The 230,686-nt window shown below is 63.1% G+C and carries 210 protein-coding genes, 5 tRNA genes, 2 pseudogenes and 1 riboswitch (2 of these 218 running past the window's edge); of the genes and pseudogenes, 106 read left to right on the top strand and 111 right to left on the bottom strand.

The genetic code is table 11. From position 1 onward, the window contains the following. The 3 genes in view from AC1MBU_RS10920 to AC1MBU_RS10910 are tightly spaced (at most 60 nt apart) and all read left to right on the top strand, a layout consistent with a single transcriptional unit that may run on beyond the window. Positions 1-114: the 3' end of a DUF4233 domain-containing protein gene (locus AC1MBU_RS10920; protein ID WP_346028221.1), read on the top strand. Its footprint begins 345 nt before the window's first position; only the last 114 of its 459 coding nucleotides appear in the window; its start codon lies off the left edge, out of view; the stop codon is at positions 112-114. A gap of 60 nt (positions 115-174) precedes the next feature. Beyond that, complete coding sequence (ndk, locus tag AC1MBU_RS10915; RefSeq protein WP_277357287.1) at positions 175-591, top strand: nucleoside-diphosphate kinase; 417 nt, start codon at positions 175-177, stop codon at positions 589-591. A gap of 47 nt (positions 592-638) precedes the next feature. Further along, on the top strand, positions 639-1,601 hold the full coding sequence (locus tag AC1MBU_RS10910; protein WP_479787197.1) for an aldo/keto reductase: 963 nt from the start codon (positions 639-641) through the stop codon (positions 1,599-1,601). A gap of 84 nt (positions 1,602-1,685) precedes the next feature. Here AC1MBU_RS10910 and AC1MBU_RS10905 read toward each other — a convergent pair whose 3' ends face one another. The 9 genes from AC1MBU_RS10905 to AC1MBU_RS10865 all read right to left on the bottom strand — a co-directional run bounded on the left by AC1MBU_RS10905 (position 1,686) and on the right by AC1MBU_RS10865 (position 11,552). After that, on the bottom strand, positions 1,686-3,797 hold the full coding sequence (locus tag AC1MBU_RS10905) for a 3-hydroxyacyl-CoA dehydrogenase NAD-binding domain-containing protein (protein WP_479787196.1): 2,112 nt from the start codon (positions 3,795-3,797) through the stop codon (positions 1,686-1,688). Then, a complete protein-coding gene (locus tag AC1MBU_RS10900) occupies positions 3,794-5,041 on the bottom strand; it encodes a thiolase family protein (protein ID WP_277357290.1) in 1,248 nt (415 codons plus the stop codon). The genes AC1MBU_RS10905 and AC1MBU_RS10900 overlap by 4 nt, the downstream gene beginning before the upstream one ends. 77 nt (positions 5,042-5,118) lie before the next feature. After that, positions 5,119-6,414 carry an HRDC domain-containing protein gene (locus tag AC1MBU_RS10895; protein WP_479787195.1) on the bottom strand — a complete coding sequence of 432 codons (1,296 nt, stop codon included), beginning with the start codon at positions 6,412-6,414 and terminating at the stop codon, positions 5,119-5,121. A 96-nt stretch (positions 6,415-6,510) separates the two neighbouring features. Next, positions 6,511-7,140: a DUF3000 domain-containing protein gene (locus AC1MBU_RS10890; protein ID WP_056549609.1), complete on the bottom strand. Its 630-nt coding sequence runs from the start codon at positions 7,138-7,140 to the stop codon at positions 6,511-6,513. Between the two features lie 90 nt (positions 7,141-7,230). After that, positions 7,231-8,304 carry a threonine aldolase family protein gene (locus tag AC1MBU_RS10885; RefSeq protein WP_277357292.1) on the bottom strand — a complete coding sequence of 358 codons (1,074 nt, stop codon included), beginning with the start codon at positions 8,302-8,304 and terminating at the stop codon, positions 7,231-7,233. Between the two features lie 37 nt (positions 8,305-8,341). Beyond that, complete coding sequence (locus AC1MBU_RS10880) at positions 8,342-9,067, bottom strand: SDR family NAD(P)-dependent oxidoreductase (protein ID WP_471671750.1); 726 nt, start codon at positions 9,065-9,067, stop codon at positions 8,342-8,344. Continuing rightward, positions 9,064-10,440, bottom strand: a complete 1,377-nt coding sequence (locus AC1MBU_RS10875) for a DUF6421 family protein (protein ID WP_479787194.1) — start codon at positions 10,438-10,440, stop codon at positions 9,064-9,066. The genes AC1MBU_RS10880 and AC1MBU_RS10875 overlap by 4 nt, the downstream gene beginning before the upstream one ends. Before the next feature lie 174 nt (positions 10,441-10,614). Next, entirely contained in the window at positions 10,615-11,049 is a 435-nt protein-coding gene (msrB, locus tag AC1MBU_RS10870) for a peptide-methionine (R)-S-oxide reductase MsrB (RefSeq protein WP_277357294.1), read from the bottom strand. 14 nt (positions 11,050-11,063) lie between these two features. Then, positions 11,064-11,552: a hypothetical protein gene (locus tag AC1MBU_RS10865; RefSeq protein WP_277357295.1), complete on the bottom strand. Its 489-nt coding sequence runs from the start codon at positions 11,550-11,552 to the stop codon at positions 11,064-11,066. A 105-nt stretch (positions 11,553-11,657) separates the two neighbouring features. Between AC1MBU_RS10865 and AC1MBU_RS10860 the strand changes: the two genes are divergently transcribed. After that, positions 11,658-12,899: an alpha/beta hydrolase family protein gene (locus AC1MBU_RS10860; RefSeq protein ID WP_479787193.1), complete on the top strand. Its 1,242-nt coding sequence runs from the start codon at positions 11,658-11,660 to the stop codon at positions 12,897-12,899. Here the strand turns inward: AC1MBU_RS10860 and AC1MBU_RS10855 are convergent. Beyond that, positions 12,885-13,331: a SufE family protein gene (locus AC1MBU_RS10855; RefSeq protein ID WP_471671748.1), complete on the bottom strand. Its 447-nt coding sequence runs from the start codon at positions 13,329-13,331 to the stop codon at positions 12,885-12,887. The genes AC1MBU_RS10860 and AC1MBU_RS10855 overlap by 15 nt on opposite strands. 64 nt (positions 13,332-13,395) lie before the next feature. Beyond that, positions 13,396-14,307 carry a sulfurtransferase gene (locus AC1MBU_RS10850; protein ID WP_479787192.1) on the bottom strand — a complete coding sequence of 304 codons (912 nt, stop codon included), beginning with the start codon at positions 14,305-14,307 and terminating at the stop codon, positions 13,396-13,398. Between the two features lie 258 nt (positions 14,308-14,565). Here AC1MBU_RS10850 and zapE point away from each other — a divergent pair, with 258 nt between their 5' ends. Together zapE and AC1MBU_RS10840 are read left to right on the top strand one after the other, a co-directional pair. Continuing rightward, entirely contained in the window at positions 14,566-15,600 is a 1,035-nt protein-coding gene (gene zapE, locus AC1MBU_RS10845) for a cell division protein ZapE (protein WP_056549398.1), read from the top strand. A 363-nt stretch (positions 15,601-15,963) separates the two neighbouring features. Then, a riboswitch (guanidine-III (ykkC-III) riboswitch) is annotated at positions 15,964-16,026 on the top strand. 15 nt (positions 16,027-16,041) lie between these two features. Continuing rightward, positions 16,042-16,356 carry a DMT family transporter gene (locus AC1MBU_RS10840; protein ID WP_277357299.1) on the top strand — a complete coding sequence of 105 codons (315 nt, stop codon included), beginning with the start codon at positions 16,042-16,044 and terminating at the stop codon, positions 16,354-16,356. Between the two features lie 69 nt (positions 16,357-16,425). Here the strand turns inward: AC1MBU_RS10840 and AC1MBU_RS10835 are convergent. From AC1MBU_RS10835 to AC1MBU_RS10820, 4 genes are all read right to left on the bottom strand, one after another. Further along, positions 16,426-16,499 (bottom strand) — tRNA-Gly (locus AC1MBU_RS10835). A 30-nt stretch (positions 16,500-16,529) separates the two neighbouring features. Then, positions 16,530-16,601 (bottom strand) — tRNA-Val (locus AC1MBU_RS10830). Between the two features lie 20 nt (positions 16,602-16,621). Further along, positions 16,622-16,695 (bottom strand) — tRNA-Cys (locus tag AC1MBU_RS10825). Positions 16,696-16,749: 54 nt separating this feature from the next. Beyond that, a tRNA-Gly gene (locus AC1MBU_RS10820) sits at positions 16,750-16,823 on the bottom strand. 229 nt (positions 16,824-17,052) lie between these two features. On the opposite strand from AC1MBU_RS10820, the gene AC1MBU_RS10815 reads away from it, so the two are divergent. From AC1MBU_RS10815 to rpe, 5 genes are all read left to right on the top strand, one after another. Then, positions 17,053-18,030, top strand: a complete 978-nt coding sequence (locus AC1MBU_RS10815) for a cytochrome (RefSeq protein ID WP_471671747.1) — start codon at positions 17,053-17,055, stop codon at positions 18,028-18,030. 121 nt (positions 18,031-18,151) lie between these two features. Next, the gene (gene def / locus AC1MBU_RS10810; RefSeq protein ID WP_479787191.1) at positions 18,152-18,739 is read left to right on the top strand and encodes a peptide deformylase; all 588 of its coding nucleotides are present in this window, start codon (positions 18,152-18,154) and stop codon (positions 18,737-18,739) included. Further along, positions 18,736-19,653 carry a methionyl-tRNA formyltransferase gene (fmt, locus tag AC1MBU_RS10805; RefSeq protein WP_277357302.1) on the top strand — a complete coding sequence of 306 codons (918 nt, stop codon included), beginning with the start codon at positions 18,736-18,738 and terminating at the stop codon, positions 19,651-19,653. The genes def and fmt overlap by 4 nt, the downstream gene beginning before the upstream one ends. Continuing rightward, on the top strand, positions 19,650-21,146 hold the full coding sequence (locus AC1MBU_RS10800) for an RsmB/NOP family class I SAM-dependent RNA methyltransferase (protein WP_277357303.1): 1,497 nt from the start codon (positions 19,650-19,652) through the stop codon (positions 21,144-21,146). Before fmt ends, AC1MBU_RS10800 begins: the two co-directional genes overlap by 4 nt. Before the next feature lie 42 nt (positions 21,147-21,188). Then, positions 21,189-21,857, top strand: a complete 669-nt coding sequence (gene rpe, locus AC1MBU_RS10795; protein ID WP_056549406.1) for a ribulose-phosphate 3-epimerase — start codon at positions 21,189-21,191, stop codon at positions 21,855-21,857. 10 nt (positions 21,858-21,867) lie between these two features. Here the strand turns inward: rpe and AC1MBU_RS10790 are convergent, their stop codons facing one another. Continuing rightward, the gene (locus AC1MBU_RS10790; RefSeq protein WP_277357304.1) at positions 21,868-22,545 is read right to left on the bottom strand and encodes an acVLRF1 family peptidyl-tRNA hydrolase; all 678 of its coding nucleotides are present in this window, start codon (positions 22,543-22,545) and stop codon (positions 21,868-21,870) included. Between the two features lie 60 nt (positions 22,546-22,605). On the opposite strand from AC1MBU_RS10790, the gene AC1MBU_RS10785 reads away from it, so the two are divergent. From AC1MBU_RS10785 to nusB, 13 genes are all read left to right on the top strand, one after another. Next, a complete protein-coding gene (locus AC1MBU_RS10785; protein ID WP_471671743.1) occupies positions 22,606-24,054 on the top strand; it encodes a replication-associated recombination protein A in 1,449 nt (482 codons plus the stop codon). A 230-nt stretch (positions 24,055-24,284) separates the two neighbouring features. Beyond that, positions 24,285-24,911 carry a 30S ribosomal protein S4 gene (gene rpsD / locus AC1MBU_RS10780; RefSeq protein WP_056549410.1) on the top strand — a complete coding sequence of 209 codons (627 nt, stop codon included), beginning with the start codon at positions 24,285-24,287 and terminating at the stop codon, positions 24,909-24,911. A gap of 151 nt (positions 24,912-25,062) precedes the next feature. Further along, a complete protein-coding gene (locus AC1MBU_RS10775) occupies positions 25,063-25,437 on the top strand; it encodes a DUF948 domain-containing protein (protein WP_056549411.1) in 375 nt (124 codons plus the stop codon). Positions 25,438-25,485: 48 nt separating this feature from the next. After that, entirely contained in the window at positions 25,486-25,713 is a 228-nt protein-coding gene (locus AC1MBU_RS10770; RefSeq protein WP_056549412.1) for a hypothetical protein, read from the top strand. A 60-nt stretch (positions 25,714-25,773) separates the two neighbouring features. Beyond that, a complete protein-coding gene (gene alaS / locus AC1MBU_RS10765; RefSeq protein ID WP_479787190.1) occupies positions 25,774-28,452 on the top strand; it encodes an alanine--tRNA ligase in 2,679 nt (892 codons plus the stop codon). Positions 28,453-28,469: 17 nt separating this feature from the next. Then, positions 28,470-29,045, top strand: a complete 576-nt coding sequence (ruvX, locus tag AC1MBU_RS10760) for a Holliday junction resolvase RuvX (protein WP_346028236.1) — start codon at positions 28,470-28,472, stop codon at positions 29,043-29,045. After that, positions 29,042-30,265, top strand: a complete 1,224-nt coding sequence (gene mltG, locus AC1MBU_RS10755) for an endolytic transglycosylase MltG (RefSeq protein WP_056549416.1) — start codon at positions 29,042-29,044, stop codon at positions 30,263-30,265. Before ruvX ends, mltG begins: the two co-directional genes overlap by 4 nt. After that, positions 30,266-31,168: a shikimate dehydrogenase family protein gene (locus AC1MBU_RS10750; RefSeq protein WP_479787189.1), complete on the top strand. Its 903-nt coding sequence runs from the start codon at positions 30,266-30,268 to the stop codon at positions 31,166-31,168. 31 nt (positions 31,169-31,199) lie between these two features. After that, positions 31,200-32,399, top strand: a complete 1,200-nt coding sequence (gene aroC, locus AC1MBU_RS10745) for a chorismate synthase (protein WP_277357308.1) — start codon at positions 31,200-31,202, stop codon at positions 32,397-32,399. Between the two features lie 26 nt (positions 32,400-32,425). Then, positions 32,426-32,950, top strand: coding sequence for a shikimate kinase (locus tag AC1MBU_RS10740; RefSeq protein WP_277357309.1), 525 nt, complete (start codon positions 32,426-32,428; stop codon positions 32,948-32,950). Continuing rightward, positions 32,947-34,038: a 3-dehydroquinate synthase gene (gene aroB / locus AC1MBU_RS10735; RefSeq protein WP_346028238.1), complete on the top strand. Its 1,092-nt coding sequence runs from the start codon at positions 32,947-32,949 to the stop codon at positions 34,036-34,038. Before AC1MBU_RS10740 ends, aroB begins: the two co-directional genes overlap by 4 nt. 121 nt (positions 34,039-34,159) lie before the next feature. Continuing rightward, entirely contained in the window at positions 34,160-34,723 is a 564-nt protein-coding gene (gene efp, locus AC1MBU_RS10730; RefSeq protein WP_056549427.1) for an elongation factor P, read from the top strand. Then, the gene (gene nusB, locus AC1MBU_RS10725; protein WP_204536095.1) at positions 34,720-35,130 is read left to right on the top strand and encodes a transcription antitermination factor NusB; all 411 of its coding nucleotides are present in this window, start codon (positions 34,720-34,722) and stop codon (positions 35,128-35,130) included. The genes efp and nusB overlap by 4 nt, the downstream gene beginning before the upstream one ends. A gap of 37 nt (positions 35,131-35,167) precedes the next feature. Here the strand turns inward: nusB and AC1MBU_RS10720 are convergent, their stop codons facing one another. After that, positions 35,168-36,436, bottom strand: a complete 1,269-nt coding sequence (locus tag AC1MBU_RS10720) for a PrsW family intramembrane metalloprotease (protein ID WP_479787188.1) — start codon at positions 36,434-36,436, stop codon at positions 35,168-35,170. 98 nt (positions 36,437-36,534) lie between these two features. Here AC1MBU_RS10720 and pyrR point away from each other — a divergent pair, with 98 nt between their 5' ends. The 13 genes from pyrR (at position 36,535) to AC1MBU_RS10655 (ending at position 51,277) form a co-directional block, all read left to right on the top strand. After that, on the top strand, positions 36,535-37,110 hold the full coding sequence (gene pyrR / locus AC1MBU_RS10715; RefSeq protein ID WP_277357312.1) for a bifunctional pyr operon transcriptional regulator/uracil phosphoribosyltransferase PyrR: 576 nt from the start codon (positions 36,535-36,537) through the stop codon (positions 37,108-37,110). Continuing rightward, positions 37,107-38,108 carry an aspartate carbamoyltransferase catalytic subunit gene (locus tag AC1MBU_RS10710; RefSeq protein WP_479787187.1) on the top strand — a complete coding sequence of 334 codons (1,002 nt, stop codon included), beginning with the start codon at positions 37,107-37,109 and terminating at the stop codon, positions 38,106-38,108. The genes pyrR and AC1MBU_RS10710 overlap by 4 nt, the downstream gene beginning before the upstream one ends. Beyond that, a complete protein-coding gene (locus AC1MBU_RS10705; RefSeq protein WP_277357314.1) occupies positions 38,105-39,424 on the top strand; it encodes a dihydroorotase in 1,320 nt (439 codons plus the stop codon). Before AC1MBU_RS10710 ends, AC1MBU_RS10705 begins: the two co-directional genes overlap by 4 nt. A 3-nt stretch (positions 39,425-39,427) precedes the next feature. Beyond that, positions 39,428-39,958: a PH-like domain-containing protein gene (locus tag AC1MBU_RS10700; protein ID WP_277357315.1), complete on the top strand. Its 531-nt coding sequence runs from the start codon at positions 39,428-39,430 to the stop codon at positions 39,956-39,958. Next, positions 39,955-41,199: a glutamine-hydrolyzing carbamoyl-phosphate synthase small subunit gene (gene carA / locus AC1MBU_RS10695; protein ID WP_471671736.1), complete on the top strand. Its 1,245-nt coding sequence runs from the start codon at positions 39,955-39,957 to the stop codon at positions 41,197-41,199. The genes AC1MBU_RS10700 and carA overlap by 4 nt, the downstream gene beginning before the upstream one ends. Next, positions 41,200-44,511, top strand: a complete 3,312-nt coding sequence (gene carB / locus AC1MBU_RS10690) for a carbamoyl-phosphate synthase large subunit (RefSeq protein WP_479787186.1) — start codon at positions 41,200-41,202, stop codon at positions 44,509-44,511. 1 nt (position 44,512) lies between these two features. Next, positions 44,513-45,361, top strand: coding sequence for an orotidine-5'-phosphate decarboxylase (gene pyrF / locus AC1MBU_RS10685; protein WP_479787185.1), 849 nt, complete (start codon positions 44,513-44,515; stop codon positions 45,359-45,361). Between the two features lie 99 nt (positions 45,362-45,460). Next, positions 45,461-45,796: an integration host factor, actinobacterial type gene (gene mihF / locus AC1MBU_RS10680; protein ID WP_277357319.1), complete on the top strand. Its 336-nt coding sequence runs from the start codon at positions 45,461-45,463 to the stop codon at positions 45,794-45,796. 14 nt (positions 45,797-45,810) lie between these two features. Beyond that, positions 45,811-46,380, top strand: a complete 570-nt coding sequence (gene gmk / locus AC1MBU_RS10675) for a guanylate kinase (RefSeq protein WP_277357320.1) — start codon at positions 45,811-45,813, stop codon at positions 46,378-46,380. A 48-nt stretch (positions 46,381-46,428) separates the two neighbouring features. Next, positions 46,429-46,689 (top strand): DNA-directed RNA polymerase subunit omega, encoded by a 261-nt coding sequence (rpoZ, locus tag AC1MBU_RS10670; RefSeq protein WP_479787184.1) that lies wholly within the window; start codon positions 46,429-46,431, stop codon positions 46,687-46,689. Between the two features lie 30 nt (positions 46,690-46,719). Continuing rightward, a complete protein-coding gene (coaBC, locus tag AC1MBU_RS10665) occupies positions 46,720-47,958 on the top strand; it encodes a bifunctional phosphopantothenoylcysteine decarboxylase/phosphopantothenate--cysteine ligase CoaBC (protein WP_479787183.1) in 1,239 nt (412 codons plus the stop codon). 4 nt (positions 47,959-47,962) lie between these two features. Beyond that, entirely contained in the window at positions 47,963-49,177 is a 1,215-nt protein-coding gene (metK, locus tag AC1MBU_RS10660; RefSeq protein ID WP_346028246.1) for a methionine adenosyltransferase, read from the top strand. 21 nt (positions 49,178-49,198) lie between these two features. Beyond that, positions 49,199-51,277: a primosomal protein N' gene (locus tag AC1MBU_RS10655; protein ID WP_479787182.1), complete on the top strand. Its 2,079-nt coding sequence runs from the start codon at positions 49,199-49,201 to the stop codon at positions 51,275-51,277. Between the two features lie 20 nt (positions 51,278-51,297). On the opposite strand, the gene AC1MBU_RS10650 is transcribed toward AC1MBU_RS10655, so the two are convergent. Genes AC1MBU_RS10650 through AC1MBU_RS10635 form a run of 4 tightly spaced genes read right to left on the bottom strand, consistent with a single transcriptional unit; the run spans position 51,298 to position 55,108 of the window. Next, positions 51,298-52,422, bottom strand: coding sequence for a glycosyltransferase family 4 protein (locus AC1MBU_RS10650; RefSeq protein ID WP_277359482.1), 1,125 nt, complete (start codon positions 52,420-52,422; stop codon positions 51,298-51,300). Then, positions 52,419-53,300, bottom strand: a complete 882-nt coding sequence (locus AC1MBU_RS10645) for an alpha/beta fold hydrolase (RefSeq protein WP_479787181.1) — start codon at positions 53,298-53,300, stop codon at positions 52,419-52,421. The genes AC1MBU_RS10650 and AC1MBU_RS10645 overlap by 4 nt, the downstream gene beginning before the upstream one ends. Before the next feature lies 1 nt (position 53,301). After that, a complete protein-coding gene (locus AC1MBU_RS10640) occupies positions 53,302-54,138 on the bottom strand; it encodes an aldo/keto reductase (protein ID WP_479787180.1) in 837 nt (278 codons plus the stop codon). 58 nt (positions 54,139-54,196) lie between these two features. After that, complete coding sequence (locus AC1MBU_RS10635; protein ID WP_277359484.1) at positions 54,197-55,108, bottom strand: sugar-binding transcriptional regulator; 912 nt, start codon at positions 55,106-55,108, stop codon at positions 54,197-54,199. A gap of 211 nt (positions 55,109-55,319) precedes the next feature. On the opposite strand from AC1MBU_RS10635, the gene AC1MBU_RS10630 reads away from it, so the two are divergent. The 3 genes from AC1MBU_RS10630 to glpK all read left to right on the top strand — a co-directional run bounded on the left by AC1MBU_RS10630 (position 55,320) and on the right by glpK (position 59,535). Then, on the top strand, positions 55,320-57,056 hold the full coding sequence (locus tag AC1MBU_RS10630) for a glycerol-3-phosphate dehydrogenase/oxidase (protein ID WP_428831029.1): 1,737 nt from the start codon (positions 55,320-55,322) through the stop codon (positions 57,054-57,056). Positions 57,057-57,192: 136 nt separating this feature from the next. After that, complete coding sequence (locus AC1MBU_RS10625; RefSeq protein WP_277359479.1) at positions 57,193-57,939, top strand: MIP/aquaporin family protein; 747 nt, start codon at positions 57,193-57,195, stop codon at positions 57,937-57,939. 81 nt (positions 57,940-58,020) lie between these two features. Continuing rightward, complete coding sequence (glpK, locus tag AC1MBU_RS10620) at positions 58,021-59,535, top strand: glycerol kinase GlpK (RefSeq protein WP_056549465.1); 1,515 nt, start codon at positions 58,021-58,023, stop codon at positions 59,533-59,535. Positions 59,536-59,706: 171 nt separating this feature from the next. On the opposite strand, the gene AC1MBU_RS10615 is transcribed toward glpK, so the two are convergent. Then, positions 59,707-63,186 carry a bifunctional proline dehydrogenase/L-glutamate gamma-semialdehyde dehydrogenase gene (locus AC1MBU_RS10615; protein WP_479787179.1) on the bottom strand — a complete coding sequence of 1,160 codons (3,480 nt, stop codon included), beginning with the start codon at positions 63,184-63,186 and terminating at the stop codon, positions 59,707-59,709. A gap of 368 nt (positions 63,187-63,554) precedes the next feature. On the opposite strand from AC1MBU_RS10615, the gene leuS reads away from it, so the two are divergent. The 5 genes from leuS (at position 63,555) to holA (ending at position 71,668) form a co-directional block, all read left to right on the top strand. Beyond that, complete coding sequence (gene leuS / locus AC1MBU_RS10610; protein ID WP_277359477.1) at positions 63,555-66,053, top strand: leucine--tRNA ligase; 2,499 nt, start codon at positions 63,555-63,557, stop codon at positions 66,051-66,053. Between the two features lie 23 nt (positions 66,054-66,076). Continuing rightward, entirely contained in the window at positions 66,077-67,000 is a 924-nt protein-coding gene (locus AC1MBU_RS10605; RefSeq protein WP_346028250.1) for a DegV family protein, read from the top strand. A gap of 93 nt (positions 67,001-67,093) precedes the next feature. Beyond that, positions 67,094-68,023, top strand: a complete 930-nt coding sequence (locus tag AC1MBU_RS10600) for a ComEA family DNA-binding protein (RefSeq protein WP_346028251.1) — start codon at positions 67,094-67,096, stop codon at positions 68,021-68,023. After that, complete coding sequence (locus AC1MBU_RS10595; protein WP_346028252.1) at positions 68,024-70,603, top strand: ComEC/Rec2 family competence protein; 2,580 nt, start codon at positions 68,024-68,026, stop codon at positions 70,601-70,603. It begins immediately after the preceding gene. A gap of 69 nt (positions 70,604-70,672) precedes the next feature. After that, on the top strand, positions 70,673-71,668 hold the full coding sequence (holA, locus tag AC1MBU_RS10590) for a DNA polymerase III subunit delta (protein WP_346028253.1): 996 nt from the start codon (positions 70,673-70,675) through the stop codon (positions 71,666-71,668). 96 nt (positions 71,669-71,764) lie between these two features. Here holA and rpsT read toward each other — a convergent pair whose 3' ends face one another. Next, positions 71,765-72,028 carry a 30S ribosomal protein S20 gene (gene rpsT / locus AC1MBU_RS10585; protein ID WP_056549477.1) on the bottom strand — a complete coding sequence of 88 codons (264 nt, stop codon included), beginning with the start codon at positions 72,026-72,028 and terminating at the stop codon, positions 71,765-71,767. A 225-nt stretch (positions 72,029-72,253) separates the two neighbouring features. Next, entirely contained in the window at positions 72,254-72,700 is a 447-nt protein-coding gene (locus tag AC1MBU_RS10580) for a type II toxin-antitoxin system PemK/MazF family toxin (protein ID WP_277357089.1), read from the bottom strand. A gap of 146 nt (positions 72,701-72,846) precedes the next feature. Between AC1MBU_RS10580 and lepA the strand changes: the two genes are divergently transcribed. Further along, positions 72,847-74,700: a translation elongation factor 4 gene (gene lepA, locus AC1MBU_RS10575; RefSeq protein WP_200954827.1), complete on the top strand. Its 1,854-nt coding sequence runs from the start codon at positions 72,847-72,849 to the stop codon at positions 74,698-74,700. A gap of 27 nt (positions 74,701-74,727) precedes the next feature. Beyond that, a complete protein-coding gene (gene hemW, locus AC1MBU_RS10570) occupies positions 74,728-75,957 on the top strand; it encodes a radical SAM family heme chaperone HemW (RefSeq protein ID WP_471671724.1) in 1,230 nt (409 codons plus the stop codon). Positions 75,958-75,961: 4 nt separating this feature from the next. Here the strand turns inward: hemW and AC1MBU_RS10565 are convergent, their stop codons facing one another. Together AC1MBU_RS10565 and AC1MBU_RS10560 are read right to left on the bottom strand one after the other, a co-directional pair. Then, entirely contained in the window at positions 75,962-76,393 is a 432-nt protein-coding gene (locus AC1MBU_RS10565; protein WP_479787178.1) for a DUF4870 domain-containing protein, read from the bottom strand. 119 nt (positions 76,394-76,512) lie between these two features. After that, positions 76,513-77,364, bottom strand: a complete 852-nt coding sequence (locus AC1MBU_RS10560) for a DUF3097 family protein (protein ID WP_479787177.1) — start codon at positions 77,362-77,364, stop codon at positions 76,513-76,515. A gap of 144 nt (positions 77,365-77,508) precedes the next feature. Here AC1MBU_RS10560 and hrcA point away from each other — a divergent pair, with 144 nt between their 5' ends. From hrcA to AC1MBU_RS10545, 3 genes are all read left to right on the top strand, one after another. Next, positions 77,509-78,525 carry a heat-inducible transcriptional repressor HrcA gene (hrcA, locus tag AC1MBU_RS10555; RefSeq protein ID WP_056549616.1) on the top strand — a complete coding sequence of 339 codons (1,017 nt, stop codon included), beginning with the start codon at positions 77,509-77,511 and terminating at the stop codon, positions 78,523-78,525. 66 nt (positions 78,526-78,591) lie between these two features. Beyond that, positions 78,592-79,719 (top strand): molecular chaperone DnaJ, encoded by a 1,128-nt coding sequence (gene dnaJ / locus AC1MBU_RS10550; RefSeq protein ID WP_277357092.1) that lies wholly within the window; start codon positions 78,592-78,594, stop codon positions 79,717-79,719. A gap of 15 nt (positions 79,720-79,734) precedes the next feature. Continuing rightward, on the top strand, positions 79,735-80,490 hold the full coding sequence (locus AC1MBU_RS10545) for a 16S rRNA (uracil(1498)-N(3))-methyltransferase (RefSeq protein ID WP_479787176.1): 756 nt from the start codon (positions 79,735-79,737) through the stop codon (positions 80,488-80,490). Positions 80,491-80,497: 7 nt separating this feature from the next. On the opposite strand, the gene AC1MBU_RS10540 is transcribed toward AC1MBU_RS10545, so the two are convergent. Continuing rightward, complete coding sequence (locus AC1MBU_RS10540) at positions 80,498-81,460, bottom strand: GerMN domain-containing protein (RefSeq protein ID WP_277357094.1); 963 nt, start codon at positions 81,458-81,460, stop codon at positions 80,498-80,500. 383 nt (positions 81,461-81,843) lie between these two features. On the opposite strand from AC1MBU_RS10540, the gene AC1MBU_RS10535 reads away from it, so the two are divergent. The 5 genes from AC1MBU_RS10535 (at position 81,844) to AC1MBU_RS10515 (ending at position 87,266) form a co-directional block, all read left to right on the top strand. Beyond that, the gene (locus AC1MBU_RS10535; RefSeq protein WP_082566156.1) at positions 81,844-82,890 is read left to right on the top strand and encodes a PhoH family protein; all 1,047 of its coding nucleotides are present in this window, start codon (positions 81,844-81,846) and stop codon (positions 82,888-82,890) included. Then, positions 82,880-83,353, top strand: a complete 474-nt coding sequence (ybeY, locus tag AC1MBU_RS10530) for an rRNA maturation RNase YbeY (protein WP_277357095.1) — start codon at positions 82,880-82,882, stop codon at positions 83,351-83,353. The genes AC1MBU_RS10535 and ybeY overlap by 11 nt, the downstream gene beginning before the upstream one ends. A 31-nt stretch (positions 83,354-83,384) precedes the next feature. After that, on the top strand, positions 83,385-84,704 hold the full coding sequence (locus AC1MBU_RS10525; RefSeq protein ID WP_277357096.1) for a hemolysin family protein: 1,320 nt from the start codon (positions 83,385-83,387) through the stop codon (positions 84,702-84,704). Further along, complete coding sequence (gene era / locus AC1MBU_RS10520; RefSeq protein ID WP_277357097.1) at positions 84,701-85,630, top strand: GTPase Era; 930 nt, start codon at positions 84,701-84,703, stop codon at positions 85,628-85,630. Before AC1MBU_RS10525 ends, era begins: the two co-directional genes overlap by 4 nt. 109 nt (positions 85,631-85,739) lie before the next feature. Continuing rightward, positions 85,740-87,266, top strand: a complete 1,527-nt coding sequence (locus tag AC1MBU_RS10515) for an LCP family protein (protein ID WP_277357098.1) — start codon at positions 85,740-85,742, stop codon at positions 87,264-87,266. Between the two features lie 7 nt (positions 87,267-87,273). On the opposite strand, the gene AC1MBU_RS10510 is transcribed toward AC1MBU_RS10515, so the two are convergent. Beyond that, positions 87,274-89,223, bottom strand: coding sequence for a M13 family metallopeptidase (locus tag AC1MBU_RS10510; protein WP_479787175.1), 1,950 nt, complete (start codon positions 89,221-89,223; stop codon positions 87,274-87,276). 230 nt (positions 89,224-89,453) lie between these two features. Here AC1MBU_RS10510 and leuA point away from each other — a divergent pair, with 230 nt between their 5' ends. The 3 genes from leuA to AC1MBU_RS10495 all read left to right on the top strand — a co-directional run bounded on the left by leuA (position 89,454) and on the right by AC1MBU_RS10495 (position 92,796). Then, positions 89,454-91,184 carry a 2-isopropylmalate synthase gene (gene leuA, locus AC1MBU_RS10505; protein WP_277357100.1) on the top strand — a complete coding sequence of 577 codons (1,731 nt, stop codon included), beginning with the start codon at positions 89,454-89,456 and terminating at the stop codon, positions 91,182-91,184. 74 nt (positions 91,185-91,258) lie between these two features. After that, positions 91,259-92,008, top strand: coding sequence for a DNA repair protein RecO (recO, locus tag AC1MBU_RS10500; protein ID WP_056549506.1), 750 nt, complete (start codon positions 91,259-91,261; stop codon positions 92,006-92,008). After that, positions 92,005-92,796, top strand: a complete 792-nt coding sequence (locus AC1MBU_RS10495) for an isoprenyl transferase (protein WP_277357101.1) — start codon at positions 92,005-92,007, stop codon at positions 92,794-92,796. Before recO ends, AC1MBU_RS10495 begins: the two co-directional genes overlap by 4 nt. On the opposite strand, the gene AC1MBU_RS10490 is transcribed toward AC1MBU_RS10495, so the two are convergent. After that, positions 92,793-93,863, bottom strand: coding sequence for an alpha/beta hydrolase (locus AC1MBU_RS10490; protein ID WP_479787174.1), 1,071 nt, complete (start codon positions 93,861-93,863; stop codon positions 92,793-92,795). The genes AC1MBU_RS10495 and AC1MBU_RS10490 overlap by 4 nt on opposite strands. 65 nt (positions 93,864-93,928) lie before the next feature. Here AC1MBU_RS10490 and AC1MBU_RS10485 point away from each other — a divergent pair, with 65 nt between their 5' ends. Continuing rightward, positions 93,929-95,005, top strand: coding sequence for a quinone-dependent dihydroorotate dehydrogenase (locus AC1MBU_RS10485; RefSeq protein ID WP_346028256.1), 1,077 nt, complete (start codon positions 93,929-93,931; stop codon positions 95,003-95,005). A 22-nt stretch (positions 95,006-95,027) separates the two neighbouring features. Here AC1MBU_RS10485 and AC1MBU_RS10480 read toward each other — a convergent pair whose 3' ends face one another. Next, entirely contained in the window at positions 95,028-95,546 is a 519-nt protein-coding gene (locus AC1MBU_RS10480) for a DUF3043 domain-containing protein (protein WP_479787173.1), read from the bottom strand. A gap of 129 nt (positions 95,547-95,675) precedes the next feature. Here AC1MBU_RS10480 and AC1MBU_RS10475 point away from each other — a divergent pair, with 129 nt between their 5' ends. The 6 genes from AC1MBU_RS10475 (at position 95,676) to AC1MBU_RS10450 (ending at position 101,862) form a co-directional block, all read left to right on the top strand. Further along, positions 95,676-97,076: a M20/M25/M40 family metallo-hydrolase gene (locus tag AC1MBU_RS10475; RefSeq protein WP_479787172.1), complete on the top strand. Its 1,401-nt coding sequence runs from the start codon at positions 95,676-95,678 to the stop codon at positions 97,074-97,076. 204 nt (positions 97,077-97,280) lie between these two features. After that, the gene (locus AC1MBU_RS10470; RefSeq protein WP_026544041.1) at positions 97,281-97,664 is read left to right on the top strand and encodes a HesB/IscA family protein; all 384 of its coding nucleotides are present in this window, start codon (positions 97,281-97,283) and stop codon (positions 97,662-97,664) included. Positions 97,665-97,885: 221 nt separating this feature from the next. After that, positions 97,886-98,767 carry an aa3-type cytochrome oxidase subunit II gene (gene ctaC, locus AC1MBU_RS10465; protein WP_346028257.1) on the top strand — a complete coding sequence of 294 codons (882 nt, stop codon included), beginning with the start codon at positions 97,886-97,888 and terminating at the stop codon, positions 98,765-98,767. A gap of 4 nt (positions 98,768-98,771) precedes the next feature. Beyond that, complete coding sequence (gene ctaD, locus AC1MBU_RS10460; protein WP_346028258.1) at positions 98,772-100,493, top strand: aa3-type cytochrome oxidase subunit I; 1,722 nt, start codon at positions 98,772-98,774, stop codon at positions 100,491-100,493. Beyond that, positions 100,494-100,895 (top strand): cytochrome c oxidase subunit 4, encoded by a 402-nt coding sequence (locus tag AC1MBU_RS10455; protein WP_479787171.1) that lies wholly within the window; start codon positions 100,494-100,496, stop codon positions 100,893-100,895. 184 nt (positions 100,896-101,079) lie between these two features. Continuing rightward, a complete protein-coding gene (locus AC1MBU_RS10450; RefSeq protein WP_056549524.1) occupies positions 101,080-101,862 on the top strand; it encodes a GntR family transcriptional regulator in 783 nt (260 codons plus the stop codon). Between the two features lie 109 nt (positions 101,863-101,971). Here the strand turns inward: AC1MBU_RS10450 and qcrB are convergent, their stop codons facing one another. From qcrB to ctaE, 4 genes are all read right to left on the bottom strand, one after another. Then, entirely contained in the window at positions 101,972-103,657 is a 1,686-nt protein-coding gene (gene qcrB, locus AC1MBU_RS10445; RefSeq protein WP_277357110.1) for a cytochrome bc1 complex cytochrome b subunit, read from the bottom strand. Next, positions 103,654-104,682, bottom strand: coding sequence for a cytochrome bc1 complex Rieske iron-sulfur subunit (qcrA, locus tag AC1MBU_RS10440; protein WP_277357111.1), 1,029 nt, complete (start codon positions 104,680-104,682; stop codon positions 103,654-103,656). Before qcrA ends, qcrB begins: the two co-directional genes overlap by 4 nt. 72 nt (positions 104,683-104,754) lie before the next feature. Continuing rightward, a complete protein-coding gene (qcrC, locus tag AC1MBU_RS10435) occupies positions 104,755-105,543 on the bottom strand; it encodes a cytochrome bc1 complex diheme cytochrome c subunit (RefSeq protein ID WP_056549531.1) in 789 nt (262 codons plus the stop codon). 111 nt (positions 105,544-105,654) lie between these two features. Then, positions 105,655-106,293, bottom strand: coding sequence for an aa3-type cytochrome oxidase subunit III (ctaE, locus tag AC1MBU_RS10430; RefSeq protein ID WP_082566157.1), 639 nt, complete (start codon positions 106,291-106,293; stop codon positions 105,655-105,657). A 149-nt stretch (positions 106,294-106,442) separates the two neighbouring features. Between ctaE and trpD the strand changes: the two genes are divergently transcribed. Then, positions 106,443-107,501, top strand: coding sequence for an anthranilate phosphoribosyltransferase (trpD, locus tag AC1MBU_RS10425; protein ID WP_346028261.1), 1,059 nt, complete (start codon positions 106,443-106,445; stop codon positions 107,499-107,501). Between the two features lie 8 nt (positions 107,502-107,509). On the opposite strand, the gene AC1MBU_RS10420 is transcribed toward trpD, so the two are convergent. Together AC1MBU_RS10420 and AC1MBU_RS10415 are read right to left on the bottom strand one after the other, a co-directional pair. Next, the gene (locus AC1MBU_RS10420) at positions 107,510-107,791 is read right to left on the bottom strand and encodes an Lrp/AsnC family transcriptional regulator (protein WP_056549538.1); all 282 of its coding nucleotides are present in this window, start codon (positions 107,789-107,791) and stop codon (positions 107,510-107,512) included. Continuing rightward, complete coding sequence (locus tag AC1MBU_RS10415) at positions 107,788-108,231, bottom strand: DUF3054 domain-containing protein (RefSeq protein WP_479787170.1); 444 nt, start codon at positions 108,229-108,231, stop codon at positions 107,788-107,790. Before AC1MBU_RS10415 ends, AC1MBU_RS10420 begins: the two co-directional genes overlap by 4 nt. A 115-nt stretch (positions 108,232-108,346) precedes the next feature. On the opposite strand from AC1MBU_RS10415, the gene AC1MBU_RS10410 reads away from it, so the two are divergent. From AC1MBU_RS10410 to AC1MBU_RS10395, 4 genes and pseudogenes are all read left to right on the top strand, one after another. Then, positions 108,347-108,619: a DUF2277 domain-containing protein gene (locus AC1MBU_RS10410; RefSeq protein WP_277357114.1), complete on the top strand. Its 273-nt coding sequence runs from the start codon at positions 108,347-108,349 to the stop codon at positions 108,617-108,619. 159 nt (positions 108,620-108,778) lie between these two features. Next, positions 108,779-109,198, top strand: a complete 420-nt coding sequence (locus AC1MBU_RS10405; RefSeq protein WP_277357115.1) for a VOC family protein — start codon at positions 108,779-108,781, stop codon at positions 109,196-109,198. Positions 109,199-109,295: 97 nt separating this feature from the next. After that, a complete protein-coding gene (locus AC1MBU_RS10400) occupies positions 109,296-110,480 on the top strand; it encodes an MFS transporter (RefSeq protein ID WP_479787169.1) in 1,185 nt (394 codons plus the stop codon). Continuing rightward, a pseudogene (locus AC1MBU_RS10395) lies at positions 110,480-111,108 on the top strand (peptide deformylase). The gene AC1MBU_RS10400 and the pseudogene AC1MBU_RS10395 overlap by 1 nt, the downstream one beginning before the upstream one ends. 27 nt (positions 111,109-111,135) lie before the next feature. Here AC1MBU_RS10395 and AC1MBU_RS10390 read toward each other — a convergent pair. Further along, positions 111,136-113,151, bottom strand: coding sequence for a S9 family peptidase (locus tag AC1MBU_RS10390; RefSeq protein ID WP_479787168.1), 2,016 nt, complete (start codon positions 113,149-113,151; stop codon positions 111,136-111,138). Positions 113,152-113,217: 66 nt separating this feature from the next. Here AC1MBU_RS10390 and AC1MBU_RS10385 point away from each other — a divergent pair, with 66 nt between their 5' ends. The 4 genes from AC1MBU_RS10385 to AC1MBU_RS10370 all read left to right on the top strand — a co-directional run bounded on the left by AC1MBU_RS10385 (position 113,218) and on the right by AC1MBU_RS10370 (position 116,270). Further along, positions 113,218-114,093, top strand: a complete 876-nt coding sequence (locus AC1MBU_RS10385) for a putative RNA methyltransferase (protein ID WP_277357119.1) — start codon at positions 113,218-113,220, stop codon at positions 114,091-114,093. A gap of 130 nt (positions 114,094-114,223) precedes the next feature. Then, on the top strand, positions 114,224-114,703 hold the full coding sequence (locus AC1MBU_RS10380; protein WP_277357120.1) for an NfeD family protein: 480 nt from the start codon (positions 114,224-114,226) through the stop codon (positions 114,701-114,703). Between the two features lie 36 nt (positions 114,704-114,739). Then, a complete protein-coding gene (locus tag AC1MBU_RS10375; protein WP_056549550.1) occupies positions 114,740-115,687 on the top strand; it encodes an SPFH domain-containing protein in 948 nt (315 codons plus the stop codon). A 235-nt stretch (positions 115,688-115,922) separates the two neighbouring features. After that, positions 115,923-116,270 carry an RNA polymerase-binding protein RbpA gene (locus AC1MBU_RS10370; protein ID WP_056549551.1) on the top strand — a complete coding sequence of 116 codons (348 nt, stop codon included), beginning with the start codon at positions 115,923-115,925 and terminating at the stop codon, positions 116,268-116,270. A gap of 114 nt (positions 116,271-116,384) precedes the next feature. Here the strand turns inward: AC1MBU_RS10370 and AC1MBU_RS10365 are convergent, their stop codons facing one another. The 18 genes from AC1MBU_RS10365 to AC1MBU_RS10280 all read right to left on the bottom strand — a co-directional run bounded on the left by AC1MBU_RS10365 (position 116,385) and on the right by AC1MBU_RS10280 (position 136,917). Next, on the bottom strand, positions 116,385-117,122 hold the full coding sequence (locus AC1MBU_RS10365; protein ID WP_471671713.1) for a polyprenol monophosphomannose synthase: 738 nt from the start codon (positions 117,120-117,122) through the stop codon (positions 116,385-116,387). A 444-nt stretch (positions 117,123-117,566) separates the two neighbouring features. Then, complete coding sequence (locus AC1MBU_RS10360; protein WP_479787167.1) at positions 117,567-119,195, bottom strand: amidohydrolase; 1,629 nt, start codon at positions 119,193-119,195, stop codon at positions 117,567-117,569. Positions 119,196-119,229: 34 nt separating this feature from the next. Then, complete coding sequence (locus tag AC1MBU_RS10355) at positions 119,230-122,049, bottom strand: DEAD/DEAH box helicase (protein WP_479787166.1); 2,820 nt, start codon at positions 122,047-122,049, stop codon at positions 119,230-119,232. A 50-nt stretch (positions 122,050-122,099) separates the two neighbouring features. Beyond that, positions 122,100-122,885: a twin-arginine translocase subunit TatC gene (tatC, locus tag AC1MBU_RS10350; protein ID WP_235563322.1), complete on the bottom strand. Its 786-nt coding sequence runs from the start codon at positions 122,883-122,885 to the stop codon at positions 122,100-122,102. Between the two features lie 47 nt (positions 122,886-122,932). Beyond that, on the bottom strand, positions 122,933-123,223 hold the full coding sequence (gene tatA / locus AC1MBU_RS10345; protein WP_277357124.1) for a Sec-independent protein translocase subunit TatA: 291 nt from the start codon (positions 123,221-123,223) through the stop codon (positions 122,933-122,935). A 39-nt stretch (positions 123,224-123,262) separates the two neighbouring features. Then, a complete protein-coding gene (locus AC1MBU_RS10340) occupies positions 123,263-123,598 on the bottom strand; it encodes a hypothetical protein (protein ID WP_479787163.1) in 336 nt (111 codons plus the stop codon). Between the two features lie 10 nt (positions 123,599-123,608). After that, positions 123,609-125,588 (bottom strand): helix-turn-helix transcriptional regulator, encoded by a 1,980-nt coding sequence (locus AC1MBU_RS10335; protein ID WP_479787161.1) that lies wholly within the window; start codon positions 125,586-125,588, stop codon positions 123,609-123,611. A 90-nt stretch (positions 125,589-125,678) separates the two neighbouring features. Continuing rightward, positions 125,679-126,074, bottom strand: coding sequence for an FKBP-type peptidyl-prolyl cis-trans isomerase (locus tag AC1MBU_RS10330; RefSeq protein WP_277357127.1), 396 nt, complete (start codon positions 126,072-126,074; stop codon positions 125,679-125,681). A gap of 11 nt (positions 126,075-126,085) precedes the next feature. Further along, a complete protein-coding gene (locus AC1MBU_RS10325) occupies positions 126,086-127,021 on the bottom strand; it encodes an FKBP-type peptidyl-prolyl cis-trans isomerase (protein ID WP_479787160.1) in 936 nt (311 codons plus the stop codon). Positions 127,022-127,150: 129 nt separating this feature from the next. Then, positions 127,151-128,512, bottom strand: coding sequence for a Pup--protein ligase (gene pafA, locus AC1MBU_RS10320; RefSeq protein ID WP_277357129.1), 1,362 nt, complete (start codon positions 128,510-128,512; stop codon positions 127,151-127,153). After that, positions 128,512-129,243, bottom strand: a complete 732-nt coding sequence (gene prcA, locus AC1MBU_RS10315; RefSeq protein WP_277357130.1) for a proteasome subunit alpha — start codon at positions 129,241-129,243, stop codon at positions 128,512-128,514. The genes pafA and prcA overlap by 1 nt, the downstream gene beginning before the upstream one ends. Before the next feature lie 2 nt (positions 129,244-129,245). After that, complete coding sequence (prcB, locus tag AC1MBU_RS10310) at positions 129,246-130,064, bottom strand: proteasome subunit beta (RefSeq protein ID WP_404800679.1); 819 nt, start codon at positions 130,062-130,064, stop codon at positions 129,246-129,248. A 6-nt stretch (positions 130,065-130,070) separates the two neighbouring features. Continuing rightward, positions 130,071-130,280: a ubiquitin-like protein Pup gene (locus tag AC1MBU_RS10305; RefSeq protein ID WP_277357132.1), complete on the bottom strand. Its 210-nt coding sequence runs from the start codon at positions 130,278-130,280 to the stop codon at positions 130,071-130,073. Positions 130,281-130,318: 38 nt separating this feature from the next. Further along, entirely contained in the window at positions 130,319-131,902 is a 1,584-nt protein-coding gene (gene dop, locus AC1MBU_RS10300; protein WP_471673577.1) for a depupylase/deamidase Dop, read from the bottom strand. A 62-nt stretch (positions 131,903-131,964) separates the two neighbouring features. Beyond that, entirely contained in the window at positions 131,965-133,731 is a 1,767-nt protein-coding gene (arc, locus tag AC1MBU_RS10295) for a proteasome ATPase (RefSeq protein ID WP_056549621.1), read from the bottom strand. A gap of 108 nt (positions 133,732-133,839) precedes the next feature. After that, positions 133,840-134,931: a tRNA (adenine-N1)-methyltransferase gene (locus AC1MBU_RS10290; protein ID WP_346028266.1), complete on the bottom strand. Its 1,092-nt coding sequence runs from the start codon at positions 134,929-134,931 to the stop codon at positions 133,840-133,842. A gap of 64 nt (positions 134,932-134,995) precedes the next feature. Further along, the gene (locus AC1MBU_RS10285) at positions 134,996-136,150 is read right to left on the bottom strand and encodes a site-2 protease family protein (RefSeq protein ID WP_277357134.1); all 1,155 of its coding nucleotides are present in this window, start codon (positions 136,148-136,150) and stop codon (positions 134,996-134,998) included. Continuing rightward, the gene (locus tag AC1MBU_RS10280; protein ID WP_471671708.1) at positions 136,147-136,917 is read right to left on the bottom strand and encodes an HAD family hydrolase; all 771 of its coding nucleotides are present in this window, start codon (positions 136,915-136,917) and stop codon (positions 136,147-136,149) included. The genes AC1MBU_RS10285 and AC1MBU_RS10280 overlap by 4 nt, the downstream gene beginning before the upstream one ends. Positions 136,918-137,066: 149 nt before the next feature. Between AC1MBU_RS10280 and AC1MBU_RS10275 the strand changes: the two genes are divergently transcribed. Beyond that, positions 137,067-137,918 carry a proteasome assembly chaperone family protein gene (locus tag AC1MBU_RS10275; protein WP_277357225.1) on the top strand — a complete coding sequence of 284 codons (852 nt, stop codon included), beginning with the start codon at positions 137,067-137,069 and terminating at the stop codon, positions 137,916-137,918. Here the strand turns inward: AC1MBU_RS10275 and mshC are convergent. Both mshC and AC1MBU_RS10265 read right to left on the bottom strand, forming a co-directional pair. Beyond that, complete coding sequence (gene mshC, locus AC1MBU_RS10270; RefSeq protein ID WP_479787155.1) at positions 137,915-139,198, bottom strand: cysteine--1-D-myo-inosityl 2-amino-2-deoxy-alpha-D-glucopyranoside ligase; 1,284 nt, start codon at positions 139,196-139,198, stop codon at positions 137,915-137,917. The genes AC1MBU_RS10275 and mshC overlap by 4 nt on opposite strands. A 48-nt stretch (positions 139,199-139,246) precedes the next feature. Continuing rightward, complete coding sequence (locus tag AC1MBU_RS10265) at positions 139,247-140,071, bottom strand: undecaprenyl-diphosphate phosphatase (protein ID WP_277357137.1); 825 nt, start codon at positions 140,069-140,071, stop codon at positions 139,247-139,249. 105 nt (positions 140,072-140,176) lie between these two features. On the opposite strand from AC1MBU_RS10265, the gene AC1MBU_RS10260 reads away from it, so the two are divergent. Beyond that, positions 140,177-141,112 (top strand): aldo/keto reductase, encoded by a 936-nt coding sequence (locus AC1MBU_RS10260; protein WP_346028268.1) that lies wholly within the window; start codon positions 140,177-140,179, stop codon positions 141,110-141,112. 58 nt (positions 141,113-141,170) lie between these two features. Here the strand turns inward: AC1MBU_RS10260 and AC1MBU_RS10255 are convergent, their stop codons facing one another. Continuing rightward, positions 141,171-141,437 carry a hypothetical protein gene (locus AC1MBU_RS10255; RefSeq protein WP_277357139.1) on the bottom strand — a complete coding sequence of 89 codons (267 nt, stop codon included), beginning with the start codon at positions 141,435-141,437 and terminating at the stop codon, positions 141,171-141,173. Between the two features lie 41 nt (positions 141,438-141,478). On the opposite strand from AC1MBU_RS10255, the gene AC1MBU_RS10250 reads away from it, so the two are divergent. Beyond that, the gene (locus AC1MBU_RS10250) at positions 141,479-141,712 is read left to right on the top strand and encodes a DUF5703 family protein (protein ID WP_277357140.1); all 234 of its coding nucleotides are present in this window, start codon (positions 141,479-141,481) and stop codon (positions 141,710-141,712) included. Between the two features lie 10 nt (positions 141,713-141,722). Here AC1MBU_RS10250 and AC1MBU_RS10245 read toward each other — a convergent pair whose 3' ends face one another. Together AC1MBU_RS10245 and AC1MBU_RS10240 are read right to left on the bottom strand one after the other, a co-directional pair. Further along, positions 141,723-142,880, bottom strand: a complete 1,158-nt coding sequence (locus AC1MBU_RS10245) for an acyl-CoA dehydrogenase family protein (protein WP_479787150.1) — start codon at positions 142,878-142,880, stop codon at positions 141,723-141,725. Next, positions 142,880-144,181, bottom strand: coding sequence for a M20/M25/M40 family metallo-hydrolase (locus AC1MBU_RS10240; protein ID WP_277357142.1), 1,302 nt, complete (start codon positions 144,179-144,181; stop codon positions 142,880-142,882). Before AC1MBU_RS10240 ends, AC1MBU_RS10245 begins: the two co-directional genes overlap by 1 nt. A gap of 183 nt (positions 144,182-144,364) precedes the next feature. Here AC1MBU_RS10240 and AC1MBU_RS10235 point away from each other — a divergent pair, with 183 nt between their 5' ends. Next, positions 144,365-144,967: a DUF6318 family protein gene (locus AC1MBU_RS10235; protein WP_277357143.1), complete on the top strand. Its 603-nt coding sequence runs from the start codon at positions 144,365-144,367 to the stop codon at positions 144,965-144,967. 58 nt (positions 144,968-145,025) lie between these two features. Here the strand turns inward: AC1MBU_RS10235 and AC1MBU_RS10230 are convergent, their stop codons facing one another. Next, on the bottom strand, positions 145,026-145,268 hold the full coding sequence (locus AC1MBU_RS10230; RefSeq protein ID WP_479787147.1) for a hypothetical protein: 243 nt from the start codon (positions 145,266-145,268) through the stop codon (positions 145,026-145,028). Positions 145,269-145,492: 224 nt separating this feature from the next. On the opposite strand from AC1MBU_RS10230, the gene AC1MBU_RS10225 reads away from it, so the two are divergent. Beyond that, positions 145,493-145,810 (top strand): hypothetical protein, encoded by a 318-nt coding sequence (locus tag AC1MBU_RS10225; RefSeq protein ID WP_277357145.1) that lies wholly within the window; start codon positions 145,493-145,495, stop codon positions 145,808-145,810. A 149-nt stretch (positions 145,811-145,959) separates the two neighbouring features. On the opposite strand, the gene AC1MBU_RS10220 is transcribed toward AC1MBU_RS10225, so the two are convergent. From AC1MBU_RS10220 to AC1MBU_RS10195, 6 genes are all read right to left on the bottom strand, one after another. Further along, positions 145,960-146,043, bottom strand: a tRNA-Leu gene (locus AC1MBU_RS10220). A 72-nt stretch (positions 146,044-146,115) separates the two neighbouring features. Next, positions 146,116-147,354, bottom strand: coding sequence for a kynureninase (locus AC1MBU_RS10215; protein WP_479787145.1), 1,239 nt, complete (start codon positions 147,352-147,354; stop codon positions 146,116-146,118). Positions 147,355-147,455: 101 nt separating this feature from the next. Continuing rightward, on the bottom strand, positions 147,456-148,421 hold the full coding sequence (locus AC1MBU_RS10210) for a trypsin-like serine peptidase (RefSeq protein ID WP_277357147.1): 966 nt from the start codon (positions 148,419-148,421) through the stop codon (positions 147,456-147,458). 156 nt (positions 148,422-148,577) lie between these two features. Next, entirely contained in the window at positions 148,578-149,501 is a 924-nt protein-coding gene (locus tag AC1MBU_RS10205; RefSeq protein WP_277357148.1) for a MaoC family dehydratase, read from the bottom strand. Then, a complete protein-coding gene (locus AC1MBU_RS10200; protein ID WP_277357149.1) occupies positions 149,501-150,841 on the bottom strand; it encodes a 3-oxoacyl-ACP reductase in 1,341 nt (446 codons plus the stop codon). Before AC1MBU_RS10200 ends, AC1MBU_RS10205 begins: the two co-directional genes overlap by 1 nt. A 2-nt stretch (positions 150,842-150,843) precedes the next feature. Next, positions 150,844-152,106 (bottom strand): acetyl-CoA C-acetyltransferase, encoded by a 1,263-nt coding sequence (locus AC1MBU_RS10195; RefSeq protein ID WP_471673575.1) that lies wholly within the window; start codon positions 152,104-152,106, stop codon positions 150,844-150,846. A 206-nt stretch (positions 152,107-152,312) separates the two neighbouring features. Between AC1MBU_RS10195 and AC1MBU_RS10190 the strand changes: the two genes are divergently transcribed. Next, positions 152,313-153,014: a TetR/AcrR family transcriptional regulator gene (locus AC1MBU_RS10190; RefSeq protein ID WP_479787142.1), complete on the top strand. Its 702-nt coding sequence runs from the start codon at positions 152,313-152,315 to the stop codon at positions 153,012-153,014. Beyond that, positions 153,011-155,098, top strand: a complete 2,088-nt coding sequence (locus AC1MBU_RS10185; protein ID WP_277357151.1) for an acyl-CoA dehydrogenase family protein — start codon at positions 153,011-153,013, stop codon at positions 155,096-155,098. The genes AC1MBU_RS10190 and AC1MBU_RS10185 overlap by 4 nt, the downstream gene beginning before the upstream one ends. Here AC1MBU_RS10185 and glgA read toward each other — a convergent pair. Next, positions 155,095-156,288: a glycogen synthase gene (gene glgA, locus AC1MBU_RS10180; protein WP_277357152.1), complete on the bottom strand. Its 1,194-nt coding sequence runs from the start codon at positions 156,286-156,288 to the stop codon at positions 155,095-155,097. The two genes, AC1MBU_RS10185 and glgA, sit on opposite strands and share 4 nt — an antisense overlap. 141 nt (positions 156,289-156,429) lie before the next feature. On the opposite strand from glgA, the gene AC1MBU_RS10175 reads away from it, so the two are divergent. Further along, the gene (locus tag AC1MBU_RS10175; protein WP_479789766.1) at positions 156,430-157,614 is read left to right on the top strand and encodes a glucose-1-phosphate adenylyltransferase; all 1,185 of its coding nucleotides are present in this window, start codon (positions 156,430-156,432) and stop codon (positions 157,612-157,614) included. 90 nt (positions 157,615-157,704) lie between these two features. Here AC1MBU_RS10175 and AC1MBU_RS10170 read toward each other — a convergent pair whose 3' ends face one another. Genes AC1MBU_RS10170 through AC1MBU_RS10160 form a run of 3 tightly spaced genes read right to left on the bottom strand, consistent with a single transcriptional unit; the run spans position 157,705 to position 161,079 of the window. After that, positions 157,705-158,556: a transglutaminase family protein gene (locus AC1MBU_RS10170; protein WP_346028277.1), complete on the bottom strand. Its 852-nt coding sequence runs from the start codon at positions 158,554-158,556 to the stop codon at positions 157,705-157,707. Then, complete coding sequence (locus AC1MBU_RS10165) at positions 158,553-159,479, bottom strand: alpha-E domain-containing protein (protein WP_277357154.1); 927 nt, start codon at positions 159,477-159,479, stop codon at positions 158,553-158,555. The genes AC1MBU_RS10170 and AC1MBU_RS10165 overlap by 4 nt, the downstream gene beginning before the upstream one ends. Further along, positions 159,472-161,079 (bottom strand): circularly permuted type 2 ATP-grasp protein, encoded by a 1,608-nt coding sequence (locus AC1MBU_RS10160; RefSeq protein WP_479787135.1) that lies wholly within the window; start codon positions 161,077-161,079, stop codon positions 159,472-159,474. The genes AC1MBU_RS10165 and AC1MBU_RS10160 overlap by 8 nt, the downstream gene beginning before the upstream one ends. A 118-nt stretch (positions 161,080-161,197) precedes the next feature. On the opposite strand from AC1MBU_RS10160, the gene pepN reads away from it, so the two are divergent. Beyond that, positions 161,198-163,804: an aminopeptidase N gene (gene pepN / locus AC1MBU_RS10155; RefSeq protein ID WP_479787133.1), complete on the top strand. Its 2,607-nt coding sequence runs from the start codon at positions 161,198-161,200 to the stop codon at positions 163,802-163,804. A 4-nt stretch (positions 163,805-163,808) separates the two neighbouring features. Here the strand turns inward: pepN and lplAB are convergent, their stop codons facing one another. From lplAB to AC1MBU_RS10130, 5 genes are all read right to left on the bottom strand, one after another. After that, complete coding sequence (gene lplAB, locus AC1MBU_RS10150) at positions 163,809-164,882, bottom strand: lipoate-protein ligase LplAB (protein WP_277357157.1); 1,074 nt, start codon at positions 164,880-164,882, stop codon at positions 163,809-163,811. A gap of 103 nt (positions 164,883-164,985) precedes the next feature. Next, the gene (locus AC1MBU_RS10145; protein ID WP_056547629.1) at positions 164,986-165,240 is read right to left on the bottom strand and encodes a type B 50S ribosomal protein L31; all 255 of its coding nucleotides are present in this window, start codon (positions 165,238-165,240) and stop codon (positions 164,986-164,988) included. Positions 165,241-165,321: 81 nt separating this feature from the next. Continuing rightward, positions 165,322-166,176: a TrmH family RNA methyltransferase gene (locus AC1MBU_RS10140; RefSeq protein ID WP_277357158.1), complete on the bottom strand. Its 855-nt coding sequence runs from the start codon at positions 166,174-166,176 to the stop codon at positions 165,322-165,324. 1 nt (position 166,177) lies between these two features. Beyond that, complete coding sequence (locus AC1MBU_RS10135; protein WP_056547625.1) at positions 166,178-166,954, bottom strand: sulfite exporter TauE/SafE family protein; 777 nt, start codon at positions 166,952-166,954, stop codon at positions 166,178-166,180. A 16-nt stretch (positions 166,955-166,970) separates the two neighbouring features. Further along, the gene (locus AC1MBU_RS10130; RefSeq protein WP_346028281.1) at positions 166,971-167,756 is read right to left on the bottom strand and encodes an ABC transporter ATP-binding protein; all 786 of its coding nucleotides are present in this window, start codon (positions 167,754-167,756) and stop codon (positions 166,971-166,973) included. 155 nt (positions 167,757-167,911) lie between these two features. Here AC1MBU_RS10130 and serB point away from each other — a divergent pair, with 155 nt between their 5' ends. Further along, complete coding sequence (gene serB / locus AC1MBU_RS10125) at positions 167,912-168,793, top strand: phosphoserine phosphatase SerB (RefSeq protein WP_404800680.1); 882 nt, start codon at positions 167,912-167,914, stop codon at positions 168,791-168,793. A gap of 31 nt (positions 168,794-168,824) precedes the next feature. Here the strand turns inward: serB and AC1MBU_RS10120 are convergent, their stop codons facing one another. Together AC1MBU_RS10120 and fabG are read right to left on the bottom strand one after the other, a co-directional pair. Next, positions 168,825-169,568, bottom strand: a complete 744-nt coding sequence (locus AC1MBU_RS10120) for an SDR family oxidoreductase (RefSeq protein ID WP_056547622.1) — start codon at positions 169,566-169,568, stop codon at positions 168,825-168,827. A gap of 64 nt (positions 169,569-169,632) precedes the next feature. Further along, the gene (gene fabG / locus AC1MBU_RS10115) at positions 169,633-170,376 is read right to left on the bottom strand and encodes a 3-oxoacyl-ACP reductase FabG (RefSeq protein ID WP_056547620.1); all 744 of its coding nucleotides are present in this window, start codon (positions 170,374-170,376) and stop codon (positions 169,633-169,635) included. A gap of 125 nt (positions 170,377-170,501) precedes the next feature. On the opposite strand from fabG, the gene AC1MBU_RS10110 reads away from it, so the two are divergent. From AC1MBU_RS10110 to AC1MBU_RS10100, 3 genes are read left to right on the top strand one after another with little or no spacing between them, the layout of a single operon-like run. After that, on the top strand, positions 170,502-170,912 hold the full coding sequence (locus AC1MBU_RS10110) for a DUF3099 domain-containing protein (protein ID WP_277357161.1): 411 nt from the start codon (positions 170,502-170,504) through the stop codon (positions 170,910-170,912). Continuing rightward, a complete protein-coding gene (locus tag AC1MBU_RS10105; RefSeq protein ID WP_404800677.1) occupies positions 170,909-171,190 on the top strand; it encodes a hypothetical protein in 282 nt (93 codons plus the stop codon). Before AC1MBU_RS10110 ends, AC1MBU_RS10105 begins: the two co-directional genes overlap by 4 nt. Before the next feature lie 2 nt (positions 171,191-171,192). Next, positions 171,193-172,008: an SURF1 family cytochrome oxidase biogenesis protein gene (locus tag AC1MBU_RS10100; protein ID WP_479789764.1), complete on the top strand. Its 816-nt coding sequence runs from the start codon at positions 171,193-171,195 to the stop codon at positions 172,006-172,008. Here the strand turns inward: AC1MBU_RS10100 and AC1MBU_RS10095 are convergent. Then, the gene (locus AC1MBU_RS10095; RefSeq protein ID WP_277357162.1) at positions 172,005-173,603 is read right to left on the bottom strand and encodes an ABC-F family ATP-binding cassette domain-containing protein; all 1,599 of its coding nucleotides are present in this window, start codon (positions 173,601-173,603) and stop codon (positions 172,005-172,007) included. The two genes, AC1MBU_RS10100 and AC1MBU_RS10095, sit on opposite strands and share 4 nt — an antisense overlap. Positions 173,604-173,743: 140 nt before the next feature. Between AC1MBU_RS10095 and AC1MBU_RS10090 the strand changes: the two genes are divergently transcribed. From AC1MBU_RS10090 to AC1MBU_RS10080, 3 genes are read left to right on the top strand one after another with little or no spacing between them, the layout of a single operon-like run. Beyond that, positions 173,744-174,379, top strand: coding sequence for a biotin transporter BioY (locus AC1MBU_RS10090; protein ID WP_277357163.1), 636 nt, complete (start codon positions 173,744-173,746; stop codon positions 174,377-174,379). An 8-nt stretch (positions 174,380-174,387) separates the two neighbouring features. After that, a complete protein-coding gene (locus tag AC1MBU_RS10085) occupies positions 174,388-175,098 on the top strand; it encodes an energy-coupling factor ABC transporter ATP-binding protein (RefSeq protein ID WP_479787132.1) in 711 nt (236 codons plus the stop codon). Then, complete coding sequence (locus tag AC1MBU_RS10080; protein WP_471673518.1) at positions 175,095-175,760, top strand: energy-coupling factor transporter transmembrane component T family protein; 666 nt, start codon at positions 175,095-175,097, stop codon at positions 175,758-175,760. Before AC1MBU_RS10085 ends, AC1MBU_RS10080 begins: the two co-directional genes overlap by 4 nt. A 28-nt stretch (positions 175,761-175,788) precedes the next feature. Here the strand turns inward: AC1MBU_RS10080 and AC1MBU_RS10075 are convergent, their stop codons facing one another. Together AC1MBU_RS10075 and AC1MBU_RS10070 are read right to left on the bottom strand one after the other, a co-directional pair. Next, a complete protein-coding gene (locus AC1MBU_RS10075) occupies positions 175,789-176,979 on the bottom strand; it encodes a thiolase family protein (RefSeq protein WP_471673517.1) in 1,191 nt (396 codons plus the stop codon). After that, positions 176,957-178,363 (bottom strand): class I adenylate-forming enzyme family protein, encoded by a 1,407-nt coding sequence (locus tag AC1MBU_RS10070; protein ID WP_471673516.1) that lies wholly within the window; start codon positions 178,361-178,363, stop codon positions 176,957-176,959. The genes AC1MBU_RS10075 and AC1MBU_RS10070 overlap by 23 nt, the downstream gene beginning before the upstream one ends. A gap of 113 nt (positions 178,364-178,476) precedes the next feature. Between AC1MBU_RS10070 and AC1MBU_RS10065 the strand changes: the two genes are divergently transcribed. Then, entirely contained in the window at positions 178,477-179,001 is a 525-nt protein-coding gene (locus AC1MBU_RS10065) for an O-acetyl-ADP-ribose deacetylase (protein ID WP_277357168.1), read from the top strand. A 73-nt stretch (positions 179,002-179,074) separates the two neighbouring features. Here the strand turns inward: AC1MBU_RS10065 and AC1MBU_RS10060 are convergent, their stop codons facing one another. The 6 genes from AC1MBU_RS10060 to AC1MBU_RS10035 form a co-directional block, all read right to left on the bottom strand. After that, a complete protein-coding gene (locus AC1MBU_RS10060; protein ID WP_056547596.1) occupies positions 179,075-179,404 on the bottom strand; it encodes a metal-sulfur cluster assembly factor in 330 nt (109 codons plus the stop codon). 32 nt (positions 179,405-179,436) lie between these two features. Further along, on the bottom strand, positions 179,437-180,210 hold the full coding sequence (sufC, locus tag AC1MBU_RS10055) for a Fe-S cluster assembly ATPase SufC (protein WP_056547845.1): 774 nt from the start codon (positions 180,208-180,210) through the stop codon (positions 179,437-179,439). A gap of 73 nt (positions 180,211-180,283) precedes the next feature. Then, complete coding sequence (locus AC1MBU_RS10050) at positions 180,284-180,661, bottom strand: non-heme iron oxygenase ferredoxin subunit (protein ID WP_277357169.1); 378 nt, start codon at positions 180,659-180,661, stop codon at positions 180,284-180,286. Beyond that, entirely contained in the window at positions 180,661-181,959 is a 1,299-nt protein-coding gene (gene sufD, locus AC1MBU_RS10045) for a Fe-S cluster assembly protein SufD (protein WP_277357170.1), read from the bottom strand. Before sufD ends, AC1MBU_RS10050 begins: the two co-directional genes overlap by 1 nt. After that, positions 181,959-183,434 carry a Fe-S cluster assembly protein SufB gene (gene sufB, locus AC1MBU_RS10040; RefSeq protein WP_056547588.1) on the bottom strand — a complete coding sequence of 492 codons (1,476 nt, stop codon included), beginning with the start codon at positions 183,432-183,434 and terminating at the stop codon, positions 181,959-181,961. The genes sufD and sufB overlap by 1 nt, the downstream gene beginning before the upstream one ends. Then, positions 183,434-184,273: a helix-turn-helix transcriptional regulator gene (locus tag AC1MBU_RS10035; RefSeq protein WP_346028284.1), complete on the bottom strand. Its 840-nt coding sequence runs from the start codon at positions 184,271-184,273 to the stop codon at positions 183,434-183,436. Before AC1MBU_RS10035 ends, sufB begins: the two co-directional genes overlap by 1 nt. Before the next feature lie 191 nt (positions 184,274-184,464). Here AC1MBU_RS10035 and AC1MBU_RS10030 point away from each other — a divergent pair, with 191 nt between their 5' ends. Genes AC1MBU_RS10030 through AC1MBU_RS10020 form a run of 3 tightly spaced genes read left to right on the top strand, consistent with a single transcriptional unit; the run spans position 184,465 to position 187,104 of the window. Continuing rightward, positions 184,465-185,412: an ABC transporter ATP-binding protein gene (locus tag AC1MBU_RS10030; protein WP_471673511.1), complete on the top strand. Its 948-nt coding sequence runs from the start codon at positions 184,465-184,467 to the stop codon at positions 185,410-185,412. Beyond that, a complete protein-coding gene (locus AC1MBU_RS10025; RefSeq protein WP_277357173.1) occupies positions 185,409-186,149 on the top strand; it encodes an ABC transporter permease in 741 nt (246 codons plus the stop codon). Before AC1MBU_RS10030 ends, AC1MBU_RS10025 begins: the two co-directional genes overlap by 4 nt. A 4-nt stretch (positions 186,150-186,153) precedes the next feature. Next, positions 186,154-187,104, top strand: a complete 951-nt coding sequence (locus AC1MBU_RS10020; RefSeq protein WP_277357174.1) for a COX15/CtaA family protein — start codon at positions 186,154-186,156, stop codon at positions 187,102-187,104. A gap of 2 nt (positions 187,105-187,106) precedes the next feature. Here AC1MBU_RS10020 and AC1MBU_RS10015 read toward each other — a convergent pair whose 3' ends face one another. Then, positions 187,107-188,012, bottom strand: coding sequence for a dihydrodipicolinate synthase family protein (locus tag AC1MBU_RS10015; protein ID WP_277357175.1), 906 nt, complete (start codon positions 188,010-188,012; stop codon positions 187,107-187,109). Between the two features lie 30 nt (positions 188,013-188,042). After that, complete coding sequence (locus AC1MBU_RS10010) at positions 188,043-188,993, bottom strand: heme o synthase (protein ID WP_277357176.1); 951 nt, start codon at positions 188,991-188,993, stop codon at positions 188,043-188,045. A 445-nt stretch (positions 188,994-189,438) separates the two neighbouring features. Here AC1MBU_RS10010 and tkt point away from each other — a divergent pair, with 445 nt between their 5' ends. The 6 genes and pseudogenes from tkt (at position 189,439) to pgl (ending at position 197,694) form a co-directional block, all read left to right on the top strand. Continuing rightward, the gene (gene tkt / locus AC1MBU_RS10005; RefSeq protein ID WP_479789762.1) at positions 189,439-191,610 is read left to right on the top strand and encodes a transketolase; all 2,172 of its coding nucleotides are present in this window, start codon (positions 189,439-189,441) and stop codon (positions 191,608-191,610) included. Positions 191,611-191,659: 49 nt separating this feature from the next. Continuing rightward, entirely contained in the window at positions 191,660-192,772 is a 1,113-nt protein-coding gene (gene tal, locus AC1MBU_RS10000) for a transaldolase (protein WP_277357177.1), read from the top strand. 6 nt (positions 192,773-192,778) lie between these two features. Further along, positions 192,779-194,415, top strand: a pseudogene (locus AC1MBU_RS09995) (glucose-6-phosphate isomerase). Continuing rightward, on the top strand, positions 194,416-195,957 hold the full coding sequence (gene zwf, locus AC1MBU_RS09990; RefSeq protein WP_479787131.1) for a glucose-6-phosphate dehydrogenase: 1,542 nt from the start codon (positions 194,416-194,418) through the stop codon (positions 195,955-195,957). Next, on the top strand, positions 195,954-196,895 hold the full coding sequence (locus AC1MBU_RS09985; RefSeq protein WP_479787130.1) for a glucose-6-phosphate dehydrogenase assembly protein OpcA: 942 nt from the start codon (positions 195,954-195,956) through the stop codon (positions 196,893-196,895). Before zwf ends, AC1MBU_RS09985 begins: the two co-directional genes overlap by 4 nt. Beyond that, positions 196,885-197,694: a 6-phosphogluconolactonase gene (gene pgl, locus AC1MBU_RS09980; protein WP_346028289.1), complete on the top strand. Its 810-nt coding sequence runs from the start codon at positions 196,885-196,887 to the stop codon at positions 197,692-197,694. The genes AC1MBU_RS09985 and pgl overlap by 11 nt, the downstream gene beginning before the upstream one ends. Here the strand turns inward: pgl and AC1MBU_RS09975 are convergent. The 14 genes from AC1MBU_RS09975 to AC1MBU_RS09910 all read right to left on the bottom strand — a co-directional run bounded on the left by AC1MBU_RS09975 (position 197,691) and on the right by AC1MBU_RS09910 (position 212,376). Continuing rightward, on the bottom strand, positions 197,691-198,065 hold the full coding sequence (locus AC1MBU_RS09975; RefSeq protein ID WP_277357182.1) for an RNA polymerase-binding protein RbpA: 375 nt from the start codon (positions 198,063-198,065) through the stop codon (positions 197,691-197,693). The two genes, pgl and AC1MBU_RS09975, sit on opposite strands and share 4 nt — an antisense overlap. A gap of 89 nt (positions 198,066-198,154) precedes the next feature. After that, positions 198,155-198,406, bottom strand: a complete 252-nt coding sequence (gene secG / locus AC1MBU_RS09970) for a preprotein translocase subunit SecG (RefSeq protein WP_026543639.1) — start codon at positions 198,404-198,406, stop codon at positions 198,155-198,157. Between the two features lie 20 nt (positions 198,407-198,426). Continuing rightward, positions 198,427-199,242 carry a triose-phosphate isomerase gene (gene tpiA, locus AC1MBU_RS09965; RefSeq protein ID WP_479787129.1) on the bottom strand — a complete coding sequence of 272 codons (816 nt, stop codon included), beginning with the start codon at positions 199,240-199,242 and terminating at the stop codon, positions 198,427-198,429. 38 nt (positions 199,243-199,280) lie between these two features. Further along, the gene (locus AC1MBU_RS09960) at positions 199,281-200,528 is read right to left on the bottom strand and encodes a phosphoglycerate kinase (RefSeq protein ID WP_277357184.1); all 1,248 of its coding nucleotides are present in this window, start codon (positions 200,526-200,528) and stop codon (positions 199,281-199,283) included. A gap of 7 nt (positions 200,529-200,535) precedes the next feature. Beyond that, positions 200,536-201,546: a type I glyceraldehyde-3-phosphate dehydrogenase gene (gene gap, locus AC1MBU_RS09955; protein WP_277357185.1), complete on the bottom strand. Its 1,011-nt coding sequence runs from the start codon at positions 201,544-201,546 to the stop codon at positions 200,536-200,538. A gap of 217 nt (positions 201,547-201,763) precedes the next feature. Next, entirely contained in the window at positions 201,764-202,390 is a 627-nt protein-coding gene (locus AC1MBU_RS09950) for a superoxide dismutase (RefSeq protein WP_056547556.1), read from the bottom strand. Between the two features lie 117 nt (positions 202,391-202,507). Next, the gene (gene whiA / locus AC1MBU_RS09945) at positions 202,508-203,488 is read right to left on the bottom strand and encodes a DNA-binding protein WhiA (RefSeq protein WP_479787127.1); all 981 of its coding nucleotides are present in this window, start codon (positions 203,486-203,488) and stop codon (positions 202,508-202,510) included. Positions 203,489-203,498: 10 nt separating this feature from the next. Further along, entirely contained in the window at positions 203,499-204,530 is a 1,032-nt protein-coding gene (locus tag AC1MBU_RS09940) for a gluconeogenesis factor YvcK family protein (protein WP_277357186.1), read from the bottom strand. Further along, on the bottom strand, positions 204,530-205,429 hold the full coding sequence (gene rapZ, locus AC1MBU_RS09935) for an RNase adapter RapZ (protein ID WP_277357187.1): 900 nt from the start codon (positions 205,427-205,429) through the stop codon (positions 204,530-204,532). The genes AC1MBU_RS09940 and rapZ overlap by 1 nt, the downstream gene beginning before the upstream one ends. Positions 205,430-205,502: 73 nt before the next feature. Then, the gene (gene uvrC / locus AC1MBU_RS09930; protein WP_277357188.1) at positions 205,503-207,521 is read right to left on the bottom strand and encodes an excinuclease ABC subunit UvrC; all 2,019 of its coding nucleotides are present in this window, start codon (positions 207,519-207,521) and stop codon (positions 205,503-205,505) included. A gap of 81 nt (positions 207,522-207,602) precedes the next feature. Then, the gene (locus AC1MBU_RS09925) at positions 207,603-208,268 is read right to left on the bottom strand and encodes a lysophospholipid acyltransferase family protein (RefSeq protein ID WP_479787126.1); all 666 of its coding nucleotides are present in this window, start codon (positions 208,266-208,268) and stop codon (positions 207,603-207,605) included. After that, positions 208,255-208,959 carry an HAD hydrolase-like protein gene (locus tag AC1MBU_RS09920; RefSeq protein ID WP_479787125.1) on the bottom strand — a complete coding sequence of 235 codons (705 nt, stop codon included), beginning with the start codon at positions 208,957-208,959 and terminating at the stop codon, positions 208,255-208,257. The genes AC1MBU_RS09925 and AC1MBU_RS09920 overlap by 14 nt, the downstream gene beginning before the upstream one ends. Positions 208,960-209,020: 61 nt before the next feature. Further along, positions 209,021-211,927, bottom strand: a complete 2,907-nt coding sequence (uvrA, locus tag AC1MBU_RS09915; protein WP_479787124.1) for an excinuclease ABC subunit UvrA — start codon at positions 211,925-211,927, stop codon at positions 209,021-209,023. A 71-nt stretch (positions 211,928-211,998) separates the two neighbouring features. Beyond that, complete coding sequence (locus AC1MBU_RS09910; protein WP_277357192.1) at positions 211,999-212,376, bottom strand: GntR family transcriptional regulator; 378 nt, start codon at positions 212,374-212,376, stop codon at positions 211,999-212,001. Between the two features lie 85 nt (positions 212,377-212,461). Here AC1MBU_RS09910 and AC1MBU_RS09905 point away from each other — a divergent pair, with 85 nt between their 5' ends. Next, positions 212,462-213,100: an MBL fold metallo-hydrolase gene (locus AC1MBU_RS09905; protein ID WP_277357193.1), complete on the top strand. Its 639-nt coding sequence runs from the start codon at positions 212,462-212,464 to the stop codon at positions 213,098-213,100. On the opposite strand, the gene AC1MBU_RS09900 is transcribed toward AC1MBU_RS09905, so the two are convergent. After that, positions 213,086-213,889 carry a trans-aconitate 2-methyltransferase gene (locus AC1MBU_RS09900; RefSeq protein ID WP_346028291.1) on the bottom strand — a complete coding sequence of 268 codons (804 nt, stop codon included), beginning with the start codon at positions 213,887-213,889 and terminating at the stop codon, positions 213,086-213,088. The two genes, AC1MBU_RS09905 and AC1MBU_RS09900, sit on opposite strands and share 15 nt — an antisense overlap. A 44-nt stretch (positions 213,890-213,933) precedes the next feature. Here AC1MBU_RS09900 and AC1MBU_RS09895 point away from each other — a divergent pair, with 44 nt between their 5' ends. The 3 genes from AC1MBU_RS09895 to AC1MBU_RS09885 are packed head-to-tail and all read left to right on the top strand — an operon-like array spanning position 213,934 to position 218,275. Then, positions 213,934-216,468, top strand: a complete 2,535-nt coding sequence (locus tag AC1MBU_RS09895; RefSeq protein ID WP_346028292.1) for a DEAD/DEAH box helicase — start codon at positions 213,934-213,936, stop codon at positions 216,466-216,468. 20 nt (positions 216,469-216,488) lie between these two features. Then, positions 216,489-216,971 (top strand): GNAT family N-acetyltransferase, encoded by a 483-nt coding sequence (locus AC1MBU_RS09890; RefSeq protein ID WP_056547526.1) that lies wholly within the window; start codon positions 216,489-216,491, stop codon positions 216,969-216,971. A 35-nt stretch (positions 216,972-217,006) separates the two neighbouring features. Beyond that, on the top strand, positions 217,007-218,275 hold the full coding sequence (locus AC1MBU_RS09885; RefSeq protein ID WP_471673574.1) for an alpha/beta fold hydrolase: 1,269 nt from the start codon (positions 217,007-217,009) through the stop codon (positions 218,273-218,275). 90 nt (positions 218,276-218,365) lie between these two features. Here the strand turns inward: AC1MBU_RS09885 and AC1MBU_RS09880 are convergent, their stop codons facing one another. The 4 genes from AC1MBU_RS09880 to coaE form a co-directional block, all read right to left on the bottom strand. Continuing rightward, the gene (locus tag AC1MBU_RS09880) at positions 218,366-219,400 is read right to left on the bottom strand and encodes a TerC family protein (protein WP_277357197.1); all 1,035 of its coding nucleotides are present in this window, start codon (positions 219,398-219,400) and stop codon (positions 218,366-218,368) included. Positions 219,401-219,582: 182 nt separating this feature from the next. Further along, positions 219,583-221,346, bottom strand: coding sequence for a hypothetical protein (locus AC1MBU_RS09875; RefSeq protein ID WP_479787122.1), 1,764 nt, complete (start codon positions 221,344-221,346; stop codon positions 219,583-219,585). A gap of 3 nt (positions 221,347-221,349) precedes the next feature. Then, positions 221,350-223,437: an excinuclease ABC subunit UvrB gene (gene uvrB / locus AC1MBU_RS09870; RefSeq protein WP_056547518.1), complete on the bottom strand. Its 2,088-nt coding sequence runs from the start codon at positions 223,435-223,437 to the stop codon at positions 221,350-221,352. A gap of 75 nt (positions 223,438-223,512) precedes the next feature. After that, positions 223,513-224,733 carry a dephospho-CoA kinase gene (gene coaE, locus AC1MBU_RS09865; protein ID WP_479787120.1) on the bottom strand — a complete coding sequence of 407 codons (1,221 nt, stop codon included), beginning with the start codon at positions 224,731-224,733 and terminating at the stop codon, positions 223,513-223,515. Between the two features lie 257 nt (positions 224,734-224,990). On the opposite strand from coaE, the gene AC1MBU_RS09860 reads away from it, so the two are divergent. After that, entirely contained in the window at positions 224,991-225,155 is a 165-nt protein-coding gene (locus tag AC1MBU_RS09860; protein ID WP_277357200.1) for a hypothetical protein, read from the top strand. Then, a complete protein-coding gene (locus tag AC1MBU_RS09855) occupies positions 225,148-226,272 on the top strand; it encodes a class I SAM-dependent methyltransferase (RefSeq protein WP_479787118.1) in 1,125 nt (374 codons plus the stop codon). Before AC1MBU_RS09860 ends, AC1MBU_RS09855 begins: the two co-directional genes overlap by 8 nt. A gap of 88 nt (positions 226,273-226,360) precedes the next feature. Here the strand turns inward: AC1MBU_RS09855 and rpsA are convergent, their stop codons facing one another. From rpsA to polA, 3 genes are all read right to left on the bottom strand, one after another. Continuing rightward, positions 226,361-227,842: a 30S ribosomal protein S1 gene (rpsA, locus tag AC1MBU_RS09850; RefSeq protein ID WP_056547515.1), complete on the bottom strand. Its 1,482-nt coding sequence runs from the start codon at positions 227,840-227,842 to the stop codon at positions 226,361-226,363. 273 nt (positions 227,843-228,115) lie between these two features. Continuing rightward, on the bottom strand, positions 228,116-229,429 hold the full coding sequence (locus AC1MBU_RS09845) for a GNAT family N-acetyltransferase (RefSeq protein WP_471673492.1): 1,314 nt from the start codon (positions 229,427-229,429) through the stop codon (positions 228,116-228,118). 57 nt (positions 229,430-229,486) lie between these two features. Next, positions 229,487-230,686, bottom strand: the end of a protein-coding gene (gene polA, locus AC1MBU_RS09840; RefSeq protein ID WP_479789760.1) for a DNA polymerase I. Its footprint extends 1,434 nt past the window's final position; only the last 1,200 of its 2,634 coding nucleotides appear in the window; the start codon falls outside the window, past its right edge; the stop codon is at positions 229,487-229,489.

Below are 230,686 nucleotides of genomic sequence, written 5' to 3'. Positions count from 1 at the left end.
GGGATCCGCACCGGCGCTCGGCTCGACCGGGAGAACGCCCAGCGGGACCGCGAACAGGCTGAATGGGATCAGGCGAACAAGTCCGAAGGCGACAACGGCCAGCAACCCCTTTAGTAGAGTCAACGATGGAACTCGCCGGGTATCCGGCCAACTGATCTCAATCGGAGGAAGAACATGAGTGCTGAACGAACCCTGATACTGGTCAAGCCCGACGGCGTTGCCCGCGGACTCAGTGGAACCATCCTTGCCCGCGTCGAGGCAAAAGGCTACAAGCTGGTCGATATGAAGTTTGTGCACGCTACCCGGGAGATCCTGGAAGCGCACTATGCCGAACATGTGGGCAAGCCGTTCTATGAACCACTCGTTGAGTTCATGCTGAGCGGCCCGGTGGTCGCAGCCGTCTTCGAGGGAGAACGCGTCATCGAGGGCTTCCGATCGCTCGCAGGAACAACAGAACCGACAACGGCAGCACCCGGCACCATCCGCGGGGACTATGGTCGGGACTGGGGGCTGAAGGTGCAGCAGAATCTCGTGCACGGCTCTGATTCGGTCGAATCTGCTGAGAAGGAAATTTCTATCTGGTTCGGCTGAACCTGGTGTGGCTGAAGGCCGGCTCACCGAGTTGATAGCCTTGGGCAATGACTGAATATCGCAGACTTGGCACATCAGGACTGAGCGTGTCGGTGATTGGCCTGGGGTGCAACAATCTGGGCCGGCCCGGAACCGCCTCAGAATCGCAGCGCGGTGCCGCTGCCGTCGTCAGTGCCGCTCTGGAAGCCGGAATCACCCTCTTTGATGTAGCGGATTCCTACGGACGCTCTCCCGGTGTCAGTGAGGAACTTCTTGGCCGCGCGCTGGGGAGAAACCGCGATGATGTGGTGGTTGCCACCAAGTTCGGACTGGACCTCAAAGGGGTCAACGGTCCGGACTGGGGAGCGCGCGGTTCACGGCGCTACATTCTGAAGGCCGTCGAATCCTCGCTCAAGAGGCTCAACACCGACTGGATTGATCTCTACCAATACCATGCACCGGATCCCGCGACCCCGATCGACGAGACGCTCGCAGCGCTGGACCAGCTCGTGCAGAGCGGCAAAGTGCGTTACATCGGGCATTCCAACTTCGCCGGCTGGCAGGTCGCGGAGGCGGAGTATGTGGCTCGCCAGTTGGGTACTACCCGCTTCATATCCGCGCAGAATCACTACAATCTACTCGAGCGGGCGCTCGAGCGGGAGGTGGTTCCCGCCGCACAGTCCTATGGGCTTGGACTTCTCCCATACTTTCCGCTGGCCAACGGGCTGCTGACCGGCAAATACGCGGCGGGTCACGCGCCGGCGGGGAGCCGGTTGACGCACTCGCGCACTAATCTGCTCGATCAGGCTGACTGGGAGCAGCTCGCAAACTTCAGCGCCTACGCGCGCGCACGCTCCCTTTCAGAGTTGGAAGTTGCGTTCTCCTGGCTGGCCAGCCGTCCCGCCGTAGCCAGCGTCATCGCCGGGGCAACGAGGCCGGAGCAGGTTCGGCAGAACGCAGAAGCGGCCCGGTGGATTCCTTCCGGGGCTGACCTCGAAGAACTCGAGCACATCTTTCCGGCAAGTTCCTAACGGCGCCGAAGCGCCCCAACCGCGTCGAGCGGGCAGTTGCCTCCGAGAAGAAGAACTGCCCGCCGAAGCGGTTGTACAGATGAATCAGTGGAAGGATTTCCCGTTGACCCGTGTCGATGCGCCGACCCTGTCGAGATAGGGCGTGATGCCGCCAAGATGCATCGGCCAACCGGCACCAAGGATCATGCACAGGTCAATGTCCTCCGGTGCAGCGACCACTTCCTCCGCGAGCATGCGGCCGATCTCATCGGCCAGGGCGTCCTGCGTTCGTCGCAGGACCTCCTCGCTGGAGGACGGTGATGAGCCGAAACTGAGCAGCGCGAGCGTGGATTCGGACGCTACCTCCGTGCCGGCGTCGTCCTGCTCCCATAGTCCCTTCCTTCCCGCGTCGATCAGGATCTGTTGATTCCTGGACAGGTAGAAGCGGTCGCCGAAGGCCGTGTTCAGTGACTCCTGCACGTGCTGACCCACAGGCAAACCCACCAGTGCGAGCAGCTTGAAGGGTGTCATCGGAAGCCCCATGGGCCGCAGCGCCCTGTCCGCGGTGGCAGCGTCGGTTCCCTCATCAAAAGCCGCAGTGATTTCGCCGAACATGCGCCCCAGTATCCGGTTCACAACGAAGGCGGGGGCGTCCTTGACCAGCACTGCGGTTTTCTTGAGTTCCTTGCCGACCGCGAAAGCTGTTGCCAGGACCTCGTCCGCGGTGCGCGGAGCCTTCACAATTTCCAGCAGCGGCATGGCGGCCACCGGATTGAAGAAATGAAAACCGACGACGCGCTCGGGATGCAGGAGATCCTCAGCCATGGCGGCTACAGAGAGCGAAGAGGTGTTGGTTGCCAGAACGCATTCAGCCGAGACCACTTGCTCCACCTCTGCGAACACTGACTTCTTGATGTCCAGTTCTTCGAAAACAGCTTCAATCACGAAATCGGCGTCGGCGAAGGTTTCCTTCGACACCGAGCCGGATACGAGTGCCTTTATGCGGTTTGCCTTATCCGGGGAGAGACGCCTCTTCGCCAGCATCTTGTCGACTTCCGAGTGGACCCAGCCGACTCCCTTGTCTACCCGCGCCTGATCAATGTCTGTGAGGACAACGGGGACGCTCAGCTGACGGGCGAACAGGAGCGCGAGCTGGCTGGCCATGAGTCCTGCACCCACCACGCCCACTTTTGTCACCGGCCGGGCAAGCGAGCGGTCCGGTGCTCCCGCCGGGCGCTTGGCCCGCTTCTGCACTAGATCGAGGAATGCGTAGACCGTGTCATGAAATTGCGGGGTGAGCATCAGTTCGGTCAAGGCTGCACATTCGGCCGCAGCAGATTCCGCATGGGTCCGGGTTCGAGCAGACTCGAAGAGGTCCAGGACCTTTCCGGGCGCGGGCGCGGCGTTCGAGGTTTTCGCCTCGACGAAAGCCCGGCCGGCCGCGGCGGCCGCTTCCCAGTCGCCGTCATCATATGCAGACAAGGCGGCGCGGCGGTCGTGGATGCCTGACGCGTTCTTCAGGACATCCGCCGCCCAGCGGATGGACTGCTCGAGGAAATCTGCGGGTTCGAAGAGCGCGTCAGCGATGCCGATCTCGTAGGCGGCCTGCCCATTGAGGGTGCGGTTGTTGCTGAGCGGGTTCTCGATCATGACCTTCACCGCCGCGCGCGGGCCGGTTAGCCGAGGCAGGCGGTATACCCCTCCCCAACCGGGAACCAGCCCGATGAACGCTTCGGGTAGCCCGATGCCGTTTGCACCGGTCGAGACCGTCCGATAGTCGGCAGCGAGTGCGATCTCGAGTCCGCCGCCGAGGGCCACTCCATTGATGAAGGCGAAGCTGGGAACACCGAGCGACCCGAGCAGATTGTAGGCGGCATGGCCGAGCTCTGCCATCAGGCGGCCATGTTCGGACGCTTTCAATGACTTGACTGTGGAGAGGTCTGCACCCGCCGCCAGGAAATAGGGCTTCCCTGTCAACGCTACGGCGGTGATCTCGCCTAGCGCCGCACGGCCTTTCAGGGTTTCGAGGGTGCGCCCGAACTCGATGAGCGTGGCCGGTCCCAGGGTGGTGGGCCTGCTGTGGTCCAGCCCATTGTCGAGGGTGATCAGTGCCATGGTTCCTGCGCCGCCGGGGATCGGCACATCTTCCACGAGTGAGTGCGTGACGACCTCGCCCGGCACCAGCGCGGACAGTTCCTCAAAGCGGTCGAAACTCATGCTGCTTCCTCCGTGATGTGTCCTGAGTAGTCGGCGTGATGCGGGTTTTCCCAGATGACGGTTCCGCCCATGCCCAGCCCAACACACATGGTGGTGATTCCGTACCGGACCTGCGGGTCTTCCTCGAACTGCCGGGCCAGTTGAGTCATGAGGCGCACCCCGGACGAGGCGAGGGGATGGCCTACCGCGATGGCTCCGCCATAGCGGTTCACACGCGGATCATCATCGGCGATGCCGAAGTGGTCGAGGAAGGACAGAACCTGGACGGCAAAAGCCTCGTTGATCTCGAAGAGACCGATGTCGTCGATGGTGAGGCCGGCCTGGCTCAGGGCCTTTTCGGTAGCGGGTACGGGGCCGATGCCCATGACCTCCGGCTCCACCCCGGCGAACGAGTAGGCGACAAGGCGCATCTTTGCAGGAAGACCCAGTTGGTGTGCGGCCTCAGCCGAAGCAAGCAACGCGACTGTGGCTCCGTCATTGAGTCCGGCTGCGTTGCCGGCCGTGACCCGCCCGTGCGGGCGGAACGGGGTGCGAAGCGCGGCGAGGTCCTCGAGAGTGGTGCCGGGCCGCGGTGGCTCGTCCTGCTGGCTGAGCGTCCAGCCTGAGTCCGGCTTCCTTCCGGCGACGGGAACGAGATCCGGTTGGATCTGGTTTCGCCCGTACGCTGCAGCGAGCTTCGTCTGGCTGGCCACGGCGTAGGAATCCGCGCGATCCTTGGTGATGGCGGGAAAGCGGTCGTGAAGGTTCTCTGCCGTATTGCCCATATTCAACGCTGCGGGATCCACGAGACGCTCCGATAGAAAACGCGGATTGGGATCGGTGCCTGAGCCCATGGGGTGGTTGCCCATGTGTTCCACGCCTCCGGCGATTACAACATCGTAGGCGCCGAAGGCGATGCCTGACGCAGTGGTTGTCACCGCGGTCATGGCACCGGCGCACATGCGGTCGATGGCGAACCCCGGGACTGTTCGCGGCAGGCCCGCCAGCAGGGCAGCGGTTCTCCCGATGGTGAGTCCCTGATCACCCGCCTGCGTGGTCGCGGCGATAGCGACGTCGTCGATCCGCTCTGGAGGAAGGGAAGGGTTGCGGCGCATCAGCTCGCGGATGCACTTGACGATCAGGTCATCGGCCCGCGTGCCGGCGTGAATCCCTTTGTCTCCGGCCTTGCCAAAGGGTGTCCGGACGCCGTCGACGAAGACGACGTCCCTGATCTGTTGCCGTGCTGCTGTGGCTGGTGTGGGCACAATCGCTCCTCATTGAGTTCGGGAATCCGACGCCTATGTTACTCGCGGGTAACATTGTGCCGCAACATGCCGATCTGTTATTGCTTCGGCGCTTTCGGCTGCTTCGGCTGAAGTGGGTCGGGATCAAGAAACGCTACGGTGAGCACTGCGGCAACGTGCTCGATCTGCCAGCGGCGTGCGCCGAGGTCAGCAAGGGAGGCGGCGATCGACTCGAGATCGAGCGGCTCGGGCGGACGCCACGCCACCCTCCGCAGGAAGTCGGGAGTCAGGAGGTTCTCCACCGGCATAGTCAACTTCTCCGCGACCGCAGCAATCCGCGGTTTGGCGGTTTGCAGGCGTGCTGCTGCCGTCGGGTCTCTTTCAGACCAGACACGAGGGGGCGGAGGAGCGTTCGTGGGGAGCTGCAGTTCGGGGAGATCGCGGGTGGTCCGTGCCATTGAAAGACACCGAAGCCACCGTGGCGCCTCGCGTTGTGAGGCCCGACCATGGAACCCGTTGACGGCCAGCAGCTGGGGGACCGTTTGCGGCATTGCTTTCGCGGCCGCCACGATTGCGGCATCGGGAATCAGCCGGCCAGGCGCGACGTCGCGTTTTTGGGCCAGCAGTTCCCTTTCCTCCCACAGCTCGCGGACGGCAGCCAGCTGCCGTCGGTCGCGAATCTGGTGAACCCCGGACGTCCGCCGCCACGGGTCTGTTTTCAGGGGTGCCGGGGGGCTGGAGCGAATGAACTCGAACTCTTCCTCGGCGAAGCGCAGTTTGCCGTCCTCGCTGAGTAACTCAATAAGGCGGGCGCGCAGCTCAATCAATACTTCGACGTCGAGCGCTGCATACCGGAGCCACGGTTCAGGCAGGGGACGCTGGGACCAGTCCGCTGCAGAGTGTTCCTTGGCCAGCGTGAATCCGAGCAGGTGTTCGATCACAGCGGCCAGACCAACGCGTGGGAGTCCGGCGAGCCGCGCTGCAAGTTCGGTGTCGAAAAGTTTGTCCGGCCACATGCCCAACTCAGACAGGCAGGGAAGGTCCTGGGTTGCCGCATGCAGGATCCATTCAACGCCGGAGAGTGCCTCGTTGATGATGCGCAGATCAGGAAATGGTTCCGGATCGATGAGCCAGGTTCCTGCGCCTTCCCTGCGGATCTGCACGAGGAAAGCCCTCTGTCCGTACCGGAAGCCCGATGCCCGCTCGGCATCCACCGCCGCTGGTCCGTTGCCGGCGGCGAGCTCACGGGCGGCGCGCTCCAAACCTGCCGGTGTGTCGATGACGTAGGGAACGCCGTCCTGGGGTTCGTCAAGAAGCGGCAGGACTGCTATGGAGCCCTGTCCGGATGCGTCGTCGTTGTGGGCGCGGCTGGCAGGCTCGGATTGCACGGTCATGATGATTCCAGTCTAGCCGGGCACGTCCGGGGATGCCGGGGAAGTGGAATTTCGACGCCGGTGCAGCTGTCGGCATGCACGGGAAGAGACTGAAGGTTAACTTCGGCGCCGGTTCGGGAGCGCTGCAACTCCCTCAGGAAGCGGCGGAAGACCGGCAAAAGTGCACACCATGTCCGCCCATGCCTCCAGATGTTTCTGGACACTGTCCGAATCCGGCGTCCAGGAAGCTCGCAGCTCGATGTCGATCGTGTCTACTCGGTCGGCGAGTGATCCGTAGCTTTCGGAGAGAATGCGCGTGGCGGTGCCGCCCGCGGACCGATACCCGGCGTCGTGTGTCTGCAGGGCCTCCACCAACCACGTCCACGCCACGGATCCGAGGAGGGCGTCGTTGCCCATATCGGGTTCGAGTTGGGCGCGGATATAGGTAACGATACGAAAGGTGCCATCCCAGACCTCGGAGCCGTCCGGGTCATAAAGGAGTATGAAGCGGCCGGTGGCAAGTTCTTCGGCGTGATTGTCCGCGAAAGCAGCCCGTGCAGGTCCATGCACCGGCAGGGGGCCCGGCTGGGCGCTCTGAAGGACTTCAGCTCCGAGAGCCACCGCATAGGGCGCAAGGCGGGAAGGAGCCGGAATCTCGTCGAGGCGAAGTTCATTACGGCATCTCGCCTGCCTCAGCCCGGCCAGGGCGTTCAGGAATTCAGGGGGAACCTGCGAGAGGTCACCAATTGCACTCACTCTCGCAGGTTATGCCCCAATCGCACCCGCGGCCGGGCAGCCACGCCGGGTGCAGGGGCATCTGTCCAACGGCCTGAGTGCTCAGGAAGAGCGGGTTTCGCGTCGGATGGCCTCCGCAAAGGCATCTACATCTTCGGCGGTGGTGTCGAAGGTGCACATCCAGCGCACCTCGCCGGTCGACTGGTCCCAGTCGTAGAAGCGGAAGTGTTCGCGGATTCGGTCTGCCACGCCAGGAGCGAGGGTAGCGAACACGGCGTTGGCCGCCGTCGGCTGGGTAAGCTGGACGCCGTCGATTCCGGAAACCGCCGCGGTGAGCCGTGCAGCCATGGCGTTTGCGTGACTCGCCGAACGCAACCACAGGCCGTCTTCAAGCAGCGCCACGAGCTGAGCGGACACAAACCGCATCTTCGAGGCGAGTTGCATGTTCATCTTCCGGAGGTACTCCAGACCGGTGGCAGCAGCGGGATTCAGGACAACAACGCACTCGCCGAACATGAGCCCGTTCTTGGTCCCGCCGAACGAGAGAACGTCGACGCCCGCGTCGCGGGTGAAGGCGCGCAGCGGCACGCCGAGAGCGGCTGCCGCATTGGCAATCCGTGCTCCGTCCATATGCAGGTGCATGCCCCTGGCGTGAACGTGATCGGCGATGGCGCGGATCTCCGCGGGAGTGTAGAGCGTCCCCAGCTCGGTGGTTTGAGTGATCGATACGGCGAGAGGCTGTGCCCGGTGCTCATCTCCCCATCCCCAGGCTTCCTGATCGATCAGCTCCGGCGTGAGCTTGCCGTCCGGTGTAGGAACGGCCAGTAGCTTCATCCCGCCGATTCGCTCGGGCGCCCCATTTTCATCGACGTTGATATGCGCGGTCTTGGCACAGATGACTGCGCCCCAGCGGGGTAGCAGCGATTGGAGGCTCAGTACGTTGGCGCCGGTTCCGTTGAACACCGGGTAGGCGATGGTGTCAGCTCCGAAGTGCTCCCGCATGAGTTCCTGGAGCCTTCGGGTGTACACGTCCTCCCCGTAGGCAACCTGGTGGCCTTCATTGGCGGCTGCCAGCGCGGCGAGTATCTCGGGATGCACGCCGGAGTAGTTGTCCGACGCGAAGCCGCGTACCTGGGGATCGTGGAGACGGGCGGGAGCGGAGATGGTGTCAGTCACTGGTCCATTATCTCGTATCGGGAAGCAGGGGAAGTTGTCAGGACGCGGGGTTGACCCTTTGCCCGTTGATTGCCGCCGCATCGAGCTCGAACAGGCCGGCCAGAGTCGCGGCGAGATCACGAACATGGGTGTACCCCGGGAAGCGGCGTTCGGGACTCTCAGCACGCATTTTTTCGTCGAGAAGAGCCTTGACCACCACGATCGAGGCAGCGGCACGGGCTTGCCCGTTCGGGTGCGCCGCTGCGAACTCCCGCCCCACAGCGCGCACCCACGTCTCAGCCGCCGCTTTGATCGCTGCATATGAAGCGCTGGAGGCAGTAGGTGAATCGACCGCCGTCGCTGACACGATCGCAAGCCTGCCCCGCTGTGACCGTTCCAGGTCGCCGGCGAACGCCCTCGAGGTATTGCGAAGGGTGGTGAGGATTGAACGATGAAGGAAATCGTAGTCCTCGTCGGATTGCCCGGCGATGCCTGAGCCGCCGCGCCAGCCGCCTACCAGATGAATCAACCCATCCACGGTGGTTCCAGCAGCGCGCAGGTCGTTCGAGAGCGACAAAACGGCGGCGAAATCCGCGAGGTCACAGGTTCTCAATTCCGCACCTGACAGATGGCCAAGCGCTCGTTCAAGGCGCGTGGAGTCTGATCCGACCGCAATGACGCGCGCGCCGGCCGAGGTGAAGGCTTCGGCAGCCGCTATACCCGCCTGGCTGGTTGCTCCCGCAATGAGAACGTTCAGACCTGACAGGCCGGGAGACTCCGTCACGCGGTAGCCCCGGTGATCCCCGCGGTGGACGCGATGACGTCCTTCATCTTCTTGTCCAATGCCTCGAAGAACATTGAGAGGGGGAATTCGTCATCGAGAACCACATCGGTCAGGCCGCGTGGAGGACCCTCCAGAGGCAGTGCGTCGGCTCCCTTGGCCCACACTGATGCCGGATGCGGGGTCACTGTTTCGGAAACCAGCTCGTAGGCTGCAAGCCAGTGTGCGATCTTCGGCCGGTCGATCGAGCTCCAGTAAAGCTGCTGAATCTTCTCGCCGAGTGCAATAACGACGCCGGGAACTTCCTCCCAGTCGATGGTCAGCGTGGTGTCGGTCCAGTGGAGAACGTGGTTCTGGTGTAGCCAGGCGAACAGCAACTGTCCGCCCAAGCCGTCATAGTTCCGCACCCGGCTGCCGGTGATGGCGAAGCGGAAGATGCGGTCGAAAATAACTGCATACTGCACGAGGCGTGCGTGGTGGCGGGCCTCCTCGGAGGCGTCGTCGTCGGCTGCAATCCTCACCGATTCGCGGAAAGCGGTGAGATCGCATCGCAGTTCCTCAAGTGAATACAGGAAGTACGGCATGCGCTGCTTGATCATGAAGGGATCGAAGGGGAGATCACCGCGCATGTGGGTGCGGTCGTGAATCAGGTCCCACATGACAAAGGTTTCCTCCGCCAGCTGCTGGTCCTCGACGAGTTGCCGGGCTTCATCCGGCAAGTCCAGGCGCGTGATCTCTGCGGCTGCGGTCACGACGCGACGGAAGCGTGCCGCTTCGCGGTCCGCGAAGATGGCGCCCCAGGTGAACTGGGGCGTCTGCCGCACAGCGACGGTCTCCGGGAACAGTACGGCGGAGTTTGTGTCGTAGCCCGGCGTGAAGTCCAGGAACCGGATCGGTACGAACAGCTTGTTCGAGTATTCTCCCGCCTCAAGCTCGGCAATGAAATCGGGCCACACTACTTCGATCAGCACTGCCTCGACAAAGCGGTTGGAGCTGCCGTTCTGCGTGTACATCGGGAAGACCACAAGGTGCTGCCGCCCGTCCACCCGATCCAGCTGAGGCTGGAATTCAACCAGTGAATCGAGAAAATCGGGAGCGCCCAGGCCTGCGGCTTTCCACCGGCCGAAATCTTCCATCAAAGCTTCGTGGTAGGCGGCGTCATGGGGGAAGAGGGGAGCGAGTTCCCTGATGGACCGCACGATTGCATCTACGTGCGTTCCGGCTCCGGTCACCTCCGACGCATCGGCGATGGATCCATCCTTGGCCTGCAGGTTCTGCAGGGAGGCAGCCGCGCTTTTGAGCGCCAACCAAGCATCATGATGGTGCGGGCTCTGAGTAGTTTGGGTCCGTACGTGGGAGTCGAGGGTCTGGGTCACGATTACTCCTCATGGTGGTGGGCTGTTGGTTTCCACGAGCGTAACAACAGAACAGCACACCTGATCCTCAAATGGATGCGACCTAAGGAACTCTAATGCTCGGACTGCCTCGGGTCTCAGGGAGGCACAGCACTGCTGTAGCCCTGTCGCCTGGGTGGGTCGCTGTGAAGGGCGTCAGTCCTTCGGAACGAGCCTCATGGACACCGAATTGATGCAGTAGCGCTGATCAGTGGGAGTGCCGTAACCCTCGCCCTCGAACACGTGCCCGAGGTGTGAGTCGCAGTGTCCGCAGCGAACTTCGATCCGTTCCATGCCGAGGGCCCGGTCCTTGATGTAGCGGACCCTGTCTTCGGCCAGCGGCGCCCAGAAAGACGGCCAACCGCAGTGTGAGTCGAACTTCTCGTTGCTGGTGAACAATTCATGACCGCATGCCCTGCACTGGTAGACCCCCTGCGCATGGGTGTCGTGATACTCACCGGTGAAGGGACGTTCGGTTCCCGCCTGTCGAAGTACGTAATACTCCTCCGGGGTCAATTCCCGGCGCCATTCCTCATCACTCTTCTGGATGGGGGAGTTGTCAACATGCGGCAGTGATTCTGATGTACTCATGTTTCCTTCAACGCCTAGGAGTCACCGATAAATCCCGAGCCCGCATAGAGGTGGAGAACGGGGACTCCGAGTTTCTCCTGAGCGCGGTTGGCCCAGTCCCGGTGAAGGGTGTCAGCGACCGCATGCGGCCGCGTGATGACCACTGCCTGGTGTGCGCCGCGTTCCCTCACGGCATTGACCATCGCCTCCACCGCGTTACCCTGGGCGGTGAAACCATCGGCCCTCAATCCCGCCCCTATCAGGGCCTCAAGTGAGCCTTGAAGAGCCTGATCGGCCGAGATACGGACCTCCTCCTCGGTGGGCCGGTGGGACAGTCCCTGCACTGCCTCGCTGAATTCCAGGAGGCTCAGATGATGGAGGAACTCCCCGAGCACGTTTGTGTGCCGGTCTTCCGGAATAACCACTGTGTACGTAGAGTCACCTCCATCGACCAGCGACGACAAATGGGTGGCGTCAGCGGCTGTCAACGGCACCTCAGCGAGCACAACGATTGTTTCCTCCATGTGCCAACAGTAGTCGCCGACCCACCCGCCACCTAGGAGCGGCTCGACACTCCACGCAGGGGGGCAGTCCGCTGCTGCGCCGCTCGCGTAGGCGAGAATGTAGCCATGCCTCTCAGCTTCCCTCCGGCCGAAGCGGACCGTCAGACATGGCTTCGTTGGGCAGTCCTCGGACTTGGTTCCGGCGTCGCCGTCAGTTCCGTCATCGCTGGTGCCGCCTCCGCTTTGGCAGCGCACTTCGCTAAAGAGGTGGTTACACCGCGGAAACGAGACGAGAACCTGGAGATCTTCGCCGTGGTACAGACGGGCGGAGGCCTGGAAGTGATTCTCCCGGCGAACGAGGACACCACCGTGGACGGCACCTACAGTCTGTACTTCGACGAGGGCCGCGGGCATGCCCGGATAGGAGCGATCCGTTCGTTCGTCCCCCGGGAGGGCACAGTTCAGCGTGAGGTGGAGGCGGTCTACTCGGGTGACATCAGAACGGCAATACGGGGCTGGTGGAGCGGTGCCGTCTACCCCACACCTTCGGCCCTCGGCTTCGCAGACGAACACGTGGACGTACCTGTTGCCGGCGGCACCGCGCCCGCCTGGCTGGTGCGTGCTGAAAATCCTGCCGCTACGTGGGCGATCATGGTGCACGGTAGGGGAGTGCAACGCTCCGAAGGTCTGCGCGCAGTGCACACAGCACGCGAACTCGGTATGACGAGCTTGCTGGTTTCCTACCGCAATGACGGCGAAGCGCCTTTTGCTGCTGACGGAAAATACGGGCTGGGCATGACCGAGTGGCAGGACATCGAGTCCGCGATGGAGTACGCCTTTGACCAGGGTGCACAAGATGTCGTGTTGTTCGGCTGGTCCATGGGAGGCGCAATCTGCCTGCAGGCGGCGGATGTGTCCGGGTACCGCTCGAGGATCCGGGCGTTGGTGCTTGACGGCCCGGTGATTGACTGGATGAATGTCCTGACCCACCAGGCAGAGCTGAACCGTATTCCCGCTCCGGCCGGCAGGCTGGGCCAGTGGCTCATCTCGAACAGCTTCGGACGGATTGTGACCGGGCTGTCTACACCGGTGGATCTCAAAAGCATGGACTGGGTGTCCAGGGCGGACCAGGTGACCATCCCCGTCCTGATTCTGCATAGTGAGGATGACGAGTTTGTCCCGGTAGGACCCTCCGCTGAGCTTGCCGAGCGCAACCCCGGGTTTGTCACGTTCGAGCGGTTTTACCGCGCACGCCATACCAAGGAATGGAACGTTGACCCTGCGCGGTGGCACTCGGTGACAGCGGATTGGCTCCTGGGCGAGGTGTTCGGCCGCGTGGAACCGAAGCGGGCCCTAAGCCGCCCCTGATTCCCGAATCTTGCGCTTGATCCGCCCCAGCATCGCCGCCATGCCGCGCATGCGCAGGGGAGTAATGGCACGTGTGAGGCCGAGCCTCTCGGGAACGTCATCCGGAACAGCAAGGATCTCCGCTGCAGGCAGCCCGTCCAGGCCTTCCCGGAGCACGCCGGCGAAACCACGGGTAGTAGGAGCTTCCTGAGGCGCCGAGAAAAACAGGGATACGGATTTTTCGGTGTCATCGGCAATATCGAGCGTCAAGAAGAGCGGGCTCTGGCACTCCACAACCTGCTCAAGAAGCTCAGGGTGGTCGGTGAGCCGCTCCGGCAGCGGAGGCAGTCCCCTGGAAAACTCAAGGAGCAACTGGAGCCGGTCAGGTTCGGACAGAGCCTGGAAATCTTCCACGATCTCGGCGAGCTGCTGGGGTAATGCGCTTGTTGTCACTGTCATCCTCACGATTGCCCCGGGACCGTGACCCCGGGGCTTCTTCAGTCAGTCTGGGTTTGTTCTATCGCTGCCGGGCGGGAACAGGGGCCACGCCGGGCTCCGACCCCTTAACGATCGGCACGCGTACTACGTTGCCCCACTCGGTCCATGAGCCGTCGTAGTTGCGCACATTCTCGAAACCGAGAAGGTGCTGAAGAACGAACCAGGTGTGGCTGGAACGCTCACCGATTCGGCAGTAGGCAACGACGTCGTCCCCTTCATTCAATCCTGCCTCGCCGCGGTAGATCGCATCCAGTTCACCCCGTGTGCGGAAGGTTCCGTCATCAGCAGCGGCACGTGCCCAGGGCACAGACACAGCTGACGGGATGTGCCCGCCGCGCAGCGCGCCCTCTTCCGGGTATGCCGGCATATGGGTGCGCGCGCCGGTGTACTCGTCAGCGGACCTGACATCGATCAGCGGGTTACCGAAGTGGCCCAGAACATCAGTCAGGTAGGCCCGGATGGGAGCGTCATCGCGCTCGACCACGGGATATTGAGTTGTTCCGGGCCGGGGTACGTCCGTGGTGAGGGAACGGCCCTCTGCAATCCACTTGTCGCGTCCGCCGTCGAGCAGGCGTACGTCCTCGTGCCCGAACAAACTGAAGACCCACAGCGCGTAAGCGGCCCACCAGTTCGATTTGTCACCGTAAATCACGATGGTGCTGTCCCGGGAGATGCCCTTGGCGGACATGAGACGAGCAAAGGCTTCGCCGTTGACATAATCGCGGGTGACCTCATCATTGAGGTCCGTATGCCAGTCGACTTTCACGGCCCCCTCGATGTGGCCTGTCTCGTAAAGAAGCACGTCCTCGTCCGATTCGACAATCACGAGACCCGGCGTGCCGAGATTGTCGGCAAGCCACTGGGTTGAAACCAGGCGCTCGGGGTGGGCGTACTGGGCAAACTTCTCATTCGAATCTGTTGCGACACTCATCCGTTGGAGCCTTCCTGCGTTGGTGATAGCTCTTTCCTATCTACCCTAACCACGCGTCCTACCAATTATTTCCGGGCAGGTCACGGGGCGCCATATAAAGTTGGACGAGGGGTCCGGCTACCTTGAACGGGAGTTGACGCGGCCCGCTGTCAGAGGTCCGAATGGGCCGCTGGGGCTGGCCCGGCTGCTGACGTATCCTTGCCTAGCACGGCTCGCAAAGGCCTGCTTGTAGATCACCGACGAAAGACGCACTCATCTGTGGCCACCATTGAGCACCTGACCCAACGATCGCCGCAGGTATCTGTGGATGAACTGCTGGACGGCTTTTTCCCGTCACAGCGCTTCGGAGCCGTATCTTTCGATTCCTATCAACCCGATCCGGGGCAGCCGTCGCAGACCGCCGCGGTCAAGGCCCTGCGCCACTTCGCAGCAGCCGTGAACACCCCCAAGCCAAGCGGCCTTCGCAAAATCTTCGGGGCAAAGCGCGAGGAGAGCCGCGCAGGCATCTATCTCGATGGCGGCTTCGGGGTGGGCAAAACGCACCTCCTTGCTTCCCTCTGGCATGCCAGCGAAGGAAAGAAGGCTTTCGGAACCTTCGTGGAGTACACAAATCTGGTCGGTGCTTTGTCCTTCAGGCGTACAGTGGACGCGCTGAGCACATACCAACTCGTCTGCATCGACGAGTTCGAGCTGGATGACCCTGGTGACACAGTGTTGATGTCACGGCTGATGCGGGAGCTGGCGGATGCTGGGGTGAAACTTGCAGCAACATCGAACACGCTGCCGGGTTCCCTGGGGGATGGCCGGTTCGCGGCCGTTGACTTCCAGCGCGAGATCCAGGTTCTTTCGGATCAGTTCGACGTGGTCCGGATCGATGGCGAGGATTACCGCCACCGTGGACTTCCGGAAGCCCCCGCACCATTGACCGAACAGCAGGTGCGACGCCGGGCTAGGCATCTGCCGGACGAGGTCACGGTTGCCGAAGACAACTTCGGCGATCTCATCAAGCACCTGGCGGGTGTTCATCCCAGCCGGTACCGGCAGCTCATCGATGGGATAGACGCCGTTGCCTGGCACGAGGTGTACACCATCACCGAGCAGGCGGTGGCACTGCGCTTTGTCGTGCTGGCTGACCGCCTGTATGACCGGGATGTACCGATCCTCGCCAGCGGTATGCCGCTGAGTGACCTTTTCACACCGGAAATGATGTCTGGTGGCTACATGAAGAAGTACTATCGCGCTGTTTCCCGCCTGACCGCCCTGGCCCGCCAGGGAGCGGAAGCAGGCGGCTGAAGCGACCGCGAAGGTTTCCGGCGCGACTTCCGGGATGACAAAGGCGCCGACGCTGTCTCTCGGCAGGGTCGGCGCCTTCTTGTCGTGCTAAAGGCTGATTATCAGGCCGAAGCGTTGGGTGATTCAGCCGGCCGGTCGATGTCCTGACCGTCAATCTCAAGTCCGGTTGCTTTGTCCTTCAACTCTCCGGCCCTGCCTTTGAGCCCGTCAACTACAGACACAGACACCTCCCTTCTTTCCCGTGGAACCTGTTGTTCCACCCACTTTCATCATCATAAGGAGCAGAGAGGAGCCAGCCAAGGGTTTGAGCTTTCGCCCTGAGCGTGATCCGTCTTGCTGGGTGTGCAGCAGTGTGCGAATCTGAAGCGGCCAAGCAGGCACCCGGACGAGGTGCGCCGTACCCGGCCAGTGACAAGACGGCGCTGGAGGAGTGAGCAGACCATGGCGTGGTTTGTACTGGTTGTGTCAGGAGTGCTTGAGGCCGTATGGGCCACCGCGCTTGGGAAGTCTGAGGGATTCAGCAAGCTATGGCCGACGGTGATTTTCGCCGTGGGACTGGTGTTGAGTATGGCTGGTCTTGCATGGGCCATGCGAACGTTGCCGACCGGAACGTCCTACGCGGTATGGGTGGGCATCGGCGCTGCCCTGACGGTCACTTATGCAATGATCTTCGACGGCGAGGCGGCCTCGCTGCTGAAGGTCCTGCTTGTCCTTGGGATAGTCGGCTGCGTTATTGGTTTGAAAGTTCTTCATTGAGCCGAACAGACCCGAGGACAAGGACAGGCTCCCTCCAAAAGGAGGAAGCCTGTCCTGTCGCTGCATGAGAGCGGACGACGGGATTCGAACCCGCGACATCCACCTTGGCAAGGTGGTGCTCTAGCCAGCTGAGCTACGTCCGCGAAAAAGCGCCCCCGTGGAGGCGCTTTGTGTGGGCGATACTGGGATCGAACCAGTGACCTCTTCCGTGTCAGGGAAGCGCGCTACCGCTGCGCCAATCGCCCAGGTCTTGCAATTCACCGTATGGAGGTGGGGACGGGATTCGAACCCGCGTATACGGCTTTGCAGGCCGCTGCCTAGCCACTCGGCCACCCCACCGTGACCCGCCGAAGCGGGATCACCAGCCGGAGCCAGCGAATACAGTGACTTGCGAGCGGACGACGGGATTCGAACCCGCGACATCCACCTTGGCAAGGTGGTGCTCTAGCCAGCTGAGCTACGTCCGCAGAGAAAATTTGCCGGGACTGAAATGAGTTTCCCCACGGTGCCCTGCGTCTTTCCAACGAATAAAAACAATATCGGAGGAACCGGGCTTCGTCCAATTGAGCGGACTTCGGAGCGCCGCGCCCTGCAAGGGGTAGTTCTACGATATAAGCACAGATCAAGTACGCACTTCACGCTCCAGAGCAGGAGTACCCGCGAAGAAGTGTCGGACCGGGATGACACACTTGTTGCATGACCGAGCCGCTCCTCGCACACGCCACCGAACGCGGGCGTATGTATTCCCGATCCGTCACGAGTGATCCCCTGGTTCCTTCGATCACAACCGTCATCTCGCAGGCTCAGAGTTCCTCGCTGGATGGCTGGTTCGGATACATGGCCGCCAGTGCCCTTGCACAGGATCCGCGCCTGGCGTCCTCGCTCGGCAACCCAAGCGAAATGCGGGCAGTCATCAAAGACGCTTCGAAGGCAGCCGAGCGCTACCGTGATGATGCCGCGCGGCGCGGAACACGTGTCCATTACTACTGTGAGCAGGTTGCTCTCCGCGACCTCGGACGGTCCCACCGCCTCGACGAGGCCCGCACGGATCTTGCCCAGCATGGGGAGGATGCCTTCGCTGCCCGTTTCGATGAGTGGTGGGATCTTTACCAGGTAAAGCCGATCGCACCCGAAATTACCGTCTGGAACTCGGAACTGGGCTATGCCGGGACCCTTGACCTGGTGGCCACGATCGCCGGACGCTTATGCGTCGTCGATTTCAAGACCCGCGCCACGGATCGCGATGGCATGGTGAAGCCGTTGGACGAGAAGGTAGTCATGCAGCTCGTTGCTGGTATGAAGGCACAGGAGTCGTTGGTGGACCCGCATGCAGGCACCTGGGAACCCTGGAAATACGGGGAAGATCCTGTTCTGCTGGGTGTGGCGATCGGCCAGACCGAAGTCCGGGCGCATCGGGCAAATCCGGATGTCCTCAAAGAGCACTGGTTCAAGTTCTGCGCCCTGCGGCGGGCGTGGGAAGCCGGCAGCAATGCGGCCGGCGCGGGACGCCCGCTCCTGACCGTTCCTCCGCCGCCGCGGGCCGCTGTTGGGGTGGCTGCGACCAACAGGTTGGAGAGCTCAACCGGCAGTGGCAGCGCCGGACGTCCCCCAGAGGAAGGGAACCGCGACTACGCGCCTCAGGGCGGGGTTCCAGAGCATTCGATGGAGGGTTGAGGATCGCCCTGGCCTAGAATTGACCAGGCATTCTGGACAGAAGGGCGTGGTCGGCGGCTTTCCATTCCCGTCCATGGCGTCGCAGACAATTTCCCAAGCACAGATGAGGATGTTCAACCGGATGACGGTTCTGAGTATCAGAATGATCGGTGATCCCGTACTACGGACGCCTGCGGCGCAGGTGACCGAGTACGGTCCGGACCTGGCGCGGCTGGTGCAGAACATGGTTGAGACCATGCATAGCGTGCGGGGTGCAGGGTTGGCGGCGCCCCAGGTCGGTGTCGGCTTGCGGGTTTTCACTTATGCCGTTGACGGAGAAGAAGGTCATGTCATCAATCCGCGGCTGACGGCTTCCGGCGGGCTGCAGACCGACGATCAGGAGGGCTGCCTCTCTGTGCCGGGCATCGGGTTCCCACTTCCGCGCGCCGAGGAGGTCCTGCTCAAGGGATTCAGCGTGACCGGAGAACCGGTGCAACTCAACGCCACGGGGATGCTTGCGCGCTGCTTCCAGCATGAAACCGATCATCTTGATGGGCGTCTTTACATAGATCGTCTGGCGGGCGAGGACCGCCGCAGCGCCATGCGCGCTATCCGTAACGGACGCTACAGCGACGTCACTCTCGACACCGTATCCAAGCGGTCCGGAAACGTCGGATCAGCGTTCGGCATGAAAGCGTCCCTGCCGGGCAGCCAGGGCGCCGGCGCATGAGAATACTTTTCGCCGGAACGCCTCAGGTGGCAGTGCCGTCCCTGAATGAGCTTCGTTGGGCCGGCCATGAGGTCGCCGCCGTGCTCACACGGGCGGATGCCCTTGTGGGGCGGAAGAAAGTCCTCACGCCGAGTCCCGTTGCCCAGGCTGCAGCCGAGGCAGGTCTGGAGATCATCAAGGCAAACCGTATCGACGAGCCGGTTGTTGAGCGCTTGAAGGCGCTGGACCTGGATGCTGCGGTGATCGTCGCATACGGCGGCCTTGTTCCACCCGCAGCGCTGCAACAACCCCGGTTTGGTTGGATCAACCTCCACTTCTCCCTGCTGCCGTCCTGGCGGGGTGCGGCACCCGTGCAGCACGCGCTGATCAACGGGGATGACATCTCGGGGGCATCCACGTTCCTTCTCGAGGAGGGCCTGGACACCGGGCCGGTGTTCGGGACAGTGACGGAGCCGGTCCGTTCCGAGGACACTAGTGGCGTCCTCCTGGAACGCCTGTCTCAGAGCGGCGCGGTACTTCTTTCCCAGACGCTTGCCGCGCTCGAGCAGGGACGCGCAGTCCCTGTTCCCCAAAGCGGCGAAGTGTCCCTCGCTCCCAAGCTCTCGAGCGCCGACGGAAGAATCCGTTGGTCTGATCCGGCCCTCGCAATCAAGCGCCGGATCAGCGGTGTGACACCGGAACCCGGTGCATGGACCTTGCTGGACGGACAGCGCGTCAAGCTCGGAGTAGTTCTTCTTCATCCCGACATCGGAGAGATTCCTTCGGGCCGCGTTCGTGAAAGGGACGGGGCCGTGCTCGTGGGGACAGGCTCGCATGCGGTCCAACTGACGGAGGTTCAACCTGCAGGCCGTTCTATGCTCGCCGCTGCCGAATGGTTCCGCGGAACTCGCCGAGAGGATCTGATTTTCGAATGACACCTGAATACCGGTCCGGAGAATCAAGCCGTCGCAATGAGCGGGGACGCGAACGCAACAGGTCAGGTGAGCGTAAGTTCTCCGCGACCGCACCGGGAGAACGCACCCGGCGGGCGGATCCGGCCCGCCTCGTGGCTTTCGAAGTCCTGCGGGCTGTCGCGGCAGACGACGCCTATGCGAACCTCGTGCTGCCGACCAGCATCCGCAAGCATCGCCTTGGCCGTCAGGACGCAGGCTTCGCCACCGAATTGGCTTACGGGGCTCTTCGCGGTCAGGGCACGTATGACGCCATCCTCTCGCTGTGTGTCGATCGTCCGCTTGCGCAGCTTGATCCGGCTGTCCTTGATGCGCTAAGGCTAGGCGTCCACCAGTTGATGGCAATGCGCGTCCCCCCGCACGCAGCACTTGACCAGACGGTGGGGCTTGCCAGAGCCGTCATTGGAGCCGGACCATCTTCCCTGATCAATGCCGTACTTCGGAAGGTTTCCCGCAAGTCCTTTGCTGAGTGGCTAGACATGCTCACAGAGGGGGTTGAGGACCCTGTCCGCGTCAGTTCGCTGCGCCATAGCCACCCGGAATGGATCGTCCGCACCATGCGGCAAAGCCTCGTGAATCACGGGCGTTCCGTCGTCGAGATCGACGACCTGTTGGCTGCAGACAATGCCGCGCCCGTCGTCAACCTGGTTGCATTGCCGGGTATCGGAGAACTTGACGAAGCGCTGGAAGCCGGTGCCCGCGCAGGCGAGCTGGTGGCGGATTCAGCGTTGTTCGCCGCCGGCGACGTCGGCCGGCTTGAGTCAGTTCGATCCGGCCGAATCAGAGTGCAGGACGCCGGATCCCAGCTGGTCGCGCGTGCCCTGGCCGCCGTCGAGGTTGATCATCCTCCGGAAGACGGCGAAGAGTGGCTTGACCTGTGTGCCGGTCCGGGTGGTAAGTCGGCCCTGCTGGCCGCGATCGCCGCCCAGCGCGGTTACAGGCTCGTAGCAAACGAACCAGCCGAACACCGTGCAGCGCTCGTCCGGCAAGCCCTTGCCGCAGTGGATCCGGCCGTATGGAGCGTACGTGTGGGTGACGGGCGCAGCATCGGGGAATCCTACCCTGGGGGATTCGACCGCATCCTTGTCGACGCGCCGTGCACCGGTCTGGGTGCGCTCCGCCGCAGGCCTGAGGCCCGTTGGCGCCGCCAGCCCTCCGATCTCGCGGAACTGGGACCCCTGCAGCGGGCTCTGCTCGCGGAGGCCCTCGAAACGGTTCGTCCGGGCGGTGTGGTGGCCTATGTCACCTGCTCGCCGCATCCCGCAGAAACTACGGCCGTCGTTCAGGACAGCCTCCGCGGCAGGGACGGTTACGTGCTTCTGGACGCGGGCCAGGTGCTGGATGGCGTGAGCAAGAGCGGTTCACTCCACGCGGGCCATGAGTCAACGGCGCAACTGTGGCCGCACGTACACGGTACCGATGCCATGTTCCTCGCCCTGATTCGACGGGCAACCTAGCGTTCGAGTCCCGACGGTTCACCCCCAAAGAAAGGTCGAACATTGAGAACCTGCTGCATTCACCCAAGCATCCTGTCGGCGGACTTCGTCAATCTGCAGTCCGAACTCGGACGCATTTCCACTGCGGACGCCGTGCACGTGGACGTCATGGACAACAGCTTCGTTCCCAACCTCACGCTCGGGCTTCCAGTTGTGAAACGGATTCAGGCAGTGAGTCCCGTCCCGCTGGACGTGCACCTCATGATTGACGACGCCGACCGCTGGGCCCCTGAGTATGCCGCCGTGGGTGCCGCTTCAGTCACATTCCATGCCGAAGCGGCTCGGGCACCGATCAGGCTGGCACGGGAATTGCGTTCAGCAGGCACACGCGCGGGTATGGCTCTGCGCCCCGCTACCGCCGTCGAGCCCTATCTGGACATGCTCGGCGAGCTGGACATGCTGCTCATCATGACAGTGGAGCCCGGCTTCGGGGGACAGTCTTTCCTTGATGTGACGCTTCCCAAGATCCGGCGGGCGGCCGAGGCCATCCGCGGCTCAGATTTGCCGCTTGTCATTCAGGTCGACGGGGGTATCACGAAGGACACCATAGTCCGCGCAGCCGAAGCCGGAGCTACGGTTTTCGTGGCGGGGTCTTCGGTCTATGGTGCAGAAGATCCCGCGGAGGCCATCGCGGGGCTCCGGCGGGCAGCGTCTGACCAGCACACCCGGTAGGCATTAGGGCTTAGGCCGGCGGTATGCCGGTCAGGGTGATACGCAGCGCCCGCGTGTCGGCAGCCGCCTGGCGGAGCACGTCCTGGCGTGGGTCGGGTACGGGCAGGAGAGGCAGGCGGGGGAGACTGCGGTAGGCAGCCAGTCTCGCGTGCCCAAGGCACTCGGAGAAAAGCTTTGCGTCGCCGCCCGGCTGTAGGCAGGCAGGATGGTCCGCGTCGAAGAGGACAGCCGCCCGCTCTGCTGCGGTATCGACCAGTGCATCAGCCTGGTTGGCCCTTCGCCGGGCGAACCGCTGCTGGGACCAGCCGCCGGCGGCGGTACGTGACTGGACATAGCGGGTGCCGTTCTTCGAAGCGATGAGGGCTCCCTCCCTTGCAATCCCGACGCCGTAGCCGCCGCGCCGGATCAGGAGCACACCTACGGTGACTGGAACCGACGAAACCCGGATCAGTGCTTCAATCGCCGGCTGCGGCTCGGACGGCATCGGTTCACTGAAGACCTCACTCCGGCTGAGAACAGCAAGGGGAGCGGCGATCTCGGCCCTGCACCCATTTGCGGCCCGCAGGACCACAACGCCGGCCTTGCGATCGGCGTGTTCTGCGGAGAAAGTTCCGTTTCGCTCGCCGAAGCGCTGCACCCAGCCGGCCAGGCGCTCGGGCGTGACCAGCACCGACCGTTTGTCCTGCACGTCGCTTCCTTTCGGACCTGTGGGCATTGGGTGTCAGAGGTTCACAGTAGCCTTGGCACTGTGAACGACCTATTCAGCCTCGACTCCGACGGCTATGGCGAGCCGGCTACCGCCTCGGGGACGGAACGCAACCGGCCACGCAGCCCGCTGCCGGTGCGGATGCGCCCGCGCACGGTCGATGAAGTGGTTGGGCAGCAGCACCTCCTCGGTGTGGGGTCTCCGCTTCGGACCTTGGCGGCAGGGGAGCCGGCCGCACGCACGGGAGCTCCAACGTCCGTCATCCTTTGGGGGCCGCCCGGTACAGGAAAGACCACGCTGGCGCATGTCATTGCGCGCGGTCAGGGCCGCAAATTCGTCGAACTGTCTGCAATAACCGCAGGCGTCAAGGACGTCCGCCGGGTGATGGATGAAGCCCTGTCCAACCGGGACCTGCACCGCATCACAACAGTTCTTTTTCTGGATGAGATCCACCGTTTTAATAAGGCGCAGCAGGATGCGCTGTTGCCCGGCGTCGAGAACGGCTGGGTAGTACTCATTGCGGCCACTACGGAGAACCCGTCGTTCTCGGTTGTCTCCCCGCTGCTGTCCCGTTCCCTTCTGCAGACGCTGAAGCCGCTCACTGAAGAGGACATCAGTGCACTGCTGCAACGCGCCGTGGAGGACCCGCGCGGCCTGGCAGGAGAAGTCGCGCTCGAGGAGGATGCGCTGGCGCACCTGGTGAGGTTAGCCGCCGGCGATGCCCGTCGGGGACTGACGGCACTTGAGGCAGCTGCCGGCGTCGCATGCTCCGCGGTATCGGAACAGGGACCGGACGAGGATGAAGACGGGGAAGCGGAAGAGGCATCGGCGAGCGAAGGAGCCCACCCTGGACCTGTCCGCATCACGCTCCAGCATGCCGAAAAAGCTGTTGACGTCGCTGCCTTGCGCTATGACCGCGCAGGGGACCAGCACTATGACGTGGTCAGCGCCTTCATCAAGTCCCTGCGCGGTTCAGATGTGGATGCCGCGCTGCACTACCTGGCCCGCATGCTGGAATCCGGCGAAGACCCCCGCTTCGTGGCACGCAGACTGATGATCTCCGCGGCGGAGGACGTCGGGATGGCAGATCCCACTGCGCTCCAGACAGCGGTTGCTGCGGCACAGGCCGTTCAGCTGATTGGAATGCCGGAGGGCCGCATCATCCTCGCGGAAGCTGTCGTGCATATTGCCACCGCACCGAAGTCAAACGCCGCCTACAACGGAATCAATCGGGCTATCGCCGATGTTCGGGCGGGAAAGGGGCAGGGCATACCCGCGCACCTTCGGGACGCCCACTATCCCGGCGCACGGCAACTGGGCCACGGGAAAGGGTACGTTTATTCACACGATGAACCCCATGGAATCGCGAGCCAGCAGTATGCACCGGATGACCTAGTGGGCACCGACTACTACGTTCCGACTGACCGGGGTACCGAACGGACAGTTTCCGCGCGGCTGGAGAAACTTCGCGCCATTATTCGGAACCGCTGAGCACTGCTAGGATAGTGCGTTGACTGGCAAGTCGCGGCTCATGCATGCCCGCTACCCGCAGGTCTGAATTAACTCAGATCCCTTGGGCAGCAGCACCAGTGAGAACCCGCGGACTGTAGTACCGGAAAAGCGGCCCCTTCCGGCTCTCCGAACGTGGAGGCCAGCGACACCAAAGAGCTCACGGCGTTCGCCTCGTGAGCTGCTTCGCCGCAAAACAGTGAAAGGTAAACGTGGCTAACAACACACGTGCCCGCCGCAAGGTCCGCATCTCGCGGGCCCTCGGCATTGCTCTGACCCCGAAGGCCGAGAAGTACTTGGAGCGTCGTCCGTACGCACCGGGACAGCACGGCCGCTCCCGCCGCAAGCAGGACAGCGACTACGCAGTACGCCTGCGCGAAAAGCAGCGTCTGCGCGCGCAGTACGGTATCCGCGAAGCGCAGATGGCCCGCGTCTTCGAAGAGGCCCGCCGTACAGCCGGCCTGACCGGTGAGAACCTCATCGAACTGCTCGAAATGCGCCTTGACGCACTTGTGCTGCGTGCGGGTTTCGCACGCACCAGCGCCCAGGCACGCCAGCTCGTGGTTCACCGTCACATCATGGTCGACGGTGCACGCGTGGACCGTCCGTCGTTCCGCGTCAAGGAAGGGCAGCTCATCCACGTGCACAGCCGCAGCGAGACCATGGTTCCGCTGCAGGTTGCCGCAGCAGGCGCTCACCGCGATGTGCTTCCGGCAGTTCCCGCGTATCTTGACGTTCAGATTGAGAAGCTCCAGGCCCGCCTGGTCCGCCGCCCCAAGCGCTCGGAGGTCCCTGTGACCTGTGAAGAGCAGCTCGTGGTGGAATACTACGCCCGCTGATCCAACGCCGAATTCGGCGTGTCGGCAGTACAACTGAACATCAGTTACCCAAGAGCCCGCGGCGCACGCCGCGGGCTCTTGAGTAGGTAAGGTACATAGGGAATCGCGGGCGCCTGCCCGCTCTGCGCGAGGACTAAGGAGTTGTTCACGAATGTCAGGTGGAGATATCGCCGGGCTGATTGCCGCCGGAGTCTTTGCGATCCTGGTCGCGCTGCTTGCCATCCCGGTGTGGAAGCTTGGCAAGGTTTTCGATGAGCTTCGCCAGGCCATCCGGTCCGTGAGCGAGGGCACCACTCCGCTCATCGATGAGGTCACCAGCACGGTGTCGACAACCCATCAACAGTTGAAGAACGTTGACGGGATCACCTCAAATGTGTCGGACGCCTCGGCCAACATCTCCGCGCTGTCGTCGCTGGTCGCAGCCACAGTGGGATCCCCGCTCATCAAGGTGGCGGCGTTCTCCTACGGGGTGCGCAACGCATTCGCCTCAAGACGGAAGCCGGCCTCCCGCCGTCGTAGTCGTTGATCGATACCTCACGTACAAGACGCACTTACAACAGACGAGGAATTCTTGATGATCAAGAGGGTTTTCTGGCTCGCGGCAGGTGCCGCTATCGGGGTCATAGCGGTACGCAAGGTATCTGCGATGAAGTCGGCTGTCGGTCCCGAGGGACTGAACCGTGCTGTCGCGCAGCTGACCGACAGCGTCGCCGACTTCGCCGACGTATTCCGGCAGGGAATGCTGGAGCGCGAGACCGATCTGCGTGCTGCGCTAGGCGTTGATACCGAGCACCGTTCCTGATCCCTGAATCACCCGAAACCGCCGCTGCGCCCCGTCCGCGCGCAACACCGAAGGATTCCCATGAAGTCCCAAGAGATCGCCCGCCGCTGGCTCGACTACTTTGAACGCCAGGGACACACCCGCGTGCCGTCGGCCTCCCTGGTGTCCAGCGACCCGTCACTGCTGTTCACTGTTGCCGGTATGGTTCCCTTCATTCCCTACCTGACTGCACGCGAGGTGCCGCCCTACAGCCGAGCGACGAGCATCCAGAAGTGCATCCGTACCGCGGACATTGAGGAAGTGGGCAAGACCGCCAGGCACGGCACGTTCTTTCAGATGTGCGGAAACTTCTCCTTCGGCGACTACTTCAAGCAGAACGCCATACGCATGGCGTGGGAGCTGCTGACAAGCAGTGTGGAAGACGGCGGCTATGGACTGGCTGCCGACCGGTTGTGGGTCACGGTGTACCAGGACGACGACGAGGCCCTCGCCATCTGGCGGGACGAAGTGGGATTCCCAGCCGGACGAATCCAGAAGATGGGGAAGAAAGACAACTACTGGAACACCGGCCAGCCTGGCCCCGGCGGGCCGTGCTCTGAAATCTTCTACGACCGCGGGCCGGAGTACGGCAGGGACGGCGGACCGGAGGCGGACGAAGACCGTTACATCGAAATCTGGAACCTCGTGTTCATGCAGTACCGGCTCTCGGCCGTGCGCAGCAAGGATGATTTCGACATCGCGGGTGAACTGCCCAAGAAGAATATCGACACCGGCCTGGGCCTGGAGCGCCTGGCAATGGTGCTGCAGGGCGTAGAAAACATGTACGAGACCGATCAGGTTCGCCCTGTATTAGACAAGGCTGCGGAACTGTCCGGCCGCGAGTACACCAGTGCAGAATCCGACGACGACCCGCACCACCAGGACGACGTGCGGATGCGTGTCGTGGCCGACCACATCCGTTCAGCCCTGATGCTGATCACCGACGGTGTGACGCCGTCCAATGAAGGCAGGGGCTACGTCCTTCGACGGCTGATACGCCGGGCGGTGAGGGCGATGCGCCTGCTGGGTGTTGAGAAGGCGTGTCTGCCGGAGCTCCTGCCCGTTTCCCGGGACGCCATGAAGGGTGTCTACCCGGAGGTCGAGCGGGACTTCGAACGCATCAGCCGGATCGCCTATGCGGAAGAGAAGGCGTTCCTGCGCACCATCGCTTCCGGCACGGCCCGCCTCGAGGAAGCCGTCCGCGAGTCAAAGAGCGCGGGCCGGAACCTGTCCGGCGAGGACGCATTCAGCCTGCATGACACCTACGGGTTCCCCATCGATCTCACCCTTGAAATGGCTGAGGAAGCCGGCGTGAAAGTCGACGCCGAAGGGTTCCGCGCACTGATGCTCGAGCAGCGCGAGCGGGCGCAGGCTGACGCGCGCGGCAAGAAGGCCGGGCACGCTGACATGACGGTTTTCAACGAGCTGCTCACAACTGGTGAGACGGTATTCACCGGGTACGACGAATTGACCAGTGAGGCTGTGGTGCGGGGCATCATCAGCAACGGAGCGTCAATTCCCGCCGCGCGTCAGGGCGAGGAAATCGAACTGATCCTCGACCGGACCCCGTTCTACGCCGAGGCCGGTGGACAGGCCGCGGATGTCGGCCTGATCACGGGGAACGGCTTCACCGTGGAGGTCACGGACGTCCAGAGGCCAATCAAGGGATTGAACGTTCACCGTGCGCTTGTCCGCGAGGGCGAAATCACGCAGGGTGCGCCTGTTACCGCAGCCGTGGACCGTCAACGTCGCCATGCGGGTGAACAGGCACACTCGGGAACACATATTGTCCACGCTGCGCTCCACCAGGTCCTCGGCCCCGACGCGCTGCAGCGCGGTTCGTTCAATAAGGCCGGATACTTGCGGTTCGACTTCTCCTGGGGAGAGGGCATCAGCACGGCAGCCCGCTCTGAGATTGAAGAAGTCTCGAACCTCGCTATCCGCAGCAACCACACCGTCGAAACGAAGGTGATGGGCCTCGATGAAGCCAAGGCACTAGGCGCAACGGCGCTGTTCGGGGAGGCATACGGAGACAGGGTGCGCGTCGTCGAAATCGATGGCGAGTGGTCGCGCGAATTGTGCGGCGGCACCCACGTCGACTCAACGTCGCTGATCGGTACGTTGACACTGCTCGGGGACCAGTCGGTGGGATCCGGCAACCGCCGTGTCGAGGCCCTCGTCGGCATGGACGCTTTCCGGCACGCTGCCGCTGAGCGCGCTCTGGTTACCGAGCTCTCGGAAATGTTGAAGGTGCCCTCCCCGCAGCTTCCGGAGCGCCTCGGCGCAACCCTGAACCGGCTCAAAGCAGCCGAGAAGGAACTGGAGCGCCTGAGGAAGGAACAGCTGTCGAACGCCGCCGCCTCGCTCGTCGCTACCGCCCAGGACCTTGCCGGCGTGCGCTTAATCATCCACGATGCCGGCACCGTCGGCAGTGCGGACGATCTCCGCAATCTCGCGCTCGATTTGCGGGGACGCCTCGGCTCAGGAGCCGCTGCGGTTGCTGTGGCCGGAGTCAGCAAGGACCGTCCGGTGGTCCTCGTCGTCACCAACGAGGAAGCACGCGCAGCAGGGGTGAAGGCCGGTGCGCTGGTGCGTACCGCTGCAGGTATCCTCGGCGGCGGGGGCGGCGGCAAGGACGACATGGCGCAGGGCGGCGGATCCGATCCGGCTAAGGTTCAGTCGGCGCTGGAGTCCATCCGCGCCGCCGTGGCGGCCAGGTAGCAGGACCTCCTTCCATCGTGGCATTCGGAGAGTACCCTCGAGGGGTCAAGATCGGCGTGGACGTCGGCATGGTTCGCGTTGGAGTTGCGGCCAGTGACAGAGACGGTCTGATCGCCACGCCCGTCTGCACTCTCAATCGGGATTCGCGGAAGAACAGGGACTTGCGCCTGCTTCTCAGGAACATTGTGGAGCTGGCAGCCGTTGAAGTATTCGTTGGGCTGCCACGCAACCTGAGCGGGACCGAGTCCGCCTCAACGGCCATGGCACGCAGTTACGCGGCGACCCTTGCCGGCATGATCTCCGAAGCCCACATGGACGTGCCGGTGCGATTGATCGACGAGCGGCTCTCCTCCGTTTCGGCCCATAGGTCGCTTCGGCAGGCTGGCTTGAACAGTCGTCAACACCGTAAGGTAGTAGATCAGGTGGCAGCCGTGGAGATCCTTCAACATGCCATCGACATGCAACGTAACCTTGAGCGGGATGTGGGGGAGCCGGTCGTTCAGGACCGGCGGCGAAGTCTTGATCCGCCGTCGGCCTCATCTGAGGAGTCAGACATTTCGCAAACCTACAGTGGGAGGAAAGAGGAGCAGTGAGCCATCGTCATCCTCCTTTCCCGGCAGCAGACCACGGAGCTGAACAGCACCCCGACGATCATTTCGAGGAGCATTACCCGGTGCACCCCGAGCCAGTCGAGCAGTTTTTCGAAGCAGACCTCCCGTCCCGCCGCAACCGCCGGCCCTCCAAAGCGCGCCAACGCCGCCGGAGGCGCAGGACCATCGTCATGCTGGTGGTCGTCCTTGGATTCGTCGGAGTAGTGGTCGCCGTCGCCATGTTCCTCAGGAGCCTCCTCGGTGTAGGGGAAGTTACTGATTACGCGGGCCCGGGAACAGGGTCGGTGACCTTTACAGTCGACGCCGGCGCCGGACCGCTGCTCGTCGGTAACAGTCTGGAGCAGCAGGACATCGTTGCCAGCGCAGACGAATTCCTCAACGCTTTTTCCTCTGTTGCCGACGGTCGCGTGATCCAGCCCGGCGACTACGAGTTGAAATACCAGATGAGTTCCGAGGAAGCAGCGAAAGCGCTGCTTGCAGACGCTGATTCCAAGGTGCACTATGCTGCCGTGGCCAGGGATTTGAGGCAGAACGAGGTCTTCGACATCCTGGCCGAGTCAACGGGGATACCGCGTGAGGAATTTGAGGCGTTAGCCGAGGACCCAACACAGTTCGGCATTCCCGAACAGTCACCCAGCCTGGAAGGGTATCTCTATCCCGGCGAGTACCGCTTCGATCTTGATGTAACCGCCACTGAAGTGATCCAACAGATGGTCGACAACACCAAGGCGGCCCTTGAGGATGCAGGAGTCACCGACCCAGCCGAGCAGTACCGCATCCTGACTATCGCGAGCATCGTCCAGGCCGAGGCCGGCCAGGCCGATTACGCGCAGGTAGCCGGCGCCATCATGAACCGACTGGGCCCGGACAATACGGAGACAAACGGTCTGATCCAGTCTGATGCGACGGTGACCTATGGGCTTGGACGCAAGAGCTATAACCTGACGCCTGAGGAAAAGGCCGACACCTCGAACCCGTACAACACGTACGCCAACGAGGGACTGCCTGTCGGTCCTATCGGGTCACCCAGCGCGGAAGCGATCGAGGCTGCGGTCAACCCAGCCGATGTGCCCTACTACTACTGGGTAACCGTCAACCTGGACTCCGGAGAAACCAAGTTCTCGGAAACGCTTGCCGAACATGCACGATATGTCGCGGAGTACCAGGCGTGGTGCGCTGACAATGTCGGAAGGTGCGAATAGGTGGTTCCCGATCAGACGCCGGCCCAGTACCGGGCCGGCGTCATCGGCCAACCCATCGCGCATTCGAAATCACCGCTCCTTCACAGCGCTGCCTACGCCTTCCTGGGTCTTGACTGCAGTTACACGGCAATCGACACTTCGCCGGATTCGCTCAAGGACAGGGTGGCTGAGGTCAGGGCGAATCCTGCCTGGCGCGGGCTGTCTGTCACCATGCCTCACAAGGCTGCTTCCCTGCCGCTTATGGATGAGCTGGGGCCAGGGGTCGCTGAACTCGGGGTAATCAATACCGTGCGCGCTGTTGGGACGGGCCAACAGCGGCGTCTGATGGGCTACAACACCGACATCGACGGGATCTTCCGTGCGGTACGCCACGCCGGCGCCGGGTCCCCGAAGGAGGCCCTGGTGCTCGGTGGCGGCGGGACGGCCTCAGCGGCTGTCGCTGCGCTGGCACGCATGGGAGTCGAGCGGGCGCAGATCTGCGCCAGATCACCGCAGAAGGCAGAATCCCTGGCTGAACTCGGTCGGCGGCTCGGTATCGCCGTGAAGCTCAGCGGGTTCAGCGAAGCCGCAGAGCTCTGCGGAAGCTCGTCGCTGGTGATCTCTACGCTGCCGCCGCACGGGGCGGATGAGCTTGCCGGCGCACTGGGTGCGGCAGCAGCGCGAGACGATGCTGGACTGCGGATTGACTCCGACCCTCGCGTACTTCTCGACGTGGCCTACGACCCTTGGCCCAGCGCCCTGGCCCGGGCGTGGTCCTCGCTTGGCGGCGTCATTGTTCCAGGCCTTGAGATGCTCCTCTACCAGGCTGTGGAGCAGGTGAAACTCTTCGCCGGGGATGCCTTTCGAGAGGAGTCCGCTGTCATAAATGTGATGTGTGACGCGGTGGGGGCCCCCCGGCGCTAGCGGCGCCCTTGGGCCGTGGCAGGATGGACGTATGTTGCGTTGGTTGACGGCCGGGGAATCCCACGGCCCTGCTCTGGTCGGAATCATCGAGGGAATGCCCGCGGGCGTTGAGATCACCAGTGAGGCTATCCAGTCCGCTCTGGCCCGCCGCCGGCTCGGCTATGGCCGCGGCGCCCGCATGAAATTCGAACAGGACGAAGTGCGGATTGTCGGGGGAGTCCGCCACGGACTGACCCAGGGTGGCCCGGTGGCCATCGAGGTGGGAAACACCGAATGGCCCAAGTGGGAACAGGTCATGTCGGCGGATCCGGTGGATGCAGGAGTACTGCAGGAATCCGCGCGTAACGCACCTCTAACCCGGCCCCGGCCCGGCCACGCGGATTTCACCGGCATGCAGAAGTATGGTTTCGATGAGGCGCGGCCGGTGCTTGAACGCGCCAGTGCAAGGGAGACGGCCGCTCGCGTAGCGTTGGGCGCCGTTGCAGCCCAATTCCTGTCGTCCCTCGGCATCGAGCTCGTCAGCCACACCGTCGGTGTGGCGTCCGTCGCCGTTCCGGAAGGATCCGAACTGCCGGGCCCCCGTGACGTCCTGGCACTGGATGAAGATCCCCTGCGCTGCTTTGACCGCGAAACCTCAACCGCAATGGTGGCCGAAGTGGATGCCGCCCACAAGGACGGGGAGACACTCGGTGGGGTGGTCGAGGTGCTCGCCTACGGGCTTCCCCCCGGACTGGGAAGCTATGTCCACTGGGACCGCCGGCTCGACGCCCGCCTCGCGGGTGCGCTGATGGGTATTCAGGCCATCAAGGGCGTTGAGGTGGGCGACGGCTTCGAGACTGCCCGGCGGCGGGGCTCGGCGGCGCATGATGAGATCGTGCGGGAACAGTCCGGGCGGATCGGGCGCACAACCAACAGGGCAGGCGGGATCGAGGGCGGTATGAGCATCGGTGATGTCCTGCGCGTGCGAGCAGCCATGAAACCCATCGCAACGGTTCCGCGAGCCCTCCAGACAATCGATGTAAGTACCGGTGACGCCGCCAGGGCTCACCACCAGCGTTCCGATGTGTGTGCTGTGCCCGCGGCGGGTGTAGTCGCCGAAGCCATGGTTGCCCTGGTCCTCGCAGAAGCCGTGACGGAGAAGTTCGGGGGCGATTCTGTGGCGGAAACGAAGCGCAACGTCAATTCATACCTGGAGAGTATCCCGGCGTCCCTGAATTCGGTTGCGCCCTGATGCATCCGGCGGCCCATAAACCGCTGGTGCTCATCGGGCTCATGGCCACGGGAAAATCGACCGTCGGGCGTCGGATCGCTTCCAGGCATGGCTGGCGATTCGTCGATACGGACGCAGCGATCGTCGACCGCCATGGCCCGATTCCCGCCATTTTTGCTGAAGTCGGCGAACCGGGCTTCCGGCGACTCGAGGCCGGCATCGTGTCTGAGGTCCTCACGGCAGCGGAACCAGGCACAGTCATTTCCCTCGGGGGAGGAGCGGTCCTCAACGAAGGGACGCGGCGGCTTCTTGGATCAGCTTTCGTGGTCTTCCTCGACGCGGACCTTTTGACCGTCCTGCCGCGGCTCAGCGGCGACACCGGCAGGCCGTTGCTGGCCCAGGACCCGGGCGAGACCTGGGCGCGGCTTGAGCAGGAGCGCCGTCCTCTCTACGAAGCTCTGGCAGACACGGTGATAGATACTCGGAATGCGTCCGAAGAAGCAGTTGCCGACCGTCTCGAAATCCGCCTGCGAAACCACATTCTTACTGAAGATAAGGACCAACGGCCATGACCGCTGAACCTACTGCCATCCGCATCACGGGAAGTTCCGCGGCGGAGAACTACGACGTCGTCGTCGGGCATGGCCTGCTGGACCGGCTCTCACCGCTGCTCGGCGAGCGGGTCCGGCGTGTCCTGGTGGTTCACCCCCGCGCCCTGCGATCCACAGGAGATACCGTTCGGGAGCAGTTGGCCGGAGATGGATTCACTGCGGTCACAGCAGAGATTCCGGACGCCGAAGAAGGCAAGCACATCCAGGTGGCCGCATTCTGCTGGCAGGTACTCGGCCAGAACGATTTCACGCGGTCCGATGCCATCGTGGCTGTCGGTGGAGGTGCGGTCACCGACGTCGCCGGCTTCGTTGCCGCGACCTGGCTGCGCGGGGTCAAGGTCGTGCACCTGCCCACCACCCTGCTCGGCATGGTGGACGCCGCCGTTGGCGGTAAGACCGGGATCAACACCGCCGAGGGCAAAAACCTGGTCGGGTCCTTTCATCCGCCGGCGGGAGTTTTCGCCGATCTGGACGCTCTTCAGACACTTCCGGCCAATGAATTGATCACCGGCATGGCCGAGGTTGTGAAGTGCGGATTCATTGCGGACCCCCGAATCCTCGAGCTGCTGGAGTCGGACCCCGAAGCGGTCAAGGACCCCACCAGCGGCGCCGTACGCGAACTCGTAGAGCGTTCAATCGCTGTGAAGGCTGCTGTGGTTTCCGAGGACCTCAAGGAGTCCGGCCGGCGCGAATTCCTGAACTACGGGCACACGCTGGCGCACGCAATCGAACTGGCGGAACGCTATTCCTGGCGGCACGGAGCCGCCGTCTCGGTAGGCCTCGTCTTCGCAGCGGAACTGTCTCGGATGGTTGGCCGCCTGGATGATGCCACAGCAGACAGGCACCGCTCGATCCTGGAAACGCTTGGCCTTCCCGTGACGTACCGGCGTGACCGCTGGGCAACGCTCCTGGACGGCATGCGGCGGGACAAGAAGGCGCGGGGTGATCTGCTGCGGTTCGTGGTGCTCGATGACGTTGCCCGGCCTGGAATTCTTGAGGTCCCGGACACATCACTCCTCTTCGCCGCGTACCAGGAAATCGCTTCCTGATCCGGTTACCGCGGGCAGGGTAGACTGGTCTTCGGTCTTTTGGCGGGCAGTTCCTGAACAGTCCGGTACTGCGCCTGCTGCGACGTAAGCCAAACATCAGTGAATCGACGAAAGAGAATCCGTGGCTACCACGAATGACATCAAGAACGGCACTGTTCTCAAGCTTGAGGGAAACCTCTGGAATGTGCTTGAGTTCCAGCACGTGAAGCCGGGCAAGGGCGGCGCATTTGTCCGTACGAAGCTCCGCAACATCCTGTCCGGCAAGGTCGTCGACAAAACCTTCAACGCCGGGCTCAAGATCGAAACTGCCACCGTGGACCGCCGCGACTACCAGTACCTGTACAAGGACGGCGACGACTTCGTGTTCATGGACACGACGGACTATGACCAGATCACCGTTCCCGGCGCTACCGTGGGCAGTGCGGAAAATTTCATGCTCGAAAGCCAGATGGCGACCATCGCCATGCACGAGGGTTCGCCGCTCTACCTCGAACTGCCGCCGTCAGTGGTCCTTGAAATCACTTACACAGAGCGAGGGCTGCAGGGAGATCGCTCTACCGGCGGCACCAAGCCGGCCACCGTTGAAACCGGGTACGAGATCCAGGTGCCCCTTTTCCTGGAAACCGGGACCAAAGTGAAGGTCGACACCCGCTCCGGTGAGTACCTGGGACGCGTCAACGAGTGAGCGCCCGGAGCAAGGCGCGGCGCAGGGCCATGGATATCCTGTTCGAGGCCGAGCAGAGGTCCGTTTCTCCCCTGGAAGCACTGCAGGCACGCCGCGAGAAAACGGACACCGTCATCAATGAGTACTCGGTGGAGATCATCGAAGGCGTGATGGCCCACGGCACGCAGATCGATGAGTTCCTCGGCACGTATTCGCAGGGGTGGACGCTTGATCGAATGCCCGCGGTGGACCGTATGATTCTCAGGGTCGGCACCTGGGAACTGCTGTACAACGAGGATGTTCCGGACACCGTCGCTGTGAGCGAGGCTGTGCAGCTGGCAACCATGTTGTCGACCGATGAGTCGCCCACGTTCATCAACGGCTTGCTGGGCAGGCTCCAGCAGCTCAAACCCACGCTGCTGGCGTAGTTTCCAGCTGCCCGGACCGGAAGTCTGCGCCGGGAACTCAGACCCTGCGCGCTGACGCCGCGTTGAGGATCCGGCGGCGGGCCGCGTCCAGTTCGTGTAGGAGGTGGACCTCCAGCTGCGGATCATGCGTGGCCGCGTGGCCCGCGCGGAGACGCTGGCGCACAAAGGCCAGACGGACGCCGGTGTTGATGAATTGCTTCATACCAGGACCCGCGCCGACGGCCCGCGCCCACGCCATCGCCGATGACCGACCGCGCGGCGCCGCCACCATTTCCAACTCCTGATTGGTGAGCCAACCGGCACCGGAGTACTCCGCCAGGCGCTGATATGTCACTGCCCGTTCAGCGCGGCGCAAACCAAGCACGACTGCGATCACCACGAGGAATAGCGGCACCTGAACCAGGAAATAGAACGAGAAGAAGTCGGTGAACAGGACCACCAGGCCGCCGTTCCACAGCATGTGACCGGCGATGGCGGGAAGCAGGCCGATGGCAAACGCACCCAGCAGCCGGCCCTTCCCACGGCCTTTCGCGACGGCCATCCCGAGGACAACTCCCAGCGCACCGGTGAACATCACATGGGCGAACGGTGAGAACAGTCCCCGCATCACAAACACCGTGATGAGTCCGCCGAGCCCTGCAGGGTCAGTGATCGCCGATTCGAAGTAGAGGATATTTTCGGTGAACGCGAAGCCCGCGGCGACAGTTCCGGCATAGACCATCCCGTCCACCGGCCCGTCAAAATGGGTGCGTCGGGACAGAGCAAGAATCAGTACGCCGAGACCCTTGGCTGCTTCTTCCACCAGCGGAGCCTGGAAGACAGGACCGATGATGTCGGGACTCGTTCCCTCCAGCCCTACGCTCAAAAGCGCCGTGACGACGGGCCCTAGCAGGAGCGTGACAGCCACCGACATTCCTGCTCCCCAGAGGAAAGCGAAAGTCAGGGCGCCCCGCGGTTCCGGGTCCCACCGGTCCACCCAGCGGATGCCGGCCAGGCAGATTGCCAGCGGCACCAGTGCAAGAGCGGCGCATAGAACCAGTGCAGCCGCCCCCAACTGCACCGTCACGAGCACCGCCACTCCACCAAGAATGAGGGCCGCAAAAACGAGCAGCAAACCATTGACGACGGCGGCGCGCACCGGACGGGAGTGCTCCCTGCCAAGTGATTCCATTCCGGGGGGCGGGTGGGCAGGCGACGGAATCGGTGGCCCCGGACTTACCTGCTGCCACATTCCCAGCGGCGGCTGTGCCGCCGGTTGTACCGTCCGACGTGGCTCCGAGTAGGGGCGCCCGGCGTTCATACTCATCCCCACAGGATAGGCGGTGGGGCGGCTGTGATAGTTTTGAACGCGCAGCCCAACCCTTTAAAGGCCGTCCCGTGAGGCGGAGAAGGAGGACGCGTTCCATGAGTGTACCCAGCCCTCACACCGGAGGCTCCGTGTTCCGCACGGTCCTCGGTGACGCTGATATCGATCGTGCCCTGACGCGGATCGCGCACGAAATCCTCGAAGCCAACAAGGGCGCAGAAGACCTCGTACTGCTGGGCATTCCCCGCCGCGGTTTTCCCATCGCGCAAAGGCTCGCCCGCAAGATCGCGCGCACCGATCCCACCGTGAACCCCGAGCGCATGGTCGGACGCCTCGATGTCACGATGTTTCGTGACGACCTCCGCAAGCACCCCACCCGCCCGCCCGGTCCCACAAAGCTTCCGCCTTCCGGCATCGACGACAAGGTTGTCGTGCTGGTGGATGACGTGCTCTACTCCGGCCGCACGATCCGGGCAGCGCTTGACGCAATCGTCGACGTCGGAAGACCCCGAATTGTCCGTCTGGCCGTTCTGGTGGACCGCGGGCACCGCGAGCTCCCCATTCGAGCGGATCACGTTGGAAAGAACCTTCCCACCTCCTCCGCAGAAAAAGTTCGTGTGCGGATCAGCGAAATCGATTCCGTCGACGAAGTAGTCATTGAAGGACCGGCATGAAGCACCTCCTGTCGACCGAGAACCTGACGGGAACGGAAGCTGTCCGGATCCTCGACACCGCCGAAGAAATGGCGGTTGTCGGTGAGCGGGAAGTGAAGAAGCTGCCGGCGCTACGTGGACGGACCGTCGTAAATCTCTTCTTCGAGGACTCGACACGGACCCGTATCTCTTTCGAAGCCGCAGCGAAGCGGCTGTCCGCTGATGTGATCAACTTCGCTGCGAAGGGCTCCTCGGTTTCCAAGGGCGAGTCACTCAAGGACACGGCGCAGACCCTTGAGGCGATGAGTGCCGATGCCGTGGTCATCAGGCACTGGGCATCCGGGGCTCCCGCCCGGCTTGCTGCCTCGGACTGGATCGACGCCGCCGTGATCAATGCGGGCGATGGAACCCACGAGCATCCCACCCAGGCGCTGCTCGATGCCTTCACACTCCGCAGGCACTGGTCGAAGATCGCCGGACGCCCATCCCTCGGTGAAGACCTGCGGGGGCTGCGGATCGCGATTGTGGGTGACGTTCTGCACTCGCGGGTAGCCCGCTCCAACCTCTGGCTGCTCACCACCCTCGGTGCGGAGGTGACCCTCGTGGCGCCTCCGACCCTGCTGCCCGTCGGTATCGATACCTGGCCCTGCAGGGTCAGCTTCGACCTTGACGAGGTACTGGCGACCGGTCCGCACGCGGTCATGATGCTCCGGGTTCAAGGCGAGCGGATGAACGCTGCCTTCTTCCCCTCGACCCGTGAATACGCCCGCACCTGGGGCTTCGACGATGAGCGGCTGGCAGCGCTGGAGGCCTCCGCCGGCAAGGACACCATCATCATGCATCCGGGCCCCATGAACCGGGGCCTCGAGATTTCCTCAGCTGCGGCTGATTCTCCCCGTTCAACCGTGCTTGCCCAGGTGCGCAACGGCGTATCCGTCCGGATGGCCGTTCTCTACCTGCTGCTGTCGGGCGATGATTCCGCGCAGCCCACACCCGCCCAGGAGGCAATAACAGTATGAGTACCAGCTACCTGATCAAGGGCGCCACCATCGCCACGGGGGAGGCCGGTGTGGACGTACTGGTTTCAGATGGACGCATAGCTGACCGAGGGCGATCCCTTTCAGCTGCCGGCGCCGTCGTTCTTGATGCCGACGGGTTGATCCTGCTACCCGGAATGGTGGATATCCACACACACCTTCGGGAACCGGGACGCGAAGATGCGGAGACAGTGGAGTCCGGTACCCGGGCAGCTGCGCTGGGGGGCTATACAGCCGTGCACGCGATGGCCAACAGCATGCCCGTGGCAGACACCGCTGGCGTGGTTGAGCAGGTTCATGCACTTGGGAGGCGCGCCGGCTGGGTAGACGTACGTCCGGTTGGTGCTGTCACAGTCGGGCTTGCCGGGGAGAGGCTCGCGGAGCTCGGCGCGATGGCGGAGTCGCGTGCCAGGGTCAGGGTATTTTCCGACGACGGCATCTGTGTGTCAGATCCGGTGCTGATGCGGCGCGCACTGGAATACGTGAAGGCGTTCGACGGCGTAGTCGCCCAGCACGCGCAGGAGCCGAGGCTCACTGAGGGCGCACAGATGAATGAGGGCGCCGTCTCTGCAGTCCTCGGGCTGGCGGGTTGGCCGGCGGTTGCCGAGGAAAGCATTATTGCGCGTGACGTCCTGCTGGCGCAGCACGTTGGTTCACGGCTCCACGTCTGCCATGTTTCAACTGCGGGGTCGGTTGACATCATCCGATGGGCGAAACAGCGCGGCGTGAAGGTGACCGCAGAAGTCACGCCGCACCACCTGTTGCTGACCGACGAACTTGTCCGTTCCTGGGATCCCGTCTACAAGGTGAACCCGCCGCTGCGCACGAACGACGACGTCACGGCTCTCCGCGAGGCGCTGGCTGACGGAACCATCGACGTCGTCGGCACTGATCACGCGCCGCACCCCTCCGAACACAAGGAGTGCGAATGGGCGCAGGCCGCAATGGGCATGACGGGCCTGGAAACTGCTCTGTCCGTCGTGCAGCACAGCATGATCGAGACCGGACTCATGGATTGGTCGCGTTTTGCCGATGCGACGTCCATTCTCCCTGCGCGCATCGGCAGGGTGGAGACGCAGGGAAGACCGCTGGAGGTTGGCGAGATGGCAAATCTCACACTGGTGGATCCAGCAGCCCGGTGGACGGTCGATCCCCATAAGATGGCTACCAAGGGCCGTAACAGTCCCTTCGCCGGCCTTGAGTTGCCAGGCGCCGTCGTCGCAACCTTCTTCGCGGGGCATCCGACCGTGCTCGAAGGGCGGCTCAACACACCGCATCCCGATGCACAAGGGGAATGAAGCGTGGACGTAGCAACAACCGCGGTCGTCATCTCACTGATTGCGATCGTGCTGGTGGTGGGACTGATGGCCCTTGGCTGGCGCAATCGCCAGCTGCGCCAGCAGGGGCTGCAGGCTCCTGCCGGTCTTCCCGGCAATCCCGGGACACCGCTCTATGCTGCGGAAGGGCAATACGTGGTCACCACCACCGGCGGTGACTGGCTTGACCGCGTCACAGCCCATGGTTTGGGCAATAAGGCAACAGCGACCGCAGCCGTGTATGCGCACGGTCTCCTGTTTGACCGCACCGGTGATAGCGAGGTGTACATCGCCAAGGAAAATCTTTCAGACGTTCGGCTCGAGCGCGGCATGGCCGGAAAATTCGTTGAAAAGGACGGTTTGGTGGTTGTGTCATGGACCCTGGATTCCCAGACCTTTGATACCGGCTTCCGAACCCGGTATTCCGCGGACAAGACTCAGCTTCTGGCCGCAATCAGCGCACTGATTGAGGACGCTGACCCCCTCACCAACCCCACGAGCAAGGAAATACAGTGACAACACACGCGGGAGTAGCAGGCGCCGGTGCAGAGGCGGTTCTGATTCTGGAGGACGGACGTTCCTTTCGTGGACTCAGTTACGGAGCGCCCGGAACGGCTCTGGGCGAGGCAGTCTTCGCTACCGGCATGACCGGGTATCAGGAGACCATCACGGATCCCTCCTACGCGCGGCAGCTCGTAGTGCAGACGGCACCGCACATCGGCAACACCGGGGTGAACCGGGACGACGCCGAGTCCCGGCGGATCTGGGTGGCCGGCTACGTTGTGCGTGACCCGGCGAGGCGCCCCTCCAACTGGCGGTCCGAGAAAAGCCTCGATGACGAGCTGACCGAACAGGGCGTCGTCGGTATTCAGGGTGTGGATACCCGTGCCATCACCCGCCACCTGCGCGAGCGCGGCGCTATGAAGGCCGGCATCTTCTCCGGACCGGACGCCGCACGCAGTGATGCTGAGCTCCTCGCCGAGGTGAAAGGCCAGCGCAGCATGGAGGGGTTCCGGCTCGCGGAGGAAGTGAGCGCCACCGCACGCTACGTTGTGGAGCCCTCCGACCACGGTTGGGACGGCGAGCCACGGTTCACGGTTGCGGCCCTGGACCTCGGGATCAAAGCCATGACACCGAAGCACTTTGCCCAGCGCGGTGTGCGCACAGTGGTGCTGCCTGCAGATTCAACCTACGACGACGTCGTGGCCGTCGGTGCCGATGGGGTCTTCATGTCAAACGGGCCGGGGGATCCGTCAACCGCGGACGCCCAGGTTTCGCTACTGCGCCACGTTCTCGACGCGCGGATGCCGTTCTTCGGTATCTGTTTCGGCAACCAGATCCTTGGCCGGGCACTCGGTTTCGGCACGTACAAGCTGCGTTACGGGCACCGGGGGATCAATCAGCCCGTACTCGACCGGCGTACGGGCAAGGTAGAGATCACCAGCCAGAACCACGGGTTCGCGGTGGACGCACCACTCGAGGGACCGGTTACCGCCCCTGAGGAACGCTTCGGCCGCGTCGAGGTGAGCCATGTGTGCCTCAATGACGACGTCGTCGAGGGCCTCGCGTGCCTGGATCTGCCGGCGTTCTCGGTGCAGTACCACCCGGAAGCGGCTGCCGGCCCGCATGATTCCGCGTACCTGTTTGACAGGTTCATCGACTTCATGGCCGAAGCTGCCCGCTCCGGCGACGGCTCCGGCAAGCTTGATGCCTCCGAAGTCTCCAAAGCTCCCACCCCCGCGCAGGAAGAAATCTAGATGCCCCGCAGAACCGATCTCACCTCCGTCCTGGTCATCGGATCGGGGCCCATCGTCATCGGCCAGGCGGCCGAGTTCGACTATTCAGGCACCCAGGCGCTCCGCGTGTTGAAGGAGGAAGGCCTGAGGGTCATCCTGGTCAACTCCAACCCGGCAACGATCATGACCGATCCGGAGTTCGCCGACGCAACCTACGTTGAGCCGATTACGCCGGAAGTGGTCGAGAAGATCATCGCGAAGGAACGTCCGGACGCGATCCTTCCCACGCTGGGCGGCCAGACCGCGCTCAACACGGCGATCGCCCTGGACAAGAACGGCGTACTCGAGAAATACGGTGTGGAACTCATCGGCGCGAACATCGCTGCGATCGAGCTCGGCGAGGACCGCGAGAAGTTCAAGGGCGTCGTGGAGCGTTGCGGCGCGGAATCGGCCCGGTCCGCCATTATTCACTCCCTGGAGGAAGCTTTCGTTGCTGCGGAGGATCTCGGATACCCGATGGTGGTCCGCCCTTCCTTCACCATGGGTGGTCTCGGTTCCGGCCTTGCCTACACCGAGCAGGACCTGCGGCGCATTGTGGGTCAGGGCCTGCAGTACAGCCCTACCAGCGAGGTACTGCTTGAGGAGAGCATCCTCGGGTGGAAGGAATACGAGCTGGAAATGATGCGCGACAAGAAGGACAACGTCGTCGTCGTCTGTTCCATCGAGAATTTCGACCCGGTCGGGGTCCATACCGGCGACTCCATTACCGTGGCGCCGGCCCTGACACTCACCGACCGTGAGTACCAGCGCCTGCGGGACATCTCGATCGCGGTCATCCGTGAAGTGGGCGTGGACACGGGCGGTTGCAACATCCAGTTCGCGGTTGAGCCAGGTACCGGTCGCGTCGTGGTTATCGAGATGAATCCACGCGTCTCGCGGTCCTCGGCCCTGGCCTCGAAGGCCACCGGATTCGCCATCGCGAAGATCGCCACGAAGCTCTCCCTCGGGTACACGCTCGACGAAATCCCGAATGACATCACGCGCAAGACACCGGCGTCCTTCGAGCCGACACTGGACTACGTTGTGGTCAAGGTTCCCCGGTTCGCGTTCGAGAAGTTCCCCGCCGCAGATAACACGCTGACCACCACCATGAAGTCCGTCGGCGAGGCGATGGCGATGGGCCGAAATTTCACCGAAGCGCTGCAGAAGGCGCTGCGCTCCCTGGAACAAAAGGGCTCACAGCTGACCTTTGATCCGGTCAGCGAATTCGACGTCCCCGAACTGATCGAGGCGGCAAGGCGCCCGACGACGGAGCGTCTCTCCCAGGTGCAGCGGGCACTCCTCGGAGGAGCGAGCATTGAAGACCTCTATGAGGCCACCGGTATCGATCCGTGGTTTTTGGACCAGCTCGTCCTCCTCAACGAGGTGGCTGCGACCGTCCGCCTGGAAGGGATCAAGCCTGACACGCTGCGACTGGCGAAGCGGCACGGCTTCTCCGACGAGCAGATTGGCCTCCTCACGCATACGCCGGAGGCAGTGGTGCGGGGCGTACGTCATGCCCTCGACATCCGGCCGGTCTTCAAGACTGTAGATACCTGCGCAGCCGAATTCGCGGCGTACACGCCGTACCACTATTCGTCCTACGACGAAGAGGACGAGGTGGGCCTGCACGCCAAGCCGTCCATCATCATCCTGGGCTCCGGCCCGAACCGCATCGGACAGGGCATCGAATTCGACTACTCGTGCGTCCACGCGACCATGGCGCTGCGCAAGGCCGGCTATGAGACGGTGATGGTCAACTGCAATCCGGAGACCGTTTCCACGGACTACGACGTCTCCACCCGACTCTACTTCGAGCCGCTCACGCTGGAGGATGTCCTCGAAGTGATTGCCGCAGAGGAACGGACCGGCGGGGTCATGGGTGTCTTTGTGCAGCTAGGCGGCCAAACGCCGTTGAAGCTTGCCCAGGCGCTGGCCGATGCCGGCATCCCGATCCTCGGCACGTCGCCTGAGGCCATCGACCTGGCTGAGCACCGGGGTGAGTTTGCGCGGGTCCTGGCCGAGGCCGGACTGATAGCCCCGAAGAACGGTACGGCAGTCTCCTTTGAGGATGCCCGGGCCATTGCCGACGAGATCGGCTATCCGGTCCTGGTCCGGCCGTCGTACGTGCTGGGTGGACGCGGCATGGAGATCGTGTATGACGAGGCGAACCTGTCCCGCTATATCTCCAACGCGACAGAAATCACTGCGGACCATCCGGTCCTGATTGACCGGTTCCTCGAGGATGCCGTGGAGATCGACGTCGATGCGCTGTACGACGGCAAGGACCTGTACCTCGGCGGCATTATGGAGCACATCGAGGAAGCCGGCATCCACTCCGGAGACTCCGCGTGCGTGCTGCCCCCGATCACTCTGGGTACCGATGTGCTGGATCGGGTCCGGAAAGCAACCCGCGCCATTGCCGAGGGCGTCGGCGTCCGCGGTCTCATCAACATCCAGTTCGCGCTTGCAACAGATGTGCTGTACGTGCTCGAAGCCAACCCGCGCGCCTCGCGTACCGTCCCGTTCGTCTCGAAGGCCACGGGTGTCCAGATGGCGAAGGCCGCCGCGCTCATCGGCACCGGTGTCACCATCCACCAGCTGAGGATTGCCTATAAAATCCTGCCTGAAAACGGTGACGGCTCACAGCTGCCGCTATCCGCGCCGGTGTCCGTGAAGGAGGCGGTGCTTCCGTTCAGCCGCTTCCGCACGCCGGAGGGCACAGTGGTTGACTCGCTGCTGGGTCCTGAGATGCGTTCGACCGGTGAGGTCATGGGTATTGACAAGCATTTCGATACCGCCTTCGCCAAGAGCCAGGCCGCTGCCAACAACGCCCTGCCCACCCAGGGCAAAGTGTTCGTCTCCGTGGCCAACCGGGACAAGCGTTCGATCATCATGGGTGTCAAGCGACTCTCGGATCTCGGCTTCGAGATCGTCTCCACCGGCGGCACTGCCGATGTGCTGCGCCGCAATGGCATTCAGGCCACTCCTGTCCGGAAAGTCGCCGAAGGCAGCAGTGCAGAGGGCGAGGGAACCATTGCGGACCTGGTGGTCGCCGGTGAAATCGATATGGTCTTCAACACGCCCTCAGGCGGGGAGGCTCGCAGCGACGGGTACCAGCTGCGCGCTGCCGCAACCTCGATCGGCATTCCGTGCATCACCACCGTCGCTGAGTTCAACGCGGCGGTGCAGGCAATCGAGGCGCTGCGCACCTACGAGTGGTCGGTCACAAGCCTGCAGGACCACGCACGGGCTATCCGGGGCGAGACCGTTCCGGACCCGGCCGGAGCATAAGGTGACGTTCGGATCGCGGCTGGCGGCCGCCGTCGGGCGTTTCGGAAGCCTGTGCGTCGGAATCGATCCGCACCCCTCACTGCTGGCGGCGTGGGGCCTTCCCGATACCCCCGCCGGGCTGGACACTTTTTCGGAGACGGTGTTGGAGGCGGTCGCGGGAAGTGTGGCGGTCGTGAAGCCGCAGGTTGCCCTGTTCGAGAGGCACGGTTCCCGCGGAATGGCCGTCCTCGAGCGGCTGCTGAAGCACAGCACCGCGGCCGGGGTGCTGACAATCGCAGACGCCAAGCGCGGGGACATCGGATCAACCATGGCCGGCTATGCCGATGCCTGGCTCCGAGACGGGTCCGCACTGGCAGCGGACGCCCTCACCCTGAGCCCGTACCTGGGGTTCGAGTCGCTTCGCCCGGCCTTGACCGCGGCCAGTGAGACGGGTCGCGGAGTCTTTGTCCTGGCCCTCACCTCCAACCCGGAGGGCGCTTCCGTGCAGCATGTGGGCGGCGAGGACTCGGTTGCGCGCCGCATAGTCCAGGCAGCGGCTGCAGAGAACGACGGCGGCACCCCGGGTTCGGTGGGTCTGGTGATCGGCGCGACCGCAGGGGCAGCGGTGCGTCGGCTTGGGCTCGACCTGGGCACGCTGAACGGGCCGATTCTCGCTCCCGGCGTGGGGGCGCAGGGTGCCGGGCGCCAGGAGCTTCTGGAAACCTTCGCGGGCGCCTCCGGAGTGATCCTGCCCAACTCGAGCAGGGAGATCCTTAGCTCCGGTCCCGACGCGGCACGACTTCGCCAGGCGGTCGCCACGGCGCGACGCGCGGTGGACCTGTCCGGGGTCGCCGAGCCCGGAACGGATTGATTTTCAGTCAGCCGAGCAGATAGGTTCAGTGCAAGCCCAAACTCCAGACCCGTCACTGCCGGTGCTTGGCCGACGGTTTCAACTGCCTAGGGAGCCCGAGTGAGCCTGAAACCTCTCACCGATAGCGAACGAACACTGGCGCGGGAAAAAGCAACTGCGGCCCGGGCCGTCCGGGCGGAGCTGAAGTCCCGGCTGAAGTCGGGAGAAGTGACGGTCGATGAGGTCATCAACGGTTCTACGCATGAAGAAGCGATCGGCAGGCTTCGGGTTCTTGATTTACTCAAGGCTTTGCCCGGTGTGGGGGAGAAGCGGGCCGCGGGCATCATGGACGCCGTGGGAATCGCAGCTACCCGCAGGGTTCGCGGGCTGGGAATCCACCAGCGCAAGGCCCTCGTTGAACATTTGACGAACCACCCGGCGAACAACCGCCACTAGAGAAAGAAGTATTCGTGAATCAGCCGCGGCTGACCGTGCTTGCGGGCCCAACGGCTGTGGGCAAAGGGACTGTCTCGACCTACATCCGTGACAATTACCCGGAGGTGGAACTCTCCGTCTCGGCGACAACCCGCGCTCCCCGTCCGGGTGAGGTGGAGGGAGTTCATTATCACTTCGTGTCGCCGGAAGAGTTCGACTCCCTGGTGGACACGGGCCAGATGCTGGAGTGGGCTGTTGTGCACGGGCGGAACCGCTATGGCACCCTGAGACGCACGGTCAATTCAGCGATGGAGGCCGGAAAGTCGGTTCTCCTCGAGATTGACCTGCAGGGCGCGCGACAGGTGAAGGAGAGTATGCCGGAAGCGAATTTCGTGTTCCTCGCCCCCCCAAGCTGGGAGGAAATGGTCCGGCGGCTCATCGGCAGGGGTACCGAAACCGCCGAGGAACAACAGCAGCGCCTGGTAACCGCTAAACTGGAACTTGCTGCCGAACCGGAATTTGATCACACCGTGATTAATGACGATGTTCAGCGCGCAGCAGATGAGCTTGTTTCATTGATGGGCCTCACCGCGCACTCGCAGTAAAACGCAACGCGCAGTGGCTTTTACGGCCCAGCGACTATTGGAGATTTTGTGTCTACTCAGCCCGAAGGCATCATCAACCCGCCGATCGACTCCCTGCTCGAGGCGTCGGATTCGAAGTACGCCCTGGTGATTTACGGTGCCAAGCGTGCCCGCCAGATCAACGCCTACTACTCGCAGCTGCACGAGGGCCTGTTCGAGTACGTCGGGCCGCTTGTCGAGACCAAGCTGAATGAGAAGCCCCTGTCGATCGCCCTGCGCGAGATCAATGAGGGAATGCTCATAGCTGCACCGGCAGAAGCTTCGGAGTAAGCGCTCCGCCGGTCAGCGCGAAGACTCGACGTGCGTATCGTCCTGGGAGTTGGAGGAGGGATCGCCGCCTACAAGGTGGCGTCCCTTCTGCGTTTGTTCACTGAAGCCGGCCATGAGGTGACGGTCATTCCCACCGATGCAGCGCAGCGCTTTGTGGGCACGGCCACCTGGGAGGCGCTGTCGGGGAACCGGGTCAGCAACGATGTGTTCGACGCCGTCGACCAGGTCCGCCATGTGCGGTTAGGCCAGGAGGCGGATCTCGTGGTCGTCGCTCCTGCGACCGCCGACCTGCTCGCCCGCGCAGCCGCCGGAATGGCGGATGACCTCCTCACGGGAACCTTGTTGGTGACCCGGGCACCGGTTGTGTACGCGCCAGCCATGCACACCGAAATGTGGCAGCATCCGGCAACCGCCGCGAACGTTGCGACGCTGAGGGCCCGTGGCGCCGTCGTTCTGGAGCCGGCGGTAGGCCGCCTGACGGGCGCGGACAGCGGACCGGGGCGACTCCCGGAGCCTGACGACATTTTCGCTGCCGCGCTGGGGGCAGCTTCGGGCACGCCGGCCGGGGCAGCACGTCCGCTGGCCGGCCGCACGGTCACCATCACCGCAGGCGGCACCCGCGAACCGCTCGATCCGGTGCGTTTCCTTGGTAACCGGTCCTCCGGGAAGCAAGGGGTGGCGCTTGCCGCGGCCGCTCTTCAGGCGGGCGCTACCGTGCAGTTCATTGCGGCCCATCTGGAAGTGCAGCCTCCGCCCGGTGCGCAGCTCACGGTCGTGGAAACCGCCGAAGAGCTGCGGGAAGTCACGCTCAAGCTGGCGCAGCGGTCGGATGCACTGATCATGGCTGCGGCCGTTGCTGATTTCCGACCGGACACCGTCTCGGATACGAAGGTCAAAAAGCGCGACGACGGTGAGAACCCTGTGATCACGCTGATTCGTAACCCGGACATCCTCGTGGAAGTGGTGCAGCAGCGCGCAGAGCTGGAATCTCCTGCGGTGATTGTCGGATTCGCTGCCGAAACGGGCGACGACGACGCCACACCTCTTGCGCACGGACAGCAGAAACTGCAGCGCAAGGGCTGCGACCTGCTGATACTGAACAGGGTGGGTCGCTCACTGGTCTTTGGGCAGGATTCCACTGAGGTGGCCATTCTGGACGCAGGCGGCGCGGAGCCGGAGGCCGTGAGCGGGAGCAAGACCAGCGTGGCAGCCGTCATCATTGCGCGGGTTGCTGCCATGCTGGGGACCTCATCCGACCAAGTAGAGTGATCACGTGAATTCACCCCATACGCCTAGCCACCCCTTGCGATTGTTCACCTCGGAATCGGTGACTGAGGGCCATCCCGACAAGATCTGTGACCAGATCAGCGACGGCATTCTGGATGCGCTGCTGGCGGCGGACCCACGGTCCCGTGTAGCGGTGGAAACCCTTGTGACCACGGGCCTGGTCCACGTGGCCGGCGAGGTGACCACCGAAGCGTACGTCGAAATCCCGGAGATCGTGCGCAAGACCATCCTGGGAATCGGCTACGACTCATCAGCGAATGGCTTCGACGGAGCGCGTTGCGGTGTGTCCGTTTCCATTGGTCAGCAGTCTCCCGAGATCGCCTCAGGCGTGTTCAGGTCGCTCGAAACACGGGAGGGCACCAGCACCGACCCCTATGATGCCCAGGGTGCAGGGGACCAGGGGATCATGTTCGGGTACGCCAGCGACGAGACGCCCGTCCTGATGCCGACGCCCATCTGGCTGGCCCACCGCTTGTCCGAGCAGCTCACCGATGTCCGGAAGAACGGCACGCTGTCCTACCTGCGCCCGGACGGCAAGACACAGGTCACAATCGGTTACGACGGCGACAGGCCGGTCAGCGTCGACTCGGTGGTCATTTCTTCTCAGCACGCCCAGGGAGTCGACCTTGGAACCCTGCGGGTTGACCTCGTGGAGCACGTGATCAACCCAGTCCTGGCAACGTCCCAGCTCGACGTTTCAAACGTCCGCCATATCCTCAACCCGGGCGGTGAATTCGTCATCGGCGGGCCGGTCGGAGACGCAGGACTGACCGGACGTAAGATCATTGTGGACACCTACGGTGGAATGGCCCGTCACGGCGGCGGTGCGTTCAGCGGCAAGGATCCGTCAAAGGTTGACCGATCGGCCGCTTACGCCATGCGCTGGGTCGCCAAGAATGTGGTGGCTGCCGGGCTTGCCCGCCGCGCGGAGATCCAGATCGCGTACGCAATCGGCATGGCGCAGCCGGTCGGCATTTACGTGGAGACCTTCGGAACCGAGCAGGTCGATCCGGCTGCAATCGGCTCGGCTATCAACGAGATTTTTGACCTCCGCCCCCTGGCGATCATCAATTCTCTTGACCTGCTCAGGCCCATCTACCAGAAGACCGCCGCGCACGGGCATTTCGGCCGCGAGGGCGAGGGGTTCAACTGGGAACTCACGGACCGCACCGACGAGCTCAAGAGCTACTTCAACGCGTAGGCAGGTATTACCTTCGAACCGATGAGTTCCGACGATGGACGGCAGCTTTCGCTGCTGCAGGGCTTCAGCGCACCGGCGGCTCCGCGCGGTACGTCCCCGGTCGCAGCCGAGTTGCCAGTCGCCCGGGTTCTGATCGATTCACCACTGCCGCATCTTGACCGTCCGTTTGATTACCTGGTTCCGGCGTTGGACGACGCCGCCGCGGTCCCGGGTACGAGGGTAAAGGTCCGCTTCGCCGGGCGGGAGCATGCGGCGTTCATCATCGAACGGCTTGCCGTCTCCGACAGCCCGGCACGTTTGCTGCCGCTGGCCAGGGTGGTGTCTGCGCATCCGGTGGCGACCCCTGAAATCCTGGCACTTGCAGCCGCCGTGGCGGCCCGTTACGCCGGCTCCGTCAGCGATGTCCTTCGATCAGCAGTGCCTCCGCGGGTGGCCCGCGTGGAGAAGGAGTTCACAGTTGACGGGACGGTTCCCCCCGATGTGCCCGCACAGGCCGGTCAGCCCTCTGTGTACGACCGGTACGTCAACGGCGCGTCGTTCCTGGCACGATTGACCGAAGGTGAGAGTCCGCGCGCGGTACTGACGACACTCGGTGGTTACGGGCCGGCCGGGTGGCCGGTGGAACTGGTCGAAGCGGTACATGCAGTGTGGGCGGCGGGGCGTGGCGCCGTCGTCGTTGTTCCTGACCAGCGGGACCTCGGCCGTGTTGAAGAGGCACTTCGTGCGCGCATCGGTGCGGATGAGTTCGTCCGGCTTACCGCCGAAGACGGCCCCACGCCCCGGTACCGCAACTTCCTCAAACTCCTGCATGGACAGGTCAGAGTGGCGGTGGGTACGCGGTCCGCCGCCTATGCACCTGTGCGGAACCTGGAGCTCGTGTGCCTCTGGGACGACAATGATGAGTCACACAGTGAACCACGCGCCCCTTACCAGCACGCCCGCGAGGTGCTGCTGTTGCGCAGTGAACTGCAAGGTTGCGGACTGCTGATAGCTTCAGCCTCCCGAAGCGTCGAGGCTCAGCGGCTGATCGACAGCGGCTGGGCACAGTCCCTTACCGCTGATCGTCCGGCCGTGCGTCGGCTCGCTCCGCGGGTCCTTCACTCGGCCGATACTTTTCACACCGACCGCGAACCGCTGACGCACCAGGTCCGGATTCCTCCGGTGGCCTGGCGCGCCGCCAGGGATGGGCTGCAGCGCGGGCCTGTCCTGATCCAGGTTGCGCGCACGGGATTCTCACCTGCCCTGGCCTGCCAGGACTGCCGGGAACCCGCCCGCTGTCAGCACTGCGCCGGTCCGCTGGCGCAGTCCGGCCGGGGCTCGGTTGTCGCGTGCCGCTGGTGTGGCCGGCCTGATCACGCCTGGCGTTGCCCAACATGTTCGGGCGGCCGGCTCCGCTCCACCGTCAGCGGCGCTGCGCGAACCGCCGAGGAACTGGGCCGGGCGTTCCCCGGCGCCGTCGTCGTTTCCTCGTCCGGCGATCATATTCTCGATGCGGTGGATGATTCGCCCCGAGTGGTGGTGGCAACCCCGGGTGCCGAACCTGTGGCGGCTTCGGGCTACGCCGCCGTGGTCCTGTTGGACGGGAACGCGCTTCTGGGCAGGGAGTCCCTGCGTGCGCTGGAGAGTACCCTCCAGCGCTGGTTCAACGCTGCGGTGCTCGCCCGTCCTGCCTCGGCAGGCGGTGTGGTGGTTGTCACCGCGGATGACGACGTCGCTGCCGGCCACCTGGTCCGTTGGGATCCTGCCGGTGCTGCGGCGCGTGAGCTCGAACTGCGCACTGAACTGGGGCTGCCGCCGGCCGTGCGATACGCAGCGCTGACCGGTTCCCTGGAGTCACTGGCGGCCTTCCTTGAAGGAGTGGACCTGCCGCCATCGTGCAGGGTTGTCGGTCCAACGGCAGTGCGCGCCGCAGCGGGTCCGGCAGGCCCGGAGAAACCGGGCCAACAGTCAGCGGCGGGCTCGCACCGTACTCTGGTGTTCTTCCGGTACCGCGATGCCGCAGAGGTCGTCGGCGCGTTACGGGCGCGCCGGGTTTCGCTCTCGGCCAGGCGGACCTCCGAACCTGTCCACGTTCGGATCGATCCTGTCGGGGCACTCTAGCGCCTCAGTGCTCCAGCCAGTCACCGCTGCCGAGCCCGTGAACGTCGTCGCCCACCGCCTGCGGGTTCGTCGTGGAGCCCTGCTGCTTCTTCAAGTGCGGCGAGGAGTGACTCAGCCGAGGTGTCCCAGGAATAGTTAAGGGCCTGTTCCCGACCGGCATCGGACGCGCTCTTCCAACGCAGCGGATCATCAAGCGCCCGGATGGCACTGGTGAACTCTTCGGGTGAATCCGGCTGCACGTACAACGCCGCTGTTCCTCCTACCTCGCGGAATATGGGCGTATCAGCAGCGACAACGGGGGTACCCACCGCCATGGCTTCGATGACGGGAAGTCCGTAACCCTCAGCCCGGGAGAGCGTCACGAGGGCAGTGGCAGAGCGCAGCAACTGATCGTAGTCCCGGTCGCTGACGCCATTGTGAAAGACCACTGTTGCTCCGGCGGGTACAAGCCTTTCGAGCTCCGCCCGCCGATCAGGCGTAATCCTGCTCAGCAGATGAAGCGTGTAGTCGGGCAGGCCTGCCATCCCGGCCAGCAGGGTCTCCACGTTCTTGTAGGGCATGAAGGATCCCATGTAGAGCAGCGACTTGTCCGGAGCCGGTTCCGGTGACCGCGGTACGGCACCTGATTGGGGGGCATTGCCAATTATCCGGATCGGGCGCCGCGTCAGCCGGTGCGTCTCCATCAGGGCACGGGTGGTCGCCGAGATGGTGGCAACGACGTCGGCCCGGTTCAGAAGCATCCGCTGCGGCCAGTAGGCCAGATGGTACAGCCGCCACAGAACCCGGACCGGTAGGGGCAGAAAGCCCGGCGGCGTGCGGTTCTGGTAGTAGATGAGATCGTGAAGCGTGAGCACCAGCGGGTAACGGCGCCCGAACGAGCCCATGGTCTGCATCGGGCAGAACACGGCGTCCGGCTCCAGGCGGTTGATGCGCCAGGAGACGAACAGTTCGGCGGGGGAGAGCGGGCTGTTGATCATCACGTGCGGAACGTCCGGTAGCAGGGCCAATTGCCGACGGTCATGAACCAACATGGTTACCTCGGCGTCCGGCCGATGTGCGAGCGCTTCAATGAGGCTGGCTCCATAGCGGCTGATGCCGTCGTGGTGGTCGGTGCGGGTGAACCTGGCATCGATCAGGATTTTCATTGGGTCCTCGACTCTACGAAATCGGAGATGTGGCCGGCCGCGGCATCAGGCGCTTCGTAATGGACGAGGTGACCCACCTCCGGAAGCACCACGAGTGTGGAGTCCGGCATCAGCGCCGCAAGCTCCTGCTGCGTCTGCACCGTCCCGAGGTCATCCCTCTCAGCGGCGATCAGAAGCACCGGAAGTTGCAATCGGCGGGCGCTGTCCCGGACAGTCGCGCTGATGGACGCTGTGAATGCCTGCAGGACAACCTCCCGGGAGGCAAACGCACTGAAATAGGCGCGGTGCTGCGCGTGAATCCACCGCCGCAGCGGGCGGTCCCGGGTTTTAGCCATCAGCTCGCTCATGGCACGCACGATGATGCGGTTGCGCAGCACTGCCTGTCCCGCCTGCTCGGGAAGAGCTGCGCCAAGGCGGTAGTACAGCTCCGCCAGGCGGGTGGCAATCCGACTGGACCCTTCGAGGGCTGGAGCGCTGATCGGGTTGATGAGGACCAACGCGCTGAAGGCGCCGGGAGCGTCTGCCGCGGCCCTGGCCGCGATGATGGACCCGAAGGAGTGACCCACCAGCACCGTCTGGGGACCGAGGGCAAGCCGGTCCATACTGCTCCGGACAAACGCAGCGTACGCCGCGACGTCGTGCGTCCCGTCCAGGGGCTCGGACTGACCGAAGCCCGGGAGGTCCGGCGCAAGAACGCGGTAGGCCGGAAGCGCTTCGATGATCCGCAGCAGTCCGTGGTGGTCGCCGCGGAATCCGTGCACCATGAAGATCGCAGGCGCGTCCGGCGCCGCTCCTTCCGGCGGAAAGTCCCAGAAACGCCGCAAGCCGCCGTTCAGGTGAAGTGACCGCACCGTGGCAGCGCGATTCAATACCACCATCTCAGTTGACCAGGTCCGGATGGGAACCGACCCGGGTATCCGAGTCGAGCTGGGCGATGGCGGTCATATCCACCGTGTCGAGCGTGAAGTTGGAGAGCCGGAAATTTTCAGCAATCCGTTCCTGCGAACTGGCCTTTGCTACGGCCGCGCCGCCGGTTTGCAGATGCCAACGGAGAATGACCTGCGCCGGTGACCTGGAATGCTTGGCGGCAATGTGGGTGATGGTGGGGTTCGTGAGCAGGCTCCCGCGTCCGAGAGGACTCCACGCCTGTGTGAGGATGCCGTGCTCGGCATTGAAACTCCTCAGGTCCTGCTGCTGCAGGTAGGGATGAAGTTCGATTTGATTCACAGCAGGCACCACCTCCGTTCGGGAAAGAAGCTTTTCGAGGTGGTGTCGCTGAAAGTTGGATACCCCGATGGCACGAACCCTGCCCCGTGAGTAGAGCTCCTCGAGTGCCCGCCAGGTGTCGACATACTGGTCTTTGGCCGGGCACGGCCAATGGATCAGGTAGAGGTCGAGGTAGTCGAGGCCGGAACGCTTGAGGGAGTCCTCGAACGCGGCAAGTGTCGCTTGGTAGCCGTGATCCTCATTCCAGACCTTCGACGTCACAAAGACGTCGCCGCGCTCAACATGGCCGGCGTCGACGGCATCTCGCACGGCACGGCCCACTCCCTCCTCATTCCCGTACATGGCAGCGGTGTCCAGCAGCCGGTAGCCGGCTTCGAGCGCGAGGGTGCACAGCCCGTGGGCATCGTCCGCCGGTACCTTGTAGAGACCGTAACCCAGCCGGTCCATGACGACGCCGTTGGAGACCGATACCTTGCCGGAAGTATGCATGCCTCCGACTCTACCGAGGTGGGGCCGGGAGCGCGTCATGACCGGCGAGCCGGTCGAATCAGCCCTGGCGCACCAGCGCACGGGCTGAACGTTCATCCACAATGAGGTCGGTTGCCAGCCCGGCAGCGAGCGCGCCGCGTAGGCCGTTGATCTTCGTCTCACCGGACACCACACAGATGCGGCGACTGACCTGGCCGAGCATCCTGAGGTCAGGTCCCGTGCTGCGCTTGTTGAGGACAATGTCGCTGTAGGAGCCGTCAGCGCGGAAGAAGACGGTGGCAACATCACCGACTACCCGGTTCTCGCGAAGGATCCCGAGGTCTTCCTCATCGAGGTAGCCGCCCGCATAGACATGGCTGGGAATGCCCGCGCCGATTGACCCTACCCCGAAGATTGCCATGGTCATGCGCTCCTGTAGGTCGAGGATGCGCCTGACGCTGCGCTCGGCCCACATGGCCGTCTTGGTGTGGGCATGGTCGAAGAAGGCAGGAACCGGAAACTGTTCGACCCGTGCTCCATAGGCAGCGCCGAAGCGGCGGAGAATCTCACTCGCGTAGGTGATTCCGGTGGTCTGCGTGTTACCTGCGCCGTTCAACTGAACGATTGTGCTGTCATGCGTGACCTTACGTGTCAGGTGGTGGCTGACGGCACTGATAGTCGATCCCCAGGCCACACCGATGATCGCATTGGAGTCAACCAAAGGTCCCAGCGTCCGCGCTGCCTGGATGGCAACGCGGTCGAGCACATCAGAGTCGCTCACCAGGTCCGTCACGGGAACCACATGCGCTTCCACGTCGAAACGGTTGCGGATCTCACGTTCAAGAGCAGGTGCCCGGTCAAGGGGATTATTGATCTGAATCTGGACTAGCCCCGTTTCCCGCGCCATGGAGAGAAGCCTGGACACGGTGGAGCGGGACGTACGCAGCTCACGGGCTATCGCGTTCATGGTGAGGTCCTGCAGGTAGTACATCTGGGCGGCGCGGAGAGCGTCGCGGTTACGCGGCTGGGTGACGTCGGAATTTCGGGCATTTGCGCGGTCAGCGGCGTTCGGGGGAGCAGTGTTCACTGAATTCTCCGTAGGTGAGTGCACGTTTGTGCACTGTTGTTGACGAATATTCCCAATCCTCCAAAGAATAGGGGTCAGAACCGTATTGCACCACTAGTCAAGGAGCCAGCATCCCGTGAGGAACAGCACCGGGCCGACGACGCCGTCGGTCGAACAGAACCGTCCTTTACGGGATAGCGTCCAGCAGTTGAAGCAGGCGGGAAGGACCTCCGTACTCATCATCGGCGGCGGCATCAACGGGGTAGGTACGTTCCGCGATCTCTCGCTTCAGGGCATTGACGTCACGCTCATTGAACGCGGCGATTACTGCCAGGGCGCCTCGGGTGCCTCGTCCCACATGATCCATGGAGGCATTCGGTACCTCGAGAATGGTGAGTTCCGGCTGGTGCGTGAATCGGTTGTGGAGCGGAATGCCCTCTTGAAACTCGCACCCCACTACGTCAAGCCGCTCCAGACAACCATCCCGGTCTTCAGCACCTTTTCCGGTATCCTGGCCGCCCCGCTCCGGTTCCTTACCCACAGGCAGGGCGCACCCCGCGAGCGCGGCGCCGTTCTGATCAAGGCCGGGCTGACACTGTACGATGCGTTCTCGCGGGCAGGCGGTACCGTGCCCCGCCATAAGTTCATCGGGCGGAAAGCCTCCCTTGCTCAACTACCCAAATTGAGGCCGGATGTGAAGTACACGGCTACCTATTTCGATGCCTCCGTCCACAACCCCGAGCGGCTCACGCTCGACGTGCTCCAGGACGGACTGCGCGCCAACCCCCGGTCACGGGCCGTCAACTACGTCAGCGCGGTCGGCAGCAGTGACGAAGGCATCGTGCTCCGCGATGAGCTCAGCGGCGAGGTCTTTCCGGTTCAGGCCGACGTCGTCGTGAACGCGTCCGGGGCCTGGGTGGACGGAACCAACAGCGCTCTGGGTCAACCGAGCAGTTTCATGGGTGGAACCAAAGGCTCCCACATTGTGCTCGATCATCCGGAACTGCTGGCGGCCTGCGCCGGCCGGGAGATCTTCTTTGAACATTCGGACGGCCGGATCGTTCTGATCTACCCGATGGGGGACCGTGTGCTGGTCGGCACCACCGACATTGAAACGGACATGGATGCCGCGGCTGTCTGCACCGACGCCGAGATCGACTACTTCTTCGATCTGATCCACCATGTCTTCCCGACTGTTCGCGCCACCCGGGACAGCATCGTCTACACCTTCTCAGGTGTGCGCCCGCTGCCGCGCCACGACGACACCCAACCCGGCTTCGTTTCCCGGGACTACCGCATTGAACGGGGAACTACCGCCAACCGCCCCATGCTTAGCCTGGTGGGCGGCAAATGGACCACCTTCCGTGCGCTCTCGGAGCATCTCGCGGACGAGGTCCTCGGCCTGCTGCAGCGCAGCAGGACCGTTTCCACTGCAGCAATGCCGATCGGCGGCGGGATGGGATTCCCGCAGCAACCACGTGACATTGCTGCCTGGACCGAAGCCAATGGAGCAGGGCTGCCCGCGGAGCGCGTCCGGCTCCTGCTCGAGCGCTACGGCACGAGAGCCGCCGAGGTCGCTGCCTTTATCGTCGACGGCGAGGACCGCCCGCTGCAGACTACCCGGGAAGTCTCCACTCGTGAGCTCGAGTACATGGTGCTTCAAGAACAGGTACAGCACATCTCCGATGTCATCATCAGAAGGACCGCGCTGGCCTTCAACGGACTCGTCAGCGCAGAGCTGATTGACGAGATCGCCGACATTCTCGGGACCTACCTCGACTGGACTGCAGCCGAGCGAAAGGGCGAAATCGAAGACACCCGCCGATTGTTGCAGGAACAACACAAGGTGAGTGTGCATAGTTTGGTTGCATAGGTTACAAGCAACCTTCAGCAGCCCTCGGGTGGCTGAGAACCAACGGCAGCACTTGCCGGGGGAGTAACGCGGTGCCGCGACCATCACGGTACCGGGGTCAATACGGCCCACAGTTGAATAAATGGAGGAGTCAAAGATGTCTCTGGAAGTATTCGTCGCCGAAACATTCGGCACGTTCATGCTGCTGTTGCTAGGTACAGGGGTCGTGGCCAACGTTGCGCTGGCCGGGACCAAGGGAAATAACGGCGGGTTCCTGATGGTCAACTTCGGTTGGGGCCTTGCGGTCTTCGCCGGTGTTTACGTCGCTGCGCTCTCGGGAGCGCACCTGAATTTCGCCGTCACTGTCGGCCTGTGGGCTAATGGCGACATCGCGGAGTTCGCTCCCGGCGTCGATAAGAACCTGGTCACCGCGCTTGCCTACTTTGCAGCGCAGATGCTCGGATCAATACTCGGTGCGGTGGGCTGCTGGCTGGCCTACAAGCAGCACTTCGATGCCGAACCGGATCCCGCAAACAAGCTCGGAGTGTTCTCCACAGGCCCAGCCATTCGTAACTACGGCTGGAACCTGGTCACTGAGATCATCGGCACTTTCGTTCTTGTCTTTGTCATTATCGCTTTCGCCGGTACGCCGTCGGGCCTCGGCCCGCTCGCGGTGGCTCTGCTTGTCGTCGGTATCGGCGCATCGCTCGGTGGACCCACCGGCTACGCCATCAACCCCAACCGCGACCTCGGTCCTCGCATTGCACACGCGTTCCTGCCCATTAAGGGCAAGGGAAGCGGCGACTGGAGCTACGCCTGGGTTCCGGTTGTCGGGCCGATCATCGGCGGTGTGCTTGGCGGCTTGATCGCCATGCTGGTCACCTTCCCGACTCCCGCAGCCTGAGCCACACCAGCCGGTGGCACAGATGATCCTGGGCCATCGCCGTCCGAATGAACCGAGAAGTACACTCAATGAGGAGAAGTAATGCCGCAGTACGTCATCGCTATTGACCAGGGAACCACCTCAAGCCGTGCAATCGTCTTCGACCACCAGGGGAACATCGTCTCCTCCGGCCAGAAGGAGCACGAGCAGATCTTCCCCAAGGCCGGCTGGGTGGAGCACAACCCGATTGAAATCTGGGACAACACCCGTGAGGTCATCGGCAACGCCCTCTCAAAAGCCAACCTGACCCGCCATGACATCGCCGCCGTCGGTATCACCAACCAGCGCGAGACCGCCGTTGTGTGGGACAAGAACACCGGCCAGCCGGTCTACAACGCGATTGTCTGGCAGGACACGCGCACCCAACCGATCGTCGACGAGCTTGCTGCTGATGGCGGTGTGGAGAGGTTCAAGCAGCAGGTCGGCCTGCCGCTGGCAACCTACTTCTCCGGAACGAAGATCAAGTGGATCCTCGACAACGTTGAAGGCGCCCGCGAGAAGGCTGAAGCCGGGGACCTCCTGTTCGGGAACACCGATTCCTGGGTGACCTGGAACCTTACGGGCGGTGCTGATGGCGGAGTGCACATCACCGACGTCACGAATGCCTCCCGCACCCTCTTCATGGATCTCGAAACGCTGAGCTGGGATTCCTCCATCCTGGAAACCTTCGGCGTTCCGGCCTCCATGATGCCGGAAATCCGGTCTTCCTCCGAGGTCTACGGCAACGTTCACAGCTCGCAGCTCCTCCGCGAGGTTCCCGTGGCGGGTATTCTCGGCGACCAGCAGGCTGCGACCTTCGGTCAGGCGGCGTTTGAGAAGGGCGGTGCCAAGAACACCTACGGCACCGGCAACTTCATGATCGTCAACACCGGTGAGGAGATCGTCCACTCGAAGAACGGCCTGCTGACGACAGTCTGCTACAAGCTCGGCGACGCCAAGCCTGTGTACGCACTCGAAGGTTCGATCGCCGTCACCGGCTCACTCATCCAGTGGCTCCGGGACAACCTCGGGATCATCAAGACCGCTCCCGAGGTGGAGCAGCTTGCGAAGTCGGTCGAGGACAACGGAGGCGTCTACATCGTTCCCGCTTTCTCCGGCCTCTTCGCACCGTACTGGCGCTCCGATGCCCGCGGTGCGATCGTGGGCCTCACCCGCTTTGTGAACAAGGGTCACATTGCCCGCGCTGCCCTGGAAGCAACCGCCTTCCAGACACGCGAGGTGCTTGACGCCGCCAACGCTGATTCCGGCGTCAACATGGAAGATCTCCGTGTCGACGGCGGCATGGTCGCCAATGACGCGCTGATGCAGTTCCAGGCCGACATCCTTGGTATTCCCGTGATCCGGCCGAAAGTCACGGAAACCACGGCACTCGGTGCCGCCTACGCCGCGGGCCTCGCCGTTGACTTCTGGAAGGACACGGACGAGCTGGCCTCGAACTGGTCCGAAGACAAGCGCTGGCTCCCGACGATGGACGACGCCGAGCGCGACCGTCAGTTGCGCAACTGGAAGAAGGCTGTCACCAAGACCTTCGACTGGGTGGATGAGGACGTTCAGTAGTTCTTCCTAGCACCAAAAAAAGCGGAGCGGACGTTTCTGTCCGCTCCGCTTTTTTGTGTCGGACGCTGGTAGGTGCCGCCGGAACCTACCGGTCCTTACCGCAAACGCAACGGGCGCCTGAGTTGGTCAGGCGCCCGTTGCGTTTGAGCGAGAGGAGTTTGGTTCGGGTGTTTAGCGGAGGACTTCTCCCGAGACGTTGTCCGGATTTCCGAAACGGTGCGCCGTGATTGTCACCGCCTGCTCACGCAGGAACGGCAACATCTCAATTCGGCCGGCCTCTGTGACGGGACCGCTGTAGATAGCGATGTCCGGATCGCCGTCAGTGGCTGCACACAGTTCCGAGTAGCCGCCGCCCACGAGACGCACCCGGCCCAGGCCCGCTGACGGGGCGGCAGCCAGCCACGCGGCGTCGTCCTCTACCCGGTGGGCGACATTGTGTGCTGACAGGACCGCCGTGAGGGCCGGTGCAAGCGGCTCCGGGGTCGATACCGACATGGTCGAGCCGCTGCGCAGACCTGCCGCTACCACCCGGACGAAGTCGCCGATAGTGCCGGCTTCGTTGAGCCGGACGGTCACCGGAGTCGGCAGGTACCGGAATTCGTTCCGTTCAACGCCAAGGGCCGACACATCTTCATGCGTTCCGAAGGTGCGCACCCAGTGACGCTGATCGTCGGCTGCGGAACGGGCAAGGAAGCCGCGGTTGCCGTCGGGGACTTCCGCCGCGTGCAGCAGCTGGCGGACCGGCCCGCTGAGCGGCGCGTGAACGTTACCCGGATGGAGCTCTTCGCGCTCCCAGCTGCCGAGGTGGATGAGGTAATTCGGTCCACCCGCCTTGGCGCCCGGTCCAACGGACGAGCGCTTCCACCCCCCGAACGGCTGGCGGCGAACGATCGCGCCGGTAATGCCGCGGTTGACGTAGAGGTTGCCCGCCTCCACTGATTCAAGCCACTGTGAGACTTCTTCGGGATTCAGGGTGTGTATTCCACCGGTCAGACCATAGGCGCTGGCGTTCTGCCACTCGATCGCCTGTTCAAGCGACTCAGCGTGCATGATGCCGAGCACCGGACCGAAGAATTCCGTCATATGGAAGTAGCTGCCGGGCTTGACCCCGGTGCGTACGCCTGGGCTCCAGAGCCGGCCGGTGTCATCAACCTGTTTCGGCTTGACCAACCACGATTCGCCTTCCCCGAGCGTAGTGAAAGCATCCTTGAGCTTGCCCGCGGCCGGCTCGATGATCGGACCCATCTCGGTCTCAGGGTCCTCGGGGTAGCCGACCTTCAGGGAAGCCACAGCATCAACCAGCTGATTGCGGAAACGCGCGGAGGTACCCGCCGATCCCACCAGAATGGCCAGCGACGCGGCGGAGCACTTCTGGCCGGCATGGCCGAAGGCAGACCGGACGACATCCGCAGCAGCGAGGTCGAGGTCGGAGCTTGGCGTCACAATGAGGGAGTTCTTGCCGCTGGTCTCTGCAAGCAGCGGAAGATCGTTCCGCCAGGACCGGAACAACTTCGCGGTGTCGTAGGCACCGGTGAGAATGACCCGGTCCACCTCGGGGTGGGAGAGCAGATGTTGCCCGACCGGCCCTTCTGCGACGTCAGCGAACACCAGTACGTCGCGGGGAATACCGGCCTCCCACAGCGCCTCGACCATGACAGCCGCGCACCGCTTGGCCTGGGGCGCAGGCTTGAGAATGACGGCGCTCCCGGCAGCCAGCGGAGCGAGCGCGGAACCGGCGGCAATGGCCACGGGGAAATTCCACGGCGGGGTAGCCACGGTCAACGCTGCAGGGACAAACCGGGCCCCCTCAACGGTGTCGAGTTCTTCAGCGAGCAGCGCGTAGTAATTGGCAAAGTCGATTGCCTCTGAAATTTCCGGGTCTGACTCGGCGATGGTCTTACCTGTCTCGCTCGCCGAAACTTCCACGAGGTCCCCCCGGCTGAGAGCGAGTTGGGCCGCTGCCCTCCGCAGCACTTCCGCCCGCTCTGCTCCCGACTTCGACGCCCACTCGCGCTGTGCCATGCGCGCCGATCGGATGACGGTGTCGACGTCGTCGTTGGTTTCCAGCTGGGACGCCTCCACGAGCGCGACGCCCAGGGTGGAACCGGGGACACGGCTGAGAACCTCGTTGGCCCACTCCCGGATGCCGGGCAGGGACGGGTCCGAATCGGACTGGTTCCGGAACTCGCCGGGCCCGGTTGCGGTGAAGCGGTCCGGCTCCTGTGAACGGTTCGGTTGAGGCACCGTAGGTTCGAGTTCGGTGAGCGATGCGAGGAAGCGTTGCTTCTCACGCTCGAACAGCTCCTCGTTCTTCGTGAGCTCGAAAACGGCGCTCATGAAGTTTTCCTGGCTCGCGTTCTCCTCAAGACGGCGAATGAGGTAGCTGATCGCCACATCGAACTGCGCCGGCTTCACCACCGGGGTGTAGAGAAGCAACGAGCCAACGTCCTTGCGCACCTCTGCGGCCTGGTCTTCAGCCATGCCGAGCAGCATCTCGAACTCGATCCGGTCCTCGACCCCGCGGGCAACGGAAAGCGTGCGGGCGAGCGCAATATCGAACAGGTTGTGCCCGGCAACCCCGAGGCGAACAGCGTCCGCATTTTCGGGGCGCAGTGCCCAGTCCAGGCAGCGCTTGTAGTTGGTGTCTGTGGCTTGCTTGCTCGGCAGCGTGGCCGGCTCCCAACCGTGGACGGCGGCATCCACGAGCTCCATGGCGAGGTTGGCGCCCTTGACCAGGCGGACCTTGATGGCGGACCCACCGGCGGCACGCCGCTCCTGCGCCCACGAGGTCAGGTCCTGCAGTGCACCGAGCGCGTCCGGCAAATACGCCTGCAGGACAATCCCGGACTCAAGGTTCCGCAGATCTGAAGTTTCGAGAATGCGTTTGAAGACCGCGACGGTGAGATCAAGGTCGTGGTATTCCTCCATGTCCAGATTGATGAACTTCGGAGCCGGGGATGAGGCTGCCAGCCGGTATAGCGGCAGCAGCCGCTCAGTGACCCGCTCGACCGTGCCTTCGAAGTCCCAGAGGTTGAGGGTGCTGACCACAGACGAGACCTTGATGGAGACGTAGTCGACGTCGTCGCGCGCCAGGAGGTCACGGGTGCCGCTGAGCCGAGCGTCAGCTTCCTTGTCGCCGAGGACGGCTTCGCCCAGGAGGTTGATGTTCAGGCGCACGCCCTCGCCGCGCAGGGCGGCAATTGACTTGCCGAGGTGCGAGGGACGGGCATCAACGATGAGGTGGCCGACCATCTCCCGCAGCACACGCTGTGCCACCGGAACGACGACGCGCGGCAGGACCGGGGCCATGACCCCTCCCAGCCTGACGGCGCCCTTCATGTACCAGGGCAGGAACGACGGCGTCTTCCGGGCCAATTGGGCAAGGTTCCGTGCTGCAACGGCAGGGTCTTCCGGCCGGATCACCCGGTCCACGAAACCGATCGTGAAGTCGAGGCCGTTCTGGTCCTTGAGGACTTCAGCGAGGAGTTGCGCGGACTTCGATCCGCGTGTGCTGCCTGCCGGAGCCGTTCCGGTGGTGCGCTGGGCGTCACCACCGGATGTGCCCTGGTGCAGCCAACGCCGCACCAGGGCAACCGCATCATCGCCGAGGGTCTGAGGCGATGGATCTGCGGTGGGAATGGTTTGTGTCATTGTTCTCGTCTACCTAACGACGACGGGCCAGAATGCCTGCAGAACAGTCCACCTCCTGCGGTGGCTGGCCGATCAGCCGCGGGCGCATTCCGCCTCGGCATGCTGGGTGCGATAACAGAAAGTTGCGCCCAATGGAAATATGGTAACTCCTGAAGAACACTGCCGGGGCCAAACTGCGCTAAGGTGGAAGAATGTTCGCGCATCTGCTCCTTATCTAGCCGCGCATTCGAGCGCGGCCGCCCCTCCTGTGTTGAGGGGCTTTTGTGTGTCCGGGGCCTGCCATGAACCCTGGGCACCCATTCGGAGCGGTGAAGCGATGGTGGATGGAGAAGACGGTCACCAGTGGTCAACAGACAGGGCAAGAAACAGTGAGCATAAATCCCACGGTGGAAGAGCCGGACGCCGGTACGTACAGTTTCGCTGACATCGAGGCGAAGTGGCTTCCTGTGTGGGAACAGCTTGACACCTTCACACCGGTCGATGACGGCAGTAGGGAACGCCGCTATGTGCTGGACATGTTCCCCTACCCCTCCGGGGACCTTCACATGGGGCACGCGGAGGCCTTCGCGATGGGTGACGTCGTTGCCCGCTACTGGCGGCAACTCGGTTACGACGTCCTGCACCCTATCGGCTGGGATTCCTTTGGGCTCCCCGCGGAGAATGCCGCCATCAAACACAACGCGCACCCGAGCGAGTGGACCTACGCGAACATCGACACCCAGGCGGCGTCCTTCAAGCGCTACGCGATCAGCGCCGACTGGTCCCGGCGCCTCCAGACCTCGGATCCCGAGTATTACCGCTGGACCCAGTGGCTGTTCCTGCGCTTCTTTGAAAAAGGGCTCGCCTACCGCAAGGATCATCCGGTCAACTGGTGCCCGAAGGACCAGACCGTGCTCGCGAATGAACAGGTTGTCAATGGTGCGTGCGAGCGCTGCGGGAGTCCCGTTACAAAGAAGAGCCTGAACCAGTGGTACTTCCGCATCACTGACTACGCAGACCGGCTGCTTGAAGACATGGAACCGCTGGCGGGACACTGGCCGGAACGTGTGCTGGCGATGCAGCGGAACTGGATCGGCCGGTCGGAGGGCGCGCACGTCACCTTCACGATCGAGGCCGACGGCACCCTGCCGGCTACCGATGTCGCCGTCTTCACCACGAGGCCGGACACGCTCCACGGTGCCACGTTCTTCGTTGTAGCCGCAGACGCGGATCTCGCCGCGGACCTGGTGACCCCCGAGCATGCTGCCGCACTGTCCGATTACAGGGCGAGCGTCAACACGCTCAGCGACATCGAGCGCCAGTCCACCGAACGCGAGAAGACCGGCGTCTTCACCGGACGCTACGCAGTAAACCCGTTGAATGGGGAGAAGCTGCCGGTGTGGGCCGCCGACTATGTGCTCGCGGACTACGGCACCGGTGCAATCATGGCCGTTCCTGCACACGATCAGCGTGACCTCGACTTCGCGCGGGCCTTCGATCTGCCCGTGCGCATGGTGGTGGACACCGGGGAGGAGGATCCGGCGGTCTCCGGCAAGGCGACCACGGGGGAGGGGACGCTGGTCAACTCCGGCGAACTGAACGGGCTTCCCAAGGATGCCGCGATCCAGCGGGCCATCGAACTGGTCGCCGCCCAGGGTACCGGCGAGCGCACGGTCAATTATCGGCTGCGGGACTGGCTGCTCTCACGTCAGCGCTTCTGGGGAACGCCCATCCCGATCATCCACTGCGGTGCATGCGGCGAGGTTCCCGTCCCGGATGAGCAGCTTCCGGTACGCCTGCCCAGCGACCTGCGCGGAGAAGACCTGGCACCGAAAGGCACGTCGCCGCTCGCAGCAGCGACGGACTGGGTCAACGTCCAGTGCCCACAGTGTTCGGGACCGGCTACCCGGGATACGGACACCATGGACACCTTCGTCGACTCGTCCTGGTACTTCCTGCGCTTCGCCGATCCGCACGCCACCGACGTGCCGTTCGACTCCGCAAAGGTCAATGAGTGGCTGCCGGTCGGCCAGTATGTCGGCGGGGTGGAGCACGCCATCCTCCACCTGCTCTACAGCCGGTTCTTCACCAAGGTCCTGTTCGACCTCGGGCTGGTCAACTTCACGGAGCCTTTCTCTGCCCTGCTCAACCAGGGCCAGGTGCTCAACGGCGGCAAGGCAATGAGCAAGTCGCTGGGCAACGGTGTGAATCTTGGTGAGCAGCTCGACCGCTATGGCGTGGACGCCATCCGCCTCACAATGGTCTTTGCCTCCCCACCGGAAGACGACGTGGATTGGGCGGATGTTTCGCCGTCGGGCTCTGCAAAGTTCCTCGCCCGCGCGTGGCGCCTCGGCGCCGATGTGACGTCCGAGCGCGACTCCGATGCCGCATCCGGGGATCGCGCGCTGCGTTCGGTCACCCACCGCACCCTTGCCGAGGCTGGTGACCTGCTGAAGAACAACAAGTTCAATGTGGTCGTCGCCAAGGTCATGGAACTGGTGAACGCTACCCGCAAGGCGATCGATTCAGGAGCGGGCGGTGCAGACCCTGCTGTCCGTGAAGCAGCTGAGGTCACGGCGATCATCCTCAGTCTCTTCGCTCCGTACACCGCGGAGGATCTCTGGGAACGCCTGGGCCACCCCGCGTCAGTGGCGGCTGCCGGTTGGCCCGCTGTGGATCACTCACTGCTGGTTCAGGACACTGTGACGGCTATCGTCCAGGTTCAGGGCAAGGTACGGGACCGCCTCGAAGTGTCGGCGGACATCACCGAGGATGCGCTTCGTGAGCTCGCCCTCGATTCCGCGCAGGTCCAGCGAACGCTGGACGGCAGGAACATCCGGACGGTAATTGTCCGGGCGCCGAAACTGGTCAACATCGTTCCGGCCTGACCGGCCGGCGAGGAGATTTCGCCGTGGCATGGTTTGACCGCCGTGCAGGCCGCGCCGCCGTCGGTAGAGAACCGGCGGCGGAACCGACGACGGCGGTCGTCACCGATTCCGCCGCCGCCTTCCCGCCGGCATGGGTCATGGGAGGCGGTCCTGCGGAAAACGTCGCTGTCGTGCCCATGCCGGTCATCATCTCGGGCCGCCATTATGGTGAAGGGGCTGACAACCTGCTCGAGCCGCTCGCAGTGGCTCTCGCGGAAGGGGCGGAGGTGCGCACGTCGCGTCCGTCGCCGGGCCACTTCCAGAGCGTTTACCGGAGGCTGGAGCGCGAAGGCGCCAAGGAGATTGTCTCGATCCACCTGTCGGGCAGATTGTCCGGAACGGTCGACGCCGCTCGCTGGGCTGCGCGCACTGTGTCCATCCCGGTGCATGTGGTTGATAGCGGTACCGTCGGCATGGCTCAGGGGTGCGGGGTTGCGGCGGCGGCTCTTGCGCTGCGCGCCGGAGCGACCGCCTCAGAGGCCGCGGACCGTGCCGCGGTCCTGTGCGCCGGAACAAGCGTCTTGTTTTACGTTCCCAGCCTTGAACAGCTGCGGCGCGGTGGACGGATCGGGGCTGCCGCCGGCTTTTTCGGCGCATTGCTCGCGGTAAAGCCCCTTCTGGTTGTGCGGGACGGAGCGATCGAACCACTCGAAAAGGTGCGCACTGCGGCACGAGCCCGACAGCGCCTTGAGGAACTGGTGAGGGAGGACCTTCACCGGCGCCCATCGGGCAGCGTCGCCGCATACCATTACTTCGGCAACAGGTCGCAGGCCGAGGTTGCCGCTGAGCGGGCGCCGGACGGTGCCGATGCCGTGTTGACCCCGCTACCGGCCGTCCTGGCTGCGCACACCGGTCTCGGTGTCCTTGCGGTGGCGCTGTCCGACCCGCTCCTGACGCAACGCGTCTGATCCTGCACTCCACACAGGCTCCGCTGCGGGTGGGTTGTACACATAGCGACCGGCGGGGCCGCTTGGCAAAGCGTATGTTCCTACGCTGATGCCATGGCAAGGCACCGCTGGGCAACGGGGGAGCGCGTGTCCAGCCCGGACCGGCTGGACCGTGTCCTCAACCTGAATCGCGCGCAGACGGTCGCAGAAGCGGAGCCCGTTCCAGGAGCCGGGCAGAACCCGGTAGAAGTTCGGGCAGCAACTGACGGAGGCCGGGACCATGCAGCACCGGACGGTACTGGCCGATTCCGCCAGCCGGGCGCTGAAGAACCTGCCACGCCCAGCGAGGATCGCCGGCGCCCGCACCGGCGATGGGTGGCTACGCGCCGGGCCGCGCTGGTGGCGGCGGGCTGCACCCTGGTTGTCGGCGGCTGGCAGTTCGTCAATACCGACAGCAAGCCCGCCGAGGTGGTGCCGATCAGGCCGCAGGCTTCCGGCACAGCTGACCCGACGGCCGGCTCGGAGGCTTCTGCGGATGCCTCGGAGGCCGTGCCCGTCGAGGAAACGCAGGAAGCCGGTTCATCCGTACAGGGTTCAGGCTCCGCCCACGCAGATACCGTTCTGGTCCATGTTGCAGGAGCTGTGCAGGCACCCGGAGTAGTGGAGCTCGCTGCCGGGTCCCGCGTTTTCGAGGTCCTGGACAAGGCGGGTGGCGCGCTGCCTGAAGCGGAGCTGTCAGCGGTCAATCTGGCAGCCGTGGTGCAGGACGGACAGCAGATCCTGATTCCCCGTACCGGGGAGCCCCTGCAGCCACCCGCCGGCGCGTCCGCACCGAAGCAGGGGGCGCAGGACGTGCTGGTGAACCTGAACACCGCCGATGTTCCGGAACTCGAGGAACTTCCCAGGGTGGGGCCGGTCCTGGCCGAGCGCATTGTCGAGTGGCGGACCCAGCACGGTCCCTTTGCACGTCCCGAAGACCTCGACGCTGTGCCGGGCATCGGCCCCGCGATGCTCGAATCACTTGTGCCGCTGGTGACCGTCTGAATGACATCGGCAAGGGCAGGGCGGTGGGAGCATCTGGTGCGGGCCGCCGCTGGGGCGCGGTCACCAACCGGTGTGCCGGGGGACCGGCGCGGGGACCGGTCAGCCGGTCCGCGCGCGCGCCGTGAAGCACGCAGGCGGAAGGAACCGGCTGCAACCCAAGCAAGTCCGGCACGGGACCTCAGGCTGCTTCCGGGAGCGCTCGCGGCCTGGGGAGCAGCAGCGTTCGCTACCCGTTTGGAGGCGCAGGATGCACTGGTATTGGGCGGGCTGCTGGCCCTTGTAACCATCGGTTGCGCCGTCGTCGTCGTGAGAAGCGGGAGACATTTACCCGTAGCGCAGGTGCTGCTCGTCTTCCTGGGCGCGGCAGCGATGGTGTGCCTTGCCGCTGCCTCACACCAGTATCAGCGCTCCTCCCCTTCGCTCTCCGCCGCAATATCAGACGAGGCGCATTTGACCGTGAAGCTACGTGCAGTATCGGACCCCCGCGAGGCGTCGACAGCTGCGCCGGACGGTACTGCCCGCTGGATCCTCGAAGCGGAGCTTCTGGAAGGAACGTTCAACGGGTCGAGGTTCACGGCCAGCACGCCGGTTATGGTGATCGGTAGTACGGAATGGAGCGCAGTAGCGCACGGTGACGTCGTGCGTTCGGCTGGGCGGCCGCTCGCGACCGAGCCGGGCGCACGTGCAGGAGCACTGCTGATTGCAACAACGGCACCGGCGCTGATGGCGGACGAGCCACCAGGAGGAGTGCTGGTCGAGCGGCTGCGAAACCGTTTCCTCACGCTGTCATCCGCTACCTCCGTTCCCGACGACGGCTTGATGCCCGGGATGGTCATCGGCGCGCGGTCCGCCGTCGGGCAGGATCTGGTGGAGACCATGAAGGCAACGGGCCTGACCCACCTGACAGCTGTTTCGGGCGCGAACTGCAGTTATGTGCTGGCGTTTGTGTTCCTTCTCTGTCGCGGGTGTCGACTGCCGCGGTGGGCTGCCGCCACGGCGGGAGTGGTTGCCCTCGTCGGATTTGTGCTGCTGGTGCGGCCTGAGCCGAGCGTTCTCAGGGCCGCCGTCATGGGCGCCATCGGAGTGCTGGCCGTCCTGACCGGCCGCGGGCGGCTGTCCCTGACCCTTCTGTTTCTGTCCATAGCCGCACTTCTGGCCGCAGATCCTTGGCTTGGTGTCGAGTACGCGTTCGTCCTGTCCGTCGCCGCCACCTCAGGCCTGGTGCTCGCCGGCCCTGTCCTGGCCGCCCGCCTGTCCTCGGTACTTCCGGTGTGGGCGGCACAGTTGGTCGCAGTTCCGCTTGCCGCCCAGCTGTTCTGCTCACCCATCCTTGCCCTCATCCAGCCGAACCTGCCGACCTATTCCTTGCCCGCCAATATTGCGGCTGCTCCGCTCGTTCCCTTCATCACCATCACCGGGATGGTGGCCGTTGTTCTGGTGGCTCTCGCTCCCTGGGCGGCGGCGCCGTTCGCCGCTACAGCAGGGTGGGCAGCGGTCGGCGTCGCAGAAATCGCACGGTTCTTCGCCGCGGCCCCGCTCGCCGCCATTCCCTGGCCCGGGGGATGGGGAGGTGCGGTCCTGACGGCCCTCATCAGCGGCGTCGTCCTGGTGGCTGTGGTCTGGGGGCCCGCGTTGGTCCGAGTCATCCGAACGGCGCATTCCGTGATGCTCGCGCCGGAGCAGGTGCCGGCAGGAGAGTCGGGACTGAAGAGTGCGCTGATGCGCATGTCAATCTGGGTCTCCGTCGGCTGCGTGCTCGGCGTTGTCGCCGTCTGGGTCTGGACTGGCGCGGTCGGGCGGAATTCCGCGGACTGGACCGTTGCGGCATGCGACGTCGGTCAGGGGGACGGGCTGGCTGTCAGGACCGGCCCGGACAGCGCGCTCGTGTTTGATGCCGGCCCTGATCCGGGTCCGATGGACGCCTGTCTTGATCGTCTCGGCGTCAACACAGTCGACGTGCTGGTGCTGACCCATCTGCACGAGGATCATTTCGGCGGAATAGCCGGGGTGTTCCAGGACCGAACTGTGGGCCGCGTGCTCTACTCCACATCCGAAGACTCCCTGCCCGACGTCGTGACTGAGATCACCTCAAAAGCCGGCATAGAAGCGGAGTCGGCTTCTGCCGGACTTGCAGGCAGGTTAGCCAACGTTTCCTGGTCGGTACTGTGGCCGGGACCCGGACCTCCCGCAGATTCAGAGAACAACGCTTCCGCAGTAGTCCTCGTAACGGTGGAGGGCGCCGCGGGGGGACCCGGGCTCACGATCCTTCTCACGGGAGACCTTGAGGAGGACGCCGCTGCACGTTTCCTTGCAGGACATGCGCACCTTGCTGCCTCCGGAGTGGACATCCTCAAGGTTGCGCACCATGGCGCCCGCAATGGCGGGGCTGAAATCATCAACGCGGTCTCGCCGAAGCTTGCGCTCATATCAGCCGGACGGGAAAACGATTACGGACACCCGCATCCGGAAATACTCGACGCCCTCGAGACGGCGGGCGTACACGTCGCCCGTACCGACCTGCGCGGCACCATCCTGCTCACGCTCCGGGGCAATGGCATACACCTGGACTCGTCGCGATGAGTTGGATGCACCGCGTCCCCGTGGCAAAGTTGAGCCAGCCCATCCCTCCATTGATCAGGAGCCGCATCCGTGTCCCCAAACCCCGCAGCATCGGTGACTGTGAGCTGGCGCGAGGTCACGCCAGCGCCCGTCATCCTGCTGCTCGGTCCGGAGGAGTACCTCGCCGGCCGTAGTTTCGAGGCCGTCCGCCACCGAATGCGGGAAACGGAACCGGATGCCGAGACAGTCCGGCTTGATGCCGCCCACTATGAACCCGGATCCCTGATCATGCTGGGAAGCCCTTCATTGTTCGGCGGTACGCAGATCATCGAAGCGCGCGGGTTGGCACAGATGAACGATGCGTTTCTCCAGGATGCCCTGCAATACATCCCGCAGCCGGCCCCGGACGTGGTGCTCGTGATGCACCACGCAGGCGGCACGCGGGGCAAGAAACTCCTCGATGCGCTGAAAGCGCAGAAGGCCGTTCTGGTTGAGTGCCAGCCCCTGAAGAAGGATTCGGACAAGGCTGACTTCGTTACAGCGGAATTCCGCACCGCACGACGGCGCATCGAACCGGACGCGGTGCGTGCCCTGGTGGCCGCCGTGGGATCGAGCCTGTCCGAGCTTGCGGCGGCGTGCCACCAGCTCGCTTCGGATTCCGAAGGCGCGGTCTCCGCTGAGCTGGTGGAGAAGTACTACGGGGGGCGGGTAGAAGTCACAGGCTTCAAGGTGGCAGACGCCGCGCTCGCAGGCCGCGGCGGACAGGCACTGACCATGCTTCGTCATGCCCTCTCAACCGGCGCGGATCCCGTGCCGCTCGTCGCTGCGCTCGCAATGAAGCTGCGCGGAGTGGCGAAAGTCTATGGGGTCAGGGGCAACTCCGCTCAGCTTGCCAAGGAACTCGGCATGGCGCCCTGGCAGGTTGACCAGGCCCGCCGCGAAGCCCAGCGGTGGACCCCGGATGGCCTGAATCACTGCATCCAGGTCCTTGCCGAAGCTGACGCCCAGGTCAAGGGTGAGGCGAGGGACCCCGTGTACGCGGTTGAGAGGGCTGTGACAGCCATCGCATTGGGCGGGTCCCGCTAGCTTGGGATTTGGACTGAGCATCCTTCTGGGTTAAACAGCAGTGGCCGGCCCGAAGGCCGGCCACTGCGCTGGTGAAGCTGTGTAACTGAAGGGCAATCAGCCGAGGTTGTTGACCCTCTTGGCGATGCCCGACTTGCGGTTGGCCGCATTGTTCTTGTGCAGAACACCCTTGCTTACGGCCTTGTCGAGCTTGCGGTTGGCCACTGCAAGCGCAGCCACTGCCTTGTCCTTGTCGGTAGACTCCACAGCGGTGGTTACGGCGCGGATGGCGGTCTTCAGCTCGGACTTGACCGAGTTGTTGCGCTGGCGGGCCTTCTCGTTCGTGAGAATGCGCTTCTTTTGGGACTTGATATTTGCCACGTATTTAAGACTCTCTTTGTATTGCGGACTGGTCTGAGGGATTTCGGTGCGGCCATTGACTGAGCGGCGTGGGGATACCGGGCGGCCGAGCCGAAGTGCCCGTCGACCTGCGCGGACACACAGCTATACAGGCTACCAGAACGGGCGCGGCTTCGCGCTCCGGGCGCGTCCGGAGGATCCGCGCAGCTACATCAAGGCGCGCTCGTCCAGCAAGGGCCGCTCGTTTCAGGAACGTTCCTCATACCGGGACATGACGCGGTTGAAAAGCAGACGGTCCAACGTCGCGCCGATCCGACGCACGGCTCCGGGGTCGATCGTCAGGAGGCGTTTCACATAGACCTCGCTGGGCCGGCCTCGGCGGTCCCAGGACCCGCTACCTATGTCCACATAATCGTCGTGCCGGCTCCGGGCATTATTGCGGTCCCGGGAGGTGAGCATGAGTGCGAGCAGCGAGCTGCCATCCCTGCCGATAATCAGCACGGGTCGGTCCTTGCCCTGGCTCGGATCGTCCTCGTACGGCACCCAGGTCCATACAATTTCGCCGGGGTCGGCAGTGCTTCCCGGCTCCGGCGCATAGGCCTCTGGAGTGTTGCGCTGCGTGGCGGGGCGGGAAGCGATCGACTTCAGTGCCGCCTTGGCAAGACGGAACAGTGACTGTCCTAGTGAGGTCATCCGGCCAGCGTACCGGCCAGATTGCGGGCTCGAGACGTCCCCATGGGACAATGGAGACTGTACTTTCCGCGCGGGCTGCAGCCCCGGCGTCGTCGTCGTTCTTCCGCGGATTTTCCAAACTGTCCCACAAAGTAAGAGGTACGTCAGTGTCACCCATGGCCCGCACAGCTCCGGTGCCCGCTGCCACGGATCCCGCGATCATCAGAAATTTCTGCATCATCGCCCATATCGACCATGGCAAGTCCACCCTTGCGGACCGGATGCTCCAGCTCACCGGTGTGGTGGAGCAGCGGGATATGAAGGCCCAGTACCTGGACCGCATGGACATCGAGCGTGAACGCGGGATCACCATCAAGTCGCAGGCGGTCCGCCTGCCCTGGGAACTCGACGGCGTCAGCTACGCGCTGAACATGATCGACACTCCCGGCCACGTCGATTTCACCTACGAGGTTTCGCGGTCCCTTGCGGCATGCGAGGGCGCGATTCTGCTCGTGGACGCCGCGCAGGGGATCGAAGCGCAGACGCTCGCCAACCTGTACCTTGCCATGGAGAACGACCTCACGATTATTCCGGTGCTCAACAAGATCGACCTCCCGGCCGCGCAGCCTGAGAAGTACGCAGCGGAGTTGGCGAACCTGATTGGTGGTAATCCCGAGGACGTGCTGCTGGTCTCGGGAAAGACGGGCGTCGGTGTGGAGGCACTGCTGGACAAGATCGTGAGGGACCTTCCGTCGCCGGTCGGGGATGCGAATGCGCCGGCCCGTGCAATGATCTTCGATTCCGTCTATGACACCTACCGCGGCGTGGTCACCTATGTCCGTGTGGTCGATGGCCACCTGAGCCCGCGTGAGCGCATCCAGATGATGTCCACCCGCGCCAGTCATGAACTGCTTGAGATTGGTGTCAGCTCGCCGGAGCCTACGCCGTCCAAAGGTCTTGGCGTGGGTGAAGTCGGTTACCTCATCACCGGGGTCAAGGATGTCCGGCAGTCCAAAGTCGGTGACACGGTCACCAATCTCGCGAAGCCGGCTGCGGCGTCGCTGAGCGGGTATGCGGATGCCAAACCGATGGTCTTCTCGGGGCTGTACCCACTCGACGGCGCAGACTATCCGGTGCTTCGTGATGCCCTGGAAAAGCTGATGCTCAATGATGCCGCGCTGATCTATGAGCCGGAGACCTCCGCAGCCCTGGGGTTCGGTTTCCGCGTGGGCTTCCTCGGCCTGCTGCATCTGGAAATCACCCGGGAACGGCTCGAGCGTGAATACAACCTGAGCCTGATCTCCACAGCACCCAACGTCGAGTATGAGGTGACGCTCGAGGACAAGAACGTCGTCCATGTCACCAATCCCAGCGAGTACCCCGTGGGCAAGATCGCTGCAGTTCGCGAACCAATGGTTTCCGCGACCATCCTTGCACCCAATGAATTCGTCGGCGCCATCATGGAACTGTGCCAGAGCCGGCGCGGCGTGATGGGCGGAATGGACTATCTTTCCGAGGACCGCGTGGAGATCCGGTACCGGCTTCCACTGGCGGAGATCGTCTTCGACTTCTTCGACATCCTCAAATCGAGGACCCGCGGGTATGGGTCCCTCGATTGGAAGGCCGACGGTGATCAGGTGGCGGATCTGGTCAAGGTGGACATCATGCTCCAGGGGGAACAGGTGGATGCCTTTTCCGCGATCACCCACCGCGACAAAGCCTATGCGTACGGTGTGATGATGACGGGTAAACTGCGCGAGTTGATTCCGCGGCAGCAGTTCGAGGTGCCGATCCAGGCGGCCATCGGGTCACGGATCATTGCGCGGGAGAGTATCCGGGCCATCCGCAAGGATGTCCTTGCCAAGTGCTACGGCGGTGATATCACCCGGAAGCGAAAGCTGCTGGAGAAGCAGAAGGAAGGCAAGAAGCGGATGAAGATGGTGGGACGCGTCGAAGTGCCCCAGGAAGCGTTCATTGCCGCCCTGTCGTCGGATGAATCGAAGGACAAAGCCAAGAAGTGACGACGGCGCCTATCAGGGAACGCAGCATTGCCTAGTACTTTGCCCCTCGGTGAGCCTGCACCGGCCGACGGGCGGCTGCCTCCATCAGCTGTTGCCGGTTCACGGGACCGTGCTTTCGGACTCTACGTCCACATCCCCTTCTGTGCGGTCCGTTGCGGGTACTGCGACTTCAATACCTACACGGCTGCTGAGTTGGGTGGGGGAGCGTCGCAGGCCAGTTATGCACTCACGGTCGAGCGGGAGCTCGAATTCGCCGCGGGAGCGCTTGCGCAATCCGGCATTGCGCAGCGCGCGCTGAGCACGGTGTTTTTCGGTGGCGGCACGCCCACGCTGCTTCCGTCGCAGGATCTTGCACGGGTTCTGCAGACGGCGAAAAACGTATGGGGCCTCGCACCCGGGGCCGAGGTGACAACGGAAGCCAATCCGGATTCGGTGACCCCTGAATCACTGGCGGAACTGGCCCGGGCAGGCTTCACGAGGGTGTCCTTCGGCATGCAGTCCGCAGTACCGCATGTCCTCGCCGTGCTCGACCGCACGCACGCTCCGGAGCGGGTCCCCCTGGCGGTTGAATGGGCACGCGCTGCGGGTTTGAAGGTCAGTCTCGACCTGATCTACGGAACACCCGGTGAGGAGTTGTCGGACTGGGAGAGCTCCCTCGAAGCGGCGCTCACCCTGGAACCGGATCATCTGTCTGCGTACGCGCTGATCATCGAGGACGGCACCGCCCTGGCCCGGCGGATCCGCCGCGGTGAGGTGCCGATGGTCGACGACGACGACCACGCGGACAAGTACGAAATTGCTGAGAACATGCTTCGTGGGGCCGGAATGTCCTGGTATGAGGTAAGTAACTGGGCCCGCACTGGCGAGGATCAGTGCCGCCACAACATTGCGTACTGGAAAGGCCACGACTGGTGGGGAGCCGGTCCGGGCGCCCATTCCCACATGGGCGGCACACGGTGGTGGAATGTCAAGCATCCCGCCGCCTATGCGCAGCGCCTGGACACCGGCGCATCGCCCGCGGCCGGCAGAGAAGTACTGGACGAAACGGCTCGCTACGTCGAGGACGTTCTCCTACGCTCACGGTTGGCCGAGGGGTATCCTGTGGCTGACCTCCAGCCGGAGGGACGTCACGCGGTGGCCGGGTTGATCGCGGACGGGTTGATAGAGCCGGCGGATGCTTTCAAAGGTGTTGTGCGCCTCAGCGGACGGGGACGGCTGCTCGCTGACGCCGTCGTCCGGCGGTTGTTGCCGAACTGAGCGGCTAGTGGAAAATCCTCAGGTTGAAGGGGTAGCGGTACGGCTTGCCCCGGTTGACGTGGATACCGGCCGCAACGGAGAACGCTGCCAGCATCACCCAGATGAGCGCATTGAGGACGGCGAAGATCCCGCCGATCCCGGGTATCAGGGACAGCAGCAGGCAGATCCCGGCAATGATGCTTGGCGGGAAAGTGAAGTTGAACGCTTCCTTCGATTCCTGCTCGGTGAAGGCGCCCCGGTCGCGGAAGATCAGAAAAATGATCAGCGACGGCACAAACCCCAGGATGCCGAGGAAGTGGGACAGCGTTGCCCACTGACGGTCTTCCGACGGACTCAGCGGTGGCGCACTGGAACTGGCACCCTGGAACGCGGGATCAGAGTCCCGGGGCGCCTGTCGTGACTGGGCGTCCCCGTGCCGGTCTGCGCTGTTAGGCAACGGTACTTCCTTCGGGCTGTTCGGACTTCACCGCTCACACAAGCGGAACTTACTTCCTCAAGGGTACTTGGTGTACCGGCCGGGCGCAGTCGCGTGTGCCGCGACGAAGCCTTCAATGGCTATGCGCCGGCTCCCGGTGCAGTGAGGAAATCAATGACTTCCTCGACGCGCCCGAGCAGCGTCGGTTCGAGATCAGCGTAGGTGCTGACGCCGTTGAGGATGCGCTTCCAGCCGTTCGCGGCATCCGCCTGCGTGGAGTGCGGCCAGCTTAACCGGCTCAATATCCCCGTCTTCCAGTCCTCGCCGCGGGGTATTACCGGCCAGGCATCAAGACCAAGAGCACGCGGCTTCACAGCCTGCCACACATCGACGTAGGGGTGCCCGACAATCAGTACGTTCCCGGCGGCGCCCGCCACCGTCATCGCCCCGGCCGCGATCCGGGCTTCCTTGGTGCCGGGCAGTAGATGATCGACGAGGATACCCAGGCGGCGTCCGGCGGAGGGAGCAAAGTCCCGCACGGCTGCTGCCAGATCGTCTACGCCATGCAACGGCTCCACCACGATGCCCTCAACCCGCAGGTCGTCTCCCCACACCTTCTCCACCAGCTCGGCATCGTGTTTGCCCTCGACCCAGATCCTGCTGGCCCGAGCCGTGCGCGCCCGCGCTCCGGCAACCCGGACAGAGCCCGACGCCGTTCTCAGCTGTGCTGCTGACTGCGCGCGGGCAGGAATCAGTTCCACCGGCGAACCTTCATGGTGGAAGCCGAAGCCGAGCGGAAAAGTGCGTCGCTTGCCGCGGCGGTCCTCAAGGACCATCACGTGCATCCCACCTGCCTTCTCCGTGCGCAGGATCTCCCCGACGAATCCGCTCTGCACGTCTTCAAGGACGACGCCGGGACGGGCTTCGACCTTGGCGGCCGGGGCGGCCCGGGGTCCGGTAAGATCCTGTGCTCCCCACTCGTGATACGACATGTGACTTCGCTCGCTTCCACAAATCCCTGCCTTCGGAACAGGCAGAGCCAATGCTAACAATCGCCTCGATCGTATTAGACTTGGCACTTAGGTGTGTTGAGTGCTAACTCAGAAACAGGGCAGGAAAGTACATCGGAGGTGAACATGAGCGAACCCAGGCGGCTTGAAGTCCTGCGGGCCATCGTTGAGGATTACGTCCATTCCCGCGAGCCGGTGGGATCCAAGGCGCTGGTCGAGCGCCACAGGCTGGGCGTATCTTCGGCAACAATCCGCAATGACATGGCACTTCTGGAAGAAGAGGGCCTGATCACAGCCCCGCATACCAGTTCCGGCCGCATCCCGACCGACAAGGGTTATCGGTTGTTCGTCGACCGGATCGCCGAGGTCAAGCCGCTGTCGGCCCCGGAAAAGCGGGCTATCCGCGCACTCCTCGAGGGCGCAGACGATCTCGACGACGTCCTCGACCGCACCGTCCGCCTGCTCGCCCAACTCACCAACCAGGTTGCGGTCGTGCAGTACCCGCACCTGGGCACGGCCTCCGTCCGCCACATCGAACTCGTGCTGCTCGCTCCCGGTCGCGCGCTCGTGGTGCTGATCTCCACGAACGGCGCTGTGCAGCAGCGCGTAGTGTCCGTGCCCGCCGAGGCACAGGAAAATGACCTGGCCGACCTGCGCCAGCATTTTCTGGAAAGGGTTTCCGGTGTTCGTCTGCCGTCGGTTCCCCAGGAACTCGGTGCGTGCATTGCGGATCTTCCCCCCTCGCTGCAATCTCTCGGCCAGGCAATTGGACACAGCCTCGAACAGTTGTCAGCCGCTAACAGGGAAGACCGGATCGTGCTGGCGGGCACGGCCAACCTCGCCCGCTCAACCCTCGACTTTCCTTTAACCATTGGTCCGGTCCTGGAAGCGCTTGAGGAACAGGTTGTCATGCTTCGGTTGCTTTCCGAGATGGGGCAGGATGCTCTGGGCATCTCGGTCCGCATCGGCCGGGAGAACCCGTATGGCGGTTTGGCCGAAGCCTCCGTGATTGCTACCGGCTATGGACCGGATTCACTGGCAAAGGTGGGAGTGCTTGGCCCCACGAGAATGGATTACCCGACCACCATGGCCGCCGTGAGAGCGGTGGCCCGCTACCTTTCCCGCATCCTCGATGAATCTTGACCGGATGACGGAGCCCATGAAGCCCAGCCGCTCACGCGGTGAGATAACAGGAAGTGATGTGCAGGAGTGAGTAATCACTACGAGGTCCTTGGCGTTGCACGCGACGCCAGCGGCGAAGAAATCAAGAAGGCCTACCGGAAGCTTGCCCGCAAGCTCCACCCGGACGTCAACGTCGGCACGGAAGCAGCTGAGGAGTTCAAGCTCGTCACGCGCGCGTACGAGGTACTCTCGGATCCCCAGAAGCGGCGCGTCTACGACACCACCGGTAATGAAAACGGCACCGACAATGGATTCGGTGCCGGTTATTCCGGCTCGGGCTTTGCGTTCCAGGACATTTTCGAGACATTCTTCGGCGGAGGCGGTCCCAGCGGCCCCCCATCCCGAACCCAACGCGGTCAGGACGCGTTGATAGCCGTCCGGATCGACCTGAAGGATGCAGTCTTCGGTACCAACAAGAAGATCGAGGTAGATTCAGCGGCGGTGTGTCCTACCTGCGATGGATCCTGTACCCAGCCGGGCACTTCCCCGCGAACCTGTGATATCTGCGGCGGATCCGGTCAGGTGCAGCGTGCGGTTCGGTCCATCCTCGGTCAGGTAATGACGACGGCGACCTGCGGCACCTGCCAGGGGTACGGAACCGTCATCCCGCATCCCTGTAACGAATGCAATGGGGATGGCCGCATCCGTTCCCGCCGAAGCCTCACCATCAAGGTGCCCGCGGGTGTCGCTACAGGTACCCGTATCCAGCTAGCCGGCCAGGGCGAGGTCGGCACGGCCGGCGGTCCCCAGGGCGATCTCTACGTAGAGATTCGGGTCAACAGCGACTCGACCTTCCTTCGTGAGGGCGACGACCTTCACGCGACCCTGAGCGTGCCGATGACAGCTGCGGCCCTCGGCACCAACGTGATAATGAAGAGCTTCGACGGTGATCAGGAACTCACGATCAAGCCCGGCACGCAGTCGGGCGAAGTGATTACCCTTCGCGGCCTTGGGGTGACCCACCTGCGCGGATACGGCAGAGGGGACCTGCTGGTGCATTTGAGCGTGGAAACGCCGCGGAACCTCGACAGCGGACAGGAAGAACTGCTTCGGCGCCTTGCGGAAATGCGCGGCGAAGAATTTACCGAGGGCCAGCTGGCGAGCAGCGGATCAGGAGTTTTTGCCCGCCTTCGTGAACGCCTCGGGAATCTATAGCCGGGTTATCGGACAATGACCAACCAGGCCTTCTTCGGCAATCCGACCGATGTGCAAACCGCTGCCGTCGGCGGCAGTCTGACGCTGCGCGGTCCGGAGGCGCATCATGCCGCAGCCGTGAAGCGGGTTAGGCCGGGTGAAGAGATCGATGTCCTTGATGGAGAAGGACACCGCTTGAGCTGCACCGTTGTCGAAGCAACTCACGGTGCAGTGGTGGTGACCGTGGACAGGCTCTCATTCGATTCGCCTCCCGCGATGCGGCTGGTCCTGGTGCAGGCGTTGGCGAAGGGGGACAGGGCGGAACTGGCAGTTGAGGCGGCGACGGAACTCGGTGTTGACGCGGTGCTTCCCTGGCAGGCGGATCGAAGTATCGTACGGTGGCGTGCCGAGAAGGCAATCAAAGGCCGTACCAAGTGGGAGTCCCTCGTTCGTGCCGCATCGAAGCAGAGTCGGCGCGCACGTGTGCCGGAGGTACTCGATGCGCTGGACACCAAGGGCCTGGGACACTGGCTGGGCGGCGTGCAGCACCCGGTTGTGCTACACGAGGAGGCGAGCGAGTCGCTCGCGGAATACTGGGGTCGGAGTACGTTAGCAACGTCGGAAACGCTGGCCGTGATTGTGGGTCCGGAGGGCGGTATCAGCCCCGAAGAGCTCGGTGTATTGGCCAACGCAGGGGCGGTTCCGGCGCAACTTGGTACCAACGTACTGCGAGCTTCAACAGCGGGACCCGCGGCCATCGCGGTACTGAATCACCTGGCCGGACGCTGGTAGCTGCGCGTCAGCGGACGCTGATCAGTTTGTCATCGGTCACCACGCCGGCGGCCGGGCCTGCTTCGGCGGATGGGCCGGCGGCTTCGTACACCTCGAGGAGAAAAGTTCCCGCCTCCAGCGCAACGCTGAACTCGTATAGTCCGACAGCGCCGGTTCCAGCGTCCACGGGAACCGTTCCGCTGACAACATCTTCGGCGGGGACCCCACCGCCATCTACGCGCCGCACCCGCCACTCAAGGGCAGCATCCGTCGTCGTGGTGCTGCCCTGGACTATAACCGTTCGATCGGAGCGGACTGAGCTGTCCTGCGGGTTGATGATCCACACGGGCGCAATAGCGCCGACGTCCCGTTGGAGCAAGGAACTCAGCTCGATGTGTCCAAAAGCGCTGTAGCCCGCTTTGCCGTCCACCAGCAGGCGGACACTGCTGGGACTTCCGCTTGCAATCAGACCGGAATTGGCGGCTGCAGCCGTTGCCGTGTAGACAAGCTGCTGCACCGCACGCCCGGCGACTGCTGCATCGATGCCGGTGGTAAAGGCGTCCGAGGAGATGTCGATCGTGACCACATTGTCGAGTGAAATCGAAGTGTTGACAGCCGATGCTTCCTGCCACGGGCTGTAGTAATCGTCATCGAGCGGCTCCGCGCTGGTCATCGCCCACACGGCAGCAGCAATCGGATCTCCAGTTGACTCAGCAGGAAGGAACTCGCGATAGAGGAGCCCGTTGGCATCTCCGAGCCAGTAGACAGGAAGGAGCGGGGCGGCGTCCGGGGCCGCGGGACTTTGGAGATCGATTTCGGGCAAGCTGGCAGTCGACTCCAGCAACACTTCTGCCTCTGCTGCGATCTCGGAGGTCGGCTCATTCTGCCCGCCGATCGTGCAGGCCTGCAGGCCCAACGCCGCGGCGACGAGTATGGATCCCTTCCACCGGCGCCCGGAGGTCCGTCGGTTGAGGAGAGGAAGAACGCCCATGCGTGTCCGTTCCTCTCATTCGTCGGGCCGATCGATTGTCGTGCAGCGTAGGTCTGGGCGTCGCCAATCAGTGGTGACGCCAACAGGAACCGGAACTGCACGGAGTTCTACTTCAGCTTTGCATAGGTAGGAGCCCCTGCCCTGTGCTTTTTCCGAATCGCGGCCTGACTGAAACGCTATTGATATCGGTCCGTTGCGTTCCTGAGATTTTTCCGTGCCCGGCCAAACCCCGGCTCCCTTGGCGCCGCATCCAGGTGAGCGGCAACAGGACGGCGGCGGTACGCTAGTAGAAGGCCTCGTCATGGGTCTGAACAAGCACACAACCGGATGAACCGGAAAATTCGGCGGCACAAGGAGAGATGGAAGGCCTACAGGCCGATACTATGACCGATTCTGCAGTGGGTATGGGGGCAGCGGGCCTGGACAGCCGGGTCGTCCAATTCGAATCAGCTGAACAGATGGTGCAGGCCCTCGGAGCCAATGATGAGGCACTGGCCATGATCGAAGGAGCTTTCCCTGGTATCAGTCTGCACGTGCGGGGAAGTGATCTTTCCATCACTGGGCCGGCAACCGACGTTGGGCGCACTGAGCGGCTGATCAGCGAGGTCCGCACGCTTGCCGCCAACCAAACACCGGTGACCGCGCAAGTACTGGAGCAGCTGCTTTTTATGCTCAAGACGCAGGGCGCGGCCAAGCCGGCCGAAGTCCTGTCGATGAACATCCTTTCCTCGCGCGGACGCACCATCCGTCCAAAGACGGTCAACCAGAAGAACTACGTCGAGGCAATAGATACGCACACTATCGTTTTCGGCATCGGTCCGGCGGGTACGGGCAAAACATACCTGGCAATGGCCAAGGCGGTCCAGGCGCTCCAGCACAAGGAAGTCAACCGCATTATCCTGACGCGTCCGGCGGTGGAAGCGGGGGAGCGCCTCGGTTTCCTTCCGGGCACTCTCAACGACAAGATCGACCCTTACCTGCGCCCGTTGTACGACGCGCTGCACGACATGATGGAACCTGATTCAATTCCACGCCTGATGGCCGCCGGAACTATTGAGGTTGCGCCGCTTGCCTATATGCGCGGCCGAACGCTCAATGATGCCTTCATCATCCTCGATGAAGCGCAGAACACCACTCCCGAACAGATGAAGATGTTTCTGACCCGTCTCGGCTTTGGTTCGCGGATGGTGGTAACCGGAGATGTGACCCAGGTCGATCTGCCCGGCGGGACCAGTTCAGGGCTCAGGATAGTCAGTGACATCCTGCAGGGTGTCGAGGATGTTGCGTTCTCCACACTGGATGCCACCGACGTCGTGCGCCACCGGCTGGTGGGAGACATCGTGTCCGCCTACAGCCGGTGGGATGAGTCACAGAGAGTGGCTCTGAACGGACGCCGCGGTCCAGGGAAGGCGACCCGTAATGAGCATTGAGGTGAATAACGAGTCAGGCTTCGAGGTGGATGATGAGGCGCTGGTCAGGCTCGGTCGCCACGTGCTTGAGCGTCTCTTTGTGCATCCGGAGTCGGAGCTGTCGATCATCCTCGTTGACATTGACGCCATGGAAAAGCTTCACATCGAATGGATGGACGAGCCGGGGCCAACCGATGTTCTGTCCTTCCCCATGGACGAGTTGAGGCCTGGTACGGCCACGCGTCCCACGGATTCGGGCATTCTGGGAGATGTCGTCCTCTGTCCAGAGGTGGCCCGGACCCAGGCGGACAACGCCGGACACAGCATGAACGAGGAGCTGCTCCTGCTCACAACCCACGGCATGCTTCACTTGTTGGGGTTCGATCACGCTGATCCGGAAGAGGAAAAGGAGATGTTCGGCCTCCAACGCGAGCTCCTGACCGATTTCCTGGGAGGCAAAGCGCCACGGGAAACCACCCAGTGAGACTTTTCCCAGCGTCGAAGCAGTCCATCAGATGATCGTGTTCCTCCTGGCCCTGATGGCAATCGTGTTTGTGTTGATTGCCGCGTTGGTTACGGCTGCCGAAGCGGCTTTCAGCTATCTTCCCCGCCAGGACGCTGAGGCTCATCTTGACGGGCCCAAGGGAGAACCTGTCCGCCGCGTCCTCGAATCGCCCGTAGCACACATGCATGCGCTACGGTTTTGGCGCGTCTGGTTTGAGATGGCCGCCGCAGTCGCCGTTGCGCTTCTTTTTGCTGATGTGCTGGACAACATCTGGGTCGCGGGACTACTGGCCACGGTGACGATGGCCGGCCTCGGGTTTGTACTGGTAGGTGTGTCGCCACGGCAGCTCGGCCGGACCAACGCAGCAACCCTGGTGCCGTTGACCGCCCGCCTGGTTGGTGTCCTGCGGTCTATTCTGGGTCCCGTTCCTCGCTGGTTGGTCGGCATCGGCAGCGCACTGTCGCCGGGGTCTGCCCGGGCTGAGGCGGCGTTTTTCACGGAAGAGGAGTTTCGGGAACTGCTCTCACGTGCCAATGAAGCGGAGATGATCGAGGACAGCGAGGCCGAGTTGATTCATTCGGTGTTTGAGCTGGGAGATACCAAGGTGCGGTCTGTCATGGTGCCGCGCACGGACATGGTGTCGGTCGAGGCCGGATCCACACTCCGGCAGGCGATGTCCCTCTTCCTCAGGTCCGGATACTCCCGAGTGCCCGTAATCGGCGACAATGCGGATGACGTCCGGGGCATTCTGTACCTGAAGGACGTCGTTGCTGTCCTGAACGGAAACAATCCCAGCGATAGGGACCCGGTGGATGGTGTCTGCCGGGATGTCCGCTATGTTCCTGAGTCCAAGCCCGTGGGAGATTTCCTTCAGGAACTGCAGCGCGAATCAACACATGTGGCCATCGTCATCGACGAGTACGGCGGTACGGCGGGACTCGTGACGCTGGAGGACCTGATCGAGGAGATCGTCGGCGAGATCGTCGACGAGTACGACTCCGAGGTACCCGAAATGGAACAGTTGTCCGAGGGCGGATTTCGCGTCAGTGCACGCATGAGCATCGACGATCTGGGTGAGCTGTTCGACCTGGAGCTTGAGGATGATGAGGTTGACACCGTCGGTGGACTTTTGGCGAAGACCCTCGGACGGGTGCCCATCGTCGGGAGCGAGGTCCAGGTCGGTGACATCGCTCTACGTGCGGAACGGGTCGAGGGGCGCCGCAACCGCGTATCCCACATCCTTGCATGGAGGGTCGAACGGCCCACGGATGAGGACGCACGAACAGATCAGGACAACGGATTTTCGAGGGAAACGGTGGAAAACAAATGAGCACGCAGCAGTATCGCGCGGGGTTCATCTCGCTGGTCGGCCGGCCCAACGCAGGGAAGTCAACCCTGACGAATGCACTGGTGGGGCAGAAGATTGCCATCACTTCGGCCAAACCCCAGACCACTCGGCACACCATCCGCGGGATTGTGCACCGGGAGGACGCGCAACTCATCCTGGTCGACACCCCGGGTCTGCATCGACCACGAACTCTTCTCGGCCAGCGTCTCAATGACTTGGTTGCGGATACTCTGGCGGAGGTCGACGCCATTGGGTTCTGCCTGCCCGCCAACGAACAGGTGGGACCGGGTGACCGCTACATTGCGGCGCAACTGGCGCAGCTGTTGCGGAAACCCGTCATCGCTGTCGTCACTAAAGCAGATCTCGTGAGCAAGGAGGCGCTTGTGCGCCAGTTGTTAGCGGTGTCTGAGCTGGGACGCGAGGTGTTGGGCGAAGCGGGGTGGGCCGACGTCGTGCCTGTGTCCGCAGTTGACGGGTACCAGGTAAGCACGGTTGCCGATGTCTTCGCGTCGCACATGCCCCAGTCGCCGCCGCTGTACCCCGATGGTGCTCTCACCGACGAGCCGGAGGCCGTGATGGTCGCTGAGCTAGTGCGGGAAGCGGCGCTTGAGGGTGTTCGTGATGAGCTTCCCCACTCGCTCGCGGTCGTCGTTGAGGAGATCGTCCCGCGCGAGGGGCGCCCCGAAAACAATCCGCTGCTCGATGTCCGGGTGAATCTTTACGTCGAGCGTTCTTCGCAGAAGGCCATCGTCATCGGAAAGGGCGGCGCACGACTGCGCGAGGTAGGGACTGCCGCAAGGAAGAGTATTGAAGCTCTACTCGGCACCAAGGTCTATCTCGACCTCCATGTGAAGATTGCCAAGGACTGGCAGCGCGATCCCAAACAGCTCGTGAAGCTCGGTTTCTAGCCGGTGCTGATCGCCTCGGGGCACTTCAAGCGGCGCTTGCTCGTTGAGCTACAGATGCCCGGAGCACAGGGGCACCAAGTCTTGAATCACATCGAAAGGGCCGAGCGTCATGAGTGAATCCGGCGGTGAGCGGAACGGCTCCCCGGATGGCATCCGTCTGGGGACCGGTGGCCGGCATCTCGGCAAGGGACGTCCGCGCGTCCTGCAGATAGTCGCGATCTCGCTCGTTGCGGTACTCGTGGGTGCCATCGCATTCGTGGCGCTTTCAGTGGTTCGCCTCCAGGGGAATGTAGCCACCGAACCCCTCAACCTTTCCACCGACGGTGAATCCCAGCTGCCCGTCGACCTCAGCAGGGATCCCGTGCAGATTCTAATCATCGGCAGTGACACCCGCGCCGGGCAGGGTGCGGACAGCGAGCCAGAGGATGTCGAGGGTCAGGCGGATGTCATGATGCTCATGACGATGTCCGCGGACCGGAGCAACGTCACCATGGTGAGCTTCCCCCGGGATCTGTTGGTTCCGCTGCCGGCTTGCGAGAACCCGGAAACCGGTGCAACCAGTCAGCCGATGGCGCTGGGACAGCTCAACAGCTCCCTCGCTAACGGCGGTCCCGGCTGCACCGTCGCAGCCATCAACGAAATCACGGGTCTGCAGATCGACCACTTCATGATGGCTGATTTCAACGCGGTGACTGAGCTTTCGAAAGCAGTGGGCGGTGTTGAAGTCTGCGTCAATCAGGCCGTCGACGACGAATTTTCCGGATTGAAACTGCCGGCCGGTACCAGCGAGGTGGAGGGTGAGCAGGCCCTGGCATTCCTGCGCACACGGCATAGCTTCGGCACCGGAGGAGATGAGGGCCGAATCCGCGCGCAGCAGGCTTTCCTGGCGTCACTGGCACGGAAAATCAAGGAGGAAGGCACGCTGAGCAACATCCCGCGCCTCTACTCCATTGCGGAGGCAGTCACTCAGAACCTGACGGTCGACGACGGTCTCGCCGAGATTCCGGAGCTGCTCAAACTGGCAGGGCGCCTGCAGGAGGTTGACCTGGGAAACGTGGCGTTCGTGACGGTCCCCGTTGTGCCCTATGAACTTGACCCGAATCGCCTCGTCCTGGATGAGGACAAGGCTGATGACCTGTTCGCGGCTCTTCGCGCCGACCGGGACATCACCAAGCCGGTACAGGAGCCCTCGCCGTCAGCAAGCGCGAGTCCGGAGACGGACCCGTCGGGCACGCCTGAGCCGACCCCGGAACCTGAACCCACCCCGACCGTCGAAGAGCTCGGTTTCGATCCGGCGTTGGTCCCGCTTACTGTGCTCAACGCTTCCGGCGAATCCGATCGCGGGCAGGAACTGCAGGAAGTGCTGCTCGCAGAGGGCTACGTACAGGCCACTGTCGCTGACGCGGACGATCGTCCGGCTACCCAACTGTTTGTGGGCCCCGGCTACGAGGGAATAGCGCCCGTCATCGCAGAACTGTTCGGTCTGGCTGATGTTCAGGTAATCCCGAGTGCAACAACTGTGGGACTGGAACTATCCGTTGGCAGCGACTTCACCGAGGGGGAGACTATCGAGGCCCAGGGCGTTGCCGGCGACCTGAGCGGCCAGACGGCCGCCCAGGTAACCTGCCAGTCCTGAGCAGCTCCTACCAGATCCTGACCCGTTCCTCGGGCGCAAGCCACAGCTTGTCTTCTTGATCCACCGAAAAAGCACTATGGAATTCGTCGAGGTTGCGCACTACCTGATTGCACCGGAACTCGTTCGGTGAGTGAGGATCGATGGCGATGCGCCGTGCGGCCTCTTCAGGGCGAATGTTCTGGCGCCAGCATTCAGCCCAGGAGTAGAAGAAACGCTGCACTCCGGTCAGCCCGTCAAGAACAGGCGCTTCCGCTCCGTCCAGACTGATGACGTAAGCAGCCAGGCTGATTCCCAGTCCGCCAAGGTCGCCGATGTTCTCACCGAGGGTGAATTTCCCGTTGACCGGATGGTCCGGAGCCTCGGTGGGAGCCAACTCAGAGTATTGACTGACAAGCCGTCCAGTGAGCGCCTCGAATGCCATCCGGTCAGCTTCAGTCCACCAATTGTGCAGCGCGCCCGTACCGTCGAACTGTGATCCCTGGTCATCGAAGCCATGCCCGATCTCGTGTCCGATGACGGCCCCGATCGCCCCGTAATTTGCGGCTGGATCGGCATCGGCGTCGAAAAATGGCGGCTGCAGGATCGCGGCCGGGAAGACAATCTCGTTCATTGTCGGCATGTAGTAGGCGTTCACGGTCTGCGGCGTGAGGTGCCACTCGCCACGATCAATGGGGCCGCCGAGCTTGGCAAGTTGCCGGTCGGTTTCGAACTCGGTCGCTCTGCGCACATTGCCGTACAGGTCACCGGGGACAATCTTCAGTGTTGAATAATCGATCCAGCGATCGGGGTACCCGATCTTCGTGGTGAAGAGACTCAGCTTCTCCAGGGCACGTGCACGTGTCTCGGCGCTCATCCATTCGAGACGGTTGATGCGCTGTTCGTAGGCAGCAAGGATGTTTTCGACCAGTTCCCGCATGGTGGCCTTGTGGGACTCAGGGAAATGCCGCGCCACGTACATACGCCCAACGGCCTCACCCATGGTTCCCTCGACAATCGCGACACCCCGTTTCCAACGTTCCTTCAGCCGTGGCGTACCGCTGAGGGTGGTCCCGTAGAACGCGAAGTGAGCGTCGACGAAGTCGTCGCTGAGAAACGGAGCTGCGTGCAACAGCACCCTGGCAGCCAGCCAGTTTTTCCACACCTCCAACGGGACTTCATCCAGTGCTCGTACCAGAGCCGTGATGTACCCCGGCTGGTTCACGATCAGTTCACCGGGAATCCCGACGCCGGCAGTCAACTCCGTGAGCCAGGTTTCCAGCTGCGGTGCATCCTTGATCAACGTGACAGTTGTGCGCAGATTGTAGGTGGCCTGTGGATTACGTTTGGTCACCGTGTCCATGTGGGAAGAAGCTAGGCGTGCTTCGAGATCGAAGACGCTCGCCGCCGCAGCACGGCTCTCAGGGCGCCCGGCAAGCTCGAACAGCTGGTGCAGCAGTTCGACATATCCGAGTCGTGCCTCTTCGAACTTCGCCTCCCGGTAGTAGGACTCGTCAGGCAGCCCTAGTCCGGACTGGTAGAGGTGCAGCAGGTAGCGTTCGGGATTTCCTGCGTCGTTGCTGACGTAGGGGAGGACAAGACCGGCTGCGCCGGCCCTCGTGAGTTCGGCGTCGAGGCGGACGATGTCCATGACCGCCGCAGCGCCGTCTATCTCTTCCAGCAGCGGTTGGACGGGAGCGCCGGCCTGCCTGCTGAGACGTTCTGTGTCCATGAAGTCCGCAAACAACGAGCCGAGACGAAAGCGGTCGCCGTCGTCGTCCGTCTCTGCTGCCGCATCCTCGACGATTCTGCGCACGGCCAGTTCAGCTGCATCCGCCAGCTGCGAGAATGAGCCCTCGCGGGCTCGGTCCTCGGGAATGGGAGTGTTTCGTAGCCAACCGCCATTGACGTGGCGGAAGAGGTCGTCCTGGGGGCGGACATCGGAATCGATGTTCGCGACATTGATGCCGGATGCGGTCATGAAAGCTCCTTCGTTGGTGCGTCCTCTCATCCTAGGGGCCGTGCTAGTGTTGAATTGTGCGCGCAGAGCTGCTCCTTCTTAGCTGCCGTGGCGGGGCCACACCGACGGGATAGTCAGTCTTTGACTACCGGGTCGCAGGCCGAATCCCCGCTGCGGAGTCTGTGTTGCCGGCCGCCATCCTGTGAAGCAAGAGCCTTATAGGTTCACCAAAGGAAAGGCCCCTCACCGCCATGCGCAACGCACAGAAACCCTCCGGAATGCCGTTCCACAAGTATGTTCCGTTCCAGGATCAGATCACTGTGGAACTTCCGGACCGCACCTGGCCGGACAAGGTCATCACCAAGGCTCCGCGCTGGTGCGCCGTCGACCTTCGGGACGGCAATCAGGCGCTGATCGACCCCATGAGCCCCGAGCGCAAGCACAAGATGTTCGACCTGCTGGTACAGATGGGCTACAAGGAGATCGAAGTAGGTTTCCCGTCCGCCTCCCAGACCGACTTCGACTTCGTCCGCCAGCTCATTGAGGGCGATCGCATCCCGGATGACGTGACCATCCAGGTACTGACCCAGGCACGCGAACACCTGATCGAGCGCACCTATGAATCGATCGAGGGCGCTGACCGCGCGATCGTCCATCTGTACAACTCGACGTCGGTGCTCCAACGCCGGGTCGTGTTCAACCAGGACATGGACGGCATAGTTGATATCGCGCTCACTGGCGCACGGCTGTGCCGCAAGTTCGAGGAGAATGTGGGTGATACCCACATCACCTATGAGTATTCGCCGGAGTCCTTCACCGGTACTGAGCTGGAGTTCGCGGCGCGCATCTCCAACGAGGTTGCCGCCGTGTTCGAGGCGTCCGCCGATCGCCAGATGATTCTGAACCTGCCGGCAACCGTGGAAATGGCGACGCCCAACGTGTACGCCGACTCCATTGAATGGATGTGCCGTAATTTGGCGAACCGGGACGCCGTTATTCTCTCGCTTCACCCCCACAATGATCGCGGCACCGGTGTCGCTGCGGCAGAGCTCGGCTACCTCGCCGGGGCTGACCGCATCGAGGGATGCCTGTTCGGCAACGGTGAGCGCACCGGAAACGTTGATCTCGTGACTTTGGGCATGAACCTGTATGGACAGGGCATCGATCCGCAGATCAACTTCTCCGACATGGATCACATCCGCCGAACCGCAGAATACTGCAACCAACTCAATGTCCCGGAGCGTTCACCCTACGGTGGAGATCTGGTATTCACCGCCTTCTCAGGATCGCATCAGGATGCGATCAAGAAGGGTTTCGAGCGGATGGAGGCAGACGCCGCCGCCGCTGGCAAGACGGTCGAAGAAATCCCGTGGGCCGTCCCGTACCTGCCCATAGATCCGAAGGACATTGGACGCTCATACGAGGCGGTGATCCGCGTAAACTCCCAGTCAGGCAAGGGCGGCGTGGCTTACCTTCTCAAGCATGAGCACAGCCTGGACTTGCCGCGCCGGGCGCAGATCGAATTCTCGGGAGTCGTGCAGCGACGGACAGACACAGTGGGCGGGGAAGTGAGCGGAGCCGAACTGTGGGAAACCTTCCAGGACGAATACCTGCCGTCCCGTAACGGAACGTGGGGCACCTATGTCCTGACCTCCACGAACACCGACACGTCCGAAGACGGCCGATTCAACCTGACGGCAACCCTTCTGGTTGGCGGCGTGCAGCAGCGCCGATCCGCGCAGGGGAACGGTCCTATTGATGCCCTCGTGTCTATCCTCGGTCAGGACGGCGTGGACGTGCGCGTCCTTGACTACACCGAGCATGCATTGTCTTCCGGAGGTAATGCGCGGGCGGCTGCCTATGTGGAGTGCGCAGTCGGGGAGCGCGTCCTCTGGGGTGTTGGAATTGATGCAAACTCGACCATGGCGTCCCTGAAAGCGGTCATTTCTGCGGTGAACCGCGCCATCCGGGATAACAGCTGACGTCAGCGCAGGGCATACGGGAGGGCTTGGCGCGGCGTTGGTCGCGTCCGGCCCTCCGAATGGGAAAATAGAACGTGTCCAGATCATTCGCGTCGCGAACCTACAGGGCGGAAGGCGTCGTCCTTCGCACGTACAAACTCGGTGAAGCCGACCGCATCATCGTGCTTCTGACCAGGGAACACGGTCAGGTGCGCGCTGTTGCGAAGGGTATCCGGCGGACGAGCAGCAAATTCGGAGCGCGGCTGGAGCCGTTCATGACCGTGGACCTTCAACTGGTTTCCGGACGCACCCTCGATGTTGTGACGCAGGCCCAGACACGCGGCGCCTACGGGCATGGAATTGCGTCCGACTATTCCCGCTACACCGCGGCGGCAGCTATCGCTGAAACGGCCGAGAAGCTCACGGACGCAGACGGTGAGTCTGCAGGAGCACAGTACGGCCTGGTCATCGGTGCCCTGTCCGCTCTCAGCAGGGGTCTCCATCCGTCCGAACTGATTCTTGACTCCTATCTGCTACGGGCATTGGCCACGGCCGGCTGGGCGCCGAGCTTCACCGACTGCGCCCGGTGCGGCGCGGCTGGTCCCCATACTGCGTTCTCGGCCGCTTTGGGCGGCGCGGTGTGCGCCTCCTGCCGGCCGCCCGGTTCAGCGTCACCGTCACCCGATGCCATGGCGTTGTTGGGTGCGCTGCTGTCCGGGAACTGGGAGGTTGCGGATACCGCCGAGGCTTTTGCCCGGCGTGAAAGTGCAGGACTTGTCGCTGCCTACGTACAGTGGCATTTGGAACGAGCAGTGAAGTCCCTCAAACATGTGGAGCGCGTGTGACAAAATCCGCCGGCGAACCGTCTCAGCCGTGGCCTCATCCGAGCGGCGAGCGTCCGCCTGCCATCCCCGTGGACCTTGTGCCGGCCCACGTGGCAATCGTGATGGATGGCAACGGACGGTGGGCCAATGAGCGGGGGCTGCCGCGTACGGAGGGCCACCGGGCGGGTGAGGCCGCGCTCCTCGATGTGATCGCAGGCGCCATCGACATCGGGGTCAAGTATGTCAGCGTCTATGCCTTTTCTACCGAGAACTGGAAGCGCTCCCCGGACGAAGTACGGTTCCTGATGGGTTTCAGCCGGGACGTCCTGCGCCGGCAGCGGGATCAGCTCAATGAGTGGGGAGTGCGCATACGGTGGGCTGGACGGCGCCCGCGGCTCTGGCGCTCGGTCATCAATGAGCTTGAGATCGCAGAGGAGCGCACGCGCTCCAACTCGGTGTGTACCCTCACCATGTGTGTCAACTACGGGGGCCGGGCTGAGATTGCCGATGCGGCCAGGGGCATAGCGGAAGACGTGGCGGCTGGCCGGTTGAAGGCGTCATCCGTCTCAGAGAGCACCATCCAGCGTTACCTGGACGAGCCGGACCTGCCCGATGTCGATCTGTTCCTGCGCACCTCCGGCGAGCAGCGGACCTCAAATTTCATGCTGTGGCAGTCCGCTTACGCAGAAATGGTCTTCATGGATGTCCTGTGGCCGGATGTTGACCGCCGTACGCTCTGGAGGGCCGTGGATGAGTACGCTGCGCGGGATCGGCGCTACGGCGGAGCTGTCGACAAAGCCAAGTCCTAGACCTCCGGTATGGGTGAGGCGCTGCTGTAGCACTTTACCCACCGATCGAGATCGGCATACACCTTTCGACGCACCGCCTTTCGCGACAGGAGGGTGTCATGCAGCGCGCCGTCATACCTGCAGACGGTGACGTGAGGCCCCAGCAGCAGGGCACGTTGCGTCATGACGGTCACATCGAGGACGCTGTCCGAGGAGAGCATTGCTTCACTCCACACGGGACTGATGGTGGATCGCGCAGAGGACAGAACCAGCACTGGAAGGTCGATGGAAAGTCCGCGGCGCACCTGCGCGTGTCCGTTCAGGACAGCGGTGAGCCAGCCGGCCCGGATGGGAAAACCGAATTGCGGCCGCCACTGCCCGTTAAGTTCCCACTCGCCCTCGGCAAGGTTGCTTATACTTCGCCAATAGAAGCCGAATTCCGGCAGTTTCAAGCGTGCCTTGGGCCTGAACCGCGTGATCGGCTCGAGGAGCCCCTGCGTGGTGGTGCGCAGTATTGCACTTCCCTGGATGTCCAGCCACGGACTGTTGAGGATGAGGCTCGATACCCGCCCTGGAAAGCGGTTCGCCCACAACGAAGCGACGAGGGCGCCGGTCGAATGCGCCATCAGGGTGACGCCGGACGGCGGCGCGCCCGTTTTGGCCGTGATGTCTTCGGAGAGGGTATCCAGGGCAGCAGCGATGTCGTCGTCGTACTCCGACAGGTCCGTGACGTAACCGGGCGTCTGCCACGGCCGCAGGCTTCGTCCGTACTTCCGCAGGTCCAGGGCGTAGAAGGCAATACCGCGGTCACTGAAGAAGTGAGCCAGTTCGTGCTGGAAGAAGTAATCGCTCCAGCCATGGACGTAGAGCACCGCCTGCGTTGCGGACTCCTGTTCATCGCGTCCGCGTGGGCGCAGGCGCTTCAGCACCACGCGCGCTGCGTCACGCAGGCCGGTCGGCGCAACGACGGCGGGTGGGGTGTAGGAGACGAGCGTGGCCAGGCACGGGCCCTCCTCGTCTGAGCCAACGTGAAGCTCGGTCAGCGCAAATCCGTCGCCCAGGTGGTCCGGCTGCCAGTTGATGCCCATTGGTCGAGGATATCGATGCCAACATCAACTTGGTGAAGCGGCTGCGGGCATGGCAGCTTTGACCCATGCGTATTTATCCTGCCTTCTTCCGCGTCGTCTTCAGCGGTATGGACCCTGAGCGCGCGCACCGGATCGGCTTCCGCCTGATCCGGTGGACGGGCAGGACCCCGGTGGGCGGCGTCCTGCGCCGCATTACCGCGCCGCCTGCCGAACTGCAGACTACGGCGTTCGGGGTGACCTTCCCGTCACCGTTCGGGCTTGCGGCCGGTTTCGACAAGGAGGGACACGGCGCCGCCGCGCTGGCTGACCTGGGGTTCGGCCATGTAGAGATCGGAACAATCACTGGGCAGGCGCAGCCGGGAAATCCAAAACCACGGCTCTTCCGGCTGGTCGAGGACCGGGCGGTGATCAACCGGATGGGTTTCAATAACGACGGCGCCGCTGCAGTTGCTCCGCGCATCGCGGCCGCACGCCGCACGCTTGAACGACGCTACCCGTCGGTACGGCCCGTGATCGGCGTGAACATCGGCAAGACCAAGACTGTGGATCTGCGCGATGCGGTCGCCGACTACCGAATATCCGCGACGGCGTTAGCTCCGCTTGCGGACTACCTGGTGGTCAACGTCAGCTCGCCCAACACCCCGGGACTCCGTCTGCTGCAAAGCGTCCGCTCTCTCCGCCCCCTTCTGAAAGCGGTCCGAAAGGCTGCGGATGAAAGCGCCGACCGTCACGTACCGCTGTTGGTGAAGATCGCCCCGGATCTGAGCAATGAGGACATCGAGGAGGTAGCGGCGCTGGCACTGGAGCTGAAACTGGACGGCATCATCGCAACCAACACCACCGTCACCCGGGAAGGCCTTACGACCGATCCGGAAACCGTGATGGCTTGTGGGGTAGGTGGGTTGAGTGGTGCTCCGCTCAAGGCACGTTCGCTTGAGGTACTCACGCGCTTGCGGCAGGCGGCCGGGCCCGAACTGGCCCTGATCTCGGTGGGCGGAGTGGAAACTGCAGACGACGTCGTTGACCGTCTCAACGCTGGAGCCAACCTGGTGCAGGGCTACACCGCGTTCCTTTACGAAGGCCCTTTCTGGGCTTCGTCGATCAACCGCGCGCTGAGGAACCACCCCCGCCTGCAGCGCTGAAGCGGCGCGCGATGTCCCGCTGTTAGGCGGGAAAATGCCCGCGGCTTACCTGCGGCTTGGGAAGACGGAGCCGACGGATCTGCATGGCACGTGAGATTCCGTACCAAAGATCCCCACGCCCGGGTTCGCCAAACTTCGCTGTCAGTTGCGCCTTGAGCTTGCGGCGCAGGAGAAGGCAGTCAACGATCACCGCCATGATGATTACCCCGAAGGTCAGCATGACGTAGCCCTGGAGAGTCAGATTGGGGATGAAGCTCAGGAAGACAAAGACCAGCGCCGCAAACATCAGGAACTCGGCGACATTCCAGCGTGCGTCCACATAGTCACGGACGTAGCGACGGGCCGGGCCCTTGTCACGGAACGGCAGGTGCCGCTCATCGCCGTTCTCGAGTGCACGCCGCATCCGCAGTTGGTCCTCGCGCCGCGCCAGGCGGCTGGCCTCCCGCGCTGCCTTCCGGTCATTCGGAACCAGGGGCCGCTTCCGGGCCGCTTCCTGAACGCTGCGCCTGGGAGTGGGCGCGCCCTTACCGGCCGTTCTCAATCGCTGTTCCTCCGCGACTTGCTCTGCGGGATTCTCAACAACGGCAGCGTCTCTTTTTCGTCCAAACACCCCTCTAGGATACCCGTCCTGAGCGCCGGATTCTCCGCATGCGTGTGTAGGCTCGAAGGCATGAATATGCCTTCAAGTGATCTACTGCCGGACACCACCGTTGCTGCCCTGCGTTCCACCGTCGACTCCGCATTCCCGCGGACAATCGAGGAGCTCAAGTCGCTCGTCGCCATTCCGGGTGTGGCCTGGGCAACCTTTGATCCCGCGGAACTCGATCGCAGTGCTGAAGCAGTTGCTTCGCTGGTCCGATCCACGGGCATCACGGATGTGCGTCTCCTCCGAATGGACAACAACGGCACACCCGGTGGTCCTGCTGTCGTCGCGCGGCGTCCGGCTGCTGCGGGAAAACCGACCATCCTGCTCTATGCACACCATGATGTCCAGCCCCCCGGTGAGCGGGACCTGTGGGAAAGCGAGCCGTTCGTCGCCGAGGAACGAGACGGCCGGCTATACGGGAGGGGAGCAGCGGACGACAAGGCCGGCATTATGGCCCATATCGCGGCGGTCCGAGCTGTCTCCGAGGTCCTGGGGGAGGACCTTGGCCTGGGCATCACCTTATTCATCGAGGGTGAAGAGGAGGCTGGATCCCCGACCTTCCGCAGCTTCCTAGAAGAACACCGTGAACTCCTGCGCTCCGACGTCATCGTGGTTGCGGACTCGAGTAACTGGAAGGTCGGCATCCCTGCCCTCACAACCAGCCTGCGCGGACTGGTTGATGGTGTAATCGAGGTCAGAGTCCTGGAACACGCTGTCCATTCCGGTATGTTCGGCGGTCCTGTATTGGATGCGCCGACCCTGCTTGCCCGATTGATTGCCACCCTTCACGACGACGATGGCAGCGTCGCCATCCAGGGCCTTGTTTCGAATGACGACGCGGATGTGAACTATGCGGAAGCTGACTATCGCGCTGATGCCTCGGTTCTCGACGGCGTGCAGCTGGCTGGCACAGGCTCCCTTGCGTCACGGTTGTGGACGAAGCCCGCACTGTCCATCATCGGCATCGATGCGCCAGGAGTAGCTGTCTCATCGAACACGCTCCTGCCCACAGCGCGGGCGAAGTTCAGCCTTCGGCTAGCGCCCGGACAGGAGCCCCAGAAGGCTATGGCCGCCGTCGAGCGCCACGTGCGCTCCCACGCTCCGTTCGGCGCCACGGTGACGTTCACGCCGGGGGAGTCAGGCAACCCCTTCTCCACCGACACAACGAGGCCGGCAGCCCAGATCGCACTGTGGGCCTTGCAGACCGCCTGGGGAACGCAGGCCGTTGAAGCGGGGATCGGAGGGTCCATACCCTTCATCGCGGATCTGACTGAGGTCTATCCGGAGGCGCAAATTCTGGTGACCGGCGTCGAGGACCCGGATTCACGGGCACACAGCGCCAACGAATCGCTCCACCTGGGTGAGTTCAACCGTGCGGTGCTCGCAGAGGCTCTGATGCTCGCGCGGCTCAACGCCGGCGGCTGACACCAGTGCCCCGCCGCGCACTGCCGGGCCGGCCCGGAATGTTTGACCAGCATGGATCGTTACACAGCTGGGCAGGCTGTGCTCACCGGACGTACCATGGGACGGACAGCGCTGCGAGGCGCTGAAAGCCACACGCCGCCCGGCGTTATGATCGCAGGCGGGGGAACCGGTGCGGCGGGCACATAGTAAAGGAGAACGCACACCATGAGCACATCAACAAGCGAACCAACCACTGAGACGGCCGCAGATACCGAACTGCCGGTACATGAGGTTAACCTGTCAGATGTTGCTGCCGGCAAGGTACGCAGCCTCCTTGAGCAGGAGGGCCGGACTGATCTGCGTTTGCGCGTGGCGGTCCAGCCCGGCGGGTGTTCGGGGCTGATCTATCAGCTTTACTTCGATGAACGCGTCCTCGATGGCGATGCGGTTCGTGACTTCGACGGCGTGGAGGTCATCGTTGACCGCATGAGCGTTCCCTACCTCGCCGGGGCCTCCATTGACTTTGAGGACACCATCTCCAAGCAAGGCTTCACCATCGACAACCCGAACGCCGGCGGGTCCTGCGCCTGCGGTGACTCCTTTCACTAGAGGTCCATCCCGAAAGTGGGGTACCAAAGCCCCCGTCACGTATCCGAAAGAGGTACGGACGGGGGCTTTGTTGTCACACGATGGCTGCCGTTGCGGGTAAGCTCTACAGTGAGTAGTAAAACTGAAAGTGCATCGCGTTTGAGTAGCAGCTCAGGCAGCACCGTGCACGGAAATGCTGTCACCGTCGGTGGCACCGCACGTGAGAAAAGGAAGGGCCGTCTGTGAGTTCGCAGGACCGAACCGGCAGCCGACGCGCAAAGATTTTCAAGGTCTCAAGCCTCGTGGTCGTGGCTGCGCTGTTCTTGTCTGGTTGTTCATCAGAAGTCCAAAAGGGTTGGTTACCCACCGAGCGTGATACCACCAACCACACCGGTCGGATCATTGACCTGTGGGTCAACTCCTGGATCGCTGCCCTGATAGTAGGCGTCATCACCTGGGGCCTGATCATCTGGTGCATCGTCGCATACCGTCGTCGTCGCAACGAGACCGGGTACCCGCGCCAGATCAGCTACAACCTTCCGCTGGAAGTGTTTTACCTGACAATTCCGATCTTCATGGTGCTGGTGCTCTTCTACTTCACCGACCGTGATCAACAGATCATCGACGCCCGTGTCGAGGACCCCGATGTCATCATCGATGTGCGCGGCAAGCAGTGGTCGTGGGACTTCAACTACGTGCTCGAGGACAAGTATTCCTCAGGTGTCCAGGCTCAACTCGATGGTGAGCCGGGCGTCCCGGAAACTCTTCCGACGCTTTATCTGCCGGTCAACCAGACGGTGGAATTCCGGCTCAACTCCCGCGACGTAATCCATTCGTTCTGGGTTCCGGCCTTCCTTCAAAAGCGGGATATGATTCCCGAACGGGAAAACTACATCACCCTGACTCCCACGCGTGAGGGCGTCTTCGAAGGGAAGTGCGCCGAGCTGTGCGGCGAGTACCATTCGGAGATGTTGTTCAACGTAGCGGTTGTCTCCGAGGAGGAGTACCAGGCCTATCTGGAAACCCTTGAGGACGGCCAGCTGGGCGAAGAGTATGACCGCAATCCGCAGACTGTGACCGGCGAGAGCCCCAGCGGAGCTGACGAGCAAATTGGGCAGGATTAATTAGATGTCTACTTACGAATACACTGCCGAGGACGCCGGCACGACGGTTGCTCCACGGGTTGTACCGCGGTCCAAGGGACGCATAGTCGTCAACTGGATCACCTCCACTGATCACAAGACCATCGGGTATATGTACCTGATCGCCTCATTCGTGTTCTTCTGCCTGGGTGGGGTAATGGCGCTTGTCATCCGCGCCGAGCTCTTCGAACCGGGAATGCAGATTCTGCAGACCAAAGAGCAGTACAACCAGCTCTTCACCATGCACGGCACGGTTATGCTGCTCATGTTCGCAACCCCGCTGTTTGCCGGGTTCACAAACGTCATCATGCCGTTGCAGATCGGCGCACCCGACGTCGCCTTCCCACGGCTGAATGCCCTTGCTTTCTGGTTCTTCCTTTTCGGCAGCACCATCGCAGTGTCCGGATTCATCACGCCGCAGGGCGCTGCCTCGTTCGGCTGGTTCGCGTACGCCCCGTTGTCCAATACAACGTTCTCGCCTGGTGTTGGTGGTGACTTATGGGTGTTCGGGCTTGCTCTTTCCGGATTCGGCACCATCCTTGGCGCCGTCAACTTCATCACCACAATCATCTGCATGCGCGCTCCCGGCATGACCATGTGGCGCATGCCGATCTTCACCTGGAATGCACTCGTCACGTCGATCCTCGTGTTGATGGCGTTCCCGCCGCTCGCTGCCGCCCTGTTTGCGCTCGGTGCCGACCGGCGGTTCGGAGCACACATTTTCGATCCGGACAACGGAGGAGCGATCCTATGGCAACACCTCTTCTGGTTCTTCGGACATCCAGAGGTGTACATCATCGCCCTGCCGTTCTTCGGTATTGTCTCGGAGATCTTCCCGGTCTTCAGCCGTAAGCCGATCTTCGGCTACAAGGGAATCGTTTTCGCAACGATCGCCATTGCAGCACTTTCCGTGACGGTGTGGGCGCACCACATGTACGTGACCGGCGCCGTTCTGCTGCCGTTCTTCGCCTTCATGACGATGCTGATCGCGGTGCCCACGGGAGTGAAGTTCTTCAACTGGATCGGCACTATGTGGCGGGGATCGATAACATTCGAGACCCCGATGCTCTGGAGCCTCGGTTTCCTCGTCACCTTCCTGTTCGGTGGTCTGACCGGAATCATCCTTGCATCCCCGCCGTTGGACTTCCACGTGTCCGACACCTACTTCGTAGTGGCTCACTTCCACTACGTGGTCTTCGGTACCGTAGTCTTCGCGATGTTCGCCGGCTTCTACTTCTGGTGGCCGAAGTGGACGGGAAAGATGCTGAACGAGCGGCTGGGCAAGATCCACTTCTGGCTCCTGTTCCTTGGCTTCCATGGAACGTTCCTGATCCAGCACTGGTTGGGGGTCATCGGTATGCCACGGCGCTACGCTGACTATCTTCCTGAAGACATGTTCACCGCAATGAACCAGTTCTCCACTATTGCTTCCTTCGTTCTGGGCGCGTCGTTGATTCCGTTCTTCTGGAACGTTTACATCACCTGGCGGAGCGGTACAAAGGTCGAGGTCGACGATCCGTGGGGCTTTGGAGCATCGCTGGAGTGGGCTACCTCCTGCCCGCCGCCAAGGCACAACTTCACCTCCCTGCCACGTATCCGCTCGGAACGCCCTGCGTTGGATCTACACCACCCGGAGCTTGCGCAGTGGCACACACCAGGTTCACCGGCAGGCCAGCTGCTCGGATCCGCTGATCGGAAGGACGCTTAAGTGAAGGTAGAAACACGACTGTTCCTTCTACTGGTTCCCTTTTTTGTACCTGTGGCAGTGGTCTACGGTTTCCTGACCAATTGGTCTGAGTGGGTTGGCATTCTAGGCATCCTGCTTGTGGGCGGTGTCGCCGCCATGATCGGCTTCTACCTCGGGTTCACGGGGCGCCGCGTGGGAATGCGCCCGGAGGATCGCCGCGACGCGGAGATTCATGAAGGCTCGGGCGAGCAGGGGCATTTCAGCCCTTGGAGCTGGTGGCCGCTTGTCCTCGGCCTTGCTGCAGCCGGCGGTTTCTTGGGCCTCGCTGCTGGATGGTGGATTCTCTACGTGTCGGCGGGCCTGGCCGCTATCGCACTGGTCGGATGGGTCTTTGAGTACAGCAGGGGAGACCACGCGCACTAGTCGTCCAAAGCGTGTTCGAAATGGAGGGTCCCGTACATATTTTGTGCGGGACCCTTCGTGTACCTCCTCTTGAGAGTAGTTGCTCTGGATTACTCCGTCACCGCTCCTGATACCAAGCTATAGAATATGGTGACCATACCGGTCTATCTAGCTGGGTTCGCACCCGTGCATAACAGGAGCCGTCATGCCGGATCAACTCGACGCACTGCGTACTACACTCGACGGCAAGGCGGCCAAGCATGTACAACTTCGCGAACTGCTCCGCGAGTACATCCTGTGTCACGCGGAGCCTGGTACAGCCATTCCGTCTGAGCGGAAGCTGACCGAACACTTCGGTGTTGCGCGGATGACTGTACGACACGCCATCGACGCACTGGTTGCCGAGGAGGTTCTGGAACGAATCGTAGGCCTTGGAACCTTCGTAGCCCACACAAAGCTCGATCTGCAGATGAAGCTCACCTCCTACAGCGAAGAGATGCACCGCAGGGGCATGGTCCCGGATGCTCGGGTACTCAGCTTCGAGCAGATGGCAGCCACACCGCTCATTGCCCGCGAACTGCAGATTGAGCAGGGCGTCCCGGTTGTCAGGTTCCGGCGTCAGTTGTTGGCAGACCGCGAACCCATGAGTGTGGACGAAAACTTCATCCCGGCACACCGCGTACCCGGAATACTTGATGATGCTCCGCCGACGTCGCTGTATAACGTTCTCAGCGAGAGGTACGGGCTCGTGATGGAATGGGGGGAAGACACAGTGGAGGCGACTGCGGCGTCGCCCTCTATTGCCCGTCTGCTGAACGTCGAGATGGGCGCCCCTCTCCTGAAGATTCAACGCCATGCCTATGTGGCCCGCGCAATGGTGGATTATTCCGTCTCGTACTACCGGGCTGACAGGTACAAGCTCTGGGTTCCGCTTCAGCGTCCCGGTGTTCGCACTCCTCGGACATACACTGCCAAGCGCTTCAGCTGAACGGGAGTCTGCCGACCGAGAACCACGCCAACCGGGAAACCTGGAAAGAAAAGGAGCGGGCCGCACACTGTGCGGCCCGCTCCTTTTCTTACTAGCTCTTCAGCGTTGACTACTTGCTGGAGATGGCAGCCTTATCATGCTCGTTCGCGACTTCGCCATGGTGGCCGTGGGAGTGGGCCTCTTCAAGCTCCGCCGGAGTGACAGGTGCAACACGATCCTCAAAGAAGAACTTCGATGCCCACGCGCGGCCCTTCTCGCCCTTTGACACATGACCGTTCACGTCCGCCTGGGCAGGCAGGCTAACGGGTGAGTCGAAACTGACCAGCTTGTAACGCTTGTACTCGTCCACCGGCTCGTGAACCTCGATGAACTCGCCGTGGGGGAGCCTGACGATACGACCTGTCTCGCGTCCGTGGAGCACGATCTCGCGGTCCTTGCGCTGGAGGGCCAGCGCGATACGACGGGCGACGATGAATCCGATCACCGGACCGATGATCACCAGGACACGGAGCCAGTAAGTCACGTCATTCAGCGAGACCATAAAGTGCGTAGCGATGAGGTCGGAGCTGGCTGCTGCCCACATGACGCAGTAGAACACAACGCCTGCCACGCCGATGCCGGTGCGGGTGGGAGCATTACGCGGCCGGTCGAGCAGGTGCTTCTCGCGGCGATCCTTGGTCACCCAAGCTTCGATCCACGGCCAGGCAAACAGGAGCGTGAAGACAATCCCTGCAGGCACGAGCGCAGGGAACAGCACGTTCAGGGAGAGCGTGTTTGTGCCCCAAGGGAACGGGATTTCCCATTCGAAGGGGAAACCAGCCAGTATGCCTGGCATAAGCCGCAGGGCGCCGTCTACCCACCCGATGTACCAGTCCGGCTGGGTACCGGCCGAGACAGGGGAGGGATCGTAGGGTCCGTAGTTCCAGATGGGGTTGATCGTGAACGCCGCTGATATCGCGGCGATGATACCGAACACTATGAAGAAGAAGCCGCCGGCCTTTGCCGCGTAAACAGGACCGACCGGGTAGCCCACTACATTGTCATTGGTGCGGCCCGGGCCGGGGAATTGAGTGTGCTTGTGAACAACTACCAGGAAGAGGTGCATCGCGATCAGCAGGAGAATCAGAGCCGGAATCAGGAGGATGTGGAGCACGTACAAGCGCGGGATGATCACGGTACCGGGGAATTCACCGCCGAACAGGAAGAAACTGATGTAGGTCCCCACCACGGGAATTGACTTGATCACGCCGTCGATGATTCGAAGACCGTTACCGGAGAGCAGGTCGTCCGGGAGTGAGTACCCCGTGAACCCTGCGGCCATCGCAAGGATGAGCAGCACACCGCCGATAACCCAGTTCAGCTCGCGCGGACGCCGGAATGCACCGGTGAAGAAAACCCGCAGCATGTGCACTGACACGGCAGCAACGAAGAGCAGTGCAGACCAGTGGTGTACCTGCCGCATGAACAGCCCGCCACGGATATCAAAGGAGATATCGAGCGAGGAAGCGTAGGCCACCGACATTTCGATACCGCGCAGCGGTACGTAGCTTCCTTCGTAATGTGTTTCGGCCATCGAAGGGTCGAAGAAGAAGGTCAGGAATGTACCCGACAGAAGAAGGATGACGAAGGAGTAAAGCGCAACTTCGCCAAACATGAACGTCCAGTGGTCTGGGAAAATTTTCCGCCCAAACTCTTTGACTATCGCGGATCCACCGACGCGGGTATCGACGAAGTTGGCAATCTTGCCGACGTTTGTCTTTGGCTGGTACTGGTGTCCAGCTGCTGAGCTGCTCACACTCCACGCTCCCAGTAACTTGGTCCTACGGGTTCTTGGAAGTCGCTCGTCGCTACCAGGTAACCTTCTTCATCCACGGAGATGGGAAGTTGGGGGAGCGGCCGGGCGGCCGGGCCGAAAATAACCTTCGCTTCTTGGGTGACGTCGAAGGTTGACTGATGGCACGGACAAAGCAGGTGATGGGTCTGCTGTTCGTAAAGGGCTACAGGGCAGCCCACATGGGTACAAATCTTGGAATAGGCAACGATGCCTTCATAGCCCCAATCCTCGCGCCCCGGAGACGGGTTCAGCGATTCAGGACTCAGGCGCATGAGTAGAACAACAGCCTTAGCCTTTTCCTCGAGTTTGTGTTCCGCCTCATTGAGGCCCTCGGGAATGACGTGGAACGCTGAGCCGATAGTGACGTCCGAAGCCCTGATCGGGGTGCCGCTCGGATCACGGGTCAGCCGTACGCCTTCATCCCACATGGTCTGGCGAAGCACGTCACCGGGCAGCGGACCGAGGTCCCGGAAGATTGCGATGGCCGGGAAGATTGCGAGGATTCCCGCGCCGAGGAGCGTATTGCGGATCAGCGGCCTGCGCTTGATTCCGGATTCTTCCAGGATGTCGCCAACGATTTTTTCAGCGTCAGCGCGGTCTGCTTCGGGGCGAATCTCGTGCCGGTCCTCAGCGATCTCATGATCCGGCATCAGCGTCTTGGCCCAGTGCACGATTCCGACACCAATGCCAAGCATGGCGAACGCGGTTCCCAATCCGAGGAGCAGGTTCTGTAGGCGGAGGTTCGCGATTGTCTGGTCGAGGGGGATAAAGAAATATCCGAAGAAGAAAAGCAATGTTCCAAAGATGGAAACGAGGAACAGCACTCCGACCTGACGCTCTGCGCGTTTCTCAGCCCGGGGGTCTACGTCAGCCAAACGCGGCCGGTGCGGTGGGAGTCCAGGATCCTGGAACTTCTGCAAGCCGCCCTGACCCGGCTTAGCTACGGTAACCGCGTTCTCCGGGCTGCCGTCACTATGGTCGGCCATGATCCCTCTCATCCTTCTTTAGAAACTTCACTCGTCAATCCTGTGTCCTTGGTTTAGTGCTGTGGCCGCTCGCTACGAGGAGCGGGAGGTCAGCCAGACTGTGAACGCGATTATCACTCCGAGCCCAGCAACCCAGATGAACAGTCCTTCTGACACCGGTCCTAGGGAACCAAGGTCCGCGCCGCCGGGGGAACCCTGCTCTTCGATGATGTTGAGGAACGCGATGATGTCCTGCTTGCCCTCAGGGGTGATGTTCGCGTCGCTGAAAACCGGCATGTTCTGCGGCCCGGTGATCATCGCTTCGTAGATGTGCTTGTCCGTCACGCCTTCGAGCGCCGGAGCGAACTTGCCCCGAGTCAACGCTCCACCAGCAGCGGCAGCGTTATGGCACATTGCGCAGTTCACTCGGAAAAGTTCACCGCCGGCAGCGGGGTCGGCACCTTCCAGGTCGAGCTCTTCCTCGCCGGGAATTGCAGGACCTGCGCCCAGCGAGGCGACGTAGGCGGACATCTGCCGGATCTGCTCATCGGTGAACTGAACCGGCTTCTGAAGCGCCTGCGGGCCCTGCATTTGAAGCGGCATACGCCCGGTGCCAACCTGGAAGTCAACTGCTGCGGCTCCCACGCCGACCAGCGAGGGCCCGTCTTCAGTGCCGGCCGCTCCCATGCCGTGGCACGTTGCGCAATTTGCGACGAAAAGTTTTTCGCCTTCTTCAATATCACTGGCTGAGAAAGTGGTTTGTGCCTTGGCCTCGTTCGCGTTGCTAGCGACGGCATAGATGCCACCTGTTAGCAACAATCCCATGAGCAGCAGCGCTATTGCTGCCAGGGGGTGACGCCGCCTCTGCGAAAGTGCCTTCACGTCCTGTTTCCTGCCTTCTGTATTGCTTCGGTACGGTACACGATTGGTGTCAGCCACCCTCGCGACCGCCACGCTAATTCTACACCGGGTAGAAAAGGGTTCAAGAGCAATCTACTTCAAGAAGTAGATGATGATGAACAGCCCGATCCACACCACGTCGACGAAGTGCCAGTAGTACGAAGTGACAATCGCCGACGTCGCTTCAAAGTGTCCGAACCGTTTGGCCGCGTAGGCGCGTCCAATAATGAAGAGAAAGGCGATCAGACCGCCGATGACGTGCAGGCCGTGGAAACCGGTGGTGATGTAGAACGACGATCCATAGGCATTGGCGGAAAGGGTGATCCCTTCGGCGACCAATTCTGCGTACTCATATGCCTGCACTGCCACGAACACTGCGCCCATGAGGAAGGTCAGCAGGTACCACTCGACCATGCCCCACTTGGCGATGTTGAACACTCCACCCGCCCTGCGGGGCTGGAGCCGCTCGGCGGCGAACACACCCATCTGGCAGGTGAACGAGCTCGAAACCAGAATGATGGTGTTGATCAGCGCAAAAGGTACATTCAGCTTCTCCGTCTCGGCAGCCCAGAGTTCGCCGGACGTGGAGCGCAATGTGAAGTACATGGCGAAGAGTCCGGCAAAGAACATAAGTTCACTGGAAAGCCATACAACGGTGCCTACCGACACCATGTTTGGCCGGTTGAGTGTTGGATGCGCAGTGGAGCTGGGGGCATGGGTCGCTGTCGTCACTCTGACATTATGTCTCTAAAAGATCCCACTTCACCAATGCGAAACGGCCTCGGCGTGCCCAGCTCATATGTGCGGATGCGAGAGTTGCCTGTAACGGCGCGGGAGTAACACCGTGATGAGTTTCTACAATTCGTAGATAACCTAGGGGAGTGACTGCGATTCCTGCTCCAGAAGCCCCCGCAACCAGCTGGCCGCAGCTGATCTCGAAGCTCATCGAGGGAGAGGATCTCACTGCGCCGCAGACCCGTTGGGCAATGGATTCCATTATGGAAGGACTCGCCTCGCATGCACAGGTCGCCGGATTCCTGATTGGCCTGCGAGCAAAGGGGGAATCTGTTGAGGAACTGGTGGGCCTCGTCGAGGCGATGCTCTCGCGTGCTCACACTATAGACGTGCCAGGTCCTGCCCTGGACATCGTGGGAACCGGCGGAGACGGCCTGAACACGCTCAATATCTCGACCATGTCCTCGCTGGTGGCCGTTGGTGCCGGTGCCAGGGTAGTCAAGCACGGGAATCGCGGTGCCTCCTCTTCCTCGGGTGCAGCTGATGTCATCGAGGCGCTGGGGGTGCGGCTTGACTTGTCTATCAGTGACGTAGCGCGCTCGGCGGAGCAAGCCAATATCACCTTCTGTTTTGCGCAGGTCTTTCACCCGTCGATGCGCCACGTTGCAGTACCGCGCAGGGAACTCGGTGTCCCTACCGCCTTCAATTTCCTGGGTCCGCTCAGCAATCCGGCCGGAGTCGAAGCGCAGGCACTGGGTTGCGCCAGTGAACGGATGGCGCCGCTCATGGCGGGTGTTCTCGCAGCCCGGGGAGTCCGGGCGCTGGTTTTCCGGGGCAGCGACGGCCGCGACAAGCTGACGACGAGCGGATCATCCACCGTCTGGGAGGTGCGCGGCGGGGCCGTCGCCGAGCATACCGTCCATCCGGGTGATTTCGATCTGCCGGAAGCGGCTGTCGAGGCTCTGCGGGGTTCAGACGCCCAAAGCAACGCGAAGGTGGTTCGCGCCGTACTGGCGGGGGAGAAGGGGCCGGTGCGCGACGCCGTCGTCCTCAATGCGGCAGCGGGACTGACTGCGCTGGACACTGAGCACTCGGCTCCGCTTGTTGAGCGGATTCGAGCAAATATGCGCCGCGCAGAGCAGTCGATCGATTCTGGCGCGGCCCAGGCAGCGTTGGACCGCTGGATAGCGGTCACCAGCTCATAAGCGAGTGCTTAGCCCTCGAAACCGAGGGAGAAGGCGGCGTCGAGATCATGCTTCGAGTAGGACCGAAACGCAATCTGGGTGGTGGTCGATTCGACGCCCTCCACTTTTGACAACCGGTCGGCAATTACGTCCGCGAGATCTTCGTGGCGGTTCACCCGCGCAATGGCAATGAGGTCCCATTCGCCGGTGACTGAGTACACCTCGCTGATGCCCTCGAGTTCAGAAATTTCCTGCGCGCACTCGGGGATACGGCTGGCGTCGGTCTGGATGAGTACGAACGCACTGATCATCTGGGTGCTCCTTGGTTTCGACTGGTGTCCGTTGTGGGTTGTGGTTGAGGACGACGGCGCTGCATCAGCCGTACACCGGCGCGAGGGGCAATCAGGAACAGTCCCAATACGCCGAGCGCGACAATCTGGAACGACAAAGCCGCACCATCACCGAGAAGCACCCGTAGCGCCAGACCGCCGGCTGCCGTTCCCAGCCATAGCGGGACTGCAGTGCACAAAAGCGCAAGGGGCCGGTGCCATGGACGCAAAATCGCCGTCGTGACGAAATAGGCAATGAGGAAGGGGAGTGCTGTACGAGTAATGCCGGAGGCGGAAAGCGCACCATAGTGGGAGAGGTGTCCGAGAAGCGCGAAGAGGGAAATCAACACGACGTCGGTGGCCAGCCAGGATGCGTACCCCCGACTGTTGGCAGCCCCGCGGCCGGAACTTACGCTCGTCATGATGTCAGCCTACTGGCTCCGGAAGCGAGACACCGCCTGCACGCAACGCCGGGGTGTCAGGGCAGTTGCATGCCCGCCTGTTCCATAGCGAAGAGACTCGATCTACCCTTGAACCATGTGCAGGAACATCAGAACACTCCATAATTTTGAACCGTCAGCAACCAGCGACGAGGTTCATGCGGCTGCGCTGCAGTACGTCCGGAAAATCAGCGGTACCACCAAACCATCGAAGGCGAACCAGGAGGCTTTCGATCGGGCTGTGGCGGAAATCGGATTCATCACCGAGCGACTCCTGGCGGAACTGGTCACGTCCGCGCCGCCGAAAGACCGGGACGAGGAAGCCGCGAAGGCGAAGGAGCGCTCAGCGCGTCGCTTCGCAACCGCCTGACCGGTTCGCTCGCGCCGCGCTTTCGCACGGTCGAAGAACCAGGTGCAAAAGGACTGGGAGCGGAACCTTTCGTGGTGCACTATGGTGACGGAGCGCACCGCAAGCGCGCCTCGACGAGAGGCACCGGTCGCCCCGGTGATGCGACACGAGGAGACCGATATGAGCACCCGCCTGAATCCTTACCTGGGCTTCCGCGATACCGCCCGGGAAGCGATGACGTACTACCAATCAGTCTTCGGCGGTGAACTTACCCTCAGCACGTTTGGTGATTTCCAAGCCAGCGAGGACGAAAGCGAGCTGGACAAGATCATGCACGGAATGCTGACCGCGGACAACGGAATGGTGCTGATGGCAGCTGACACGCCCAACAGCATGGACTACACACCCGGCAATACGTTTTCGATTTCCCTCAGCGGCGAGGACGAAAATGAGCTGCGCGGTTATTGGGACCGCCTGGCTGGAGAAGGGACTGTGACTGTTCCCCTCGAAGTTGCTCCTTGGGGTGACCACTTCGGTATGTGCACCGACAAGTTCGGTGTTGCCTGGCTGATCAACGTCGCCGGCCAGCCGCAGCAGTAGGGGCAGGGAATCCGATCCTTTAGTTGACATAATGTCGATTATCGGCACTTCGCGGGAGGGGTCTGGAAGGGGCAGGCCAGGCGTCTCACGGCGGAATGTGCTGATCGTTTTATGTCTGACCGAAATCACCAGTTGGGGCATTCTCTTCTACGCCTTCCCTGTTCTTGCCGGACAGATCAGTTCGACCACCGGCTGGACGCTCCCTGTTGTCAACGGTGCGTTCTCGACCGGACTGGTGTGTTCGGCGCTCACGGGACTGGTTGTCGGTCGAATTCTGGACCGCAGTGGACCTCGGGCCGTGATGACTGCAGGGTCTTTCCTCGCCGCGCCCGCGCTGTGCCTGGTCGCCCTGGCCGCCAACCTCCCGATGTTCTTCGCTGGCTGGGTGCTGACCGGCGCAGCCATGGGCATGGTCCTGTACCCACCGGCGTTCGCCGCTGTAACGCGTTGGTGGAGCGTTGGGCGCACCCGCGCGCTGACCATTCTGACAATCGTGGGCGGACTGGCCAGCACGGTCTTTGCGCCGTTGACTGCCGTCATTTCAGTCGGCGTCGGTTGGCGCTCCACCTACCTGATCCTCGCGCTCGTGCTTTTCATCGTCACCGTTCCGGCGCATTTTTTCGGGCTTCGCCGGCCGTGGGAGCCGCACCGGTCCCACCCCGGGCTACCCGAGATTGCGCACGGGCAGCCCGACGAAATCGCCAGGAGCGTGCCGTTTCTGGCCCTCGTAGCGGCTGTCAGTCTGGCCGCCCTCGCGTCCTTCGCCGCCGTCGTCAATCTGGTTCCGCTACTGACCGAGCGCGGGATCAGCACCTCGCTGGCGGCCACGGCGCTGGGAATAGGCGGCGTCGGCCAGGTTCTCGGCCGCCTGGGCTACAGCCTCTTCGAACGGCTTCCGCTTCGTCTCCGGACAGCACTGGTGCTACTGGGAACAACGCTGACGACGGCGCTGCTGGGCCTAACTGAGACCCTCACCGCCGCACTGTTGATCGCTCTCGCAGCCGGTGTTGCACGCGGAATCTTCACCCTCCTGCACGCGACTGCTGTTCCGGATCGCTGGGGCCCGGCCCATTACGGCCGGTTGACGGCTCTCGTCGCCTCACCCATCACCCTCGCCACGGCACTCGGTCCGTGGGCAGGCGCCGGCCTCGCCGCTCTATTGGGAAGCTACTCACGCGCTTTTCTTGTGCTTGCAGCAATCAACGCCGTCGCCATCCTGTTGGCCTTCTACAGTGTGCCGAGGGGATCATCCATGCCAGGCGGCGAACCTAGGATGGACTGATGAACTTCCACTCTCCCGAAAGTATCCGGGCGCTGGTGCACCGTGTTATCGCGCAGGACCAGCCGCCGATCGTCCAACTGGGTGATCCGGTGCTGCGGAACCCCGCCGCCCCGTTCGACGGTCAGCTCGATGATTCAGAGCTGGCCGGACTTCTCGCCGTTATGCGCAAGGCCATGCAGGACGCACCGGGCGTCGGACTGGCAGCACCGCAATTGGGAATACCGTTGCGCCTCGCGGTCATCGAAGATGTCATTCCCCAGCCCGTCGAGGTTGCCGAACTCCGTGAACGGCCGCTGCTGCCCTACTTTGCAGTGATCAACCCGATGTACACGCCCATCGGCCGGGAGACGTCGCGTTTTTTGAAGGCTGCCTGTCCTTCAGCGGTTGGCAGGCCGTGGTTGCACGGAGTCGATCGGTACAGCTCGAATACCTGACGCCCGAAGGCAAGAATGTATCCCGGCAGTTCACGGGCTGGCCCGCCCGCATCGTCCAGCACGAAACCGATCACCTGAACGGTGCCATTTATATCGACAAGGCCAACACGCGATCGCTTGTCAGCAGCGCAGCTTACAGTGAGCGCTGGGCGCAGCCCGGAATCGAACTGGCCCAACGCTCACTCAACTTCTAGGCACCTTCACCGCAGATGCGCGCAGGGTCAAGCCGGCTGATTCTTCTTGCTCGGCAACTTGTCAGCCCACCACCGCAGGATGTGCTCGAACCGCTGTCGCCGGTGCCACGGTGTGCCGGAGCGCGACAGTTCGTGCGTCTCCCCCGGGAAAATCAGCATTTCGGTCTCCACTCCGTGGCGCTTCAGAGCGGTATAGTAACGCTGCGCCTGCTCGAGCGGACAGCGCAGATCCTCCTCCGAGTGGATAACGAAGGTGGGGGTCCGAACCTTGTCGACGTGCGCATACGGACTCTGCGCCCGGACCTTCTCGGGGTCCGCGCCGGTGTAAGCCTCGGAGAAGAACCAGCCGATGTCCGACGAGCCGATGAAGGACTCAGGGTCGAGGAAGCCCCGTTCAACGATGGCGCCCTGGAAACGGTGGTCGTTCGCAATCAGCCAGGCTGTCAGGTAACCGCCATAGGAGCCGCCCATCACACCCAGCCGGTCTCCGTCCAGCCCGTCATACTTCGCCACAGCGCCCTCAAGGAACGCGAGGACGTCCTGCATGTCCACCGTGCCCATCGCTTCCTTGATCACGCGGCCGTGTTCCTGACCGTAACCGGCTGCGCCGCGGGGGTTGCACATGAGAACCGCGTACCCTGCCTCGAGAAACACCTGCGCCTCGTCGAAGTAGCCCCAGCCGTACTGGGCATAGGGCCCGCCGTGGATGTTGAGGAGAACGGGATGCGGGCCCTCGCCCTCCGGCACCAGCACCCAGCCGTGCACGGGATAGCCGTCCGGCGCAGTGAACGTCTCCTCCTGCGGTTCGACGACTGTTGTCTCGCTGCGCAAGGCAGCCGAGAAGTCGGTCAGCCGTGTCAGCGTCTTGCCGTCGATCCTCGCAACGTCTCCCATGGTGCCAGGGTCCGTGTAGGTGACGACGATGATGCCATCACGGCTTGCGGCGCCCGTCACGATGTATTCACCGTCCGCCACCGTTTGGATTGCACCCTGCGAATTCACACGGCGCAGATCTCCGGCGCCGCGGCTGCGGTTGAAGACAAGGACGCTGTCCGCTCCAGCCTGGACAACTTCGCCGACTTCCCCGAGGTCGAGCACTTCCGGATCCGTCAATACGCGCACCTGAGCCGGATCCTCGACCGGCGCAATGTACAGGGCGGTATTACGCGCCACGAAGTCGACGCCGCTCGTTGACAGCGAGCTGCCGAGGTAGAAGAGCCACTGGCCATCCTCGCTGTGAACCGGGTTACCGCAGCTGACGAGTTCGTCGGTGAAGTTGCTCAGCCGCTGCATGTCGGAACCATCCAGCGCAATGGAATAGATGTCCGAACGCAGGTTGGTTGCGGAGTCCGGCTCCAGGGCTGCGCTGAACAGGATGCGCGAGCCGTCAGCGGAGAAAGTCGGCTCCGAGTGGTCGGCATCCGCATCGGTGAGCTGCTTCGGCTCGGTGTAAGCTGACGGCGCGTCCTCCTTACCAGAGCGTGCCGCCCGCCCGACGGGCTTCACAAACGGCTCCTCACCCAACGGCGGAACATCCAGGAGAAAAAGCTGTGACCGCTTATCCGCGATGTAGCCGGCACCGTTCATCTGGTATTTGAAGCCGTCGATGAGCCGTGGATTCTCCTGCCCGCCGGACACTCCCTCCACCGTGCCGTACCGGCCGTCTTCGGGCACGCGAGCGGACAGCACCAGCCGTCGGGAGTCGGGCGACCATTCAAACCCGGACACGCCGAGAGGTCGGTCGGTCAACTGCTGCGGCTCCCCTCCCCTGCTGTCCGTAAGGAAAACCTGGGGCTTGCCGCCAGCGGATGTCCGCAGGAAAGCGAGCGCGGCGCCGTCGGGCGAGTATTTGGGTGAGCTGTCCCGAAAGCCGCGGGTGAGGCGGCGGGGAGAACCATTCTCCAGCGGCACCTCCCATAGCTGACCGACATAGGCGTCGGCGTCGTAGTCCGGCCGGGTTACGGAGACTACGCAGCGTTGGGTGTCCGGGTGGAGCGAGGGTGCGCTCACTGAATGAAGAAGATTGAGTGTGTTTGGTTTCACATTCCGAGACTATGCCTCCGAGGCGCCGACACTCAAAATGGGCAGGGGTCCACCTACGATGGTGGGGTGCCGACTTACCCGGAATCTCTGCTCCTCTGTCCGGTCTGTCGGGATCCGTTGACGGTGAATTCCGCCGGTCAGCACGGGAAGAAGATGGACGACGGCGCGGCACGCTTCCTGCGTTGTCCGCGGGGCCACCGCTTCGACGCGGCACGGCAGGGCTACTTCAATCTGCTGACCGGACGGGGAACCGAGTTCGAATCAGATACCGCAGCGATGGTGCAGGCCCGTGTCGACTTCCTCGGGGGCGGGCATTTCCAGCCGCTGGCGAACGCGGTCTCCTCGGCCGCCGAGAGTTTCGCCGGGAACCTGCCCCTGGTCCTCGATGTCGGAGCGGGGACCGGTTACTACCTCAAGGCGCTTCAGGAAAGGGTGTCCGTCTCCGCGTCGGTCGCGCTGGACATCTCGAAGTATGCGTTGAGGCGGTCAGCAAAAGAGCTACCGGATGCACTCTGCCTGGTGTGTGACGTCTGGAGACCCCTGCCGGTCGCTGATCAGCGCGTAGACCTCCTCCTCAACATCTTCGCTCCACGGAATGTACCTGAGTTCGCTCGGGTTTGCAGCGACCGGGCGGTCGCGCTGGTGGTCACTCCGCTGCCACACCATCTCCGGGAAATTGCAGAGCTTGCGGGGCTCCTCGGCATCCGTCCTGGAAAGGCCACAGAGGTGGCCACCTCGATGGCGGAATTCTTCGATGTGATTGAAGTCAGGAGGGTGGAGTTCGGGATGCGCCTCTCCCCCATCGATGTGCGCAATGTTGCGGCCATGGGCCCGGCAGGCCACCACACCCTGCGCATCGACGTCGACTCCCTTCCTCCCACTTCGGACGTCACCGCGGCCTTCACCGTTCAGGTCTTCCAAAAGCGCGCGCACACAAGCTAGCCGGTCAGGATATGTCGCGCAGGGATATTCCGCCGGGGCTATATATTTCGCTCCGCGGGTTTGGCATGATGGTTGGTAGGCACTCAGGGCGTATTGCAGAGCCGCAGTGCCGTCAGGGAGGGGAAGACTGATGCTTGACTGGCTGGTTCAGAACACCTGGATACTATGGCTCGTGCTTGTGCTCGGCCTGGCCGCGGTTGAGACGCTGACTCTCGACCTGTTCTTCCTCATGCTGGCAACGGGAGCCCTTGCCGGACTGGTGGGAGCGCTGGCAGGAGCAAGCTTCTTCATCCAGGTCGTGCTCTTTTGCGTCGTCTCCCTCCTGATGGTGCTGCTCGTTCGGCCGGTGGCCCTCCGGCACCTCAAGAGCGGCTCAGCCGAGCAGCTCAGTAATATCGACCGACTGATCGGTGAGCAAGCCCTCGCCTTGGAACCGGTGACCGGGGTGACCGGCACAGTCAAGATCGGCGGTGACACCTGGACCGCGCGGACCTCCGACGGCTCTTCGTTGCCCGCCGGGAGTCGCGCCACCGTCTCCCGGATCGATGGGGCAACTGCCGTCGTCGTCGGCACACAACAGGCGGAAAGCGGACCGATCATCCCGTCGTGAGACGGGACCTGCACCATTCACACAACAAGGGGAACCATGTTCACAGATTCAGGCGCAATCGGACTCACCATTGTTCTGATTGTTCTGATCGTTTTTGTCCTGATCATCCTGGTGAAATCCGTGCGGATCATTCCGCAGGCTCGCGCCGGTGTCGTCGAACGGCTCGGAAAATACCAGCGGACACTTCTGCCCGGGCTGACAATCCTGATTCCGTTTGTCGATCGACTGCTTCCGCTCCTCGACCTGCGCGAACAAGTCGTCTCGTTCCCTCCACAACCCGTCATCACCGAAGACAACCTCGTCGTATCCATCGACACAGTGGTCTACTTCCAGGTGACGGACGCGCGGGCTGCAACCTATGAGATCGCCAATTACATTCAGGCTGTCGAACAACTGACCACCACCACGCTCAGGAATGTCGTCGGCGGGCTGAATCTTGAGGAAGCGCTGACCTCACGGGACCAGATCAACGGTCAACTCCGGGGAGTTCTTGATGAAGCCACCGGACGGTGGGGTATCCGAGTCTCTCGCGTGGAACTGAAGGCGATCGATCCCCCGCACTCCATCCAGGACTCGATGGAGAAGCAGATGCGTGCAGAACGCGATCGCCGTGCTGCCATCCTTACTGCCGAAGGCACCAAGCAGTCACAGATCCTCACAGCAGAGGGCCAACGGCAGGCCGCAATCCTGGCTGCAGAAGGTGATGCAAAGGCTGCCATTCTGAGGGCTGACGGTGAGTCGCAAGCCATTCAGAAAGTCTTCGACGCCATCCACAAGGGCAACCCGACCCAGAAACTGCTCGCTTACCAATACCTGCAGACACTTCCGAAGCTCGCTCAGGGCAATTCAAACAAGTTGTGGATCATCCCGAGCGAAGTAGGGGAAGCACTCAAGGGAATTGGAAATGTACTGGGCGCGCAGGAGCGCGGTGAAATGGAGGACTCCGGGTCTTCCCTTCCTGCAGAGGACAACTCCCGCTCCTGAGGCTCCTCCGCTGAGATCATGCCGTTCGCTGGCTGGCCGATCGAATTGGGCTATTCCAGAAGCGTCGGTATAGTGGAGTGTTTGCCGAAGGAGAGTGCCGCCGGGAACAGACGGCGGTTGAGTGACGTTATACCTGTGGTAACACGGCGTCGAAGTCGTTGTGCTGTGCTCCCGAAGGGAGTGCGGCAGAGGCATCTGGGAGTCCAGGATGCCATACGTAGTTTAGGGAGAAAAGATGAGCGACCGTAGCCTGCGGGGTATGCGCCTTGGCGCCCAGAGCATGGAGACTGAGTCCGGCGTTGAGCCGGCACCCCGCCAGCGTGTTGAGTACCGTTGCGAGGACGGCGAACGTGTCTTCGTGACCTTCGCCGCTGAAGCGGAAATTCCTCCGGTATGGGTTTCCAAGACCGGCAAGGAAGCGCTGCTGGTGGATGGTGAGCGTCCCGACACCTCCGGAGACAAGCCCGTTCGTACCCACTGGGACATGCTTCTGGAGCGCCGTTCCATGGAGGAGCTGGAGCAGATTCTCGAGGATCGCCTGAACATCCTTCGGGAGCGCCGCGGGGAGCGCCGCTCCGCCTGATTCGTCGGTACCTGAGAAGCCCGGGAACTTCACCAAGTTCCCGGGCTTCTCTTGTATTCCAAAAGGCCTGCTTCTGCTGCGCTGGATGTTGGGCGCGGGACTGCCTCCCGGTGGCTACGGTCTGTCGGATAGGTGCCCGGCCAGAACCGACCACCGCGCTGCAATGCCCCAGCGGGTGACGTTGGCAATGGCCTCAAAGACGATATTGCCGCTCATCTTGGAGTCTCCGTACTCTCGTTCCACGAACGTGATGGGCACCTCAACAATGCGGAGCCCACATTTGGCTACCCTGAACGTCATGTCCACCTGGAACCCATAGCCGACAGAATCCACCGTAGCCAGATCGATGCTTTCGAGGGTCTCTCTGCGGAAAGCCCGGTAACCGGCTGTGATGTCGCGGACCGTCAGCCCCAGCATGGTACGTGAGTAGAGGCTGCCTGCCCTGGATAGCAGCTTGCGGTGGAGCGGCCAGTTGACAACCGATCCGCCAGGAACCCAACGGGACCCGATGACCAGGTGGGCGCGCGCAACAGCATCAATCAACGCAGGTAGTTGTTCCGGTTGGTGGGAACCGTCAGCGTCCATCTCGACGAGGACGTCATAGCCGCGCTCGAGCGCCCAGCGGAAGCCGGCGATGTAGGCAGCCCCCAACCCATCTTTGCCGTGCCGGTGCAGGACATGCACTGCGGGGTCCTTGGCGGCGATCCTGTCCGCGACTGCTCCTGTGCCGTCCGGGCTGTTGTCATCCACTACCAGGACGTCCGAATCCGGAACTGCGGCTCGTAGCCGGTCAAGAGTCAGCGGAAGGGACTGGCGCTCGTTGTAGGTAGGAATAATGGTGACAACGCGCACTCATGAACCTTTCGATGGGCCTGTGCGCAGGGCGCAACAGCCGAAGAATCCGGACCGGCTTCCCAGTATAGGCCGATGCGCGGAGCGCATCCTCGACATGTGGCTACGGGGAAATGGTGGTTACGGGTAGGTTCACACGCCTTCGGGCCAGCAGTGATCAATTGATCGGCGCTGTTTTCTACTGACGTGCAAACCTACCCGTTGTGATTACCAAGCCTTCCACCACGAAGAAAATCCGCGACGTTCGCGTCTTTCGTCCCCTTCGGCGTCCACGGTGTGCGGTGGCTCGGTCAGGTCTGTCCGGAATGCCGGATCTCAACCCGTAGATCTAAAAGCTTACGGCCTGTAGTGAGAGTGTCAACAGCGCTCTGACCTGCTAATTTATATGTTTCTGCAGGTCAGCGTCACGCCCGGTGAGATCGCCGGTTTGGCATTTGTCGGTCTTCACCGTGCGTCCAGCCCGCCGCGAGTGAAGAGCTGACGACCGTGATGCACGGTCTCAAGGCAACGAGGCTCACTGCCGGTATCCAGCGCGGGAAGCAAGGGCGTCCCTGCCCTCGGGTCAGTGCTCCAGGACTGTACTCTGCTGTCCGGTGTCTGGACCATGAGTTCGTCCACCTCCCATACCGCGTAGGAAGCCGGAGCCCCGGGGACCAGTTGGCCCAGCAGGGGGTTTTCGGCACCCACCGCGCGCCATCCTGCGCGCGTGTGAGCGATGAAAGCCGCACGCGCCGAAATTCTCTCCTCTGGGCTGGCGTGGGTCATGCATGCCCGGACAGATTGCCACGGTGACATTCTGGTGACCGGTGAATCTGAACCGAGGCACACAGGCACGCCCTGACTCAACAGACTCCCGACCCGATTCATCGGCACATAGCGGTCACGGCCGAGACGCTGTTCGTACAGGCCTCCCGGAGCTCCCCACAGAGCGTCAAAACCGGATTGGGCGCTGACAATAGCGCCGAAATGGACGAGGCTGCGGATGGACTCGTCATCGGCCATCTCGACGTGCTCAAGTCGATGCCGTACGGCTCGCACCTTCTCGATTCCGTGGACCGCAGCGGCCTTCTCAAGCCCGGCGATCACCGTATCGAGTCCCTCGTCGCCGATGACATGGAAACCGGCCTGCCTGCCGGCAGCGGTGGCCGCACCGAGGTGGGAAGCGACGTCGTCGGCGTGCATGAAGGCGGTTCCGCTGGAGTGCGGCGCGTCAGCGTAGGGGACGCGCATGCGCGCCGTATGGGAACCGATCGAGCCGTCCACGTTGAGGTCCCCGCCCAGGCCCAGTACCCGACCATCGAAACCAGCGAGCACTGAGCGGAGCTCCTCTTCGGAAGTCACTGCCTGCCCCCAATAGGCAAGAACCTCAGGATGCGCTCCGTCAAGGGATAGCAGCGAAAGGACGTCCTCCCGCGGGGCTATGTGGGGCGCAGCCATCTCGACGACCGTAACGATCCCGTTGGCGGCCGCATTATCCAGCGCGGTTCGCTGTAGGGTTGTCCGCTCAGCTGCGCCGGGGCTGCGGACGGCGGTCCGTGCGGCGAGGTGCGCCTCCCGCACAACAAACCCGTTGTCCCATCCCGAATGTGTGTGGAGGGCAAGCCGCTGTGCCAGGGACGCGGATACGACGGCGGAATGAACGTCAGCCCGGACAAGGTAAACGTCTCTGCCTCCGGAGGCGTTGTCGAGTTCTGCCGCTGTAGGCGGACGTCGCTCGGACCACCTCGATTCATCCCAGCCGTTTCCCATGATGGTTCCCGGGATACTTGCGGCAGCGCCGGCAACGAGCTCCAGCAGCTCACCCAGGCTGTTGACCTCCGTGAGGTCAAGGGAGGTCAGCGCCAGACCGGTCTCGGTGGTGTGGAAGTGTGAATCGACGAAGCCGGGGGCTATGAGCGCTCCCTGCAGGTCAATTATCACCATGCTGCTGTCCGCCAGTGACGCCGCCGCATGTTCAGACCCGACCCAGGCCACCGTATCGCCGGTAACCAGCATCGCAGTTGCGAACGGATCGGCTGCGCTATAGACGGAACCGTTGCGGTAAAGAATGGGCTTTCGATCATTTACAGACACGGGCGTGCAACTTTCAGTGAGATGAGCCGGCAGGCTATTCGGTAACGGCGGAGTAGGCGACGACGCCGCGGCGGATCAGGTCGATCGAACTGATGCATAGGCGGCGGAAACCGGGGGGCAGATCCGGTACTTTGGCCAATTGGTCGATGAGGTCGATGATCTGCTTGGTCCACCGGACGAAGTCCCCGGCCGCGAGATCGGTACCCTGCAGGGCGCTTTGGAGCCCCTTTCCTCGCGCCCACTTGTAGATCGGCCACACCAGGCCGAAGTCAGGTTCACTCGTGACCGACAGACGGTACTGCTCCTCCATATCCGTCAGGCGTGACCACTGGCGGATAACGACGTCGATCGACGTCTCAAGGGAGACTGACGGCATCCGTGGACGAAGTCCGCGTTCCTCCCGTTTAGCCTGGTAGACGAGCGCCGACGCAAACGCAGCGAGCTCCGCCGCATCGAGGTCGTCGAATCCGCCGTGCTCCAGGGACAGCGCGATCAGCAAATCCTTTTCGCCATAGATGCGGCGCAGCTTCTGACCTGCAGGTGTGGTGGACAGGCCCTGATCGGCGTCTTCCTGAAGGTAGCCATACTCAAGCAGTACTTCGGAAACCCGGTCGAACGTTTTCGCGATGGTGTTTGTGCGGCCCTGGATCTGTTGGACCAGGCGGTCTGTCTCCCGGCGCAGCTTCCACCATCGTTCGGCCCACCGGGCGTGGTTCTCGCGGTCGCTGCAGCCATGGCAGGGATGCGCCCTGAGCCGGCGGCGGAGCTCAGCAATCGCCTTTTCCTGACGCTCGGTACCGGTCGCTGGGAACTCAACCGGCGCTCTGGTGGCGGGCGGGCGCCGGTCGTTCAGGGAGTTCCTGAGAGAGGCAGCGAGGTCCCGGCGGTCCTTCGGCTTTCGCGCGTCGAACTGTTTCGGAACCCTGATCCGCGAAAGAACCGCCACCGGCCCGTCGAGGTCCTGTACCGACAGCCGGCGAACGTGTTTTTCCATGGTGAGAACGGTAGGGCGGGGATCCCGCGTTGCGTCAGCAGACAGCACGACCGCATAGCCCGCGATCCGACCGGCAGGAATATCGACGACGTCGCCTGGGCGCAGTCCTTCAAGAGAGGCGGCAGCGGCGCTTCGCCGGTTCCGGCTGCCCGCCCTGGATGCGGCAGCCTCGAGATCGGACAGTTCCCGGCGGATCGAGGAGTACTCGGAGAAGTCACCGAGGTGGCACGTCATCGCCTCCGCGTAGCCCTTGAGGGATTCCTCGCGTGTGCGGACCTGACGAGCCAGGCCCACCACCGAGCGGTCAGCCTGAAACTGGGCGAACGAGGTCTCAAGAATCTCCCGCGTCCGGTACTGTCCGAACTGCGAGACGAGGTTGATGCTCATATTGTAGGTTGGCCGGAAGCTGGAGTTCAGCGGGTAGGTCCGGCGCGAGGCGAGACCGGCGACCGCCCCGGGATCTGTCCCCGACTGCCAGAGCACGACGGCGTGACCCTCCACGTCGATTCCCCGACGGCCAGCCCGGCCGGTAAGCTGCGTGTACTCTCCCGCCGTGATGTTCACGTGGGCTTCCCCGTTGAACTTGTCGAGTTTCTCGAGCACCACCGACCTGGCCGGCATATTCACTCCGAGAGCCAGGGTCTCGGTAGCGAAAACGGCTTTGACCAGTCCCTCTTCGAAAAGCTTCTCCACTACTTCCTTGAAGGTAGGCAGCATCCCCGCGTGATGCGCGGCAAACCCACGGATCAGCCCTTCACGCCAGGACCAGAACCCAAGTATCTCCAGATCCTCCTCCGGGATGTCGAGGGTTGCTTCCTCGACCCGCTCACTGATGACGCCGCGCTCGTATTCCGTGGTGAGCCATAGCCCGGCATCGAGGCACTGTGTAACTGCTCCCTCGCAGCCATTGCGCGAGAAAATGAAGGTGATCGCAGGCAGAAGACCTTCCCTGTCGAGGGCAGAAATCACCTGGGGGCGGCTTGCCCGTCGCACAGCAGCCTGTGGCTGCTGGTAACGGTTCGTGTTGCCCCGCCCTCGCTTGGAGCCTCCCGCCCCCCAGCGGGCCCTTTGATTCAATCGGGTTTCGGTGGTGGCCAGATTTAGCAGCTCCGGATTCACGGCGAATTTTTCCTCCGCGCCGGTTGAGGATCCCTCGGCCGCTGCCTCGTCGAAGGCGACCTCCCCTGCGAAGAGGTCGAGCAGATCATGACCGACCATCACGTGCTGCCAGAGCGGTACGGGCCGGTGCTCGGACACCACCACATCGGTGTCTCCCCGCACGGTATCCAACCAGGCCCCGAATTCCTCCGCGTTGGACACCGTTGCACTCAGGGAAACAACCTTGACCTCGGTTGGCAGGTGGATGATCACCTCTTCCCACACAGCGCCACGGAACCGGTCAGCCAGGTAGTGCACCTCATCCATGACGACATATCCGAGGCCGGCAAGGGTATCCGAGTCCGCATACAGCATGTTGCGAAGAACTTCGGTAGTCATCACGACGACGGGGGCTTCAGAGTTGATACTCGTGTCACCGGTGAGCAGGCCTACGCGGTCTGCTCCATGGACCGCGGCAAGCTCCGCGTACTTCTGATTGCTGAGCGCTTTGATGGGGGTGGTGTAGAACGCCTTGAGGTGGTCCTTGAGCGCCATGTAGATGGCGAATTCCCCGACTACTGTCTTTCCTGCGCCTGTGGGCGCGGCTACGAGGACTCCCCTGCCCGCTTCAAGTGACGTGCACGATTCGCGTTGGAACTCATCGAGCTCAAAACCGAGGGTCTGTTCAAACTGGTGAAGCCGGGTTTTCTCGTACCGGTTGCGTGCCTGCGCTGCCTGGTACCGCTCGGCTGGGGAGGTCATGGTTCAAGCCTAAGCTCTGCAGGGTCGCGGCTCCTGCAATTGAGCCGGGCTCAGAGCCCGTCGATCCTTGAGGCGCTATCCGCATTGGCCTCAATGTCAGCGTCCCTCGCAGCGTTTCGTTTATCACGGCGTTTGTCATTAACCAGGCAGAGCGCGACTGCCACGAAAAACAGCAGCAGCAACGGTACCGCCAGGTAGAACATGCTCATGGCATCTCCGCCTGGTGCCGCCATCGCCGCGAACAGGCAGATAAGGAACACGGTGACGCGCCAGGATTTCAACACTTGCTTGCCTTTGATGACACCCACGAGGTTGAGTCCGAAGAGCACCACGGGCAGGAGGAAGGCAATACCGAAAGCGAGCATCAGCCGCAGGAGGAAGGTTATGTACACAGGAACCGAAATGAGGTTCGCGAAACCTTCCGGTGTGAAGTCTGTCAGTACCCGCACCGCACCCGGCAGGATCAGCCAGGCCAGGGAAAGGCCTCCGATGAACAGTGGAACGGCAACGGCGATGAAACCGAGCGCGACGCGCCGCTCCTTGACGCGCAGACCCGGCGTGATGAATGCCCACAGCTGGTAGAGCCAGACGGGGCTGGCGATCACGAGACCGAGGAAGACCGAGATCTGAATCATCAGGTCAAAAGGGGACCCGACGCCGTCGAAATTCAGCGCCGCATTTCTTCCGTCAATCTCATTGATGTTCCGTACCGGCTCAGCGAGGGCTTCGAGCACCGGGTTGTAAATGAAGAATCCGACGACGGTCCCCACGACGAGCGCGATGGCGGACTTGAAAAGCCGGTTGCGCGCCTCGATCAGATGTTCTTTGAGCGCCATCCTCCCCTCGGGGTTCGATTTGCGCCCTTTTACCCTCGGCATCCTGCTCAGCTGGTTGAAGACGAGCTGCCCGGTCCCGAGGAGCGGGTGGAGCCGTGCTGGGGATCGGTGCTCCGCGGCGCTTCATCGCGGCGGGGCTGATCCATTACCCGTCCTTCTACCGGCGCGGAATCATCAGGGTCGGTGGAACCGTTTTCTTCCTTCATCTGCCGGACTTCCGACTTGAAGATACGGAGCGACTGGCCGACGCTGCGCGCCAGACCGGGGAGTTTGGGCGCGCCAAACAGCAGGATCGCGATAACGATGATGATAAGGATGTGCCAACCCTGGATCTGCATGACGAATGTCCTCTCGGTGAGTCTGAATTCAAGTCTAGGTCATAGGTGCGGTAAGTCACGCAGGAGCTGAGGCTGCCCGTGAAGTGAGCGCCGCCGTACTCTTCGCTCCAACCGCTGCCACTTGCGGGTCCTGGAGGCAACAGCATTCTGGGTGCGGACCACAGCAGGAGCTGCAAAAACGGCGAGGGGCCCCCGCCGCTCCTCAGCAGTCCGCTCGGCAGTGCCGAAATCAGGCGCCAGGAGCTCCGAGGCTCGCCCTGCTTCCTCCATGAGCGCGGTGAACCCGCGGAAGAGGCGCCAAGCGAGGAAACCCAGAAAGAGAAGCGACAGCGCGGCTAGCGCGAGCCACAGAAGAATCCACGTCCACCATTCCATAGGGTCAAGTCTAGGTGGCGGTGCGCGGTGCTCGAACGGCCAGCGCTGCGTCAATGAAGCTGAGGGCATGTTCCCGCTCCGTTTGCGGGGATGCCACGCTGCACTCACCTCCAAGGCTCGCCACCAGACCGGGTAGCCAGGCGGTGGTGCCGACACTGATTTCCGCGACAAGCCTCCCATCGTCAGTCTTCGCTGTTCGCTCAGCCGCATAGGATTGCGCGATCCACTGCGCGCTTGGGCCCAGGATAAGCACAACCTTATGATCTGCGACTGACCGGTCGAAGATCACGGATGGAGTCTCCGCCTTCTGTGTGCTCGGCAGTTCGGTCAGTTCCACCCGCTGGATGCGGTCAAGCCGAAAGTTGCGACGGCCGCCGGCGCTGTGACACCAGGCATCCAGGTACCAGGCATCCTCGTGGAGGAACGCGCTGAGAGGCTCCACGAACCTCTCGGTCACCTCGTCACGGGCAGGTACGACGTAGCGCAGGTGCAACTGTCTCCGCTGCTCGATTCCGGCACGCACCGCGGCAAGGACAGGAGCAACCTCGTCTTCCGTGATCCTCGTGGCGATCGAGTCATTCATGCGCCCTGCCTCCCCTGCACCCGCGCGGAGCTTTTCCCGTGCCGAGCGGACCGCTGAGTGATCGGGCAGGCCAGGGAGGTTGATCAGGGTATCCAGTCCCACCAGGAGTGCGCAGACTTCATCAAGGCCGAAGCGGATGGGATCGCCCAGCGACTGGGGGTCGCTGATATAAATTCGGCCGTCCTCGAGCTGGATGTCTATCAGGCCGTCCGGGTAGAAGCGCGGACCGCTCACGAAGAGCAACTCCACATCCCTGATCAGCTGAGCCGGGGTGATGCTGAAGGCGCGGGCCGCTTCGGCCACCTCCACTCCTGGGTTGTTGAGCAGATAGGGCACCAGGTCGAGCAGCCGTAACACCCGGTCCTCGGTGGAAGCGGTTGGCCGGGAGGCAGGTTGTGCCGTGAAGTTTCCTTCCAGAGAGAACGACGGCGGCGTGTCCCGCAGCGCACGCGCCGCACCGGTCAGCAGGCGTCGTACTTCCGCAACCAGCGGTTCCGGGGAGAGCGCTTCAGCGTTCGCTCCGAAGGACGCGATCACACCTGCCGCTGTTGCTTCATCTGAGTAAGGAAATGTCAGGATGTCCCACCCATCACCGTGCAGGGTTGAGCGTGCGCCGGGCCGCGCCCGGAGGAGATGGCAGGTTCCCGTCCGGATTGCGACGGTCGCCCGTCGGCCAGGATTCTCGGCCTTGAGTGTTGCGAGCGAAGCGGACATGGAAAAGCCGGCCGGAACGCTGTAAGTACCGCCCAGTGTTGCGGGGGGCGTGGTCATGCGGGTAAGGCGGAACCAGCGCTCTGCCTCCCGGTCGAGATCAAAGCCAACCAGATACCAGTGTCCGAACCGGCTCCCCATTCCCCACGGCTGCACCCTGCGCTCCCGCTCCTCCCCGGTACTTGCCGCCCTGTACCCGAACAGAATCACTCGGCGTCCTGTGGTGGCTTGCCAAAGCGCGTCCCAGAACGGTTCGTTCGTTTGGATACGGGCATTGATCGGAGACGGAGAGACCGTCTCCGTGCCTACTCCCCTGCCCTGCAACTTTCGTAGCGCGCGTGATGCCGCCGCACCCAGCGAGGCTTCCTCCCACATACCCGCCGCGATGGTGAGGGCCGCGGACTCAGCGGCAGTGAAACTCATCCCTGGGAGGCGGTAATCTTCAGCGTTGATCCGATAGCGGATGGACGCATTGTCATTGTCGAACAGAGGATTTTCAGTGAATGCCTCAAGCGGGATGCCCTGTTCCCTCAGCGTGGCTTTGTCCCGGTCGAAGAGCTTCTCCCGGGCAGCGGGCGTGGGCGCCTGTTCATACTGTTCGATCTCACGGAACAGGTCCTCCTTGGTCCATCCCTGACGGGTGGATAGGAGCATCATCACCAAGGTGAGCAGGCGCTCCGTTCGTTTCGCTGACACGGTGGCAAGAATACCTTCCCGAAGAGGTTCAACGACGAAGGGCGGGCAGCCACACCATTCGGTGTTGCTGCCCGCCCGCGTTTCGGTCCGTTACCGGACGCCCATCAGGTCCACGATGAAGATCAGTGACTCTCCGGGTGCAATGGCTGAGCCTGCGCCGCTATCGCCGTACGCGAGATGCGGCGGGATCTCCAGCCGGCGCCGTCCGCCGACCTTCATGCCCGCAATACCCTGGTCCCAACCCTGGATGACCTGACCCACTCCGATACGGAAGTCCAACGGCGTACCGCGGTTCCAGGAGGAGTCGAACTCCTCCCCGGTGGAGAATGCGACGCCGACGTAGTGCGCGGAGACGGTATCCCCCACTTCCGCTTCACGGCCTGTTCCTTCGATCAGGTCCTTGATGATGAGGTCCGCCGGAAGGTCCTCGCCGGGGAAATCGACCTCTGGCTTGGTGCGGTCATATTCACGCTGTCCGAAAGACATAGAAACTCCTCTTACTCTGCGGATACTTTTTCGACTATTTCGACATAGAAAGCGAGCGGTCCGGCCGGTCCCTGCGCCGGCTGATCACCGTACGCCATGTCGGACGGAATCACGAGCAGGACCTTGGCGCCGACCTTCAGGCCGGACAGTCCCTGGGTCCACCCGGGAATGACACCGCTGAGCGGGAACTCGGAGGGTTCACCGCGCTCGAAGCTGGAATCGAACTGCTCGCCCTGCCAGGACCATCCGGTGTAATTGGCTGCGATAGTGTCCGCTTCCGTAACCTCTTCGCCGGTTCCCTCTTCGATGACCTTGACGACGAGGTCTGCTGGGGCTTCGTTGTCCGGGAATTCGATCGAGGGAACACCCTCGTCGTTAAGCGTCACAGTAGGCAGCTGTCCGGCTTCCTCAAGCTCGGCAACTTCCTCAGAGGAGAGCTTCTGAGGAGGGTTCTCGGCACTGATTACCTGCAGCATCAAGAGCACATCCTGGGACTGGGGCACTTCTTCTTCCGCAGGTATTGCAAAGGCTACGTGGGAGCCCACCTTGGATCCAAGGAGGACTTCATATAGCGGCTGATAGACTTCCTGAAGCTCTTCATCCAGCGGTAGGGTCTGGGGCGCCCCGGCCTCATACGAGTTCTGAAGCGGGCTCCCGTCCTCAGGGTTGAGAGACAGAACATGGACGCTCACGTTCTGGCCCGCCTCGAGGGCCGCGCCGTCCCCCTCGGTCATGACGCGAGCACCTTGTTCCGTGATGTCAAGCGGAGCGTCAAACTCAACTTCCGGAGCGGTGTCCGGTCCGGCGTCGGTGACCTCTACCGATTCAAGGGTCTCAACTGCCCCGGCGGACTTGCCGTCCTGGTCGAACTCCGCGGGTGTGCTTGCTCCGCCGCATGCCGTCAGGAACAACATCGTGGGCAGCAGGAATGCTAATACTTTGCGCACAGTATTTCTTTCACGTGGGATGGAGAACGCGGTTCCGCGATCCTGCCGGCCGTCCTCTCGGCACCGGACTTACCTACCCTAACGGGTTGGGTGGAAAAGTTTCTCCCGTTCCGGTGAGCGGGACAGGGCCTAGAGATGCTCCAGAAGAGCATTCACGCGCTCGTCTTCTGCGGCGAACGGGTCCTTGCAGAGGATGGTCTGCTGTGCCCGGTCATTGAGCTTCAGGTGCACCCAGTCGACGGTGAAATCGCGGTTGGCTTCCTTCGCGCGGCGCACGAACTCGCCCCGCAGCCGAGCCCGGGTGGTTTGGGGCGGAATATCGACCGCGGCCTTGATGTCGACGTCGTCCACTACGCGCTCAGTCTCCCCGCGGGCCTGCAACATGAAAAATAGGCCCCGCGACCGCGAGATGTCGTGATAGGTGAGGTCGAGCTGGGCGATCCGTGCTGAATCAAGGTCGAGGTTGTTTCGTTCCATGTAGCGATCCACGAGCTTCTTCTTGATCGCCCAGTCGATCTCGCGATCGACCAGCGTGTGGTCGCCGGTTTCAACGGCGTTCAAGGTCCGCTCCCACAGTTCCAGAACCCGTGGAAGGTGCGGAGTATGCGCTCCCTCAGCGGCGACGAAGGCGCGTGCACGATTCAGATACTCCCGCTGGATGTCCAGTGCTGATACACGACGCCCATTGGCCAGCTTCAACGGCTGCTTGCCAGTGAGGTCGTGTGAGATCTCCCGGATGCTCCGAATGGGATTCTCCAGGCGGAAGTCCCGCATGATGACACCGGCTTCAATCATGCGCAGGATCAGATCGACGGACGCGATTTTTAGTAGGGTGGTTGTTTCCGACATGTTCGAATCACCCGCGATGACATGGAGGCGCCGGTAATATTCGGCGTCGGCATGCGGCTCGTCCCGGGTATTGATGATCGGCCTCGAGCGGGTAGTCGCTGAAGACACACCTTCCCAGATGTGATCGGCGCGCTGTGAAAAAGCGTACAGCGACCCTGACTGCGTCTTCAGAACTTTGCCTGCTCCGACGAGGAGTTGGCGGGTAACGAGGAACGGGATCAGGATGTCGGACAGACGGGAAAATTCCAGCTTGCGCGGTATGAGGTAGTTCTCATGGGATCCGTAGGAGTTGCCGGCGGAATCGGTGTTGTTCTTGAAAAGGTAGACCCGGCCGTCGTAACCCTCCTGGCTGAGCTTGCGCTGAGCCTCGGCAATCAGGTCTTCGAGGATGAGTTCGCCGGCGCGATCATGCGCGATGAGCTGCGCGACGTCGTCGCACTCGGCGGTTGCATATTCAGGGTGCGAGCCCACGTCCAGGTAAAGACGTGACCCATTGGTCAGGAAAACGTTCGAGGACCGGCCCCAGCTCACTACCTTGCGGAAGAGGTAGCGAGCCACTTCCTCCGGCGAGAGCGGCCGGGAGTTGGGACCGGAGTAGGCAATGCCGAACTCTGTCTCAATTCCGTAGATCCGGCGGTCCATTACAGTGACGCCCCGTCCGGGGTCAGCATGACATCGAGCTCGTGGGAGCTAATACGGCGGAAGGCACGGACGCTGCCGCGCGTTGTCAGTGGATTGCGGTCCAGAACCGCCACCTCGAGGGTTTTCGAACCGGGATGCTCCCTAGGCTGGGAGTTTGGCCCGCCGTCATAGCGAAGGGAGTCAACTGCTGCACGAATGCCTTCACCGAAATTCTGGTCAGCGTTCCAGCGGTCCTTGAGGGCTTCGACGACGGCGTCAGCCTGACCTCCCATCACAATGAAGCCGGTTTCATCGGCAATGGAACCGTCGAAGGTCAACCGATAGATGTGGTCCTGCGCACTGGACGCGCCGACCTCCGCCACCGCAAGCTCCACCTCGAACGGCTTGCTTTCAGCGGTGAAGACCGCGCCGAGGCTTTGCGCGTAGACGCTCGCAAGGCCGCGAGCGGTCACGTCCTCGCGGTCATACGAATAGCCGCGCACGTCCGCATACCGCACGCCGGCCTGGCGAAGACTCTCGAACTCGTTGTACTTGCCCACGGCAGCAAACGCTATGCGGTCGTAGATCTCGCCAAGCTTGTGCAGCGAGGGTGAGGGATTTTCGGCGACCAGGGCGATGCCTTCCCTGCAGCTGAGAACAACGACGGACCGGCCGCGTGCAATGCCCTTACGCGCGAAATCGGCTCGGTCCTTCATGAGTTGTTCGGGGGAAACGTAGAACTGCTGAGTCATTGCTAAGCCTCCCGCCCTGAGACCGAGCGCGACGCGATGATGTCCTCGGCGGCTTCCGCCAGCGTTCGTTCGGGGATTCGCCGCGCTCCCGCACCGTTGACCGTGTAGACCACGGGCCAGAGCTGGCGCACGACGTCCGGGCCGCCCGTTGCGGAATCGTCATCTGCCGCGTCATACAGGGCTTCCACCGCCACCTTCACGGCGTCGTCTTCCCCGAGGTTGGGCTTCCACAGCTTCTTGAGTGCACCGCGGGCGAAAACGGAACCGGAGCCGACGGAATGGTGCTCCTGCTCCTCGTAACGGCCGCCGGTGACGTCGAAGGAGAAAAGTCGTCCGACCCTGCGGGTGGTATCGAAACCAGCGAAGAGCGGCACAACGGCCAGGCCCTGGAGCGCCAGCGGCAGGTTTGCCCTGATCATGGCGGCAAGGCGGTTCGCTTTACCGTCGAGGCTCATCCGTGTGCCCTCGATTTTCTCATAGTGCTCCAGTTCGACCTGGAACAATCTCGTGATATCGAGCGCGATTCCAGCGCTTCCGGCGATCCCGAGGACCGAGAACATGTCCGCCGGAAAAACCTTCTCAATGTGGCGGCTGGCAATGATGTTGCCCATCGTTGCGCGCCGGTCACCGGCCATCAGCACGCCGCCCGCATAGGTGAGCGACACGATGGTTGTGGCGTGCGGCGCGAGGTCAGCGCCACCGGCCGAATGGTTCGCTGCATCGCGGGCGGAGGGAAGCGCGGCTGGATTCTGTGCGGCGATGTAGTCGGAGAAAGAAGTGGAGGCGGCCCGGCCTATGGTTGCGGCCGCGTCTTCCGGCAGCATGCGCTACTGTCCACCCTTCTGCACGAATCCCCGGACGAACTCTTCCGCGTTGGATTCAAGTACGCCGTCGATCTCATCCAGAAGGTCATCTACACCTTCGGTCTGGCTGCTGTCCTGCGACTGAGCGGCGGCAGGCGCCTGCGCAGTGTCGACGGTGGCCTCGTCCTGCTCCTCGGGGCGTGATCCGGTGTTCCGCTGGTCCTGTGTTGCCATGATGAGAGCCCTTCTCTTCGGCCTGTTGTCGGCTACTTCTATGGTGCCATGCTGGGTTCCGGACCGCCCTGCAGCCGGGACACAAATTCCTCCGCCGTCCGCGAACCGGCGAACAATTCCTCCGTCAACGCGGCTGTCCCGCGAAGTGGTTCGCGCGTCTGGATACGCTGAAGTCTTCGCTGCGACGGCAGTTCGAAGATAATGGAATCCCAGCTCGCACCAACCACTTCCTTCGGGAAGGCGGAGATACAGCGTCCGCGAAAGTAGGCCCGCGTGTCCGTGGGCGGATCCGTGACTGCCGCAACGACGTCGTCGTAGCTCACCAGGCGTTCCATTGCGTTCCTGGCAGCGAGACGGTAATAGATACCCTTGTCCGGCCTGAGATCCGCGTACTGCAGGTCGATAAGCGCCAGCCGTGGATCTTTCCAACCGAGGCCATCCCGGTCACGGTATGCCTGTAATACTTTCAGCTTGGCGACCCAGTCCACCTGACCGGCAGCTTCCATGGGATCTCGACGCAGCGTTTCAATCAGGGACTCCCACCGGGCAAGCACATCCGCTGTTTGTGCATCTCCCCCGCCCTGGGCGGTCACTGCGGACAGTGCAGCTTCGAGATACATCTGCTGAATGTCGAGGGCTGTCACCCTTCGACCATCGGTGAGTCTGATGAGGTGACGCAGGGAGGGGTCGTGACTGACCGCCTGCAGTTCCCGGACCGGTTCGGCAATTTCCGGGATGGGAACCAGCTCATGTTCGATCAGCGACAGAATAAGCGAGGTAGTTCCGAGCTTCAGATAGTTGGATACCTCGCTCAGATTCGCATCACCGATGATGACGTGCAGTCGGCGATACTTCTCGGCGACCGCGTGCGGCTCGTCCCGTGTATTGATGATCGGCCTGCGGACGGTGGTTTCCAGACCGACTTCATTCTCGAAGAAGTCTGCCCGCTGGCTCAGCTGGAAACCGGGCTGCTGATTGAGGGAACCTAGACCCACCCGTCCCGCTCCGCACATGACCTGGCGGGTCACGAAGAACGGGATCAATGCGGCGGCGATCCTGCCGAAGGGAACGCTTCGGGGTACAAGATAGTTTTCGTGGGACCCGTACGAAACACTCTTGCTGTCGGTGTTGTTCTTGTAGAGGATGACGGGCGCGAAGCCGTGGGTAGCCGCGATACGGGCCATGGCGCGCTGCACAACAACGTCTCCGGCACGATCCCAGCGCACAACATCCAGCGGGTTCGTTACCTCCGGACTTGAGTACTCCGGGTGGGCGTGGTCCACGTAAAGCCGCGCGCCGTTACTCAGGACGAGGTTCATCAGCACCGCAGCATCTTCCGAAGGATCGGTGCCGCCCTGGTCAACGAGGGCGACCTCCTCCGCCGTGAGCACTGGGGGTTCATCGGTGAGCTGGGAAGAGTCAGCGACGGACCGTCCCATCTGCCAGCCGCGGGCGTCGGACAGCGGGGCTTCGTCCGTGTAGTCCCAACGGGTACCGGCGAGATTCCCCAAACCTTCGCGCAGTGTTGCAGCGTACGCGTTCACAACCTGTGTGGAAAGCACGGTCGCATTCGCATCGGAGATACCGGGAGCGATGATTCCGTATTCGGTTTCAGTGCCCATGACACGGTGGACGGTCAGAGGCGGCACATCGACTGTTGATGCAGCAGTGGATGAAGGTTCCGTCACAGATACTGCCCGGTGTTGGCGGTGGTTTCGATGGTCTTGCCCGGTTCCTGCCCTGCCTTGCCCTGCACGATGGTCCGGATGTAGGTGATGCGCTCACCCTTCTTGCCCGAGATGCGCGCCCAGTCATCGGGATTTGTGGTGTTCGGCATGTCCTCGTGTTCGCGGAACTCGTCCACCACGGCTTGCAGCAGGTGCTCGATTCGCAACCCCTTCTGACCGTTCAGCAGGAAGTCCTTAATTGCGCTCTTCTTCGCGCGGTCCACGACGTTCTGGATGACTGCGCCGGAGTTGAAGTCCTTGAAGTAGAGCATCTCCGTGTCACCGTTGGCGTAGGTCACCTCCAGGTACTCGTTCGATTTCTCCGTCGAATACATCTTCTCCACAGTGCGGCGGACCATAGCCTGGATGGCGGCAGCGGTGCTGCCGCCGTATTCGGCGAGATCATCCCTGTGAAGGGGTAGGTTGCCGGTCACGTACTTCGCAAAAATCTCCGCCGCACCCTCGGCATCCGGTCGGTTGATCTTGATCTTCACATCGAGGCGTCCCGGGCGGAGGATGGCTGGATCGATCATGTCCTCACGGTTCGAAGCACCGATCACGATGACGTTCTCGAGCTTCTCGACACCGTCGATCTCGCTGAGCAGCTGCGGCACGATGGTTGTCTCTACATCGGATGACACTCCGGTACCGCGCGTGCGGAACAGCGAATCCATTTCGTCGAAAAAGACGACAACGGGCGAGCCGTCCGATGCTTTCTCACGTGCACGGGCAAAAATCAGCCGAATGTGCCGTTCCGTTTCACCGACATACTTGTCCAGCAGCTCGGGACCCTTGATGTTAAGGAAGTAACTGCGGGTTTCCTCTGATCCGGTACGCTCGATTGCCCTCGCCGCCAACGAATTGGCTACGGCTTTGGCGATGAGCGTTTTGCCGCACCCTGGCGGACCATAGAGCAGAATCCCCTTGGGAGCCTTCAACCCGTGCTCGCGGTAGAGGTCCGGGTGGAGGAAAGGCAGCTCGACGGCGTCGCGAATCTGCTCAATCTGCGGTCCCAGACCTCCAATATCCTCGTAAGCAATGTCAGGCACTTCTTCGAGAACGAGGTTCTCCACCTCAGAACGTGCAATCTTCTCCAGCGCATAACCAGTCCGGTTGTCCACGGACAATGCATCCCCGACACGGATCTTCTGCTGCTGCAATGGGCCGCTCAACCGGACTACGCGCTCTTCGTCGGCGCGCCCGATGACCAGAACCCTGTCCTTGCCGAGCAGTTCCTTGGTGGTCACCAGTTCGCCGGCGCGCTCGAATGAAAGCGCCGCGACGATTGTCAAGGACTCGTTCAGCAGAACTTCCTGCCCGGGCATCAGCTGGTCCATGTTCACAAGCGGACTGACAGCGACCCGCAGCTTCCGGCCCGACTGGAAGATGTCAGCGCTGACCTGTTGTGCGGCCTGAGCACCGTTAGCCTCGCCGGACGAAATACGGGCGTTCACTTCGATCACAGTCGCGAAGCTGAAGGGCGCGGCCCCCTCCTTTTCGAGTGCCGCCTTGAGCCGAACAATTTCGGTCCGGGCGGCTTCCAGCGCCGAAACAAGCTTGGAGTTGTTCTGCGTAGCGGACGCCAGTTGTCGATCAATGTGCCGAAGCTTGTCCCGTAGAACATTGATCTGGCGCTGCGCAACTGCCAGCTGTCCGTCGGTCGGAGCCGGGTTGGCATTGGGCGCGGACCGAGGCGTTCCGGACTCATTACTCGATGTATCCAACGCGATCGCCACCTTCACCGTTGTCTGTTGCGTTCTCTTTTGACCATAGCGCAGTGCACATCGGATTATGCCGAAAGTGACAACTTCGTCATCTCGGAAGCGCTCGGGTCAGTCGGTCTGCCGCGACGCCTCGGATTCACGCCGGAACTGCGCCTCCTCGGCCGACAATGCGCCGCGCTGGATGGTCGAACTTGCATCACGCGCGACCCGCCGCAGCCGTTTGTCCGACACTGAGCGCTCGCCCACCGCCTGCGGCGTCCAGGCGTTGAGGTCTTCTTCACTGAATCCGGTCTTCGACGGTCGGCGCTTCGTGCTGATTCCGGTCACTCCGTGCGCGAGACGGCGGGTAATGAGCAGGAATCCGGTATGCGCCACCATGCGGTGGTCGGGGCGCACAGCCAGTCCTTCAAGGTGCCACCCACGCACCATCGACTCCCACGCGTCCGGTTCAGTGAACCGGCCATCGGCGCGGATCGACTCCGCTGTCCGGGAAAGCTGGGTAACGGTGGCCACATAGCTGATCCACACTCCGCCCGGTGCCAGCACGGTGGCGACGGCGTCAAGGCACTCCCATGGCGCGAGCATGTCCAGAACGACGCGGTCAACGCTTCCCGGCTGCTCCGTTTCCAGAACCTGCTCCTGGAAATCCCCGAGCGTGATCTGCCAGGCGGGATGTTCGCCGCCGAAGATCGTTTCGACATTGCCTTTGGCGATGTCCGCGAATTCCTCGCGGCGTTCGAACGAGTGCAGGTATCCGTTGTCACCGACCGCACGGAGCAGCGAGATGGACAGTGCACCCGAACCCACACCGGCTTCCACTACCCGGGCTCCCGGAAAGATGTCTGCCATGGTGATGATCTGACCGGCATCCTTGGGGTAGACAACCGCAGCGCCGCGAGGCATCGACAAGACGAAGTCGGACAGCAGCGGGCGGAGTGCCTGATACTGGCCGCCGGTGGTGTTGGTGACGATCGTTCCTTCAGGAATGCCGATCAGCTGGTCGTGGCTGAGAAACCCCTTGTGAGTGTGGAATGCACCGCCCGGAGTCAGGGTAACGGTGTTCATTCGCCCCTTCTCGTCGGTCAACTGTACGCGCTCACCGGGACGCAGCGGCCCGCGGCGGGCTGCCGCGCCGTGGGGTTGCGGCGCAGAGCGCTGGTTGGACGGAGCCTCATCCGTCTCATGCTGGCTGGTGTTCATGGAGTCCTCCGGTGGTTCTGCTGAGGCAACCTGACGGCGCCCGTGTTCGTGGGTATGCGTAGTGTCAGTTACTGCCTGGTTGAGCACGGCCTGTGATAGCCGCGATGACAACGGACTGATGCAGAACACCGGTGACCGACCCTTGCCGGTCTGTCACCGCGTACTCACTTCCGGCGAGCCTGGCCAGATACTGCACCAGTTCCTGCCCTTCGGCAAATTCAGGCACGTAGGCGCCCGGCGCGAGCGCGCGGGCGACAGCATTCGCCGACGTACCCTCGGCCTGCGTATCGGGGACGGCCGTCAACGCGCCTTGGTCCACCACCGCTTCCGGCAGCCCATCCGGGCTGGTCAGGACGACCTCGTGCCCTGGCCGGTCGGCGAGCAGCCGCCGGACCTGCTGGACGGAGGTTCCCGCCGGGACGCTCACCGCGGGACGCTTCAATCTCCCTGCGCTGACTTCGGGTAGTCTCAGCCGCATCTGAGCGTTGGCTATCGCTGAGCTGGCCCCGAGCCATAGGAAACCGCCCATAACGACGGCGACAATCACCGTGACGGTGCTGGGTTGGGAACCGCCAAGAAGTGGCACCAGCACAACGGCAGCAACGAGGAGGACGGCGATAGCCCTCCCTGTCCAGCCGGCGGCCACCGTTCCTTTTTCCTGGCTGCCGGTAGCACGCCAAACAGCAGATTCGACGATCCGTCCGCCGTCGAGGGGCAGGCCGGGCAGTACGTTGAAGGCCGCGACAAGGAAGTTGGCCCAGATCAGTATATTGGCCAGGAGATTTAACACGCCGGTTGGTTCGATGATGACCAGCGCTCCCCACCCGGCGACAGCAAGGACCAGGTTGGCTGCGGGTCCCGCCATGGCAACGACCAATGACCTGCCGGGGCTGGCGGCGAAGTTTTCAAACTGGGTATGTCCGCCCCAGAGATTCAGGACGATACGCGTGGTCGGCCACCCGAACCTTCGGGCTGAGAGCGCGTGTGCAAGTTCATGTATGAGGACGGACGCTGCGAGCAGGACGGCATAGGTGAGGGCAACGCCGTACGCGCCCAAGCCAATGGCAGGGTACAGGTCTGCCACCTGCGGGCCGAAGACGATGACCACGAAAGCCGTGATGATGAACCATGACCATGCCAGTACAACCGGAATACCGAAGATCCGCCCTAGCGGAATACCTTCCTGGCGCACGGGCTCAGGGCGTCGTGACCTATTCACGCAGTTGCCCTTTCGCCTGTAGCGCGTCCAACGTGGAAGTGGACGAGGTCTTCAACATCTTCCACGGTGCGTCCGGCGAGGCTGGTCCACTGGTGGTCAGCGGATTCAGCGGGCAAGGCAACGAAGTGCGGTACGCCAAGGGTGACTACTCCCGCGGCCCTGGCTGATGTGACCCCGGGAAGGGAATCCTCGATGGCCACCACGCGCTCCTTGTGTAGCATGCGACCTTCCGAGAGGAAGTCAAAGGCCCTCTGGTATGCCTCGGGATCAGGCTTTCCCCGGGCTACCTGGTCACCGGTTACCAACAATTCGAACGCACCCTCCGGCAGGTGGCGTGACACCTCGAGCGCCAATTGCTGCTCGGACATCGTGACCAGTGCACAGGGAATCCCGGCCTGCCGCAGGGCGGTCAGGAGTTCGCGGGCACCCGGACGCCACGGAACCGACTCGCTGACCCTTGCTGTCACCTGTGTCGTGAGCGTGTCAATGATCTCGCGCACGCTCAACCTGACACCAGCGGCCTGCAACACGCCGGCCGAAAAGGTGAGTGCCTGGCCTACCAGGCCCGTTGCCTGCTCATCGGACCAGGATCCGCCGTGGGCGGCGACCAGCGCACGCTCAGCTTCAATCCAGTACGGTTCGGTATCCACGATCGTGCCGTCCATGTCCCACAGCACAGCCTGAAGAATGCGCTCCGCGGGAGCACGGTGCTCGGCACGCTGTCCGTTATCTGAGGGCACAGCCGTATTGCTGAAAGGGGTGACCATTCCTCAAGTCTACGGGGCCACGCAGGGCCGGTCGGCGGGTCCGCTCTGCGCGAAGCTGCGTTGGCGCGCCTGACACGACAGCGGCGGAGGATTAGGGTGAAACGGTGAGTACGTTCGAAGACAACCAGACTCAGGATGTTCCTGACGGCATTCCCGGCCTGTTCCCGGAGACGGAAACCGGAGGAAGAGTCACGGTCATGCTCGCCGCGTTCGAGGGATGGAATGATGCCGGCGAAGCTGCCAGCGATGCTCTGAAGTTTCTCGGTACGCAGTGGGGCGGGGAAAAGATCTCGACCATCGATGCCGACGAGTTCTACGATTTCCAATTCACCCGGCCCGTCATCAGGCGCAATAGCTCCGGACTGCGGCGCATCAAATGGCCCACCACCCGCATCAGCAAGGCCTCAGTGCCTGAAAGTAACCTGGACGTCATCCTGGTCCACGGTGTCGAACCGTCCTACAAGTGGCGCGGATACACAGCCGAGCTGGTGGGTATGGCCAAGGAACTCGACGTCGACTGCCTTGTCCTGGTCGGTGCGCTCCTCGCGGATGTGCCGCACACCCGTCCGATTCCGGTCACGGTGTCTTCCGACGACGACCTCATTCGCGAGTCGCTCAACGTCGAGGCCTCCACCTACGAGGGACCGATCGGCATTGTGGGAGTGCTTGCGGAGGTGGGCCAGCTCGCTGACATACCCACCCTGTCCATGTGGGCGGCCGTCCCCCACTATGTCGGACAGTCACCGTCCCCGAAAGCCCAGCTCGCCCTGTTGAACCGGCTTGAAGAACTACTCCGCGTCGGCCTGGACACGCAGGCACTCGCAGAGGAAGCCGAGGCATGGGAGCGGGGAGTGGATGAGCTGTCCACTGAGGACCCGGAGGTTGCGGCATACGTGCGCCAGCTCGAGGAGGCAAAGGACACCGCTGACCTTCCGGAGGCAAGCGGCGAATCAATTGCACGTGAGTTTGAGCGTTACCTCAAGAAACGCCGTAAGGACTAGTCCTTCAGCCGGATCCCCAGCAGCGCGTCGAAAGCGTCAGCAGCCAGCTGCGCGCCTGAGTCTGTTCCTGCGAGGTGCGCTGTTTCAGCGCACCAGCGATCCACTGCCAGCAGGGCCGCCGGAGCATCAAGGTCATCCGTCAACGCCGCCCGCATCGCTCCGACAAGATCCTCTACCGATTCCACCGTTGCTCCGGCGAGTGCGGCCCGCCACGTATCCAGCCTATAGCGCGCGGTATCCAGACCGATCGATGTCCACGACCAGTCGGAACGGTAGTGGTTCGCGAGGATGGCGAGGCGAATGGCAGCTGGATCGGTCCCGGCTTCGCGCAATGCAGAGACCAGCACCAGATTGCCTTTGGACTTGCTCATTTTCTCGCCGTCAAGCCCTACCATGCCCGCATGCGCGTAGTGGCGAGCAAGCGGACGCCCGGAAATGGCCTGCGCGTGGCCAGAGCTCATTTCGTGGTGGGGAAACATCAGGTCCGCTCCCCCGCCCTGCACCGCGAAAGGCGCCGGGAGATGCTGGAGCGCAATCACCGAGCACTCGATGTGCCAGCCTGGCCTTCCGTCGCCGAGGGACGCACCGTCCCACGCCGGCTCCGACGGCCGGGCGACCCGCCAGAGCAGGGGGTCGAGCGCATTGCGCTTTCCCGGTCGGGCAGGATCGCCACCGCGATCGGCGAAGGTGGGAATCATCTCGTCTTCGCCCAGATGCGAGATGAAGCCCAGCTTCCACTGCGTTTCTCCGACGGCGTCCGATAGTTCCGTTGCCTGGTCGACGGAGAAGTACACATCGCCGTCGGGGTCGGTTTCGGAGCCCGGAACGCGGTACGCGAGGTCGCGCTTCAGCAAATCCTCGATGACCGGGACAATGGCAGCGACGGATTCGACTGCTCCCACGTAGTGGGCGGGAGCGAGGACGTTGAGCGCTTCCATGTCCGCTCGGAAAAGGTCCGTTTGCGAGCGGGCGAGATCCATCCAATCGACGTTGGTGGCGCTGGCGCGCTCGAGCAGCGGATCATCTACGTCTGTCACGTTCTGGACGTAGTCCACCGCGGACCCGGCATCCCGCCAGAGCCGGTTCAGCAGGTCGAATGCCACGTAGGTGGCCGCGTGGCCCATATGCGTGGCGTCGTAGGGTGTGATTCCGCAGACATACAATCCCTGTCGCTGCCCAGCGGGAAGCTCTATGAAGCGCTTCAGGGCGCTGTCCCACAGGCGAATGGGAGGAGGGCTGCCGGGCAGGCCCGGAACGGTCCGGGAATTCCAGGAAATCACTGTTCTACCTTACGGGGTTGGATGTTGGCGATCGGCGCGACAGACGCGTCACGCGGTAATGACGCCGAAGCCGAGAAGCAGGAAGATTACCAGGCCGAGGACGATCCGGTACCAGACGAAGACGCCATAACTGCGGGTGGAGACGAACTTCAGGAACCACCCGATGATGACGTAGCCCACCCCGAAGGCGATGACGGTTGCGAGGAGGGTCTCCAGGCCGCCATAGGGACCGGGCGTCCCGGCACTCTTGTAGAGCTGGTAGAGACCGCTGCCAAAAACTGCGGGGATGGCGAGCAGGAAGGAGTATCTCGCGGCCGCTTCGCGCGTGTAGCCCATCAGCAGTCCGGCAGTGATCGTTCCACCCGAGCGGGAGACACCGGGAATAAGAGCGAGCGCCTGCGCAAGCCCGTACAGGATTCCGTGTTTGTAGGTCAGTCGGTCAAGAGTCAGCCGTTGGCGGCCAACGGCGTCTGCAACCGCGAGGATCACGCCGAAAACGACCAGCATGGTAGCCACCAGCCACATACTGCGGAACGTACTTTCGATCTGCTCCTGGAAGAGCAGCCCGAGGATGACGATCGGCAGGCTGCCGAGGATGACCAGCCACCCCATTCGAGCGTCCGGGTCGTTCTGCGCGGTTTTGCCGGTGAGGGAGCCGAACCACGCCCTGATGATTCGGACGATGTCCCGCCAGAAGTACACGATCACCGCGGTTTCTGTCCCGAGCTGGGTAATCGCCGTGAAAGCTGCCCCCGGGTCCTGTGCCCTGGGCAGAAGCTCTCCGGCGATTCGCAGGTGTGCACTTGATGAGATTGGCAAAAATTCGGTAAGGCCCTGAACGAGGCCCAGGACGGCCGCTTCGATCCAATTCACAGATAAGACCCTACGTCACCGTGCCGGGCCTACCCTTCAATGAGTCCTCGCCTTCGCCGCTCGCCCGCACTCGGCGCGGGTCCCTCGGCCAGTAGGCTTAGGCGTATGCAGTGGCGAAACGCGGGCGGTAGCGGACAACTGGTATCAGTGCTCGGCCTCGGGACAATGACCTGGGGCAGCGACGTTGACGAAGAAGCGGCGCGGGAGCAGTTGCGCCTGTTCGTCGAGGCCGGCGGAACGCTGATCAGCACGGCCGCACGTTTCTCTGACGGACAGTCAGAGGCGGTACTTGGATCGCTGCTGGGCGATCTTGTTGCGCGCTCAGAGGTGGTCCTTGCCGTGTCCGGCGGCATTCCGCGGCACTGGTCCGAGGGACGCCTCGACGCGTCCCGAAAAGGCTTGCTGGATTCCCTGGATGCTTCGCTTTCGCGCCTGGGTACCGACAGCGTTGATATCTGGATGGCACCCGCTACCGGTGCGAACATACCCGTAGAGGAGACGCTGGCTGCGCTCGAATACGCCTACAGGTCGGGCAAGGCACGCTATGTAGGGGTGACCAATTACACAGGTTGGGAATTGACCCGGTTATGTTCAACGGCGGGGTTTCCCCTTTCGGTCCACGAGACGGAGTATTCACTGCTCAGCCGTCGCCCGGAGGACGAGGTGCTACCGGCTTCGGACGCTCTCGGAGTGGGAACGCTCGCATGGGCACCGCTTGGACGCGGTGCACTGACAGGCAAGTATCGATCGCAGCTGCCGTCTGACTCACGTGCCGCGTCCGATGAGTGGGCCGGCTACCTCGAACCGTACCTGTCAGGGCGAGCAGCGCGCATTACTGAAGCGGTCGCCACCGCCGCGAGAGGTTTGGAACTTTCACCCGCCGAAGTAGCGCTTCGCTGGCTTCTCCAACGCCCCACCGTCGCCTCGGCCGTGCTCGGAGCACGCACTGGCGCGCAGTTGAAGGAACTGCTGGCATGCTCGCTGGCGCCTCTTCCTGCGCAGATCTCCGAGGTGTTGGACGAGGTCTCCGCGCCACGCTGAGCGCTCACATCCCGAAACGGTCTCGATGCGGCGTCGCGGCCGAAAGCTGACGGCCAGGTCAGGAGCCGCTGGCCGGTTCCCGCACTCCATTTCCGCTGCTGCCCTCTTCGTCATCTTCCTCGTCGTCTTCGTAGATGACGAGGGGAGTCACTTCGCCGTAGGCGTCATACAGCGATTCCTCGTACGCCTCAAAAGAATCGGCGATGGAAAGATAGGCGGCTTCGACCGCGGGATCATCCTCTCCCCTGCGTGATGCTGCCGCGGCGAGGTGTTCTTCCAGTGCGGAAACCAGCGATTGCAATGCGACACGCGGATCGATGCTCATGGTCTAGACGTTATCGGTAAAGTGAAGCAAATTGGAGGGAAATGCGCGAACAATTTCTGAACTCAACCGCCATTCGGAAACGGGATTACGGCCGCCAGTATGAGTACCTCGTGCTCACCGTCAACGCCGGCGAACCACTCTCCATGGCGCGCCAGCTACTGACTGAGCATGCAGAGTACGGCAAGTGGGAACTGGAGCGGAGCTGCATTTACATAAACGGTCACCGACGCTTCTGGCTACGGCGCAAAGTGCTCCGGGTAGAGCGCACCGCCTGAGCAGTGGTTCTTACTGCTGCTCAGGACCAAGCCACGCCGATGCAACCGTGCGGCGCGCCGACTCCAGGTTGGACGGATGAAAGAAACCCGCTGCTACGTCCCGCGAGATGCGACTGATCTCGCTGTCATTGGAGTAACCCTTTCCGCCGGATAGAAACACTGCCGCGTCCACCAGTTCGCGGGCGGCGCTCGTGGAGTGAATCTTCAGCGCCACCAGTTTAGCGAACCAATGATCCCCATGAGCTGCCCCGGAATCAAGGTCCGAGGCCAGCAGCCTAATGTGGGCATCAACGCGCTCCCAGCTCATGGCGGCGTCTGCCACGGCTGAACGCACGCCAGGACGCGATGCAACAGGAATTCCATCCATCCCCGGAGCCCGCTGGAGCGCGGCCTGCACAGCCAACTCAAGGGCGCGGTCGGCAATGCCGGCATAGACGGCGCTGATCAGCGTCTCGAACGCCGCAAAGATTGCAAAGACAAGTGGATCCCGATTCGGCCCGACCGGTAGCTTCCGGAAGATCCTTGCCGGTGGAATCACGACGCCGTTCAGCAGGGTTGTGTGGGACTGCGTCGCCCGCATGCCAAGCATGTTCCAGTCCTCCAGGATCTCTGTGCCGGCCGAGCCTCGGGTGACGAATCCGTGAACCAACCGTTCACCGTCTTGATCCATGCACTTTCCGAACACACCAAGCCGGGTCCACACGGGCGAAAGGCTGGTGAAGATTTTGGTGCCCGTGAATGCGTAGCCGCCATCCGGGCGACGCTCTACGACGGTGCTCGAATCAAACAACACCGAATCATTGCCAGGCTCCGAGAGCCCGAAGGCGAATATTTCTCCCGCGGATGCCTCGCTGAGGATGAAGCCCAGCGAACTGTCTCCCTCCTGTGCGAGCAGCCTGGCCACAGCCGTCCAGACCAGGTGCATGTTCACAGCGAGGGCCGTGGCAGGGGCGGCCGATGCCAGCCTGCGTTGGCAGGCCACTGCCTGGGCCATGCCCACGGCTGCTCCGCCGTCGTGCTCCGGACAGAAGAGGCGCAGGTAGCCACGGGAAGCGAGCTCCTCAAAATCTTCCGTGCAAAAAACATTCCGTGCATCGTAGTCCGCCGCACGTGCACGGAACCGCTCGAGGAGATCCGCTGGAAGCATTTCCTCTGCGACGGAACTCATCAGCTGCCTGTGAGTAGACGGTTGAGCACGCGCGCACCGAAGCGGAGTGAATCGGTGGGCACCCGCTCATCCACGCCGTGGAACATGCCGGTGAAGTCGAGGTCATCGGGCAGCCGTAAAGGAGCAAACCCATAACCCGTGATGCCGAGCCGGCTCAGCGACTTGTTGTCGGTTCCGCCGGAAAGAGTGTAGGGCAGCACCTTGGCTCCGGGGTCCTCGGCGAGTAGCGAATCCACCATGCGGTCCACCAGGTTCCCCGCGAACGGTACTTCGAGCGAGACATCCTTATGCTCGTAGCTGACATCCACGGAATCGCCCGCCAGCGACTTGATCGTCTCGAAAACCTCCTCTTCCTGTCCGGGCAGAGTGCGGACATCAACGAGCGCTTCGGCGCTGCCGGGGATGACGTTGTGCTTGTAGCCGCCCTTCAACACTGTGGGGTTGGACGTGTTCTGCAAGGTTGCGCCGACGAAGCGCGCAACGGTTCCCAGCTCCTTCAACAGGATTTCCGGGTTATCTGCGTCGAACTCAACCCCCGTCAGCTCCGTGACGCCGTCGAGGAATTGTCGCGTGGTCGGCGTAAGCTCGATCGGCCACTGATGTTCACCGATGCGCGCTACTGCCCGTGCGAGCTGCGTTACAGCGTTATCGGTATTGATCTGTGAACCGTGGCCTGCGCGGCCGTGCGCCACCAACCGAAGCCAGGAGATACCCTTCTCTGCCGTCTGCAGAAGATATGTGCGTTGGCCGCCGATGATTGCCGAGAACCCGCCAACCTCCGAGATCGCCTCAGTTGCGCCGTCGAACAGTTCAGGTTTGTTGTCCACCAGCCAGGAGGCGCCGTAGTTTCCGCCGGCTTCCTCGTCTGCGAAGAACGCGAAGATGAGGTCTCGTTTGGGCCGTGTGCCATCGCGCTGCATGGAGCGCAGGACGGAAAGAATCATGGCGTCCATATCTTTCATGTCCACCGCTCCCCTACCCCAGATCAATCCGTCGCGCTCCTCTGCACTGAACGGATCGACACTCCAGTCCTCTTTCTGAGCAGGTACGACGTCGAGGTGGCCGTGCACCACCAGGGCTGGAAGGCTGGAGTCGGTTCCTGACATCCGGGTCAGAACGGAAGCCCGTCCGGGGGCTGACTCGAACAGTTGCGCCTCGAGCCCTACCTCTTCGATGAGACCTGCCGTATATTCTGCAGCCTTGCGCTCTCCTGGTCCCTGGTTATCTCCGAAGTTCGAAGTGTCGATCTGGATGAGTTCCCGGCAGATCCGGACAACTTCTTCTTCGGGGGCGACGCCCATTGCAGACCTCCATCGAATAGCGGGTGTTGGGACCAGCCTACCGATGCCGCGTCCGGAGTCTGCCCATGCCGTGTGATTTCCAGCACGTTCAAGCCGGCTTCGGCTTCCGTTGCCTCAGGCTACGGCTATCCTGATGGGCGTCGACGCCACTTCGGGCGCATCACTTACCTTTCTGGGGAGATCATGAAGACCATCAAGATTGCGGCCACCGCCGCCGTCGCCCTCGCTGTGCTCACCGGTTGCGGGGAGTCCACCGACTCTGCCGCCACCGGATCCAACGCGGCGCCCACGGCGGCAAGCTCAACCGCACCTGCACAGAACATCGCCGAGCCTTCTGTCAATGACCTCATGGGCGAACCCACCGCTGACGGCGCCAAGGCTTTTCTGCACCACGTTTTCCAGCTCAAGTCCTATGCCCAGCAGACTGGCGATGTGGAGGCACTGCTCGCCTCGCTGGACGGTGCTGAGGCAGCGGTTGCCAATGCAGAAACAATCAAGGGCATTTACGACGACGGCGGCTGGATTCTGGGCGGGCAGCCCAAGGTGAAGCAAATCCTCATCACGACCGCCGCCGAGGAGGTGGCGGAAGGTGTCGAGGTTGACGCGATGATTCCGGTTAATCCGGATGCCTACACCGAGTTCAATGAGGCCGGCGACGTGGAGGAGACTCGCCCCTTCGATCCTGCCGGTTCAATGTACTCCGCCACCGTGGTGTACTCCGATGGTGCCTGGAAGGCCACCTACCTCGAGGAGACGCCGGACGCGGAACTTCCTGCCACTGAGTAGGACCCGTCCACGCGTTACGCACCCGCTCCCTGCCTTCGACAGGAGCGGGTGCTGCCGTTTAACCAGATCCAAGAGCTGTGATCAAGAGGAAGAACGCCACCGCGAGACCACTGCTTCCGTCCCTGTAGGCCACGTCAACATACCGGCTCACACCTGCGACGAGCAGGCAGATGCCAATCAGGGCGAAGACGGACCCCCCGAGGATCTGACGTTTTCCAGCGGCCTCATTATGCTTTCGCCACGAGTTGGAGATGGAGAGCGACATCCGCTTGTCAAAGTTCCGGTACCACTCCTGGCTCATCGATAACCTCTCATCACGTATTCGGGCGGACCACCCGCCCACTGTAAGCACAAGGTACTCGCAGCAGATGCCCTATCAGTGATTCCGGTGCGCCCATCGAGGGTGTCTATCCTGCCTCCCAGTGTTCCTGAGACACCGCCCGACTGGCGAAGTTTGAGCGCACCGCACCTGTGATGCATCCCATACCGATGCTTCAATGGAGTATCCAACCGGGGGGGAAAATGATGTCTCACACCAAACTGCTCAGCACCGGCGGACTATCGATTGTGGTAGGTCTGACCGCCTCGCTACTTCCATTCGCCGATGTCATCGAAGGTAAGAGCGACGCCCTGGGCATAGCGGCCGTCGTCGCGGGATCGCTCCTGATCGCAGCCGGGGCTGTGGTGACCCTCCTGGGACTGTTGGCCCGCCACAAGGACCTGAGTAGACCGCGTACCTACAGTGAGTTGCCCGATGGCGAGAAGTTTCAGCACAACGCTGGCACGTATCAAGGTGCGCGACACGGAGTGCAGGGGTATTCGTCCGGTGACCCTTGCCCTTAGACAGCGGCGCTCCTGATTCCTCCCGGAGGCCCGCGTCCGCGCCTGGCCGGCGAAGTGCGCAGCCCAGCCGAACCCATGCGATGGGTTTGGCGACAGCATCAACGTGGTCGAGGGCACAAAAAAACCCCGGAAATCCGGGGTTTTTATTGTGCGCGGAGGGGGACTTGAACCCCCACCCTCAATAAGAGGACTAGCACCTCAAGCTAGCGCGTCTGCCATTCCGCCACCCGCGCAGGTGGTGATTTCGAGGCTCAAAACCCTCGAAAGCAGCGAGAAAAACTCTAACACGAGCATGGCCCAAGAGTTTAATCGAGTACCTTCGCGGGAAGCCGGTCCGCGATCGCGCGGATACCAATCAACGTCTCTTCGAATGAGGTGGACAGCGGGGACAGGCCCAGACGGAGTCCATCGGGGCTGCGGAAATCGGGAATGACGCCGTCCTTCCACAGCCCGGGCAGCACCGTTCTGAAAGACTCATGGTCAATGGTTATGTGGCTGCCGCGCTGCGCAGCATCACGGGGCGATGCAACATTCACTCCGGCTGGACCCATCAGTTCGTCGACTGCTTCGATGGCGAAGGAGGTCAGCTTCACCGATTTGGCTCGAACGGCTTCGATACCCACACCCTCGATGAGGTCGAGCATGTCCTGCAGCGCAAGCATCCCGAGGATCGGTGGCGTCCCCGAGATCATGCGGCGGATTCCATCCGCCGGCTGGTAGCTCGAACCCATCCCGAACGGATCGGCACTTCCCAGCCAGCCCTGAATGGGCTGGACGAGATCAGCGAGGTGCCGCCGGGCCACGTAAGCCCAGGCAGGTGCACCAGGCCCGCCGTTGAGGTATTTGTAGCTGCAACCGACCGCGAAGTCCGCCCCACAGGCGTCCAACCGCACAGGCACCGACCCCACAGAATGGCTTAGGTCCCACACAATCAGCGCTCCAGCCTCGTGCACAAGCCGGGTGATCGCTTCCATGTCGGCGATGTGGGCCGACCGGTAGGCAACGTGGCTGAGGACGACGACGGCGGTGTCCGGGCCGAGTGCGCCTGCCACTTCCTCGGGGGTGGGACCAGCGTCGTATGCTGCCTCCACCCAGTGAACCGCCAGGCCGCGGTCGGCTGCGATTCCTTCGACGATGAAGCGGTCAGTGGGGAAGTTGTCCCGTTCGATCACTATGCCCGTCCGGCCCGGGCGAGCGGCGAGTGCTGCTCGAATGACCTTGTACAGCAGGACGCTCGTGGAATCGGCGACGACACACTCGCCGTCCGCCGCACCTAGCACAACCCGCCCGATGCGGTCCCCTATTCTCTGGGGAAGCTGCAGCCACTCCTCGTCCCAGCCACGGATGAGCCTGCCGCCCCACTGTTTCCGCACAAACTCAGGTAGGTGCTCCGTGGTTGCCCTCAGCGGGCGCCCGAGCGAATTTCCGTCCAGATAGGCCGCAATAGCATCGTCGTCGTGGCCTTCAAAGAGCGCGCGGCAGGAGGCCACGGGGTCCTCCGCATCAAGAGTGCGGGCACGGGCAAGCAGGGAGTCGTTCGTCATGCAATCAGTGTAGGTGCGCAACACCGGCTCACCGGTGACGCGAAAGCCGGCCCCACCGCGTGAGGTGGAGCCGGCCTTTCCGGACCGGTAAGCGTTGTGCGCTAGCGGTTGGACGCGTTGGTGTACGCGCTCTGGATGGAGCTTCCGAAGTACGGTCCGTACATGACGTTCTTCTGGGTGTTGTAGCCGAAGCTGTTCACGGAGTTCTGTGTGCCGGACGAGCCCGATCCGATGAACCAGGGCCCGCCGGAAGACCCGCCGGTCATGTCACACGGGATGCCCTGGGACTGTGTGCCGCCGATCCGGTCGCGTGAGGCGGTGCCATAGCAGTTCTTCAGGGATTCCCCGTTGAAGGGAGCAGCTGCGGGATAACCGTAGGCGGTGTAGGTGAGACCGCGGGCGAGGTTGAAGCCGATCCTCGACGCACCCACGGTGGCGGCCAGCGTGCGCCCGTTCAACGGCGCTACAACGGCGAAGGCGCCGTCGTAGCTGATGTCGTTGCGGGAGATCCATTCGCTGGTGGAATGCAGCGACGTTGCCGACCACATGCCGTATGGAGCAGACCCGTTGCTGTAGGCGGGCACGAACACGAACTTGCTTGCCCAGCCGGCGTTGATGTCATAGGTGCAGTGCCCGGCGGTGGCAACGGTGCTTTGATTGAAGCTCTGAACCGAATTGGCCGAGCAGACGTAGTTCTGGCCGCCGAGCGTGAAGAAGACCTTCCCGATATGCGACACCGGTGCAGGGCTACCTGCACGCTTGACCGGTGCTGCCTTGGGCTGTGGTGCAGCGAGGGCATCCGCGCCTGCCTTCGGCATGATGGAGCGGCCCTGCTCCCCCCAGCCCTGTGAGTTGATGGTGTTGCCTGGCTTTGCGTTCTTCATCCGCTCCGGGGTCCAGTACGCCTCAAGCGCATCCTGGGAGTCGGTCTGTGCATGGGAGATGGTGGCCGCCGGCGCCTTCAGCGGCGTCTGCGGAGCGGCCTGGGCCGCCCCGCCGGTCATCAGTGCCGTAGCCATCAGCGTCGATGCTGCGAGAACGGCTGCCTTCAAACCTCGTGAATTCACGAAATTCCTCGTTTCGATCAGTGGTGAACCGTCAGCGGTAGCTGACTTCTGGAGTCTGCACTGTTCGAAAGGCCGATCACAGACCAGGAGACCATCTGGGTTGAAACTGATGGCGAATCAGGCCGTCCCTCTGGACATTGAAGGAGGGTCATGCAATTATTCCTCGCCTGCGCTGTCTCCCAGCCTTTCCATTCGACCGGAAAAATGCTTACGACGACGACGCGGATCCCAGGCGGTCACTTCGGCCCCTTGCCACTGGGCCGTTACTGACCTGTCCATGCCCGCCGACAGGAATACCCTTGAGGGCAGGGTGACCGGAGCCCTGAACTCAACTGTCCAGCGGAAGGGTGTTGCGTCCCCGGGGCCCATCTCTGCCGCCATGCGCGAGGCCAGGTACATGCCATGGGCAATAGGCCGCTTCATACCACTTGCCCGCGCCGAGATCCCACTCAGATGGATAGGGTTGTAGTCACCCGAGACGCTCGCGTAACGCCGCCCGATGTCGCTCGCCAGTGCCCACTGGCGGGTGTGAAATTCCGGTAGTTGTTCGGTCCGGCGCTCGCCCGCGGACGGCACGGCCGTACCCGCCGGCCCGTTCGCCTTGACGCCCTTCGCCAGATAGGTGGACCTGCCTCTCCAGACGGATTCGGAGTCAGTCTTGATGTCAACCAAGACGTCCACCTGGGCGCCGCTGTGATGCGGCAACAGATTTTCGACCCAGGCGGTGACACTCAGGCGTTCGCTGAGCGAAATCGGACGCAGGTGGTGGATGTCGTTACTGAGGTGGATCATACCGAGCAGCGGAAGCGGAAAGTCCGGCCTGGCAAGAACGCTGACCGCCACCGGGAACGCGAGGGTGTGGAGATACCCTGACGGGAGGAACTCTGCTTGCGGGCGGCCCATCAGGCGCTGGAAAGCGTCAAGCTTCTCCTGCGTGGCCGTGACGTTGTCAACCCTGTGTCGCTCTGTCGGCAACGGGTCCGTGGGCGCGGGCCTGCGCAGCGCGTTCCTTGCCTGACGCGCCAGCGCCGCAGCGTAGAGCGTCGGCAGCTTCGGAGGAGCGTCCAAGCGGCGATCCATCAGGCACCTACCAGGTTCTGTCCGCAGACACGCAGGACCTGACCGTTGATTCCGGCGGCATTGGTCGAGGCGAGGAATGAGACCGCTTCGGCTACGTCCAGGGGGAGCCCACCCTGCTGCAGGCTGCTCAGGCGCCGTGCCACCTCGCGGGTGGCGAAGGGAATTCTCGCCGTCATGTCCGTCTCGATGAATCCCGGTGCGACGGCGTTGATGGTGCGCCCGGAGCCCGCCAGGGCATCGGCAGTGGCGCGAACCATGCCGATCACGCCTGCCTTGGACGCTGCATAGTTTGTCTGGCCCCGATTGCCGGCGATCCCGCTGGTGGAGGCCAGACACACAATGCTGCCGTTGCTGTTGAAGTGGTCCGAACTGAGCAACTTTTCATTGATGCGGAGCTGGGACTCAACATTGACAGCGAGCACGGAGCTCCATCGAGCCTGGTCCATGTTGGCGAGCAGCCGGTCTCTGGTGATGCCTGCGTTATGTACCATGATGTCGAGTCCGCCGTACCGGGTGGCAGCGTGCCGAAGGATTCGCTCGGCGGCGTCAGGAGCGGTGACATCAACCTGCAGAGCCGTGCCGCCGGCGTGGTTGGCTACCTGCGCCAGCTGCTCCCCCGCCGCCGGTACGTCCACGGCGATGATGTGCGCACCGTCGCGTCGGAGGACACGGACAATCTCCGCACCAATCCCGCGTGCGGCCCCGGTCACTACAGCCGTGCGGCCGGCGAGTGGCAGTTCTGCAGACTTGGGCGGCGCGCCGTGATCCGACCCTACTGCGATGAACTGCCCGTCCACATAGGCGCTTTTGCCGGAGAGCAGGAACTCGAGTGTCCCTCGGACGCTGGGTGCGTCTGTATTCACACCCTCACCAAGGAGGATCCCGTTAGCGGTCGCTCCTCCCCGCAGTTCCTTCGCCAGACTGCGCAGCGTCCCGTCGACGGCCTGCCGGGCGGCAGCGGTCTGGGGGGAGATTTCGGAGGTGACGGGCCGGGAGATTGTGACGATGCGCCCGCCTGGAAGCAGGTTCCGCAGTCCGTGGCCGAGTTCGAGGAAGACCTCCGACAGCTCGCCGGGGTGTGCTAAATCATCAAGCACAACGACGGCCGCGCCAAACTTCTCCTTTGGCCGGAGGTGCCGACGGACGTCCAGGTTCCACTCGAGCAGTGTTGCAGCCATGTCCTGCGTGCTGCGGGAGCGGCCCAGCACCAAAACCGGCCCCGGCACGAGCGGCGCATCTGGAGCGTAACGGCGGAGCGGGACCGGCCGCGGCAGACCGGCGGCCTTCGCGATCCTGCTGAGAGGCTGGGCGTTGACCAGGTTGAGATAGGTGTCCGTCATGGTCAGCGCGCCTCCAGAATAGCCACGACGCCTTGGCCCCCCGCAGCACAGACCGAGATCAGACCGCGTCCCGAGCCCTTCTCGGCGAGGGACTTAGCCAGCGAAGCGACAATGCGTGCTCCGGTCGCTGCGAACGGATGACCCGCGGCCAGCGAAGAACCGTTGACGTTGAGTTTGGTGCGGTCCACTGTTCCGAGCGCACCGGAAAGACCGAGCTGGGTGCGGCAGAAATCCTCGTCCTCCCAGGCGGCGAGGCTGCTCAGCACGGTGCTGGCGAAGGCTTCGTGAATTTCGAAGAAGTCGAAGTCGTCGAACGTCATGTCGTTGCGTTGCAGCAGGCGCGGCATTGCGTAGACCGGCGCCATCAGGAGCCCCTCCTTGCCGTGCACAAAGTCAACGGCGGCCGCTTCAGCGTCCACAACGTTCGCCAGCATGGGCAGATTGTGTTTGCGCGCATAATCCTCGGAGCCCAGGAGTACCGCCGCCGCACCATCTGTCAGCGGGGTGGAATTACCGGCGGTCATGGTGGCCTCCCCGGTCAGGTTCCGGCCGAATACCGGCTTGAGCGATCCCAGCTTTTCAAGGGAGGTGTCAGCGCGCAGGTTTCCGTCCCTCGAGACCCCGCGGAAGGGCGTGACGAGGTCGTCGAAGAACCCGCGGTCATAGGCAGCGGCCATGTTGGCGTGGCTTGCCAGCGCCAACTCGTCCTGGGCCTGCCTGCTGATGTTCCAGCGCGAGGTAGTGATTGCCTGGTGCTCCCCCATGGACAGGCCGGTGCGGGGCTCCGCCGTTGTCGGGGCATTCGGCTTGAGATCGACGGGACGGAGTTTACGCAGTGCAGCAAGTTTTTGCGGGGTAGACCGTGCGCGCGCAAGTTCAAGCAATACCCGTCGCAGGCCCTCGCTCACCGCTACGGGCGCGTCTGAAGCCGAATCTACTCCACCGGCAATGCCTGATTCGATTTGTCCGAGCTTGATCTTGTTGGAGAGCCCAATCACCGTCTCGAGGCCGGTGGCGCACGCTTGCTGCACGTCATAAGCCGGCGTGTCTGCGGCGAGGGCTGATCCCAGCACCGCCTCGCGGGTCAGGTTGAAGTCCCGGGAGTGCTTGAGGACGGCGCCTGCAGCAACCTCTCCGACTCGCTCCCCCTGTAGCCCAAAACGCGCCACCAAGCCGTCCAGAGCGGCCGTCAGCATCTCCTGGTTGGACGCCTGCGCGTATGGTCCACCCGAGCGGGCAAATGGGATGCGATTGCCTCCAATCACGACGGCGCTCCGCGCGCCGCGTTGACCACTGCTGCTCTGGGGTGTGGCGTTCTGCTGGTCGGGAAGAGTACTCACTGCTGCTCCTTGGACTTGAAGGGTGGAAGCGGCTGCAGGATCAAACCTCTGATCTCTCGCGGGCAACACCTCAGTTATCGATACCCAGCGTACCTGATACGCTGGGTATCGTGAATCAGATCATGGCGCCCATGAGACGCCCCACCGCGGACGGACGTTCCAGCAGGTGGTCAAAACATCGCGAAGCCCGCCGCGCGGAGCTGATCAGGACTGCGCGCAAGGCAGTCCACAGGATCGGTCCGGGCGCTTCCATGGAGGACATCGCTTCGGCGGCAGATACCTCAAAATCCGTCTTCTACCGTTATTTCGGAGACAAAGCAGGTCTGCAGCGTGCAATGGGCGAGGTTGTGGTGGGTCGCATGCAGGAACACCTCATCGAAGCCGCGCGGAAGGCCAGCACGCCGAGGGACGGTCTGCGGGCAATGGTTTCTGCGTACCTGCAGATGGCTTCATCCTCGCCGAGCGTCTATGTTTTCGTGACCCAGCCAACACCGGATTCGGCGTCGACGTTGGACGCGTCGCCCACGCTCAGCTCCTTCTTCGACGCCATCTCGGTCATGCTCGCCAGCCCCATGGAGGAATACCTCGCCCAAGAACCGCCGGCGGCAGCTATTCCACAACCGCTGGCTCTTTGGCCCCGCGCCGCCATCGGAATGGTCCGTGCCGCGGGCGAACAATGGTTGTCGACGCCTCCCGGCCCGGCCCGGCCCACTGAGCCTGACCTCGCAAACTCCATTACTGCCTGGCTCTTTGATGGCATCGCTGCCGCCGTGCCGAGCGCACCCCTTGCCCATACCTCCCGCCGCAATCCACGTTCGAAGGACGAATCATGACCCAGACCGCAACGCGTCCCGAATTCTCGGTCCCCGCGACCCTTCCAATCCACGACGACGACGCCGCCGTCGTTGACGTTGCAGCGTTGGGCGAGCAGTTGCTCGGCCGGTGGGCCGACTCCCGCCGCGCTGCACGCGCGCTCGCAGCTGATCCGTCGCTGCATAAGGCTGAGGGCGCATCCTGTGCGGAGCACCGCGCACGCTGTCTGGACCAGCTTCACCTTCTGGTTCAGAACAAAGCGGTGCACCGGGCGTTCCCCACGGAGTTGGGCGGGTCGGATGACCACGGAGGGAATGTCGCCGGCTTTGAAGAACTGGTGGTTGCCGACCCCTCTCTCCAGATCAAGGCAGGTGTCCAGTGGGGCCTGTTCGGGGCCGCAGTGCTGCACCTCGGAACCGAGGATCACCACCATCGGTGGCTCCCAGGCATCATGAACATGGAAATCCCCGGGTGCTTCGCCATGACGGAGACCGGGCACGGATCAGATGTCTCCAGCATCGCTACCACTGCCACCTTCCACCCGGAGAGCGAAGAGTTCATCCTCCATACGCCGTTCCGTGCAGCGTGGAAGGACTACATCGGCAACGCGGCCAGCGATGGAAAAGCAGCAGTTGTCTTCGCGCAACTGATCACCCGCGGAGTAAATCACGGCGTGCACGCCCTGTACGTTCCCCTGCGGGATGAGAAAGGAAACTTTCTGGACGGGATCGGCGGCGAGGACGACGGGCTGAAGGGCGGTCTGAATGGCATAGACAACGGACGGCTCCACTTCACGCAGGTGCGGGTTCCCCGGGAGAACCTCCTGAACCGCTATGGGAATGTCGCAGCGGACGGAACCTACACCTCGCCGATCGAATCTCCAGGCCGCCGCTTCTTCACCATGCTTGGAACCCTCGTTCAGGGTCGCGTTTCACTCGACGGCGCTGCCGTAGCCGCCAGCAAGCTGGCCATGAAGACTGCGATCCAGTATTCGGTGGAACGGCGCCAGTTCAGCACTACCTCCGAGTTGTCCGAGGAAGTACTCCTCGACTATCAGCTGCACCAGCGTCGGCTCTTCCCCCGCCTGGCAACCACCTATGCCGCATCCTTTGCACACGAGGAGCTGCTGGCGAAGTTCGACGGTGTGTTCTCCGGTGAACATGACACCGACGAAGACCGCCAGGACCTGGAAACCCTCGCTGCAGCGCTGAAGCCGCTCTCCACCTGGCACGCTTTGGACACGCTGCAGGAATGCCGGGAAGCCAGCGGAGGGGCAGGCTTCCTCACCGAGAACCGGTACACCTCGCTGCGGGCAGATCTCGATGTCTACACCACCTTCGAGGGCGACAACAACGTGCTCCTGCAACTCGTGGCCAAGCGGCTCCTCGCTGACTATGCCAAGGAATTCCAGGGAGTTGACTTTGGGGTCCTCGCGCGCTTCGTCGCAACTCAGGCAGCAGACCGGACCCTTCACCGAACGGGCCTGCGGCGAGTGTTGCAGACGGTCGTTGACACCGGTTCGGAGCGAAAATCCGCCATTGCCCTGAGGGACGAGGGAACACAGCACGAGCTGCTGTGCGGCCGCGTTGACACCATGGTCGGCGAACTCGCCGGAGAGCTCCGGGGCGCGCGCAAGCTTCCGCCGGCGAAGGCCGCCAAAATCTTCAACCAGCATCAGCAGGAACTGATACAGGCTGCACGCGCGCACGCCGAACTTCTGCAGTGGGAGGCGTTCACAGCGGCGCTCGCCAAGACCGAGGATGCAGGAACGCGGCAGGTACTCACCTGGCTCCGTGACCTGTTTGGGCTGTGCCTCATCGAGGACAACCTCGGCTGGTACCTGATGAACGGCCGGCTGTCAGCCCAGCGCGCCCGCACCCTCGGCCCGTACATCAACCGGCTGCTCCTGAAGCTGCGGCCGCACGCCGTCGATCTGGTCAACGCGTTCGGGTACGGCCCTGAGCATCTGCGGGCGGCCATCGCAACGGGGGCCGAGCGTGAGCGGCAGGAGGAATCCCGCGCCTACGCACGGATCCAGCGAGCCAGCCATGATGCGCCGCTGGACGAGAAGATCCTGATCGCGCGCAAAGCTCAAACCCGCTAGAGAACCGATCGGTAAACACTCAGCGTGGACTCTGCAATAGAGTCCCAGGAAAAGTGCTCCTCCGCCCGGATGCGTCCGCGCCCTCCCATGGCGCGGGCGCGTTCCGGATCGGCAACCAGCGCGTTGAGTGCCTGCGCAAAGTCATTCACGAACCCCTCTGGATCAAGTGGGGTTCCTGTTCCGTCCTGAACCTGCTCGAGGGGCACGAGTACGCCCGTTACGCCGTCGTCCACCACTTCGGGGATGCCGCCTGTTGCGCTCGCTACCACCGCAGCACCGCAAGCCATCGCCTCAAGATTCACAATGCCGAGCGGCTCATAGATTGAGGGGCAGGCGAAGACGGTTGCGTGGCTGAGTACCTGGACCAGCTCATTCCGCGGGAGCATCCGCTCAATCAGGATCACTGAACCGCGCTGCGCACGCAGATCGTCGATCAGGCGGGCGGTCTCGGCGGCAAGTTCCGGCGTATCTGCCGCTCCCAGGCACAGCACCAACTGCACGTCTGCTGCCAGCTTCGCAGCAGCGCGCAGCAGGTACGGAACACCCTTCTGACGGGTGTTCCTGCCCACGAAAACCACGCTGGGACGGTCTGGGTCGATTCCCAGCGCACGGACGGCGTCGTCATTGCGGTCTGCAATCCACGCTTTGGTGTCAATCCCGTTGTGCACAACCTGCACTCGGGCAGGATCAACCTCCGGGTAGCAGCGCAGAATGTCCTGACGCATGCCGTCGGAAACCGCGATCACCGCCGCAGCAGACTCATATGCTGTTTTCTCCACCCAGGACGAAAGCGCATAGCCGCCGCCGAGCTGCTCGGCCTTCCACGGACGCAACGGTTCCAGGCTGTGTGCACTGAGCACGTGCGGGATGCCGTGCAGGAGCGAGGCGAGGTGGCCCGCCATATTGGCATACCAGGTGTGGGAGTGCACCAGGTCCGAACCGCTGATGCCCTGCAGGATGGACAGATCCGTGCCCAGGGTCTGCACCGCCGCATTTGCATCCGTCAGCCCGTCAGGGACGCCGTAGGTGCTCACGCGGGCGCCGTGATAGTCCGCTGGACGTTCTGCGCCGAAACAGTGCACGGCTAAATCGACGCGCCCGGCGAGCACGCGAGCCAATTCCGCTACGTGAACGCCTGCGCCGCCGTAGATCTCGGGCGGGAACTCCTTTGTCACAATGTCTATTCGCACAACTACAACGTAGTGCAGGGCGGGCGAGTCCTCTAGTGTGAGTCGAACGTGGTCATACTCAAGGACGAGCGGAAGGGGTTACCCGTGGCAGTCAAGAAAGTGCTTGCGGTGGTACTGGCAGGCGGCGAAGGAAAGCGGCTCATGCCGCTCACGGCGGACCGGGCCAAACCTGCGGTTCCTTTTGCCGGCAGTTACCGGCTCATCGATTTCGCGCTGTCCAATGTGGTCAACTCCGGCTATCTCCAGATTGTGGTGCTCACCCAGTACAAGTCGCACAGCCTGGACCGGCACATTTCCGAGACCTGGCGCATGTCCACCCAGTTGCAGCAGTACATCGCCTCCGTGCCCGCGCAGCAGCGGCGCGGCAAGAGCTGGTTCCTGGGCAGTGCCAACGCCATTTACCAGTCTCTCAACCTGATCCATGACGCGCGGCCGGACATCGTCGTCGTCATCGGAGCGGACCACGTCTACCGGATGGACTTCGAGCAGATGGTGCAAGCGCATCAGCGCAGCGGGGCGTCGGTGAGCGTCGCAGCTGTGCGGCAGCCGCTTCATCTCGCTAACCAGTTCGGCGTCATCGAAGTCGATTCCAATGATCCCGGCCGCATCTCGGCTTTCGTCGAGAAGCCCGAGACAACGCCCGGACTTCCCGATGACCCCAACAGCTTCCTGGCGTCCATGGGCAACTACGTCTTCAATACGGACGCCCTGATCGAAGCCCTCGAGGTTGACGCCGCACGCCTCAACACCAAACACGACATGGGCGGGGACATCATCCCCCACTTCGTGGAGCGTGGAGATGCCGCTGTGTATGACTTCACCACCAACGAGATTCCCGGATCGACCGATCGGGACAGCCAGTACTGGCGCGATGTCGGCACGCTGGATTCCTACTATGACGCCACCATGGATCTCATCACCCCGCTCCCGTTGTTCAATCTGTACAACCTCGAGTGGCCGATCTACACCCGGCAGAGCATTTCCCCGCCCGCCAAGTTTGTCCGGAGCGCGAGCGGCGTTTCAGGTGTCGCGCACGATTCGATCGTTTCGAACGGCGTCGTCATTTCCGGTGGTGCGGTGCAGGGATCGGTCCTGGCCACGGACGTTTTCGTCGACGAGGGAGCCGATGTGACGGGCTCCGTCCTGCTCGATCACGTGGCGATTGGTTCAGGAGCGGTTGTCCGGAAGGCGATTATCGACAAGAACGTCCACATTCCCCCCGGTGCCAAGATCGGCGTGGACCGCGAACTGGATATCAGCCGCGGATTCACGGTGACGGAGTCCGGACTGACAATTCTCAGCAAGGGGCAGGTAGTCGAGAGGTAACGGGAGATTGCGCAGCGCGGCGGTGGGCCGCGGTCCGTTTACCCCGCAGCGCGGCGGTGGGCCGCGGTCCGTTTACCCCGCAGCCCACCGTCAGGCTACGCGGGTGATTTCCACCGTCACGTTGAGTGAGGACCCACCGCCGCCCGAGAGGATGCCCTTCAGAGGCGAGACATCGCGGTAGTCACGGCCCCGCGCCACAGACACATGGAAGTCGCTGACGGGGCCGCTGTTGGTCGGGTCCCAGCCGCGCCACTCGCCGTCCCACCACTCGACCCAGGCATGGGACTGTCCCGCCACCGCCTCACCGACTGCCGCCGTCCTGCGCGGGTGCAGGTATCCCGAAATGTACCGGGCGGGAATACCGAGGCTGCGCAGTGCGCCGATCGCGACGTGAGCAAGGTCCTGACAAACCCCCTGGCGCTCGGACCAGGCATCACGGGCGTTGGACTGCACACCTGTAACGCCCTGCACGTACTTCATCTCGCCCTTGAGCCAATCAAAAACGGAGTGCGCGGCGGCATGGGGGTCCTCGCCGCCGACGACATCCCGGACCAGCGAGCGGATTTCAGCATCGGGTTCCGTCAGAGGCGTGTCCGGAAGCCAGTCAGCGTAATCGTTCACAACTTCGTCGGAGCGCAGGTGCTGCCAGCTCACCACTTCCTCCGGAGCTGGAATGCGTTCAGTGCGGCTGACTTCCACGAGGGTCCGCGCCGACACTTCCAGCCGGTCGTGGGGCACGTGGACATCGAACGACGTCACACGGGTACCCCAGTAGTCACGGTAGGTGGCCATTGATGCACCGGACGGATTGAGGGTGACCGTTGATTCGAGCACCACCTGCTGAGAATCTGTCAGCGGGGTCATGCGCGCTTCGTTGTAGGACAGCGACACACGGCGCAGATAGTCGTAGCCGGTCCGGTGTTCAATCAGCAAGCGGCTCATGAGACCTCCCCTACCCAGGACAGTTCCGCTGCCTGCGAGAAATACGTGCGTGAGACGGCATCAGAGGCACGCGCACACGCCTTCTGGACTCTTTCCATATGCTCGGGCAGCTCCAGCATGAGGTCGTCCGTCTGATGGAACTCAAGGAAGGTGCGGGCCTGGCCCACGATCCTGCTGGCGTCATTGATGAAGCCGACGCGCTGGTAGGCCGGGTTCAGGTTCGCGAGGCACTTCTCGGCATCACTCAGGGCGTAGACGATCGAACGCGGAAACAGCCGGTCCAGCAGGAGGAACTGAGCCGCGTGCTGTTCGCCGAAGGATGCGCGCCGGGTTCTCAGGAACGACTCGTACGCGCCGGCGCAGCGGAGCATGTTCACCCACGACAGGCCGGATGCGTGAACGTCACGCGTGGAGAGCATCCGGGCAGTCATGTCTGCCCGTTCAAGACTGCGCCCGAGCACCAGGAACTGCCAGCTCTCATCGTGGCTCATGGTGGTGTCCGAGAGACCGCGCACCATGGCGGTGCGTTCGATGACCCAGTGGCAGAAGCGGTAGGTCCCGACTACGTCTTTCCGATGCTGCGTTAGTCCGTACCAGGTGGTGTTGAGCCCCTCCCATACGCTTCCGGACACCGTTTCCCGGGCCCGACGCGCGTTCTCCCGTGCAGCGCCGAGGGCTCCGGCGATGGAAGTAGCGCTGCTGCGATCGAAGGCGAGTGCCTCGATGAGATCAGGCAGGCCGAAGTCATCAGACTCAGGTTTGCTGCCCATAACTCCGAGCAGCTGCCGCGAGACGTCCCGCTGAACGGGACGAGGCATCTGGTTCAGCCGTTCAAGGTGAACATCGAGGATACGGGCGGTGCCGTCAGCCCGCTCAACGTACCTGCCGATCCAGAACAGCGACTCGGCAATCCGGCTAAGCATTGTTGTGCACCTCTCCTTCACCGCTGTTCTGATGGAGCCCATGCAACTGCTGTTGCTGTTGTTCGGGTTGCCGGTCCCGCCACCCCGTCTCAACGGGCCACACACTGACCCGCTCGGTCACCGGAGCGGCTTCGGGACGGACGGGCGCGCTGTCTGACTGGCCGTCGACCACCCAGGTATCCTTCGATCCGCCTCCCTGGCTGGAGTTCACGATCAGTGAGCCCTCCTTCATGGCTACCCGGGTCAACCCTCCGGGCAGGACCCACACGTTCTCACCGTCATTCACCGCAAACGGACGAAGATCAACATGGCGGGGACCGAACTGACCGCCGGACATTGTGGGCACGGTGGAGAGCTGCAGGACAGGCTGCGCAATCCAGCCCCGGGGATCGGCCAGAATCCGGTTCCGGAGTGCGGCAAGCTCGTCCGCCGTCGCATCAGGACCAATCACCAGACCCTTGCCGCCCGATCCGTCCACGGGCTTCACCACCAGCTCGTCGAGCCGGTCCAGCACTTCCTCCCGGGCAACTGGTTCCTCCAGCCGGAAGGTGTCAACGTTGGCGATGATCGGCTCCTCATTGAGGTAGTAGCGGATCAGGTCCGGCACGTAGGTGTAAACGAGCTTGTCATCGGCCACACCGTTTCCTACCGCGTTAGCGATGGTCACAGTGCCTGCCCGCGCCGCGTTGACGATCCCGGGACAACCGAGCACCGAATCCGCCCGGAACTGCAACGGGTCGAGAAATTCATCGTCGATGCGCTTGTAGATCACATCCACGCGCTGTTCCCCGGCCGTCGTCCGCATGTAAACCCGGTTGCTCCGGCAGATGAGGTCCCGTCCCTCGACGAGCTCCACGCCCATAAGCCCGGCGAGCAGGGTGTGTTCGAAGTACGCCGAGTTGAACACGCCGGGCGTGAGCACGACGACGGTGGGGTCCTCCGCTCCGGGCGGCGCTGTTTTTCGCAGCGCTGCAAGCAGACGGCGCGGGTATTCCTCGACCGGACGGATGTGCTGCTGGCCGAAGGCCTCGGGCAGCCCCTTTGCCATGGCCCGGCGGTTCTCCAGCACGTAGCTGACGCCGCTGGGGACCCTCACATTGTCCTCGAGGACGCGGAAAGTGCCTTCGGCGTCCCGCACCACGTCGATTCCGGAAATATGCACGCGCACCCCTCCGGCCGGATCGAAGCCGGCCACCTCCCGGTGGAAGTGCGCCGAGGAAGTGATCAGGCGGCGGGGAATGACGCCGTCGGTCACGACGCTCATCTTGTCGTAGATGTCGTTGAGGAAGGCTTCGAGTGCGTGTACCCGCTGCGTCACGCCGCGTTCAAGTGAGTCCCAGTCGGACCCGGCTATGACGCGAGGCACGATATCAAGCGGGAAGGGTCGCTCCTCCCCCGCAAAATCGAAGGTGACTCCGCGATCGAGGAACGTCCGCGCCATCGAGTCCGCCCGGGCGGTCACATCGGCCAGGTTGAGTTCTTCAAGGGCGGCAGCCACGGGTCTGTATTCAGAGCGCGGTTGATTGGCGTCGTCGAACATCTCGTCGTAAGCGACGGTGCGGCGTGCGACGGTTGCGTAGTCTTCAAAGAGCTCGGACATGGCTCCACATTGCCATGTATCGGACGTGTTTACCTACCGGCGCCACGGACCGGCTGCGCGCCGTCGTGCCCTCGACAGCCATCGCGGCTGGCCGCACCGATCATGGTTGAATAGGCCGGTGCACAACGAGAATCTGCGCCGCGATGAGGCGGCGGACCGGTCAGCAATCATCACCGTCTCCAGCTATGACATCACGCTGGATGTAAGCGCCGCGGAGGATGCCGGCAGTACCGGGTTCTCATCGCGGACAGTTGTGACGTTCGACTGTTCCTCCCCCGGTGCCGACACTTTCCTCGACTTCATTCCCGCCAGGGTGCAATCCGTCACGCTCAACGGTGCGGTTCTGGATCCAGAGCAGGTTGTTGACGGCGCGCGCATCATGCTCCCCCAGCTTGCTGAGCAGAACACCGTGATCGTGGACGGTACGGCGCTGTACAGCCGCAGCGGCGAGGGTATGCACCGCTTCGAGGATCCCGCCGACGGTGAGACGTACCTGTACACCCAGTATGAGCCAGCCGACGCCCGCCGTGTCTTCGCCTGTTTCGAACAGCCCGACCTCAAGGCGTCCTTCAGCTTCCACGTTCGCGCCCCGGAGCGGTGGACCGTCGCATCGAACGGCGCCGAGACCAGCCGCGACCAGCACGACGACGGCTCCGCGACCTGGCACTTCGCGCCCACCATGCGCATCTCGACCTACATCACGACGGTCCTGGCCGGTCCATACGAATCCGTGACTGACGAATGGACCGGCATTCTGGACGCCGGAGAGGTGCTGACCATTCCCTTGTCCCTGTTCTGCCGCCGGTCGCTCAGCGCGCACCTCGATGCGGCGCGGATCTTCGACACCACGCGCCGGGGACTCACCTACTTCCACGACCTGTTCCAGTACCCCTACCCTTTCGGGAAATACGATCAGGCCTTTGTGCCCGAATACAACCTCGGCGCCATGGAAAACCCCGGTCTGGTGACCTTCACCGAGTCCTATGTGTTCCAGTCGAGGGCCACGCACGCGCAGTACGAGGCGCGGGACAATACGATCATGCATGAGATGGCGCATATGTGGTTCGGCGATCTCGTGACGATGACCTGGTGGGATGATTTGTGGCTGAAGGAATCTTTCGCTGACTTCTCGGGAGCGCTCGCGGTAGCGGAGGCGTTGGATTCGCCGACCTCGTGGGTCACCTTCGCCACCCGGCGCAAGGCCTGGGCCTACCTGCAGGATCAGCTGCCTTCCACCCACCCGATCGTCGCGGACATCGTGGACCTGGAAGCCGCGAAGCTCAATTTCGACGGCATCACCTATGCCAAGGGTGCCTCGGTCCTGAAGCAGCTCGTGGCCTACGCCGGTTTCGAAGCTTTTGCGTCCGCGGCACGGTCCTACTTCCGCAAGCACGCCTTCTCGAACACCACCCTCGATGACCTGCTGGGAGCTCTCAGTGAAGCCTCGGGCAGGGACATGTCGGACTGGGCACAGCGGTGGCTGCAGACCTCTGGAGTTCCGCAGCTTGCCGCTCAGGTGGAAACCGACGACGACGGCGTCTATACCTCCCTGGCGATCCTCCAGCAGGCGCTCGACCCCGTGAGTTCAACACCTGCTCCCCGCCCGCACAGCGTCCGTTTAGGGCTCTACTCGCTTGATCCGAACGGCAGGCTGCTCCGCACCGCCTCCCACGATGTCCTGCTGGACGGGGACCGCACGGAGATTCCCGAACTCATCGGCAGCGCACAGCCCGATCTGCTGCTCATCAACGACGATGACCTGACCTATGCAAAGCTCGTCTTCGATGATCGCTCCCTCGCAACGCTTCTGTCCTCCGCGGACCGGCTGGAGGAACCCCTGGCGAGGGCTGTATGCCTGGCTGCATTGTGGTCCTCGACTCGTGACGGCATTCTCAGCGCAGACGACTACGTGGAGGCGGTCGGGAGGACAGCGCCGGCCGAGGAGGGCGTAGGGATTCTCCAGCAGCTGCTTCAGAACGCCCGGCACGCCGTCGAACACTATGCTCCGGTCCCGGCACGGATGGCTCTGCGCGAGCGCTTCACGCGCTTCCTGCTCCGCGGGCTGGAAGCCGCCACACCCGGTTCTGATCATCAGCTGGTCTGGGCACGGGCGCTGGCCGCAACCGCCCGGAAGACAGCAACCCATGCGCCCCTGGTGCGCGGCCTGCTGGAAGGCACGGAGACTGTTGACGGTTTGGTGATCGACGACGAACTCACCTGGCAGCTGTGGCAGGCGTTGGCGGCGCAGAACCTTGCCACGGTTGATGAACTCGAAGCCGCCCTCCAGCGTGACCGCACTGCATCGGGCCGAACCGGCTTCACGACGGCGTGCACGTCGTTCCCGGACGCTGCCGTCAAGGCCAGAGCGTGGAAGGAGGCCGTCTTCGGTGATCGGTTGTCCAACGAATTGCTCAGCGCCACCATGGTCGGTTTCCAGCAAGGACCGTCGGAACTGCGTGAACCGTATGTCGATGCCTATTTCCAGGAGATTGAGAGGGTATGGCGGGAGCTGCCGATTGAAATGTCGGCAAGGATTGTGCGTGGACTGTATCCCGGCGATCAGGACCTCGCCGAGGGATCTGTTCCTGAAGACCATCCGGTGCTGGTGCTGACAGATTCCTGGCTGGATGAACACGCGGGGTCACCTCAATCCCTCCGGAGGATCGTGGTGGAGGAACGCGACCACCTGCTGCGCGCGTTGCGGGCTCAACAGGCCGCGGGCTGACGAATCAGGGCACGCGGTAAAGCCATTCGTCAGTACCGAACTTCTCCTCGACCAGCATCTGCGCCGTTGCCAGTTCGGTCTCTGTCAGGATCCCGTCTACGGCCTGGTAGCGCTCCCTGAAGGTTTCGCTCAGGACCTGGATGATTTCCTCCCGTGTCAGTCCGGTCTGCCGACGAAGGGGGTCCACCCGCTTCTTGGCGCTCTTGATTCCCTTGTCGGAGAGCTTCTCGCGTCCGATCCGGAGGATCTCGAGCATTTTGTCGGCATCGATGTCGTAGGACATCGTCACGTGGTGGAGCATGCCGCCGTTGCTCAGCCGTTTCTGCGCCGCGCCGCCGATCTTGCCGATATCCGTTGCAATGTCGTTGAGCGGCTGGTACCAGGCGGAGATCCCCAGCTTTTTCAATCCTTCCATCACCCAGTCATCGAGGAACGGGTAGGAGTCAGCGAAGCTCATTCCATCCACCAGTGACTGCGGGATGTAGAGCGAATAGGTGATGGCGTTGCCGTGCTCCATGAACATGGCTCCGCCGCCGCTCATGCGGCGGACCACGCTCACCCCGTGGCGACGAACCGCGTCAGCGTCTACCTCGTTGCGCATGGACTGGAAGCTGCCGATGACCACCGAGGGGCTTTCCCACTCCCAGAAGCGCAGGGTTGGGTTACGCAGGCCGGCACCCACCTCACGGGTCAGCACCTCGTCCATCGCGACGTGCATGGCGGTGGGAAGCGGCGTGGGACCGATGATCTCCCACTGGTGGTCAGCGAAGCCGGAAGCCTTTCCGAGCGCCCTGCGGACGGCGGTGGCGACTGCTTCCGGCGAGAAGCCGAAGAGTTGCGCATCCGGTCGCAGCTCCCGTCGGATCGCCGATGCCAATTCGCCGTGGGGAGTATCGGTCTCAAGCCCTTCCAGGGCGGCATTGATGTCATCCAGCGCCTCGTCCGGCTCCAGGAAGAAATCACCGTTCACCGACACCTGACTCAGCTTCCCGCCTGCGACGTCGGTGTCCACCACTACCAGCTTGCCGCCGGCAACCTTGTATTCACCGTGAAATTCCCGTGTGGCCCCGTGATCCATGATCCTCCTGCTGCACCTTCCGGCTACCCCTTGGTATACGGCTTAAAGCGCTGGGCCCGAACCGGAAATTCCGGTTCGGGCCCAGTAACACTGTTCAGGCGAACTACTTCTTGCCGAAACCCTTGAAGCGCTGGTTGAAGCGCTCGACGCGGCCGGCGGAGTCCATGATGCGCTGCTTGCCGGTGTAGAACGGGTGGGACTCCGAAGAGATTTCCACCTCTACCAGCGGGTAGGTGTTTCCGTCTTCCCATTCAACCGTCTTGTTGGAAGTAACGGTTGAGCGGGTGAGGAAAGACTTCTCAGAAGCGAGGTCGCGGAAGACGACCGATGCGTACTTGGGGTGGATATCAGACTTCATGGGAGTACCTTCTGTAGTTGCCTGGATTTTGCCAGGCACCGGTGGTTTGAAAGTTGACGGCCCGTAGGCCAGCAACCAACTCTACCGCACGCGCGGGGGATCCGCGAAAGAGCTCTCGGAGCGCTGGACCGCACTCGACCTGCACTCCCAGAAAGCGACGGCGCCTGCCGCTGCGACGTTGAGGGAATCCACGGCGGAACTCATCGGAATCCTGACGGAGATATCTGCTTGTTCGAGTGTGGATTGCGAGAGCCCTTCACCCTCAGTGCCCAAAATGAGGGCCAGTCGGTCCGGATCGCGCTGCGACAGCTCCTGCAGCTCGAGCGAATCCGGTGCCAGGGCCAGTGCCGCCACCAGAAACCCGGACGCGCGTAGCATTGCGATGCTGCCCGGCCACGAGTCCAGCCTCACCCACGGCACCTGGAAGACCGTTCCCATGCTGACCCTGATAGCCCTTCGATACAGCGGATCAGCGCAGCGTGGCGTGATCAGGACCGCATCCACGCCGAGCGCCGCTGCGGAACGGAAAACCGCGCCCAGGTTGGTGTGATCCACCATGTCTTCGAGGATCGCCACGCGGTGCGCGCTATGCAGCACATCCTCCAGTGCCAGCGGAGCAGGGCGATTCATGGCCGCCAGGGCGCCGCGGTGAAGGTGGAAGCCGGTGATGTCCTCCAGTACCGACTCGGACCCGACATAGGCAGGTGTGTCCGGGAAACGGGCAAGGATGTCTTCGAGGTCCGGGAGCCATTTGTCCGTCAGGAAGAACGATCGCGGCGTATGCCCGGCGTCGATGGCCCGCCGGAGCACCTTCGTGCTTTCGGCGATATACAGGCCCTCAGCCGGCTCGCGGCGCCGACGCAGCTGCGTATCGGTCAGTCCGGTGTAATCAGTAACCCGGGGGTCTGCCGCGTCGGCGAGGCGCTCCAGGGCCACGCTAGCTCACCAGCCGCACGATCATGACGTAGAGCGCAACCAGGCCGAGAACCACAATGACGCTCCGCAGAATGAGGGGGGAAAGGCGCCGGCCGACCTTGGACCCGATAACCCCGCCCACAAGGGAACCAACGGCGATGAGCAGGACAACCCACCATTCGATGCGATCGAAGGCAAAGAGCATGTAGGAGACAGCTGCGATCAGGTTCACCCCAAGCACAAGGACGTTCTTCATCGCGTTGGCTGACTGCATGGTGCCGGAAAGAAAAATGCCCAGGATCCCCACCAGCAGAATGCCCTGCGCGGCGACAAAATATCCGCCGTAGACGCCGGCCAGGAAGACGAGCACCGTCAGTGCCAACGGATGGGATCTTGTGGGCGCTTTGGTCTCAGCGCGCCGCCGCACCCAACGCTGCAGTTTCGGTTGGAAGATCACAAACCCGAGCGCGACCACGATCAGGAACGGCGCCACCAGCCCGAAGACGGTCTCGGGGAGGTTGAGAAGGAGGGCCGCACCGGCAATGCCTCCGAGCAGCGAAGCTGGCAACAGCCGGGCCAGGGTTCGGCCGTTGCCCTTCAGCTCTTCCCGGTACCCCCACGCGCCGGTTACGTTGCCGGCCACGAGTCCCATGGCATTGCTGATGGTGGCGGTCACCGGGGCATACCCCAGGGCAACCAGAATGGGGAACGTCACCAGGGTGCCGGAACCGACGATCGTGTTGATGGTTCCGGCCCACAAACCGCCGAGTAGGATCAGCGCATCGCGCCACAGGTCCACGAAGTATCTTCCGCTGCTAGGACCGCGCGACGGCGCTGTAACGGCCATCCCGTTGGGTAACTTCGAGAGGCATGTCGAACGCCAGGCTCAGGTGTTCGGCCACCAGCACATCACCGACGGGTCCAGCCGCCACCACTGAACCCTCACGCAGGAGCATCGCGTGAGTGAAGCCCGGAGGTACTTCTTCGAGGTGATGCGTCACCAGGACGATCGCCGGCGAATCCTCATCCGCAGCAAGTTCGCTGAGGCGCGCGACGAGGTCCTCGCGCCCGGCCAGATCCAGGCCGGCGGCAGGCTCATCGAGCAGGAGCAGCTCCGGGTCAGCCATCAGGGCACGCGCTATCTGGACACGTTTGCGTTCGCCCTCGCTCAGCGAAGAGAAGGGTCTGTTCATCAGGGTGGACACACCCCAGGCGTCGAGCAGCCGGAAGGCCCGACGCTCATCCAGCCGCTCATACTGTTCGCGCCAGCGGCCGGTCACTCCATAGGAGGCAGTAACGACCACATTGAGCACGGTTTCATGTTCCGGGATCTGGGACGCTAACGCCGCCGAGGCGAGGCCGATACGGGGCCGCAGCTCGAAGACGTCGACCGCTCCCAGCACCTCGTCGAGGATTCCCGCCACGCCGCGCGTTGGGTGGATCCGCGCGCCTGCGATCTGCAGGAGCGTGGTTTTGCCCGCGCCGTTGGGGCCCATAACCACCCAGCGCTCGCCCTCACGGACCTGCCAGTTGACGTCGTCCAGGAGCGCTTTTCCTCCGCGGACAAGACTCACCCCGGAGAGTTCCAGAACATCACTCATGACAGTAGACACTAGGCCAAGAGCAGCCTTGAACGTTAAATGAACAGCGGCGGCATGACCGGAAATCCGTATGGCCCGTCACCGGTTTCACCGCCGCCGGGCAGGGGATCATAATGACAAAGGAGATTCGGATCGAGGAAAGGCCGTTGGCGCACGTGGCGGAGATGTTCAGGGTGGTCAGCTTCGGCGCCCGGTTGGAGGATGCTCACTGCTTGCGGGTGCGCCGCGCCCTGCAGGAAAGTGGCGCCGTCGTCGTCGGTGAAAGCCGGAACGACGACGGCCGCTACCAGGTTGCCTGCCTGACCGTCAGTTCCGATGACGGCATCGATACGCTTCGCACGACGGTTGCGCCGCTATTGTCAGATGAAACGGGCATCGCGGTGGTGCCTACGGCGCTCCTCGGCGAGGGAACCAAACTGCTCATCATGGATGTGGACTCGACCCTCATCAAGCAGGAGGTCATCGAGCTCCTTGCAGCACACGCCGGCCGGGAAGCGGAGGTTGCTGCCGTCACGGAATCCGCAATGCGCGGCGAACTGGATTTTGCACAGAGTCTGCATGCGAGGGTAGCCGTGCTCGCCGGGCTGACTGAGGGTGTCATCGATGATGTCGGCACCCGGATCGAGCTGAGCGAAGGTGCAGAACATCTGGTCGCGGCATTCCTGGATGCTGGTCATGTTGTTGCGGTGGTTTCGGGCGGATTCAGCCAGATCCTCGAGCCGTTGGCCGCGCGCCTGAACCTCACCCATGCCAAAGCCAATGAACTGGGCGTGGACGCCGGCACGCTCACGGGTTCAGTGATCGGTCCGGTGGTGGACCGGGCGGAGAAGGCACGGTGCCTGCGGGCATGGTCCGAGGCCGCCGGGATACCGCTCGAACGTACGGTGGCAGTGGGCGACGGCGCCAATGACCTGGACATGCTGGCCGCTGCCGGGCTTGGCGTCGCGTTCAACGCCAAGCCGGCGGTGCGGTCAGCCGCTGATGTTGCGGTGAATTTTCCCTATCTTGACGTGGTCCGCCACTTCGTGCGGTTGTAGGTCCATGCTCTTCGCGGCAGCCGGCTAAGGGCTAGCGCGTGAAGTGCTCAGCTCCGCCTACGTACTCTGTGTGGCCGGTGGGAACATCAGCGGTTGCCATGGCAACAATCTCGGCCGCGAACTCCTCCACCGTGTAGAGGCGTCCGGCCTCCTGCCGGCGGGCCTCGATGGCGCCCGGCGCCGCGCGGTCGAGCAGGGTAGCGGTGACCGTGCCCTCGATCATGTCTCCGGAGACGACGACGAAGCTGATGCCGCGTTCGGTCAGCGCCGGAACCATCTCCCGAAGCGCATCCTCACCAGCGCGCTTGCTGCGCGCTACCGGCTCGTAGGCGTCCATCGTTTCCACCGTGTTGATGAAGTGGGCCTGGTGGCTCGTGACAAAGACGACACGGGAGCCGGCGGGCATGGCGTCAAGAGCTGCTGTGAGCATGCCGACCTGTGCGTCCCGGTTCAGCTTGAGCGCGTAGTCCTCCCCGAGGCCGGACTCCATACCGCCGGAGGCATTGAGGACCAGCAGGTTGAGTCCACCGAAATTCTGCACAGCAGCGTCCACGAGTGCCTGTGCGCCGTCCTGGGCAGTCAGGTCCGAGCCCACTGCCACGGCACGGCCGCCGGCGGCCTCGATGCCCGCGACCACCTTGTTTGCCCGGGGCGCCTTCTGCCGGTAATTGACGACGACGGCGGCGCCCTGCGCGGCCAGGAGCTTTGCCACCTCAGCGCCGATTCCGCGGGACGATCCCGTGACGATTGCCGTTGTGCTGTCCAGTGCGCCCATGTCCGGGGCCCTCCTTGATTCGGTTGTGCCTTTGGCTGTGTAGTGCGAAGAACTGCTGTGGTGGTCAGTGACCCATTCCGAGTCCGCCGTCAACGGGGATGACGGCCCCTGAAATGTAGGCCGCCTCGTCGCTGGCAACCCACCGGACCACGTTGGCAACCTCGTCTGCATCCGCGAACCGGCCGGCCGGGATGGAGGAGAGGTAGGTCTGCTGGGTTTCGGCCGGAAGCGCGGCGGTCATGTCCGTGTTGATGAAGCCGGGAGCAACCACGTTGCAGGTGATTCCCCTCGATCCGAGTTCCCGCGTCAGCGAGCGTGCGATTCCCACGAGACCGGCCTTGGACGCCGAATAATTGATCTGGCCCGGCGCTCCATACAGCCCGGACACTGACGAGATGAGGACAATCCGGCCCTTTCGCAGGCGAAGCATCCCCCTGCTGGCCCGCTTGATCACCCGGAAGGAGCCGGTGAGGTTTGTGTCTACGACGTCCGTGAAATCCGTTTCACTCATCCGAAGAAGCAGGGTGTCCCTGGTGATACCCGCGTTCGCGATCAGCACCTCAACAGCGCCGTGGGTGTTCTCAACTTCGCTGAAGGCGGCATCGACCTGCGCGTTGTCCGTGACGTCCGCTTTCACCCCGAGCATCCCGGCCGGAACATTGCCGCTTCGGTACGTGATGGCCACCCGGTCACCGTTGGCGAGGAAGGACTGAGCAATTGCCAGCCCGATCCCCCGGTTGCCTCCCGTTACCAGGACGCTGCGTCCGGTTTTCTTCTCGGGCGTTCCAGCGGTGTCTTGTTCCTGCACGGAGGGTCCTTTCGGAGGGAGCGGTGCTGAGCATCCGTTCGATCCTATCTGCACTGACCGATGTTGCCGGGAACTTTAAGTGGGGGCTCGGGAGTGAGACAATGGAGTAGTCCCCTTGGAGTGTGATGATCAAGCTGAGCCTTCAGTCAAAGCGCCGCCCGGAAATCCATAACATCAGTGATGCCCGCGAGGCGCACAGCGATGACATGCGCCAGCGGATGATCAAGTATTCCGTGTCCATGGGAATTCGCATGGTCTGCCTGATCCTCGTTTTCGTGGTGGAGGGCTGGCTGCAGTGGGTCATGATCGCGGGAGCCGTGTTCCTTCCCTATTTCGCGGTGATCATAGCGAATGGTGGAAGCGACACCAGCAACCTCGCCCACAGCGATTCGCTGCTCGACCGTGCTCCTGCCGCGGAACTGGAAGCACCGGCACCGGCGGCAGTGAAAGAGGAGCCCGTCACGCTGCAGGGCGAGATCATCGAAGACGAGCCGGAGCTCGATCAGGAAGCAGGGAAGCAGGAAGGAACATCGTGAGCATCTTCGACCAGTTGCCGGGCGCAGTTCCCTCAACAGCACAGTCTTCAACCAGGGCTGCATCTACAGCGCACGGCAACCCCATCTGCTCCCGGAAAGCCTGCGGACAGAGTGCGTCCTGGCAACTCCTCTGGAACAACCCCCGCATTCACACTCCTGAGCGCAGAAAGACGTGGCTGGCCTGCAGCGAGCACCGCGAGTGGCTGGAGGAGTACCTCACCACCAGAGGACTCTGGAAGCAGACGCTGCCGCTGGAAGGCAGTCCGGCGGCGTCGTGAAGATACTGAAATACCTGGCGACACCCCGCTGGTTCGGCTGGTTGGCGCTCGTTCTGGTGCTGGCCGCAGCCTGCAGCGCACTGGGGCTGTGGCAGTTGGACCGGCGGGACCAGGCGGCGGCTACTGTGAACACGGTCGAGGCAAACTATGATCTCGCGCCGATCCCCTACTCGCCGTCGCTGTTTGAGTCTTTCGATGGGGCAACGGAATGGGCGCCTGTCACGCTCGTCGGACACTATGACTCCGCCAACCAGCGCATCGTACGTAACCGGCCGCTGGGCGGCCGGCCGGGCTACGAAGTTCTGGTTCCGTTGAAGCTCCAGGACGGCACCGCCGTCGTCATCAACCGTGGGTGGTTGCCCATTGGCAACGACCGCGCGGGCCGCCCCGATACTGTGCCGCCTGCTCCGGACGGTGAGGTGACCGTCGTCGCGCGTATCCGCCCGGCAGAGCCGGCCCTGGACCGGTCGGCGCCGGCGGGCCAGCTGGCGTCCATCGACCTGACGGCCTACGAAGCGCAGCTAGAGTACCCCATCGCCACCGCCGCTTACGGGCTGGTGGCCAGCGAAACGCCGCCTCCGGCAACAGCGCCGGTTCCCCCCGCCAAGCCTGCCATCGACCTTGGACCGCACCTGTCCTACTCGATGCAGTGGTTTGCTTTCGGGGTGCTGCTGTTCGTAGGGCTCGGCTATGCAGCGCGGCAGCAGTACCGCATTGACCACGAGGACCCGGACGCAGAGCCGGTGCCTGCCCGCGCACGACGGCGGCCCTCGGCTGAGCAGGAAGAGGATGCGATTCTGGACGCCCAGGGACTCTAGGCGAGCGTCACCAGGTCAAGGTAGTCGTCGTTCCAGAGGTCTTCCACGCCGTCAGGCAGCAGCACTACCCGTTCCGGGTTCAACGCGTCCACAGCGCCCTCGTCGTGACTGACGAGCACCACCGCGCCGGAGTAGTTCCGCAGGGCTCCCAGGATTTCCGCGCGGCTTGCCGGGTCCAGGTTGTTGGTGGGCTCATCGAGCAGCAGCACATTGGCGGATGATGCCACGATCGTTGCAAGGGCGAGGCGGGTCTTCTCGCCGCCCGAGAGGACTCCTGCCGGCTTGTCGACGTCGTCTCCGGAAAACAGGAAGGAACCGAGAATGCCGCGGACCTCTGCGTCCCGCATGTCCGGTGCCGAAGACCGCATGTTCTCGAGGACGGTGCGCTCAGTGTCAAGCGTCTCGTGCTCCTGGGCGTAGTAGCCCACCTTCAGTCCGTGACCGGGGATGATCTCGCCGGTATCCGGCTTGTCAACCCCCGCAAGCATGCGCAACAGGGTGGTTTTGCCCGCACCGTTCAGCCCGAGAATCACCACCTTGGAGCCGCGGTCGATGGCCAGATCGACGTCGGTGAAAATTTCCAGCGAGCCATAGGACTTGCTCAGACCCTCTGCCGTCATCGGCGTGCGGCCGCACGACGCCGGTTCGGGGAAGCGCAGAGCTGCGACGCGGTCCTGTGCGCGTACGTCATCGAGCCCGGAGAGCATCCGCTCAGCCCGCTTTGCCATATTCTGGGCAGCGACCGCCTTGGTTGCCTTGGCGCGCATCTTGTTGGCCTGGTCAATCAGCACCTGGGCCTTCTTTTCGGTGTTGGCCCGTTCCCGCTTGCGCGCCCGCTCATCGGTCTCACGCTGCTGGACGTAGCGCTTCCACCCCATGTTGTACAGGTCGATGGTGGCCCGGTTCGCATCAAGCTGGAACACCTTGTTGACGGTCGCTTCAAGCAGCTCCACATCGTGGCTGATGACAATCAGCCCGCCCTGGTGATTCTTCAGGAATTCCCGCAGCCAGGTAATGGAGTCAGCGTCCAGGTGGTTGGTCGGCTCATCGAGGAGCATGGTTTCAGCGCCGGAGTAAAGGATGCGCGCGAGCTCCACCCGTCGGCGCTGACCGCCCGACAGTGTTTTCAGCGGCTGGTTGAGGATTCGTTCCGGAAGCGCGAGATTCGAGGAGATAGCAGCCGCCTCGGCTTCTGCCGCGTAGCCGCCGTGAGCGAGGAACTCCGTCTCCAGGCGGTCATAGCGAGCCATAGCCTTGTCCCGGACGGTGGTATCTTCACTGGCCATCTGGTCCTGCGTCTCACGCAGCTTCCGGACAACAACGTCCAGGTTGCGGGCAGAGAGGATCCGGTCACGGGCCAACTGCTCCATGTTGGGAGTGCGCGGGTCCTGCGGCAGGTAGCCGATCTCCCCGGTGCGGGTGATGGTGCCGGCGGCCGGCAGACCCTCCCCCGCCAATACCCGGGTCAGCGTTGTCTTGCCGGCGCCGTTTCGCCCGACGAGCCCGATCTTGTCTCCCCGGTCCACCCGGAAGGACACCTGATCCATGAGCAGCCTTGCGCCCGCGCGCAATTCAAGATTCGACACGGTAATCACGGTGGCTGGGCCTTTCCTGTTCCGGCGCTGTAGGCCGGACCTCAATGTTGTAGGAAACCTACAAAAGCGTTTGCTTCTTTCCGCACTAATCTCGGTAAGTAACAGCTCACCGTTGTGTAGATCTCACAGAAAGCGTCACGATGCAACAGACGAATCCGGCTCCGCATTCCACACCCGCCGATACTCCGGCACGGGCTCGTTCTTCCTGGAATGCGACCGATCTCTCGCTGATCGCGGTCTTCGCAGCCGTCGTGGCCGCCAGTGCCATCCTACCCGCTATACCGGTGGGGCAGGTGGGGGTGCCGATCACTTTGCAGACCCTGGCAATCATGGTGACCGGAATTGTGCTCGGGCCGTGGCGGGCGGGCGCAGCCCTCAGCCTGTACGTGGCCGTTGCGCTCGCGGGACTGCCGATCTTCAGCCAGTTCCGAGGTGGTATCGGTGTCCTCTTCGGCCCATCAGCCGGTTACATCATCGCCTTCCCCATTGCAGCCTTCGTGGTCGGCTTCCTCGCACGCATCGTCTTCCGCCGGTTTTCCCGCTACCGGTTCCTTGCACTCTTCGTTGCCTGCACTGTGACGAGCCTGCTCATCACACATCCGTTGGGAATCATCGGCATGATGATCAATGCAAAACTTGACCTCGCCGCTGCCATCGCAGCCGACGTCGTCTTCCTCCCCGGGGATGTCCTGAAGAACCTGGCGGCCGCTGCAATCGGGCTCAGTGTTCTCAAGGCGTTCCCCCGTCTCCAGTCCCGTTCAGCCCGCCGGCGCTGAGGTAGGCAATGATCCAGTTCAGCGAAGCAGCCGTACAGGCAGATCATCCGGCACCACGAACCATCCTGGCACCGCTGAATCTCTCACTGGTAGAAAGCCGCATCAGCATCATCGGCGCAAACGGATCCGGCAAGTCCACCCTGTTGAAACTGATCAATTCACTGGTCCTGCCGACGTCCGGTCAGGTGACGGTCGACGGGCTGGACACCGCGCGCAAAGGCGCGGCGGTCCGGCAAAGCGTGGCTTTCATGTTCACTGACCCGCTGTCCCAACTGGTGATGCCCACCGGTCGTGAAGACGTGGAGCTGTCCCTGCGCCGGCGCTACCGAGACCGCGGGGAGCGGCGCACGGCAGCTGTTGAAGTTCTCGGCCGATTCAGACTCGCGCATCTTGCGGATCAGAGCGTCTACGACCTCTCGGGCGGTGAACGCCAGCTCCTCGCCCTCGCAACCGTCCTTGCGTGTGATCCCAAGGTCCTCGTTGCGGACGAACCGACCACCCTCCTTGACCTCCGCAACTCAGAACGCGTGCGGCGCCTGTTCCGCGGTCTTGACCAGCAGGTCATTTTCACCACCCATTCGCTGGACTTCGCGCTGCAGGCTGAACGCACCCTGGTGGTTGATTCCGGCCGGGTGATATTCGACGGCGTCCCCGCCGACGCCGTCGCCGCCTACCGCGAGCTCAGCCTGCATGATGCGTCCGCTGAAGGGCCGCTGTGAGGGGTCACGCCAGCCTGCTTGGCGCGTATGTGGAGCGCAGATCGATCCTGCATGCCGCTCCCCTGTGGGCCAAGTTCCTGCCGGTGGCTGTGCTGTCGGTGGTGGTCCTGGCACTAAGTTCGCTGGAAGCCACACTGGCCGGTCTGGGCCTGGTTGTCCTGGCCTACCTCGTGGGTGCTCGGCTTGGGTTCCGCGAGTTGCTCCAGCCCCTTCGGAAGATGTGGCTGCTCATCGTCGTCCTTGGAGCGTTCCAGTGGTTCAGCGCGGGACTCCTTCCAGCGTTCCTCGTAGTCGGGAACATCGTGACCTGCGTTCTGGCTGCCCTGCTGATCACGCTGACAACCGAGAGCCAACGCATTCTCGACGGACTGGTTTCACTGGCTCGTCCGCTGCAGCCGCTTGGCGCCGATCCGGAACGCTTTGGGCTGACCGTCGCACTGATGCTGCGCAGCATCCCCTATCTGGTCGGCTCTGCGGAGGATTCCCGCGACGCGGCCCGTGCCCGCGGCCTGGAACGCAATCCACGCGCGCTGATCCTTCCCGTCTTCATCGGTGCGGTGGCCTATGCACAGCAGACCGGAGATGCGCTCGCAGCGCGCGGTCTCGCGGAAGCAGATCACGACGGCGGCACTCCCGGTGGAGCATTCCGGTCCGGTTCGTAGGGCTGCTGGGCAGCGGATCCTCCCGCTGCTACTGGAGGCTCACCGTACGGAAAGCGGCGGCTGTCCCTACGCCGCCGGCTGCGCTCACCGCAGCCACCGACCAGCCGCCGTCGTCCCGGGGGCCGCCCGGCATGGCGGCCTGGCGCAGAAGGTTGGCAACAAGCATCGCGCCCGAAGCACCATATGGGTGGCCATAGGCAAGAGCCCCGCCGTGGAGGTTGAGACGTTCAGGGGCAACTCCTAACAGCTGCGCCGAGGCGAGCACCTGCGCCGCGAAGGCCTCGTTGTACTCCCAGGTGGATACAGCGTTCCTGTTCAACTGGATCCCTTCGAGGAGCTTCAGCACCGCGTGCGCGCCGGCGGTTCCAAAGAGGGCAGGCGCCCCTCCGGCAGATGCAGAACCGTGGAATTCAAGCACTGTGTTGAAGCCCGCCGCCCTGGCACGTGCACGGCTCGTCACGACGGCGACTACCGCTCCGTCTGCATCGGCACAGGAATTGCCGGCGGTAACGCTCCCGGCCGCCGTGAATGCCGGTGGGAATCGGGACAGGACCTTCGATGTCATCCCACGACGTGGTGTCTCGTCCGTGTCGCAGCCGGCAATCGGAACTATCTCCGCCGACATTCCATCGAGCGCTGCGGCTGTGCGGGTGTAGCTGCGGAGGGCGTACTGGTCCTGCTCGTCACGTTGGACGCCGAAGGCGGCGGCAACGTTCTCAGCTGCCTGGCCGGCACTCGGATCGCCGTGAGTCTCCGGTGCAAACCGCGCGCGGGAGAAGAAGTCGGGCGCTCCGGGCAGCGAGGTCAACCGGTGCGCGCGCAAGGGAGCGGTGCTGCAGCTTTCCACACCCCCGGCAATGAACCAAGCGCCTGCCTCCGACTCCACGAGCCGGCAGGCCAACGAGATCGCGTCGAGACCGGAAGCGCACTGACGGTCGATCGTGAGGCCGGGTACCTCCACCGGCAGGCCCGCGGTCAGCGCTGCCAACCGCGCGACGTTGCCTCCTCCACCGGCGGCATTGCCGATGATGACGTCCGCCAGGCCACTCTCCGGAAGGCCGGCGTCCCGGTACGCGGCGTGCAGGACGGCTGCGAGCAGATCATGCGCCTCGGTCGACGAGAACACCCCGCGGAGGCGGCCGAACGGTGTGCGGCGGCAGAGGGCAATGACGGCCCGCCTCTCGTCCCGACGGTCCTCAGGCAAGCCGCTCAAGGGCACCGTCCCTTCCTATTACTGACGCCTTCAGCGCGGCGCGATCCGGTTTCCCCGCGGTGGTCAACGGTAGCCGCCCGGTTCGGAGGATCAGTTTCGGCACCTTATCGACGGGCAGCAGCTCCTTCAGCCGGGTGCGAAGGGCCCGGGTGTCGATGACGGCATCCGGGCGCGCCTGGATGACAGCGGCCAGCGCGCAGCCACGGCGTGCGTCCGGAACCCCGAGCACGACGGCGGCCGGATGACCTGCCGTCGCGAGCGCGGCTTCGACCTCGCTCGGATAGACATTGCTTCCCGCGACCACGAGCATGTCGCCGTGCCGACCGGTCAGGTGCAGCGCGCCGTCGTCGTCAATCCAGCCCTGGTCCTGCACCGTGACCCAGCTCCCGTCGCGCCGGAAGGCGCGTCCGTCGTCTCCGAAGAGATAACCTTCGATCGCTGTGTCGGTCTGGACGGAAATGGTACCCACGTTGCCGTGCCGGCCGGAACCGCTGTCCGCGTCGATCCTGATCCGCACCCCTGGGAAGGGACGGCCGACATCGTTCCCGTCAAAGCCGTCCACCCGCCGGGCGGTGACCAGGCTCAGCTCCGACGCGCCGTAGTACTCGAAGACGCGGGCGGCCGGCGCACTGCGCAGGATGATCTGGGTGTCCGCCGCGGAAAGCCGGGCGCCGCCGGATACCACGGTGCGCAGTTCCGGTAGTTCTCCCTCGATTCGGTCCAGAGCCAGCCGCAGTGTGGACGGGACCCCGACGAGATGCTCGATGCGCTCGGACCTCAGGACCTGCGCCGTCAGCGGACCTGTCGCTGCCCTATCCCCGGGTGCCAGTGAGTGGAAGGTCGAACCGGCGTAGAGACACTCGGCGAGGGCGTACAGATTCAGGCTGGCAGCCAGCGGACCCGGTGCACAGACACGCAACCCCGGAGTGACACCGAACCAGTTCACGCTCCGCTCCAGTGAGCGGGACCACGAACCGACAGTTCGTACAAACCCTTTCGGGACTCCGGACGTGCCAGAGGTGAATCCGCAGTAAAAGCGCGCGTCGGCAGCTGCGTCGGCCAGCGAAGACGGGTGCGCGGCCTCCGTCGGATCCGCTGAAGTGATCACGGCGTCCGGATGGAGGGCCTCCAGGATCCTGACCCGAAGATCACTCGGCCAGCTGGGATCAAGGACGGCGGCGCATTTACCCTGTCCAACCACGGCGGTGAAAGCAACGGCGAAACGCACCGGATCGCCGATCTGTAGGGCGATCATTCCTCCCTCAGGCAACTGCAGTGAGGACGCCCGTGCAGCCAGCTCGCCGTAGGTCAGCCGCAGGGACCCGGCGACGACGGCGTTCCGCCCGGGTTCGCGGCGTGCCCAGTACAGCAGACGGTCGATGAAGGGCATGGTTGGGGCGTCTCCCTCTTCTGGCAATACCGCAAACGTTAGTACATTGGTGCACACGCTCATCGCTGTCGAACCGCGCGGTCCTGTCACCGGGCAGAACGGATGTGACCGTCATGGCACCGGAAGTCCAGATCCTCCACGGTGACATCACCACCCAGCACGTCGACGCCGTCGTCAATGCAGCGAACTCATCGCTGCTGGGCGGAGGTGGGGTGGACGGTGCCATCCATGCGGCGGCGGGGCCGGAACTGCTCGAAGCGTGCCGTGAAATCCGCGCGAATTCTTTGCCCGGCGGGCTGCCGGTGGGTCAGGCTGTCGCGACGCCGGGATTCAGGCTGCCTGCCCGCTGGATAGTCCATACCGTCGGTCCCAACCGCCATGCGGGCCAGAGTGACCCCGCGCTGCTTGAGTCCTGCTTCCGACAGAGTCTCAAGGTCGCCGACGAGCTGGGCGCACGCTCGGTTGCCTTTCCCGCGATCAGCGCCGGGATCTTTGGTTGGGACCCCGACGCGGTGGCCAGAATTGCGTTCGCGAGGGTTGCTGACTACGACGGCGGTATCCGGCAGATCAGCTTCGTGCTGTTTTCGGAGCGGCTTGTTTCGGTCTTTCGGCACGCTCACACGAACAGTAAAGGCTGACACTGACGCACACAAGGGGAGGCAGCGCTCGCAGCGCTGCCTCCCTTGTGTGCGGACCGGTGTTCCGGATGGGCTAGATATTGAAGCCCAGTGCCCGCATTTGATCGCGGCCGTCGTCGGTGATCTTTTCGGGCCCCCACGGCGGCATCCACACCCAGTTGAGCCTCCAGTCGTCGACTACCCCATCGAGCGCCTGCCCCACCTGTTCCTCGATCACGTCGGTCAGGGGGCACGCTGCGGTGGTGAGGGTCATGTCGATCAGCAGAGCGCCGTCGTCGGCGTACTTCAAGCCGTACAACAGACCAAGATCGACAATATTCACGCCGAGCTCAGGATCAATGACGTCCTTCAGCGACTCTTCGACATCCTCAAGGGATGTCTGTGCTGCGTTCACATCGCTCATGTCAGGAGCCTCTCTTTGTGTCGGTAGCTGGATCAGGCGCCGGCAGTAGCTGTACCGGCCACGAGGAAGCGGTCATAGCCCTCTTCCTCCAGGCGATCGGCGAGCTCAGGGCCGCCCTCTTCAGCGATTCGGCCGTCGACGAAGACGTGCACAAAGTCAGGCTTGATGTACCGCAGGATGCGTGTGTAGTGGGTGATGAGCAGGGTGCCCATGTTGCCCTTGCTGTGCTCACGGTTGACGCCCTCTGACACCACCTTGAGCGCGTCGACGTCGAGACCTGAGTCGGTCTCGTCCAGGATGGCGAACTTCGGCTTGAACAGTTCGAGCTGAAGGATCTCCACGCGCTTCTTCTCGCCGCCGGAGAAGCCCTCGTTCACGTTGCGCTGAGCGAAGTCGGCATCAATGCGCAGCTGCGACATTGCCTCCTTCACGTCCTTGGTCCAGTGCCGGAGGCTCGGGGCCTGGCCGTCGAGTGCGGTCTTGGCCGTGCGCAGGAAGTTTGTCATGGTGACACCCGGAACCTCGACCGGGTACTGCATAGCGAGGAAGAGTCCGGCGCGGGCCCGCTCATCGACGCTCATCTCCAGGACGTCCTCACCGTCGAGGGTGATCGAGCCGCTGTCCACGGTGTAACGGGGATGACCGGCGATGGTGGATGCGAGAGTCGACTTTCCGGAGCCGTTCGGGCCCATGATGGCGTGGCTCTCGCCGGTGTTGATAGTCAGGCTGACGCCTTTGAGGATGGGCTTGGCGCCCTGTTCCGTCTCGATGCTGACGTGCAGATCCTTGATCTCAAGGGTGGACATCTTTGGGTTCTCCTTTGCATCCTGCAGTGCAGGGTTGCTCAAATGTTCGAAAGTGTTTTGGCTCGTGACAGTTCTAGCCGCGATCGGGGACAGGCGCCGAGTTGGTCACCGTAGTGATGTCGACGTAAACCTCGTCACCGTGGATCTCAAGTGCAAAAACCGGCACAGGCTCGTAGGCGGGAAGCTGGAGCGGCATGCCGCTGCGCAGATCGAACTGGGAACCGTGTCCCCAGCACTCGATCCTGCAGCCCTCGACATCACCCTCGGAAAGGGAAATATCGGCATGGGAGCAAGTGTCGCCGATTGCGTGGATGCCGCCGTCGGAATCTTTGACGATTGCTACGGGGTAATCGTCAATGAGGATCCGCAGCGCCTGCTTGACCTCAATATCATTCACATTGCAGACGAGCTCGCCCTGCGGCCCGGTGCCGTTCTCAGGTGTCCGGGTCATCAGTAGTTCCCTGCAGCCAGCTCGCGCTCCACGGCTTCCGTGAGGCGCTCTTCCAGTACCGGAACCTTGATCTGCTGGATGACCTCGTTGAGGAATCCGCGCACTACCAGACGGCGGGCCGTCTTCTCATCGATCCCGCGGGCCATCAGGTAGAACAAGTGCTCATCGTCGAACCTGCCTGTTGCGCTCGCGTGTCCGGCGCCTTCGATCAGGCCGGTTTCGATCTCGAGGTTCGGTACGGAATCCGAGCGGGTGCCGTCGGTGAGCAACAGGTTCCGGTTGGTCTCGTACGTATCCGTTCCCTCGGCTTCCTTGCGGATCAGCACGTCGCCTACCCAGACAGTGTGCGCGTCCTGTCCCTGCAGGGCACCCTTGTAGGTGACGCGGGACTTGCAGTTCGGTACGGCGTGGTCAACGAGGAGCCGCTGCTCAAGGTGCTGCCCTGCATCGGCGAAGTAGAGGCCGTACATTTCCACCTCGGAGCCGGGAGCGGTGAAGAATGACGACGGCGTGAGCCGCACGAGGTCGCCACCCAGAGTGACGACCACGTGCTTGAAACGGGCGTCCCGGCCGATCTTCGCCTGCTGCGAGGAGGCGTGTACGGCGTCGTCGTCCCATTCCTGGACACTTACCACCGTGAGCTGCGCGCCGTCTCCGACCACAATCTCGATGTTCTGCGCCAGAGTGGTCTTGCCATGGTGGTCGAGCACCACGACAGCCTTGGAGAACTTCCCTGCAGAAATGATGAGGTGCTGTGCAGCGGGAGCCTCATCGGTGCCGTTGATCGAGATGGTGACGTCGCAGTCGGCTTCCGTCTCATCGGGGATGGTCACGACGGTTGCCTGCGTAACCGCCTCCCACGCGGCCGCGGCAACCCTGTCCTCAGGAATCGCTGCGGAACCGAAGCGGGAATCCGTGCGCTCGACGGTTTCCACCAGGATGTTCGATGCACCGGACACGGTAACCTCGGGCCCACTGCCTGTCAGGGCATCGGTATGCAGACCGCGGAGGCGCTTGATCGGCGTGAACCGCCAGTCCTCTTCGCGGCCGGTCAGTGGTGGGAAGTCGGCAAGCTTGTAAGATTTGAGCCGCTCGCCTCGAGATGCTTCCGGCACAACAGGGTCATCCCCGTGGCTGTGCTTCTTCAACCCGTGCTGCTCGGCGCCGGTGTTCGTCGGGGAAAGGTTTTCGCCTTCCTCGGTGAAGCCGTCAATGGCAATTTTCTCCGGGCTCGACGGTGATCCGATACGGGCCTTCTCGTCAGTCAGTTCGGGGGTCAACTGGGTGGTTTCAGCCATTAACCTACGGCTCCTTCCATCTGGAGTTCGATCAAGCGGTTCAGTTCGAGCGCGTACTCCATGGGGAGTTCACGTGCAATGGGTTCAATGAATCCGCGCACGATCATCGCCATGGCCTCGTCCTCGGGCATCCCTCGGGACATAAGGTAGAACAACTGCTCTTCGCTCACTCGCGAGACCGTGGCTTCGTGGCCCATGGTGACATCGTCTTCACGGATGTCCACGTACGGGTAGGTGTCTGAGCGGGAGATGGTGTCAACCAGCAGGGCATCACAGCGTACGGTGTTGGCCGAGTGAGTTGCGCCCTCCCGGACCTGCACCAGACCGCGGTATGCGGCACGCCCGCCGCTGCGGGCGACCGACTTCGAGATGATCGAAGACTTCGTATTCGGCGCAATGTGGACCATCTTGGATCCGGTGTCCTGGTGCTGGCCCTCGCCGGCGAATGCGATCGACAGCGTCTCGCCCTTGGCATGCTCCCCGACCAGGTAGACAGCCGGATACTTCATGGTGACCTTGGAGCCGATGTTTCCGTCGATCCACTCCATGGTGGCGCCTTCATGCGCGATGGCCCGCTTGGTTACCAGGTTGTAGACGTTGTTGGACCAGTTCTGGATTGTGGTGTAGCGAACGCGTGCATTCTTCTTGACCACAATTTCGACGACGGCGGAGTGCAGCGAGTCTGACGTGTAGATGGGTGCCGTGCAGCCTTCGATGTAATGCACGTAGGAGCCTTCGTCAGCGATAATCAGTGTCCGCTCGAACTGACCCATGTTCTCCGTGTTGATGCGGAAGTAGGCTTGCAGGGGAATCTCAACGTGGACACCGGGCGGTACGTAGACAAAAGAGCCTCCGGACCAGACAGCGGTGTTCAGTGAAGCAAACTTGTTGTCACCGACCGGAATGATCGAACCGAAATACTCCTCGAAGAACTCAGGGTGCTCCCGCAGCGCGGTGTCGGTGTCCATGAAGATGACGCCCTGGCGCTCGAGTTCCTCATTGATCTGGTGGTAGACAACTTCGGATTCGTACTGCGCGGCGACGCCGGAAACCAGGCGATTACGCTCAGCCTCAGGGATGCCGAGCTTTTCGTAGGTGTTCTTGATGTCGTCGGGAAGGTCTTCCCAACTACCGGCCTGCTTTTCGGTGGACCGCACAAAGTACTTGATGTTGTCGAAGTCGATGCCCGACAGGTCCGCGCCCCAGTTGGGCATCGGCTTGCGGTCGAAGTACTTCAGACCCTTCAGCCGGAGATCGAGCATCCACTCGGGCTCGTTCTTCTTGGCGGAGATGTCGCGGACAACCTCTTCGCTCAGGCCGCGACGGGCGTTGGCGCCGACGTCGTTCTTGTCGGACCAGCCATACTCGTAGGTACCGATGCCTTCGAGCTCCGGATTTCTCTCGAGGATGTCGCTGAGTACTCCTGCGGGCACGGCCTCGGGAACCAATGCCTTCTGATCTGTCTGATCCGTCATCACGGCCTTCCTTGCTGATGGTTGGAGACGTTTGTTACGTATGGGTGCGGCGCCGGGGCGTCGCTTTCGGGTGATTGGCGGGCAGTTTCACCGGCGCGCGCGATGCGGCCGATCGGTATGTGTGTTGTGCAGACGTGGCCGCCGGCTGCGAGAGTGGACAGCCTGCGAACGTCCACGCCGAGCAGCCGGGCAAAAACATCGGTTTCCTGTTCACAGAAATCGGGGAAGTCAGCCGCGAGTTCCTGAATGGGACAATGTCCCTGGCAGAGCTGCACGCTCAGCATCGCCGCATGGGGTGCGTTTCTGCCGATTTCCCGTGTGGAGCCGACGAATCCGTCAAGGCTCAGTGCTTCTGCAAGCGCTGCAGCCTTGTCTTCGAGGCGGTCTCCCGCGGACTCAATGACCGGCCGGTACCGCTCCTCCATGTCGGCGAACCTGCCCGCTGCAAATTGGCGGACGGCGTCAGGCCCCGCGATCTCCCGTAGCTGACCTAGCGCTGCCTGCGCGATGTGCAGATAATCGTTGCCCAGCCGTGTCTGGCCCCGCTGGCTGAGGACATAGCGGCGCGCGGGACGGCCTGCACCCGGGGAAGGACTGCCGATGACTTTGACCTCGATCAGGCCGTCACGGGACAGCGCGTCAAGATGGCGCCGGACCGCCGCCGGCGTGAAACCCAGCCGGTCGCCGAGTTCAGCCGCGCTCACCGGACCGTGCTCAAGAACTGCGGAAAGCACTTTGTCCCTGGTCCGCTCATCGACGGCGCGGCGGGAATCGGCATCGTCAACTCCACCGAAAACGCTATCTCCCTTGGTACGGCCCGGGACAACGGAATGTGACAACGTGGCCTCCTTAAGGGTGCATTGGGAAGTAGGCTTGGAGCTCGAATTGAGCGGAACGAGCCAATTAAGACAACATAACCATGTCCTAATCTATTCCAGAAGCCCACCCGCTTCCAGTAAGGCGAGGCTACCCATCCGGTGTGCCGACAGAGCCATCGTGAGACAGCTACTACGTGGCGTAGAATTATCCGGTGCCTTCCTCCCCTCCCGCCGTCGAAGTCAGCGGGCTCGTCAAGGACTTCGGCCCAGTCTCATCCCTCGACGGCAAGATGATCCGCGTGCTCGACGGCGTCAGTCTCCGCGCTGACATGGGCAGCGTCACCGCATTGCTGGGCGCCAACGGAGCGGGCAAGACCACCACGCTCGAGTGCGCGCAGGGCCTGCAGAAGCCCAGCGGCGGCAGCGTGCGCCTCCTTGGCGAAGATCCGTGGCGCGCGGGCGCCCCACTTCGCAGCCGCGTCGGCATCATGCTGCAGGAGGGCGGGCTGCCTCCGGCAGTCCGGCCACTGCCCCTGCTGCACCACGTGGCCGGCATGTATGCCTCACCCCTCAATGTCGAGCAGCTGGCAGCCCGGCTTGGAATCGACTCATTCGCACGGACCTCGGTGAGGCGGCTCTCGGGAGGCCAGAAGCAGCGCCTTGCCCTTGCGTGTGCCCTCGTGGGTAATCCTGAAGTGCTCTTCCTCGATGAGCCAAGTGCAGGACTTGATCCGCAGTCACGCAATATCGTCTTCGAGTTGATTACGGAGCTTCGGGACGAAGGCCTTGCGATCATTCTGACCACTCACCTGCTCGACGACGCCCAACGGCTCGCGGATTACGTCTACATCATTGACCAGGGCAGGACGGTCAGACAGGGAACAGTGGCCGAACTGACCGCCCATACCGCGGATGCCGCCCGGGAGCTTCGGTTTGAAGCGCAGATCGGCCTCACACTGCCCGCCGACCGCCTGGTCCATCTCGATGTCTCTGAGCCCTCGCCCGGCAAATACTGCGTGAACGGCGCACTAACACCAGAGGACCTGGCAGTCATCGCTGCCTGGTGGGCAGAGAACGGCATCCTGCCGGCCTCGATCTCCCTGACCTCCCGCTCGTTGGAGGACGTCTTCCTCGATGTCTCCGGACGGAGTATCCGATGAGCGCTTCCCCGCTGCCCGTGCGGGTCCTGCAGCATGGCAGGTATGAGACGATCGCCATGCTTCGCAATGGGGAACAGCTCGTTCTGGCCATCGTGCTCCCCCTGCTTGCACTGAGCGCCATTGCCTTCACCCCCTTCTTCGATGTTCTCGGCGTGCCGCGGCTCGAGGCAGGGACCCCGGGTGTGATTGCGCTGTGCGTACTTTCCACGGCATTCACCGGACAAGGGATCGCAACCGGGTTCGACCGCCGTTACGGTGTGCTTCGCTTCCTTTCGACCACCCCGCTCGGCCGCAGTGGGCTGATTTTGGGGAAGGTCCTCGCGGTGGGTGCGGTTCTCGCTATCCAAATCACAGTCATCGGCACGATGGCGGTTCTGCTTGGTTGGCAGCCCCCGCTCAGCGGGATTCTTCCGGCACTTGCCATGCTGGTGCCGGGAATCGCGGCCTTCACTGCTCTGGGGCTCCTGATAGCCGGAACCCTCCGGCCCGAGGCAACCCTTGCTGTGACCAATCTGGCGTGGGTTCTGCTGGCAGCCGTCGGCGGTACTGTCATCCCCCGCAGCAGCATGCCCGAGGTCATCCAGCCCGTCGTTGCGCTGCTGCCCTCAGCCGCACTGGGCGACGGGCTGCGCACTGCCCTTACCTCCGGCACATTCGATGCCTTGTCCTTCGCACTGCTGTGCGGCTGGGCCGCCGTCGTGGGCCTGGCCGCCGTCCGCTGGTTCAAATGGAGTTAGGAACATGACTCAAATCTCCCCTGCCCGTCTGGTCGAGCGCCTACCCCGGACAGTCACACCGTCGGTTCGCGCGCTGGCGCTTGCCTCGCTTGTCTCCCAGATCCTGATCGTCGTCACAGGTGGTGCAGTGCGGCTCACCGCATCCGGCCTGGGTTGTCCTGAATGGCCGCTGTGCACTGCTGACTCCATGGTCACCACCCCGGAAATGGGCGTACACGGCATCATCGAATTCGGGAATCGCCTGCTCACCTTCGTCCTCACCGCGATCGCGATCGCCATGCTCGTGGTCCTGTGGAACATGCGAAAGACCCGGCGGGACCTTTTTGTGCCCGCCGTTGTTCTTTTCGCGGGGATCCCCGCGCAGGCTGTGGTGGGTGGGATCACGGTCCTGACTCAGCTCAACCCGTGGGTGGTTGGCTGGCACTTCATCATCTCGATGGTCCTGATTACGGTGGCCACGGTGCTGGTGAACCGCACACGGCTTTCCCCCGCTGAGGCGGAAGCTGACAACACTCCGCGTGCCACACCGCTGCTTCGACAGCTCCTCGCCGCCGCGGGGGTACTGGTGACCGCCGCGGTGCTGCTCGGTGTGGTGGTCACCGGATCGGGGCCCCACGCAGGAGACGCGGGTGCGGCGCGGAACAACCTCAACCCGGATCTGATGACCCGCATCCATGCCGCCCCGGTCTACCTGCTCGTATTGACGGTACTCGTGCTGGTCTTCGCTGCGTACCGGCTCCGGGTTGCGCAGCGCCTGCGCTTCGCCCTGGTTCTTCTGACCGTCGTCGTCTTTGCGCAGGGCGCTGTTGGCTACCTGCAGCATTTCCTCCACCTGCCGGTGGCCCTGGTTGCGCTGCACATGCTGGGAGCTTCCGTGCTCACGGCGGCGATGGCGCACGCCATCTACATCGGATATTCCCGCCGGCGGGTAGAAGCTGCTACCGGCGCCGACTAGCGTCAGCCCTGCACGCCGTCCTCGACGTCGTCGAACGCCTCAGCCAGCCGCGCCAGGTCGCGCTGCTCGCTTCCGGCGATCGGAAGGAGCGGCCGTCGCGGATCTCCGGCGTCCACCCCGCACGCCCTGCCCAGGGCATGCAGACCGCTGAGCTTCCGCAGGCGGTGGACGGCCTGGACCACCGGCACCAGTCGGGACCGTTCCGCGGACACCCTCGCCGGATCACCTTTCAGCACCGCGGCGCGGAACGCCAGGTAGCTGGCAGGCAAGAGCGCTGCTAGGCCCGTGTGCCAGGCGTCCGCGGTCACCTCGCCGGTCGCTATAAGTGGGTCGCCGCTGGCGCCATGACTGATCCGCCGGTTGAGCGCTCCCCGCAACCGTGCCGCGCGATCGGCGAATTCTGCGGGAGTAGCAGCCGTGTCCTTGAAAGCGACCAGGGAGGGCACGTGCTCAAGCCGACCCACCAATTCCACGTCGATGGAGAACTGGGTGGTGGACGGATTGTTGTACAGGCAGATGGGCAGAGTAGTTGCGGAGGCTACTTCCTCCACCAGCGCAATGAGCTCGTCGTCGGTCAGCGGCAGGTAGGACACAGGTGAGAGAACCACCCCGTCCGCCCCCAGCCGTTCCGCGGCCCGTGCTCCTGCAACTACCTCCCGGGTAGCGACTGCGCTGATACCCACCGCCAGCGGAACGCGGCCTGCGGCGGCGTCCACCGCGCAGGAAATGACCCGCTTCCGTTCATCACCGTCAAGATAGGCAAAGCTGCCGGAGGACCCGAGCACCGTGACGGAATCGACCCCCGACCGGGCCAGACGATCCACAAGGAGCGAAAGTTCGGCTGAGTTCACCGCGCTGTCCGCAGTGAAAGGCGTCAGGGGGTAGGCAACGACTCCGGTGAAGACCATTCCACCATCCTAGGTGGAGAGCGCTGCTGCCTAGCTCGCGAAGATTGCAGTCCCGACGAAGGGATCAATAGCGAGAGCCAGAAACAGCACGGTGAGGTAGCTGATTGATCCGTGGAAGACCTTCATCGCCGTCTTGCCCGTGGCTGTCCCCGCTTGGGCCGAGGCGTGCAGTTTATGGGACTCCAGAATGAACCAGCCGCCGCTGAGAACTGCCGCGACGGCGTAAACCCAACCTGCCCCGCCCACGGGAACAAGAAGGAGCGAGCAAATCACCGTGGCCCAGGCATAGAGAACGACCTGAACGGAGACAACTCCAGCGCCCGCAATGGCACCAAGCATGGGCACGTTCGCTGCATTGTAGTCGTCGCTGTACTTCATGGACAGCGGCCAATAGTGCGGCGGCGTCCATAGAAATATCACCAGGAAGAGCACAACCGCCGGCCATTCCACCGTTCCTGTCACTGCAGCCCATGCAATCAGCACCGGCATGCAGCCTGCTGCCCCGCCCCACACGATGTTTTGCGCTGTCCGACGTTTCAGGATGAGGGTGTAGATGACGACATAGAAGAAGATTGCGCCCACTCCGAGCCAGGCAGCGAGAGGGTTGGTGCCTACCCACAGGATGGCGACCGATGCGATGCCCAGGGCCCACGCGAAAATCAGCGCTTCCCGCGGTGTCACTTCTCCGGTCACCAATGGTCTGTTGACCGTTCGGTTCATCACCTTGTCGATATCACGGTCGAGATAGCAGTTGAAAGCACCCGCGCTTCCGGCAGCAAAGGCACCGCCGACCATGGTGGCTATGACCAGGCCGAGCGACGGAAATCCGCCCTGGGCGAAGATCATGGTGGGAAGGGTGGTGACCAGCAGCAGTTCAATGACCCGCGGTTTGGTCAGTGCCAGATACGCGCGAAGCTTGCGGGATACGCCGCTGCCTGCCTGATTCACGCTGGGCGCAACTGCCACCTGATCGAAATTCACGGGAGGATGCTCTGCTTCTGAATTGAGGATAAAGTCCACCGCCATCATACCCGGTCCATACGAGTTTTTTACAGCTCGTAGAAAAGAGGGAGGCCGGAGCGGGCGGGATCCCAGCGCCGTCGTTCGTGTCTTTGTGTGACCCTTCACAAAAGTCCGGGCCACGCGCATTCGGAATCGAAAGCGCTAAGCTGGCCTGTATCGCCTGGATCACTCCCGCACGCCGGGACACACAAGGAATGGCCCGAGGAGTTTTTTTACTCGGCAGATGTGTCAGCAGCACCCAGCGTGCGGGGATTTCCGGTGTGGTCGAAACGCAGCAGTATTCAAGTTTTCAACGGTGAACGGCCGGCTGGCCGCGGGGACTTTCGCTTCCGTGGCGCAGTCCCACTCGGCGCCGCGGCGCTGGCCGTGACGTAAAGAGAGGGGCCCGGTGAACGTGCCACAGCTGGAAAAGCAGGACCTGGACTGGAACGAACTGGATGAGCGTGCGGTAGACGCAATCCGTGTACTCGCGGCGGATGCGGTAGAGAAGGTGGGGAACGGGCACCCGGGAACGGCGATGAGCCTCGCCCCGGCGGCCTACCTCCTCTTCCAGAAATTCATGCGCCATGATCCTACCGACCCGGAGTGGACCGGCCGTGACCGCTTCGTACTCTCCCCCGGGCACACCTCGCTGACCCTCTACATTCAGCTTTTCCTCTCCGGCTACGGCCTCGAACTCGAGGACCTGAAGGCGCTGCGGACCTGGGGCTCCAAGACCCCGGGCCACCCCGAGTACCGCCACACCGCGGGCGTCGAGATCACCACTGGCCCGCTCGGCCAGGGCCTCGCCTCCTCCGTCGGTTTCGCTTACGCCCAGCGCCGCATGCGCGGCCTCCTTGACCCGGAAGCGCCGCAGGGTGAGAGCCCGTTCGACCACACCATCTGGGTCATCGCTTCCGACGGTGACCTGCAGGAAGGCGTTACCTCCGAGGCGTCTTCCCTCGCCGGTCACCAGGAACTGGGTAACCTCGTGATGATCTACGACGAGAACCACATCTCCATCGAGGACGACACAGATATCGCCTTCACCGAGGATGTCCTCGGCCGCTACGCTGCCTACGGCTGGCACACCCAGCGGGTGGACTGGACCAAAACCGGTGAATACGTGGAGGACATCGCCGAGCTCTACAGTGCCCTGAAGGCCGCGAAGGCAGAGACCTCCCGCCCCTCCATCATTTCCCTCCGCACCATCATCGGCTGGCCTGCTCCCAACAAGCAGAACACGGGCAAGATCCACGGTTCAGCGCTCGGCAAGGACGAGGTTGCGGCGCTGAAGTCCACCCTGGGACTCGATCCGGAACAGCATTTCCAGGTCGACGACGAAGTCCTGGCTCACGCCCGGAAGGTTGTGGACCGCGGCCAGGAAGCCCGCAGGAGCTGGGAAGACACGTTCAGTGCCTGGAAGTCCGCCGATCCAGACAGCGCCGCGCTGCTCGACCGCATCTCCGCCCGCGAACTTCCCGACGGCTGGGAGTCGAGCCTTCCTGAGTTCGAGGCCGGCAAGGATATGTCCACCCGTGCCGCTTCCGGCAAGGTACTCAGTGCAATCGGTCCAGTGCTGCCGGAACTCTGGGGCGGTTCAGCAGACCTGGCGGAATCCAACAACACCACAATCGAGGGATCTCCATCCTTCGTGCCTGTCAGCAAGCAGACTGATGCCTGGTCCGGAAACCCCTACGGCAGGGTTCTGCACTTCGGTATCCGCGAACATGCTGCCGCCGCCATAGTAAACGGCATTGTCATGCACAGCAGCACGCGGGCATTCTCGGGCACCTTCCTGATCTTCAGCGACTATCAGCGGCCGGCCATCCGACTCGGCGCGCTCATGGGAGTGCCTGCGATTTATGTGTGGACCCACGACTCCATCGGGCTCGGTGAAGATGGGCCAACCCACCAGCCCGTCGAGCAGCTTGCGTCGCTCCGCGCGATTCCGGGTCTGGACGTTGTCCGCCCGGGCGACGCGAATGAGGTCGCGGTTGCGTGGCGCACCATCCTCGAGAACACCTCGAACCCTGCCGGTATCGTTCTCACCCGACAGAACATCCCCACCTGGGAGCGCGGCGCCGGTGAAGCGGATGGAGACACCTTTGCCTCGGCTGAAGGCGTCGCCAGAGGTGCTTATGTCCTTGCCGAAGCGCCCAACGGTGACCCGGACGTCATCCTGATCGCTACCGGGTCCGAAGTCCAACTTGCCGTCGAGGCCCGCTCGGAGCTGCAGAAGGACGGCATCGCCGCGCGCGTCGTTTCCCTGCCCTGCCTCGAATGGTTCAACAAGCAGGATGAGTCATACCGCGAGTCAGTTCTGCCTTCGGGCATCCGGGCCCGCGTATCAGTAGAGGCCGGAATTGCCCAGGGTTGGCGGGAGCTCGTCGGCGATGCCGGCCGCTCTGTCTCGCTTGAGCACTTCGGTGCCTCAGCCGATTACAAGACCCTGTTCCGCGAGTTCGGAATTACCTCCGAAGCCGTGGTCGAGGCTGCCCGCGATTCGATCGCTGCCGCGGGGACACGCAGTGCTCCGGACGGGACGGCGGCAGCAGCCGGCGCCCCTGCTTCGACAACCGGCGATCACCTCTAGCACTGCGTCACAGACAGCACAATCCACCCTGGATCAAGGAGAAAACGCAATGACTCCCACCCCTACCGCCGCACTTTCCGAAGCCGGCGTGTCCATCTGGCTGGATGACCTCTCCCGTGAGCGGATCACCACTGGAACCCTGAAGGCGCTTATCGCTGACCGCGACGTCGTCGGGGTCACTACCAACCCGAGCATCTTCGCCGCAGCGCTTAAGAACGGCGAGTCCTACTCAGCGCAGGTCAAGCAGCTTGCTGCATCCGGCGCGGACGTCGACACTGCCGTCTTCGAAATCACCACTACCGATGTAGCCCAGGCGTGCGACATCTTTGCCCCGGTCGCTGAGAAGACGGGCGGAGTCGACGGACGCGTGTCCATCGAAGTTGATCCCCGGCTTGCCCGCGATACGGCGGGCACCATCGCCGAGGCCCGGCACCTGTTCGATGCGGTGGGCCGCAGCAACGTCCACATCAAGATCCCCGCCACCGTTGAAGGCCTCGAAGCGATCACGGCAACCCTCGCAGCCGGAATCAGCGTCAATGTGACCCTGATCTTCTCGCTTGAGCGCTACCGCGAAGTCATCAACGCCTTCATGCTGGGCCTTGAGCAGGCGAAGGACAACGGGCATGATCTCTCCACCATCCATTCGGTGGCTTCCTTCTTCGTTTCGCGCGTGGATGCAGAGATCGACAAGCGCCTCGACGCCATGGGAACCGATGAAGCAGCGGCGCTGCGCGGCCAGGCCGGGCTTGCCAACGCCCGTCTCGCCTACCAGGTCTATGAAGAAGCCTTCAGTTCCGAGCGCTGGAAGGTCCTCGCAACAGCCGGTGCCCACCCGCAGCGCCCGCTCTGGGCCTCGACCGGCGTCAAGGATCCCGCGTACCCGGACACGCTGTACGTCACGGGTCTCGTGGCCGCCGGCGTTGTGAACACCATGCCGGAGAAGACCCTCGAAGCCACTGCAGACCACGGTGAGATCGCGGGCGACACCGTCACCGGCACCTATGCGGAGTCCAACGACATCCTGGACCGGCTCGAGAACATCGGAATCTCCTACAAGGAAATCGTCCACCTGCTTGAGGAAGAGGGTCTGGACAAGTTCGTGGCCAGCTGGGGCGAACTCCTCGAAACAGTCACTACCGCGCTCGAATCTGCGAAGGGCTGATCACTCATGGCTACCCTCTTTGTCAACGCATCCGGGGCCGCCGCTGAAGCGATCGAGCGGGCCATGCCCGAACTCGTGCAGGAGAAGGTCGCTTCGCGGATCATGGCCAAGGACTCCACCCTGTGGGGACCTGAGTCTGAGTCTGAGGCATCGGTCCGTTTGGGCTGGGTTGACCTGATCGATGCCTCTCGCGCCCTCCTGCCGGAGATCAAGCAGCTGCGCAGCGATCTCGCAAACGAGGGCGTGAACCACATTGTGCTCTGCGGCATGGGTGGCTCGTCGCTTGCGCCTGAGGTCATTACCCGGTCCGCCGGGGTTGAGCTGACTGTTCTCGACTCAACCGATCCTGCACAGGTTCGCGGGGCACTGGCCGAGCGCATCGGGACCACCGCCATTGTGGTGTCCTCGAAGTCGGGTTCAACGGTAGAAACCGACTCCCAGCGCCGGGTCTTTGAGCAGGCCTTCACTGATGCCGGAGTAGACGCCAAGAGCCGGATCATCATCGTCACTGATCCCGGCTCACCACTGGATGAATCCGCCCGGGCTGCCGGCTACCGCGCCGTTTTCAACGCTGATCCGACGGTGGGAGGCCGATATTCCGCCCTCACCGCGTTCGGCCTCGTGCCCTCAGGCCTCGCGGGGGCGGATGTGGCCACCTTGCTTGATGACGCGGAATCCATCGGTGAATTCCTGTTCGATGACGACGCCGGCAACGTCGGTTTGCGCCTCGGCGCAGTTCTCGGCGGTACCCTACCGCTACGCGACAAGATCGTGTTCGTTGACGAAGGGTCCGGAATCATCGGCCTCGGCGACTGGGTCGAACAGCTCATTGCCGAATCAACCGGCAAGCTGGGAACAGGAGTCCTTCCCGTTGTTGCAGAACAGGGCGCTCCTGAATTGTCCTCGGGTGCACCGGACGTACTGGCAGTCCATCTGGTCTCTCCCGACTCCAACACCGAGCCGGCCGGGAACGCCATCGCCGTCGGAGGCAGCCTCGGCAGCCAGCTCCTGGCATGGGAATTCGCAACCGCCGTCGCCGGCAGGCTTCTGGGTATCAACCCATTCGATCAGCCGGATGTGGAGGCGGCCAAGCAGGCCGCCCGCGGACTGCTGGACGAGCGGCCCGGGCCGCAGCCCCGAACTTCGTGGACGGAGCTGTCGAGGTTCGCGGCAGCCGAAGCCTGCTCGGCTCGGCAGCTACGCTCGGTGAAGCGCTCGAGGCATTGATCGGATCGCTGGAGCCGAACGGCTACCTTGCGGTACAGGCGTATCTCGACCGCATCGCTGAGGCTCCGCTGGCCAGGATCCGACCGGCCCTGGCGCGGGCAACCGGCCGTCCGGTGACGTTCGGTTGGGGGCCCCGCTTCCTGCACTCCACCGGGCAGTTCCACAAGGGCGGAACACCGGTGGGCGCGTACCTCCAGATAACCGGAGCTACTACAGAGGACCTGGTAATTCCCGAACGGCCCTTCAGCTTCGGTGAGTTGATCGCTGCCCAGGCCGCAGGAGACGCAAAGGTTCTCGAAGATGCGCACCGTCCGGTCCTGCGCCTCCACCTGTCAGACCGCCCTGCGGGCATCCGGCAGCTTCAGGACGTCATTGATCACCTGGCCGCCCGATCAGCTGAAAACGGAAACGGGTAGATGCCTGATAACAGCACCAAGTTCAGAAATCCACTGCGGGACCCACGGGACCGACGCCTCAACCGGATCGCTGGACCGTCGTCGCTGGTCCTGTTTGGCGTGACAGGTGACCTTGCGCGCAAAAAACTGATGCCGGCTGTCTATGACCTCGCGAACCGCGGACTGCTGCCTCCGAGTTTCGCGCTGGTGGGGTTCGGACGCCGGGACTGGAGTGATGAGGACTTCGCCCAGGAGGTTCTGACGTCGGTGAAGCAGTACGCCCGAACCCCCTTTGACGAGTCGGTGTGGGAACAGCTTTCAGCCGGCATCCGGTTTGTTCAGGGAAACTTCGACGACGACGACGCCTTCATAGAGCTCAAGAAGACCGTCGAGGACCTCGACTCAACGCGCGGAACCCGGGGTAATCACGCGTTTTACCTCTCCATTCCGCCCAAGGCGTTCGAGCTGGTGTGCCAGAAGCTGTCCGAGCATGGCCTCGCTCAGCCGGAGGAAGGCAAATGGCGCCGGGTGGTTATCGAGAAGCCGTTCGGCCACAACCTGGAATCCGCCCGTGAGCTGAACGCGATCGTTGAGCAGGTCTTTCCTCCCGATGCGGTTTTCCGGATTGACCACTACCTTGGCAAGGAAACCGTCCAGAACATCCTCGCTCTCCGTTTCGCCAACCAGCTCTTCGAGCCGCTCTGGAACGCCAACTACGTTGACCACGTCCAGATCACCATGGCGGAGGACATCGGCATCGGCGGCAGGGCCGGCTACTACGACGGTGTCGGAGCTGCGCGCGACGTCATCCAGAACCATCTGCTCCAGCTGTTGGCCCTGACAGCTATGGAGGAACCGATCTCATTCAACGCGGAGGATTTACGCGCTGAGAAGGAAAAAGTTCTTGCCGCCGTCAAATTGCCTGACGATCTGTCCACCCACTCTGCCAGGGGACAGTACGACGGCGGCTGGCAGGGAGGCGAACTGGTGAACGCCTTCCTGGACGAGGACGGTATTCCAGCCGATTCCACGACGGAAACCTACGCAGCAATCCGGTTGGACATCAATACCCGGCGCTGGAGCGGTGTACCGTTCTACCTCCGCGCCGGTAAACGCTTGGGCCGCAGGGTCACGGAGATTGCCGTCGTCTTCAAGCGTGCACCGAATCTTCTGTTCCGCGATCACGGGGAGGGAGATTTCGGACAAAATGCCGTAGTCATTCGCGTCCAGCCGGACGAGGGCGCCACTATCCGTTTCGGTTCGAAGGTTCCCGGAACGCAGATGGAGGTGCGCGACGTAACCATGGACTTCGGTTACGGCCACTCCTTCACCGAATCCAGTCCGGAAGCTTACGAACGCCTGATCCTCGACGTGCTGCTCGGAGAACCGCCGCTGTTCCCGCGCCACCAGGAGGTGGAACTGTCGTGGAAGATACTCGATCCGTTCGAAGAGTACTGGTCAACCCTCTCCTCAGCACCCGAGAAATACGTTCCCGGCAGCTGGGGTCCGGACTCCGCTGATGAATTGCTGGCCCGTGATGGAAGGACCTGGAGGCGGCCATGATCGTCGATCTACCTGATACAACAACCTCCAAGGTTTCAAAGGAAATCATGACCATGCGGGACAAGGGCGGCGTTGTCGCCCTTGGCAGGGTGCTGACGCTGGTGGTCATCACCCGTTCCGGCCACGAGGAAGAAGCGATCCTCGCTGCAAATGAAGCCAGCAGGGAACATCCTTGCCGCATCATCGTTCTGGCCGAGGGAACCAACCCCGCACAGACTCGGCTCGACGCGCAGATCCGGGTCGGCGGCGACGCCGGCGCGTCCGAGGTGATCGTCCTGCGCGGTTACGGAGAGCTGGCAGGAGAAAGCGAGTCTCTCGTTTCGGCGCTTCTGCTCCCTGACGCCCCGATCGTCGCCTGGTGGCCGCATGGTGTTCCCGAAGCAGCCGCTCAAACCTCAATCGGCAGCATCGCGCACCGTCGCATTACCGATTCAGCAAACGAGCCCGATCCGACGGCGGCGTTGTTCAACATCCGCCGGACGTATCAGGCTGGAGATACCGACTTGGCCTGGACGAGGCTGACGAATTGGCGGATCCAGCTCGCCGCCGTTCTTGAGCAACTCGATGGATCGCCCATCACCGCAGTTACCGTGGAAGGGGCTTCCGACTCCCCCAGTACGGTACTGCTTGCAGCGTGGCTGACCCTGGCACTCGACACACCGGTCTCTATCGAGGCCGGTGAGCCTGGAACCGGCCTGCATCGGGTAGTGCTGTCCCGCGCCGCAGGCGATGTCGAGCTCAATCGTCCGCGGCGATCCGTCGCGGAGTTGCACCAGCCGGACCAACCCGTACAGCGAATTTCCCTCCCCCGTCGCAGCCTGCAAGACTGTCTCGCGGAAGAGTTGCGGCGGCTTGACCCTGATGACGTGTTCGGCGAAGTCATCACCGATGGGCTCGCACGGACCAATTTGAGGAGCGTACGGACCAGTGAACACTGAACCTAAAGTCAGCATCCACCCTGACGCGGGATTGTTGGCGGCGTCAGTAGCGGCGCGTCTCGTTACACGGCTCGTGGATATTCAAAACGAGCGTGGAACCGCCACTGTGGTCCTCACCGGCGGGACACTCGGAATTGGCGCGCTCCGCGCTGTGGCCGAGTCTCCTGCCCTGTCGGCAGTGGACTGGTCCACTGTGGATTTCTGGTGGGGGGATGAGCGCTTCCTTCCGGCCGGCCACCAGGACCGCAATGTTGTTCAGGCCAGGACGGCTCTTCTGGACCAGATCGGCGTCTCCGCCGAGCGTGTGCATGAATTCGGTGCATCCGACTCCTTCAGCACCGAGGACGAGGCAGCTGCCGATTACGCCTCCCGCCTACAGCAAGCTGCGGACAAGGAAGCAGCAGCAGGCACGCAACTCGCGGACCCGCGTCTGCCGAAATTCGACATACTGCTGCTCGGCGTCGGACCCGACGCGCATATTGCCTCGCTGTTCCCCGAGATGGCGGGTATACGTACCAAGGGCCAAACCGTGGTGGGCGTTCGGGATGCACCGAAGCCCCCACCCGAACGGGTGAGCCTCACGCTAGAAGCCATCAACTCGGCTGAGGAAGTCTGGCTGGGAGTTGCCGGTCAGGACAAGGCTGGTGCAGTAGGGCTCGCACTTGCCGGTGCCGGCGCTGTCCAGGTTCCTGCTGCGGGCGCGCGCGGACGGCGGAAAACCCTGTGGCTGATCGATCAGGAAGCTGCAAGCCAGCTTCCTGGGCGTCTGATCGACGCCGGCGAGTCTGACGCCGGCTAGACGGAATGGCGCTGGCGCAACTGCGCCAGCGCATTCTCCAACACCTTTTTTGCTTCCGCTTCTGTGCGGCGTTCCTTCACATACTGGAGGTGACTCTTAAACGGCTCATCGCCGTCGGTGTTGAGATCCATTCCCGGTGACCGCCCGGCGGGCCGGCCGCAACGGCCGCACTCCCACACCTCAGGAATCTCGGCTTCGCTCAACTTTGCGAAGGTGGGCCTCGTCTCGTGGCCTTCCAGGCACCAGTAACTCACGACAGTGCGGTCTACCAGACCCTGCGCGCGTTCTGCATCCAGATGCCTACCCGATGCCGGCAGACTGTAACCGGAACCGATGCGTGAGCCTTTAAAAGCGTGTCCCGCGTTCACCATGGATTTCTCCCATCAGTACCGCACACGACCTGCGTTCGAGGTTCAGTGTACGCCCTGATGTGGTGGACGCGGGATAGCAGAAGGGTGTTCTAGGAGTCCCCGGCGAAGCGTTGGATCAGCCCGAGGGCAACGATGACCACGCCCCACGCGAGCCCGAGGGCAACCGTGAAGCGGTTAAGGTTGCGCTCAGCAACTCCGGAAGACCCCATGCTGGTTGTCATGCCGCCGCCGAACATGTCGGACATACCGCCGCCCCTGCCTTTGTGGAGAAGGATGAGCAGTGTCAGCAACAAGCTGGTGATACCCAGCAGTACCAACAGGATGATACGGAGAATTTCCACGGTGACCTTTCAGCGTGACCTTAGTCGGTCACCAGATGGTGCTCGAACCTGACAATGTTAGCAAACTCATCGACGTCCAGGCTCGCTCCGCTAACCAGCACACCGTCGACGTCGCGCTCCTTGAGAATCGCAGCGGCATTCGATGCTTTCACGGAACCCCCGTAGAGAAGCCGGACCCGCGCAGCAACTGATTCGTCGAAGATCATGGCAAGTTCCGCGCGGATGGCTGCGCACATCTCCTGTGCGTCACCTGGCCCAGCAACCTCACCCGTTCCGATGGCCCACACAGGTTCGTAGGCGACCACCAGATTGCCTGCCTGCTCCGTGCTCAGCCCGGCGACGTCCTCGCGAAGCTGCCCGAGAGTATGTTCAACGTGGTTCCCCGCCTGGCGAATCTCAAGCCCCTCGCCGACGCAGAGGACCGGAACCACATTGTGGCGGTATGCGGCCTGTACCTTTCGGTTCAGGAGTTCATCCGACTCACCATGAATGGTTCGCCGCTCCGAATGGCCGACAAGCACGTAGGCGCATCCAAGCTTCTCCAGGAACTGACCGGAAATGTCGCCGGTGTAGGCGCCGGAATCGAAGGGTGAAAGGTCCTGGCCTCCGTAGACGATTTCGAGGTCATCACCCTTGACAAGCGTCTGGACTCCGCGGAGGTCGGTGAACGGAGGGAACACCGCCACCTCCACGCGCGAGTAGTCGTGCTTTGCGTCATCGAGGGTCCATGCCAGTTTCTGCAGCAGGGTAATGCCCTGGACGTGGTCCAGGTTCATCTTCCAGTTGCCGGCGATCAGTGGACGCCGGTCGAAAGTTCCGTTCGTCGAGGAAGTCATGGTTCTCCAGTTCTAGAGAGAGGTCTGCGGAAGTGGTGTCAGCGCTGCAGAGCGGTCAGGCCCGGCAGTTCCTTGCCTTCAAGGTATTCCAGGCTCGCGCCGCCACCGGTCGAAATGTGGCTGAAGCTCGACTCGTCAAAGCCGAGGCCGCGGACGGCCGCGGCCGAATCACCGCCGCCAACCACCGTGAGCGCACCCGCCGACGTTGCATCAGCGAGTGCCTGGGCCACAGCTTTGGTACCGGCCGCGAAGGCATCGAACTCGAACACGCCCATTGGCCCGTTCCAGAAAACTGTGCGCGCCTGGCCAATGTGGCGGGCGAAGGCAACGCCCGACTCGGGACCGATATCCAGTCCCAGTCCCGCCGCGCCGTATTGCCCTGATTCCATGGCTTCGGCGGGCCGTGTCTCATGGCCGGCGTCGGCCGCAAACTTCTCCGCAACCACGATGTCGGTAGGCAACACGAATTCGGTGCCGGCCTCCTCGGCGCGGGCGAGGTAGCCACGTACGGTGTCGAGCTGGTCCTTCTCAAGCAGGCTCGCACCGACGGAGTGTCCCTGCGCAGCGAGGAAAGTGAAGACCATGCCGCCGCCGATCAACAACCGGTCCGCTGTGCCGATGAGGTTTTCGATGACGGCAAGTTTGTCTGAAACTTTCGAACCACCGAGCACGACGACGAAGGGCCGCTCCGGTTCCACGGTCAGGCGCTGCAGAACATCCACTTCGGCCTTCACGAGGTCGCCCTGGTAGGCAGGCAGACGCGATGCGATGTCATACACGCTCGCGTGCTTCCGGTGTACCGCGCCGAAGGCGTCGTCCACGTAGGCGCCGTTGGTACCCGTCAACTGCACGAGTTCGTCTGCGAACGCTGCCCGCTCGGAATCGTCCTTGCTTGTCTCACGTGAATCGAAACGGACGTTCTCCAGAACCAGTACGGCTCCCTCGGACAGGCTGGAGGCACGCGAGCGCGCGCTCTCACCGGTGACATCATCGGCGAAGGCCACGTCGAAGTCCGCCAGCTCAGCCAACCGGTCCACCGCAGGCTTCAGCGAATACTTCTCTTCGGGTGCGCCTTTGGGACGGCCAAGGTGCGCCATGACGATCACCGCCGCGCCGGCCTCGGTCAGCCTGCGCAGAACCGGCAGCGAGGCCCTGATCCGGCCGTCGTCGGTCACACGCAGGTTGGGAAGGCTGCCATCGAGCGGCACGTTCAGGTCCGATCGGACCAGTACGCGCCGCCCGCGCACGCCAACTTTTAGCAGATCATCCAGCGATGAATAGCTCACAGTGTCCCTAGGAGAGCTTCGCCGCGACGATTTCGGTGAGATCAACGAGGCGGTTCGAGTAGCCCCACTCGTTGTCATACCAGCCGACCACCTTGACCTGGTTGCCGATGACCTTGGTCAGGCCGGAGTCAAAAATGCACGATGCCGGATCCGTCACGATGTCCGAGGAGACGATGGGCGCCTCCGTGTAGGAGAGGTAGCCCTTGAGCGAGCCGTCGGCTGCCGCCGCCTTGTAAGCCGCGTTCACTTCCTCTGCAGACACTTCGCGGCCGACAGTGACAGTGAGGTCGGTCGCCGATCCGGTGGGAACCGGTACGCGGATCGCGTAGCCGTCAAGCTTGCCCTTCAGTTCGGGCAGCACGAGGCCGATCGCTTTGGCGGCACCAGTGGAAGTAGGCACCATGTTGATGGCTGCTGCACGGGCGCGGCGGAGATCCTTATGCGGTCCGTCCTGAAGGTTCTGGTCCGCCGTGTAGGCGTGGACGGTTGTCATCAGACCGTGCTCGATGCCGAAGGCGTCATTGAGCACCTTCGCCAGGGGGCCCAGGCAGTTGGTGGTGCAGGAGGCGTTGGAGATGATGTGGTGGTTCTCGGGATCGTACTGGGCGTCGTTGACTCCCAGTACAACTGTGAGGTCCTCGTCCGAGGCGGGAGCGGAGATGAGAACCTTTTTGGCGCCGGCGTCGATGTGCTTGCGGGCGTCGGAGGCCTTGGTGAAGAACCCGGTGGACTCGATGACGATGTCCACACCGAGATCCGCCCACGGAAGGTTAGCAGGATCCCTCTCGGCCAGCACCTTGATGGTCTTGCCGTCCACCACGAGGGCGCCGTCCGAAACTTCGACGCTGACTCCGAGGCGGCCGGTGACGGAGTCGTACTTCAGCAGGTGAGCGAGCGTCTCAGGACTGGTGAGGTCATTGACGGCAACGATTTCGAGATCGGCGCCCTGTTCGAGGGCCGCGCGGAAGTAGTTGCGCCCAATGCGCCCGAAGCCATTGATTCCAATACGGGTAGTCACTGTATCTATCTCCTTGCTAGGGGTTGCTGCCGGCGGCTGTTGCCCAGGAGGTAGAGCCTGCCCGGCGACTGAAATGTCTTGCACCGCACTGTGCGCGTTGTGAAATCGTTCGTTCCCGTGTACTAGCCGCTCGAGGACCGGCCACTGCACTCCATGTTACGCACCGGCGCCCTTTCCCGCCGGGTTGGCGGGAAAGGTTACGCGCGGCGGGAATCAATCAGGACAGGGTAATCAGACCCGATGCGTTGGCGCGGGCACCTTCGAAGCGGCGGGCAACATCTGCCCAGTTGACGATATTCCAGAATGCCTTGACGTAGTCCGCCTTGACGTTCACGTAATCGAGGTAGAACGCGTGCTCCCACATGTCCAGCATGAGCAGCGGCGTGGTCCCGACGGGAACGTTGCCCTGCTGATCGTAGAGCTGTTCGATGACGAGGTTTCCGCCGATGGGTTCCCAAGCAAGCAACGCCCAACCTGAACCCTGAAGGCTCAGTGCGGCTGCGTTGAAGTGTCCGCGGAACGCGTCGAACGAACCAAACGCATCATCGATTGCGGCTGCGAGCTCGCCCTCGGGCTTGTCGCCGCCGTCCGGCGAGAGATTGTTCCAGAAAACGGAGTGGTTGATGTGTCCGCCGGTGTGGAAAGCAAGATCCTTGGACAGTTTGGGAACATTAGCGAAGTCCCCCTTCTGACGAGCCTCGGCGAGCTGTGCAAGGGCATCATTGGCACCCTTCACGTACGCTGCATGGTGCTTGCTGTGGTGAAGCTCCATGATCCGCGCCGAGATATGCGGTTCAAGCGCCGCGTAATCGTAGTTGAGTTCGGGCAGTACGTATTCGCTCACGAAATCCTCCAGGTCCTGTAGTCCGGGCAGAAGCCCGGTTGTTGCGGTTCTCCAGGCTAGGCCCCGCACCTTTGCCGGCGCGCGGGAGGCCCTTGAACTTCCATCCTATGCACGTATTCAGTCATCCAACATGTCGGCGGTCACATTGGCCTCGGTTCCGGGGATTCCGAGATCGATGGCGCGCTTGTCAGCCATTGCGAGCAAACGGCGGATACGCCCGGCGATGGCGTCCTTGGTCATCGGGGGATCCGCGATCCGGCCCAACTCGTCAAGGCTCGCCTGTTTGTGGCCGACACGAAGCTCGCCTGCGTACTTCAGGTGATCGGGCACTTCCTCGCCCAGGATCTCCAGCGCGCGCTCGACCCGCGCTCCGGCCGCCACTGCTGCCTGCGCAGACCGCCGCAGATTGGCGTCGTCGAAGTTGGCCAGACGGTTGGCTGTGGCCCGGACCTCCTTTCGCATCCTCCGTTCCTCCCACACCATCAGGGCATCATGGGCGCCCATGCGGGTGAGGAGGACGGCGATCGTGTCGCCATCCCGGATGACCACGCGGTCCACCCCGCGGACCTCCCGCGCTTTTGCTGCTATTCCGAGCCGGCGCGCGGCACCGACGAGTGCGAGTGCTGACTCCGGTCCGGGACAGGTGACCTCCAGGGCCGACGACCGGCCCGGCTCGGTCAGCGAACCATGGGCAAGGAACGCACCGCGCCACACTGCCTCGGCATCAGCAGCCGAACCGTTGACGACGGCGGACGGCAGTCCCCGCACCGGCCTCCCCCGGCTGTCGAGCAGTCCGGTTTGCCGTGCAAGTGATTCACCGTCCCGAACGACGCGAACAACATAGCGGTTTCCCCGCCTCAGACCGTTCCCCGAGACGACGATGATCTCGCCGGTATGCCCGTAAACGTCAGCGATGGCCGTGCGCAGCCTGCGCGCAGTCGATGCGAGGTCCACTTCCGCCTCGATTACGATCCGCCCGGAAATGATGTGCAGGCCGCCGGCAAAACGCAGGAGTGCGGAAACCTCAGCCTTGCGTACCGACGATTTCTTGACGTCGAGGTGCGAGAGTTCCTCTTTCACATCCGCGGTCAGCGCCACAGACACCCTCCTAGAATTCGCCGAACATGTCGTGGTAGGCCGTTGCCAGGCGCAACGCGTCATGGACCGGTCCGCCGCTTGAAGACCCTACTTTACCCAAGAACGCCCGGCCGCCCATCTCTGCTACAGCGGCTTCGAACTCGCCGCGGTCGGCAACCACCGAAGGGTCCGCGATGACGGCGTCGATGCGGAAGTCGGGCGCGTAACGCCTGATCACCGCGAGGTGATCGACAGCGCTCATTCCGAGAGTTTCCTTGGTGTCGTTGGTTAGATTCATCGTCAGGCAACGCCGAGCAGTAGTGGTGCAGAGTGCATCCCGCAGCTCGGGCAGAAGGAGGTGTGGAAGCACAGAGGTGTACCAGGATCCCGGTCCGAGGATGACCCAATCGGCCAACTCGATCGCGTTGAGTGCATCAACGCAAGCCGGAGCGTCCTCGGGAAGCAGGCGCACCTTGCTGACGTTCCCGGAACTTCCCGCCATGGCGAGTTGTGCCTGCCCGGACACTCTCCGGAGCCGCAGGCCGCCGTCAACCTCTGTCAACACATCGCCCTCGATAGTCAGCGGCACGCTGGCCATCGGCAGCACACGTCCACGCGCGCCGAGGAGCGCTCCTGCCCACTGAAGGCCCGCGACGGGGTCGCCGAGCAGCTCCCACAGCGTGACGATGAGGAGATTGCCGAGTGCGTGGTTGTCGAGCGAACCCTCTACTCCATCCCGGGATGCAAATCGGTGCTGCATCACATCCCGCCAGGTCCTCCCCCAGTCGGTGTCATCACAGAGCGCTGCCAAGGCCATCCGGAGGTCCCCGGGCGGGAGGACACCAAGTTCGCGGCGCAGCCGTCCGGAGGAGCCGCCGTCATCCGCTACGGTCACTACAGCAGTGAGCTCAGATGTGAGGAGCCGCAGCGCCGACAGCGACGCCGACAATCCGTGGCCGCCGCCCAGGGCGACGACGGACGGAGCGCTCTCCTGGAATCCTATGCCGGAGCGCACGGCCGACGTGGCGGGAATCAGCGGCAGCGATCCGGTGAGGACCGCCACTATTCCCGCCCGAGGTCTCGGTGGTGTGCGGTCACCTGTACGCGGGGCAATTGCGCAAGCCGCTGCGCAATCTCCTCGGTCACCGCAACAGAGCGGTGCTTGCCGCCCGTGCAGCCGACAGCAATCGTGGCATAGTGCTTATTCTCGCGGCGATAGCCCTCGAGGACGGGCTCGAGGGCGTTCACGTACCGGTCTATGAACTCGGCCGCGCCGTTCGCCTCGAGGACATAATCCCGGACAGGTTCATCCATGCCGGTCTGCGGCCGGAGTACGGGCACCCAGTGCGGGTTCGGGATGAAGCGGACATCCGCGACGAAGTTGGCGTCGACAGGCAAACCGTACTTGAAGCCAAAGCTCATGACGTTCAACCGCAGGACGATCGGACCTGAGTCCGAGAACAGTTCAGTGATGGTGGTTGCGAGTGCGTGCACGTTCAGCTGGGTGGTGTCCACCACGAGATCCGATGCGTGCTTGAGTTCCTGCAGCACCTCCCGTTCCGCCGAGATGCCGTCCAGGATACGGCCGTCCCCCTGGAGGGGATGCGGCCGCCGTCCCTGCTCGAAACGCCGCACCAGGGTGTTGTCTGCTGCATCGAGAAACAGGACCCGGTAGGTGATCCCCGCCGTCCGGAGCGCTGCCAGGGACCCCTGCACGTTCTGGAACAGTTCCTTGCTCCGGACGTCGATGACGACCGCGAGCTTCGGTATGGACTCCGGTGTACGGGACACGATCTCGGTGAGGGTGCTCAGCATCTGCGGCGGAAGGTTCTCCACGACGTACCAGCCGTGGTCTTCCAGCGCGTTTGCCGCCGTACTGCGGCCGGCACCGGACATGCCCGTAACCACGAGCAGTTCGGATTCGGCAGGTTTGACCGGCGTTAGACCGTCAGTCTGGTTCATATGTTCGTTTTCCGTCCCACCATCACACGCAAAGGTGCGCCAGCCTCAGGGCCGGCGTCCACATCTACCCTAACTAAGAATCGAGTATTTCGCCGGTCGCCATGTTCACGGCAGCGACGGGCGTCCTGTCCACCCCTTCGCCGCTTCCGGGCGCGAGCTGATGCCGGATCACAGCGGCCAACGCAGGCCCGACGCCCTGCACCGCCTGCAGTTCCTCCACACTTGCCGACCTGAGTTTGCGGACCGAGCCGAAGTGCTTCAACAGGGCGCGCCGTTTCGCAGGCCCGAGCCCGGGCACCTCGTCCAATACCGACACCGTCATTGATTTTCCACGCTTCTGGCGGTGGTACGCCAGCGCAAACCGGTGGGCCTCATCGCGGATGCGCTGGAGGAGGAACAATCCCTCCGAAGCGCGCGGCAGGATGACAGGAAAGTCCCCCTCAGGCAGCCAGACCTCTTCAAGCCGCTTCGCGAGGCCGATGACGAAGACGTCGTCGATTCCAAGGTCTGCCAGCGCACGTGCGGCCGCTCGCACCTGTGGCTGGCCGCCGTCCACCACCACGAGGTTGGGCGGGTAGGCGAACTTCTGGCGTGTTGGCGCTTTCGGATCCGCGGGCACCGGGCTGCCGCCGTCGTCGTCCTTGTATCCGTCTTCATTTCCGTCTCCGGGCAGGGAATCCAGCGGGTTACTCTCGGCAAGATAGTTGCGGAATCTGCGCGAGATGACGTCATACATGGACGAGGTGTCATCGCGTGCGGCGTCCCCGGTGATGGAGAACCTGCGGTAGTCGGACTTGCGGGGCAGTCCGTCCTCAACCACGACCATCGACGCCACCACATTGGTGCCCTGGACATGCGAGATATCGAAGCATTCGATCCGCATCAGCGGCATGGGCAGATCCAGCGCTTCCTGCAACTCCTGCAGGGCAGCAGACCGCGTGGTGATGTCGCCGGCACGGCGGCTCTTGTGAAGCCTGAGGGAGTCGGCGGCGTTCTGCCTGACCGTACCGAGCAGAGTGGCCTTGTCCCCCCGCTGCGGCACCCGGATATCCACGCGGGCTCCACGGAGCTGGTACAGCCATTCACGTATCTGTTCCTCGTTACTCGGCATTTCCGGAACGAGTACTTCGCGGGGAATCCGGTTGTTGCTGCTGTTACCCTCGCCGTACACCTGCTGCAGGAGGTGCTCAACGAGGTCTGCGGTGGTCATGTCCTCCACCTTTTCCACCATCCATCCGCGCTGACCGCGGATCCTTCCGCCGCGTACGTGGAAAACCTGGGCTGCGGCTTCGAGTTCATCCTCGGCGAGGGCGAACACGTCGGCGTCCGTGTCTTCACTGAGTACGACGGTGTTGCGTTCGAAGACCCTCTTCAACGCGGCGATGTCATCGCGGACACGTGCGGCCGACTCATAATCGAGTTCGGCAACCGCCGCGGACATCTTCTGTTCGAGCTCACGGATGAAGCGTCCAGCCTGTCCGGACATGAAGTCGCAGAACTGTACCGCGAGCTCGCGGTGGTCTTCCGGTGAGATGCGTCCCACACAGGGGGCGGAACACTTGTCGATGTAACCCAGCAGACACGGCCGGCCCGAGCGTTCTGCTCGCTTGAAGACGCCGCTGCTGCACGTGCGCACAGGAAAGACGCGGAGCAGGGTGTCGACCGTCTCGCGGATCGCTTTCGCCGGGTAGAAGGGACCGAAGTAGCGGGTGTCCTTGCGCCGGTCACCGCGCATGACCTGCACTCGAGGGTACTTTTCCCCCAACGTGACCGCCAGGTAGGGGTAGGACTTGTCATCCCGGAACATCACGTTGAAGCGCGGGTTGAATTCCTTGATCCAGGTGTACTCCAGCTGGAGCGCCTCAAGCTCACTGCCGACGACCGTCCACTCAACACTTGACGCAGTGTGCACCATGGCCCGGGTGCGCGGCATCAACCCCTGGGGATTCGAGAAATAGGAGTTAAGCCTGGAGCGAAGGTTCTTCGCCTTGCCGACGTAGACTACCCGCCGATGCTGGTCGCGAAACCGATACACCCCTGGATCCTGCGGGATCTCGCCGGCTTTCGGGCGGTACGTTGCTGGATCTGCCACCCGAATATCCTACCGGCGTGCCGCTACTGAGCTGTCGGCTACCGAGCCGTCGGTGCCGGAGCGTGTTCGGGCAACCGGGCGTCATTCGGCCGGACCTACGTTGTAACCGGCGGCCCTGGCCTGGCCGGTCAGCACCGCTATGGCGTCCATGATCGTATCGGTGGCCTGCCTGCGTGCAGGCAGGGAGTGGTCCGGGCCTGTCCGCTCGAAATACAGCGGCTTGCCGATCTTCATGGTGAAGTGTTGTGGACGGATCCAGCGGCTGCCCGCCGGCTGGAGCCGATCCGTACCGAGCAGCCCCACCGGCACCACCGGCGCACCGGTGGTGAGCGCGAGCCACCCCACGCCGGTCCTCCCCCGGTACAGCAGTCCATCGCGGGATCGTGTCCCTTCCGGGTAAATGCCGACGCCGTCTCCCGCCTCCAGCATGCCGAGCAGGGTCTTGAGCGCCTGGACGCTTGCTGCCTGTTGGCCCCGCTGGACGGGAATCGATCCGACTCCCTCAAAGAACGAGCGCATCAGCGCGCCTTTCATGCCGGTGCCTGTGAAGTACTCCGCTTTGGCGAAGAACGCTACGGGACGCGGCATGAGGGCCTGCACCAGGACGCTGTCGAGAAATGACAGGTGGTTGGGGGCGACGATGAACCCAGCGCTGGGCGGTACGTTCTCAAGTCCTTGGACGGTGGGCCGGCACAAACCGGCGATCAGGCCGCGGGTGCTGCTGCGCGTGAGGTCATAGACGCCCACGGGTCACCGCCCGGGCCGGCTCCGCGTACGCAAGGATGTGTTCGAGCAGACTGCCCGCCGTGGACACGATCGCGGCGGGCCCGGCTGACTCGAACTCCCGTTCGCTGCCGAATCCCCACGCGACGGCGATGCAGTCCAAGCCGTTGGCTGCTGCGCCTTCAATGTCATGCACGCGGTCACCGACCATAAGCGCACGGTCGAAGTTGCCCTGATGCCTGGCGAGTGCCTCCGCAATGATGGTTCGCTTGCCGTCCAGCGCAGCGGCCGCCAGCTCGTTGTCCGGTGAGCCGTGGATGGACGCGAAAAGGTTTGCCATTTCCTGGACTTCGAGGAGCTCGCGGGCAAGCGTTTCGGGTTTCTGCGTGGCGACGGCTACCAGATGCCCGCGGTTTAGGAGTTCCGCGACCGCATCCGCTACGCCCGGATACGGCCTGCTCTGCGCCATTCCGTGGGCGCGATAGGCGGCGCGATAGAGAGAAATCACCTCGTCCACGCGGTTCTCGGGGACCTTCGCTATGTCTACGAGCGAGCGCACCAGCGCCGGCCCGACCATCCGACGCATATCCGCCGGGCTAGGCACCGGCAGGCCGAGCTTACCCAGCGCCCCGGCGATCCCACCGGTGATTGCGCCCTCCGGGTCCACCAGCGTGCCGTCCAGGTCAAACAGAACGAGCAGGCGCGTATTCTTCACGGGGCAAGTTTCCCATAACGGCACCTCTGCCCGGAAATTGCATTCCTCATTCGGCATATGGTCAGGCGTTCAGAACCTCCGCCAGGAACTTGCCGGTGTAGCTCACCTCCGCGACAGCGACCTGTTCCGGGGTTCCCGTGGCGATGATTTCACCACCGCCGGACCCACCGTCCGGGCCGAGGTCGATCACCCAGTCCGCACTCTTGATCACGTCGAGGTTGTGTTCAATGGTGATGACGGTGTTTCCCTTGTCCACAAGCCCCTGCAGGACCTGCAGCAACTTGCGGATGTCCTCGAAGTGCAGCCCTGTCGTGGGTTCATCGAGGACATAAACGCTGCGTCCATTCGAGCGCTTCTGCAGCTCGCTGGCCAGCTTCACGCGTTGGGCTTCACCACCGGAGAGGGTTGTGGCGGGCTGCCCGAGGCGGACATATCCCAGACCGACATCCACCAGGGTGGTGAGGTGGCGCGCTATCGGGGTGAAGGCTGCGAAGAACTCCGCTGCTTCCTCGATCGGCATGTCCAGCACATCGGCGATCGTCTTGCCCTTGTAGTGAACCTCAAGTGTTTCCCTGTTGTACCGCGCGCCCTGGCACACCTCGCAGGGCACGTAGACATCGGGCAGGAAGTTCATTTCGATCTTCAGCGTGCCGTCCCCCGAGCACGCCTCACACCGGCCGCCCTTGACGTTGAAGGAGAACCTGCCCGGCAGATAGCCGCGGACCTTCGCCTCCGTTGTCTCGGCGAACAGCTTTCGGATGTTGTCGAAGACCCCGGTGTAGGTAGCGGGATTCGAGCGCGGGGTCCTGCCGATGGGGCCCTGATCAACGTGGATGACCTTGTCCAGGTGTTGCAGCCCATCGATTCTGCGGTGGCGTCCGGCCACCTGCTTTGCGCCGTTGAGTTTGTTGGCAAGCACCTTGTACAGGATCTCGTTCACGAGCGTGGACTTGCCCGACCCGCTGACGCCGGTCACCGCGGTCAGAACTCCCAGGGGGAAGGTCGCATCCACGCCCTTCAGGTTATGTTCGCGGGCGCCCACAACTTTGAGTTGGCGGGAGCGGTCAATCTTGCGGCGTTTGGCCGGCATCTCGATCTTCCGCCGCCCTGAAAGATAGTCGCCGGTGATGGACCTCTCGTTCAGGAGGAGATCCTCGAGAGAGCCGGAGTGGACAACCTCCCCGCCGTGTTCCCCTGCACCCGGTCCGATGTCGACGATCCAGTCTGCCTCGTTGATGGTGTCTTCATCGTGTTCCACCACGATCAACGTGTTGCCCAGGTTACGCAGCCGGGTAAGGGTTTCGATGAGACGCCGGTTGTCCCGCTGGTGGAGGCCGATGGAGGGTTCATCAAGGACGTACAGCACGCCCACCAGACCGGAGCCGATCTGGGTGGCAAGGCGGATCCGCTGCGCCTCGCCGCCCGAGAGGGTTCCTGCTGCCCGTTCAAGGTTCAGGTATTCGAGCCCGACATCGAGCAGAAACCGCAGCCGCGCCTGGATCTCCTTGAGGACCTGGGAGGCAATCTGCGCCTCGCGCCCCGTGAGGACGAGGTTATTCAGGAAGTCACTGCACTCGCGCATAGGCAGAGCGGCTACTTCGGCGATGGACCGCCCGTTGATCAGTACGGACAGCGATGCCGGATTGAGGCGTGCTCCACCGCATTCCGGGCAGGGAATCTGCCGCATGTATTCCTCGTAGCGGTCCCGCGCGTAGTCGGACTCCGTCTCGAGGTGCTTGCGGTGGATGTACTGGACAGCGCCCTCGAAGCCCGTGCTGTACTTCCGCTCGCGGCCGAAACGGTTGCGGTACTGCACCACTACCTTGTGGTCCTTGCCATACAGTGCGGCGTCCCGGGCATGCGCCGGCAGCTTCTTCCAGGGGGTGTCCATGGAGAAGTCGAGTTCCTTCGACAGTCCCTCGAGCAGGCGTGTCCAGTACTCGAGCGTTGCTGTACCCAGTGCCCATGGGGCGATGGCTCCCTCGCCGAGGGCGAGGTCCGGGTTGGGAACGACGAGTTCTTCATCCACCTCGAGTTTGGTGCCGATGCCGGTGCACGCGGGGCACGCGCCGAAGGGATTGTTGAAGGAGAACGACCGTGGCTCGATCTCGTCGATCGCAAGTGGGTGCTCGTTGGGACATGCCAGATTCTCCGAAAAGGCGCGCAGCCGGAGCGGGTCCCCGGACTCCAGGTCAACGAAGTCAGCCAGTACGCGCCCCTCGGCGAGGTTGAGCGCCGTTTCAATTGAATCGGTGAGCCGTTGCCGGACACCGCCCTTGATGACCAGGCGGTCGACAACCACCTCGATGGTGTGTTTGAACTGCTTGCCCAGTTTGGGCGGATCAGTCAGCTGAACAAGATCTCCGTCCACGCGGGCACGGGAATAACCCTTTGCAGCCAAGTCCTGGAAGAGATCGACGAACTCACCTTTACGGCCGCGCACCACGGGCGCGAGGACCTGAAAACGGGTACCCTCGTCCAGCTCGATGAGCTGGTCGACAATCTGCTGCGGCGTCTGCTTGATGACGGCCTCGCCGCATACCGGGCAGTGCGGCCTGCCGACGCGGGCCCATAGCAGCCGCATGTAATCGTAAATCTCTGTAATGGTACCGACGGTGGACCGCGGGTTCTTGCTCGTGGACTTCTGGTCGATCGATACCGCGGGTGAGAGGCCCTCGATGAAATCCACGTCAGGCTTGTCCACCTGCCCGAGGAACTGCCGGGCGTAGGCGGAGAGCGACTCGACGTAGCGGCGCTGTCCCTCGGCAAAGATGGTGTCGAAAGCCAGGGAAGACTTGCCGGAGCCGGAGAGTCCGGTGAAGACGATCATCGCGTCCCGCGGCAGGTCCAGATCGACGTTGCGCAGGTTGTGTTCCCTTGCACCCTTGACAATGAGCCGCGAAAGATCCTGGGGCAGCTTGTCAGGGTTGGAGAGACCGGAATCCACGGAGGTTGCTATAGACACCATTACACTTTAGGGGAAACGCCGTTCGAAGACATATTCGAACGCGGGTTTTCGCGGCGTGTCGGGCTGAATGTTCACCGACGGCGCAGAGCCGCACGCAGGTAGGAGACTGCTTCTTCCTCCGTAAGCCCATTCGCCTTGATGAGCCTGGCATATTCCGCGGCTCCCTCCGCGGCCTTGCGCCGTGCTTCATCCCCCGCGGCCGCCACCACCGTACCGGCGCGCGAACGGGTGACGACAATGCGTGCCTGTTCCAGTTCGCGGTACGCGCGGGCCACGGTGTTGACAGCTACACCCAGATGACCGGCAAGGGTACGGACAGGAGGAAGTCGTGTACCCACCGGGAGCGAGCCGTCATTTGCAGCGTCCAGGATCTGTACTCGCAACTGCTCGTACGGCGGCACAGAGCTGGCCGGATCGATCCGCAGCCACGCCGATACATCAGAATTCACGGTGCGCGCTCCTGGACGACAGTGGAAGGGTGCTCACATTCTGCCACGCGGTGTGCAGCATCACCATCGGCACTAGGGTTGGACCATGTATGACCTCACCGACGTGACCATCCGTTCCTGCTCAGTCAGCGAAATGGACAACAACGTCTACCTCATTACCGCGAAGACCACCGGCGCCCAGGTTCTCATCGACGCAGCCGACGACGCTCGGGCCATCGAACGCCTGCTTGCCGACGGCGCTCAGGACACCGGCGTCCCCGCCAAGCTCGCCCTTGTCATCACCACGCACTCGCACTGGGATCATGTGCGTGCGCTGGCAGAGGTTGTACGTGCCACAGGAGCCCGAACTGCTGCCGGCGCCGACGATGTTGATGACATCGCAGTCCCCACCGACGTCCCACTCGCCCATGGTGATGTGGGCACCTTTGACGGCTTCACCCTGGAAGCAATCTCGCTACGCGGACACACTCCCGGGTCCATCGCGCTGGCGTACCGGGACCCGAGCGGTCCCGTGCACCTGTTCACCGGCGATTCCCTCTTCCCGGGCGGCGTTGGGAACACGGGCGGAGACGCGCAGCGTTTCGAGTCCCTTTACTCCGACGTGGTTGAGCGCATCTTCAACACGTTCGACGACGATACGATCGTGCATCCCGGTCATGGGAAGCCGACCACCCTCGGTGCGGAGCGGCCGTCCCTCGCCCAGTGGCGTTCACGCGGCTGGTGAGATGCCAGTGCTCGATCTGGTGCCCACAGCGAAGATCCGCCTGAACGCAAGCAGCGTGCCGCCGTCCGGCTCCGGCGGGTACGCCGCGGAAAGCATTGCGGCGTAGGTGCGCTCAAACTCTGCTGCGTCAGCAGCCGGAAGGGCTGCAAGAATCGGCCGCAGCCCGGTGCCGCGCACCCATTCCAGCACCGGATCCGCTCCGGTGAGCAGATGCTGGTAGGTGGTCTCCCAGATATCGGCCTCCAAACCGGCCCCGCGCAGGAGCCGGTGGTAGTCCTCCGGTGGGCTGACGACGTCGTCGTGCCTCAGGATAGAGCCCAGTTGCTGACACCAGCGCTCGGACTCCGCCAGCCTGCGCATCAGCACGTGGGAGGGCGCCGAGAAGTTGCCCGGAACCTGGAACGCCAGGCAGGCTCGCTCCTCAAGTGCGGCGGCCCACCGCGCCAGCAACGTCTGATGATCGGGCACCCACTGCAGGACGGCGTTGGAAACGACGACGTCGGTGCCCGCCTCCGGCGTCCAGTCCCGGACATCTCCCGGCACAAACGCGAGGTTGGCCGGGGTGTCTTCCAGACTCCGGGCTCGCTCGACCATCTCAGGAGACGAATCGATGCCGAGCACCTCTGCCTCCGGCCATCTGCGTGCGAGAACGACGGTGAGTTCACCTGGCCCGCAGCCCAGGTCGACGATCCTCCTTGGAGCCGGGTGGTCGATGCGGCCGACCAGGTCGAAGAACGGGCGCGCCCGGTGATCGGAAAAGGCGGCGTACTGTGCGGGGTCCCAGCGCATCGGCCAAGCATATCGCGGGCCCTCAACGGATAGGCTGGGAGGACATGAACATCCAGGAGCACCTCCCCCAGATCGAGCGCCAAGGCACACTCGACGCTGACGCCGTGTACACGGCCTTCCATTCGTGGTCCGCGAGCACCGGGCTCACCCTGTATCCCGCACAGGACGAGGCCGTTCTTGAGCTCATATCGGGCAACAACGTAATCCTCGCGACCCCCACGGGATCCGGAAAGTCGCTGGTGGCCGTCGCCGCGCATTTCCACGCTGTCGCTGAAGGGCGCAGGAGCTACTACACAGCGCCTATCAAAGCGCTGGTCTCGGAGAAGTTCTTTGCGCTGTGCGCCATCTTCGGGGCCGAGAATGTCGGCATGGTGACCGGTGATTCCGCAGTGAACCAGGACGCTCCAATCATCTGTTGCACCGCGGAGATCCTCGCGAACATTGCCCTGCGTGAGGGCGCTAGGGCCGATGTCGGCACCGTCGTCATGGACGAGTTTCACTTCTACGCTGATCCTCAGCGCGGCTGGGCCTGGCAGGTTTCGCTGCTTGAGCTGCCGCAGGCCCAATTCCTCCTGATGTCCGCGACTCTCGGCGACGTCGAGCGCTTTGAGAAAGACCTGACGGAACGTACCGGCCGTTCAACGGTTCTTGTCAGCTCCGGTGACCGGCCGATCCCACTCAACTTCTACTACTCTGAAGACCCCCTCCAGGAAGCGCTCGAGGAATTACTCTCAACCCACCAGGCCCCCGTGTACGTAGTGCACTTCAGCCAGGCGGAAGCCATCGAGCGCGCGCAAAATCTGATGAGCATCAACGTGTGCACGCGTGAGGAGAAAGACAGGATCGCGGCGCTCATTGCCAGCTTCCGGTTCTCTTCCGGGTTCGGCAAAACGCTGAACCGGCTGGTACGCCACGGAATCGGCGTGCACCACGCCGGCATGCTGCCGAAGTATCGGCGCCTGGTGGAGCAGCTTGCCCAGGCGGGCCTGCTGAAGGTGATCTGCGGTACCGACACCCTGGGTGTGGGCATCAACGTGCCGATCCGAACCGTCATGCTGACAGCCCTCAGCAAATACGACGGCGTCCGCACCCGACCACTCAACGTACGCGAATTCCACCAGATCGCCGGCCGGGCGGGGCGTGCCGGCTACGACACGTCCGGCACGGTGGTGGTTCAGGCCCCGGATCACGTCGTGGAGAACACCAAAGCCATGGCGAAGGCGGTCGCGAAGTTCGGTGACGACCAGAAAAAGCTGCGTCAGGTGGTGCGCAAGAAGCCGCCGCAGGGGTTCGTGTCCTGGGGCAAACCCACCTACGACCGCCTGGTCGAGGGCACTCCGGAGCCGCTGGCCTCCAGCTTTGCCGTCAGCCACTCGATGCTGCTCAACCTGCTTGAACGGCCCGGCGATCCGCTGCATGCCGTCCAGAACCTGCTGCGGAACAACCACGAACCGCAGGCGCGGCAGTTCGCCCACCTCCGGCGGGCAATCAGCATCTATCGGGAGCTGGTGACCGCGGGTATCGTTGAGCGGCTTGCCGAACCGGATGAGGAAGGCAGGACGGTGCGGCTGCGGGTTCACCTGCAGGCCAACTTCGCACTGAATCAGCCGCTGTCCCCGTTCGCGCTCGCAAGTCTTGAGCTCCTCGACCCGGAGAGTCCTGCCTATGCGCTTGACGTCGTCTCCGTGATCGAAGCCACCCTCGAAAAGCCGCGACAGGTACTCAGCGCCCAGGAAAAGAAGGCACGCGGCGAAGCTGTCGCCGCCATGAAGGCGGACGGCCTCGACTACGACCAGCGGATGGCCCGGCTTGAGGAGATTTCGTATCCACAGCCGCTGGCTGAGCTCCTGCAGCACGCCTTCGACACCTACCGTTCAGGTGCTCCATGGCTCGGCGATTTCGAGCTCACGCCCAAATCCGTGGTGCGGGATATGTACGAGCGGGCCATGAACTTCGGCGAGTACGTTGCGTTCTACTCCCTCGCGCGGTCGGAGGGAATCCTCCTGCGATACCTTGCCGACTGCTTCAAGGCACTGCGCCAGACAGTCCCGCGGGACGCCCTCCGGGAAGACCTGACCGACATCATCGAATGGCTCGGCGAAATGATCCGTCAGGTGGACTCGAGCCTGCTTGACGAATGGGAGCAGTTGGCGGCCGGCGCTGCCTCGTCCGATACCGGAACTGTCGATCTGCCGCCGGAGCCGGATTCGGTCACGTCGAATGAGCGTGCATTCCGGGTAATGGTGCGCAACGAGATGTTCCAGCGCGTTCAGCTGTTCGCTGACGAGGATGAGGAAGCACTCGGCCGGCTGGACGAGTCATCGGGCTGGAACGCGGCGCGCTGGGCCGAGGCCATGGACGGATACTTCGACGCCCATGATGACATCGACGACGGCCCGAACGCACGCGGTCCGGCGCTGCTCATCATCAAGCAATTTCCGGACCGCTGGGAAGTACGGCAGATTTTCAAGGACCCGTCCGGCGACCAGGACTGGGGCATCAACGCGGTGGTGGATCTGGCAGCCTCCGACGACGCCGGCTTCCCCGTTCTCGCCATCACGTCGGTTGGCGGTCCCTGATCCTACTAGGCTTGGAAACCATGACTCCCATCCGCGAAGCACGCCGGGACGACGTGCCCACCATCCTGCAACTGATCCACGACCTCGCGGTCTATGAAAAGGAACCGGACGCCGTGCGCAACACGGTGGAAGGGCTCGAGGAAGCCCTCTTCGGTCCCAACCCGCGAATCTTCGCCCATATCGCTGAGGACGACGGCGGTGTTCAGGGATTCGCTCTCTGGTTCCTGAATTACTCCACGTGGGAAGGTGTCCACGGCATCTACCTCGAGGATCTTTATGTTCGCCCGGAAGCCCGGGGTTCGGGTTACGGGAAGGCACTGCTCCAGACGCTCGCGGGCATTGCTGCCGAACGGGGCTATGCCCGGGTGGAATGGTCAGTGCTCAACTGGAATGAACCGTCCATTCAGTTCTACCGGAGCCTCGGTGCCCAGGCGCAGGACGAGTGGTCAACCTTCAGGCTGACAGGAGCACCGCTGGCCGCCTTCGCTGGAACCGGCGCGTGAGCTCCGCGGCGCACCACACCGGACCGACGCACGTAATGCGCGGTGTCCGAAGCACCGCCCACCGTTTCCGGGTTCCGCTCGACCACAAGGATCCAGCTGGAGAGCACATCTCCCTCTTCGCCCGGGAATACAGTTCCACGGACCACTCCGACGCCGACGCTGCCCGGCTTCCCTGGCTGCTGTTCCTGCAGGGCGGGCCCGGTGTGCGCGGCAACCGCACCACGCAGCTGTCCGGATGGATGAAGGCAGCCGCCAGGGACTTCCGGATCCTGATGCTGGACCAGCGGGGCACGGGCTTCTCCACGCCGGCCGATTCGGTGACCCTGCCGCAACGTGGCACCCCTGCTGAGCAGGCCGCGTACCTGCGGCATTTCCGTGCTGATTCCATCGTCGCCGACGCTGAGCTGATGCGTGCCGCGCTGGGCTCGGCGCCGTGGACAGTGTTCGGGCAAAGCTTCGGCGGATTCTGCACACTCTCCTACCTTTCCCTGGCGCCCGAGGGAATGGACCGTGCCCTGATCACCGGCGGGCTGGCGCCCCTTGCAGGGCCTCCGGAGGGCGTCTACCGCTCAACTTTCAGGCGGGTGGCGGCGCGCAATGCCGAATACTTCACCCGCTACCCCGAGGACAGGGCAGCCGTCACGCGCATTATGCGGCACCTGGATCGGGTGGAGGAGTTCCTGCCCACCGGTGAGCGCCTGACTCCGCAGCGTTTCCAGATGGTCGGCTCATTCCTGGGTGGTAACACCCGGGTCGATGCGCTGCACTATTTGCTGGAGGATGCCTTCGCTGATGCTTCCGGCGCGGATCGCCTCTCCCCCGTCTTCCTCGACCAGCTCCCGGCGGTCGTGAGCAGGCGCTCGAATCCGCTCTATGCGCTCCTCCACGAATCCATCTACTGTCAGGGCGAGGCCTCCAACTGGGCTGCCCTGCGCGTGCTGGCGCAATTTCCCGAGTTTGCACCCGATGCCCCTGACCCACTGCTCACCGGAGAGATGGTCTACCCCTGGTACTTCGATGAGGACCCTTCATTGGTTCCGCTGAAGGAAACGGCTGAGCTGATCGCCGCTGTGGACGATTGGGGCCCGCTGTACGACGTGCAGCAGCTGGCCGCCAATACCGTTCCGGCTGCCGCAGCAGTCTATAGCGACGACATCTACGTGGACCGGGACTTATCCCTTGAGACAGCAGTCTCGGTCCGGGGCCTGCAGGTGTGGGAGACCGCTGACTTCCACCACGACGGAATTTCCGACGACGGCGATGCCATCTTCTCGCGCCTGCTCGCGATGACCCGCACGGCCTAGAGTCTCCTTCAACGCCGAAGGCGCCGGTCCTGCACAGCAGGACCGGCGCCTTTCGCGCTGCTACTCAGCCGCGCTGTTGTTAAGCTGCGTTCAGGACTCCGGACCGCCGGTGCGCGCCCGCTCGGCGTCGGCAGCGAGTTCCGCGTCGAGCTTTGCACGCTTGCCGGCCGGGCTTAGCAGGCTCGCAATGACGGCGATGACGATTGTCGCGACAATGAATGCCAGTGAAACGAACGTCGGAATCACGGGAGCCCATTCAATGTGCTGGCCGCCGTTGATGAACGGCAGTTCATTTTCATGCATCGCGTGCAGGATCAATTTCACGCCAATGAAGGCAAGGATGATCGAGAGCGCGTGCTTGAGGAAGACCAGGCGGGTCATCAGACCGCCCAGCAGGAAGTAGAGCTGGCGCAGCCCCATCAGCGCGAAGAGGTTCGCCGTGAACACGATGAACGCGCTTTCGGTCAGTCCGAAGATGGCAGGGATGGAATCCACCGCGAACAGCAGGTCGGTCAGGCCGATTGTGATGAACACGATCAGCATGGGGGTAAAGACCTTCTTGCCGTCCACCACGGTGCGGATCTTGCCGCCGTCGTAGTGCTCGGACATGGGAAGCACACCGCGCAGCTTGGTGATGAGCTTGTTCTCTTTGTCCTCTTCCTCCTCGCCCGAATCCTTTGCCTGGTGGTAGGCGGTCCATAGGAGGAAGGCACCGAAGATGTAGAAGATCCAGGAGAAGTTGCTGATCAGCGCAGCGCCGAGCAGAATGAAAATTCCACGCAGGATCAGCGCGATGATGATGCCCACCATCAGCACTTCCTGCTGGTATTTCCTCGGTACGGAGAACCTAGCCATGATGATGATGAAGACGAAGAGGTTATCGATGCTCAGGCTGTACTCGGTTACCCAGCCTGCGACGAATTGACCTCCGTATTCAGGGCCTGTGACAGCAAACATGACGGCCGCAAAGACCAGTGCAAGCCCCACATAGAACGCAACCCAGAGGCCGGCCTCCTTCATGGAGGGCTCGTGCGGACGCTTCACGACGAGAAGAAGGTCCAGCAGGAGGATTATTCCCAGGACGACAAAGGTGCCTATTTCAAAGGCAAGGGGCAGTTCAAGCACAAGGGTCCCTTTCGAAGGTACAACGGAATTTCGCAAGTCTCTCCGTCGCAACCAAGTGTGCGACCGCTACGCCCGGCCGGCCGTCGTCGGCCTGCGTGTTGACGTTCGTAGCGCGAAAGGATACTCCCCTACGTTCCTTCCATCGTACCCGCGTTCGGAACGGAAGGGGAACGTGGAGCGGCTCAGGGATGGTGCGCGGCCAAGGCCGCAACGTGCGCCACAATCCCCGGCTCGGTCCAGTAGTCACTGTGGCTGCGTACGATTCCATCGGCGCGCGGGTCCGGCAGTTCACGGTTGACGGCGTGCGGAATGGGAAACCCGACCGGGTCGGTATCCCGCCAGAAATTGGTCCAGGTCCGTGTGCCGTCCGCAACGTCGGCGAGCAGTTCCGGTGAAAAGGTACGAGGGAAGAACGCTGCGTACACGGACCCGATGGGCGAGCCGGACGTGACGAGGTGCGGATGCGCTTCCGCCATCCGTAAGCGGGCTACGAGCCACGCGCAGAGCACCGATCCTTGGCTGTGCGCCACGAGCACCACCTCGCCCCCGGAGTGGCGGTTCGTCAGTTCGGCGATACCTGCAACGGCCGCGTCCCGGTAGGACGATCCCGCCAGCGGGTGGTCGCGGACGGGCCAGAAGCCTGCGACGTCGGCAATCTTGCCCAGTACCTCCCGCAGGGTCCGGAGCTGCCCGAGCAAGACCACCAGCACCACCACCGCCCCGGCGATCTGCAGCAGCAGGATGGCCAGAGCCAGCCACGGGCCGCCGAGCCTGCCCTCGCCGAGGGCAACCGCCGTCGTCATCGTCATCAGTGCCAGTACCACGGCGAACGGGAGGATCCGGGGCAGCAGTCGCGGTGCCGCTGCACAGACATCATGCCACCAGCGCCCGCGCGCGGCCTTGCCGCGGGTCACCGGCGGCAGCCCCAGCCCCCGCTCCATGGCCAGCACGACGGCGGTAGCCACCAGCGCAGCCGCCGCGGCGATAAGCGCGAGGAACGGGAAGAGATCGAGTCGGCTGTCCCCGGGATCGACCGGATTGTCGTAGGAAAGCAGGATGCCGGAATGCGGTTGGGGCACACGAACCCGGCCAAACAGGCCGGTGATGTAGCCGAGCAGGTTGTCGAGGAGCATGCGGACAAGCGCAGTGACCGCGTGCATGAGGGGTAGGGACACGGCAAGCAGGACGCCCGCAGCAGCAAGCGGGGCGTTGGGACTGCTGCCGTTGTGAATACCGGCGTTGCTGCGGATGGCCAGCACCAGAGCCACGAGAAACCCGATGGCGATACTGAGTGCTATCCACAGGGCCATCGCGTCGAGCCGCGAGGCACCCCCCGGTATGGGGGTGGAGGGCCATCCCCGGTGGAGAAGCTGGGCCGGCGGCGCGACGCTCAGCAGGACACCGCTGCAGACCACGACTGCCGCATGAGCCAGCGGCAGTAATTGGCGGCGATGTTGCTCAGACTGCGCCATCACCACGGTCCGGTACCGGTACGTCAACCACGCGGTGAGCAGGCAGGCAGCGATTAGCGGGACCGCTCGCAGCGTAGGCGGCGGAAGGCTCACGTAGCGCAGGACGGTCTCGCCGAGCACGATCAGCCAGGCAAGCTGCGACAAGGTGAGAATTACTGCGATTACCCCGACGAGTGTTCGCAGAAGTGCGGCCCGCGCAGCACCGGCGCCGGCCGGTTCCATCCGTCCGGCCACGTTCGCCATCGTGAAAGGGAACGCGAGATACCACAGGAAGCCTGCTTGTTTCCTGCGGGAACGCGACCAGTTGACGATGCGCAGCCGGTGGTTCGGCAGCGGAGGCGTGGCAACCTGGACCCACGCATTCAGCGGCTTCTGAACGGGCAGCCCGAGACTGGTGTAGTACTCATGATCCCCGATGCCGTGGACCCGGATCTCAGTAAATGACCCACTGCCGGCGCCGCCCTGTTCCGGCATGGATCAGGCGTGCCCGGCTGACTGCATCTGCCGCAGCTCCTTCTTGAGGTCTCCTACCTCATCACGCAAACGCGCTGCGAGCTCAAACTGGAGCTCTTCTGCCGCGGCATGCATTTGGGCGGTGAGCTGGCTAATCAGGTCTGTAAGGTCCTCTGCGGGGACCGCGGCCAGACCGTCATGCCGGATCGCTGAACCCTTGCCCTTCCCCTTGCCCTTGGCGGACTTCGCCGTCTTCTCCAGCAGCGCACGGGTATCGGCGTCTTCGCGGGCAATGGTGTCCGTGATGTCCGCGATGCGCTTGCGCAACGGTTGCGGATCCACGCCATGCTTGGTGTTGTAGGCCACCTGAATTTCACGACGGCGGTTGGTTTCCTCGATTGCCTTGGCCATCGAATCGGTGATCCTGTCCGCATACATGTGCACCTCGCCGGACACGTTACGGGCAGCACGGCCAATGGTCTGGATCAGCGATGTCGAACTGCGGAGGAAGCCCTCCTTGTCTGCATCGAGGATGCTTACCAGGGAGACCTCCGGAAGGTCCAGGCCTTCCCGCAACAGGTTGATACCGACCAGCACGTCGAAAGTGCCCATCCGGAGCTCACGCAGGAGCTCCACGCGGCGCAGGGTGTCGACATCGGAGTGCAGGTACTCGACCTTTACTCCGTGCTCAAGCAGATAACCGGTGAGGTCTTCCGCCATCCGCTTGGTCAGCGTGGTGACCAGGACGCGCTCGTTCCGCTCCACCCGGATCTGGATTTCTCCGAGCAAGTCGTCGATCTGCCCCTTGCTGGGCTTGATGATGACTTCCGGGTCCACCAGGCCGGTGGGCCGGATGATCTGCTGGACGTAGCCGTCTGACTTGCTGAGCTCATATTTTCCGGGCGTAGCCGACAGGTAGACGGTCTGGCCGATCCGCTCCAGGAACTCATCCCATTTCAGCGGCCGGTTGTCCATGGCGGACGGCAGGCGGAAACCATGATCCACCAGCGTGCGTTTACGGGACATATCTCCCTCATACATGGCACCGATCTGCGGGATGGTCACGTGGGACTCGTCCACGACCAGCAGGAAGTCGTCTGGGAAATAGTCAAGCAGGCAGTGTGGTGCGGTGCCGCCGATCCGGCCGTCGATGTGGCGTGAGTAGTTCTCGATGCCGTTGCAGAATCCCATCTGCTGCATCATCTCGAGGTCATAGGTGGTGCGCATGCGCAGCCGCTGAGCCTCGACGAGTTTGTTCTGCGATTCCAGCTCCTGAAGGCGTTCCCGCAGTTCATCCTCGATCCTGGTGATTGCCCGGCCCATCCGTTCCGGTCCGGCCACATAATGCGAGGCCGGGAAGACGTACATCTCCGTCTCCTCCCGGATGACCTCGCCCGTCAGCGGGTGCAGCGTGTAGATGCGCTCCACCTCGTCACCGAAGAACTCGATCCGGATTGCCTGCTCCTCGTACATGGGAATGATCTCGACCGTATCTCCGCGCACCCGGAAGGTCCCGCGGTGGAAGTCCATGTCATTGCGCACGTATTGCATTGCGACGAACTGGCGCAGCAGGTCATCCCGGTTCATTTCCTGGCCGCGCCGGAGCGTGACCATGGCGGCAACATATTCTTCGGGAGTCCCGAGGCCGTAGATGCAGGAGACCGTCGCCACCACCACTACGTCCCGCCGGGTCAGGAGGGCGTTGGTGGCAGAGTGCCGGAGCCGCTCCACTTCCTCGTTGATCGAGGAGTCCTTCTCAATGAAGGTATCGGTCTGCGGAACGTAGGCTTCGGGCTGGTAGTAGTCGTAATAGGAAACAAAATATTCAACCGCGTTGTTGGGCAGCAGCTCGCGGAACTCGTTGGCGAGCTGCGCGGCGAGGGTCTTGTTCTGCACCATCACCAGGGTGGGCCGCTGCACCTGCTCGATAAGCCAGGCCGTGGTTGCACTCTTGCCGGTACCGGTGGCGCCGAGGAGCACGACATCCTTCTCGCCGGCATTGATGCGCTCGGACAGTTCCTTGATGGCAGTGGGCTGATCGCCGGCCGGCTGGTACTCACTGATCACTTCGAAAGGCGCGACAACACGGTTGATCTCCTGCGCAAGACTCATAGTCTTACGTTACCGTCCACCTGCGGACAACGACCGTCCGCAGAGGTGCTCTTTGCTGGAGGCTGAACGGACTGCTCAGCGTGGGAGGTACTGCTCGGGCGACCAGCCGGCGTCGTTCTTCCAGGTGGTCAACCTGGGCGCAGCGAACGTGGTGAACCAATCCTCCTTGCGGGCGGCATAGCCGGCGATGGTGGCGTCGTCGCGGTGGATTGCGGCGCACCGTTCCTTCTCGGCCGCGTAGGCCGCGAGCATGTCCGGATTGGTTCGCAGCCAGTCGCGGAATGCCAGGGCGTACTCCCAGCCCGGTGAACCCGCCACACGGACGTGCAGGTTGACTGGACGCCCCGGATCAGCGTTGCAGTGCAGCCGCTTCTGCCACTTCTCGGGTTCCGGTACTTCCGCGGTGGGAGTGTCCTGCCAGATACCGGGAAGGCGTGGAAACCCCGCTTCAGCCAGACGGTCGGAAAGACCGTCGGCGTCGTGAAGGGAAGCCACTGTCAGCTGCAGGTCCAGAACGTCCTTCGCCGGAAGCCCGGGAACGGAGGTGGAACCGATGTGTTCCACGCCCAGGACGCGCGGATCCACCCGCGTCAACCGCCGGATGAGCAGTGAGGCCTGCCGGGGCCAGTCCCCATCCTGAACCAGCACCGGCCCGCCCTGCCGTGCTGCCCGCTGCCGCTGGTCAATGTTGCGGGCGAAAGGAAGTATCCGCCTCGCCCACAAATGCTTGACCGCAGCGGCCAGGTCCGCGGGGTTTCCTGCATTGTGCAGCACCACGTCGGCTGCGGCATTGCGCGTCGAGGAGTCAGCCTGAGCCCCGACGCGTCCCAGTGCCTCCTGCTTGGTCATCGCGCGGTTCTCCATCATGCGGCGCACGCGCGTCTGTTGAGGGGCATCAATGACAAGCACCAGATGGAAGCTGTCCTCCTGTCCTGTTTCCACCAGGAGCGGGATGTCATGCACGACGACGGCACCAGCGGCGGCCGCGCGGGCGGCAGCTTCTGCTTTGGCCGCCTCGCGCCGCACGCGCGGGTGGATGATCGCGTTCAGTCGTGCCCGCCCACCGGGATCGGCGAAGATCCGCGCACCGAGTGCCGGCCGGTCCAGCGAGCCGTCCGGTAGAAGCACTTCGCTTCCGAAGGCGTCCGCAACCTCCCGCAAACCCTCCGTGCCCGGCTCCACTACAGCCCGCGCAAGCTGGTCGGCGTCAATGAGGACCGCTCCGAGTTCCTGCAGCGTCGACGCTGCCAGAGATTTGCCTGCGGCGATTCCACCCGTCAATCCAACTCTCAGCATGAACTTAAGGCTACCGCCGTCGTTGGCTATTGGGAGCGCAGCGGCGCCCGGGATGCCTACACTTGGACGGTGAGTGAGACGGCGGGAACGGTAGCGCGCTACACCAGGATCGCCGGCCACCACCGACATGAGTTGGAGATCCGCCGCTCCCGCTTCATCAAAGTCCTGCATAGGGTGGAGACCGAAACTGATGTCGTGAATCTCATTCACGGCCCGCGACTGCAGGCCGGTTGGAGAATGAGTTGAGGCGAGCAGGCATGATCATTGCGGCGGTGGATTATGAAGGGACGTTCACCGGGCTGACCGTCGCGGTGCAGGACGACCACGCAGCGCTGGATGCATTCCAGGGCATGCTGGCGGGGAACACCGCGGGAGAGCTGGCTGCGGAACCTGCCGGCTGGGAGTGGGCGGACTGTGTCTGACTTCCCCTTCACAGAGCTGCGGCGCCGGCCGGATATCGAGGCGGACAACCTTTTTGCTTACGATGCCACCGACAGACTGCTCCTCGACACCATGGTGGAACACCTGCCCGCCAGCGGCGGTGTCGCGGTAGTAGGTGATACCCACGGCGCGCTGACGTTGGGCGCCCAACACAGGGGAGCGCGGAAAGTACACGTCCACCAGGACCCGATCACCAGCGAACGCGCGTTGGACGCTAACGCCGCCCTCCTCGGTTTATCAGGGGAGTATGCCTCCCACGCGCTGGGACCGGACCTGTTCGACGGCGCCACGCTGGTTCTGCTGCAGCTGCCACGTTCCCTGGAAGCACTCGAAGAGATTGCCTGGCACATCGCGGCCGCTGCCTCGCCCAACGTCACAGTGCTAGCGGGCGGCCGGGTGAAGCACATGACACCGGCCATGAACCAGATACTCGGCCGATACTTCGGGGCGGTAACAGCCGGCTTGGCGAGGCAGAAATCCCGCGTGCTCACCGCCACCGGTGCCCTGCCTGTCGGTGCCTGCCCTTTTCCCACCACGGCGGAGTACGACGTCGGCCTCCCCCGGCCGCTGCAGCTGCGGGCCTGCGGAGGCACCTTCGGCGGTGCCAAACTGGATCCAGGGACGCGGCTGCTGCTGCAGCACCTTCATCATGCGCCGCCAGCTGCATCCGCCGTGGACCTCGGCTGCGGGAACGGCACTATCGCGGCGTATCTTGCGCTCACCCGTCCGGCGCTCCAGGTCACAGCGACTGACACCTCGGCGGCCGCCGTTGCCGCCACCAGAGCCACAGCCGAGGCCAACGGTGTCAGCGGGCAGGTCGCCGTCGTGCGCGAAGATGGGTTGTCAGGACGATCCGACGCTGGAGACGAACTCATCGTCCTGAATCCGCCATTCCACTCCGGGCACACCGTACATGCGGGAATTGCGTTGAAGCTGTTCGCGGAGGCAGGGCGCGCACTGCGACCGGGCGGTGAGCTGTGGGCGGTGTGGAACAGCCATCTGCACTACCGGCAGGCGCTCGAGAGGCTTGTGGGCCCAACCAGGCAGGTGGCACGGGACCCCCGGTTCACGGTCACCGTGTCAACGCGTACACGTTAGTTCCGAGGTACGGTCCGATTAACCGTACGGTCCGGTTAACGCAGGAAGCTCCCGCCCAATGGGCGGGAGCTTCCTGCGTTGAAAGGACCTAGTTTCCGGTCAGCTTCTCACGGAGTGCTGCCAGCGCCTCGTCGGATGCGAGGGTACCGGTGCCGGCGCCCGCATTCGTTTCCGGAGCCGGCTCCGAGGAGTAGCTGGTCGTGCCGGAGTCTGCAGGCTCGTTAGCTGCAGCAGCGTCGTCGTTGGCGTGCTGCTCAACCTGCTTCTTGTGGGACTCCCAGCGGGACTGAGCCTCAGCGTACTGGGCTTCCCAGGCCGCGCGCTGCGTCTCGTAGCCTTCAAGCCACTCGTTGGACTCGGGATCGAAGCCCTCGGGGTATTTGTAGTTGCCCTCTTCGTCGTACTCAGCGGCCATGCCGTAGAGAGCCGGATCGAATTCGGTGCTGTCGGCGTCGACGCCCTCGTTGGCCTGCTTGAGGGACAGCGAGATGCGGCGGCGCTCGAGGTCGATGTCGATGACCTTGACGAACAGCTCATCACCTACGGAGACAACCTGCTCAGCCAGTTCAACGTGGCGGACAGCCAGCTCGGAGATGTGGACAAGGCCCTCGATGCCGTCTTCAACGCGTACGAAGGCGCCGAACGGAACCAGCTTGGTGACCTTACCCGGAACAACCTGGCCCAGCGCGTGAGTGCGGGCGAAGGTCTGCCACGGATCTTCCTGGGTGGCCTTGAGCGACAGCGAGACACGCTCGCGGTCCAGGTCAACCTCGAGAACCTCGACGGTTACTTCCTGACCAACCTCGACAACCTCGGACGGGTGGTCGATGTGCTTCCAGGACAGCTCGGAAACGTGAACCAGTCCATCTACGCCGCCCAGGTCCACGAAGGCACCGAAGTTGACGATGGAGGACACGACGCCTGGACGAACCTGGCCCTTTTCCAGCTTGTTGAGGAACGTGGAGCGAACCTCGGACTGGGTCTGCTCAAGCCAGGCACGGCGGGACAGCACAACATTGTTGCGGTTCTTGTCCAGCTCGATGATCTTGGCTTCGATCTGCTGACCGATGTACGGAGCGAGGTCGCGGACACGACGCATTTCCACAAGGGAAGCGGGGAGGAAGCCACGCAGGCCGATGTCGAGGATGAGACCACCCTTGACAACTTCGATGACCGTACCGGTGACGACGCCATCTTCTTCCTTGACCTTCTCGATGTCGCCCCAGGCGCGCTCGTACTGCGCACGCTTCTTGGAGAGGATGAGGCGGCCTTCTTTGTCTTCCTTGGTGAGGACAAGCGCTTCAACCTCGTCACCAACGGAGACCACGTCTCCCGGATCGACATCGTGCTTGATGGAAAGCTCGCGGGAAGGGATGACACCTTCGGTTTTGTAACCGATGTCGAGCAGGACTTCGTCGCGGTCAACCTTGACAACCGTTCCTTCGACGAGATCTCCGTCGTTGAAGTACTTGATGGTGGCGTCAATAGCTGCGAGGAAGTCCTCAGCGGTGCCGATGTCGTTGATAGCGACCTGCGGGGCACCTGGCTTCTCGGTGGTGGTGATGGTCATGTAGTTGGGGCTCCGTTGTGGATTATGAGTTGATCCGGACTCTTGCGGAACCCCGCGGAAAGGCACACCAAATATGTACCCACCGTGATGAGGAACCTGCCCGGATGCGGACAAATGGAAAATAAAAATATCGGATAAAGCTCATGCGGGACCCACCGTGCGTGGGACATGCTTACCCAGTCTAGCGTTGCGGCACAACGCCGGTCAAAGCGCCGGTCAGCGGCGGTGCGCAGTTCGTAGTTGGTGCAACGGTCGAACCTGCCGCCCCTCGAATTAGAAGTGTGTGATGCAGTACGGCTGACGGGAATGGGCGAACAACCGGTCCGCACTCTCCAGTACGTCGGCAGAGTTGGCCCTGATCCGGCCGGCACTTGCCAGCGTCGATGCGGTCACCCCACCGAGGTACAGCGATCCGAGCGCTGCGACATCCATGTCGAGGCCAACGGCGGCTTCAGCGCCAAGCCTCATCACGTCAGCCTTGCCGCCCCTCACTTCCAAGAGGAAAGCACCGTGCGCATGGCCCAACGGATCTTGCACGTGGAGCACCACCGAACCGTCGTGCTCATACGCCCTTGCTTCGAGGGCAGCCACCGGATCAAGGATGCGCAGCCACAGCACGTCTTCGTCGGACTTCAGTTCACGGCAGCGCCGGTCCGCCAGGGCCCACGGAAGCGGGTCGGAAACGGACGCCATAGTGAAGGTGACTCGCTCGATCAGGTCAAGGGACCCGAGATACCGCCACAGCTCAAGGTAGGCCGCCTCGGACACTGCTACCAGGTCCTTCACGCGCATGGTGTAGGGCGTTTTATCCCAGCCGGCGAACGAGTAGGAGACGAAAGCGTCCGGGCGGCCGTCGTCGTCGTAATGGACAGCGGTGCGCAACGCCTTGTCCGGCTGCGGACGCTCCTCGCCCCAGAGGCCGGACGACCGGCGGGCGTACGCGTACTGGCGGCCGATCGATCCGAGCGTTCGGGCGTGGAAGCCGGCAAATATCTCCTGCGTGAGGTGGACGGCGGCGTCCGCGTCCACAACCTCCATCCGGCCGTACGACGGGGACGTGACCGCAAACCGCTCACGGACGTCCACCTCTACCGAGGTCGTGTGGGTGGCCGTTCCGAAACCGAACCGGCCGTAAATTGTTGCTTCGGATGCGGTCAGCGCCGCAAGAGCATGCCCGCGGTCTGCCGCTCCCTGCAGGTCCTCGGTGATCATGCGGCGAAGGAGCCCCCGTCGCCGGTGGGTTGCCCGGACCGTGACGGCCGTAATCAGGTGCGCATCAAGGAATTTGCCGCCGCCCACATTGAGCGAGTTCACCATGGTGCCGTAGGTGGCCACCGGAATGCGCGGGTTCCAGGCGTGAGGGCCGGGGTTGTCGTCGTACGCACCCCAGAGGACTCGCCCGTCCGCCGCGTGCGCCTCGGCGAGTTTCGGCAGGTCCTCAGCCTCGAGCCGCCCCTCGTGGAAGCCGAAGCTCACACCCTCGAACCAGGCGGCAAGTGCGCCGTCAGGAGAGGTGTCGGTGTCCGCGTCCACGGAGAAGGTCTCGATACGGGGTACTGCGGAGTCGGTCTGCGTTTGCGTGCTCACGAGAATCCACCCTAACCGTCCGCGCCCTGACGAACCATGCCTGGCTAGCCCCTGCGCCTAATGGGCAGCTTCGTGCCAGCTCGTACCGGTGCCGACCGAGACGTCGAGCGGAACGGATAGGTCCGCCGCACCGGCCATTTCAGCACGGACCAGCTGCTCAACTTCATCCCGCTCGCCGGGAGCGATTTCGAGCACCAGTTCATCGTGTACCTGGAGCAGCATCCGGGAGGTGAGCCCCCGGGACCGCAGTTCATTCTCGACGCCGAGCATAGCCTTCTTGATGATGTCCGCTGCTGATCCCTGGATCGGTGCGTTCAATGCTGCGCGCTCTGCCATCTCCCGCAGCTGCCGGTTGTCGCTCGAAAGGTCCGGCAGATAGCGCCGCCTGCCCTCGATGGTGGAGGTGAAACCGTCCTTCCGCGCCTGCTCGACGATTCCGCGCAGGTAGTCCCTCACAGCCCCAAACCTATCGAAGTAGTCGCCCATCAAGGTGCGCGCCTCGTCCACAGAAATGGCCAGCTGCTTCGAGAGGCCGAAGGAGCTCAAGCCGTACACCAGCCCGTAGGACATGGCTTTGACCTTCGAGCGCATGGCGTTGGTGACGTCCTCCGGAGCCACGTGGAAGATGTGCGAACCGACGAAGCGGTGCAGGTCCTCCCCCTCGTTGAATGCCTCGATCAGGCCCTCATCACCGGAGAGGTGCGCCATGATCCGCATTTCGATCTGCGAATAATCGGCGGTCATCAGGGACTCGTAGCCCGGGCCCACCACGAACGCCTCCCGAATTCTCCGACCCTCATCGGAGCGGATCGGAATGTTCTGCAGGTTCGGATTCATGGAGGAAAGGCGCCCGGTGGCGGCGATCGTCTGAACGTACGTGGTGTGGATACGACCGTCGTCCGCCACCGATTTGCGTAGTCCCTCCACCGTCTGGCGGAGCTTCGAGGCGTCGCGGTGCGCGAGCAGCTGCTCCAGGAAAGGGTGTCCCGTCTTGACGATCAGATCCGTCAGGGCATCTGCGTCCGTGGAGTATCCGGTCTTGATCTTCTTCGTCTTCGGCAGCGCAAGCTCGTCGAACAGCACAGCCTGGAGCTGCTTGGGAGAACCGAGATTGATTTCCTTGCCGATGATTTTGAAGGCTTCGGCGCTGGTGTTCGCCATGGTTGCAGAGAAGTCGTCGTAAAGGCGGTCCAGTCCGTCCACCGCGACGCTGATTCCCGTGAGCTCCATCCGGGCCAGTACCTCGGACAGGGGCAG

Source organism: Arthrobacter sp. PTI12 (genome assembly GCF_056679915.1).
Note: the sequence above shows the minus strand (reverse complement) of the source record. Positions and strands in the feature narration are given on the sequence as shown.

Bases quoted from the DNA above. Each gene is read 5' to 3' on its own strand.
- ndk (WP_277357287.1), top strand. From the start codon at position 175: ATGAGTGCTGAACGAACCCTGATACTGGTCAAGCCCGACGGCGTTGCC.
- AC1MBU_RS10910 (WP_479787197.1), top strand. From the start codon at position 639: ATGACTGAATATCGCAGACTTGGCACATCAGGACTGAGCGTGTCGGTG.
- AC1MBU_RS10905 (WP_479787196.1), bottom strand. From the start codon at position 3,797: ATGAGTTTCGACCGCTTTGAGGAACTGTCCGCGCTGGTGCCGGGCGAG.
- AC1MBU_RS10895 (WP_479787195.1), bottom strand. From the start codon at position 6,414: ATGACCGTGCAATCCGAGCCTGCCAGCCGCGCCCACAACGACGACGCA.
- msrB (WP_277357294.1), bottom strand. From the start codon at position 11,049: ATGAGTACATCAGAATCACTGCCGCATGTTGACAACTCCCCCATCCAG.
- AC1MBU_RS10865 (WP_277357295.1), bottom strand. From the start codon at position 11,552: ATGGAGGAAACAATCGTTGTGCTCGCTGAGGTGCCGTTGACAGCCGCT.
- AC1MBU_RS10860 (WP_479787193.1), top strand. From the start codon at position 11,658: ATGCCTCTCAGCTTCCCTCCGGCCGAAGCGGACCGTCAGACATGGCTT.
- AC1MBU_RS10850 (WP_479787192.1), bottom strand. From the start codon at position 14,307: ATGAGTGTCGCAACAGATTCGAATGAGAAGTTTGCCCAGTACGCCCAC.
- AC1MBU_RS10840 (WP_277357299.1), top strand. From the start codon at position 16,042: ATGGCGTGGTTTGTACTGGTTGTGTCAGGAGTGCTTGAGGCCGTATGG.
- AC1MBU_RS10815 (WP_471671747.1), top strand. From the start codon at position 17,053: ATGACCGAGCCGCTCCTCGCACACGCCACCGAACGCGGGCGTATGTAT.
- def (WP_479787191.1), top strand. From the start codon at position 18,152: ATGACGGTTCTGAGTATCAGAATGATCGGTGATCCCGTACTACGGACG.
- fmt (WP_277357302.1), top strand. From the start codon at position 18,736: ATGAGAATACTTTTCGCCGGAACGCCTCAGGTGGCAGTGCCGTCCCTG.
- AC1MBU_RS10800 (WP_277357303.1), top strand. From the start codon at position 19,650: ATGACACCTGAATACCGGTCCGGAGAATCAAGCCGTCGCAATGAGCGG.
- AC1MBU_RS10775 (WP_056549411.1), top strand. From the start codon at position 25,063: ATGTCAGGTGGAGATATCGCCGGGCTGATTGCCGCCGGAGTCTTTGCG.
- AC1MBU_RS10770 (WP_056549412.1), top strand. From the start codon at position 25,486: ATGATCAAGAGGGTTTTCTGGCTCGCGGCAGGTGCCGCTATCGGGGTC.
- alaS (WP_479787190.1), top strand. From the start codon at position 25,774: ATGAAGTCCCAAGAGATCGCCCGCCGCTGGCTCGACTACTTTGAACGC.
- aroC (WP_277357308.1), top strand. From the start codon at position 31,200: ATGTTGCGTTGGTTGACGGCCGGGGAATCCCACGGCCCTGCTCTGGTC.
- aroB (WP_346028238.1), top strand. From the start codon at position 32,947: ATGACCGCTGAACCTACTGCCATCCGCATCACGGGAAGTTCCGCGGCG.
- AC1MBU_RS10720 (WP_479787188.1), bottom strand. From the start codon at position 36,436: ATGAGTATGAACGCCGGGCGCCCCTACTCGGAGCCACGTCGGACGGTA.
- pyrR (WP_277357312.1), top strand. From the start codon at position 36,535: ATGAGTGTACCCAGCCCTCACACCGGAGGCTCCGTGTTCCGCACGGTC.
- AC1MBU_RS10710 (WP_479787187.1), top strand. From the start codon at position 37,107: ATGAAGCACCTCCTGTCGACCGAGAACCTGACGGGAACGGAAGCTGTC.
- AC1MBU_RS10705 (WP_277357314.1), top strand. From the start codon at position 38,105: ATGAGTACCAGCTACCTGATCAAGGGCGCCACCATCGCCACGGGGGAG.
- carB (WP_479787186.1), top strand. From the start codon at position 41,200: ATGCCCCGCAGAACCGATCTCACCTCCGTCCTGGTCATCGGATCGGGG.
- AC1MBU_RS10655 (WP_479787182.1), top strand. From the start codon at position 49,199: ATGAGTTCCGACGATGGACGGCAGCTTTCGCTGCTGCAGGGCTTCAGC.
- AC1MBU_RS10650 (WP_277359482.1), bottom strand. From the start codon at position 52,422: ATGAAAATCCTGATCGATGCCAGGTTCACCCGCACCGACCACCACGAC.
- AC1MBU_RS10645 (WP_479787181.1), bottom strand. From the start codon at position 53,300: ATGGTGGTATTGAATCGCGCTGCCACGGTGCGGTCACTTCACCTGAAC.
- AC1MBU_RS10640 (WP_479787180.1), bottom strand. From the start codon at position 54,138: ATGCATACTTCCGGCAAGGTATCGGTCTCCAACGGCGTCGTCATGGAC.
- AC1MBU_RS10635 (WP_277359484.1), bottom strand. From the start codon at position 55,108: ATGTACTACCTGCAGGACCTCACCATGAACGCGATAGCCCGTGAGCTG.
- AC1MBU_RS10625 (WP_277359479.1), top strand. From the start codon at position 57,193: ATGTCTCTGGAAGTATTCGTCGCCGAAACATTCGGCACGTTCATGCTG.
- glpK (WP_056549465.1), top strand. From the start codon at position 58,021: ATGCCGCAGTACGTCATCGCTATTGACCAGGGAACCACCTCAAGCCGT.
- AC1MBU_RS10615 (WP_479787179.1), bottom strand. From the start codon at position 63,186: ATGACACAAACCATTCCCACCGCAGATCCATCGCCTCAGACCCTCGGC.
- AC1MBU_RS10600 (WP_346028251.1), top strand. From the start codon at position 67,094: ATGGCAAGGCACCGCTGGGCAACGGGGGAGCGCGTGTCCAGCCCGGAC.
- AC1MBU_RS10595 (WP_346028252.1), top strand. From the start codon at position 68,024: ATGACATCGGCAAGGGCAGGGCGGTGGGAGCATCTGGTGCGGGCCGCC.
- AC1MBU_RS10580 (WP_277357089.1), bottom strand. From the start codon at position 72,700: ATGACCTCACTAGGACAGTCACTGTTCCGTCTTGCCAAGGCGGCACTG.
- AC1MBU_RS10560 (WP_479787177.1), bottom strand. From the start codon at position 77,364: ATGTCGTATCACGAGTGGGGAGCACAGGATCTTACCGGACCCCGGGCC.
- hrcA (WP_056549616.1), top strand. From the start codon at position 77,509: ATGAGCGAACCCAGGCGGCTTGAAGTCCTGCGGGCCATCGTTGAGGAT.
- AC1MBU_RS10545 (WP_479787176.1), top strand. From the start codon at position 79,735: ATGACCAACCAGGCCTTCTTCGGCAATCCGACCGATGTGCAAACCGCT.
- AC1MBU_RS10540 (WP_277357094.1), bottom strand. From the start codon at position 81,460: ATGGGCGTTCTTCCTCTCCTCAACCGACGGACCTCCGGGCGCCGGTGG.
- AC1MBU_RS10535 (WP_082566156.1), top strand. From the start codon at position 81,844: ATGACCGATTCTGCAGTGGGTATGGGGGCAGCGGGCCTGGACAGCCGG.
- ybeY (WP_277357095.1), top strand. From the start codon at position 82,880: ATGAGCATTGAGGTGAATAACGAGTCAGGCTTCGAGGTGGATGATGAG.
- AC1MBU_RS10525 (WP_277357096.1), top strand. From the start codon at position 83,385: ATGATCGTGTTCCTCCTGGCCCTGATGGCAATCGTGTTTGTGTTGATT.
- era (WP_277357097.1), top strand. From the start codon at position 84,701: ATGAGCACGCAGCAGTATCGCGCGGGGTTCATCTCGCTGGTCGGCCGG.
- AC1MBU_RS10515 (WP_277357098.1), top strand. From the start codon at position 85,740: ATGAGTGAATCCGGCGGTGAGCGGAACGGCTCCCCGGATGGCATCCGT.
- AC1MBU_RS10510 (WP_479787175.1), bottom strand. From the start codon at position 89,223: ATGACCGCATCCGGCATCAATGTCGCGAACATCGATTCCGATGTCCGC.
- leuA (WP_277357100.1), top strand. From the start codon at position 89,454: ATGCGCAACGCACAGAAACCCTCCGGAATGCCGTTCCACAAGTATGTT.
- AC1MBU_RS10490 (WP_479787174.1), bottom strand. From the start codon at position 93,863: ATGGGCATCAACTGGCAGCCGGACCACCTGGGCGACGGATTTGCGCTG.
- AC1MBU_RS10485 (WP_346028256.1), top strand. From the start codon at position 93,929: ATGCGTATTTATCCTGCCTTCTTCCGCGTCGTCTTCAGCGGTATGGAC.
- AC1MBU_RS10475 (WP_479787172.1), top strand. From the start codon at position 95,676: ATGAATATGCCTTCAAGTGATCTACTGCCGGACACCACCGTTGCTGCC.
- AC1MBU_RS10470 (WP_026544041.1), top strand. From the start codon at position 97,281: ATGAGCACATCAACAAGCGAACCAACCACTGAGACGGCCGCAGATACC.
- ctaD (WP_346028258.1), top strand. From the start codon at position 98,772: ATGTCTACTTACGAATACACTGCCGAGGACGCCGGCACGACGGTTGCT.
- AC1MBU_RS10450 (WP_056549524.1), top strand. From the start codon at position 101,080: ATGCCGGATCAACTCGACGCACTGCGTACTACACTCGACGGCAAGGCG.
- qcrA (WP_277357111.1), bottom strand. From the start codon at position 104,682: ATGGCCGACCATAGTGACGGCAGCCCGGAGAACGCGGTTACCGTAGCT.
- AC1MBU_RS10420 (WP_056549538.1), bottom strand. From the start codon at position 107,791: ATGATCAGTGCGTTCGTACTCATCCAGACCGACGCCAGCCGTATCCCC.
- AC1MBU_RS10415 (WP_479787170.1), bottom strand. From the start codon at position 108,231: ATGACGAGCGTAAGTTCCGGCCGCGGGGCTGCCAACAGTCGGGGGTAC.
- AC1MBU_RS10410 (WP_277357114.1), top strand. From the start codon at position 108,347: ATGTGCAGGAACATCAGAACACTCCATAATTTTGAACCGTCAGCAACC.
- AC1MBU_RS10405 (WP_277357115.1), top strand. From the start codon at position 108,779: ATGAGCACCCGCCTGAATCCTTACCTGGGCTTCCGCGATACCGCCCGG.
- AC1MBU_RS10380 (WP_277357120.1), top strand. From the start codon at position 114,224: ATGCTTGACTGGCTGGTTCAGAACACCTGGATACTATGGCTCGTGCTT.
- AC1MBU_RS10375 (WP_056549550.1), top strand. From the start codon at position 114,740: ATGTTCACAGATTCAGGCGCAATCGGACTCACCATTGTTCTGATTGTT.
- AC1MBU_RS10370 (WP_056549551.1), top strand. From the start codon at position 115,923: ATGAGCGACCGTAGCCTGCGGGGTATGCGCCTTGGCGCCCAGAGCATG.
- AC1MBU_RS10355 (WP_479787166.1), bottom strand. From the start codon at position 122,049: ATGACCTCCCCAGCCGAGCGGTACCAGGCAGCGCAGGCACGCAACCGG.
- tatC (WP_235563322.1), bottom strand. From the start codon at position 122,885: ATGGCGCTCAAAGAACATCTGATCGAGGCGCGCAACCGGCTTTTCAAG.
- tatA (WP_277357124.1), bottom strand. From the start codon at position 123,223: ATGCAGATCCAGGGTTGGCACATCCTTATCATCATCGTTATCGCGATC.
- AC1MBU_RS10340 (WP_479787163.1), bottom strand. From the start codon at position 123,598: ATGGAATGGTGGACGTGGATTCTTCTGTGGCTCGCGCTAGCCGCGCTG.
- AC1MBU_RS10330 (WP_277357127.1), bottom strand. From the start codon at position 126,074: ATGTCTTTCGGACAGCGTGAATATGACCGCACCAAGCCAGAGGTCGAT.
- pafA (WP_277357129.1), bottom strand. From the start codon at position 128,512: ATGGACCGCCGGATCTACGGAATTGAGACAGAGTTCGGCATTGCCTAC.
- prcA (WP_277357130.1), bottom strand. From the start codon at position 129,243: ATGACTCAGCAGTTCTACGTTTCCCCCGAACAACTCATGAAGGACCGA.
- AC1MBU_RS10305 (WP_277357132.1), bottom strand. From the start codon at position 130,280: ATGGCAACACAGGACCAGCGGAACACCGGATCACGCCCCGAGGAGCAG.
- dop (WP_471673577.1), bottom strand. From the start codon at position 131,902: ATGGGCACTGAAACCGAATACGGAATCATCGCTCCCGGTATCTCCGAT.
- AC1MBU_RS10290 (WP_346028266.1), bottom strand. From the start codon at position 134,931: ATGAACACCAGCCAGCATGAGACGGATGAGGCTCCGTCCAACCAGCGC.
- AC1MBU_RS10280 (WP_471671708.1), bottom strand. From the start codon at position 136,917: ATGGTCACCCCTTTCAGCAATACGGCTGTGCCCTCAGATAACGGACAG.
- AC1MBU_RS10260 (WP_346028268.1), top strand. From the start codon at position 140,177: ATGCAGTGGCGAAACGCGGGCGGTAGCGGACAACTGGTATCAGTGCTC.
- AC1MBU_RS10255 (WP_277357139.1), bottom strand. From the start codon at position 141,437: ATGAGCATCGATCCGCGTGTCGCATTGCAATCGCTGGTTTCCGCACTG.
- AC1MBU_RS10250 (WP_277357140.1), top strand. From the start codon at position 141,479: ATGCGCGAACAATTTCTGAACTCAACCGCCATTCGGAAACGGGATTAC.
- AC1MBU_RS10245 (WP_479787150.1), bottom strand. From the start codon at position 142,880: ATGAGTTCCGTCGCAGAGGAAATGCTTCCAGCGGATCTCCTCGAGCGG.
- AC1MBU_RS10240 (WP_277357142.1), bottom strand. From the start codon at position 144,181: ATGGGCGTCGCCCCCGAAGAAGAAGTTGTCCGGATCTGCCGGGAACTC.
- AC1MBU_RS10235 (WP_277357143.1), top strand. From the start codon at position 144,365: ATGAAGACCATCAAGATTGCGGCCACCGCCGCCGTCGCCCTCGCTGTG.
- AC1MBU_RS10230 (WP_479787147.1), bottom strand. From the start codon at position 145,268: ATGAGCCAGGAGTGGTACCGGAACTTTGACAAGCGGATGTCGCTCTCC.
- AC1MBU_RS10225 (WP_277357145.1), top strand. From the start codon at position 145,493: ATGTCTCACACCAAACTGCTCAGCACCGGCGGACTATCGATTGTGGTA.
- AC1MBU_RS10215 (WP_479787145.1), bottom strand. From the start codon at position 147,354: ATGACGAACGACTCCCTGCTTGCCCGTGCCCGCACTCTTGATGCGGAG.
- AC1MBU_RS10205 (WP_277357148.1), bottom strand. From the start codon at position 149,501: ATGGATCGCCGCTTGGACGCTCCTCCGAAGCTGCCGACGCTCTACGCT.
- AC1MBU_RS10200 (WP_277357149.1), bottom strand. From the start codon at position 150,841: ATGACGGACACCTATCTCAACCTGGTCAACGCCCAGCCTCTCAGCAGG.
- AC1MBU_RS10190 (WP_479787142.1), top strand. From the start codon at position 152,313: ATGAGACGCCCCACCGCGGACGGACGTTCCAGCAGGTGGTCAAAACAT.
- AC1MBU_RS10185 (WP_277357151.1), top strand. From the start codon at position 153,011: ATGACCCAGACCGCAACGCGTCCCGAATTCTCGGTCCCCGCGACCCTT.
- AC1MBU_RS10175 (WP_479789766.1), top strand. From the start codon at position 156,430: ATGCCGCTCACGGCGGACCGGGCCAAACCTGCGGTTCCTTTTGCCGGC.
- AC1MBU_RS10170 (WP_346028277.1), bottom strand. From the start codon at position 158,556: ATGAGCCGCTTGCTGATTGAACACCGGACCGGCTACGACTATCTGCGC.
- AC1MBU_RS10165 (WP_277357154.1), bottom strand. From the start codon at position 159,479: ATGCTTAGCCGGATTGCCGAGTCGCTGTTCTGGATCGGCAGGTACGTT.
- AC1MBU_RS10160 (WP_479787135.1), bottom strand. From the start codon at position 161,079: ATGTCCGAGCTCTTTGAAGACTACGCAACCGTCGCACGCCGCACCGTC.
- lplAB (WP_277357157.1), bottom strand. From the start codon at position 164,882: ATGGATCACGGGGCCACACGGGAATTTCACGGTGAATACAAGGTTGCC.
- AC1MBU_RS10145 (WP_056547629.1), bottom strand. From the start codon at position 165,240: ATGAAGTCTGATATCCACCCCAAGTACGCATCGGTCGTCTTCCGCGAC.
- AC1MBU_RS10130 (WP_346028281.1), bottom strand. From the start codon at position 167,756: ATGAGTGATGTTCTGGAACTCTCCGGGGTGAGTCTTGTCCGCGGAGGA.
- AC1MBU_RS10120 (WP_056547622.1), bottom strand. From the start codon at position 169,568: ATGGGCGCACTGGACAGCACAACGGCAATCGTCACGGGATCGTCCCGC.
- AC1MBU_RS10110 (WP_277357161.1), top strand. From the start codon at position 170,502: ATGATCAAGCTGAGCCTTCAGTCAAAGCGCCGCCCGGAAATCCATAAC.
- AC1MBU_RS10090 (WP_277357163.1), top strand. From the start codon at position 173,744: ATGCAACAGACGAATCCGGCTCCGCATTCCACACCCGCCGATACTCCG.
- AC1MBU_RS10085 (WP_479787132.1), top strand. From the start codon at position 174,388: ATGATCCAGTTCAGCGAAGCAGCCGTACAGGCAGATCATCCGGCACCA.
- AC1MBU_RS10070 (WP_471673516.1), bottom strand. From the start codon at position 178,363: ATGCCCTTCATCGACCGTCTGCTGTACTGGGCACGCCGCGAACCCGGG.
- AC1MBU_RS10065 (WP_277357168.1), top strand. From the start codon at position 178,477: ATGGCACCGGAAGTCCAGATCCTCCACGGTGACATCACCACCCAGCAC.
- AC1MBU_RS10060 (WP_056547596.1), bottom strand. From the start codon at position 179,404: ATGAGCGATGTGAACGCAGCACAGACATCCCTTGAGGATGTCGAAGAG.
- sufC (WP_056547845.1), bottom strand. From the start codon at position 180,210: ATGTCCACCCTTGAGATCAAGGATCTGCACGTCAGCATCGAGACGGAA.
- AC1MBU_RS10050 (WP_277357169.1), bottom strand. From the start codon at position 180,661: ATGACCCGGACACCTGAGAACGGCACCGGGCCGCAGGGCGAGCTCGTC.
- sufD (WP_277357170.1), bottom strand. From the start codon at position 181,959: ATGGCTGAAACCACCCAGTTGACCCCCGAACTGACTGACGAGAAGGCC.
- sufB (WP_056547588.1), bottom strand. From the start codon at position 183,434: ATGACGGATCAGACAGATCAGAAGGCATTGGTTCCCGAGGCCGTGCCC.
- AC1MBU_RS10025 (WP_277357173.1), top strand. From the start codon at position 185,409: ATGAGCGCTTCCCCGCTGCCCGTGCGGGTCCTGCAGCATGGCAGGTAT.
- AC1MBU_RS10020 (WP_277357174.1), top strand. From the start codon at position 186,154: ATGACTCAAATCTCCCCTGCCCGTCTGGTCGAGCGCCTACCCCGGACA.
- AC1MBU_RS10015 (WP_277357175.1), bottom strand. From the start codon at position 188,012: ATGGTCTTCACCGGAGTCGTTGCCTACCCCCTGACGCCTTTCACTGCG.
- tal (WP_277357177.1), top strand. From the start codon at position 191,660: ATGACTCCCACCCCTACCGCCGCACTTTCCGAAGCCGGCGTGTCCATC.
- zwf (WP_479787131.1), top strand. From the start codon at position 194,416: ATGCCTGATAACAGCACCAAGTTCAGAAATCCACTGCGGGACCCACGG.
- AC1MBU_RS09985 (WP_479787130.1), top strand. From the start codon at position 195,954: ATGATCGTCGATCTACCTGATACAACAACCTCCAAGGTTTCAAAGGAA.
- AC1MBU_RS09975 (WP_277357182.1), bottom strand. From the start codon at position 198,065: ATGGTGAACGCGGGACACGCTTTTAAAGGCTCACGCATCGGTTCCGGT.
- tpiA (WP_479787129.1), bottom strand. From the start codon at position 199,242: ATGACTTCCTCGACGAACGGAACTTTCGACCGGCGTCCACTGATCGCC.
- rapZ (WP_277357187.1), bottom strand. From the start codon at position 205,429: ATGAACCAGACTGACGGTCTAACGCCGGTCAAACCTGCCGAATCCGAA.
- uvrA (WP_479787124.1), bottom strand. From the start codon at position 211,927: ATGGTGTCTATAGCAACCTCCGTGGATTCCGGTCTCTCCAACCCTGAC.
- AC1MBU_RS09905 (WP_277357193.1), top strand. From the start codon at position 212,462: ATGTATGACCTCACCGACGTGACCATCCGTTCCTGCTCAGTCAGCGAA.
- AC1MBU_RS09900 (WP_346028291.1), bottom strand. From the start codon at position 213,889: ATGCGCTGGGACCCCGCACAGTACGCCGCCTTTTCCGATCACCGGGCG.
- AC1MBU_RS09895 (WP_346028292.1), top strand. From the start codon at position 213,934: ATGAACATCCAGGAGCACCTCCCCCAGATCGAGCGCCAAGGCACACTC.
- AC1MBU_RS09890 (WP_056547526.1), top strand. From the start codon at position 216,489: ATGACTCCCATCCGCGAAGCACGCCGGGACGACGTGCCCACCATCCTG.
- AC1MBU_RS09885 (WP_471673574.1), top strand. From the start codon at position 217,007: ATGCGCGGTGTCCGAAGCACCGCCCACCGTTTCCGGGTTCCGCTCGAC.
- AC1MBU_RS09875 (WP_479787122.1), bottom strand. From the start codon at position 221,346: ATGCCGGAACAGGGCGGCGCCGGCAGTGGGTCATTTACTGAGATCCGG.
- uvrB (WP_056547518.1), bottom strand. From the start codon at position 223,437: ATGAGTCTTGCGCAGGAGATCAACCGTGTTGTCGCGCCTTTCGAAGTG.
- coaE (WP_479787120.1), bottom strand. From the start codon at position 224,733: ATGCTGAGAGTTGGATTGACGGGTGGAATCGCCGCAGGCAAATCTCTG.
- AC1MBU_RS09860 (WP_277357200.1), top strand. From the start codon at position 224,991: ATGATCATTGCGGCGGTGGATTATGAAGGGACGTTCACCGGGCTGACC.
- rpsA (WP_056547515.1), bottom strand. From the start codon at position 227,842: ATGACCATCACCACCACCGAGAAGCCAGGTGCCCCGCAGGTCGCTATC.